Raw genomic sequence first — 230,686 nt, forward strand, 5'->3', positions numbered from 1 at the left:
AATAAGAAATACATGAACATGAAGCACTTGGAGGCGGTCATGGACGACGCCTCTATTGCCGGCTGACTTCATTCAGCCGGAGCCTGCAAACAATTTTGCGCATAAATCTTGACGGGACCACGAAACATAAGATAATGCCAACATTTTGTGAATTTATAGCAATTATCCTTTAAACAGTACTAAAGAAGGATGCGGTATTACCGCATCCTTCTTGTTTGGTACGGGTAGTGGGACTCGAACCCACACGCGGAAAGCACGAGAACCTAAATCTCGCATGTCTACCAATTCCATCATACCCGCATCATAAGCGGCAGGGTCTCCCCCGCCGCTGTTTGCCTTTATTTTTACACGGTAAGGCACCGAGACGGAGCGTAAAAACGCCTGATCCGTTGGTATAAAAACAGGCACAGCCTGCTCTTACTGAAGGAACGGGCGCTTAACTCAGTCCTGCTCCCAGTTGTGGTACACGTTCTGCACATCGTCGTTGTCCTCCAGGGCGTCGATGAGCTTCTCCATGTTCTTGATGTCCTCTTCGTCGGTGAGCTTGACATAGTTCTGGGGGACCATCTGCACGTCGGCCTCCAGGAAGGTGTAGCCCTTGCCCTCCAGGGCGGCCACCACGTCGTTGAAGGCATCGGGGTCGGTGTAGATCTCGAACACATCGTCAGAGGCCTGCATGTCCTCGGCACCGGCCTCCAGGGCATCCATCATCACGGTGTCCTCGTCCAGGTCCTCAGAATCCAGCACCAGCACGCCCTTCTTGTCAAAGGACCAGGACACGCAGCCGGTGGCGCCCAAGCCCTTGCCGAACTTGTCCAGCAGATGCCGGACCTCGGGGGCGGTGCGCTGACGGTTGTCGGTGAGGGCCTCTACGATGACGGCCACGCCGTTGGGGCCATAGCCCTCGTAGACCACGCTCTCGAAGTTGTCGGTGTTCCCGGCACCCAAAGCCTTGTCGATGGTGCGCTTGATGTTGTCGTTGGGCATATTGGCGGCCTTGGCCTTGGCGATGACGGCGGCCAGGCGGGAGTTGTTGGCGGGGTCGCCGCTGCCGCCGGTCTTGACGGCCACGATCATCTCGCGGGCGATCTTGGTGAAAATCTGAGAGCGCTTGGCGTCGGCCGCACCCTTGGTTTTTTGTATGTTATGCCACTTGGAATGTCCAGACATGGTACTCTTCCCTTCTGTATGTTATAAAAAATCGGTGGTATTATACCACTTTTCCCGGCTCTTGGCAAGCCATTCTTTGCAGTTTCTATACCTCTGCGGGAAAACTTAGTAAAAAAGCCGGGAGGATTCCCCACGGAAAGGCCGCCGCCCGGGGTGGGCGGCGGCCTGCTGCTTTAGTTGGGGTTGACGGTGTAGTTGGGCGCTTCCTTGGTGATATAGATATCGTGGGGGTGAGACTCCCGCAGACCGGCGGCGGTGATCTGCATGAACTGGGCCTTGCTGTGCAGCTCGTCCACAGTATGGCAGCCGGTGTAGCCCATGCCGGCCTTCAGGCCGCCCATCAGCTGATAGATGGTCTCGCCGGCCAGTCCCTTATAGGGCACCCGGCCTTCCACGCCTTCGGGGACCAGCTTCTTGTTGTTCTGCTGGAAGTAGCGGTCCTTGGAGCCCTGGTTCATAGCGGCCAGAGAGCCCATGCCACGGTAGACCTTGAACTGACGGCCCTGGAACACCTCGGTCTCGCCGGGGGACTCCTCACAACCGGCCAGCAGGGAGCCCAGCATGACCACGCTGGCGCCGGCGGCCAGCGCCTTGGCGATGTCGCCGGAGTATTTCACGCCGCCGTCGGCGATGATGGGAATGTCATACTCCGCCGCCACCCGGGCTGCGTCGTACACGGCGGTGATCTGGGGCACGCCGATACCGGCCACCACGCGGGTGGTGCAGATGGAGCCGGGGCCGATGCCGATCTTCACGCAGTCAGCGCCCGCCTCGATGAGGGCACGGGTACCCTCGGCGGTGGCCACGTTGCCGGCGATGAGCTGCACGTCGGGGTACAGGGCCTTGATGCGCTTGACGCAGTTGAGGATGTTCTGGGAGTGGCCGTGGGCGGAATCCAGGGCCAGCACGTCGGCGCCGGCCTCCACCAGAGCGGCCACACGGTCCAGCACGTCGGCGGTGACACCGATGGCGGCGCCCACCAGCAGACGGCCCTTCTCGTCACGGGCGGAGTTGGGGTACACGGCGGCCTTCTCGATATCCTTGATGGTGATCAGGCCCTTCAGGCGGAAGTTCTCGTCCACGATGGGCAGCTTCTCGATCTTGTGGCGGCGCAGGATCTCACGGGCCTCGGCCAGAGTGGTACCCTCGGGGGCGGTGACCAGGTTCTCCCGGGTCATCACGTTGTCGATGAGCTGGTTCATGTCGGTCTCGAACTTCATATCACGGTTGGTGATGATGCCGATCAGGCGGCCGTTGTCGCAGATGGGCACGCCGGAGATGCGGTATTTGGCCATCAGCTCGTCGGCCTCGGCCAGAGTGTGGCCCGGCCCCAGCCAGAAGGGGTTGGTGATCACGCCGTTTTCAGAGCGCTTGACCATGTCCACCTGCTCGGCCTGCTGGCTGATGGACATATTCTTGTGGATGATGCCGATGCCGCCCTCTCTGGCGATGGCGATGGCCATGCGATACTCGGTAACGGTGTCCATGGCGGCGCTGATGAGGGGGATGTTCAGATGCACCTTTCGGGTCAGGCGGGTGTGCAGATCAATGTCCGCAGGCAGCACATCGCTGGCGGCGGGGATGAGCAGCACGTCGTCAAAGGTGAGGCCCTGTTTCACAAACTTCTGGGCGGCGTCCTGATTGACCATATACTACAACTCCTTTTCTCCTTCCCGGCGTATCCGGGACTGTTCCTTGGTACTGCGGCGGCAGAACCGCCGATAAGACGATATTAGATTTAGTCTAACGCTGCAGGTGTGGAATGTCAAGAACCAACTTGCCGAAAAATCATGGCGGTTTCAAAGCGGGCTTTGCCGTTCCGGTCCAGCCCGTGGACATAGCAGCCGCTGTCTATGCTCCCGGCTTCTAGGTCCAAAACCTCCCCCGGGCGGCACTCGGCCAGATAGCCGATCTGCATCTCAGCCAAAAACTGCTCCGGGGGCAGCTTGTCCAGCTCCACGGCGTCGCAGGCAAAATCGGCATAGCGGGTGTTGTTCACATGGCCGTTCACGTCGGTGTCGCTGTAGTGCATTTTCCGCCGCTCCAGCAGTTTCAGGTCCTTGGGGGCGCGGAGCTTGTTCAGCGTGCGGGTCTTGCACAGCTCCTCTCCCCCGGTGCCCGCCAGTTCTTGAATGTCCGCCAGGCGCATGATCTTCCGGCTTTCCAGATTGGCCAGCACCCAGCCGGACACCGACTCCCCCACCAGCTGTCCGTTGGCGTAGATGTCATAGTCCCGGTACATCATGGCGGCCTTGCCGCCCCGGTGCCAGGTGCGGATGGTCAGCCGGTCCTCCCACCGCAGGGGGCGTTCCAGCCGGAACCAGGACCGGGCCAGCATCCAGAAGGCCCCGTATTTCTCCACCAGAGTCTCCCGGCCAAAGCCTCCCTCCTCTGCGGCAAAGCCCGCGGCGATCTGAAGGTGGTCCAGCAGGGCAGACGGCTTGCAGATGCCCCGCCCGTCGGCGTCCATACCGGTCAGACGGATGGTATGCTCGTAAAATTGGCTCATGTGTCCTGCTTCCCCCGTAGCACAATGTTGGTCTTGCAGCAGATGTCGTCGATGTCATCCGCCGTGGCGGCAGGGATGCGCACCTGGGCCCCGCACTGGGTGCAGATGAGGTCCACCGAGCTGTAATGGACCTGAAAGGTCCAGCTCTTGCTGCCGCAGGTGCAGGAGATGCCGTCCCGCTTGGCGATGTCCCGAATTTCAGACAGCACCTCCTCCATAACAATGGGGTCTAAAAAGGGCTTGTCCTCCCCCGCCTGACCGGCGGCTTCGGCAGATTCCAGCTTGTCCAGGGCCTGCTCCAGGCGGGCGGTGGCGGCGTATACCGGCCCCTCCTCCCCCACATAGCAGCAGTCCAGGCCCGAGGCGGCGCAGGAGAAGGCCAGGGCCCGCTCCCGCACAAAGGCGTGGGTGGGGCAGGACACCTCATGCTCCCGCCCGCAGAACAGGCAGGGCACGGTGAGGCGGACCCGGCTAGGCTGAAAGTCCACCGTCAGCTCCGACTTGCCGCAGGGGCACTTGATGTAGGCGGTGGAGGCGGCCAGCGAGAACAGGTCCCGCTCCACGATCACCGACTGGCGGCACCGGGGACAGATATAGGAAAGATAGCGCTTGGTATCCTGTTGCATGGGCATCTCCTTTGTGTTTATTTCTTCCGGGCAAAGCGGTTGTTGTTCCGATAGGCGGGCTTTTGGGTGGGCTGGCCCGGCTTTTTCTCGGCGGGCTGGCCGGGGGCAGCCTTGTTGTTTTCAAAGGCGGTGATGATCTTGCCCACCAGCTTGTGCCGCACCACGTCCGCCCCGGTCAGGCGGATGACTTCGATGTCGTCGATACCCTCCAGAATGTCGGCGCACCGCTCCAGGCCGGAGTCCTGGGGGGAGGGCAGGTCGATCTGAGTCACGTCGCCGGTGAGCACCATCTTCGACCCCTCGCCCAGGCGGGTGAGGATCATCAGGTGCTGGGCGATGGACATGTTCTGACACTCGTCGCACAGCAAAAACATGGATTTCAGCGTCCGGCCCCGCATATAGGCCAGGGGTGCGATCTCGATGATGCGCTTTTCCATATAGCTCTGCACCGTCTCCGGCCCCAGCATCTCGTCCAGGGCATCGTACAGGGGGCGGAGGTAGGGGTCCACCTTGTTCTGCAGGTCGCCGGGGAGGAAGCCCAGCTTCTCCCCCGCCTCCACCGCCGGGCGGCACATGACGATCTTGTTCACTTTTTTGTCCTTTAAGGCCCGCACCGCCTCGGCCACGGCCAGATAGGTCTTGCCCGTTCCGGCGGGACCGATGGCGATGGTCACGGTGTTCTCCTCAATGGCCTTGATATACTTCCGCTGACCCAGGGTGCGGCACTTCACCGGGGCCCCGTTATAGGTGTAGGCCACCACGCCCTTCATGGCGGTGACGGTCTCCTCCACCCGGCCCTCCCGAACAGAGGCCAGGGCCCGGCTGACGGAGAACTCGTCGATCTGCTCCCCCAGAGCGCGCATCCGGTCCAGCATTTTCAGCGTCTGCACCGCCAGGGCCAGCGCCTCCTCCGACTCGCTCACTGCCACGGCCTGGCCGTCCCGGGTGATGAGGGACACGCCCAGCTCCCGCTCTAGCAGCTTCAGGTTGGCGTCCGCCACCCCGAACAGGTCCTGCATGGTCAGCACGTCTAATTCGATCTTTTCTGAAGCCAACTTGTTTGTCCTCGCTTCCATGGTGCTATTTTCCGTCCGCAGACGGGAACAAGTTAAGTATATGCTCTTTTTCTGCCCTTTTCAAGTGTTTTCCCCGGCTCGACCCGTTTTGCCATTCTCCTCCGGCTCCGGCCCGTCGGTGACAGCCCCGGTCTCCCGCTCCCGGCCGATCTCCTCCCGGCACTCGGCCAGCAGGGTCACCTTCAGGCTGCCCCCCTCCACCTGTGCGGCATAGTCCTCGGTCACGATCTCCCCCTCCGGGCCGATCACATCTTTCAGATGAACCAGCAGCCGCTGCTGCAGCAGGGTCTGGGCCGCCTCCCGGTTCAGGGGGACGGAGGACAGGGCATACTCCCGCCAGGTCTCCCGGCGGAGGGTAATGGGCAGCCTGCCCACCCCGGGCAGGGCCGCCTGGTGGGCGGAGGAGGTCTGCTCCCACCTGCCCTCCGGCTCACAGCCCCACAGGCGCAGCCGCCGCCCCGCCGCCGTCAGGCTCCAGCCCGTCTTCTCCCTGCCGGTGTAGTCCTTGCCCTGGGCCGTCAGGGGGATGACCGCCGTTATGGTCCGCCAGGTCCGGGCCCACACCCGGCCCCGGGCGTGGGTGGGGAAATAGCGGGTGGGCAGGTCGCTGTACTCCGGCGGCTCCATGGCCACGTTTCCGGCAATGAGCACCTCCCCCGCTGCCACCGTGTCCCCCTCTATCACTTTGGCCTGGCCACGCTCCGCCTCCACATGGGTGATCAGCCCCGCCGTCTTGGCTACCACATCCCAGCAGCCCGACTCGTCCACCCCCTCCGCCGGGGGGATGGTCTCCCGCACGCTCACCTCTAACCGGGTACCGTGGAGGTTGATCCCCATCCAGGCCAGGTCGTCCAGGGCCAGCTGGGCCTCCTGGGCCACCTGCTGCCGGTCGATGCCCGGGCCGTATACCCCGGGATACACCCCCAGCTGCCGCAGCTGGCTCAAGATCACCGCCGTGGGCAGGCGCTCATTCCCGCTGACCTGGATGGTCAGCACAAAGCGGGACAAAAATGCCACCGCCCCCAGAGCCAGGGCCAGCCCCGCCAGAAAGGCGTACCGGGCCCGAAAGCGCAGCAGAAAGTCGGGCAGTCCCCGGCGCTGCTCCACCGAGATTTCGCACTCCACCCGCTCCGCCAGCGCCTCCAGCCGCCTGAATTGACTGCGGCGGGCGGTGAAGCGGACGGTGTGGTCGTCCAGCCACTCCAAGCGCCAAAAGTCCAGCCGGTGCTGGGCGCACAGGTTCAGCAGCCGCTCCGGGAACGGCCCCGTGACGCACAGGGCCACCGTGCCCCGCAGCAGATTCATCAGCCGTTTCACGCCGCCCCTCCCCTTTCAGTGCAGCTGGATGCTGTCGATCCGCCCGGTGATGAGCAGCTCCAGCCCGGTCATGGCCCGCAGTTCTAACCCGCTGCCCCTGATCTGGATGAGGAACACCCCGCCGCTGACCTGGATCTCCTGGTCCCCATAGGCCAGGATGCCCTTGTGGTTCTCCACCCGCAGCTCCCCGTCCCCCACCAGCTCCAGCCGGGGCACCCCGGCCAGGGCATCGGCGGGCAGGTCCAGCAGCTGGGCCGTCCGCTCCAGCAGTCCGGGCCGCCGTTTTTCCCCCATAGCGTACATCACCTCCCCCCATCTCTATGATGGGAGGAGGTGATGTATGTTCAGCGCAGCAGGGCGGCGTAGGGCTTCAGCTCCTGACGCAGCTGCCGCCACTGGGGCATCAGGGCGTCCATCACGGCGTAAAAGCCCGGGCCGTGGTCGTGGTGGAGAAAGTGGACCAGCTCGTGCAGGGCCACATAGTCCCGCAGCCGGGGCGGGCAGCGGACCAGGGCGGTGTTCAGGGTGATATAGCCCTGCATCCAGTGGCAGTTGCCCCACTGGCTGCGCATGGCCCGGATCTTCAGCTGGGGATAGGCCACCCCCAGGGGCTGCGTCAGGGGATAGACCCGGTCCAGCGACTGGCGCAGCTGGGCCAGACAGTCGGGCCGTGACAGCTCCGGCAGCAGCTCCGGCGGCGGGGCCTGCCGCCGCTCCAGCCCCCGCCGCAGCCAGGGCCACTTGTCCCGCACCAGCCGGTCCGCCTGCTCCGGGGGGCAGTTCCAGGGGATGGATACCCGGATCTCCCCGCCGCTGTCCAGGCGCAGATTCAGATTTTTCACCCGCTTTCGGGTCAGCCAATAGCGGATGGGCCCCTCCGGGCCCTCCACCTGGCGCAGCTGTTCCATAAAAACGCTCCTTATTTCGTTCTCCGTCGGGGGACAGGCAAGTTTCTCTTTTGCGGCACATATGCTCTGACACAGTTTTTCCGGGAGGTGGGGATATGGGCCGTCTGCTGGCAAGGCCCCGGCTGCGCACGGCGCTGGTGGGGCTGGGGCTGCTGTGCGCCGCCCTGGCCCTGGTGATCTGGCCCGCCCAGTCCGCCGATGCTGTGCGTGAGGGCATGGCCCTGTGCGCCAACGTGGTGGTCCCCGCCCTGTTCCCCTTCTTCGTGCTGGCCTCCCTGGTGGTGGAGCTGGGACTGTCCCGGTGTCTGGGGCGGCTGCTCCACCCCATCATGGCCCCCCTGTTCCGGGTGAACGGCTCCTGCGCCGCCGCCCTGGCCCTGGGCTTTGTGGGGGGCTATCCCGTGGGGGCCCGCACCGCCATCCAGCTCTATCAGCAGGGGCAGTGCTCCAAGACCGAGGCCCAGCGGCTGCTGGCCTTCTGCAACAACAGCGGGCCGGCCTTCATTCTGGGGGCGGTGGGGGCCGGGGTGTTCGGCAGCGGAAAAGCGGGGATAGCCCTCTATCTGTGCCACATGGCCGCCTCCCTGCTGGTGGGGCTGCTCTTCCGGTTCTATCGCCCCGGAGACGGCCCCTCCTCCCCCCGCCGGATGGGGGAGCGATTTCAGGCGGTATCTTTTTCCGCCGCCTTTCCCCGGGCAGTGACCGGATCCATGGCCTCCAGCCTGAACATCTGCGCCTTTATCCTGTGCTTTTCGGTGGTGGTGCGGCTGCTCACCCTGTCCGGGCTGCTGGACGGGGCGGCGGGACTGCTGTCCGCCCTGCCCCCTCCCCTGCACCTGTCCCCGGAGTGGTCCCGGCGGCTGCTGGTGGGAGCGCTGGAGCTGTCCTCCGGGGTGTACTCCCTCACCGGCGGCTCTCTCACCGGGCGGCTGTCCATGGCCGCCTTTATGCTGGGCTGGGCGGGGGTGTCCGTCCATCTCCAGGTGCTGGCCTTTCTGGGGGACAGCGGCCTGTCCATGCGCACCTATCTCACAGGCAAGCTGCTCCACGGGGGACTGTCCGCCCTGCTGATGGGGGCGCTGGCCCCCCGGCTGGCCCCCGCCCTGTCCGTCTCTACCTGTCTGGCCCAGCAGACCGAGGCCATTGCCGGGCAGGAGGCGCTCCGTGCCCTGGCCCTGTCCGCCGCCGCTGCCTGGGGGCTGTGGCTGTGCTTTCTGGCTCTGGCGGCATTTCCCGGGAAAAAAGCAGTGGAAAAGCCAAAAAGATTGCGCTATAATAGATAGCACACAAAAAAGAGAGGGCATGTTACCACATACCGCCATCGGATGGGAGTATCGCAATGAACCTGTTTCAACGAAAGATCGAACCACGCTGCGCCTACTGCGCCCACGGCAAGCCCCTGGGGGCCGACCAGATCGTCTGCCCCAAAAAGGGCGTGATGTCCGCCGGGTCTCACTGCCGCTCCTTCCGCTATGACCCCCTGCTGCGCACCCCGCCCCGCCCGGCGAAGATGGCCGGTCTGAACCTGAACGACGAGGACTTCAGCCTTTAAGCTTTCTATCGGACTTTGACTTATTTTACAAAGCGCCGCCGCATGGTCTGTTCCATGCGGCGGCGCTGTTTTTCGGCTTATCTGAAAAATCAGCCCTTCTGCTTGATGTATGCGTCGATGGACTTGGCGGCGTGCTTGCCCGCACCCATGGCCAGGATGACGGTGGCCGCACCGGTGGCGGCATCGCCGCCGGCAAAGATGCCGGGGCAGGAGGTGCAGCCATGGTCGTCGGCGGCCACACAGCCCTTCCGGGTCTTTTCCAGGCCGGGGGTCCCGGCATAGCTCATCTGGTTGGCCTGGGTACCCAGGGCCATGATGACCGCATCCACCTGGGTCTCAAACTCGCTGCCCTTCACGGGGACGGGGCGGCGGCGGCCGGACTCGTCCGGCTCGCCCAGCTCCATGCGGATGCAGGTGATGGCCTTCACATGGTTCTGCTCATCCCCCTCGATGGCGATGGGGTTGGTCAGCAGGTCGAAGATGATGCCCTCCTCCTTGGCGTGGTGGACCTCCTCGGCCCGGGCGGGCAGCTCGGCCTCAGAGCGGCGGTAGATGATGTGGACCTCGGCCCCCAGGCGCTTGGCGCACCGGGCGGCATCCATGGCCACGTTGCCGCCGCCCACCACGGCCACCTTCTTGTTGTGGAGGATGGGGGTCTCGGCATCGGGCTTATAGGCCTTCATCAGGTTGATGCGGGTGAGATACTCGTTGGCGGAGTACACGCCCACCAGGGACTCGCCGGGGATCTTCATAAACATGGGCAGACCGGCACCGGAGGCGATGAACACGGACTCATAGCCCCGCTGGAACAGCTCGGTGATGGTCAGCACTTTGCCGATGACCATGTTCAGCTCGATGTCCACGCCCATCTTCTTCAGGTTGTCCACCTCACGCTGGACGATGGCCTTGGGCAGACGGAACTCGGGGATGCCATAGCTGAGCACGCCGCCGGGGGTGTGGAAGGCCTCGAACACCGAGACGGCGTAGCCCATGCGGGCCAGCTCCCCGGCGCAGGTCAGACCGGCGGGGCCGGAGCCGATGACGGCCACCTTGTGCCCGTTGGCGGGGGCGGTGGCCAGGTTGGACACCCCGTGCTCGGCGGCCCAGTCGGCCACAAAGCGCTCCACCCGGCCGATGGCCACGGGCTCGCCCTTGATGCCCCGGACGCACTTGCCCTCGCACTGGTTCTCCTGGGGGCAGACCCGGCCGGAGATGGCGGGCAGGGCGTTGGCGTTGGACAGGATCTCATAGGCGGCGGCGATGTCCCCCTCGGCCACCTTGGCCAGGAAGTCAGGGATGGGGATGCCCACGGGGCAGCCGGTGACGCAGGCGGGATTCTTGCAGTGGATGCAGCGCTTGGCCTCGTTCACGGCCTCGTCCAGGGTATAGCCCAGGGCCACCTCCAGAAAGTTGGCGTTGCGCACATTGGGGTCCTGCTCCTTCATGGGAGTCTTATTCATCTGCATGTTAGCCATTCATGGCACCTCCTCCCAGGCGGCAGAGATGCTTCTCTTTCGCCTTGGCCTCAAACTCCTTATAGGTGGCGTTGCGGGCGATGACCTCGTCAAAGTCCACCTTATGGCCGTCGAAGTCGGGGCCGTCCACGCAGGCGAACTTCACCTCGCCGCCCACAGTCAGGCGGCAGCAGCCGCACATGCCGGTGCCGTCGATCATAATGGGGTTCATGCTCACGGTGGTGGGGATGTTGTACTTCTCGGTGAGCTTACAGGCAAACTTCATCATCATCAGCGGACCGATGGCGAACACATGGTCAAACTTCACGCCGCCGGCGATGAGCTCCTCCAGCTTGCCGGTGACAAAGCCGTGGTAGCCATAGGTGCCGTCGTCGGTGCAGATGTGCAGGTCGGTGCAGGCCTTGCTCATCTCCTCCTCCAGGATGACGATGTCCTTGGTCTTAAAGCCGCCGATCAGGTCCACCTGGTTGCCCGCCTGATGCAGCGCCCGGGCCACAGGCAGGGCGATGGCACAGCCCAGGCCGCCGCCCAGCACGGCCACCCGGCCCAGGTCCTCCACCTCGGTGGGGACACCCAGGGGGCCTACGAAATCGTGGAGACAGTCCCCCTCATTCAGCTCATCCAGGGCCAGGGTGGTGCCGCCGATCTTCTGATAGATCACCGTCACCAGGTCGTTCTCCGCGTTGGAGATGGTCAGGGGGATGCGCTCCCCCTCCTCGCTCACCCGCAGGATGATGAACTGGCCCGCCTTGGCCTTGGCGGCCACCAGCGGCGCGTACACCGAGATCTGGGTGATCTCCGGCGTCAGCGGCTTTTTCTGCGCGATCTGATACTTGTTCACTGCTGTTCCTCCTCGTCGATCATTTCCGGTCCCACCGGTATCCCTTTTTCCCGCCCGGTCCTTCCAAAACCGGACGGCGCAAACCGTGGAGCGGAACGCTCCCCGGCTCTTCCTGTTGTTACGCGGCCCTCAGCCGATGAGCGAGAGCAGGTATTTCCCGTACCGGGTCATGCTCAGCTCCTTGCCCATGGTCCGCACCTGTTCCTCGGTGATCCAGCCCTCATACAGCCCCAACTCCTCCAGACAGCCCACATAGCGGCCGCTGGTGTCCTGGATGTGCTTGACGGTGGTCCCCGCCTCCAGCAGGCTGTCCGCAGTCCCGGCATCCAGCCAGACGAAATTCCGCTCCAGAGGCACCACCTGAAGCTGACCCCGGCGGAGATACTCCAGATTCACGTCGGTGATCTCCAGCTCTCCCCGGGCGGAGGGCTTTAAATTCCGGGCGATATCCATGACCTGGTGGTCATAGAAATAGAGGCCCGGGACGATATAGTTGGACTTGGGGTAGCGGGGCTTCTCCTCGATGGAGATGGCCTTGCCCTTGTCGTCAAACTCCACCACGCCAAAGGGCCGGGGGTCCTCCACCCAATAGCCGAACACGGTGGCCCCCTCTGTCCGGCGGACGGCCCGCTTCAGCGTGGCCCCCAGGGTGGGGGCATAGAAGATGTTGTCCCCCAGCACCAGACACACCTGGTCCTCCCCCACAAAGTCGCTGCCGATGAGCAGGGCATCGGCAATGCCCCGGGCCACCGGCTGCTCGGCATAGGAGATGTGCAGCCCGAACTGGCTGCCGTCCCCCAGCAGGGCGGCAAAGGTGTCCGTCTCGTCCGGGGGCACGATGATAAGGATATCGGAGATCCCCGCCTGCATCAAAATGGCAACGGGGTAATAGATCAAAGGCTTGTCATAAACGGGCAGCAGCGGCTTGCACACCGGCTTGGTCATGGGATACAGGCGCGTCCCCTTTCCGGCCGCCAGAATGATTCCTTTCATTGGTCGCTCCTTCCGCGCTTTTGTCCAGCGCTGTACTGTTTTGAACGGAACCATTGTAGCATGAATCGTGCCGCTTTACAAGGGTCCTCTAGTCGGCTTACACAGTTTTTCGATGCGGCTTCTGTGTATTATGCGAAAAGCCGGACAGAGCGTATGCTCTGTCCGGCTGAAATGGGACTTAATATGGGGGTGTCAGGGTGTTAGCCCAGGACCACCAGCTGGTCGTCAGTGTTGACGGTGGTGCCCACCACGGCGGACACGGCCTTCACGGTGCCGTCCACGGGGGCGGAGACCTCGATCTCCATCTTCATGGCCTCCAGCACCACCAGGGTGTCGCCGGCCTTCACGGTGTCACCCACCTTGCACTCCACCTTGAAGATGTTGCCGGGCATGGGGCTGTTCACAGAGGTCTCACCGGCAGCCACCGCAGCGGCGGGGGCGGCGGCAGGAGCGGGAGCGGCAGTGGCAGCAGGAGCGGCCGCGGGGGCGGGAGCCGCAGCAGGGGCGGCCACGGGCGCAGCAGCCGCAGGAGCGGCGGCCACGGGGGTCTCGGGGGCCTTCTCCACGGAGACCTGATAGGGCTTGCCGTCGATGGTGATGGTAAAGGTACCGGTGCAGTCAATGCCGGTGTCCATCTTCAGATAGGCGGGGCGGTAAGAGGCGGCGAAGGGCTCGATCACACGGCTGGTATAGCCGGGGGCGGCGGGAGCCTGCACGTGGGAGTAGTACACGTGGCCCTGCCAGGCGGGCAGAGGAGCCAGGTCGGACTCCTTCTTGGCGGCAGGGGCGGCGGCGGCAGCCTTGGGGGCGGCCTTCTTGGGGAAGCCGGCCTCACGGTCCTTGAAGAAGGCGGTGGCAACCTGGGGGAAGGCGATGTAGGACAGAACGTCCTCGTCGCTCTTGGCCACGCCGGCCAGCTCCTTCTTGGTCTTCTCAAACTCGGGCTCCAGGGTATCGGCAAAGCGGCCCTCCACCACGGGGGTGTCGCCCAGGATCTTCTTACGGATGGCGGGGTCGATGGGGGCGGGGGTACGGCCGTACTCGCCGCGGCAATAGGCCTTGATCTCCTTGCCCACCACCTTGTAGCGCTCGCCGGCCAGCACGTTCTGCACAGCCTGAGAGCCCACCATCTGGCTGGTGGGGGTGACCAGAGGAGGATAGCCCAGGTCGGCGCGGACCTTGGGGGTCTCGGCCAGGGCCTCGTCCAGCTTGTCGATGGCGTTCATGGTCTTCAGCTGAGAGATCAGGTTAGACAGCATGCCGCCGGGGATCTGATAGTTCAGGCACTGGGTGTCGGTGGCCATGGAGATGGGGTCCAGGGTGCCGTCCTTCAGGAAGTCGGCCCGGACGCCCTTGAAGAAGTCGGCCATCTTGATCAGGGCCTTGTCGTCCAGGTCCACCTGATAGCCCAGGCCGCGCAGGGCATAGGCCAGGGTCTCGGTGGCGGGCTGAGAGGTGCCGCCGGACATGGGGGAGATGGCGGTGTCGATCACATCGGCACCGGCCTCCACGGCCTTCAGATCGGTCATAAAGGCCAGACCGGTGGTGCAGTGGGTGTGGACCACCAGGGGCAGTTCGGGCACGGCATCCTTGATGGCGGACACCAGGTCATAGGACTCCTTGGGGCCCATGATACCGGCCATGTCCTTGATGCAGATGGACTTCACGCCCATCTCCTTGAGTTCCTTGACCATCTTCACGTTCTTCTCCAGGGTGTGGACAGGGCTGGTGGTGAAGCAGATGGTGCCGGAGGCGTGGGCGCCCTGCTTCACGGTCTCCTCGATGGCCACCTGCAGGTTGCGCACGTCGTTCAGCGCGTCGAAAATGCGGATGATGTCGATGCCGTTCTTCACGGAATACTCCACGAACTTGCGCACCACGTCGTCGGGATAGTGCTTATAGCCCAGGATGTTCTGGCCCCGCAGCAGCATCTGCAGCTTGGTGTTGGGCATCTTGGCGCGGATCTTGCGCAGTCTCTCCCAGGGGTCCTCCTGCAGGTAGCGCAGGCAGACGTCAAAGGTAGCGCCGCCCCAGACCTCGGCGGAATAATAGCCGGCCTTGTCGATGGTCTCCAGAATGGGCTCAAACTTGCTGTACGGCAGCCGGGTCGCGATCAGCGACTGGTTCGCGTCACGCAGCACGGTCTCCGTAAAGTTTACTTTTCTCATTGTTGATCTACCTCCGTATTACTCGAATGGAGCATGTTCTTTTTCCATGGTGTTCCGTCGGCGGCAGCCAGGCATACTGCCGCATAGTCACTTGTTGTTATTTTAGTATAACTTGCTTCATAACGCAAGTCCTCCAGCGGAAGAATTGATACTTTTTTCTGCATTATCTTGACCTGTTCCCCTCCCCTGCTCCCCTGCCGGCGGTGGTTGGGACGGAAAAAACGGAAAACACCGCAGCGGCTTCCTGTTTCGGAAGGCTGCGGTGTTTCAGTGGGACGGTCGGTCCTCTGCGGCGCCGGGCCGGGTGCGTTTCATCGCTCGCTGCACGTGGCTTCCTCGCTGCTGCCCTGGGCCTGGAAGATCATATCGTCGATATCTGCGTCCGCCTGGACCCAGATGCTGTTCTTCTCGCTTTTTGCCATGGTCATTGATGATACATCCTTTCTTGCGTTCTTGCGTTAAACTCCATAAAAATGCCACCGTTTGCTTTTTTACTTGCAAACCGTGGAGGAAATGTTTTGTCTTGTCGCGCCGGTGGTGACTAGGCCTTACATTCCCTCGCTGCATTTTGTGCCATACAGAACACGCTCCTTCTGTAAGTTTTAAGCTATTATAGCGCCACAGCTTTTATTTGTCAAGTTTATTTTTTGAAAAATGAATTTTCTTCAGATCGGAGATTCACCGGCGTCCCCATGCTTGTTTTCTCCCCGCGCCCATTGCTCCTGCTCTGCAGGAATTTTTAGTGTGCCGCTCCATGCAAAATCCCACACAAAGTGGGGTCGTCCCTGCACCTGTTCCACCCGGGCCAGACAGGCGGCCCCCGCCAGCGGCATGGGGCACTCGGGCCGCATCGGCGCGGCCAGCTGAAAACCGTCGTTTCCCCGGCGGCACAGCATGGCCCCCGGTACCTGCTCCTTTAAAACCGGGTCGCTCAGCATCTCTCCCGGGCGGGTCTGACAGTACCAGCCGCCGTTCCGTGCAAAGGAGAAGGCCAGCCTGCTCTCTGCCCCGGCCACGGGCCAGCAGTCCGCCATCTCCAGCTGGGTGCGGGACAGGTTCCGCCGCAGCCGCAGCCCCTCCCCCTCCGGGGCCAGGGTACCCAGCAGAAATCGCCCGCTCCCCCGGCCGGTGAGCCACACCTTATATAACCCCAGGCCGTCCGCCTCCCGCCGGGCCTCCAGATACACCCGCAGGCCGTCCTCCCGAATAGACAGCGTCCCGCCGCCTGACATATCCAGCGTCATGGTCCTCTCCTCCTCTCCTTTCAATCTATGCCGGCAGGTGTCTGCTCCATGCAGAAGCGCCGTGCAGGTCTTCGGCCCGCACGGCGCTTTGTTTGATCTGATTCAATTTCTTCTCTTGCCCACATACCGCAGCAGATACAAGAACAGATTTAAAAAGTCCAGATACAGCTGGAGGGCGGAGAAAATAGACGCCTTTTCCAGCATGTCGGGGTATCCGGCGTAGTAGCTGTACATTGCCTTGATCTTCTGGGTGTCATAGGCGGTGAAGGCCAGGAAGATGGCGATGCCCGCGATGCACACCAGCCGGTCCAGCATGACCAGGCCGGGGGCGAACATCAGGATGATGCCGCAGACGATAAGGAAGATCAGCCCCACCGTCAGGATGCTGCCGATGCCGGACAGGTCCCGGTGGGTCAGCCAGCCATAGGCGGCCAGGGCGGCGAAGTACACCGCCGTGGCCAGGAAGACGAAGATCAGGCTGGGCAGCTCATAGAGATACAGATAGCAGGACATGGTAAAGCCAAACAGCACGGAATAGGCCAGGAATATGGCCCGGGCCGTACCCACCGCCATGCGCTCGATGCGGCTGACCATGGTGAAGGCCATGACCAGGGTGACCACCAGCACGATCAGGTGGAAGCCGGGCACATGGTACAGCAGCCACAAGGTGGCGTTGGTCATCCAGCCCAGCACCGCCAGGCCGAAGGTGATCATCAGGCCCAGCACCATCCACAGGAAGGTCCGGGTCATATACTCGTTCAGGGACTCCACCTGGCCCTGGGCGTAGTAGCCGCGCTCCTCTTCATAAGGCATTCGCATAAAAACACATCCTTTCCCGATCCGGCATACTCCGCCGGATCACAGTTATCATACCACGCAGCGGAGGAAAAATCAATCTTTCCCCTGCGCACTCTGCCCGAACTCGGTGTATTGGGGCAGCAGACTGTAAAAATCATTCTCTACGATCATGGGTGTACTGTCCAGCAGATAACCCACCCGCTTTTTCGTGGCCCCCACATAGGTCTCCTGTTCCTCCGCCGTCATCTCCACCCCGGGGGCGGGGGTAAAGCGCTGGGCATAGCGGTCATAAAAGCCCCGGTCCGACCTCCAGCTGCGGGAGGAGAATACCACCAGCCCCTCGCTGTCGGACAGAATGTCCCGCCCGGCCAGCATCCGGGAGTCATACTCCAGCCCCAGCAGATTGGACAGGGTGGGCAGGATGTCCACCTGGCAGCACACCTTGTCCACCGGAACGGGTTCTGTCATGCCGGCCGACCACAGGATGAGGGTGTTCTTGTACACGTCAAAGTCGATGGCCGACTCGTTCAGCGCCTCGATGGCATCGGAGCTGCCGAATTTCTTCCCGGTGAGCTCCTCCAGCGTGTCCACATTAAAATAGGGGATGTGGTCCCCGGTGGCCACGATAAGGGTCCGCTCCAGCTTGCCCGCCGCCTCCAGCTTGTCCAGCAGGCATTTTAAAGCCCGGTCCGCCTCCATCACCGTGGCCACATAGTTCTGGGTGACAGTGCTGTAGGGCAGGGCCCGGACCACGTCCCGATAGGGGGCCACCACCCGGTTGTCGGAATAGGGCATGTGGCCGCTGATGGTGAGGTAATAGACGTGGAACGGGCGATAGCTGTTGACGAAATCGTCCGCACTGGCCTCCACCACATAGCTGTCCCGCTGGGGCCAGGCGGGCTTGTCCCCCTGCATCTCCAGCTCCAGGCCGGACCGGTACTGCCGCCAGTCATAACCCAGGTTGGTGTGGGAGGTCATGCGGCCGTACATGTCATAGTTTCCGTGGTAGCCCAGGGTGAGATAGCCCACCTGTCCCAGCTGCTGGGGCAGCGTGAAGGGCAGACTGGTCCCCAGCTGGCCGGTGCGCTTCATGGTGATGGGGTTGCCATTTTTGGGATAGAGCCCCAGCAAGGTCTGGCACTCCCCGTTGGAGGTGCTGGTGTAGTGCAGGGCGGTGTAGTAATTGGAGAACACAAAGCCCTGAGTGGACAGTTTATATAAGGTAGGGGTCAGCTCCGGGTCGATGGCGTAGCCGGAAAATCCCTCCAGCACGATCTGGATGACGTTGTATCCGGCGAACATGCCGGTATACTCATTTTTCCTGGTAGGGGCGGTGCTGGCAAAGTAGTCCGCCAGCCACTGCACGTCCCCGTTCCCGCTCTCCCGGCCCAGGGCCGCCAGGTCCACATCCAGGACATTGGGGGAGGTATCGATCTGGGGCTGCTCCGGTTCCTCCTCTCCCCCCGTTTCATCGGAGGAAGCGGCGCCGCTCGTCCCCGGGTCCATGGTCTCAAAATCCCGGTCCGGGGTGCGGTCCACGGGGAAGATGACGTGCTGGATGTCCAGGCGCAGGGTGGTGAGCAGCCCCAGCTGCTCCACCTGGTCATCCGTCCCCGTATCCATCCGGTAAAGCTGTCCCGGAGTCAGGTCCCCCTGCCAGGGCAGGGCCAGCGTCCCCAGGCCCAGCATATGGAGGGCCGCCGCCGCCAGCAGCGCTGCCGCCAGATACCGGCCCCGGCAGGGCATAAAATCCGTCAGCCGCCCGGCCAGCAGGGCCAGCAGCAGTCCGGGCAGGAGCAGCGCCGCCAGTATGGCCCAGTTCTCCCCCATGGCCTTTAAAACGACCCCGCTGTAGTCCCCCAGGCGGTTATCCGCCGCCGTGGCCAGGGTGGACAGAGGGTAATAGGTCTGCAGGATCCGCTTGGCCAGCAGCTCCCCGGCATAGACCAGGCACAGCAGCAGAGCCAGCAGCCGGAACAAGATCCCGTTCCCCCGCCGGGGCAAGACCGCCGTCAGCCCGGCCAGCAGGAATCCGGCGGACAGGGCAAAGGGCAGAATGACCGGCAGATAATCCAGGCGCATCCCCATATACAGCCGCAGGGCCCCTTCCAAATAAAGCAGCAAAGCCGGGAAGGTCAGCAGACGGAGGGCAGTCCGGCCATGGCGCAGGTTCGCGTTCGGCTCTTGTGCAGGTTCCACAGGTTCCATGTATTTTTTCTCTCCCCTGTTGTCCGTTTTATGTCTTACCTCTTTTGTACCATGTCCCGCCCCGCCCCGTCAAGAAAAACAGGTCGTTTTTCAGGAATTTATGTAAAAGGCCCTCCGCCGTTCCTGAAAAACGGCAGAGGGCCTAAGTCCTGTCATTGCGAAAAGGCCCAGCGGGCCGACGCTGCAATCCGTAAACTTGGAATGACAGGTATCAAAACATAGCAAACAAATTCATCTGGCTGGTCTCGGGCAGGTCGCCGAAGGTCCCTGCCTCCTTCAGCAGCTGGATATGGGTCTTGGAGACCTTGGGGCAGGCGGCGGATACCTCCTCCACAGAGATGAACTGCCGGCCCTTCCGGGCCTCGGCCAGGGACAAAGCCGCCGTCTCCCCCAGTCCGGCCACGGACACGAAGGGGGGGCGCAGAGCCTTGTGCTCCTCGTCCACGGCAAAGCGAATGGCCTCGGACTGATAGAGGTCCATCCGATGGAAGGTGAAGCCCCGGAGATAGAACTCGTAGCACACCTCCAGGGTGGTGAGCATATCCTGCTCCACGGCGGTGGCCTCCTTGTCCTTGGCAATGATCTGGCGCATCTTCTGCTGGCACACGTCCATGCCCCGGCACATGAAGGCCTCGTCAAAGGCCTTGGCCCGGATGGAGAAATAGGCCGCATAGAAGGCCAGGGGGCGGTGGACCTTGAACCAGGCGATGCGGAAGGCCATCATTACGTATGCCACGGCGTGGGCCTTGGGGAACAGATAGGCGATCTTTTTGCAGGAGTCGATGTACCATTCGGGCACCCCAGCCGCCCGCATCTCGTCCTCCGCCCCCGGGGGCAGGCCCCGGCCCTTTCGCACCGCCTCCATGATCTTGAAGGAGCGCTGGGGGGGCATCCCCTTGGAGATGAGGAAGATCATAATATCGTCCCGGCAGCCGATGGCCTCGCTGACCTTGGCCGTGCCCGAGGTGATCAGATCCTTGGCGTTGCCCAGCCACACGTCGGTGCCGTGGGAGAAGCCGGACAGGCGGACCAGGATGTCGAACTGATTGGGCTGGGTGTCCTCCAGCATCCCCCGGACAAAGGTGGTGCCGAACTCCGGGATGGCGGTGCCGCCGGTGGGGCCCAGCACCTTGTCGTTCTCATAGCCCAGGACCTTGGAGGTCTGGAAGATGGACATGGTGTCCTTGTCGTCCAGAGGGATCTGCCGGGCGTTCACCCCGGTCAGGTCCTCCAGCATGCGGATCATGGTGGGGTCATCGTGGCCCAGCATGTCCAGCTTCAGCAGGTTGGACTCCATAGAGTGATATTCAAAGTGGGTGGTGATGATCTCGCTGTTGGGGTCGTCGGCGGGGTGCTGCACGGGGCAGAAGTCGTAGATCTCATTGTCCTGGGGGATGACTACCATGCCGCCGGGGTGCTGGCCGGAGGTGCGCTTCACGCCGGTGCAGCCCAGGGCCAGGCGGCTCTCCTCCGCCTTGGACACCACCAGTCCCCGCTCGTCCAGATAGTGCTTTACATAGCCATAGGCCGTCTTTTCCGCCACCGCGCCGATGGTCCCGGCCCGGAACACGTGGGTCTGGCCGAACAGCTCGAAGGTATACCTGTGGGCGCTGGACTGATACTCGCCGGAGAAGTTCAGGTCGATATCGGGGACCTTGTCGCCGCCGAAGCCCAAAAACGTCTCGAAGGGGATGTTGAAGCCGTCCTTCACATAGGGCGTTCCGCACACGGGACACACGGCGTCTGGCATGTCTGCGCCGCAGCCATAGGGGTGGGCCGGGTCCTGGGCATAGTCAAAGTCGGTGTGCTTGCACTTGGGGCAGCGGTAGTGGGCGGGCAGGGAGTTTACCTCGGTGATGCCGGACATAAAGGCCACCAGGGAGGAGCCCACAGACCCGCGGGAGCCCACCAGATAGCTGTGCTCCAGGGAGTTCTGCACCAGCTTTTGGGCGGACATATAGATCACGTCATATTTACAGCGGATGATGTCATACAGCTCTGCGTTGATGCGGTCCACCACGATCTGGGGCGGCTCTTCGCCATACAGCTCGTGGGCCTTACCCCACACCAGCCGCTTCAGCTCCCCGTCGGAGTCCTCCAGTTTAGGGGCGAACAGGCCCTGGGGCAGGGGCTCGATGGGGTCGCAGCAGTCGGCGATGAAGTTGGTGTTCTTCACCACCACCTCATGGGCCTTCTCCTTGCCCAGATAGGCGAACTCCTTCAGCATCTCGTCGGTGGTCTTGAAGTAGATGGGCAGGGGCGAATCCGCATCGTCAAAGCCCTTGGAGGCCAGCAGGATGTGGCGGTACACCTCGTCCTCCGGGTCCAGAAAGTGGACGTCGCCGGTGGCGCACACCGGCTTGCCCAGCTCCTCCCCCAGGCGGACGATGGTGCGGTTAAAGTCCCGCAGCTCCTCCTCTGACCGGACCAGCCCCTTGCGCAGCATAAACATATTGTTGCAGATGGGCTGGATCTCCAGATAGTCATACCAGGCGGCGATGCGCTTGAGCTCCGCCCAGTCCTTGCCGTCCACCACCGCCCGGAACAGCTCCCCCGCCTCGCAGGCCGAGCCGATGATCAGGCCCTCCCGGTTTTCGTCGATGAGGGACTTGGGCATGATGGGATAGCGCTTGAAGTGCTCCAGCTGGGACAGGGAGATGAGCTTATACAGGTTGCGCAGGCCGGTGTTGTTCTTGGCCAGCACGATCAGGTGCTTGGGCTGCCGCCGGGCCTTGCCCCCCTTGCGGAGCTTGGGCATATAGGGGTTGATGTCTTTTAAGTTGTGCAGCCCCAGCTGCTCCATTTTGCGGAAGAAGTGGGGCAGCATATAGGCCACGGTGGCCGCATCGTCGCTGGCCCGGTGGTGGTTGAAGGCGGGCAGTTGAAGGTGCTCGGCCACGATGTCCAGCTTATACTTGCCCAGGTCGGGCAGCAGATTCTGGGCCAGGATCAGGCTGTCGATGGAGGGATTCTCAAAGGGGATGCCGTATTTCCGGCACCCGGCGGAGATAAAGCCCATGTCAAAGTCCGCATTGTGGGCGGCCAGGGGCCGGTCCCCCACAAAGTCCAGAAAGGCCCGCAGGGCCTCCTCCTGGCTGGGGGCCCCCTCCAGCATCTCATCGGTGATGCCGGTGAGCTGAATGATCTTCGGGTCCAGGATGCGCCCGGGGGCGACAAAGGTGTTGAACCGCTCCCCCACCTCTCCATGTTTCAGCACCACTGCGCCGATCTCGATGATGACCTCCCGCCGCCGGTCCAGGCCGGTGGTCTCGATGTCAAAACAGACGATCTCGTCGTCAAAGGGTTGGTCGGGCCGGCCATGGACCACCACCCGGTCGTCCACGTCGTTGATATAATAGGCCTCCACGCCGAACAATATCTTGATGTTCTTGGCCGAGTGCTTGGCGTTGGGGAAGGCGTGGGCCACGCCGTGGTCGGTGATGGCGATGGCGGGGTGGCCCCACCGCTCCGCCCGCTTGACCACGTTCTTGTCCGAGCCGATGACCGAGTCGGTCTTAAAGCCCACCGCCGTCAGGGCATCCATGGCGGACATGTTGGTGTGCAGATGCAGCTCCACCCGCTTCTCCGGGGCGGTGTCCTGGCGCTGCTCCTGGGGGGCGGTGGTGATGGCCATGGGCTCCAGCACCATGTCGCCATAGAAGCGGTCCATGTTCAGCCGCCCCTGGACCTTCAGGTGCATTCCCTTCTTCACCCCGTCCACGATGGGCTTGCCCTCGTCCCCGGGGAAGAACTTGTTCACCCGGATGGACCCGGTGTAGTCGGTCAGGTCAAAGGCCACCACCCAGGCCCCCCGCTTTTTCAGCTCCTTGTGGTCCACGGCGAACACGTCGCCCTCCACCACCACCACGCCCATGTCCAGCTCCAATTCGTTCATGGGGGTGGGCCGCTTGGTCACCGCCCGGCCAAGGATGGCCTCGCCTTTGCTCTTCCGCTCGGCGTGGGCGGCGGGGCGGACGGAGGAGCGCTCCATGGCCGCCCGGCGGATGGCCTCGGTACGGGCAAAGGGGTCCCCCCCAGTTGATTTTGGCGCTTCTTTGGAATCGGATTTGGGCTGGGGCTTGGCGGGCGCTTCCGCTTTTGCTGCGGCGGGCTGCTCCGGCTGGGGGGCGGGCTGGACACAGGATATCTTCACGCTGTTCAGGGCATAGGCCCGGCAGATGGTTTCCTCCGCCTCCCGCACCAGGTTGGCCCCGGCGCCCGCCGCCCCCGCCACCTGGATATCGGCGCTGCGCTGGGCCCGATTGAGCACCACAGCGGTGATCTGCCAGGGCTCTACGGCGCTCGCCAGCTCCGTCCACCGCCCCAGGGCGGAGAACATCTCTAAAAATGGGATCACTTTGGACATGGTGTCTCTCCTTGTGGGTGCAGTGTGTTACAGGGTCTCGATGAGCCGGAACAGCTCATCCACCAGTTGGTCCTGGGGGACCTTTTTGATGATCTGCCCTTTCTTGAACAGCAGGCCCTCCCCCACGCCGCCGGCGATGCCGCAGTCGGCGGCGGAGGCCTCGCCGGGGCCGTTGACCACGCAGCCCATGACCGCCACGGTGATGGGCTTGTCCACCGTCTTCAGCCGCTGCTCCACCTCGTTGGCCAGGGAGATGAGGTCGATACGGGTGCGCCCGCAGGTGGGGCAGGACACCAGCTCCGCCCCGTCCTTGCGGATACCGGCGGCCTTGAGAATGTCCCGGGCGGCATAGACCTCCTCCACCGGGTCGGCGGACAGGGACACCCGCATGGTGTCCCCCACCCCCAGGGCCAGCAGGCCGCCGATGCCCACGGCGGATTTCAGCGTCCCCATGCGCACGGTGCCCGCCTCGGTCACGCCGATATGTAAAGGGTAATTACTTTCCCGGCTCATCAGCTGATAGGCTTTCATGGTGATGGGCACGCTGGAGGACTTTAAGGACACGCAGATGTCGTCAAAGTCGAACTTGTTCAGCAGGCGGATGTGGCCAAAGGCGGACTCCACCATGGCCTCCGGGCAGACGTGGCCGTATTTGGCCAGAATGTCCTTCTCCAATGAGCCGCCGTTCACGCCGATGCGGATGGGGATGCCCCGCTGCCGGCAGGCGTCGGCCACCGCCTTCACCCGGTCCTCCCCGCCGATGTTGCCCGGATTGATGCGGACCTTATCTGCCCCGGCGGCGATGGCCTCCAGGGCCAGCTTATAGTCAAAGTGGATGTCCACCACCACAGGCAGGGGGCTCTCCTCCTTGATCTTGGCCACGGCCCGGGCGGCGGCCAGATCGGGCACGGCCACCCGGATGATGTCGCACCCGGCGGCGGCCAGGGTGCGGATCTGTTTCAGGGTCGCCTGGACATCGTCGGTGCGGGTGTTGGTCATGGACTGGATGGACACGGGGGCCCCTCCGCCCACCGGCACCTTGCCCACATGAATTTGCTTTGTCATGGTCACACGCTCCCTTTTCTTCTTTTCAAGGCCGCTGCCCGCAGACCCGGGGGCCTGCGGACAGCGGCAAGTGTTCAGTGGCCCAGCAGCTTACCCACATCGCTGAGGGTGACCACTACCATCAGCGCCATCAGGGCGGCCAGACCGGCCATATGCACATATCCCTCATACTCAGGGGGTATCTTCTTGCGGAACAGCCTGTACAGCACACCGTTCAGCACCAAAAACAGCACCCGTCCCCCGTCCAGGGCGGGCAGGGGCAGCAGGTTCATCACCGCCAGGTTGGCGGCAATGAGGGCGGTGAAATAGGTCAGGGTGTAGAAGGCGGCGTAGGGGGTCTGGGCCGAGGAGCCCGCCTCCGTCATGGTGTCCACGATGCCCACCGGGCCGGACAGATCCCGCAGACCCACTGCGCCCCGGACCAGGTCGCCCAGACTCAGCCACACCAGGCGGACAAAGTCCAGCCCCGTATCCCAGGCATAGACCACCCGGCCGGGCAGGGTCAGGGGCTCCAGCTCCCGGCCCACCGTGATGCCCCGCAGGTTGGTCACGTTGCCCTTCTCATCGGTGCGCTGCTGCCGGGGCAGCTCCACCCCGTCCAGCCGGACCGTCTCTCCGCTGCGCTCCACCACAAAGTCCACCGTGTCCCCCGCCCGGTCCAGATAGAGCCGGGCATTGCCGTACACCAGCACGGCGTGGCCGTCCACCTTCAAAAACCGGTCCCCCGGCTCCAGGCCGCAGTGTTCCGTGCCATAGCCGTCGATGGGGCCGCCATAGGTCTCCACCACCTTCCCCTGCTGGGGCAGGTACAGGATGAGCACCAGCAGCAAAGCGGTGAGAAAATTCATGGCCGCCCCGGCGCACAGGATAATGATCTTCTTCCAGGCGGCGGCCCGGCCAAAGGCCCGGGGGTCCGCCGAGTCGTCGTCCTCCCCCTCCATGGCGCAGTAACCGCCCACAGGGAGCAGCCGAACACTGTAAAGCGTCTCCCCTTTCTCCCGTTTGAAAACAGCGGGGCCCATTCCGATGGAGAACTCGTTCACCTTTACCCCCAGCAGTTTGGCGGTGGCAAAGTGCCCCAGCTCATGGGTGGCGATGAGAACGCCGAAAATGAGGATGGCGAGAATGATATACAACATAGTACCTCCAGTGAAAAAGCGCTGCTTGACTTACCGGGCGGCCTCGCGAGCGGCGGCATCCGCCTCCAGCACCTGGGTGAGGCTGGGGTTCTGGATCACCGGGACGGTCTCCATGGCCCGCTGCACCTTGTCGGCGATCTCCAGGAAGCGGATCTTGCCCGCCAGGAACTGGGCCACCGCCGCCTCGTTGGCGCCGTTGAGGATGGCCCCCGCCGTGCCTCCGGTCCTGGCCGCATCCAGGGCCAGCTTCAGGCACCGGAAGGTGTCCAGGTCCGGGTGGGCAAAGGTCAGCGGCCCGCAGTTCCACAGGTCCAGCTCCTTGGCCGGACCGGGCACCCGCCGGGGCCAGGTGAGGGCATACTGAATGGGCAGGCGCATGTCCGCCGAGCCCAGCTGAGCGATCATGGCGTTATCACAGTATTCCACCAGGGAGTGAATGATACTCTCCCGGTGGACCACGATGGAAACTTTCTCCGCCGGCATGTGGTACAGGTGCATGGCCTCGATGACCTCCAGCCCCTTGTTCATCAGGCTGGCGGAGTCCACAGTGATCTTGGCCCCCATGGACCAGTTGGGATTGTGTAAGGCATCCTCCCTTGTCACATGCTGCAATTCCTCGGTTGTTTTTCCGAAGAAAGGGCCGCCGGAGCAGGTGAGGATCAGGCGCTTCACCTCTCCCCGGTCCCGGTTGCCCTGCAGCGACTGGAACAGGGCGGAGTGCTCGGAATCCACGGGGAGGATCTCTGCGCCGAAGTCGTGGGCCTCCTCCATCACCAGCTCGCCGCCGCATACCAAAGTCTCCTTGTTGGCCAGGGCGATGCGCTTGCCCTCCCGGATGGCGGCCATGGTGGGCCGCAGACCCACCATACCCACCACAGCGGTGAGCACCGTGTCTGCGCTGGGCAGGGCGGCGGCCTCCAGCAGGCCGTCCATCCCCGCCAGCACCTTTACAGAGGTGTCAGCCAGGCGCACCTTCAAGTCGTCGGCGGCTTTCTCGTCCATGAGCACCGCCAGCTCCGGGCCATAGCGCCGGGCCTGCTCCTCCAACGCATCCACGCTGGAGTTGGCCGTGATGGCGGCCACCTCCATGCCGCAGGCATCCATAACATCCAGGGTCTGCCGCCCGATGGAGCCGGTGGACCCTAACAGTGAAATTCGTTTTGACATCGTAAACTCCTTTTCCCCGCTCTCCTGCCGCTTTCTTAAAAGGCGGGGATGATCTCCACCAGCAGCAGCAGCATGGGTGCGGCAAACGTCATAGAGTCGAACCGGTCCAGCATTCCGCCGTGACCAGGCAGAAGGTTGCCATAGTCCTTGATGCCGTACTGCCGTTTGATGAGGGAGAAGGACAGGTCTCCCAGTTCGGTAATGGCGCTGCCCAGCAGACCGTACAGGGCCAGAATGGGCAGGGACACGGTCAGGCCGGCGAAGCGCCGCAGAACCAGGCCATACAGCAGCAGGAACACCGCCCCGGATAAAATGCCGCCGATATAGCCCTCCAGAGACTTGTTGGGACTGACCCGGGTGATGCCCCGGTGGCGGCCCAGAAACACCCCGGCAAAATAGGCCCCCGCATCGGTGAGGAAGGCGCAGATGACGGGCAGCAGCACCAGCCACCGGCCATGCTCCATCCCCCGCAGCACCACCAGGGAGGACAGGAACATGGGGATCAGCAGTCCGCCGAACATACACACCATCACCTGCTCCAGCCCCAGGGGCTTCTCCTCGTCATATCGAAGGATGGCCACAAAGAACAGGGCGCTCATCAGTATCAGGGCCACAGCCCGGGTGACCAGGCTGCCATAGCCGGACCAATAGCCCAGGGGGACGACCACCGCCGCCAGAGCGGTAAAGACATACATCAGGTTGTGGTGGGCCACCCGGGTGGCCTTGAGCAGCTCATAGCTGGCCAGGGCACAGATGCCGGACAGAAGTAGCGCCAGACAGAAAGCAGGTGGGGCCAGCAGCACCCAGAAAAAGAACGGGGCCAGCACCACCGCCACAATGATCCGTGTCAGCATGGCTCACACACCTCCATAGCGCCGCTTACGGCCCTGAAAATCGGCGATGGCCCGCAGCAGTTCCTCGTTGGAGAAGTCGGGCCACAGCACGTCGGTGAAATAGAACTCCGCATAGGCCGCCTGCCACAGCAGGAAGTTGGACAGGCGCAGCTCCCCGCTGGGCCGGATGATCAGGTCCGGGTCGGGCACGCCCTTGGAGAACAGCTTTTCTGAAAACTGCTCCTCTGTCAGGCTGTCCGGGTCGGCCTTCCCCTGGACGCAGTCCCGGGCAAAGTCCCGGGCGGCCCGCAGGATCTCGTCCCGTCCGCCGTAGTTCAGGCAGATGTTCACCTGGCAGCCCTCGTAGTGCCGGGAGATCTCCCGGGTGCGCTCTATCAGCTCCCGCAGCTCCGGGGTCAGGGGGGACAGGTCCCCGAAGAACTCCATCTTCACCCGGTCCCGCTCCATCTTGCCGATGGCCTCCAGCAGATACTTTTTCAGCAGGCCCATAATGGCGGAGACCTCCTCCGCCGGCCGCTTCCAGTTCTCGGTGGAGAAGGCGTACACGGTGAGATAGTCCAGACCGATCTCCTTGCAATAGGTGGCGATGCGGCGGAAGGTCTCTGCCCCGGCGGCGTGACCGGCGGTGCGGGGCAGCCCCCGGCGCTTGGCCCACCGGCCGTTTCCGTCCATGATGATGGCCACATGGCGGGGCAGGTGTTCAAAATCTACCTTTGGCCCCTGCTCCTCTTTTGATTTAAAAAATGGCATATGTCTCCGACATCCTCTTCAATTTAATAGACAGAAAGGATGCAGAACACAGAGCCACCCCCGCATTCTGCACCCCTCTTCCCCCTTGGGGGAAGCTTGTCATTCGGTCAGACCGCCATCAGTTCCTTGTCCTTCTTGGCCGTCAGCTCGTCGATCTCTTTGCACCGCTTGTCGGTCAGATCCTGGAGCTCCTTCTCCAGGTTCTTCTGGTCGTCCTCGGTGATCTCGGACTTCTTGGTCTTTTTCTTGATCTCGTCCATGGCATCCCGGCGGATGTTCCGCACGGCCACCTTGCCCTCCTCGCCATACTTCTTCACCTGCTTGGTCAGCTCCTTGCGGCGCTCCTCGGTGAGCTGGGGGAAGGCCAGGCGCAGCACACGGCCGTCGTTCTGGGGGTTGATGCCCAGGTCAGAGGTCTGGATGGCCTTCTCGATGGCCTTCAGCAGGGAGTTGTCCCAGGGCTGGATGACCAGGGTGCGGGGGTCGGGGGAGCTGACAGCGGCCACCTGGTTCAGGGGGGTGGGAGTACCGTAATACTCCACGGTGATGCGGTCCAGCACGCCGGCATTGGCACGGCCCGCCCGGACGGAGGCGAAGTTGGCCTTGACCACCTCGATGGTCTTCAGCATTTTCTCATCATAATTCTTGATCTCAGGACTCATGGTCTCGACTTCCTTTCTTCTATCCCAGGCCGGGCCTGGATACTTCGGGGGCGTTTCAGCCGCCCACCACCGTGCCGATCTTCTCGCCCATCACGGCCCGCAGGATGTTCTCCGGGTCCTTCAGCGCAAACAGCAGCACGGGGATCTTGTTGTCCATAGACAGGGAGGTGGCGGTGGAGTCCATCACCTTCAGGTGCTGGGCCAGCACGTCGTCATAGGTGATGGTCTCGTATTTCACGGCGGCGGGGTCCACCTTGGGATCGGCGGAGTAGACGCCGTCGATATTCTTGGCCAGCAGGATCACATCCGCATCGATCTCCGCAGCCCGGAGAACAGCGGCGGTGTCGGTGGAGAAGAAGGGGTTGCCGGTGCCGCAGCCGAAGATGACCACACGGCCCTTCTCCAGGTGCCGGATGGCCCGGGAGCGGATATAGGGCTCGGCCATGGCCCGCATCTCGATGGCGGTCTGTACCCGGACCTCTACGCCCTTCTGCTCCAGCACGTCGGCCACGGCCAGGGCGTTGATGGCGGTGGCCAGCATGCCCATGTGGTCGGCCCGGACCCGCTCCATCTGGTCGCCGCCGTCCTTCACGCCCCGCCAGAAGTTGCCGCCGCCTACGACCACGCCCACCTGAACGCCCAGCTCTACGCAGCGCTTGACGACGTCGCACACCTGGCCGATCACATGAAAGTCCAGCCCACGGGAGGCGTCGCCCGCCAGGGCCTCGCCGCTGATCTTCAGCAGCACTCGTTTATACTTAGGTTGCTCCATTGGAACCACTCCTGTCTGTTTTCTTACAGTCTATTCTAATATAATTCTATCCGTTTGCATAGGGGGAATCACAAAATTTTTCATTTTATTCCGCCGGAAGCTGTTTTGCCGGACGAAATCGGGCTTGCCATTTTCTCCGTTTCACGCCATAATGGTAGTTGAGGTGAACCATGTGACAAGCTTATTCCGATGCCCCCTGTGCTCCGCCCCCCTGACCCGGGAGGAGCAGGGCTATCTCTGCCCCGGCGGCCACTGCTTCGACGTGGCCGCGGCCGGCTATACCCATCTGCTGCCCGCCAACCGAAAGCACTCCAAAAATCCTGGGGATGACAAGGCCATGGTGGCCGCCCGCTCCGCCTTTCTGGACCGGGGCTACTACGCCCCTTTGCGGGATGCCCTGTGTGCCCGGGTGGCGGAGGAGTGCAGGGCCCTCCCCTCCCCCGCCCTGCTGGACAGCGGCTGCGGCGAGGGGTACTACACCGCCGGGCTGTATCAGGCCCTGACCGCCGCCGGGTGTGCGCCCAAAATCGCCGGAGTAGATATCTCTAAATTCGCCCTGCGCCGGGCGGCCAAGCGCCTGCCCCAGGGGGAATTCGCCGTGGCCTCCGTCTATCACCTGCCCCTGGCCGACGAGAGCGTGGACGCCCTGGTGAACGTGTTCTCCCCCCTGTCTGCGGAGGAGTTTTCCCGGGTCCTCCGCCCCGGCGGGCTGTTCTGCTATGTGGTGCCCTCCGCCCGGCACCTGTGGGAGATGAAGCAGGTGCTCTATGCCAGACCCTATGAGAACCCGGTGAAGCGGGAGGACTACCCCGGCTTTGTCTGGCAGGGGGCGGACCAGGTCCGCTGCGCCCTGTCCCTCTCCTCCAATCAGGACATCATGGCCCTGTTCGGCATGACCCCCTACGCCTGGAAGACCCCCAAGGAGGGGGTGGAGCGTCTGTCCGCCCTGGAGCAGCTGGACTGCCAGGCGGGATTCGATATTCATATCTATCGAAAGATGTAAAGAACGGATTGCCGCGTCGCTGCGCTCCTCGCAATGACAAAAAATCGGCTGCTGCGTCAAAACAGTACAGTCCCGAAAACCTGTCATTGCGAGAAGGCGCAAAGCGCCGACGTGGCAATCCGTCTCTTCGTCCCCCCCCCGCTGCCGCAGAATTCCGGCGACGGCGAGGGGGTTTTGATTTATTTCAGCTTCTCCAGCCCCAGCTCCAGGCGCTTCAGGGTCTCCTCCCGGCCCAGGATGCGGCAGATCTCCACCGCCCCGCCGGGGGTGACGGCCTTGCCGGCGGCGGCGATGCGCACGGGCCACATCAGGGTGGCGTTCTTTACCTCCAGCTTGGCGGCCAGCTCCACCAGTCCGTCGTGGATGGCGTCCTGGGTCCAGTCGGGCAGCTGGCGCAGCATGGGGATGGCGGCCTCCAGCATGGCCTTGGACACCTCGGCGTTGGTCTTGGACTTCTTGTTGGTGAACAGCTCTGCGTCATACTCGGGCAGGGCCTGGAAGAAGTCCACCTTCTCGGGGATGTCGGTGAGCTTCTCGCACCGGGCCTGGAGCAGGGCGGCGATGTCGTCGGCGGAGATATCCTCCCGCTGCACCGCCTGGCGGATATAGGGCCGGGCCACATCGGCGAAGGCCTCCGGGGCCATGGCCCGGAGATAGATGGCGTTGAAGTGGGTCAGCTTCTCGATGTCGAAGATGGCGGGGGACTTGGACATGCCCGCCAGGTCAAAGGCCTTGGCCAGCTCCTGGAGGGAGAACACCTCCTGCTCGGCGATGTCCCCCCGGGGGGACCAGCCCAGCAGGGCCACATAGTTCAGGATAGCCTCGGTGAGGAAGCCCTGGGCCCGCAGGTCCTCGTAGGAGGGGTCGCCGTGGCGCTTGGACATCTTGTTCTGGGCGTCCCGCATGACGGGGGAGCAGTGGACGTACACGGGCACGTCCCAGCCGAAGGCCCGGTACAGCAGGTCATACTTGGGGGCGGAGGACAGATACTCGCTGCCCCGGACCACATGGGTGATGCCCATCAGGTGGTCGTCGATGACGTTGGCAAAGTTATAGGTGGGCAGGCCGTCCCGCTTGAGCAGCACCTGGTCGTCCAGGGTCTTGTTCTCCACGGTGATGTCCCCGAAGATGGCATCGTGGAAGGTGGTGGAGCCCTCCTGGGGGATCTTCTGGCGGATGACATAGGGCTCCCCCGCCTCCACGCGGGCCAGGGCTTCCTCCAAAGGCAGGTCCCGACAGGGGTCGGCAGCGCGTGCAAAGTCGCCGGAGTCCTCCTCCGACTCGCACTTCTCGCAGAAGCAGTAGTAGGCGTGGCCCTTCTCCGCCAGCAGTCTGGCATACTTGCCATAGGTGTCCCGGCGCTGGGACTGGATATAGGGGGCCACGGGACCGCCCACGTCGGGGCCCTCGTCGTGGTCCAGGCCGCACTCGGCCAGGGTGCGGTAGATGACATCGGTGGCGCCCTCCACCAGCCGGCCCTGGTCGGTGTCCTCAATGCGCAGGATAAAGGTCCCTCCGGCGTTCCGGGCGATGAGCCAGGTATACAGTGCGGTGCGCAGGTTGCCCACGTGCATATATCCCGTGGGAGAGGGGGCAAAGCGGGTGCGCACCTTCCCCTTGGGGATCTTGGCCTCCATCTCCTCAAAATACTTCTGATCCAGCATATTCTTTCCTCCGTAATTGCGGCACAGCCGCTTGATCTCATTCTAGTCCCATATTATAGAGGAAATCCCCCCGTTTGGCAAGGGCGCTTTGCCGCCCCGTCCAAACTTCCTGTTGCCCGCCCCTCGGCCCCCATGATATAATCAAGAAAAAGGGACCACCCACATCTGGAAAGGAGCCGACCATGACTTCTACCACCGGTCTGTTTCAGCTTTTTCTCTCCTCGCTCCTCAGCCGGAGCGCCATGGGATTCTTCCTGCTGCTGTTTCTCTGTTGCGCGGTCCTGTTTTTCAAATGCAGGGGCCGCTCCCTCCTGCGCATGGTCAGCGGCCTGCTGGCCCTGGTCTGCCTGGTCTATGGGGTGTTTATCCTCTTCCTGGTCTTCGCCTTTGGACACTCTGATGGCCGCCTCACCGAGCGGTCCGGCGAGGTGGTGGAGTGGAGCACCGACGGGGACACCAGTCTCTCCTCCTTTGTGGTGCAGACGGAGGAGGGAGACCGCTTCGGCGTTCTGATGACCGGCCAGACCGTCGTCCTGCCCAGCGATACCCTGTCAGCGGAGGACTTTCTGCGCCAGCCGCCGGAGGGCGTGGTGGTCTCCGTCCTCGGTAAGAAGGGCCGCCAGACCCTCACCGCCCAGGATGGCAGAACGCTGGCCGCTTGTTCTGCGGAGCGGGTCTCCATCGTCGGCCAAGTGACACAGAATGTCTTTCCTCTGTCCGACGGGACAGAGGTCGACCTGATACAATACGGCAGCGCCCTCTTCGCATCCAATCTCTACCGTCTGCGGGACGGGAAGCAGCTGCTGCGGGAGCTTCCGCCCTCCGGCCCGGAAAACGTGGCCGTCGGCGGGGTGGCGGGCTTCGACGATCTGCCCCCGGCAGCCCAGGCGGCCGTCTCTGCCTACTATGACCGGCGGGGCCTGCTGTACAACATAAAGCAGCAGGTGGAGGCCGCCTATCAGGCGTACCGGACGGACCCGGACTCTCTCCCCTTCCATGTGGAGCAATCCATCTCCCCCTCCGCCGCCAGCAGCCGGGTCCTGTATTTCCTCACCTCCGTGACCATGCCGGGCGGGAACGGCTCCGGCAAAGAGCTTCGCCTGGGGGATGCCTTTGACCGGGAGACCGGGGCGCGGCTGCCCCCCCTCACGCTGTTCTCTCTCCCGCCGGAGCAGGTGCCGGAGGCCCTTGTCTCCCTGTCCAAGCCGGAGAACGACACCCTGCACGCGGAGATGCTTGCGGCGTTCCGGCCGGAATATCTGGTCTTCTTCCCGGAGCATCTGGAACTGAACTTCCCCATGGGGACCCTGCCCAGCCAGGAGTATGACTATATCGCCGCGCTGGACTACACCCCCCAGCTCACCGCCCTGCTGCAAAGCTGGGCCATCCCGCTAGACAACTGACAAAATTCCCGGGCGGGTCCTGTATGGCCCGCCCGATTTGCTTTTTTCGGAAAAATCGTGTATCCTAATATAGCATCTATCCACCCACATTAAAGGAGGTCTATTTTGTCACACAATCGAATACGCCTGCCCAAAAGCCGGTTTGGGCGCACCCTGCTCAGCCTGGCGGTGACGGCGGCGGTGGGCTTTGGGTATTTCTATGTCACCCTGCCCGCCCTGAACCCCCACGCCGGGGAGTTCTACAGCTTTCTCGGTCTGCTGTGCGCCGTATACGTCGTCTGCGTCTTTCTCCTGTCCGGCGCACCCCACGACAACGTGATCCGCACCCCCAAGGAGAAGCTCCGCGAATGGCTGAAATTCATCAAGAGCCGCTGTCTGCCAGTGGGACTGCTGTTTGTGGCGGTGGTCGTGATAGCCGCTGTGGGCAACGTCGTCTCCATGCCCCTGCTCCGGGCGGCGGCCTATCGGGACCTGCTGACGGTGCAGACCGGGGACTTTGCCTCTGACGTGGCCCAGATCTCCTTCAACGAGATCCCCACCCTGGACCGCACCTCCGCCGAATTCCTGGGGGACCGGCAGATGGGCACCCTCAGCGACATGGTCAGCCAGTTTGAATACTCCGGCGACTCCACTCAGATCAACTATCAGGGCCGCCCGGTGCGGGTGGCTCCCATCGCCTATGCCGACCTGTTCAAGTGGCTGACCAACCGCGGCCAGGGCCTGCCCGCCTATGTGGTGGTGGACATGGTCACCCAGGAGGCCACCGTCACCCGCCTGCCCCAGGGGATGAAATACTCCTTCTCCGAGCCGCTGAACCGGAACATCGTCCGGCACCTGCGCTTCCACTACCCCACCATGATGTTCTCCACCCCGGAGTTTGAGATCGACGAGAGCGGCCACCCCTGGTGGATCGCCCCCCGGGTGGTAAAGACCATCGGCCTGTTCGGGGGCACGGACATCCAGGGCGCAGTGCTGGTGGATGCCGTCACCGGCCAGAGCCAGTATTACAAGGAGGTCCCCACCTGGGTGGACACCCTGTATGTGCCCGAGCTCATCATGCAGCAGTATGACTACCACGGCACTCTGGTCCACGGCTTTATCAACTCCCTGCTGGGCCAGCGGGACGTGACCATCACCACCGACGGCTATAACTACATCGCCATGAACGACGATGTGTACGCCTACACCGGCGTGACCTCCGCCAACGCCGACCAGTCCAACCTGGGCTTTCTGCTGTGCAACATGCGCACGAAAGAGACGCACTTCTACGAGGCCCCCGGTGCCACTGAAGCGGCGGCCCGGGCCTCTGCCGAGGGCGTGGTCCAGGACCTGGGCTATGTGTCCACCTTCCCCCTGCTGCTGAACATCGCCGGGGAGCCCACCTATTTCATCCCCCTGCTGGACAACACCAATCTGGTGAAGAGCTATGCCATGGTCAACGTGGCCCAGTATCAGCTGGTGGCCACCGGGGCCACCGTCTCCGCCTGCGAGCAGACCTATATCCAGATGCTCTCTGACAAGGGGGTCACCACCCCGGAGGAGCTGCCCAAGACCCAGGCCAGCGGCACCATCGCCGAGATCCGCTCCGCTGTTTTAAGCGGCAGCACCTATTACTTCCTCCGCCTGGAGGGCGAGACTGTGTTCTATGCCCTCTCCGCTGCCCAGGACCGCCAGGCCGTCACCCTGAACGTGGGGGACCGGATCACCCTGGACCACGCCCTGCCCGGCGAGGAGGAGACCGACATTCTGGATGCCTACGCCCTGACCATCGACGGGCGGGGAAGCAGTCAGACGGTTGCTCCTGATCTTGCCGCCGGCTGACAGCCCTCTCCCACAGGGCGAGCCAGGTACGCACCTGTCTCCTCTTGCCTCCCCCCCTGGGGGAGGTGGCCAGTGCGCACACTGGTCGGAGAGGGTCTCCCCCGCCGCAAAAAATCCCGCCTGCCGAGATGTTCGGCAGGCGGGATTTCTTCTTATGGAGGATTGATTTTTTACTCGTTGGCGGGCACGTGGATGACGCCCACGGGGCACTCCTTCACGCACAGCTGGCAGCCCACGCACTTGTCCTGGTCGATGTGGGCCAGGTTGTTCTCCACGGTGATGGCCTCCTTGGGGCAGGCCTTGGCGCACTTCATGCAGCCGATACAGCCCGCAGTACAGGCCTTGCGGGTGTCGCCGCCCTTGTCCTTGTTCTGGCACAGGACCACGGGCTTGCGCTTGTGCTCGGGGATGATGGAGATGACGGAGTTGGGACAGACGGCGGCACATGCGCCGCAGCCCACACACTTGGCCCGGTCCACCTTGGCGATGCCGTCCACAATGTGGATGGCGTCGAAGGGGCAGGCCTTCACGCAGTCGCCATAGCCCAGACAGCCGAACTTGCACATACCGTCGCCGCCGTACAGGCCCTTTACGGCCTGGCAGCTGTGGATGCCCTCAAACTCGAACTGCTTGCCGGTCTTTTCACAGGTGCCGGAGCAGCCCACCACGGCCTTCATGGCCACGGAGGCACCGGCCTCCACGCCCATGATCTCGGCGATGGCGGCGGCGGCCTTGGCCCCGCCGGGGACGCACTTGTTCACCGGTGCGCCCTCCTCCACCACGCACTTGGCGTAGTCGGCGCAGCCGGCGCAGCCGCAGGCGCCGCAGTTGGCACCGGGTAGAGCGGCGGTGATCTTCTCCACCCGCTCGTCCACGGGCACATACATGAAGATGGAAGCGGCCACCAGGATCACCGCACCCACAAGGCCGATGACGGTGACGACGATAATTGCCATTACGATAGAGTCCATACTACTAACTCCCCCTCCCTATCACACGCCGAAGATGGCTTCTACAATGCCGCCGAAGCCCATGAAGGACAGGGACGTCATAGCGGCGGCCACCAGGGTAATGGGCAGGCCCTTGAAGCACTCGGGCACGATGGCCTGCTCCACCTTGCGGCGCACGCCGGAGAACAGCACCATGGCCACCAGGAAGCCGATACCGGCACCGGCGGCGCAGACGATGCTCTCGGGGAAGGAATAGACGTTGTCCAGGTTCAGGATGGTCACGCCCAGGATGGTGCAGTTGGTGGTGATCAGGGGCAGATACACGCCCAGGGACTTATACAGGGCGGGGATGAACTTCTTCAAAAAGTTCTCCAGCAGCTGGACCAGGATGGCGATGACCAGGATGAAGACGATGGTCTGCAGATACTCCAGGCCGTTGGGGGCCAGGATGCCCATATACAGGGGCCAGGTGGCGGCGGTAGCCATGACCATGACGAAGGTGACGGCCAGGGACATGCCCACGGCGCTGTCCAGCTTCTTGGACACGCCCAGGAAGGGGCAGATACCCAGGAACTTGGCCAGGACGTAGTTGTCCACCAGGATCATAGTGAAGAAAATGCTGGCAAGCTTAATGGCCATTACGCATTACCTCCTTCCACAGCGGGGGCGTTCTTCTTGGGGCGGGTGGTCAGCCAGGTGGCACCGGCCATCATCACGCCGAACACGAAGAAGCCGCCGGGGGCGCTGGTCATCAGGGAGAAGGAGTCGATGGACTCGGGGATGACACGGATGGCGAAGTCAGAGCCCAGAGCGGGGATCAGGCTGCCCAGGCCGGACATCCAGGTGCCGGAGCCCAGGATCTCACGGATGGAGCCCATGATGGTCAGGGTGATGGTAAAGCCGATGCCCATGCCGATGCCGTCCAGGGCGGAGTCCACAACGCCGTGCTTGGAGGCAAACATCTCGGCACGGCCCAGGATGATGCAGTTCACCACGATCAGGGGCAGATACACGCCCAGGGCGGTGTCCAGATCGGGCACATAGGCCTTCACCAGCATCTGCACCAGGCTGACGAAGCCGGCGATGACGGTGATGAAGCAGGGGATGCGCACCTGGTCGGGGATGATCTTCCGCAGAGCGGAGATGGCCACGTTGGAGCACAGCAGCACGAAGGTGGCTGCCAGGCCCATGCCGATGCCGTTGGACGCCATGGTCGTCACGGCCAAGGTGGGGCAGGTGCCCAGCACCAGGCGAAGCACCGGGTTCTCATTCAGAATACCATTGGTAAGAATGCTCAGTTTACTGTTATTACTCATCTTGACTCACCTGCCTTTAAGGAATCTGGTTGTAGGCTTCGATGGCGGAGTTCACGGCAGACAGCACCGCTTTGCTGGAGATGGTGGCCCCGGAATAGGCGTCGATGTCCTGGTTCAGGACCAGGGCCTGACCGGCGGACACGCCCTCATACCGCTCCCAATAGGAGGGAGTGGACACCACGTTGCTGCCGATGCCCTTGGTCTCGGACTGCTCGGTGACCTTGATCTGCTTGATGGTTCCGTCGGGGGTGATGGCAGTCATGACCACCACGTCGCCGCCGTAGCCCTTGGCGGAGCTGGTGATGACCACGCCCACGTCGTTGGTGGTGCGGTACACATCGCTGACGTTGGCCACGTCGATGCCCTCTACCTTTTCAAAGCCCTGGGCGTCGGGCAGCAGCTCGGTACGGGCCGCCTCCTGGGCCGCCAGGGTGGCCGCCTCGATGATGGGGGCGGTGACACTGTTGGTGGCGGCCAGAGCCCCGGTCACCACGATGCAGATGACGCACAAAACCACGATGGGCTTAAAGATCTTGTTCCAGTTGCTCATTTCGCAGCACCCTCCTTCTTGGCCTTGGCAATGCCCAGCCGGTCCTGACGGGTGAGGATCTCGATGTAGGGCACCAGCAGATTCATCAGCAGGATGGCAAAGGACACGCCCTCGTTCATGGTGCCCAGGAACCGGATGGCGCAGGTGATGATGCCCAGGCCGATGCCGAACACCAGCTTGCCCTTGTTGGTGGTGGGCGAGGTGACATAGTCGGTGGCCATGAAGAAGGCACCCAGCATCAGGCCGCCGGAGAGCAGCTGCACGATGGGGTCACGGCCGGAGACGGCGCTGAGCACCGCCACGGTGGCCAGATAGGTCACGGGGATGACGGGGCTGATGACCTTGGTGGCAATGAGATAGATGCCGCCCAGCAGCAGGGTGATGGCGCAGGTCTCGCCCAGCACACCGCCGTGGTTGCCCAGCAGCAGGGTCACATAGTCGGCAGCGCCCATCTGTCCGCTGACGGCCAGAGGCGTGGCGGAGGCCAGGGCGTCGATGCCGTTGGCGGGGTGGGGATAGTTGGCCATGCGGCTGGCAAAGCCCATAGCCAGGGCAATGCGGGCCACGATGGCGGGGTTGGCCACGTTATAGCCCAGGCCGCCGAACAGCTGCTTGACGATGACGATGGCAATGAATGCGCCCACAATGGCCATCCACCAGGGCAGGGTGGCGGGCAGGTTAAAGGCCAGCAGCACGCCGGTGACGGCGGCGGAGAAGTCGCCCACGGGGACCTCTCGGCCCACCAGCTTGCAATAGCCCCACTCGAAGAACATACAGGCGGCCACTGTGATGACCGTGAGGATCAGGGAGTTGATGCCAAAAATCAGGATAGATGCGATCAGCGTGGGCAGCAGGGCGATGCACACCCGCTGCATGATCTTCTGCGTGGTGTCCGGCCCGGTGATGTGGGGCGCGGCGGTAACGATGAGTTTGTTGCCCATTACTTTTTCCCTCCGTTCTTCATCATGATCTTAGCCAGGGCGATGGAGGGGGCCAGGGGCCGCTTGGCCGGGCAGACGAAGGAGCAGGTGCCGCAGCTCATGCACAGGTCGGCGTTGAGCTCCTTCAGCAGGTCCACGTTCCCGTCCTGATAGGCCTGGACGATCTCCTTGGCGGACAGGCCCAGGGGGCAGGCGTTGGTGCACCGGCCGCAGTGGATACAGTTGGTCTGCTTGGGCAGATGGGCCCACTTCTTGGAGAAGGCCATCACCGCGTTGTTGTTCTTCAGCACGGGCTGGGACAGGTCGGCCACACAGGTGCCCATCATGGGACCGCCGTAGAGCACCTTGCCCGGCTCGTCGGTGAGACCGCCGCAGAAGTCCAGCAGCTCCTGGATGGGGGTGCCGATGATGACCTCTACGTTCTTGGCCTCCTTAATAATGTCGCCCTCCACAGTCAGGCGCTTGGTGGTCAGGGGCATACCGGTCTCCAGGTATTTGCCCACAAAGGCCACGGAGGTGACGTTCATCACGATGACCCCCACGTCAGAGGGCAGGCCGGGGAAGGGAACTTCCCGCCCGGTGCAGTTCTCGATGAGCACCTTCTCAGCGCCCTGGGGGTAGCGGCAGGCCAGGGTCTTGACCTCGATGCCCGGGGCATCGATGGCGTCCTTCATCTTGGCGATGGCCTCGGGCTTGTTGCCCTCGATGCCGATGACGCACTTGGCGATGTTCAGATGCTTCATCACGGCCTTGATGCCGCTGAAAATGAAGTGGGTGTCCTCGATCATACAGCGGTTGTCGGAGGTGATATAGGGCTCGCACTCGGCGCCGTTGATGACCAACGTGTCGATCTCGTCCAGGTTCTTGGGGGCCAGCTTCACCGCCGTGGGAAAGCCCGCGCCGCCCAGACCCACCAGGCCGCTGGCACGCACCGCGTCCTGGAAGGACTTCAGGTCCGTGACCTCAGGGGGGGCAACGGCGGGGTCGGGGGTCTGCTCCCCGTCGGGGATGATGACCACCGCGGTCTGCTTGGACCCATTGGACCCGATGATGGTAGTGATGCCATCCACCTTGCCGGACACGCCGGAGTGGATGTCAGAGGAGACAAAGCCGCCGGCCTTGCCCACCACGGTACCCACATAGACCTGATCTCCCTTTTTCACCGCGGGCGCGGCGGGCGCTCCGATGTGCTGGGACATGGACAGGACAATCTTGGAGGGCAGAGGCATCACTACTGTCTCCAGATTGGAAGTCCGCTTCTCATGTGGGACCGCCGCACCGTGTGCGGCTCGCTTGAGAAAATTGCTCATTCAGATTTCGACCTCCCTATGACTGCAATCGCGCTGACCGGAAGATACTTGCCTTCGTCTGCGGTCCTCCGGTGCTCACCTGTGTGTGCTTGGGCGCTTTGGATATGCCCGGAACTGCTTTCTGGATGCGCTTCGTATCTCCGTTCGTCCGTCCTGGCACAGAACGGGCGCACGACAAAACCCGCCGGTCTCCCCCGCCGCGTCTAATTTTCGTCAAAATCCCGGACGCAGAACGAAAGACCGTCGGCTTTCTTCACGGGGTCTATCATACACCCCTTTCGCAGAAAATGCAAGATTGAATTCTGTTCCGCCCACCCAAAGCCCATTCCATTTTCGGGGAAATTCTCCTATTCTTCGCCGAAAAATTCGGGCTTCAACCCCTTTTTCCACCCACGTGGGAGAAATCGCACCGGCTCTGTTCTGCATGGTTTCGTGCATCTTGCGCAAATTTACCCGGTACATCGTTCTGTATATCAGAACTTCGTGTTTTTTATCTTTCTCTTTCGTCAAAAATGAAGTTTTCCCTCCCCCGCCCCGCCATTTTCTTTGGCGCACTGCGATAACAGTACATCGGCAGACGTTATCGTTAAAAGGCAAAAAAACGCGGACCCGAAGGCCCGCGTTTTTGCCAAATATTTTGTTCTCAGCAGCAACCGTTGTTGCAGCCACAGCCGTTGTTGCAGCCGTTGTTACAGCCATTGTTGCAGCCGCCCCAACCGCCGCCGCAGCAGCAGCACAGGATGATGATGAGGACGATGATCCACAGACAGCCTCCGCCGCCCCAGCCGTTATTGCAGCACCCCATATGAGTACCTCCCGTTATGAAAGTCTTGAGGCGGCTGTTTGCCGCTCTCAATCCTATCATATGCGCCGGGGGGAAATGGGTTCTGCCCGGTCAAGCCCTCTCAGGCCAACTTCTCAGAGAAGGCCCGGAGCATGGCGGCCACCTCCGCCCGGCTGGCGCTCTTCTGGGGACTGAGGGTCAGCCGGTCGCCGGAGGAGCTGCCCATGATCCCCGTGCCCACCGCCCAGGACAGGGCCTCCCTGGCCCAGTCGCTGGCCTGGCTCAAATCGCTGTAGCCGGACAGGTCGGCCCGCTGGTCGGTCTGCTTGCCCAGATAATTCCCCGCGAAGCTGTACAGCAGCACCGCCACCTGCTGGCGGGTCACCTGCTGCTCCGGGGCAAAGGTGTCCGGGCTGGTGCCTGCGGTGATCTTCTGGGCGGCGGCCCACTTCACATAGGGGGCGTACCAGGCCGCATCGGCCACATCCTGGAAGGACACGTCGGCGCTCTGCAGCTGCCCCGAGGGGGAGCCGCCCATGCGGTAGAGCACCGTCATCAGCATGGCCCGGTTCATGACTCCGTTGGGGGCGAAGTGGCGGTCGTCCATACCGGAGAATAGCGCCTTTTCATACACATACCGCACCGGTTCATAGTACCAGTCGGCGCTGCTCACGTCGTAGAACGGGGTGGCGGCAGTGCCGCCTTTGGCAGACGCATAGCTGCCCTGCACCCCCATGCTGGCCCCGCCGGACAGAACGACGAGCTGGGCGGAGGTGTCCTCCCCCACCAGATAGCGGTGGTTCTCCTTCAGCGTCTGGCCGGAGGCCACCTCGCCCCCGGCGGTGATGTCCACCACCGCCCCGGCGTGGGTCACCCGCACGGTGCCCTCCAGCAGCAGGGCCCCGCTGCCCGTGGGCAGGGTGACGGTGTCCCCCTCCCCCCAGCTCTTGGGGGCCAGGACGGTACTCTCCTCCTGCTTGCTCCCTCCGGAGGTGTTCTTCCCTGCCAGGGCATCTAACGTGGCCTTGGCGCTGTCATAGGTCTGCTGCAGCTTGTGATAAGCCGCCGTCGTCCCCTTCTCGACAGCGGAGGGGAGAAAGGTGTTGTTCAGATAGCTCAGGCTCACCAGCCCATCCGGGGACGTGACGGCCCAGGCCCCGCAGGCCATGGCCGCCAGCACCCCGGCGGCGCACAGCAGCCGGATCATTCGCTTTTTCATTGGGGCTCCTCCTCCGGCGCTTTCTCCGCCTTTTCCTGTTGGGAGATCATATAGCTCAGGGCCAGCAGGCTGTCGGAGAAATGGACTGACTCCACCACCACGCCGCTGTCCTGGGGAATATTCAGCTCATAATTGGTGAAGTTCCAAAGGCCCTTCACCCCGGCGGCGGCCAGCCGGTCCCCCGCCTCCTGGGCGGCGGCCATGGGTACGGTGAGCAGGCCCACGTCCACCCGGTGGACCGCCAAAAGCTCCTCCAGCCGGTCCATATGATACACCGGCACCCCGGCGATCTGGGTCCCCACCACTTTGGGGTCCACATCAAAGGCGGCCAGCAGCTGAAAGCCGTTGCTGGAGAACTTAAAGTTTTTAATGAGGGCACGGCCCAAGTTGCCCGCCCCCAGCACCACAAGGGTGTGGCCCTGATTGATGCCTAAAATCTCCCCGATCTCTCCCTTCAGGCTGTCTACTTTGTAGCCGTAGCCCTGCTGGCCAAAGCCGCCGAAGCAGAACAGGTCCTGGCGGATCTGGGAAGCTGTCAAGCCCATGGACTTGCCCAGGGCGCTGGAGGAGATGCGCACCACCCCCGCCTCCTGCAATTCCGACAGCTGGCGGTAATACCGGGGCAGACGGCGGATCACCGCCGTGGATACCTTTGCGTTTCGTTTCATAGCTCTACAACTCACACACCTTAGAATCGTGAGATTTTATGTTCAGTTTACTCTATCTCGCCCCCGCTGTCAAACCTTTTCCCGATAAACTCGTCCCGGCAGATGCAGCAGACCGTCCGCCGTACCATGGGGCAGCGTGTCAATAAACCCGTTTCTGTCATTCCGGGGAGCGCAGCACCCGCAAGGGGTACGCCGCATCCGTAAGGCAGCGGAGCTGCCAACGGCTGCGCAGCGACGTGGGAATCCGTAATCCAAAAGCCGGAAATGTGATGATACTCGTGAGTGTTAGGAACGGATTGCCACGTCGGCCCGTTGGGCCTCCTCGCAATGACAGGCTTTTTTGACACTCTCACCATGGGGATGGATGCGCCCCGCTCTGCCGGCACTGCACCCGGCACGGGCTGTTTCGGCAGGTTTTGTGAAAAAACGGCCCATCCGGTCAATCTTCCCCTTGTGTTACCGGGGAAAACGCAGTAAAATAAAAGGACTATTGATTCGTTAGGAGTATTCAGATATGCGGCAAAACGCCAGGTTCATTCGCAAACTGCCCATCCCCATGGAGATCAAAAAGGAGTTCCCCCTGTCCCAGCAGGTCTCCGCCACGCGTCTGGCCCGGGTGGAGGAGATGCGCGCCATTCTGGATGGCCGGGACAGACGGCTGATGCTGATCATCGGCCCCTGCTCCGCCGACCGCGAGGACAGCGTGATGGACTACGTCCACCGCCTGGTCCCCGTGCAGGAGCAGGTGAAGGACAAACTCCTCATCGTCCCCCGCGTCTACACCAACAAGCCCCGCACCAACGGCGCCGGCTATAAGGGGATGCTCCACCAGCCCGACCCCAGCAAAAAGCCGGACATGCTGGCTGGCATTATCGCCATCCGCCGTCTCCATACCCGGGTGGTGGAGGAGACCGGTTTCGCCTGTGCCGACGAGATGCTCTACCCCGAGGACCACCGCTACCTGTCCGACATCCTGGGCTATGTGGCCGTGGGCGCCCGCTCGGTGGAGAACCAGCAGCACCGCCTGGTGGCCAGCGGACTGGACGTCCCCGTGGGTATGAAGAATCCCACCGGCGGCGACCTGAGCGTGATGATGAACTCCATCTATGCCGCCATGGGCGACCACATGTTTCTCTATCGCGGCTGGGAGGTGGAGACCTATGGCAACCCCTACGCCCATGCCATCCTGCGCGGCTGCGTAAACGAGCGGGGGGAGAGCCGCCCCAACTACCACTACGAGGACCTGGTCCAGCTGTACAAGCTGTATACGGAGCGAGCCATCAAAAACCCCGCCTGCATCGTGGACTGCAACCACGCCAACTCCGGAAAGCAGTATCTGGAGCAGACCCGCATCGCCAAGGAAGTGATGCACTCCAAGCGGTACTCCGCCGACATCAACGGCCTGGTCAAGGGCCTGATGATCGAGAGCTATATCCAGGACGGCAGCCAGAAGATCACCGAGTGCACCTACGGCAAAAGCATCACCGACGCCTGTCTCGGCTGGGAAAAGACCCGGCAGCTGATCTTTGATCTGGCCGAGCTGCTGTAAGTCTCTCCCCCAAACTCTCACACAAAGCACAGGAAGCAGGAGCCGCCCGGCTCCTGCTTCCTCTTTTCACATCATTCTGACCAGCTCTTTTTTCAGCCGGGCGATGATGCGCTTTTCCAGGCGGGAGATATAGGATTGGGATATCCCCAGCCGGTCGGCCACCTCTTTCTGGGTACGCTCCCGCCGCCCGTCCAGCCCGAAGCGCATGGTGATGATCCGCCGCTCCCGGGGGGACAGGCGGGACATGGCCTGTCGGAGCAGCTGCCGGTCCACGTCCGCCTCAATGGGCTTCATCACCAGATCCCCCTCGGTGCCCAGCACGTCGGACAGCAGCAGCTCGTTCCCGTCCCAGTCGGTGTTCAGCGGCTCGTCAAAGGACAGCTCCGTCTTCTGGTTGGCCGTCTTGCGCAGGTGCATCAGGATCTCGTTTTCAATGCACCGGCTGGCATAGGTGGCCAGTTTGATGCTCTTGGCGGGCTGATAGGTCCCAACTGCCTTGATCAGGCCGATGGTGCCGATAGAGATCAGGTCCTCGATGTTGATGCCCGTGTTCTCAAACCGCCGGGCGATGTAGGCCACCAGACGCAGATTGTGCTCGATGAGCTGGTTCCGGGCCTGGGCATCCCCCTGTTCCAGGCGGGCAATGAGGGCCCCCTCCTCCTCCCGGCTCAGGGGGGCGGGCAGGGTGTCGCTGCCCCCGATGTACATGATCTTCCCCGGCTGCGCCAGCCCCAGCCGGACCAGCAGCGCCAACCCCCGCTCTCTCAGCCTCCACAGGAACCCGTTCATCCTCCATCCGTCCTTTCCCTTTCCTATTTATAAGGGGGCGACCAGCGCCCCATAGCCGCCCCCGTCCGACACCGGCGTGGGGGACAGGGCCACCAGCAGCGGCCCCAATTCGCGCCCTGCCAGCTCGATCCCATCCACCCGCACCGCCAGCAGCAGCCCCCGGCTCACCCCCACCGAGCGATAGGGCAGCAGTGAGAACCGTCCCCGCCATGCCCCCCGGCCCAGCCGCACCAGGCCGGAGGGCGGGTCCTCCAGGTCCCCCCGCTCCGGGCGGTTGTCCTGCGGAAAGATGGCCGCCAGACGCGCTCCCTCCGCCACCATCACCGGTCGGCCGGAGGCCGGGTCTGTCAGCGTGTTCCCCGTGTCCACCAGGGCCACCAGCTCCGCCGCCCGCTCCCCCAGGGTCAGCCGCACGGGCAGCAGCTCCCCGGAGGCTGCGGTGTGCCGCCCCACCCGGCTGAACGCCACGGTCAGCGCCCCATAGCACCCCGCCGCGGACAGCAGCACCAGCTTTAGGTCCAGGGGGGAGTAGATGACCCCGCTGCGCCCCAGGGTCAGCCCCTGGCCGCCCATCAGCCCCACCGCCAGCACGCCCCCGGCGAAGGCGCAGGACAATGCCAGAAAGATGACCCCCTGACGGACCAGACGGCGGCTGCCACCATAGGCCGCCAGCAGCATCAGCACCGCCGCCGCCCCCCGGCACAGGGGATGGCGGAGAAAGGCCAGCCCCGGCAGGAAAATGGCCACCGCATACCCCCCGCCCAGCAGGGCCCCCAGCAAAAAGCGCAGCCGGGTCAGGGGCTCCCCCGCCAGCCGGGCCGCCGCCAGCAGCAGCAGATAGTCCACAATGGCGTTGAGCAGAAACAGGGTGTCCACATAGATCACCGTCATACCCGTCCCCCCTGTCGTGCCCTCTATTATACCGGCCGGGCCGGGAGAAATGGGTCAGAATGGGGGATGGAAAAAGCCGCCGCCGGAATTGAAGTGACCCCGAAAAGTTAGACAATATTTTGAAGTAAAAATTGTTCAAGCAGCCGAAAGGGCTTGTTGTCTGTGAATTGCAGGCGGCAAGCCCTTCAGTTTTGCCTTGATCCTGCGGTTGTTGTAGTAATCCAGATATGCAACGAGTTCCTGTTTGAAGTGCTCCATGGACTGAAATTCTTGCAGATATAGCAGCTCACTTTTGAGCAGCCCAAAGAAATTTTCTATCACAGCATTGTCCAGACAGTTTCCTTTCCGGCTCATACTCTGCCGGATGCCTTTCTCTCGGAGCATCCGTTGATACTGTTTATGTTGGTACTGCCAGCCCTGATCAGAATGGAGAATGAGGTTTGTTCCGTCCGGAATTTTTGCAAATGCCTCGTTCAGCATAGTTGTCACCATGCTGAGCACAGGGCGATCCGATATGGTATAGCTGACCAGATCGCTGCTGTGCAAATCGAGAATTGGGGACAGATACAGTTTCTCGCCAAACAAACTGAACTCTGTCACATCGGTGACCCACTTCTGGTTTGGCTTTTCGGCGCGGAAGTCCCGGTTTAACAGATTTGGCGCGATTTTGCCAACTTCTCCCTTGTAGGAACGATACTTCTTCATCCTGACACGGCAAACTAAGCCCAGCTCCTTCATCAGCCGCTGGACAGTCTTGTGGTTCAGGAGGAAATTGCGCTTGCGAAGCTCTGCCGTGATCCGGCGATAGCCGTATCTTCCTTTGTTTTCATGGTAAATGGCCGTGATCTCCGCTTTGACAGCTTTATACTTATCTGAACTGTTCATCCGCTTCAGATGATAGTAGAAAGTGGCACGGGGAAGTTGAGCGATTGAGAGAAGAATATCCAGAGAATGTCTTTGCCTCAGCTTTTGAACTACCTGCGTTTTCTGCGCTGGCGTCGCTCGTCTTCCAAAACCAAGGCTTGCAAGTTTTTTAGGTAATCGTTCTCCGCACGCAGTCGCTGCACTTCGGCCAGCAGATCTTCTTCTACATCCTTCGGCAGCTTCTTTGGCCGACCGGTGCTGCCGCGGCCGCGCCGTTCGACCGTCAAGCCTTCCGGCCCTTCTTCCAGATAGATTCGCTCCCACGATTTGATCTGATCTCTGCTGTTTACATCAAATCGTCGGCAGGTTTCGCTGTAACTCAATTTATCTTCTCGCATGGTTTCGATCACCAGTTTTTTGAATTCCGCTGTGTATCGTTTGTTCGGTACTCCCTTTGGCATAGAAAAACACCCCATTTCCTAACAGTATACCATACTGTCTAACAAATGGGGTGCAGTTCAAAAAGGGCGGAGAAGCTCTTAGCCCCTATTTATAGAAGGAAAATCATTGCCATGACTTCTAAGTTAAAAGTCACAATCATCTCTCTTTTCAGACGCCTTTACATTTTGTATCAGGTCTTCTATATAGTTTTGCATAGCTACTGGTTGTGGCACAGATTGAATCAGTTCTAAGAATTTCGTTTATCGAATTATAAAATCAAAATCTTCGCCATAACCTACCTGACGACAAGTATGTAAGATTTCTCCGTTTTCACAAAGATTTGTGCTCCAAAGTTGAAGCATCGGGGTGTTTCGCTGAACATTTAATAGGTGTGCCGTGTTATTATTCGCCCTAATAAGCCGCATGGTCAAATGACCAGATATAATATTAATTCCTTGTTCTGTTTCCAAATAACTATATAGGGACTTATTTTCTAAATCAATACCGATTAAATATGAGTACTTTAAAGGGAAATAGTTGTCTTCAATAACTAATGGTTTACCGTCTGCATATCGCAATCGGCGAATTCGAACCGCCTTTTCTCCTTCCTGAAGTCCTAATGCTTCTATCACATCGGTATCTTCCGGTATGCAAATAGATGCCTCTAACACTTTACTGCCTGCAACCTTACCATTTGCATGACACAGATTCGTAAAACTCATAGCAGAGTTATTCAGTACTTTTTTCATAGGAGGCGTTTTTAAAAAGGTACCTTTTCCCTGCTTTTTGACAACAATTCCCCTATTTGCTAATTCGGATACTGCTTTACGAATTGTTATCCGGCTTACACCATAATTTCGAGACATTTCGTCTTCTGTGGGCAACCGTCTCGTTTTATCGAATTTATTATGTTCTATGTCTATCATAATCTGTTCGATGACCTGCTGATATAAAGGCACCATACTGTTAAAGTCTATCATATAATGTCGCCTCTCTTTTCCTTCGTAATAATATGTGCCAGTATATAACGTTCTATGATTATATATTACTATTTCATCATATGAAATACAATCACCAAAACAATAATATTTGTAATTTTGGTGCCGTCAAGATTTGGACCTGTTGACAAAGTGGTGCGCAAATCCTTTCTGTGGTACAATAGTTATAGGAGGGATGTAGCATGATGGGACACCAAAGCAGACAAATGGCAATGATTTTCGTGGATATTGAGTCACTGATTCCAGAAACCCACCTGCTGCGGAAGATCGAGCGGATGGTATCCTTTGATTTCATCTATGATCTTCTGGCACCATATTATCCGGCAACAGGCCGTCCATCTGTGGACCCTGTCAGTATGTTCAAAATGCTCTTGATCGGATACCTGTATGGCATCAAATCAGAGCGGCGGTTGGTGGAGGAAGTTCAGCTCAACATCGCCTACCGATGGTTTTAATGTAGAAACAGAAGTTGAACAGAGTATGCAAAGCTATCTCGATTCTTTGGATGAAGAGCTTTCCAATCAGCCAGACTTCAAAAAGCCGCCAACAAAAATTGTAAGGAAGTGCCGTACCACCAGCCAAACGGATCCAGACAGCGGTTCTCCTACGATCCACAGCTCGACGCATTCATCTGTCCGGAAGGAGTTCCTCTTACGTACCACAGGCTAAATTGCAGCAAATCGACGGGCAAATATCTAGGGCAGTTTCTCCGTCTTGAAACGGGAACACTGTATTTCAAAGATTCGAAAAAGGGGCATTCTTGCAGCTACGGAAGAATGCCTCCTTGCCGCCATGGCCCTAAATCTTAAGCGGATGGCAAAATGTCATCTTTCTGCCATCTTTCGCTATCTCCAAATTTATTATTCTGCTGGGGCCACGATGGGTTTCAGCTGAATTTTTATGTTTGTCAACAGGTCCATTATTGTACATTATCGCACTTCTCGCTCCCAACGATAGTATGTAGATGGTGTGATTTCTCTTTGCTTGCACCACTGCCGGACCGGAAGACCGCTGCTTCTGCAATCCTGGATCGCTGCTACCCACTTCTGTTGTCGTGCCTGGTGCTTTACCTCTGTTGATGTCATGGTGTCTCTCCCTGATGTTAATAGTGGTGGAACGTCGCGAAACGTTCCACCACTATTATCCCATGGGTGTCCATCCGCCGGGAGATTTGACGGTCACTTTATATCTGTTTTATAACTAAATTGTTTCTTTTAATATTCAAACTTCCACATGTAACGCCGATAGCTCATAGGGTGCATCCTTACATCACCCATGGCAGAGATAAACTGCTTTGAAATAGGATGAAGTAGCAACGCATTAAAGTACTCCGCCACATCTGGATCTAATGCACTCAATCCCATTTCTTTAGCATCGAATATATAGTGATGGCCCCCGAAACGTTCCAAGAACCGCTCGGCACGTTCGTCTATAGGCCGCGTTTTTCCTATACTCTTGAATAAGAGTACCGCCAGCTGATTGTCGGTGGTTTCAAAAGCCCCATGGAAGTATTCTCCAGAATGGCAAGGAACACAATGAACTGTTTGCATTTCCTGGAAGAAACAAAAGGCATCGGAATATGCTACCTCCCAAGCGGCACCACTAGCCAGTACATTAAATATAGTATCATTTCGGTACTGCATAGCGAAGCGAGCTGCTTCTGGCTTAACAGCCTGATATGCTGCAGCATAAATATCGGGGAACTTACAGAACGCATCCATTGCTTTTTCATAGCCGGCATACCCTTCCATCGCAAAAAGCAGGCGGAAAGCTAACTTCAACGCAGTCCCCTGACTGTTACAATGCACCAGAGAAGGATCCTGGCACCATTCGTCCGCATGGAAGTAGACGAGCGAATACTTTGCAGTCTGTGCTGTAAGCGAATCTGAATAGCCAGTCAGGCCGATAGTAACAGCTCCCGCAGCATTCGCCTTTTTGAGTGCATCTACCGTCTCAGCAGTAGCTTTAGTCGAAGTGCAAATTACAAGAGAACTTGGTCCGACCGCTTTGGGTGTAGCATGAACAAACTCACTACTATTCATCCCAGAAACATGCATGGAAGTGCTCTCCTGTTGCAGTAAATACCGTGCTGGGAAAGAAGAAGCTAGCGAACCGCCACAAGCGACAAAATAGATATGTTTCAGCCCCCCGGCTGCATCAAGATCACTTTTAACCTGATCTACCACTTCAATGATTTCCTGCATACCCTTTACATTCATAGTTTTATCTCCTTAATTCCTGACGCATGGCCTCTGTAGCCCCTTCATCGATCTGATAGCCGTCATATTCGTTTCCAATAATAACGACACCATAATCTCGCCTAGCCCCCTCAACCGATACCTTGCATTCTATTACATCCTGAAGTACCTTCTGTATATCACGGTTCAGCGGGTCTCCGTATCCACCAGCACCCGGGGTAATAACACGAACAATATCGTGCTCCATCATGGGAAAGCTCGTCACTTTATTGCTAAGATGGGTTACTGCCCCGTCTGCGGCCACACGATAGAAACCGCCACCGGCACCTTCCTTCCCACCTTTCAATCCCCACGGGTGAATTTTATGTCGGTCGCCCAAACCAGTATAAAGCACATTATCTTCCAGAATCTCTAACTCACGTTGGATACCAAGTCCGCCTCGGAAATATCCCGGGCCACCAGAATCCTCTTTCAGTTCATTCCTTCTTGCTAACAGATGGGGGAACTCAATCTCTGTAGCCTCGATAGGCATATTGGAAGTATTGGTCATGTTTACTTGGATTCCGGACAACCCATCATATTGCCAACAAGCACCTCCACCACCCGCAATAACCTCATGGAAAATAAATACTTCATCAGAATCCTGCCGAACCTTGCCAGACAGCAGCGTGGTAGTGCAGGCTCCATTTCCCGCTGTAACAATTTGTTCAGGTAAAAGCGGCGCTAGTGCCCCAAAAATTGCATCAGGGACGCGTTGGGACGTGTCAATCTGGCAACCAATAGGCGAAGGCTCAGTGGGATTCAAGATACATCCTTTAGGTGCAATCACCTTAATAGCTCGGTTGATTCCTTCATTAGCTGGAATATCGGGCCCCAGCATAGCCTTAACGGAATAAAACACATCTGCTTTAGTACACGGCCAAGGAACATTGATAGGTGCCTCCAATTGTTGGGCAGAGCCAGTAAAATCAACTTCCATCTGATTGCCACGCACTGTAATCTTGACCTTAATCGGCAATGGATCTGGGTATTTTTCGCCGCAGCCATCCATATAATCTGTATAGCTATATTCACCGTCTGGAAGCTTGGCGACTGCCGCCCGAATCCGGCGTTCCGAATACTCAATCAATTCAGACATGCAAGAAATTAGGACATCCCCATAGCGCTCATACGCATCCTGTAACCGTTGAATTCCAATCAAATTTGCCGACATCTGTGCAGTCAAATCACCGTATCTCTCCTGTGGAACTCTGGAGTTGACCAGCAACATATCCATAACACTTTGATTCAACTTGCCATCCTCACGAATACGCACTAGCGGAATTCGAATTCCCTCCTGGAACAGGCTGACAGCATCACCACTGGATGAGCCAGGGACTTTTCCCCCAATATCCGCATGATGTGCAATGTTTGCTACCCATCCAACAAGTGTATCACCACAGAAAGCCGGCGCAGCTAAAACGATATCCGGCAGATGATTTCCGCCTCCATGGAATGGATCATTTACAATAAACATATCCCCCGGATGGATGTTTTCGCGCCCAAATTTTTCGTAAATGTTAGGCACAACACTAAGCATTGAACCCAGCAAGGCAGTCAAACTTTCCACCTGAGCCACACTATTCCCATCCGGATCAATTACAGCAGTACAAACATCCCGACGTTCCTTCATATTCGTAGAGTATGCACTGCGGATAATAATCCCATAGGTTTCCTCCGCCACAGACATCAGCAAATTTCGGATAACCTCTACTGTAACGGTATCTGGTCTGTTGTGAACCATATCATCTCACCTCGTTATAGTGCATTACAATATTTCCATATCTGTCCACTTTGAGTACCCACTTAGGAGGAACTACCAAGGTGGTGTCCATCTGTTCGCAGATACACGGGCCGCTAATGCTTTGCCCGGGAAGCAAATCATCTCTGCTGTACACTGGGCTTTCCAGATACTCCGTGCAGTTCTGGTAAAGGACACGCCGTACCTCGATTGGTTTCGGCAACGGTGCCTCCGGCTCCATCGGCTTCGCTTCCATTTCAGGCTTGTCGATTATTCCAATTGCGCTGACTCGGTAACTGACAAATTGAACTGGCGCGTTTTCATTGCAATAACCATAACTTCTTTTGTGTTCAGCGTGAAAATCCGATAGTGCTTTCTCCAAAGTTTCCTCAGTCAAGACACCAGAGGCAACAGGAATATTAATTTCGAAATTTTGCCTCTGATAACGCATATCAATCGAACATTCAAAAATTCGCCGTTCCTGCACAATTCCCTCTCGATCAAGCGCCTTTGCTCCCTGGAGCAACATATCCGAGAATTCCTTATTGAAGAGCAGAATGTTCTCTTTTGTTGCATCCAGGATATTTGTTCTGCTCAAATCAAATTTAGTATCAGCCAACAGCAACCCCAACGAACATAGCGTTCCAGGATGCGGAGGAATAATTACTTCCCGAATACCCAACTCCTGGGCGACCTCACATGCATGAAGGGGGCCTGCCCCTCCAAAAGCCATAAGACTGAATTCCCGGACATCATAGCCTTTTTCCACCGATACACTGCGAACCGCACGTACCATATTAGAATTGACAACGGTAATAATACCGTTCGCCGCTTCTTCTCTGCTAAGTGAACTTTTGGCACAGATATATTCATCTAGTGCTTGATATGCTTTTTCCAAATGAACCTTCATTCTTCCACCAAGAATTCGGTTCTGATTCAGTTTTCCTAAGACTATATTAGCATCGGTGACAACTGGCTGCGTACCACCTCTGCCATAACAAGCGGGCCCAGGAACAGCTCCTGCACTTTCAGGCCCTACTTTCAATGCATTCCCCTCATCAATCCTGGCAATAGAGCCTCCACCTGCTCCAATCGTAATTATATTAATCATAGGAATCCGTGCTGGATAACCTTCTACCAATCGTTCGTTTGACACTTTAGGCGAATAATTTTCAATCAAGCTTATATCCGCACTGGTTCCGCCCATATCAAATGTGATTACTTTAGAGGCTCCACACTGTCGGCCAATAAACGAGGCAGCAACTACTCCAGCACTGGGGCCAGAAACAGCACATTTGATAGGGCAATCGATTGTTTCTTTGATAGATATGATTGAACCATTCGACTGTGTAATGTAAGGTTCTACCTGTACGCCAATATCCTTCAGCGACTGCTGGAAATTGTGAACATACTTTTTCATTACAGGTCCTAGATAACAGTTTAGGACAGTTGTGCTCATCCGGCTGTATTCTCGGAATTCAGGCGCAAGATCACTAGAAATTGTTGTATATGCTTCAGGAAATTCTTCCTCTATAAGTTCTTTGATTCGCCGCTCATGTGCAGGATTAATGAACGAAAACAGCGTACATACCGCAATCGCCTGCACACCCTTGTGTTTCAGAAAACGGATAACACGGCGGGCATCTTCTTCGTCAAGCGGAGTGTCAATTCCCCCATTATACAAAATACGTTCCTTAACCCCCATATTACAACCAGATGGGATTAACGAAACCGGCTTTTGTGCCTGCAAGTCATATAGGCTCGGGCGTTTTTGATTCCCGATTTCCATGGTATCTTTAAAACCTTCTGTTGTGATTAGGCCAAGCTTTGCACCCTTTTTTTCAATCAGGGCATTAGTACCGACAGTTGTCCCATGTGCCAAATAAGACACCTGATCCGCATCTGCTTTCTCCTGTGCCAAAATATCCTGTACACCTTTTACAATAGCCCTAGAAGGGTCTTCAGGGGTTGAACTGTCTTTGTAGTTAATCAACCTACCAGTGTCTAAGTCAAACACAGAAAAATCCGTAAATGTACCGCCTACATCGACACCAATCATGTAGCCCATAATATCACCTCAGATAAAAACTATTATTTATTAATACATTATATAATGTTATGTATTAAGTGGAAACACGAGCCATCAGCTCAAGCGGAATATCGGTTCCATAGCCGATGGCTCCGGAAATCGTACAAGTATGTGCCGACCATTTTGCCGCATCTACTAACGAAGCGTGCAAAAGTTCGGCTCGATAAAGGGGATTGCCCCAGTTTTCCTTACCGTCTTGTTCTAATTGCTTTCCTAATTTTGTAAGTAGTCCAGCGGCAAAGCTATCTCCCGCACCCATAGTATCCAGTGCTTCCACGATATATGGGGATTGCTTCATATGGAATGGTCCATCATAAATCAGTGCTGATTGATTCCCTCGCGTAATGCATACAACCATTTTACCTAGAGCCATCATCCTATTCGCAATGGTAATAGCCTCTGTTCCCGACAGCCCGCTTCCAGATAAAAAGGCAAAATCAATATAAGGGCACACCCGGTTCAATCGTTCTTCGTCTGTCCATTGGCCTGAAAAGTCATAACTCACTAATCCAGGGAGTGTACTTAATTTTGGTAGCTCTCCGTCCAGGAAACTATTGTTACTGGTATGAATGATTTGAAATTCAGAGCAATACGAAAGATCTTCTTCGTCAAGAGAAATAGGGTGTCTCTGCAATACTCCCCCTCGATTGCTGCCTAGGAAGACTCGGTCACCATGATTCAATGTAACCTTGGCATATCCATTTTCCCCAGGATATATACGACATCGCTCACAACCGATTCCTTCCTCATCTAAGACATGTCGCACATGTTCTGCAACGCAGTCAGTTCCAAATACACCCAAAAAATCAGCTTTCGCTCCTAACCGTGCTGCATTCACTGCAACATTCAGTGCTTGCCCGCCTGGATACATCATACCAGTATGCAAATATAGATCGCAGACGTTATCTCCTAACCCCAACAGTTTCATCGGAACATCCTTTCTGGGAAAAATTTGAAGGACTGGCCGGTTCACTAAAATGTTACTCCGGCCAGTCCCTTGATCAGGTGGAATTAGGCTGGATTAGCTTTCTCAAATTCAGCATTCCATGCCAGAACTTTTTCATAGAGTTTCTCGGTCTTGAACAAGTCTGTCTCCTGGAGTTCATAACCCAACTGGGAAGTAGCATCAATGAACGACTGACGGTCACAGTCTACAAAGGTAACGCCTTTATCAATCAGTTCCGTTTTCATTTCAGCCCATTCGTCTTTGATGGTATCATTATAATATTTCTCAACCTGAGAACCAAGGCTCTTAAAGACTTCCTGATCCTCAGCGGGGAGCGTATCCCAGAAAGACTTGGCAAAGAAAATACTCTCAAACGGGTAGGCAAAATCAACTTCGGAGGCATAGGGAGCAGACTCATAGAATCCAGCGGAATAATATGCGTCTTTCGCAGAATCGCCACCGTCCACAATCCCCTGCATCAAAGCAAAGGTATACTCAGAATAAGCAGTCACAACTGGTGTAGCCCCCATTGCACGGGCATTAGCTTCAAAAATAGGAAGATTGGGGATACGATACTTCATTCCTTTCATATCAGAAGCGTTCTCCAGCGGCCATGTGCAGAACAACATTCGAGGATTACGCTGCAGATTGTAAGCAACAAAGACATAGCCAGCGTCATCTAAGTCCTTCCAGATTTGCTCGTTCTGTGCAATATAGTACTGTGCCTGTTCAGAGGAGTTAAAGCAAAATGCCATATCCAAAATATTAAGATCTGGGGAATAGGTAGCCATGGTACTCAAAGTAGTCATCATAACTTCCTGAAGGCCCATTTGCATATTTTCTAACATAGTGGTCTCGTTACCCAGTTGTTCCGAGGGATAGAAATCAAACCGGTATTTTCCATTAAATGCAATGTTGGCCAAATCACAGTAATATTGACAAGCCGTCGGGCCGGTCTCACCCAGCGCACCGGCATTACCAAAGCGAACAACTTTGGTGTCAGCCCCATACTGAACATTAGCTGCCTGTTTAGAAGCTTCTTCTACAGAAAGAGAGGATACATCAACAATGCTACTGGAAATGCCAGTCGGCTGAGAGGAAGAACTAATAGCACCAGGAGATGTACCTGAAGCTGAACTTGAAGGATTCTTGCTGCATGCAGAAAACATCCCGCACACTAGGGTCAGTGCCAAGAGCGTTGCCAGTGTTCTTTTCATAATTAATTACCTCCGTTTTTATTTGAGCGTCCCAAGCAGTCTGGGGAGAAACTCTGTAACCTGCGGTACATAAGCAACCAGCATCAGTGTAATAAACAGGGGAATCAAAAACTGAATCGTGTACTTCAGCGCAGATTCGAAATTACCTCCTGTCGCCTTACATGTGACGAACAATGCCGGTGCAAAAGGCGGAGTTATTATACCAATGGTGATATTCAAAACAACCATGACACCCATCTGGATATAGCTCATTCCAAGTGCAGTAGCTAGGTTCATCAAAATCGGTGCCATCATAATCTCGATCTGCATTGCGCCAATAAAGCAACCCATGAATAACAACAAGCAGTTTAGCAGTAACAGGATAAGAATCCGGTTATTCAGAGCCATCAGCGCATTTGTAACCACGGTCGTTATGCCGCTTGTAACAATAAGCCAGTTGAACACCATACCAGAAGCGCATAGGCACATCACCATTCCGGTACTGGCAATAGTCGCTCGCAATGCTTTGGAAAACATAGCCCAGTTAAATCTCCGAATAGCAATGGCAAGCAGTACACAGTACATAGCTGCAACAGTCCCACATTCAGCGGGCGTAAAAACACCTGTTGTAATCCCAGCAATCAAAATAATTGGGCCTCCCAATGCCGGAAGGGACTTCCAAGTAGCAAAAAACCGCTCTCGCCAAGTATATCTTCTGGATTTTGGGCACTTAATATTTTGAGTTTTCATGGCAATAACAATCCAGACCATCATACAAATTCCCATGATAGCACCTGGGAGATATCCGGCCTCGAACATCGCCATTGTCGAAGTTTGGGACAAAAAAGCCCAAATAACGAAGTTAATGGACGGAGGAATAATGGGGCCAATCCCCGCTGAAGCAGCTGTTACGGCTATAGAAAAGTTCTTATCATAGCCTGCTTCAGACATAGCCTTTACTTCAATTGTTCCTAACCCACCTGCATCAGCCAAAGCGGATCCTGACATGCCAGCGAACAGCATGGACGCCAGAACATTGGCGTGAGCTAAGCCTCCCGGGAGATGGCCGAGCCAGCACTCTAACATTAAGAATAAGCGATCTGTCAACCCCACCTCGTTCATAAAGCACCCGACAAACAGGAACGCTGGAAGCGCTAACATATTAAAGTCTGCAAATGAGTTCGCTGTTTTCTGGGCAAAAATGATAAAGCTTTCGTGGTTGACAACCAAGTACTCCAGACTCGCAAAGAGCATCGCATAACTAATTGGAATCTGCAGAAGGATTAAAACAACGAATGTTCCAAAATACAGAAGAATCATAGGGTCAAAACTAGTCAAGTATATTACCCTCCTCTCGCGCGTCAGGGGCGACAATACTCTCATCATCTAATACGATATATGCAATCGTCTTGTAGACACAATAGATGAGTACAATGATACTCATCACTACCACTGGCAATGCATAATAATATGCTTTCCCGAAGGGGAGGCCTCCTATTGGTCGTAGATGCTCTTGCATTTTAAAAAGCTTACAACTAGCTGGGACAAACAATACTGATATCAGCAATACAATTGCGTTCGTTAAATGAAAAATCACACGGCGGGCATTTTGACTCATCCGCTTAACAATGAACTCTAATATCGCATGCCCATTCTGCCAATACACCGTAGCCCATCCCACGGCGCAGACCCACACCATGATAGCAATAACAGCCTCATCAATGCCATAAATAGGATTCGAGAACACATACCTCATCATGACTTGAAAGCACAACATTGCCATCATAACAAATGCGGATAGTCCTGCCAGTAATTCCAGCGCATTGTTAAAGCAGTCAAGAATAGCCCCTATTTTTCGAATTCCTGCTTTCATGATGCTCCTTTCTGTACAAGTAAACGTACCTACATCACATTCATCTTCCTGCACACGATCATTCCGGGATTACTTGGTACATGAACTCAAGACACTTTTTCATCGTTCCTTCTGGTTCAAAATCGTACAGACGGTTATATATCTCAAATGGGATTGCACCCGTATACCTTACCTCGTCGAGCGCGGTTAAGTAGTCTATCAGGGGGAGTTTCCCTTCACCGGGTATAAAATGTCCCAACGGCGTCCCATCAGCAAAGTGTAAATGAACCATATCTTGACCTAAGAGTGCTAAATCTTCACGAATGTCCTCACCAGCCATTGCAACCGCACAGGTATCCAACATACCTTTCAGGTTGGGACTTCCAATTTCATCTATCATACGGCGCATGCGATGGCTATCGTAAACTACATTTGTGGTATTATAACTTGCAGCTTCAATAACCATTGTGACTCCATATCTTGACGCCTTGTCCACAATTCTTGAAAGTGACTCCGCACTACGTTTCCATGCGTCCTCCTCTGGATTGTCGAAATATCCTCTCCCGCACACTATTTGTGCATATGGAGCCTGAAGCTGAGCAGCAAACTCAATGGTTTTTATAAAAGTTTGGGTGCTTCTTTCACGAATGGCATCATCTTCACAGGCAATATTAATTGGATAAACGCACTGTTCTTGAGTCAAACAGCACACTTTTATTTCACGTGCATCCAATTCTCGTTTTAACACTTTAACAGAATTATATGTTGCATCTTCCACACTAAGGTGAGGGCTAGCTGCATAAAACTCAATCAAGTGTTGGCCTAAATTTACCATAGAATTCAAAAAATACGGTAGGCTATACTTTATGTAGTGATAATTGGAACATGCAATTTGTGCCCGTTTCAGATGTTTGATACTACTCATTGATGATCAACCCCCTTGTTTGATGATACCTAAATACACCATCTTATGCTATCTACAGCTCCCGTTCTATTATTCAGACCGTGCAGATATGTATCATCGTGTAATGTTATGTAACATCATGTCTAAAGTATACATTATTGCTCAGCATAAATCAACATCATTAAAAAATTTTGTTAATTTTTTTGATGTATTTTCCGTTCCTCTGAAAAACCATTACAAATATTCATATATACACAATATAATCTTTAGTTACACCCAGGTTTTTGTAATTTTTTTCCGCCAATTCTTACAAATTATTGTTAGAAGTTCAAACCATGTCAGAGGCTTAATAGCTATTATTCAACATAGTACCGACTGATGATTTCTGCCCGGCACATTCTCTTTCAAAACGGTCTTTTCGCCACCGTCACCGTTTTAATGCCTCCGGTGATAAAATCCACCAGCATGGCGCAAGCATCCGGGGCATCATCATGAAGATTCTTTCCACTGATGGTGATCAGGGTCAGTTCCCGCACGAATTTCTCATACTCAGAGCTACGGTGCTTCCCATCTATGAAGTAGAATGTCTTGATATCCGGTGCATACTGGATGATCCGGCTCAATTTGCTCTGATTTGTTGGGGCCTTCTTATAGCTCATATTCACCTTCACCCCGTCCTGGCGGAGCTTTTCATCTACGATGCGCCATGCTCATCTTCGCCATTGTTGCTCTCCCACCGGACCATGTGGGGATGGTGCTGCTTCAAGGTTCCAAGCACCAGTGGACGTGTGGCAGTTTTATCCCCTGCATTGAAGACCACATCCTGGATGTACACGTCCTCCCCATAAATATAGGCCACCGGCATACTCAGACTGTCTCCCCCACCCCAGGCAGTATCGACTACTGCCATGATGCGGTCCGGTTCCCCATCCGGCAGCACACCGTTGTAGTATCGCAGCTCATCAGCTGGGAACAGCAGCCCTTCCCGAATGTAGGGATTCCCCATGTATCTTGCCATCCAGGTGGCGTCATCAATACTCTCCTTCATGTCCTGATAGTATTCCGTGTCGAAGCCCAGGTCATATTTATAGTCGAAATTATTCTCCCCTGCCTCGTTCAACGCCGGAATCACGGTGAAACGGTACCGGGGATTATCCCGATATTGCTCCTCGATCCCATGCTGTCAGCCAGTCCGTCTACTGAAAACGTAGGCGGTCTTTTTTTATCCCATCCACCCCATTAAAAGGAGGTCATGTACCATGCCCAAACAGAAAACCATCCCCGAACCGAAAGCCGAGATCGCCGCCAATGAGCGCCAGCTTGCCCAGCTCCGGCACAAACAGCAGCAGCTTGAAAACCGTGCCGCCTACTATGAAAAAGGCGACCGCAGGAAACGGGCGCACAGGTTGATTACCCGTGGAGCTGCCATTGAGAGCGTGGCCCCGCTGGCAAAGGTTTTGAGCGAAACCGAGTTTTACGCTTTTGCGGAAAAAGCCCTTGCCATCCCGGAGGTCAAGGGCCTGCTTATGGAGGCCGTAAACGAACACAACAAAAATGAGTTTCGGGGTGATTGACTATCGCACTGTATCATTTTCATGTAACCCAAATCAAGCGCAGCGCAGGACAATTCGCTATTGCGTCTGCCGCCTATCGCTCCGGCGAAAAGCTGCACAGCGAATACTACGGTGAGGACAGTGACTACACCCGCAAGGGTGGCGTAATCTGTTCGGAAATCCTGCTGCCGCCCCAAGCCCCACCGGAGTACGCAGACCGGGAAACCCTCTGGAACGCCGTTGAAAAAGCCGAGCGCGGAAAGAACGCACAGCTTGCATACAGCTTCGATATTGCCTTGCAGAACGAGTTTTCCATGGAGGAGAACATCGACCTCGCAAGGCAATTTTTATTGGACAATTTTGTGAGCCGGGGCATGGTGGTGGACTTCGCCATTCATCAGCCAGACAAGGAGGACGGTGGCATTTCCAATCCGCATTTTCATGTCATGTGTCCTATCCGTCCTCTGGATGAACACGGAAAATGGGGCAACAAGCAGCGGCGGGAATATGTGCTGGACGAGCATGGTGAGCGCATTCGGGACGAGGCTGGCAACTATGTGTTCAACGCTGTCCCCACCACCGATTGGGGCAAGCCGGAAACATTGGAGTTTTGGCGTGAACAATGGGCGGAGCTGTGCAACTCCAAGTTTGCCGAAAAGGGTTTGGATTGCCGCATCGACCACCGTAGCTTTGAGCGTCAGGGGGTAGAACAGATTCCCACCCAGCACGAGGGGCCGACCGTCCGAGCGATGGAAGCAAAGGGTATCCGCACCGACAAGGGCGATCTCAACCGCTGGATCAGGAAAACCAACGCCATGCTCCGGGAGGCAAAACAGAAAATCGCCGCCCTGATCGTCTGGCTGAAAGAAATGAAAACAGAGCTGTCCAAACCCCAACCGCCCACGCTGGTGGAACTGCTGTCTGCCTATTACGACAATCGCAACAAGGGCGCATACAGCAGCAAGGCAAGGATCGCCAATCTGAAAAAGTTCTCCGAAGCGGTCAATTATCTGAAATCAAAACAGCTCTATACCACCGACGATCTGGACGCAGCTCTGCACACTATGCAGGACGAAATCGACACGCTGAAAAAGTCCGCTTCCGGGAAACAGGCCCGCATCAAGGAACTGGACGAGCTGCTGCGCATGGCGGATTACTACAAATCCGGAAAGCCCGTTGCCGACAAGCTGAAAACCATCCGCTTTGAGAAATCCCGACAGAAGTACAAGGCAGAACATGACGATACGCTTCGCCTGTTCTACATCAAAAGGCCATGCTTTTGCAGTATGCCAAAGAGCACCACTTCCCGAACCCCACATTTTTCGTGGATGATGGAGTCAGCGGCGTGACATACGACCGCCCCGGCTTTCAGGCCATGCTGGCCGAAATCGAAGCGGGACGGGTGGCCGTGGCGATCACCAAGGACCTTTCCAGATTGGGCCGCAATTCCGCACTGACGGGGCTTTACACCAACTTCACCTTTCTGCAGAACGGCGTCCGCTTCATCGCCATCAATGACAACTACGACACCATTGACCCCAACCGGGTGGACAACGATTTTGCGGGCATCAAGAACTGGTTCAACGAGTTCTATGCCCGGGACACCAGCCGCAAGATCGGGGCTGTCCAGAAAGCTAAGGGTGAGCGAGGCGTACCCCTGACCACCAATGTGCCCTATGGCCATGTGAAGGACCCGGAGAATCCCCGCCGCTAGGTGGTTGACCCGGTGGCCGCCGATGTGATGAAGCGTATCTTTGCCATGTGCATGGAGGGCCGGGGTCCCATGCAAATCGCCAACCAACTGAAAGCGGACAAGGTGCTGACCCCCACCGCATATAAAGCACTGCAAGGAATAAAGTGTCCAAATAAGAAACCGGAAAATCCATATGGATGGAAGGACAGCAGTGTGGTCAACATTCTGGAACGTCGGGAGTACACAGGCTGTACGGTGAACTTCAAGACCTATACCAACTCCATCTGGAACAAGAAGCAGCGGGACAATCCCCTTGAGAAGCAAGCCGTCTTCCCCAATACACATGAGGCCATCATTGAGGAAGCCGTGTTTGAGAAGGTACAGCAGGTTCGCCAGCAGCGGCACCGAATGACCCGCACAGGCCGAAGCAGCATCTTTTCCGGGCTTATCTACTACGCCGACTGCGGTTCCAAAATGAACTATGGCTCGTCCAACAACGGCGATCCCACACAGGACTTCTTTGATTGTTCGCTGCACCGTAAGGACAAGAAGAAGTGCAAAGGACACTTCATTCGGGTCAAGGTTTTTGAGTGTGTAGTCCTGAAACATATTCAGACTGTGACAGGCTACATTCTGCGTCATGAGGCACATTTCCGTACTGTGATGGAAGAACAACTCCGGCTGGAAAGCGGTGAGCAGATCCGCATCCGCAGAAAACGGCTGGAGCCGAACGAAAACCGCATCGCTGAGCTGAAACGGCTGTTCATTAAGATTTACGAGGACAACGCCAGCGGGCGGCTGAGTGATGACCGCTTCGATATGCTGAGCCTGACCTATGAAATGGAGCAGAAGCAGTTGGAGGCTGAGTGTATTACCTTGCGGCAGGAGATTGAAGTACAGGAACGACAGAACGAAAACATTGAGAAGTTCATTCAGACGGCGCACAAGTATGTGGGCATCGACGAGCTGGACGGCTATGCTCTGCGAGAGCTGGTGTCCGCCATCTATGTGGACGCGCCGGACAAATCCGGCGGAAAGCGTGTGCAGCACATCCACATCAAGTACGACGGGCTGGGCTTCATTCCGCTGAATGAGCTGATGAAAGAGGAAACGGCGTGACCGAAGTCACGCCGCACCCCTTGAAAACACAAGGTTTTCACCATTTTTAGATTTTACTGTTTTACGACCACCCGGCTATTCCGGCGACGGCCATTTCTTTTCAAAACAAGCTATTACAAAAGCCCCAGCAGTTCCCGGGCCTCCTGGCGGCTGTAGCAGCCGTTCAGCACGTTCAGCAGGGCGTTGGCGCTCATGTGTTCGGGCAGCTCCAGCTGTTTCAGCAGTGCCAGACGGCGGGCGGCGCTGTCCGGTCTGCCGGTGAGCCCGGCAGAAAACAGGTCGGCCTTGGTCAGGGCGGGGGCGGTCTTTGCGTCCTGTCCGGGGGCTTCATTTAAAATGGTGGCCCCGGCCCGGCGGAGCACCTGCTCCAGCACGGCGGGGGTCATGCCCTCCACCCCCAGCTTGCCCTCCTTCCCCCGCTGACGCTTGCGGCGCTCCTTGCCGTAGACATCGGGGATATAGGCGTGCTTCACCTGGCTCTGGGGCACCGCCCCCCGGATTCGATTGCGGATGACAAAGCCCGCCCCGTCCGAGTCGGTGAGGACGATCAGGCCCCGGCGCTGGGCCGCCCGGCGCAGCAGGGCCATCTGCTCCGGGTCCTTGAAGATATGAAAGCCCCCCGTCTCCAGGATCAGGGTATCCACCACCTGGGACAGGGTGTTTTTGTCATAGCGGCCCTCCACTACAATGGCCTCCTTGATGCGCAGCATAAGTACTCTCCCATTCTAATCTCATTTTTACAATCGTAGGGGCCGCTGTCCCCAGCGGCCCGCAGCGTGTCGATGAACCCTTTCCTGTCATTCCGAGGAACGAAAGCGGCGCAGCGTTCCGCCCCCCCTCGTCCCCTTGGCTCCCCCTGTGGGGGAGCTGGCACGGCGTTAGCCGTGACTGAGAGGGCAGCCCCATTCCTCTTGCCCCTACGGTCAGGCGGGGTTCGCCAGCTCCAGCATCAGACCGGTGAGCAGCTCCTTCCCGTCCTGGCCGGAGGATTTCATGGCCAAGTCGATCTGGCCGCAGCGCACCACCGCCCGGCGGCACCACTTCAGGCTGAACCGCTTGGCGCTGCGCATCAGCTTTTCCGAGGGGTAGGGCTTGATGCCCCACAGCTGAGCCACGTAGGCCGGGCCTCTGCCCTGCTCCAGGGCCAGACGGGCGGAGTACAGCTGCCGCATCTGCCGCCCCACCGACCACATGATCTTGATGGGGGGCTCCTGCATCTGATACAGCTCCCCCAGCACGGACATGGCCTGGTCGAACTTCCCCTCGCCGATGGCGTCGGTCATGCGGAAGACCACCGCATCCAGCTGGGGGGTGGCCACCGCCTGGATATCCCCCATGGTGATGTGCTTCTGCCGGGCATAGGCCCCGACCTTCTCGATCTCCCCGATGAGGTTGGTCATCAGGTCGCCGCACAGGAAGATCATATCCAAAGCCAGGCGGGAGTCGATGTCCTTGCCCAGCGCCCGGAAGCGGCGGCGCACCCAGTCCACCAGGTCCCCCTGGTCCTGGCGGAGGAAGTTGGCCACGGTGCCGTGCTCCTTGATGGCGGCGGCCAGCTTGGTCCGGGCATCCCCCTTATAGTCGATGAGATCATAGACAAAGACCACGCACACATAGTCGGGCAGCTGAGAAAACAGCTTGGTATAGCCCTCCCGGTCCTTCTCCCCGCACTTGAACAGGTCGAAATCGGTCACCTGGACCATGGTCCGCTCCCCCATCATGGGCAGGCAGTCGATGGCCTCCTCCAGGGCGTGGGGGGACATGTCCTTGGGCTCCAGCTGGTGGAAATTAAAGGTCCCCATGCCCCCGGAGAGCAGCTGCTCCCGCAGGCGGCCCAGGTAGTAGTCCCGGAGGTAGGTCTCCTCCCCATGGAGGATATACAGCTGCCCCGGGCGCTGGTCCGCCAGGTCCTTTTTCAGTTTTTGATATCCGGCGGTGTCCGGTTTCTTCTTGGGCGGCATGGCTGCCCCTCCTTGTTTTTTTAGTGTTCCCCGCTGCGGACGGTGACCGTCCCCTGCAGGTCGGTGCGGTAGATGTCTGTCCCGGCCAGGGCCAGCCGCTCCAGGGTCTCCTGGGCGGGGTGGCCATAGCGGTTGCGCTTGCCCACAGAGATGACCGCCGTCTCCGGCTGTATCTCATCCAGCAGGGCCTGGGTGGTGGAGGTGGCCGAGCCGTGGTGGCCCGCCACCAGCACCTCGACCCTGGGCAGCCGGGTGTGGGAGAGCAGCCGCTCCTCCCCCTGACCGCCCATGTCCCCGGGGATGAGTACGTCAAAGTCCCCGGCGGAGGCCAGCACGCACAGCCCCAGCTCGTTGGTCTCCCCCGCCGACTGCAGGGGTGGGAATATGGTCAGCCGCTGCCCGCCGGGAAAGCTTAGATGGGTGTCCCCGCAGACAAATCGGACTTCTATGCCCCGCTCCGCCGCCAGGGTCAAGATCTCCTCTCTCAGGGGGTCGCCCTCCTCCACATCGGGCAGGAGGAGCAGGTCCACCACCACCCGGCGCAGCAGCTCCGGCACGCCGTTGGCGTGGTCGCTGTGGTAGTGGGAGACCACCAGCGCATCCAGCTTCTCCCCGCCCCGGGTCTGGAGATAGTCCGCCGCCGCATCCCCCGCGTCCTGCTGTCCGTCGCCGCCGCAGTCCACCAGTACCAGGCGGCCGTCCAGCCGGAGGAGGACGCTCTGCCCCTGGCCCACATCCAGCACCGCCGCCGTCAATCCGGGCGACTGAAAGCTCAGTGCGGTGAACCAGAAGCAGGCAGTCAGGGCTGTCACGGCGGCGCAGCCGGGGATGATCCACCGCTTTTGTCCCCGCAGCAGGGCCGCCAGGGCCAGCAGCAGGCACAGATAGACCACCCACGCCCGGTAGTAGAACGAATTCAAAGGCAGAGCGGCCAGGGGCAGCCGCCCCAGGCCCTGGACCACCCAGTTTAAATAGCGCCCGATCAGTGTAAAGGGAATCGCCAGCACAGCCGCCGTCCCAGGCATAACACAGGCCATCAGGCCCACACACAGCCCGCCCAGGAACAGCGCCGCCACCGCCCATAACGTGAGCAGGTTGGACAGGGGCGACACCAACGACACCTGGCCGAAGTGCAGCGCCGCCATAGGCACCGTCAGCACCGATGCGCCCAATGTTGCCGACAGGGTGGCCGTGAAAAACCGGGGGACACCTTGGGCAAGCCGGAGTATTCGGCTCTTGATGGGCCTGTCCAGATGAAGAAAGGCGTTCAGCCTCCCCTGTACCCCATCCGAGCTCAGCAGGATGCCCGCCACCGCCCCGAAGGACAGCTGCAGCCCCACATGGGCGGCGGAGAAGGGGTTCCATATCAGCAGCACCGCCAAGGCGAAGGCCAGTGCCGTGAAGCTGTCCCGCTCCCGGCCCAGCAGCGGAGCCACCTGCAGCAGAGCCAGCATCACCGCCGCCCGGCTCACCGACGGGGTCCCCCCGGCCACGCCCCAGAAGAGCGCGGCCAGGATCAACGTACATGCGGCCCCGCTCCGTTTTCCCCTGCCCAGCAGCAGGGTGACAGCCCCCGCCAGAAAGGCCAGGTGCATCCCGGACACCGCCACCGTGTGGGACAGTCCCGTGCGCTGGAGGGAGGTGGTGAAGGGGTCGCTGAGGTTCTCCCGTCCGCCGGTGACGATGCCCTGGATCACAGGGGCCACATCCGGGGGAAAGGCCCGGCCGATGCCCCCTTTCAGTTTTTGGGACAGATAGGCAGGCCAGTATCGCCAAGGGGGCCTGGCCCCCGGCTCCACCGTCAGCTTGCCGTACAGGTCGGCCTGGAGGAAGATGCCCTTGGCGGTGTAATAGGTGATGTCCTCCCCCGTCCTGGTGTGGGTGGCGGCGGTGCAGTGGGCCACCCCCGTCACCCGGTCCCCCGGGCGCAGGCCGGCCCCCTGTTCGTCGGTGAACAGCAGGGCGGACAGGGGCTTTTCGCCCTCCTCCCCGCCCTTCACGGGGATCTGCCAGCGGCCATAGTCCCGGCTGACCGGCCAGTCCCGCACCACGGCTTCAAAGCGCACCGTCCGCCCGTCCAGGGCCCGGACGGGGGCCAGAGCTACCTGGCGATAGCCCGCCGTGTACAGCAGACCCAGGGCCGCTCCGCCGAAAATGAGGGCCGCCCGGAGTAAGACCCGGCGGCGTTTTCTCTCCGGTCGGGCTGCGCTCCGGCGCAGGAGGGCGCACAGGACCGCCGCCGCCAGGGCGGCCAGCCCCAGAGGGAGCCAGCCGCCCTCCGGCAGGACCTGGGTGCTGAACACACCGGCGGCGAAGGCAAAGGCCGCCGTGGCTAAGATCCGCACAGGCTTCCCTCCTCTCTCCGGGTCACGCCGGAAATTTACGGTTTTGTCTGATCCGGCCCCTTGGACTTTTTGATCTCCTCCCAGTACCGCCGGGCCGCCTGCTCCGTCTTGTTGGGGCCGAAGTGATAATATTGGGTCCCCGCCAGCTCGTCGGGCAGGTACTGCTGCTGCACCCAATGGCCCGGAAAGTCGTGGGGATAGAGATAGCCCTGGTCCCGCTCCATACCGGAGGAGTCGGCGTGGACGTTCTGCAGGTGCCGGGGGATGTCCCCCGTCCTGCCCCGGCGGATGTCCGCCTGGGCGGCGGCGATCCCCAGGTACACCGAGTTGGACTTGGGAGCGGTAGCCAGCAGCACCGCCGCCTGGGCCAGGGGCAGCCGGGCCTCGGGCAGCCCCAGCTGCAGGGCGTTGTCCACGCAGGCCTTCACGATGGGCACCGCCATGGGATAGGCCATGCCCACGTCCTCGCTGGCCGAGCACAGCAGCCGGCGGATGGCGGTGAGCATGTCCCCCGCCTCCAGCAGCCGGGCCAGATAGTGCAGCGCCGCGTCCGGGTCAGAGCCCCGCAGGGACTTCATCAGGGCGGAGGCGATGTCGAAGTGGGCGTCCCCCTCCCGGTCATAGCGCATGGCCGACTTCTGGGCCACCGTCTCCGCGTCGCTCAGAGTGACAAGGAGTTTTCCTTGCTGGCGCTTGGCGGCACTGAGCAGAAGCTCCACCGCGTTCATGGCCTTTCGGATGTCGCCGCCGCAGGCCTGGGCGATGTACTCCTTCACCCCCGGCTCGCACTGGGCCTGGGCCCCCAGGCGCTGCTCCATGATAGAAAAGCCCCGCTCCACGGCGGGCAGCGCCTCCTGCGGCGTGATCTGCTTGAATTCAAACACCGTGGCCCGGGACAGCACCGCCCCGAACACGGCGAAGAAGGGGTTCTCGGTGGTGGAGGCGATGAGGGTGATGCGCCCGTCCTCCATAAACTCCAGCAGAGACTGCTGCTGCTTCTTGTTGAAATACTGGATCTCGTCCAGATAGAGCAGCACCCCCTCCGGGGCCAGCAGGGTGCCCACCTGCCCCATGATCTCCTTGATGTCAGAGATGGCGGCGGTGGTGGCGTTCAACCGGTGGAGTGGCCGCCGGGTGCGCTGGGCAATGATGTTGGCCACGGTGGTCTTTCCCGTGCCCGAGGGGCCGTAGAAGATCAGGTTGGGCACGTCGCCCCCCTCGATGATGCGGCGGAGCAGGCCGTCTTTGCCCAGAATATGCCCCTGCCCCACCACGTCGTCCAGAGCGCTGGGGCGGATCTCATCTGCCAGAGGGCGGTATGCCATTTGCGTACTTCCTTTCTGAAAAAGCGGCGGTTTTACAGCATTCCCGCCGCACGGCACATTTTATCTTTGAAAAAGCGGTTCACCAGGGAGATGGCCCGGCCCACGCCCACCATGGCCAGCACCGTGCCCAGGCCCACCGCTGCGACCTTGCCCAGCATGACCAGACTCAGGATAACGGTGAGGGCCACGCACACCAGGTCGAAGCAGTTTTTGGCAAAGCCCTGGTCCCGGCCCATCAGGTCGGCGATGGCCTGGACGATGCCGTCGCCCGGATTTGGCACCAGGCGCATGTTCACCGTCATGGACACGCCCACACCGGTGACCAGGATGGCCAGGGCCAGACACACCAGATTGGCGGCCAGGCCGTGCCGGGCCGGGTCATAGGTCACCCAGCGGTCATATACGTTCAGCACCCGGCTGAACACCAGGCTCAGGGGCAGCTGCAGCAGGTCATACCACTGCCGGCGCTTCCCCCGGAGGATGAGCTGGGCGATGACGAACAGGGCATACAGCACAAAGGTGGCGTCCCCCAGGTTCACGCCCCAGATCCGGGTGCTGCAATAGGCCAGGGACAGGATGGGGGACACCCCCAGCCCCGTCTTGGTGTTCAGGGTCAGCCCCATGGCCAGCACCAGCATTCCCACGGTATAGATGCCCCAGCGGCTCAGCGTCTGTCTATTCGTTCTCTCACTCTCTGTTTTTTCAGTCAATATAAGGCTCAAGTCCTTTTCACCTTTTCCCGTTCAAAGCCCAGGTATCTCGTCCCCTGAAAGGTCAGCTTGCCCCGGTCCCCTTCGGCCAAAAGGCCGTATTCCTGGCCGCTGACGGAGAACTCCATCCGGTCCCCGCTGTCCACCTGAAAGGTCACGTAATAGGTGGTACTGCTGCTGATGTGGCACATGTCGGTCCCGTTGTGGCCACCGTGGTGAAAGGTGGACACCTCAGTGCGGCGGCTCACCAGCTCGGCATCCACCGTCAGCCGGGGGGACTGGTTGTTCCGGTTCCACTGTGCCGTGCCCCGCACCGCCATGACGATGAACGAACCGATGACCACGATAAAGCCGATGACCACGATCACAAGGACAATGGTGAACATGTTCTCAAAGGAGCTGAAACCAAAGCCGGGGTCCATCATCACGGGGTCTCCTCCTCTCCATTCTTCATGAAGTAGTCGCACCAGGGCCGCAGGGTGCAGCTCTGGCACTGGGGCCGCCGGGCGATGCACACCGCCCGGCCGTGGAGGACCATCCGGTGGCAGAAGTTGTTGGACTCCTCCGGGGGCAGCACCCGGCGCAGCTGCTGTTCCACCTTTCCCGGGTCCTTGGAGCCGTCGGTCAGGCCCAGCAGCCCGGTGATGCGGATGCAGTGGGTGTCCGCCACCACCACCCCGGGCACGTGATACACGTCGCCCAAGATCAGGTTGGCCGTCTTCCGCCCCACCCCGGGCAGCTTCAGCAGCTCCTCCATGGTACCGGGCACCCGGCCCCCATAGTCCCGCAGCAGCATCTGGGCCGACAGGACGATGTCCCGGGCCTTGGCCCGGAAGAAGCCGGTGGAGTGGACATAGCGCTCCACCTCCGCCACGTCCGCCCCGGCCAGGGCCTCCAGGGTGGGGAACCGGGCGTAAAGGGCGGGGGTGACCTGATTCACCCGCTCGTCGGTACACTGGGCGGCCAGACGCACGGCAAACAGCAGCTCATAATCCTTTTCATATTGCAGGGAACACAGGCTGTCGGGATAGAGGGCTTTCAGCTCCTCCACGATGGCCCGCACCTGCTCCGGTGTTTTTCCCACGGCGGCAGCGTCTCCTTTGCTTAAAGTCATTCGGGTTCTGGTGATCGAAATACTATGATCGATTTGATGATATCACACTTGCCGCCGTTTTTCGAGCCTTTTTTCAAACTAGGCAGAAATAATCAGGGGGACGGTTCTTGTGATTAGCAGCTAATCATAAGGACCGTCCCCGTAATTACCTCTTGCATTAGATCTGTTCGCCCCGTATAATATAGTCGTAGAAAGCGTTGTGAAGTTATCCCGAGAGAGAAGGTGTGCAAATGCTGGAGGACCCCTTCAAGAAGTATGACCCGCAAATCTTAGAAGTCGTTCGAAACTTTCGCCTTCTCGACGATGATTTCATGACGAAGGTCTTCGAGGACAAGGCGTGTCTGGAGTTGATGCTCCAAATCGTCATGGACATCCCAACGCTAAAGGTCAAAAGTTTTCACATACAGGACACGCTCAAAAACATTCAGGGGCGTTCTGTCCGCTTCGACGTTTGGGCGGAAGATGACGCCCATACGCAGTATAACATCGAAGTTCAACGAGCGGACAAAGGTGCCGGCACCAAACGCGCTCGTTATAACAGCGCCATGCTGGACGCGAATATCACGCAGCCAGGTGATGACTGCACAGACCTTCCCAAAACTTATGTCATCTTTATCACCGAAAACGACATACTGGGGAAGGGGCAGTTGTGCTATCGCATCGAGAGAAGATATCGCGTTGAACGCACCGGACAATACGAGGTATTCGACGATGATGCGCACATCCTATATGTGAATGCCGCTTATGAGGACGCTTCAACGGCGCTGGGAAAGTTGATGGCAGATTTCAGAACGAGAGACCCGGAACAGATGCATTTCCAGGCGTTGAAACAGCGTACAAAATATTTCAAAGAAGAACCGAAAGGAGTTGGGACTATGTGCAGAGCTGTGGAAGACCTTGTAAAAAAGGAACTCAGCAGAACGGTTGAAAACATTGTTAAGAACGAGCTTAATGAAGCATTTCTCCAACTTGTCCAAAATATGAGCAAACAGAAACTTTCACTCGTACAGATGACTGCACTGTCCGAACGCAGCGAAGAAGAGGTTATTGCGGCGCTAAAGAAACTGGGGCTTTCTATTCCCGAGTAAAAATAATCAGGGGGACGGTTCTTGTGTCCAGCCGTACATTTCACAGAATATTTCTTCTCGTTTCTGGCCTTTTGTGATATACTACACTTAGAAAAAGTGTTTGGAGGTGCCCTATGAGTAAGATTTATTCATTGTCTGAATTAAAGTCCATTTTAAATCCCGTTTTTTCTGAACACGGTGTCCGAAAGGCGGTGCTGTTTGGCTCTTACGCAAAAGGCACCGCCACGGAACACAGCGATGTTGACCTGCTGGTAGACAGCGGCCTCCGGGGGCTGAAATTTTTCGGGCTGCTGGAAAGCGTGACATGCGCTTTGAATATTCCGGTGGATCTGCTGGATGTGACGCAGATCGAACAAGGCTCCAAAGTGGAGCGTGAGATTCAAAGCAGCGGGGTATCCATCTATGGACAGTAAAGATATTCGGGTCTTGAAAAAACTGCTGCAGCACACGGATGCTATTATGCGGTATTGTCAAAACTGCAAGCAGCTTGCGGATTTCGAGGCGGACTCCATGCGTGTGGAAGCGACTGTTTTTAATCTCATGCAGATTGGAGAATTAGCAAAAACATCTCTGAGCGATGATACAAAAGAGCAGATCATATCCATTCCTTGGCGGCAGATTTATGGAATGCGGAACCGCATTGTTCACGGGTATGATGGGGTCAATATGTTGATCGTTTGGGAGACCGTTTCCGAAGATATCCCGCAGTTGAACCGTGAGTTGGCAAAGATTCTGGGGACACTTTAAATAATCAGGGGGACGGTTCTCGAATCACAAGAACCGTCCCCCTGATTACAGTATACCAAACTTTCCTTTTTCTGTCAAATTACGCTGTCCGTATCTGTTTTTCTTGTCAAAAAACAGCATTGATTGTCAAAAAAACGCAAGGCAGCTGCCGAAACAACCGCCTTGCGTTGGATTTTGTATCATTCTTTTTCCGGAAATCTCAAAGGAATCGTCCCCGTGATTCCCCGTGATTCGAAACTCCCCTTTTTATTTTACGTAGTAATTATAAGGAGCACATTTAATAACTAAGGCAGAACTCATGTCACCCCAAATAGTCATTACCCATACACCATTATAGGAAGCAACGCATGTTGTGTAACTTTTGTATCCGGCATTAAGCATAATTGATGCATGTCCACTTGAATTTTCCCATGCTTTAATAACTCTTTCTGCCCCGTTTTCGCCACGATACAAATTTTCACCAGAAATCCCACTTGAACCATCAGGACGAGCATGTTCAAAATAAGAATACGCTTCCTTTGCACGAAGTAACGTATACTCTTCCTGCTCGTCGGTTGTCACCCAATGCATCGTTACATCCCATGTTTCTTCAATTTGGTCAGGATGCTTTGCAAGGAATGCATTGACATAAGGAATCACATCGTACTGAAGTTTAGCTCCAGAGATATCGACATTTGCCTTGGTATAGAACCCGTTAGCATTAGGAGAAGATGCGTCACCCGTAGTAGGATAATCATTGCTCTTTCCAACGTCACACAGGCTGTTCACGTAAGCCGCATTCGTTGTGCCATCAGAGTTCTGGCTATTGCTCGCATCAGGCTTCGTCGGTGTAGGAGTAGGTGTAGGCTCGACAGGCTGCGTAGAACCACCATTTACCTCAGGAAACTGGACCCCTTCCACGTTTTCAAGATAGCGAATCAAAATGACCGCTACCTGAGCACGAGTTGCGGTTCCACGGGGGCTCAGGGTCGTGCTGCTGGTGCCGCTGACCACCTTGTTGGAGACGGCCCAAGCGAAGCCGTCGGCGGCGTAGCTGGCCACCTGATAATAGTCGCTGTATTGAGAGATGGCGGAGGTGTTGGTTGCAGGCTTGTCGGCCACGTTGTACAGGATGGTGACCATTTGCTCCCGTGTCAGCTGGTTGTCGGGGCCAAAGGTGCCGTTGGAATAGCCGCTGACCACGCCCTTCTTGCTCGCCCATGTCACAGCCTTTGCGTACCATGCAGAAGAGGGCACATCAGAGAAGCCGGAATTTGTGCCGCAGTCCTCACCGTAGTAGTTGTACAAAATCTGCACCATCTGACCGCGGGTGATGGGGTCATTTTTGCCGAACAGGCTGCTGCCGTAGCCGTTCATCAGTCCGGCTTCTGACGCTTGCATCACCTGGGTGTAGCACCAGGCATCTCTGGTAGGCGAGACATCCGCGAAGCTCCCTGCCGCGCTTGCAGGGAGCGTCAGCGACAGACACAGCGCCGCTGCCGCCAACAGGGCAGTTAATTTTCGTTTCATGGAAAAACCTCCTTTATTCTCTCTTGTTGTAAAGTATACCATAAATGACGGTGTAATCAAGTAATCAGGGGGACGTTTCCTATGATCGCCACGAATCACAGGAACCGTCCCCCTGATTATTGCTTAAATTGCTTAATTGACTTGAATGATCTTGATCTGGTCGGCGGTGAAGCCTGCCGTCTGGTTCACCACGTCCACCAGCTTGGCGGTGTCCGCCTCGTTCAGGCCGCTCTCCGGTGCGGCCACCGCCAGACTGAGGGAGTCCTCCCCAATGAAAGCCACACAGTCGGCATAGCCCTTGGCCAGCACCAGATTCTCGATCTGGGCCTCGGTGACGGTGTAGTCGGCCATGGTCTGGATGGCGGTGTTCACCTGGTCCTTCACCGTCTGGTCTGCGTCCTCCCGCCCCGCCGCGTCCTGCAATAAAGACAGGGCGCTGTCCCGGGCCTGCTGGCGGTTCAGGCGGGCGGCGGCAAAATAGTCCCCGCTGGCGCTGCCCGGCTCCGCCGTCTCCTGGGCGGGGGCGGCGGTGGAGGTGTCCCCGGCGGAGGCATCCGTCTCCTGCGAGAGCAGGGGGTCCTGGCTCTGCCCCCCTACCATAGTGGACTGCCCCAGGGTCTTGCCCGCCTGGGCCTGCTGGTCATAGCTCCAGTTTAAGTATACCGCCGCACAGACGAACAGGGCGACGGCCGCCACCACCGCGTTGCGCTTCCACAGCTGCACCCAGTTCGTCCCCTTTTTTCCCGTTCTCATATTCATTCCTCCCGCTTGTTAATTGGTCCCCTGACAAATGGATATCCGGTCGCTGCCCAGGCCGGTTAGGGCGGCCACCGCCTGGCTCAGCCGCAGCTGCACCAGGGGGTCTCCGCCCCCGGGACACACCACCAGCGCCCCCCGAAAGCTTGGAGTGAGGGTCTGCACCGGCACCACACTCTGGTTCCCGGAGCCGCGGCCCACGGTGACCACGGTGGAGCTGCCCCTGCCGTCCGACTCTGTCTGGCTGTCCCGGGCCAGCACGCTTCGGGCACCCCCGTCCAGAGTGAGCACCACCCGGGTCTCCCCCGCCCCGTCCACCCGGGACAGGGCCTCCGCCAGCCGCTGTTCAAAGCCCTCCAGATTAAAGTCCTCCGCCGTTCCGGCGCTGACCTCTGCCGCCCCTTCGCCGGCGCTTCTCCCGCTCCCGGTGGGCAGCGCCATGAGCAGGGCCCCCACCGCCACCACGAGCAGCGCCCAGCGATAGGTGCCCAGCAGCGTCTTCCACCGCTGGCCCAGCCGGGTCAAACGCTCCCCTTCCGGTCTCTCCCTCACGGCGCACCCTCCTCCCGAAAGCTCTGCCGCTCCGGGGGCACGCCCAGTTCCTCCTCCAGGCAGCGGCGCAGCCCGTCCCAGTCCCCCTGGGCCAGGTCCCCCGTCACCTCCACCCGGTCCGGCACATAGATCCCTCCCTCCTCCCGGCAGTCCACCTGAGCCTGACACTTCAGGCCCAGCTGCGCCCCTTTGCTCTCAATGTATGCCCGGTATTTTTCCGCTATGACGGCCATTTGGATCCCCTCCCCCTGCTCTGTCAGCGCCGCCCGGCTGTCCGCCAGGGCCGCCCGATAGTCCGTCAGCCACTGCCCGCCCGCCGCCACATCCAGCGTTTTTATTGGGGAGAGTACCGCACACAGCAGCACCATGGCGCACACCAGCCGCCCCACCTGCTTCACGCTGCCCCTTGGGGACAGGTCCTGGGCAATGGTACACAAGATGGCCGCCGCGATGACCCGCATCAGCCACTGCTTCATCCGATCCCCCCTCCCACCGCCGCCAGGGCGGAGGCCACGCTGACCAGCAGGATCAGCGCCCCCGCCCCCGTCATGCCCAGCACCATGCCGAAGGCCCCGCCCAAAGCGTCGATCAGCCCGCTGAGTCTGGGCTGGGCGATGAGCGCACACAGGGCAGCCGCAGCCTTATACACCAGATAGTGCAGTCCCAGGTGGAGGAAGGGGGTCAGGCAGATGGCCAGCACCACCAGCATCCCCGCCGCCCCCACCGTGCCCCGCAGCACACCCGCCCCGGCCAGCACCGTCTCCGAGGCATCGGCCAAAATGCCCCCCACTACGGGGATGGCCCGGGAGATGGCCAGCTTGGCCGTTTTCACGGCGGCGGCATCCACACTGCCTGCAATGGCCCCGCTGGCGGTGAGATAGCCCACAAAGGTCAGCAGCAATCCCGTCAGGAGCAGGGCGGCCGCCCCCTTCATCAGCTCCCCCAGCTTCTTCAGCCCTGGGCTGTCCACCGCCGCCCAGGCGCAGCTGACGGCCACATAGCCGTCGATCAGGGGGATGAGCAGCCCGTCCATCGCATCTAATAACAGCTGGGAGAAGAGCACCGTCACCCCCTGGCCCACTGCCGCACCGGACACCCGGCCTGTGGCGGCGGTGAGTGCGGCCATCACCGGCAGCAGGGCCTGGGAGAAGTCGTCCATCCGTCTCAGGGTCTCCAGCCCCAAGCCGATCATGGCGGCCACGTCTGTCATGGTCAGGGCGGTGATGGCCAGCGCTCCCGCCAGCTCCGCCGCCCGGACCCCCTCCTGCTGCCCCGGCAGGGCGGCGCTCTGGGCCAGGCCGCACACCAGCACCACCGCCAGCAGCTTCACCCCTGTGGCCACGCTCCGTCCCGCCAATTCCTTCAGCTGCTCCAGGCCCTGGGCGGCAAGTTGGGACAGGCCGCCCTCCAGCCCCGTGTCCCGGGTCACGCCATAGTCCTCCGCCTGGTCCCACAGCCCGTCCCAGCCGGGGACAGTCTCCCCGTCCAGCGCCGCCACAGGGATAATACACAGCACCAGCGTCAATACAAGTATCACCCATCGTCTCATGTCAGCATCTCCGCCAGCAGGACCGTCACCGCCCGGGCCAGGGGCAGGGCCGCCCCCAGGGCCAGGATCGTCCCCGCCGTCTCCACAAAGGCGGCCAGCCCTCCCTCGCCGGAGGAGCGGCACACCTCCGCCGTCAAACGGGTGAGGATGGACAGGGCCACCGTTTTCACCACCGGCTCCAGCAGGGCCTCGTCCAGCCCCGCCAGACCGGCCAGTTCCTCCATCAGGGCCACCGCCGCCCCCAGGCTGTCCGCCGCAGAGAGGAGCATCCAGGCTCCGGCGCACAGCACCAATACCAGGGAGAACTCCGGTGCCCCCCGGCGGAGCACCCCCGCCAGCAGAGCCGCCGTGACCCCTACCGCGGCCACCTGGATCATCCCGTCCATCACAGGTGGAACAGGGTCTTTACCAGGTCGAACAGGTCGGCGATCTCCCGCACCACCATCATCAGCACCACCACCAGCCCCGCCAGGGTGGTCATCATAGCCTGTTCCTCCCGGCCCGCCCGGCTGAGCACCTGATTGAGCACCGCCACCAGAATACCCACAGCGGCGATCTTAAAAATAAGGTCCACGTCCATTTCCGTCCCCCTCTTTCGTATCCCCGCCGCCTTTACAGCAGGAGAATGACCAAAAACGCCCCTCCGGCGGCTCCTAACGCCCGATATACCTTCCCCTGCCGGCGTTGTCTCTCTTCCGCCCGGACCCGAAGCTCGTCCACCCGGCGGCAGATGGCGTCCACCCGCCGCCGCTGCTCGTTCCAGTCGCACCGGCCCAGAACGTCCCCCAGGGGCTCTAAAGTGCGGCGGGTCTCCCCGTCCAGGCCGGGCAGGGTCTCCGTCAGCCTGCGCCAGCCTTGGGAGAAGGGCTCCCAACTCAGGCGTTCCAGGCTCTCCCGGCAGCCCTGAAACAGCGCCCTGGCAGGGCCGGCGCTGCGGGGGATGAGCCGCTCCATCAGCTCGGGCAGGGGCGGACTGTCCAGCTCCAGCTCCTGCTCCAGCAGAGCCAGCCCGTCCCTTATGGTCTCCAGCGTGCGGACATGGCGCTTCAGGCCCTCCGCCGCCGACAGTCCCGTCCAGGCCGCGCCCCCGGCCACCAGCACCGCCCCCAGCAGACGTACCATGTCAGTTCAGCTCCTCCACCACGTATTCCCGCCCCGTCTGTCCCCGGCGGATGGTCACCAGGCGGCGGAACAGGCTCCGCTCCCACAGGGGGGCATACACCGCCCGCCGGGACAGGTCCGCCCGGTTCTCCCCGTGGGCGGTGGCCAGCACCGTCACCCCGCAGCCCGCCGCCGCACACAGGGCGGCCACGTCCTCCGGGGCGGTGATCTCGTCCACCGCCAGCACCTGGGGGTTCATGGCCCGCAGCAGCAGCATCAGCCCCCGGGCCTTGGGACAGCCGTCCAGCACATCGGTGCGCTCCCCCACGTCCAGCTGGGGCAGGCCCTGATACAGGGCGGCCACCTCTCCCCGCTCGTCCGCCAGGGCCACCCGCAGCGGTTGGCAGTCGATCCCGTCGGACACCTGGCGGATCAGGTCCCGCAGCAGGGTGGTCTTGCCCAGCCCCGGGGGAGCCAGGATCAGAGTGTCCGTCAGCCGTCCCCCCCGGCACAGCCGGGGCAGCAGCCCGTCCGCCGCCCCCTTCACCTGCCGGGCGATGCGGATGGACGCGGAGGACAGGCCCCGCAGCTGGACCATCTCCCCCTCCCGCATCACCGCTGTGCCGCACAGGCCGATGCGGTGGCCCCCCTCTATGGTGAGAAAGCCCCGGCGCAGCTGGGGCAGGGCCGTGTGGACCGAAGCCCGGGTGGCCAGCTCCAGCAGCTGCTCCAGCTCTCGTGGCTCCACCGGCGGCCCACCCAGGCTCCGCTCTCCCGTTGGAAATACCACCGACAGGGGCTGTCCCGCCCGCAGCCGCAGCTCCTCCGCCCAGGCCCGCTCCCCTGGAGGCAGGGTCAGGGCCAGCCGCCGCAGCCGCTGGGGCAGCGCCCCCGCCGCCTGGTCAAAGGCCCAGGTCCGTTTTTCCGTCTCCATGCCTGTCCCCTCCTTTGCCCCCATCCTATGCCTGTCCTCTCTGGGCTAGAACCAAAAACGGACCCGCCGCAGTCTCCCGCGGCGGGTCCGTTTTATGCCTTGTCATTGCGAGGAGGGCAAAGCCCGACGCGGCAATCCGTCTCTCTCGTCCAAGGGACGGATCCCCACGTCGCTGCGCAGCCGTTGGCAGCTTTGCTGCCTTACGGCTGCGGCGTACCCCTTGCGGGTGCTTCGCTCCTCGGAATGACATAACTTAGTTCTCTTGTCCTTTCAGCAGCTCCTGCTGCCGCTGCCGTTTGCGCCAGCTGACAAAGCCATATAGGTCGTTGCAGAAAAACATGGCAAAGCAGATGGCCATGGACCAGTTGGCCGGGTCGTTCCGGGCGGCCAGCACCCACAGGCCGATGAGCACCAGGTCATTGGCGGCGTAGGCCACGGCGTACATGCTGCTGCGAAACAGCATGAGGTACGATGCCAAAAAGCTGGTGGTGACGGACAGGGTGCTCAGGGGCAGCTGGGCGGTATGGAAGTATTTTAAAATGTAGTAAAAGGCCCATGTGGTCCCCGCTGCGCTTACCGCCATGATCCAGCGCAGCCGGGGAGACAGCCGGGCGGCCTCCACCTGGTTCTCCTCCTGGCTGGGGTGGCGCAGCCAGGTGACAACAGTCATGGCGGAGATGGGCCCTGTCATGCCCATGTAGGTGACCATCTCCCCATAATACCGGCAGTAGAAGGACAGATAGCCATAGACCAGGCTGAACACCACCATCAGCACCTGGCCCAGCACCGCCCCCCGGGCGATGTAAATGAGGGCCGTCACCCCGATGACGGGGCCCAGCACTCCCGCCGCCGTGGTCTGTCCCCCCAGCACGCCGGCCATGGCCACCACCGCCACAGAGAAAAGCCACAGCCCCCGCTCACCGGGTGACAGGGCAAACCACTCTTTTTTCACACACATCCGCTCCTTCAACGCCGCCCGGAAAAAACAGCGCCCGCATGACGTATCTTCTAAGACCTAACGATACGCCGGCGAACGCTTTCACGATCTGCTACCCGGTGGCAGCTGCATATTGCTTGTATACCATACTGTAGCATATCTCCTCCCGGTTTACAAGTCCTCTTTTCTCCGGCTTTGGTCTTTTTAAAAAAACCGCTTTTCCCGGGCAACTGTGGGATTGTTTTTCCCGCTGAAAATATGTATAATAAAATGAAGTATTGTTTGATACTGAAACACTCAAATGAGAACGGAGGAATCCACATGGATAAGCTGTTGGAGCTGTTGGAGCAGGATTGTTCCATGACCACCGAGCAGTTGGCAACCATCGCGGGGATGTCTGAGGCAGACGTGAAGGCAGCCATTCACAAATATGAGGAAGAGCGGGTCATTCTGGGCTATAAGGCCATCATCGACTGGGACCGGGTCCACAAGGAGGCCGTCACCGCCCTGATCGAGGTAAACGTGGTCCCCCAGTCCGCCGACGGCTTTGACCGCATCGCCGAGCGCATCTATCAGTATGACGAGGTAGAGAGCATGTATCTCATGAGCGGGGCCTTCGACCTGACCGTGATCATCTCCGGCCGCACCCTGCGGGAGGTGGCCCTGTTCGTCAGCGAGCGGCTGTCCACCATCCAGGGGGTCACCGGCACGGCCACCCACTTCATTTTGAAAAAATATAAGGAAAAGCACCTGGTGTTCCGCCCCCAGGACCCTGAGGAAAGGGAGTATATCTTTGTATGAACTATGAAAACATCCTGAACCAGCGCATCCAGGGGGTCAAGCCCTCGGGCATCCGCAAATTTTTCGACATTCTGGAGGAGATGACCGATGCCATCTCCCTGGGCATCGGCGAGCCCGACTTCGTCACCCCCTGGCACATCCGGGATGCGGGCATCTATTCTCTGGAGCGGGGCCACACCAAGTATACCTCCAACGCCGGCCTGCTCCAGCTGCGCCGGGAGATCGCCGCCTATCTCAACCGCCGCTTCGACCTGCAGTATGACTACGCCCACCAGATCGTGGTCACCGTGGGCGGCAGCGAGGGCATCGACCTGGCCCTGCGCTGCCTGCTCAACCCGGGGGACGAGGTCATCATCCCCACCCCCTCTTTCGTGTGCTACGGCCCCCTTACCGAGATGTCCGGCGGCGTACCCAAGTACCTGGAGCTGAAGGTGGAGAACAAGTTCCGCCTGACGCCCGAGGAGCTGCGCGCCGCCATCACCCCCAACACCAAGGTTCTGGTGCTGCCCTTCCCCTGCAACCCCACCGGCGGCACCATGGACCGCCAGGACCTGGAGGCCATCGCCCAGGTGCTGGAGGGTACGGACATCATGGTGCTGTCCGACGAGATCTATGCCGAGCTGACCTATGGCCAGCGCCACGTCTCCCCCGCCAATCTCACCAGCCTGAAGGACCGCACCGTCGTGGTCAACGGCTTCTCCAAGAGCCACGCCATGACCGGCTGGCGCATGGGCTATGTGTGCGGGCCGGAGCCTGTCATCCAGCAGATGCTCAAGCTGCACCAGTTCGGCATCATGTCCGCCCCCACCACCAGCCAGTATGCCGCTGTGGAGGCCATGCGCAACGGCGACCCGGACATCGAGCATATGCGGGAGGAGTATGACCGCCGCCGCCGGTATCTGGTGGAAAATCTCAATCGCATCGGCCTGTCCTGTTTCGAGCCCAAGGGCGCGTTCTATGTCTTCCCCGACATCCGCTCCACCGGTCTGAGCAGCGAGGAGTTCTGCGAGCGCTTCCTCATGGAGGAGAAGGTGGCCGTCATCCCCGGCAGCGCCTTCGGCCCAGGGGGCGAGGGCTTTGTCCGGGCCTGCTATGCCGCCTCTATGAAGGACATCGCCGAGTCTGTCGCCCGGCTGGATAACTTCCTCACCAACCTGCGCCGCAAGCAGGGACGGGGTGAGGGATGAGTTAGGAGTTAGGAGGGATCAGTTAAATAACTCCTATCTCATCACTCCTAACTCATCACTAAATTAAATTTATAACGAAAGGGTGTTTATCGTGAATGTTGTCTGTCTGGATATGGAGGGCGTGCTGGTCCCCGAGATTTGGATCGCGTTTGCCCAGGCCAGCGGCATCCCTGAGCTGAAGCGCACCACCCGGGACGAGCCCGACTATAACAAGCTGATGAACTGGCGGCTGGGCGTGCTGAAGGAACACGGCCTGGGCCTGAAGGAGATCCAGGCCACCATCGCCACCATCGACCCCCTGCCCGGTGCCCGGGAATTTCTGGACGCCCTGCGGGAGGAGACCCAGGTCATCATCCTCAGCGACACCTTCGAGCAGTTCGCCAAGCCCCTGATGAAAAAGCTGAACTGGCCCACCCTGTTCTGCAACACCCTGGAGGTGGCCCCCAGCGGGGAGATCACCGGCTTTCAGATGCGCTGCCCCCAGTCCAAGCTGACCACCGTGAAGGCCCTGCAGTCCTGCGGCTTCGAGACCATCGCCGCCGGGGACAGCTTCAACGACCTGGGCATGATCCAGGCCAGCAAGGCGGGCTTCCTGTTCAAGAGCACCGCCGCCATCAAGGCCGACCACCCCGAGCTGCCCGCCTTTGAGGCGTTTGACGACCTGCTCTCCGCCATCAAGGCTGCCCTTTAACGCAAAATAGTTCAGAGTTAGGAGGGATGAGGGATGAGTTATGGATAACTCCTGAGCCTGTCAAAAAAGCCTGTCATTGCGACGAGGCCCAGCGGGGGGATTCCGGGCGGATAATATCCGCCCCTACACCGGCTCCTGGGGTAAGAAACAAAAAGCCTTCCCCTGGGGGAAGGTGGCACGGCGTAAGCCGTGACGGATGAGGGGAACGCCATCGACATTTGAGCGCTCCCGACGGAACGGCCAAAGCCTTCGCCCCGCAGGGGAGAAGGTGGCATGGCGCAGCCATGACGGATGAGGGGGACCACGGGGGTACACCCGTTATCGACGGGCCGCTGGGGACAGCGGCCCCTACAAGGGAACGTCCGTAGGGGCGGATGTCCCCATCCGCCCGTTCGATGGCCTCCGCACCCAACGATACCCGCCCTCATCCGCCCCCTGCGGGTACTGCGCTCCTCGGAATGACAGAAACGGTTTTTTTACAGTCTTAACTCCTAACTCATCACTCCTAACTCATCACTGAAAAAAGCGAGGCGTATACCATGACTTACGAAGAACTTCCCTTCCGCCCGGCGGATATTCTGCTGCCCCAGGGCTGCGACCTGTCCCTGTGGAGCGTGGTGGCCTGCGACCAGTATACCTCCCAGCCGGAGTATTGGCAGCGGGTGGAGGAGCGGGTGGGCTCCGCCCCCTCCTCCCTGCGGCTCATCCTGCCCGAGAGCTGCTTAGAGGGCCCCAATGTGGAGACCGACATCACCGAGATCAACAACACCATGAGCCGCTATCTCCGGGACGGCCGCTTCACCGTCTATCCCGGCAGCCTATTCTATGTGGAGCGCACCCTGAGCAGCGGCAAGACCCGCCGGGGCCTCGTCGGCATGGTGGATCTGGAGCAGTATGACTACGAGCCCGGCTCCTCCGCCCCCATCCGGGCCACCGAGGGGACGGTCCTCTCCCGCATCCCGCCCCGGGTGGCCGTGCGGAAGAACGCCCCCATCGAGCTGCCCCATGTGATGCTGCTGGCCGACGACCCGGACAAGACGGTCATCGAGCCTCTGTCCGCCCACACCAGGGACATGACCCCCCTCTATGACTTTGAGCTGATGGAGCACGGCGGCCACATCCGGGGCTGGCAGCTGTCCCAGGCCCAGATGACTCAGGTGGCCGACGCCCTGTGCCGCCTGGCCGACCCGGAGGCCTTCCGGGCCCGGTATCACACCGCCCCCGATGCCAGCGTGCTGCTGTTCGCCGTGGGCGACGGCAACCACTCCCTGGCCACGGCGAAGGAGTGCTATCAGCGGCAGAAGAAGCTCACCCCCCCGGAGCAGTGGGCCTCTCTGCCCGCCCGGTACGCCCTGGTGGAGCTGAACAACCTCCACGACCAGTCCCTGGAGTTCGAGCCCATCCACCGGGTGGTCTTCGGCGTGGAGCCGGAGGACCTGCTGGCCGAACTGAAACAGTATTATCCCGACGGTCACCCCGGCCGGGGGGAGGGCCATGTCTTCACCACCGTGTATCAGGACCGGGAGCAGGACTACACCGTCCCCCACCCCGCCGCTCAGCTGGCCGTAGGCACCCTCCAGGCCTTTCTGGACGACTATTTAAAGGCGCATCCCGCCGCCCGGGTGGACTATATCCACGGGGACGATGTGGTGCGCCGGCTGTCCCGGCAGCCGGGGGCCATGGGCTTCCTGCTGCCCGCCATGGCCAAGGAGTCCCTGTTCCCCACGGTGATCTTCGACGGGGTGCTGCCCCGGAAGACCTTCTCCATGGGCGAGGCCCAGGACAAGCGGTTCTATCTGGAAGCCCGGAAGATCCGCACTTAAAGGGAGGCCTATCATGGACGAGTTCACCATTCAGGCCCCCGCCAAGCTGAACCTCACCCTGGACGTACTGGGCCGCCGGGAGGACGGCTATCACGACCTGAAAATGGTCATGCAGTCCATCACCCTGGCCGACCGGCTCACCCTGCGCCCGGGCCGGGCCCCCGGCATCCAGGTCAGCAGCAGCTTTCACTTTCTGCCCACCGGGGAGAAAAACCTGGCGGGCAAGGCGGCGGTGTGCTTTTACCAGGCTCTAGGCCGCCCCGCCCGGGACCTGGACATCTCCATTACGAAGCATGTCCCTGTGTGTGCCGGCATGGCCGGGGGGAGCAGCGATGCCGCCGCCGTCCTCCGGGCCCTGAACCGGCTGGAAGGTGACCCCTTCTCCCCGGAGGAGCTGGCCCATGTGGGCGAGGCGGTGGGCTCTGACGTGCCCTACTGTGTGCTGGGCTGCACCGCCCTGGCCCAGGGCCGGGGCGAGGTGCTCACCCCCCTGTCTCCCCTGCCCCACTGCTGGGTGGTGGCCTGCAAGCCCGACTTCCCCGTGTCCACCCCAGAGCTGTTCGCCCGAATCGACAGCTGCCGCATCCGCCGCCGCCCCGATGCCGACGGCCTGATGGCCGCTTTAGAGCAGGGGGACCTGATGGAGGTGGCCCGGCGGATGTACAACGTGTTCGAGGACGTGCTGCCCGAGCGGCAGTTGGCCCGGGTGGCCGATATCAAGAACACCTTGATCCAGCAGGGCGCTCTGGGGGCCAACATGAGCGGCACCGGCCCCACCGCCTTCGGCCTGTTCTCCAGCCAAAGTCAGGCCCAAGCCGCTTACGATGTCCTGAAGCAGCGCTATCAGGAGGTTTTTCTGGCCGAGACCGTTTAAATCCTCTCATTTCCGCCCATACTGTAGGCACATCGCTGATCGTATGGGCGGTTTTTTGCCGCCGGGAGGGATTTTTATGGATCGGAAACTGAGACGCTGGGAGCTGGCCTTGATGCTGGGCGCAGCTTTGGCCCTGGTACTGGGGGCCTGGCTGGGGGGTGAGCAGCGGGCTTTGGCCGGGCGAGTGGTCCGGCTCCACGTCATCGCCAACTCGGATTCGGCCCGGGACCAGGCCCTGAAGCTGGCGGTACGGGACGGGGTACTCTCCCGGGCGGAGGCCCTCTATCCCCCCGAAGCCACCCTGGACCAGGCCAGAGCCGCCCTGGCCGACCATCTGGACGAGCTGGCAGCGGCGGGTCAGGCGGTGGTGGATGCCCAGGGCGGTACAGACCGGGTCACCGCCCAGCTCACCCGCTGCTGGTTCCCCACCAAGACCTACGACGGCTTCGCCCTCCCCGCCGGGGAGTACGAGGCGCTTCGAGTGGTCATCGGCGACGGCCGGGGCCAAAACTGGTGGTGCGTGGCCTACCCGCCCCTGTGTCTGGGCGCGGCCAGCGAGACCATAGAGGATGCCGCCCAGGCGGGGCAATTCACCTCCGGCCAGGCCAAATTGGTCACCGGGGACTCCGGGCCCTATGTGTTAAAATTCAAAGGGATGGAGCTGCTGGGCAGGCTGGAGGGGCTGTTTTCTTAATCGAAATGTTCGATTTTTGCCTCTGGTGGACATGAAAACCGGCAAGGCTGATTTGATCCGCACCCCCAATACCGGACACCCGGTATTGGGGTAGAGACTGTCAAAAAAGCCTGTCATTGCGAGGAGGCCCAATGGGCCGACGTGGCAATCCGTTCCTAAAACTCACAAGTATCAGCATATTTCCGACTTTTGGGTTACGGATTCCCACGTCGCTTCGCTCCTCGGAATGACAGAAAAGGGTTTATCGACACGCTGCACCCCCAATACTGGACACCCGGTATTGGGGGTATTTTCAGCTTCTATCATGAAAGTCAGGTGTAGGTGATGAACCCGGCCCCTTCATCATGCAGAAGGATCCAGTCTAAAACAAAATGGATGCCTCCCTCTGAGTTTAGGGAAGCATCCATGATGGAATCCTAATATTCAATTTTGACCCGGTGTCCAGAAACCTGGGTACCTATCGAGTACGATGGCTGCCTGGCGGTCCTGTTTCGGCTTACATCGCCTGCCGTCCCTCCAGGGCGCGCATGAGGGTGGCGTCGTCGGCGTATTCCAGGTGGCTGCCCACGGGGATACCATAGGCCAGGCGGGAGACCCGCACCTGGAAGGGCCTGAGCAGCCGGGCCAGATACATGGCGGTGGCCTCCCCCTCCGTGTCCGGGTTGGTGGCCATGATGACCTCCTCCACTCCCCCGGCGGCCACCCGCTCCACCAGGGATTTGATGTGCAGGTCGTCCGGCCCCACATGGTTCATGGGGGAGATGACCCCGTGGAGCACATGATACAGCCCGTGATACTCCCGGGAGCGCTCCATAGCCACCACGTCCTTGGGGTCGGCCACCACGCAGATAACGCCGTGATTCCGCTTGGGGCTGGCGCACACGGCGCAGGGGCCCTCCCCCTCCGTGAGATTCTGGCACACGGGGCAGCAGTGGATGGCCGTTTTGGCCTGGGTGATGGACTGGGCAAAGGCATCCGCCTCCTCCTGAGGCAGGGACAGCACATAAAAGGCCAGGCGCTGGGCCGTTTTTCTGCCGATGCCGGGCAGCTTGGCAAAGTGCTCCACTAGATTTTCTAGTGCGGGGGGAAAGTATTCCATGAAAAAACCTCCGGGGTGTTTTGGGGAAAGTTAACCCTGACAGCGCAGGGCTGCGATGGCGGCGGGGATATCCTCTTTGCCATAGACGGCGGAACCGGCCACCAGCACATTGGCCCCGGCCTCCACCACCAGGGGAGCGGTCTTGGGGGCGATGCCGCCGTCCACCTCCAGCTCGCAGGCGGGGTTATATTGGTCGATGATCTGCCGCACCTGGCGGATGGTCTCCAGCTGATCGTCCATAAACGCCTGACCGCCGAAGCCGGGCTCCACCGTCATCACCAGCACCATGTCCAGCTGCTCGATATAGGGCAGGATGGCTCGGGCAGAGGTGATGGGCCGCAGAGCCACTGCCTTCTTCACGCCGCATTGATCCATAACCTTCAGCGCCTCGGCGATGCGGGTGGGGTGGTCCGCCTCCAGATGGATGGACAGCAGATCGGCCCCCGCCTGGGCGAAGGTCTCGATATAGCGCAGGGGCTTGTCGATCATCAGGTGCACATCCAGGAACATGTCGGTACATTTGCGGATGGACTTGACCACGGGCACACCCAAGGAGATGTTGGGCACAAAGTTTCCATCCATCACGTCCACGTGGAGATAGTCGGCGGTGGCCACGCGGCGGATGTCCCGCTCCAGATTGCCAAAGTCAGCCGACAGGATAGAAGGGGCGATCTTGATCATGAGAAGCTGCCTCGCTTTCGTCATTGTTGTATAGTATAAGAGTGTGCAAGGGAAGGCCCTTGGGGCCATCTGCCCCGGGGGCGCATAGGATAAAGGGCGGAGCGCGGAAGTCCATGGGCTTCCCGGTGTCCCGGCGGCGGGGACTGTGGGACCTGGCTTGCCCCCGTCCCGCCCTCGGCGGCCCGCCGCTTTTCAGATAGCCGTCCGCCGGCGGAACAACAGCCCGTCGGCGGACGGCAAAGGGGCGGTATTTTCGCTTGAATACAGGCTTAGTACAGGTCGCCGGTGTCCCGCTCCGCCACCTGATAGCCCTCGTCCCGCATGGCCTGGAGGATCTGCTTCTTGTGGTCGTGGCCAAAGGCCTCCAGCGTGACCCGCAGCTCCACGCCGGACTGGCGGTTGATGTTGACGAACTGGTTGTGCTCCAGCTTGATGATGTTGCCGTTGTTCCGGGCCAGCACGTCGGCCACCCGCATCAGCTCGCCGGGACGGTCGGGCAGCTGCACGGCGAAGGTGAAAATCCGGCCCCGGCCGATGAGGCCGTGCTGCACCAGAGAGGACATGGTGATCACGTCCATATTGCCCCCGGAGAGCACCGAGACCACGTTCTTGCCCTTGCAGTCCAGATGCTTCAGGGCGGCCACGGTGAGCAGGCCGGCATTCTCCACGATCATCTTGTGCCGCTCCATGATGTCCAGGAAGGCCTCCACCAGCTCGCCGTCCTCCAGAGCCAGCACCCGGTCCACGTTCTGCTGGACATAGGGGAACACCAAATCGCCGGGGGTCTTCACCGCCACGCCGTCGGCGATGGTACTGGCGGTGGGCAGAGTGACCACATGGCCCGCCTCCAGGCTGGCCTTCATGGAGGCCGCGCCGGTGGGCTCCACGCCGATGACCTCTACATTGGGGTTGAGCAGCTTGGCCAAAGTGGACACGCCGGCGGCCAGACCGCCGCCGCCGATGGGGATGAGGATCACATCCACGTCGGGCAGGTCCTGGAATATCTCATAGGCGATGGTGCCCTGACCAGTGGCCAGGGTCAGGTCGTTGAAGGGGTGGACATAGGTCAGGCCCTGCTCCTCCGCCAGCTGGGCGGCCAGCTCGGCGGCATCGTCGAACACCTCTCCGTGGAGCACCACGTTGGCCCCATAGTCCTTGGTGTTGTTCACCTTCACCAGGGGGGTGGTGGTGGGCATGACAATGGTGGCGGCCACACCGGCGGCCTGGGCGGCATAGGCCACGCCCTGGGCGTGGTTTCCGGCGGAGGCGGTGACCAGGCCCCGGGCCTTCTCCTCGTCGGTGAGAGTGCTGATCTTATAATAGGCCCCTCGAATCTTATACGCGCCAGTGACCTGCATGTTTTCCGGCTTCAGATACACGTTGTTGCCGCAGCTCTTGCTGAGATAGGGCGAGTGGATCAGCGGTGTGGGCCGCAGCACGCCCTGCAACACATTTCGGGCTTCTTTGAACTGTTCGAGGGTAAGCATAGTTTCGCGCTCCTTTTATATCTAAATAGGCTTTCTTATCATACTCCATTCCGCCTGCATAAGTCAATGCAAACCACGCCCCTGCGGGGCAATTTCCTTGACACTCTCCGCCCACCGGGGTACAATGGCAGTAAGATGAGAAAAGCATTCTATTTCCCAACTGGGACTACGGAGGAAAAACATGGCCAAACATGTAAAGCGTTCTGTCCTGCCCATCTATCTGGTGGGCTTTTTCTGGCTGGGGTACGCCCTGCTGTTCTCCCTGCGCTCGGCGGGGCAATATCTGCTGTGCGCCGCCCTGTCCGGGGTGGTGTTTGTACTGGGCAAGGCCCTGTTCCCGGACAGGCTCTATGACCTGCCTGGAGCGCCGGAGCAGGCCAAGCAAGAGCCCGCCAAAGATACCAAAGAGAAGGTCCAAGCCAAGGCCGAGTCCCGGCAGCCCGCCCTCTCTCCCGAGGTGGCCGCTCTGATCAAGGAGCGGGACCGTGCCGTCAGCGAGATGCGCCGTCTGAACGACAACATTCCCGACCCCCGGCTGTCCCAGCAGATCGACCACCTGGAGGAGGTCACTGGGAAGATCGTGGACCAGGTGGTGTCCCAGCCCAAAAAGCTGCCCCAGATCCGTCGCTTCATGGACTACTACCTGCCCACCACCCTGAAGCTGCTCAACGCCTATGACCGGATGGACTCCACCGGCATCGCCGGGGACAATATCACTGCCACCAAGGACAAGGTGTCCGCCATGATGGACACCATCGTCCATGCCTTTGACCGCCAGCTGGATGCCCTGTTCGGCGAGGAGGCCCTGGACATCTCCACCGATATCACCGTGATGGAAAACCTGCTGGCCCGGGAGGGACTGACCCAGGATAAGCCGTCCGGCCAAAATCCCGACGGCGGCGTGGAGCTCCATCTGTAATACCAGCTAAAATACCGAACATGACAGGAGGACACATAAGATGAGCGAAGAGACTATGGACCTGACCCCCCAGCTGACCCTCACCCCCGATTCCGCTGCCACCCAGCCCCAGGCCCCCAGCCTGACCCTGGAGCCCAACGCCGACCAGCAGCAGGCCCAGGCCGCCCAACAGGCCGCCCAGGCCCAGCGGGAGGCCAACGCCGTAAAGATCGACGAGTCCATGCTCAACGAGGCGGAGCGGAAGATGGTGGACGACTTTGCCCAGAAGATCGATATCACCGACTCCAACCTGGTGCTGCAATATGGCGCGGCGGCCCAGAAGAACATCGCCTCCTTCTCGGAAAGCGCCCTGAGCAACGTGAAAACGAAGGACCTGGGTCAGGTGGGCGACGCCCTCAGCCAGCTGGTGGGCGAGCTGAAGACCTTCGGCCAGCCGGAGAAGAAGGGCCTGGCCGGGCTGTTCCAGAAAAAGCGCAGCGAGCTGGAGGCCATGAAGGCCAGCTATGCCAAGGCGGAGTCCAACGTGGACCGCATCGTCAAGGTACTGGAGGAGCACCAGGTGACCCTGATGAAGGACATCGCCATGTTCGACCAGATGTATGAGCTGAACACCAAGTACTATAAAGAGCTGACCATGTACATCATCGCCGGCAAGAAGCGGCTGGAGTATCTCCGCTCCAACGACCTGGTCCAGCTGCGGGAGAAGGCCGCCCAGTCCGGCACCCAGGAGGATGCCCAGGCCTGCAACGACTTTGCAAACCTGCTGGACCGGTTCGAGAAGAAGCTCCACGATCTGGAGCTGACCCGGATGATCTCCGTGCAGATGGGCCCCCAGACCCGCCTGCTGCAGAACAACGACACCCAGATGCTGGAGAAGATCCAGTCCTCTCTGGTGAACACCATCCCCCTGTGGAAGAGCCAGATGGTACTGGCCCTTGGGCTGGAGCACAGCCGTCAGGCCACCGCCGCCCAGACCGCCGTGACCAACATGACCAACGACCTGCTGCGGCAGAACGCAGACATGCTGAAAATGGGCACCATCGAGACCGCCCGTGAGGCCGAGCGCTCCGTGGTGGATATCCAGACCCTGCAGCACACCAACGAGCAGCTCATCTCCACCCTGGACGAGGTGATGAAGATCCAGACCGAGGGCGCCCAGAAGCGCCGGGAGGCCGAGGCCGAGCTGGGCCGCATCGAGGGCGAGCTGAAGCAGAAGCTGCTGGAGATCCGGGGCTGATCTGCCCTTGCCCCTGTTCCCGCCCCCTGCCGGGGGCGGGAATTTAAAACTCCCGCTCTTGATCCCCGCCCCCGCAGGGGGTGGGGACTATAAAAACACACCTCTTTTGAAAGGACTATGCTATGAAATTCCTGCAAAAGACCTGGGTGGCCGTGGTCATCACCGCCGCCATGATCGTGGCCGCGGTGGCCATCGGCCTGAGCAAGCCAGCCCCGGCCGCCACGCCGGAGCCTGCGGCTCCCCCCAGTTTCTCTGACACAGCCCTGGACGGCTCCCTGTCCACCGGCCAGTATCAGCGCTATCTCAACGACCAGCCCGGGGTCCTTACCGAGCAGCAGCGCCAGCAGCTGTGTCTTTACAACGCCAACTGGGACCTGCGCTACAGCAGTATCCTGGTGGTGGATATCCAGTCTGCGGCCCCCACCTCTGACAGTCTGGCCGACTACGCCTACGACCAGGCCAACCGCATGGAGCTGGGGCGGTATGATGCCTATCTGGTCATCGTCCCCTCCATTCAGGATGCCTATTTTGCCGCCGGGGCGGACTATCCCCTGTCCGACAGCCAGATCACCGACTTCATGGACCGGTACCTCTATCAGGACCTGGTGGACGGCAAGACGGATCAGGGCGTACTGGCCCTGTGCGCCGGGCTGAACGACTACTATGTGTCCAACTTCGGCACCGGCTCCGCCGACGGCGACTACAGCTATGACGACTACGGCACCGACGAGGGCTCCGCTCTGGTGGGCCTGTTGATGCTGCTGGTCATTCTGCTGGTGATCTTCAGCATCATCGACCGCCTGCGCTACTCCTCCTATCGTCAGCGGTATTACGGTGTGGTAGATCCGCCCGTTCTCTTCCGGCCCCTGCTGTTCTGGCACGGACCCTCCTACGGCTGGTATCGCCGCCGCTGGCACCAGCCTCCTCCCCCGCCTCCCCGTGGCCCCGGCGGCCCCGGTCCCAGGCGGCCCGGCGGTCCCGGCAGCTTTGGCGGTGGACCTCGCCCCGGCGGTCACAGTGGTAATTCTCGCCCCGGCGGTTTTGGGAGCACTTCCCGGGGCGGCGGCTTTGGCAGCGGCTCCCGGGGCGGCGGCTTTGGCGGCGGCGCTCCCAGAGGCGGCGGCTTTGGCGGCGGCGCTCCCAGAGGCGGCGGCTTTGGCGGCGGCGCTCCCAGAGGCGGTGGCTTTGGCGGCGGCTCCCGGGGCGGCGGCTTTGGCGGCGGCGCTCCCAGAGGCGGCGGCTTTGGCGGCGGCGCTCCCAGAGGCGGCGGCTTCGGCGGCGGCTCCCGGGGCGGCGGCTTTGGCCGACGCTGAACCTCCTCCCTTTCCCGGCATACTCCCGGCCCGTTTCTCATATGATTTGGGGAACAAACGAATCAGGAGTGTGATGCCCCATGAGACCCACCCCCGCTGACCTCAACCGTATCCGGCTCCACGGGCGGCTGGAAGCTGCCCCCGTCCTCTCCCACGAGAACCATGGTGTCGCGTTCTATCTCTTTCCCCTGGCCGTGGCTCGCCTGTCCGGCGTGGAGGACCGGCTGCATGTGGTTCTGCCCGACGGACTGCTGTCCCAGCTGGGACCGCCCGTTCTGGGTCAGGAGGTCACCGTCGCCGGAGAGGTCCGCACCTTCAACAACCGCTCCGGTCCGGGCAGCAAGCTGGTCATCAGCACCTTCGCCCGGTCTGTCCTCCCCTGCTCCGGCCCGGATGAAAACCGACTGGAGCTCACCGGTACCCTGTGCAAGCCCCCTGCTCTGCGCTCCACCCCCCTGGGCCGGACCATCTGCGACATGATCCTAGCGGTGAACCGGCGGTACAGCCGGGCGGACTATCTCCCCTGCATCGCCTGGGGCAGCCTGGCCCATCTATGCGGCAGTCTGACCGTGGGGAACCGGGTGCGGCTCACCGGGCGGCTGCAGAGCCGCCTGTACAGCAAGACCATCGAGGGCCGTCTGGAGGAGCGCACCGCCTTCGAGGTGTCCATCATGTCTTTGACTCAGGAGGAGGTCTCCTCTCCCCCAGAGCCCGTTTTGCTCCATACGCAAGCTGCACACGCCGAGGGCGGTCTGTAAGTCCAGACCGCCCTCGCTTCTTCCTATCCGCTATTCCACATATGACCCGCCCGACACTGGACAAACAGCACCGGGCGGGTCATATTTTATATTCTCACCGCCTTATAGATAAGACGGGCTGCTTTTGGTCTGCTGCCCCGGGGCGCAGCCTTGGGGCGGCAGTGGGCGGCGCCGGAAATGCGCCTATGTTCTCTCTTTGCTTCGGGCCGCGGTTTTTTCGCCGCGGACTTTCAGGCGGATGCCAAACCGGGCGTCTCAGCTCCGATCTGCCCCTATTCTAGCAGAGATCCCAAGCCGAATTTTCACGAATCCGGGAACAGTCTGTAAACGATTTAAAAACAAAAGCGCCGGCCTGGCCGACGCTTTTTTCAGGCTTGGATCACTCCACGCCCATCTGGGTCCACAGGTCGTTATACAGGGTACGGGTCTCGGCGGGCAGGTTGAGATACATCTCGCACTGGTCCAGCACCTCCTGGGGGGCGGCCATCACCTGATAGACCTCGTCCGGCAGCTTCTCCCCGGTCTGTTCCTCATAATAGGCGGGGTACTGCTCCAGAGCCTCCTGGTTGGGGGAGGCATACCAGATGAAGTCCATGTTCCGCAGGGAGGCCTCGGTGGAGCAGATGAAGTTGATCCACTCCTCCGCCTCGGTCTTGTGCTTGGCATCCTTCAGCACCACCATGGCATCCACAAACCAGTTGGAGCCCTCCTTGGGGATGACATACTTCAGGTCGGGGTTGTTCATATACATGGACAGGTAGTCCCCGGCATAGTAGGTGCACAGGGCGGTCTCCCCCACTTCCATCTTGTCGTAGATCTCGTCCATGAAGAAGCCCTGATACACGCCAGCCGCCTTGGACACGGCAATCAGGTCGTAGGCCTCGCGGATCTGAGCCTCGTCGGTGGTGTTGATGGAATAGCCCAGATACATCAGCGCGGTGGCCAGGGCATCCCGGGGGTTGCCGATCATGGCCGTCATGCCCTCGTACTGCATATCAAACAGGGCCTCCCAGCTGTCGATCTCCTTATCGATCATAGTGGGGTTATAGATGATGCCCAGAGTGCCCCAGGTGTAGGGCACGGAGTACAGGTTCTCCGGGTCATAGGGCAAGTTCTTGAACCGGTCTGCGATCAGGCTGAAATTGGGAATGTTGTCAAAATTCAGCTCGGCCAGCAGGCCCTCCTCGGCCATCTGGGCGATCATATAGTCAGAGGGCACGATCACGTCATACCCGGAGCCGCCCATGGCCACCTTAGAGTACATCATCTCGTTGCTCTCGGCGGTCTGATAGATCACTTTGATGCCCGTCTTTTCCTCGAACAGGTCAAACAGGTCCTCGTCGATGTTTTCACCCCAGCCGCACACGACCACCTCGCGCTGTGTGCCGGTGCTGCTGCTGTTGGAACCGGCGGCATCATCCTCCATGGCACAGCCGGACAGGAACAGGCCCATCGCCGTGGTACAGGCGAGGGTCAAGGCTACGATTTTCTTCAATGGATCATTCCTCCCAAATAAATATATCTCTCGGCCTCAGGCCGGAAAGACCAGATTGCCCCGCTCAGTGCTTGGCCTGGCGGGCCTTCTCCTGCCGGGCCTCCCGCACGTTGACGATGATCAGCAGCAGCAGGACGGACACGAACAGCAATGTGGACACGGCGTTCATTTTGGGGCTGATGCGCCGCTTTGCCATGCCGTAGATGGTCATGGCCAGGGTGCTGGTCTTGGGCCCGGCGGTGAAATAGGAGATGACAAAGTCATCCACGCTCATAGTAAAGGCGATGAGCATCCCGTTGACGATGCCCGGCTTGATCTCGGGCACCACCACCTTCCAGAACGCCTGCATCCAGGTACAGCCCAGGTCCTGGGCCGCATCGATGAGGTTTTTGTCCATCTGCCGCAGCTTGGGCATGACGGACAGGATCACATAGGGGATGTTAAAGCTCACGTGGGCGATGAGCAGGGTGGTAAAGCCCAGGGACAGCCGTGGGGCCGTCAGGCGATAGGTCTGCTCCATCCAGGTGACAAAGCTGTTCCAGCCCGCAAAGGCCGCCACAAAGAACAGACACAGGCTGACGCCGGTGACGATGTCCGCATTCATCATGGGAATGTTGTTCACCGTCATCAGGGGCTCCCGCACCCGGCGCTTCATGTTGTAAAAACCGATGGAGGCGAAGGTGCCCGCCACGGTGGCGATGGCCGCCGACAGCAGAGCCACCAGCAGGGTGGTGTACAGGGAGTTCATGATCTGGCTGTCCCGGAACAGCTCGGCATACCACTTCAGAGTAAAGCCGTTCCACACGGTGCGGCTTTTAGAGTTATTGAAGGAGAATACGATGAGCACGAAAATGGGGGCATAGAGGAACAAAAACACCAGCCCCATAGAGATACGCCCAAACAGGGACGGCCGCTGTTTCAGACTCATAACATCACCGCCTGTTCCTCGCCCTCGCCAAAGCGATTCATCACATACATACAGACCACCACGACGACCATCATCACCATGGCAATGGCGCTGCCCAAGTGGGGATTATAGGCCGTGCCCACAAACTGCATCTCAATGAGGTTGCCCAGCAGCGTCTGGTTGTTGCCGCCCAGCAGGCGGGAGATGGCAAAGGTGGACACTGCGGGGACAAACACCATGGTGATGCCGGAGAGCACCCCCGGCAGGGACAGGGGCAGGATGACCTTGCGGAAGGTCAGGGCCGAGTTGGCCCCCAGGTCCTGGGCCGCCTCCAGCAGGGAGTTGTCCATTTTGATGATGACCGAGTAAATGGGCAGGATCATAAAGGGCAGATAGTTATATACCATGCCCAACACCACCGCTCCCTGGGTGTTGATCATGGGGAAATACTGCAGCTCGGTGCCGCAGAGGTGGTTCACCAGATCGATAAGCCCGATGGCCTGGAACAGCCGGTTCAGCAGGCCGGTGTTCTCCAGAATGGACATCCAGGCATAGGTCCGCAGCAGAAAGTTCATCCACATGGGCAGCATGATCAGGGCCATGGCCGCCTTTTGAAACTGGGCCCCCTCTTTCGCCATCCAATAGGAGATGGGATAGCCGATGAGCAGGCAGATGGCGGTGGCGATGAGGGCCAGCTTGAAGGAGCGCAGGAACACCACGGTGTAGGCGCCCATCTGGGCAAAGTTGTTCAGGGTGAAGCGAACGGCCTTCTCCCCGGTCTCGGCGTCTACCACGATCTCCTGGGTAAAGGCGTAGACCACCATCATCACAATGGGGATCACGGTGAACAGGGCCATCCACACCACATAGGGGGCGGCCAGCCAGGAGCGTTTATTTTTCATCTCCGCCCTCCTGATCCCCTTCCTCGGGATCAAAGGTGGCGTCAGAGATCTCCTCATACTCCTCGGAATAGGAGGAGTAGTCCCCGAACAGGCCGGAATACTGGCTCTTCTTCATCACGTGGAAGCCGTCTGGGTCGATCTTGATGCCGATGCGGCTGCCCACGGGGGACAGGTCGGTGGTCTGGATCAGCCACTTAAAGCCATAGAAGTCCACGATGATGTCATACTGCATCCCCTTGAAGGTCACGTTGGTCACGGTGCCCTTCAGCTGGCCCTGGTCCTCGGGGACGATGTCCACGTCCTCGGGCCGGATGACCACATCCACCGCCTCGTCCGGGGCAAAGCCGCCGTCCAGGCACTGGAAGCGCCGGTTGAAGATCTCCACCACGCCGTCGGAGCGCATGATGCCGTCGATGATGTTGGACTCGCCGATGAAGTCGGCCACAAAGGCGTTCTTGGGCTCGTTATAGATGTCCTCGGGGGTGCCGATCTGCTGGATCTTGCCCCTGTCCATGACCACCACGGTGTCGGACATGGCCAGGGCCTCCTCCTGGTCGTGGGTCACATAGATGAAGGTGATCTCCATGGCCTGCTGGATGCGCTTGAGCTCGTTTTGCATATCCTTGCGCAGCTTCAGGTCCAAAGCGCCCAGGGGTTCGTCCAGCAGCAGGACCTTGGGCCGGTTCACCAGGGCCCGGGCAATGGCCACCCGCTGCTGCTGGCCGCCGGACAGGGCGGTGATGTGCCGCTTTTCAAAGCCCCGCAGATTCACGATCTCCAGCATCTCCATCACCCGGCTGTGGATCTCTTTTTCAGACAGCTTTACCTTTTTGCCGCTGGCATCCGCCTTGGGGATGCGCAGACCAAAGGCGATGTTCTCATACACGTTGAGATGGGGGAACAGGGCGTATTTCTGAAAGACCGTATTGATGGCCCGCTTATAAGGCGGGACAGAATTCATCCTCACGCCGTCAAACAACACATCGCCAGAGGTGGGCGTTTGAAAACCACCGATGATGCGCAGGGTGGTGGTCTTGCCGCATCCACTGGGGCCAAGCAGCGTGAGGAATTCCTTATCATTGATATACAGGTTGATGTGATCAAGCACGATCTCGTTGTCGAAAGCCATGGTACAGTTGTCCAGGCGGATCAACTCTTTGGACATGTATCCTCCCCCATTTCAAAAATTATCGTTTCCAGCTCCCTTGTTTCATCGCTCCGTCCCTTCCTGCTGAACAGAGCGTCAGGCAGATAGCAAGCTCAACTATATCTGTTCCCCCCAGAAATGTCAATCATTTTTCCCCAAATTTCTCTTGGATTTTACCTGGGATCTTTCTGTGGAGAACGGCGGCGGGGCGGGGAGCCTGTTTTCCCGCCCCAGCCGGGCATTTTATCCTGTTTTTGCCTTGGCTGGCCGCACGTCCCAGAACAGCAGCCGATAATAGTCATAATCCAAAATCACCGCCGAATAGGCCACACGGTTCTGCACCTCCGCCAGCTTGGCCGCGGCCACGCTCATGTCCGGTTCGGCCCCGTCCCAGCGGCGGTATTCGTCCGTCACCGAGTTATACCACCCATCCTGGCAGATAAAGCTGTAGTTGGAGAAGATGACCATCCCCGGCTGGTCAGACAGGATGTCCGTCCCCATCATCAGCCGGGAGTCATACTCCAGGCCGAACAGGTTGGACAGGGTGGGCGCGATGTCCAGGCTGGAGCAGTACTTGTCCACCTCCACCGGCTTCTTCATCTGATCGTTCCACAGGATCAGGGTGTTCTCGTATATCTCGAACACCGGGTCCACGGTGTGGCCCAGCAGCTCGCTGTACTCCTCGTCGGTGAGGCCATAGGGGTAGTGGTCGGCGGACAGGACGATCACCGTGTCGTCCAGCTTGCCCGCCGCCTCCAGCTGGTCCACCAGGCTCTTCACCGCCAGCTCCAGCTCCTGCTGGCAGGCCAGATAGCACTTGACGCTGTCGCTGTAGGGCAGGTCCTTCACCTCGTCCCAGTGCCTGCGGGCCATGGCGTTCTCCTCCAGGTTATAGTTCAGATGGCCGCTCACCGTGAGACAATAGACCATGAAGGGGTCCTGGTCGGCAAACATGGGTACGATCTTCTCCATCATCTCCCGGTCAGAGGCGGGGAAGGCATCGGCGGAGTCCAAACTCAGCCCCTGCCCCAGGGCGATATACTCATAGCCCATGTTGGGGTGGGACCGGTTGCGGTCATAGTAGTTATAGAGATAGTCGTGGAAGGCCATGGTGCGGTAGCCCAGGTCCCGGAACTGATTGCCCAGGGAGAAGGGCATATAGTTTTCCGAGGACAGGGAGTAACTCCACACCCCCGACTTGGGCACCAGGCCGGTGGTGGTGACATATTCCCCGTCCGAGGTGGACACCCCCCACAGCGGCGTGTAAAAGTGGTCAAAGGTAAATCCCTGGTGGGACAGCTTCCACAGCGTGGGGGTGCGCTGGGGGTCCATGGCCAGGGTGGAGAAGCCCTCGGCCACGATCCACACCAGGTTCTTCCCCTTGAAATAGCCCGTCCACTGGTTCTTCTCCGAGGGCTCCCGCTGGGCAAACCACTTGTGGGCCTCCAGCAGGGTCTCGTCCGTCTCCTGGTCGATGAGCTTGTCAAAGTCGAAGTTCATGATGTTATATTTGGACGAGGCGTATTTTTGCTCTTTCTCTGGGCCGGTCCGGTTCAGAGGGCGGACCCACTTGGGCCGGTCCCGCATATCCGGGTCGTCCGGGGCGATGCCGCCCACCAGGCGGCGGACCTCCAGGGTGGTCTGGGTCAACATGCCGAAGTCCTGCATCTCCAGCTCCGGCGTGGCAGTGCGGTAATACACATAGCGCAGCGACAAGTTCCCCCCGCCGCACAGATAGACCACGCCCATCACCGCCAGCTGCACCAGAATGGCCGCCACGGCCCACCGGATGCGCAGCCCCGCCGGGTCTGGCTGGTCCAGGACCAGCTTCTTTCGCCACAGGGCGGCGAAGATCACCGGCAGTGCCATCATCAGGATGGGGAACCAGTTTAAAATGATCTCAGCAGTGGCCATGCCTCCAAAGGCCCCGGCCACCATGCCCATCTTGGTCAGAGAGAAGATGGTGAGAAAGGTCTTGAACAGGTGGTAATACACCGCCTGGGCCCCCAGCCACAGAGAGATCAGCCCGGTACACAGCACCAGCAGCACCCTGCCCTTCCCGGGGGACACTCCGCCGCACAGCAGCCCCAGGCCCATGGCGATGGGGACGGTGAACAGCAGGGTAAACAAAGCCCCCATTGGCGAGATGCCATGGAGACAGTACAGCTTTAAAAACAGTTCCTCATAATAGATGACGACCAGGAAATAGAATCCGGGCCGCGCCAGACGCAGCCGGGGCCGGAGCAGGGTCCGAAAGCGCCGGCTTAGTTTCTCCATGCCATCCATGGTATGCCTCCTAAAAGGAAAGGATATCCGTTTATCGTCAACGGCAGTTTTCATTATTTTACTCGCCCGCCACCCCCCTGTCAACGAATTTGGAGAGCCGTTTTCTTTTTTGTCGCACATTGGGCGGAATGAAACCGCCGTTCTGTTCTTCAATGAACAACAGTTGATGGAATGCACAAAAAAAATGTGAAAACCATCCCTTTTTTCGGAAATCCACAGCGCTGTTCCGCCTTGAAAAACAAACGTTCTTCTGCTATGATAGCTTTTAATATAAGCGATTCACAGATTATTTACAATTTGTTCTTTCGACCCGAACAGCGGCCCCTGAAACAGAAATAAGGAGGCCCGGAGAGGAGTGCGTGGTTTGTCTCAACTGCGAGAAAATCTGGTGGAGCGGCTGAAGAAGGCCTACTCCGCCTATTACGATATAGAGGAGATCCAGGACGGCTCCCCCCTGAAGGCCCTGTGCAGCTATCACCTGCGGGACAGCCAGTATGTGCTGATGAAGCAGGCGGAGCTGTGGGCGGCGGAGAGCCATGAATACCTCTATCTGTGGTCCACGGACCACCTGGATGTTCCCTTGGTGGAGGAGGTCTTCCGCCGGGTGACGGAGGACGGCGAGCCTCGGGTCCGTCCCCACGCCCAGCACATGTACACCTATCTCACCGCCGTGGTGCTGTATGACAGCGCCGACCCCCTGGCTCTGGCCCGGCTGAAAAAGCTGAAGCGCCGCCGGGAATTCAAGCTATCCCTCCATGGATGGATGGAGTTTCGTATAGCCGCCGTGGACCTGTCCACGGGAGAAGTCACCACCAATCGCAGCGGCAAGCTCATCGGCAAAGACGTGAAGCGGCTGGTGGCGCGCATTGTTTCCAAAGAAAAAGGAGAGGAGCAAAAACAATGAATGCAGTATTGGTTTTCCTGGTCGGCTGCGCCATTCTTGTTGTAGGATACATTTTCTACGGCGGCTGGCTGGCCAAGCAGTGGGGCGTGGATGACTCCCGCGTGACCCCTGCCCATGAGCTGGAGGACGGCATGGACTATGTCCCCGCCAAGGCCCCCGTGCTGATGGGACATCACTTTTCCTCCATCGCGGGTGCCGGCCCCATCAATGGCCCCATTCAGGCCGCCGTGTTCGGCTGGGTCCCCGTGGTGCTGTGGGTGCTGATCGGCGGCATCTTCTTCGGTGCCGTCCATGACTATGGCGCTCTGTTCGCCTCTATCCGCCACAAGGGCCAGTCCATCGGCGAGGTCATCGCCCTGAACATCGGCTCCCGGGCCAAGAAGCTCTTCCTGATCTTCTCTTACCTGACCCTGATCCTGGTGGTGGCCGCCTTCGCCTCCATCGTGGCCAGCACCTTCCAGGCCACCTATGTGGACGGCGTTGTGGACACCGTCAAGTCCGCCACCAACGCCTCTGTGGCCATGATCTCCCTGCTGTTCATCCTGATGGCCATCATCTTCGGCTTCTTTGTCTACCGCAAGGGCGCTTCCCTGGCCGTGGCCACTGTGGCCGGCGTGATCGGCATCGTGGTCTGCCTGGTGGTGGGCCTGAACTTCCACCCCATCTACCTGTCCAACACCGCCTGGATGTGGATCATCGGCGTGTACATCCTCATCGCCTCTGTGGCTCCCGTGTGGATCCTGCTCCAGCCCCGTGACTATCTGTCCTCCTTCCTGCTGTACGCCATGATGATCATCGCCGCTGTGGGTGTGCTGGGGGCCGGCATTATGGGCGCTGACCTGAATATGGACATGCCCGCCTTCACCGGCTGGTACGACAACATGACCGTGGTGGCCTCCACCGGGGCTCCCGCCTCTCTGGGCTATGTGTTCCCCGCCCTGTTCGTCACCATCGCCTGCGGTGCCATCTCCGGCTTCCACTCTCTGGTGGGCTCCGGCACCACCGCCAAGCAGCTGGACCACGAGCGCGATGCCAAGCCCATCGCCTATGGCGGCATGCTCATCGAGTGTGCCCTGGCTCTGGTCTCTCTGTGCGCTGTGGCTTACATCTGGCAGGACTATGTGAAGCTGCCCTCTGACGGCGGCATCCGCACCCCCACCGCCGTGTTCGCCACCGGCATCTCCCGCATGGTGGCCACCATCCCCGGTCTGGAGGGCACCCAGGCCACTGTCAGCTCTCTGCTGGTGCTGACCGTGTCCGTGTTCTGCCTGACCTCCCTGGACACCGCCACCCGTCTGGCCCGGTATATGTTCCAGGAGTTCTGGCTGGAGCCCGGCCAGACCTATAAGGATGCCACCGGCTTCAAGGCTGTGCTGTGCAACCCCTTCGTGGCCACCGCCATCACCGTGGTCCTGGGTATCGGCCTGGGCCTGGGCGGCTACTCCACCATCTGGCCCCTGTTCGGCGCTTCTAACCAGCTGCTGGCCGCTCTGGCTCTGCTGGCCGTGTGCGCCTGGCTGGGCAACGTGGGTAAGAACAACAAGATGTTCTACCTCCCCATGATCTTCATGCTGGTGGTCACTCTGACCTCTCTGGCTCAGACCGCCATCGCCAAAGTGAACACCATCTCCGCCAACGGTGCCACCACCGCCCCCATGATCCAGCTGGTGCTGGCCGTGGTGCTGTTCGTCCTGGCTCTGGTGCTGGCTGTTGAGGCCTGCCAGACCATCTTCGGCCACAAGAAGCCCGCCGCTTCCAAGTAAGGCCATTCCATCCGCAAGACAAGCGGGCCCGAGTGTGCAAGCTCGGGTCCGCTTCTTGTTTTTCCATCTAACGCATGTTATGATATGCTTGTTTAAAAGGGGGCCGTTTCATGTTCTCCTCAACCCGGCGCGCCCTGATGCAGCGCCTTTTCCCGGCGCTGGAGGGCCTGATCTACGCCCGCTTTCTCTTCCTGGACCTGACGGGCCGGGGGGCGGCAGGCAACGGTCTGAAGTACTTGGGCATCGTTCTGTGCGCCGTCTTCGCCTGGTATCAGGCCAGAGGCGGCGGCTCCCGGCTGATGGCCTGGGCACTGACGCTCACCCTGGGAGCGGACTTCTTTCTGCTGATGCTGGACCGGTACTATGTTCTGGGTCTGCTGCTGTTCTGCGCCGTCCAGGGGCTGTATCTCCTGCGCATCGCCCGGGCCAACGGAGGGCGGACATTGTGGACAGCGCGCCTGGTGCTGTGCCTCCTCTCCCCCGCCCTGCTGGCCGTTTTAGGGCGGCTGACAGGAGAGAACCTGCTGGCCCTGATCTATTTCTCCAACTTCCTGTGCAACGTGGCCCTGGCGGTCAAACTGCCCCGGGGCTGGGGGCGGCAGTTTGCCCTTGGGCTGGCTCTGTTTCTATGCTGCGACGTATGCGTAGGGATTTTCCAGTCCCCCGGCCTGCTCCCGCCAACCTTAGAGCGCTTCGCCAGCCTGGGCATGTGGCTGTTCTATCTCCCCGGCCAGGTGCTCATCGTCCTGTCCGGCTGTAATCCCCACGAAACGAGGTCCCGCTATGAAAACCAGTAAACCCCTGTCCCTGTTCACCGCCCTGTTCACCGCCCTGGCAGTGCTGTCCGGCTCCATCGCCACCCCCCTGCTGTGCCGTCCCTTCTATTATGCCCACATCGGCCCCATGGGGCTGACGGAGTATGTGGGGTTGACCCCGGAACAGATCCGCCAGGCCTTTGACCAGGTGATGGACTTCTGCCTGGGACTGCGGCCCGACTTTGCCGCCGGGGTGCTGCCCTGGTCCCAGTCCGGGGCCGATCACTTTACCGACGTGCGGGAGCTGTTTCTGCTGGACCTGCGGGTACTGGCCCTGTCTCTGGCAGGACTGCTCCTTTTGCTGGTCTGCAGCCGTTTGAAACACGTCCGGCCCTATTGCTTCCGGGGCCGGGGCCCCGGCTTTTGGGCCGCGGCGGGACTGGCCGCCGTCTTTCTCGTGGTGGGCGGCCTGGCCGCGCTGGACTTTGACCGGGCCTTCGTGATCTTCCACGCCCTCTTCTTCCCCGGCAAGACCAACTGGCTCTTCGACTGGCGCACAGACCCGGTGATCCTTATTCTGCCCGAGACGTTCTTCCGCAACTGCGCCCTGCTCATTCTGGCCCTGGTGATGCTGTGGTGCGCCGTTCTCATCTTCGCCGACCTGTGGGCCGGCAAGCGGCGGAAGCAGCGGGGGCAGTCCCTCTGAACGATCAAAAAAATCACGCCCCGGAGACGAGCTTCTTTCCTCATCTCCGGGGCGCTGCTTTGTCTATTTCTCTGTGTTCAAAATCAGGCTCCTGGCAAATTCTCGTGCCCTGTACGCCTTCTCATCCTCCATGAACACGCTGTTATAGCCGTGGTCGTGCCCGGCCAGCATGCCCAGATAGCGCAGCTGGGAGTGCTTGCAGTAGCGTTTCACGCCGCTCTCCCACAGGTCGGCCCCCTTCTCCGGGGGATAGCCGCAGGTGGTCACCAGGGCTACCGCCTTCCCCGCCCACAGGGCGGGGCCCTTTTTTTCGCCGTAATACTTGTTCATGCCATAGACCAGCCGGTCCAACACCGCCTTCATGGGCGGGGTGCAGTACCAGGAGTAGATGGGTGTGGCAAGCACCAGCACTTCACAGGCCAGCACCTGGCGGAAGATATCCTCCATGTCGTCCCGGATGGCACAGCCAAAGATGTTCCAGTCCCGCTGGCAGGTGCGGCAGGCCCGGCAGGGCCGCAGGTCCAGGTCATAGAGCCAGACTGTCTCGCACCGGCAGCCCAGTTTCTCCAGCTCCGCCGTGAAGGGCCGGAGCAGCGCGGCGGTGTTGCCTGTTTTTCTGGGACTGCCCATCAGGATACACACCTGTCTTTCCATGTGAAGCGCCTCCCCACCTGTCTCATCTGCTTCGGAACGCAAACCACCGCTGGCCCCCATAGTTCAGGATGACGAACAGGCCCGACCCGGCCAGCAGGGTCAGGTTGCCCTTGAGCTGTTCGCTGAGGGCGGTCTCCGCCAGCAGACGGGCCATAATGGGCTGGGCCAGACCATAGGCCAGCAGCCAGCACACGGTGATGTTCAGGACAAATCGGAGCACCACCCCCGCCCCCCGCTCCTGATTGCGGAAGGTGAAGTGCTTATTTAAAAAAAAACTCACGATGCTGCCCACAATATAGTTGGCCGCCGAGGCGATCCACTGTCCCCTGCTGCCCCAGGTGTTCAGAGGCGTCAGATTGTACAGGCCGAACATCACCCCATAGCCCACGGCGGTGTTCACCAGACCCACCAGGATAAACCGGAAGAAGGTGGGGTCAAACAGTTTTGCCAGATGCGCTCTCATCGTTCCCTCCGCAGTGTTCGGCCAGGATATACCGTGGCCGGTCCTTGATCTCCTCGTAAATCTTGGCGATATAATAGCCGATGATGCCCAGACAGATCATCAGAATGCTGCCGATGAGCAGCTGGAGCAATATCACCGTGGTAAAGCCCTCCAGGGCGTGGCCGGTGAACTTCTGCCACAGGGAGTGCAGCCCCAGCACCACCGAGGCCAGAAAGACCACACTCCCCAGCAGGGTGACGATCTGCAGAGGTGCGGTGGAGAAGGCGGCGATGTTGGTGACGGCGTAGCGCACCAGACTCATCACCGACCACTTGGACTCCCCCGCCACCCGGGGCTGGACCTCAAACTCCACCGTGGCGGTGGAAAAGCCGATCCAGGATGACAGAGCCCGGAAAAAGGCGTTCTTCTCCCGCAGGGCCACCAGGGTATCCACCGCTTTCCGGTCCAGCAGCTTAAAGTCAGAGGCCCGGGACATGTCCACCCCGGTGACCCGGCTGAGAATGTCATAGAACCGGTGGGCGGCAAAGGCGTGGAGAGGGGATTCCTTCCCCCGGCTGACCTTTATCCCCTCGATGACCTCGTACCCCTGCTGCCACAGGCGGTACATCTCCTCCAGCTTCTCCGGCGGGTGCTGCAGGTCGCAGTCCATCACCGCCGCGCAGTCTCCCCGGGCCTGGGCCAGGCCGGCAAAGATGGCCGCCTCCTTGCCGAAATTCCGGGAGAAGCGCACCCCTCGCACCTGGGGGAATCGGGCCGCCTGGGTCTGGATGGCCGCCCAGCTGCCGTCTTTGGAGCCGTCGTCCACGAATAACAGCTCGAAGGGGATATCCGCCGCCGTCAGCAATTCCGTGATGCGCTCCGCCGCCCGGGGGATGGACGCCTCCTCGTTATAGGAGGGGAGCACCACCGACAGCAGTCCGCCCTGTTTTAACTCTCTCAACGGCTTCATCTCCTGTTCTCATAGGCCAGTTCAAAGTCCGACTTGGGGGTGTAGGTCTTCTGGACCTTCACCACCACCCGGCCATCCACCACCTGGACGCTGCCGTCGGCGGGGTACAGAGGCATGGCCTGAAAGGCTTTGGAATCGGACACGGCGATCATGGTCTCCTCGGCCGGCTCGTCCACGGGGACGTTGAGCCAGTCGTTAAAGTAGTAGTAGAGGTGCTTGTTCAGGTGGGTCACGGTGTTCAGGGGCACGCTGTAGTGGTCCACCTGGAAGAACGTCGGGACGCAGGTGCGCAGCTGGCTCTCGTCCGGGGCCCCGATGACCACGATCTCCATGCCCTTCTCATAGCCCGGGCAGCTCTCAATGCGGGAGAGCATCCGGGTGGCATAGCTCTCTGTGGCCCGGTGGGACTGGGCGGCGGCGGTGTAGAGCAGGTTATCCGTGTTCACGCAGAACAGCAGCAGCAGCACCGCCCACACCACGGGCACATACTCCCAGCCCCGCTTTAAGCGCCGGGCGCTCTCCGCCCCGTCCGCCAGCATGAGCACCGCCCCATACACCAGCACGAAGGAATACTTCATCAGAGGCGTGGGGTCGGAGTAGGGGCTGAGCACCCGCATAAAGTTCAGCCCCAGGGGCAGCAGGGCCGCCATGCACAAACCGCCCACCAGCCGCCAAGGCTCCCCCTTCAGGCGCTTGCTGCCCACCCGGGCAAAGAAGCAGGCTGCACCCACCGCCAGGGCCGCCAGATCCACCACCGCCATCCAGCCGGTGGCAAAGGCGTTGGCCGAGCCGGGCTTGAAGAAGAAGGCGGCCGTCTGCCAATAGGCGGAGAGGATGAGCCGGGGCAGCTGACCGATGGGATAGCCGGAGCTGGCCGCGTCCATGCCCAGATAGGACAGCAGCTCCAGACCCTTCACTTTTAGAAATACCATCAAAACGGCATAATAGAGGACGGCCCCCACCGCCAGGTGGAGGACAAACCGCACCCCTAAGCGCAGGGTCTTTGGAAAGGTGGCGGAGGGCTCCAGCGTCTCCCGCAGCACCGCCAGCAGAGCAAGGCCGATGGCCAGTGTGACATAGGCCTGATAGATGCCCATGGCCAGGGCCAGCAGCACCGGCCCCGCCAGGGACCATCTGTCCCCCCGCCGGGCCAGCCACACCGACCCTGCGGCCAGCAGAATGGCCAGGGCATAGGCCGAGGCGGTGAACATATAGAGGAAGGTGTATCCCAGACAGGGGAAGGCGGCCATAATGGCCCCCCACAGTCCGGCGGCCACCCGGCCCCGGATCTTCAGAATGTCCACCGTCAGGGCGGCGGCCAGACCCAGCAGCACCATGGTCACCAGGCCGATGGCGGCGGGCATCTGGGTAAAGTCGTTCAGGGCCGAGGCATAGTGCAAAAACCACCGGCCGGACACCGTCATCTGCTGGGGGTCATACATCCGGCTCAAGCCGTCGGCGTTGGGGATCAGGTTGGCAAAGGCGAACAGGTGGGCCAGATAGCCCACCAGAAAGCAGCTGAAAAACGCAGCCTTGGCCGCCGGGTCTATGCCCCGCCACAGCCGGCACATTTGCTTGTCCATGGACAGAATTCTCCTTCTATCGGAAATTTTGAAACCGTCAAAACAGGGGCCTACTGCGCCTATTTTAAGTTATTATAGCATCATCCTTCCCCCGGCGCAAGTAACGGGACAGGTGCCCTTCTCCCCGGCATGAAAAAGCTTGCATTTCAATAAACCCTTTATTATAATAGGTTTTTAAGAAAGAAGGTCGATGTCCATGATGGTTTCCACGAAGGGGCGCTATGCCCTGCGGGTGATGATCGAGCTGGCCTCCCGCTGTGACGAGGGGGTGGTCTGTCTGAAAGAGATCGCCGAGCACCAGCAAATATCAGAAAAATATTTAGAGGCCATTGTGAAAAGCCTGGTGTCCGCCGGTCTGGTCATCGGCACCCGGGGCAAAGGCGGGGGCTATCGCCTGGCCCAGACCCCGGACCAGTGCACCGTGGCCGCCATCCTCCGGGCAGCGGAGGGCTCCCTGTCCCCGGTGAACTGCCTGGATGACGACTGTCCCCGCCACGGAAACTGCGCCACCCTGCCCATGTGGCGGGAGCTGAACCGCATCATCGACGACTATTTCCAGGGCATCTCCCTGGAACAGCTCACCGCCCAGGCCCAGGCCCTGGGGGATACCGGCGTGGTATAGTCGTTTTGTACAACCCTCCCCCTAAATCTGCCCCGTTCCCACTGCGTTCCACCATGTTTTTTAATTCCTATTGACATTATAGGTTTTCGGTGCTATGATTCACTCAAACCTATAAAAAAGATATGTTTTTGTCCGGGAGGGACAGGCTCCCTGCCCGCCCCGGCGATACAGAAAGGAACGATCCCATGATCTACTTGGATAACGCGGCCACCACCAAGACCAGTCCGGCGGCCCAAAAGGCCATGCTGGAGTGCATGGAGCAGTTTTGGGGCAATCCCTCCAGCCTGCACACCCCCGGGCAGAAGGCCGCCGAGGCCCTGGCCCAGGCCCGTGAGACGGTGGCCGCCTGCATCGGTGCCACCCCCCGGGAGATCTACTTCACCTCCGGCGGCAGCGAGGCAGACAACCAGGCCATCGTCAGCGCCGCCCTGCTGGGCAAACGCAAGGGCAAGACCCACCTCATCTCCACCGCCATCGAGCACCACGCCGTGCTCCACACCCTGGCCCGGCTGGAGAAGGACGGCTTTGATGTCACCCTCCTCCCCGTGGATGAGAGCGGCATCGTAAAGGTCGACGACGTGGCCGCCGCCATCCGGGAGGACACCGCCCTGGTGAGCGTCATGTTCGCCAACAACGAGATCGGCTCCATCCAGCCCATTGAGGAGATCGGTGCCCTGTGTCACGAAAAGCATGTGCTGTTCCACACCGATGCGGTGCAGGCGGCGGGCCATCTGCCCATCGACGTGGAGAAGCAGCACATCGACATGCTGTCCCTGTCCGGCCACAAGTTCCACGGCCCCAGGGGCACCGGTCTGCTGTATGTCCGCCGGGGCGTGCCCCTGCTCCCTCTCATCGAGGGCGGCGCTCAGGAGCGGGGCAAGCGGGCCGGCACCGAGAACCTGCCCGCCATCGCCGGCATGGCTGTGGCCCTGAAAGATGCCTGCGACCACATGCAGGAGGACACTCAGCGCCAGCTGGCCCTGCGGGAGCGCCTCATCGCCGGGCTGAGCAAGATCCCCCACAGCGCCCTGAACGGCGACCCCGTCCGCCGTCTGCCCGGCAACGTGAGCTTCTGCTTCGAGGGCATCGAGGGGGAGTCCATGCTGCTGCTGCTGGACGACAAGGGTATCGCCGCCTCCTCCGGCTCCGCCTGCACCTCCGGCTCTCTGGACCCCAGCCATGTGCTGCTGGCCATCGGCCGTCCCCACGAGGTGGCCCACGGCTCCCTGCGCCTGACCCTGGGGGCCGAGACCACCCAGGATGAGATCGACTACACCATCCAGTCCGTGGCCGAAGTGGTGGAGCGCCTGCGGGCTATGTCCCCCGTTTGGGATGAGTTACAGAAAGGAGTTCGTTCTTATGTTATACAGTGAGAAGGTCATGGACCATTTCCGCAACCCCAGAAATGTGGGTGAGATCGAAAACGCCGACGGCGTGGGCCAGGTGGGCAACGCCAAGTGCGGCGACATCATGCGCATGACCCTGAAGATCGACGACGGTGTGATCACCGATGCCAAGTTCACCACCTTTGGCTGCGGCTCCGCCATCGCCACCAGCTCCATCGCCACCGAGATGATCAAGGGCAAGCCGGTGAGCGAGGCTCTGGAGCTGTCCAATAAGGCGGTGGTGGAGGCCCTGGACGGTCTGCCCGCCCACAAGATCCACTGCTCCGTCCTGGCGGAGGAGGCCGTGAAGGCCGCCGTAAAGGACTACTACGACAAAAACCACATCGCCTATGACCCCAAGCTGTTCTGCGAGGGCGACTGCGCGCACTGTCACGAATAAGCTCCATAAAAAAATTTCCTTCTGCTTTTTGCGGCAGAAGGAAATTTTTTCGGCTTTTATGCGTTCTCGTCCAGCACTTGAGTGAATACCTGGGGGGGCATAACGCCCACCTTGCGGTCGATCTCCTTGCCGTCCTTGAAGAAGAATGGGCGATTCTCTTGAAAATCAACTGAACACAGTGTAAAATGATAAAAACCAAACATTTGAATCGATCAATGACATCTCAACATTTAGGGAGTGAAAAAAAGATGAAAATCCACAAACGATTGATAACCGCAATGGCTGCGGCGGTGCTGACGGCGGCGCTGGCAGTTCCGGCGTTTGCAGCGGGACCTACATTCCGAGATGTGCCCGCCAGCCACTGGGCTTACACCGCCATCGAAAAAGCGGCCGGCAATGGCATGGTCGCAGGCGTGGGTGATGGCAAGTATGACCCCAACGGCGCAATCACGGGCGGTCAGTTGCTGGCAATGCTGACCCGGCACTTTTGCCCGGAGGACATTGAGACGGACCCGATTGTGTTGTCTCAGGCAGGCCACAGCGGTAGATGGTACAGCGGCAATCTGTACGCCGCGCTCAAGCACGGCTACTTAGACGGTATCGACCCGACGGAGATTGACTTAGACGCTCCCTGCACCCGTGAGCAGATGGTGACCATCCTGTATAACGTAGCCGGCAGACCCGCAACGAACGCCTCTGCACTGGCACAGTTCAATGATAGAGGACAGGTTGCAGCATACGCGGTCAACGGCTTCTCTTGGGCAGTGTCCAACAAGGTAGTCAGCGGCACCAGTAACACGACTCTGAGCCCCCGTGGAACCGCAACTCGCGCTCAGGTAGCAGTCATTTTGATTCGCTATCTGGAAAACGTGGAAGGTGTCCAGTTTCCTGACGTAAATGGTGGAGCCACACAGCCTGTCGAGCCTACTCCTACACCGACGAAGCCGGATGCGAGCAGCAGTCAGAACTCTGATGGAACGACGAATGCAGCCTACGTAAACAGCCTGTGTGATGTCGGTAAGAGCAATGATTATCCTACCACAGGTGATGCATCTTCTCCTAATGCCAACGGGTTCTATACCAAAGCAAATGTGGACATTTCTGGAGCTAAACTTCAGTATGACGTGATTCCTTATGTCAATGCATTTCTTGCGAAACATCCTGACCGAATCGAAGCAAATAAAGATTTTCAGCCATGGAATACAACAATGCATTGGGTGACAACGGATGAGCAAGAAGAGTATACGTTACTTCGTGCAAAGGAAGCGTATTCTTATTTTGAACATAAACGTCCTGATGGAACAGGAATTTTATCTGGCGAAAATTTGTATAGAGGTGGTAGTGTAGCGGAGTACGTTATCAAAGCGTGGGAAGGTTCCAGTGGACATGCATCAACGATGCTTAATGCTGGTTATGTGAATAAAACAACCTGTGTGGCGTCATGTGGGGATGTTTGGGTTATGACGATTTGGGGAGATGTGAACTATACTGCGGTCATAAAATATGCACCCAATAACTATATTAGTACTTGGGGTAAATAAATAAAATCACGGGGACGGTTCCTTTGAGATTTCCGGAAAAAGAATGATACAAAATCCAACGCAAGGCGGTTGTTTCGGCAGCTGCCTTGCGTTTTTTTGACAATCAATGCTGCTTTTTGACAAAAAAACAGACACTGACAGCGTAATTTGACAGAAAAAGGCAAGTTTGGTATACGGTACGCATAATCAAGAAGTTACATCTTACAATTTTAATATCTTACAATTCAAGGCATGACTTTTCGTGAGTGGCTCGCTCTCGGAAAGGCATGCCTTTTTACATATATCAATCAAAAAAAGAAATGGAGGGAGAAGTGGGCAAAATTGCGCCAAATCTGCTGAATCGGGACTTCCATGCCGAAAAGCCAAACCAGAAGTGGGTCACCGATGTGACAGAGTTCAGTTTGTTTGGCGAGAAACTGTATCTGTCTCCAATTCTCGATCTGCACAGCAGCGATCTGGTCAGCTATACCATATCGGATCGCCCTGTGCTCAGCATGGTGACAACCATGCTGAACGAGGCATTTGCAAAAATTCCAGACGGAACAAACCTCATTCTCCATTCTGATCAGGGCTGGCAGTACCAACATAAACAGTATCAACGGATGCTCCGAGAGAAAGGTATCCGGCAGAGCATGAGCCGGAAAGGGAACTGTCTGGACAATGCTGTGATAGAAAATTTCTTTGGGCTGCTCAAGAGCGAACTGCTGTACTTGCAGGAATTTCAGTCCACGGAACACTTCAAGCAGGAACTCGTTGCATATCTGGATTACTACAACAACCGCAGGATCAAGGCAAAACTGAAGGGCTTGCCGCCTGCAATTCACAGACAACAAGCCCTTTCGGCTGCTTGAACAATTTTTACTTCAAAATATTGTCTAACTTTTGGGGGTCACTTCATTTTGGCGGCAGAGGGGAATTTTTCAGCTTTTATGCGTTCTCGTCCAGCACCTGAGTGAATACCTGGGGAGGCATAACGCCCACCTTGCGGTCGATCTCCTTGCCGTCCTTGAAGAAGATGACCGTGGGGATGGACATGACGCCATAGCGGATGGCCAGCTCCTGCTCGTCGTCCACATTCACCTTGCCCACGGTGACCCGGCCCTCGTACTCCTTGTCCAGGTTCTCAACAAGGGGAGCGAGCATCTTGCAGGGGCCGCACCAGTCGGCCCAAAAGTCCACCATCAGCAGGCCCTTCTGCGCCAGGGCCTTGTCCAGTCCGTCCTTGGTAAAATGGATCATAATTATGATCTCCTTTCTGGTTTTTGTCTCTGTTTTTCAGTTTGGGACGCTTTATTATGATTGCTCCTCCAGCCAGGCGCAGGCGGACAGAGCGGCCACATGGCCCTCCCCCACCGCCTTTGCTACCTGCAGCGGCCCGCCGGTGCAGTCCCCGGCGGCGAATACCCCGGGCAGATTGGTGGCCATAGTCCGGTCCACCCGGATCACGCCGTTCTCTGTCTCCAGCTGGGGCAGCAGGTCGGTGGGGGCCACCGCCTGGCGCAGGATGAACACCCCGGCGCAGGGCAGCTTCGCCCCGTCCACCTCCAGGGCCGTCACCGCCTGCTCCCCGATGACGGCAAGGCGGCTGCCCCGGACAAAGGGGATGTCCCCGTCCAGACCCTCCGGCCGCTGTGCGGCCACATAGGTCACCTGGCAGCCCAGGCTTTTCAGATAGTTGGCCTCCAGGGGGGCATCCGGGCTGCGGCCCGCCACTGCCACCGGCTTGCCCCGGTAGAGCATCCCGTCGCAGGTGGCGCAATAGCTCACGCCCCGGCCCAGATAGGTCTCCTCTCCGGGATATTTGGCCTGTCGCTGCACCCCGGGGGCCAGGATCAGGGCCTTTCCGTCGTACACCTGACTGCCCACGGTGGCGAACACGCCGCCGTAGACCATCATGGACACGGCCCGCCCGGTGACAAAGTCCGCCCCGGCCTTTACTGCGTGGTCATAGAACTGTGCCAGCAATTCTTTTCCGCTGCCGGCGGGCAGCCCTAAATAGTTGTCCACCCGCTCGGCCCGGGCCAGAGGGCTGTCCTGCCAGCGGTTGCCGATGACCAGGACGGACTTGCCCCGGCCCCGGGCCGCCACGGCGGCGGCCAGTCCTGCAGGACCGCTGCCCAGTACCAGAATATCGTGGCTCATCTTCTCGTCTCCGTTTCAGTCTGCTTCTTTATATTGCTATTATACCCGATTTTTCGCCGTTGGCAAGGAGTGTTTTTCCTGTTTTCTCGTTCTTTCTTGCGCCAACGGGAAAATCCCCCCGGAAATCCTTGCATACCACCCAACAGGTGGTGTATAATGATTCGGTTAAGACATCGCGGTTCTTCATCGCCGCGCACCCATCAAAACAGGAGGCTTCATCTATGTCGGAAGAGACGAAAACCACTGCCGCCGGAGCAGAGGGCGAGGCTGTGGAGAGCCAGAACTTTATCCACCAGTTCATCAAAGAGGACATCGCCCCCGGCGGACAGTTTGCCGGGATGCAGGTCCACACCCGTTTTCCGCCCGAGCCCAACGGCTATCTGCACATCGGCCACTGCAAGGCCCTGATCATCGACTTCGGTTCCGCCGAGAAATTCGGCGGCATCTGCAATCTGCGTATGGACGACACCAACCCCGCCAAGGAGGACACCGAGTTCGTGGACGCCATCAAAGAGGACATCCACTGGCTGGGCTTTGACTGGGGAGACCGGTTCTTCTATGGCTCGGACTACTTTGAGGAGGACTACCGCCAGGCTGTGGGCCTGATTAAAAAGGGTCTGGCCTATGTGTGCGAGCTGACTCCCGAGCAGTTCAAGGAGTATCGCGGCGACGTAAACACCCCCGCCCGCTCCCCCTTCCGGGACCGCCCCGTGGAGGAGTCCCTGGACCTGTTCCAGCGGATGCGCAGCGGCGAGTTCCCCGAGGGCAAATACACCCTGCGGGCCAAGATCGACCTGACCTCCGGCAACTTCAATATGCGCGACCCGGTGCTCTACCGCATCCGCTATATCCACCACCACCGCCAGGGGGACAAGTGGTGTATCTATCCCATGTACGACTTTGCCCACCCCATCCAAGATGCCCTGGAGGGCATCACCCACTCCCTGTGCTCCCTGGAGTATGAGGACCATCGGCCCCTGTATAACTGGGTGGTGGAGCACTGTGACCTGCCTTCTCACCCCCGGCAGATCGAGTTCGCCCGCCTGGGCATCGACCACACCGTCATGTCCAAGCGCAAGCTGCGCCAGCTGGTGGAGGAGGGCCGGGTGTCCGGCTGGGACGACCCCCGTATGCCCACCCTGTGCGGCCTGCGCCGCCGGGGCTATACCCCCACCTCCATCCGCAACTTCTGCGACCGCATCGGCGTGGCCAAGAACCCCTCCACTGTGGAGTACTCCTTTCTGGAGCACTGCCTGCGGGAGGACCTGAACGACCACGCCCAGCGGGCCATGGCCGTGCTGCGCCCGGTGAAGCTGGTCATCACCAATTACCCTGCGGGGCAGAGCGAGACCCTGACCATCGAAAATAACCCCCTGGACCCCGCCGCCGGGACCCGGGAGGTCACCTTCTCCCGGGAGCTGTGGGTGGAGGCCGACGACTTCCTCACCCAGCCCGTGCCCAAGTATAAGCGCCTGTACCCCGGCGGGCCCGAGTGCCGCCTGAAGGGTGCCTATCTCATCAAGTGCGTGGGCTATGAGACGGACGAGAACGGCAACGTCACCGAGATCGCCGCCGAGTATGACCCCGACAGCCGTGGCGGCGACCCCGCCGATGGCCGCAAGGTGAAGGGGGCCACCATCCACTGGGTGGACGCCGCCACCGCCGTGAATGCCCAGGTGCGGCTGTATGACAACCTGTTCTCCGACGCCGACCCCGACGGCGGCGACAAGAACTTTTTGGACTGCCTGAACCCCGCCTCTCTGGAGGTGCTCACCGGCTGCAAGCTGGAGGCCTCTCTGGCCAACGCCCAGCCTTCTGATCGGTTCCAGTTCCTGCGTGTGGGCTATTTCTGCGCTGACTCCAAGGACTCCAAGCCCGGGGCCCTGGTCTTCAACCGCGCCGTGTCCCTGAAGGACAGCTTCAAGCCGAAAAAATAATCGTTCTTTCAGGCGCACCGCAGACGCTTTTGCGGTGCGCCTTTTAGGACGGACAGGAGGAATTCCAATGCTCTCTCTGCAAGATGTAAAAGACGCCCAGGCCCGCATCGCCCCCTATGTGGTGCGCACCCCCCTGCTGCGCATCCCCGCCTTAGATGCCCCCCTGGGCTGCCAGGTCTATCTGAAGTTCGAGGGGTTTCAGGTCATGGGCGCATTTAAAATTCGCGGTGCCATGAACAAGGCTCTCTCCCTCACTCCCCAGCAGCGCTCCCACGGCCTGGTGTGCGCCTCCTCCGGGAACCACGCCCAGGGCGTGGCCTGCGCCGCCAAAGAGCTGGGTGTGCGCTCTGTCATCGTCATGCCCACCAACGCCAACCCGGTGAAGCTGGCCGGGGTCAAGTCCTTCGGCGGGCAGGTGGAGCTGGTGGGTACGCTCTCCTCCCAGCGGGAGGCCCGTGCCGGGCAGCTGGCCCGGGAGGAGGGCATGGTGAACATCCACCCCTATGCCGACCCCTATGTGGCCGCCGGTCAGGGGACCATCGGTCTGGAGATCGTGGCCGACCTGCCCGATGCGGCGGTGGTGGCTGCGCCCATCGGCGGCGGCGGACTGATCTCCGGCGTGGCTACGGCGGTGAAGGGCCTCTCCCCCCATATCCGTACCATCGGCGTGGAGCCTGCGGGGGCACCCCGTTATAGCAGGAGCCGGGCCGCCGGAGCTCCCGTGACCCTGGACAGCGTGGACACCATCGCCGACGGCACCCGCACCGACCACGCCGACCCGGGCAACTTTGAAGTGATCCAGGCCCGGGTGGACGACCTGTGCGCCGTGGACGACACCTACATCCGCCGGGCCGTCCGTCTGCTCATGGACAAGGCCAAGCTGACGGTGGAGCCCTCCGGGGCCCTGCCCGTGGCCGCCGCCCTGGCCGGGGTGCTGCCCGTCAAACCGGAGGACAAGGTGGTCTTTGTCCTGTCCGGCGGTAATTTAGACCCCGCCCTGGCCGCCCAGCTGCTCCAGAACTAAGCTTTTCACAAATGACTTAAAACCGTCCGCACCTGGCGTCGTTGTTCAGGTGCGGACGGTTTTTCATGTGAAAATCAATTCATATTGGTCCAGGTCATAGGCGTTGGCGAAGAAGGAACGCAAAATCGTCTCACCGTTGCTCCGGGCACTGTCCAGGATGCCGTTTGCGATGGCATCGGCCCGGGCCTGCTCCTTCAGCTCGGTCATGGCCCGGTTGTTCTCGGCCAGGGAGAAGCGCTGAAAGATGCTCTCCGCCTCGTAATAGACCTTGAAGGAGTCCAGCTTCAGCTCGACGCTGAGCACCTGGACCTGGGGCAGCTTCACCCGGATGGTCTTCTGATCCCGGTCCACGCTCCAGGTGATGGCCCCAAAGTCAAAGCCCGCTTTCACCTCCACGTCATAGCTGTAGATGTACTTGCTTTGGGTGAAGGGGATGGTCAGGCCCCACAGCTCCGCCGATTTCTCCGCCACCTTTACCTCGGTGCAGTAGGCCGCCTGGGTGGCCAGCTGGCCGATGTCCTCAAAGCCCAGGCGGGTGGTCTTGCCGTCGGTGCTGAACAGACTTTTCAGCCCAAAGGCCCCGGCAGACAGCACCGCTGCCGCAATCAGCACCAGCGCCGCCACGCGCACTGTGTGCCGGGACCAAAAGCCGATGGCCCATCTCTTTTTCTCGCTCATGGCGTGTTCCCCTTTCCGTAACGGTTGCATATCGGTGAGAATTTTTTCTTGGGGTCTCTCCCGGAGAACCGGTTTTTTTCGTAAAACTAAAAAATAACGAACGAAACTCAACGGTCTCTCAAAACGGTCTCTCAAAGCATTGCGCCGCAATAGACAGCGGTTTCGTTCATGGAATACTCTGTTTGGACGATTCCGGGAGCGTTTTTCGTCCATTGAGTCAGATGCCAAATACAGCAGCCGTGCAACTAAGTATATCATAATATATTAGAATGTAAATAGAGCGACTGCTGTCCAAAACGTAAGAAATGGACAGCAGTCGTATGAAGTAGGTTCAATTACGCCAAGAAATGGATTTGGTGAATACGGCGGCCATTACAGTATGTACACGCAGTCCGTGCGGTGCAGATGCAGATTTGGAGTCTGTTTGTTTTTTATAGGTACCCGGGCCTTTGTTTCAGTAACGCTGTTGAATTTTCTTACAAACTATGGTACGATAGTTTGACGAAGCCCGATAGCTATTTTAGTAAATTAACAGCGAAAGAGCATTGAAACGATGAGAACACGAGAAGAACAACTGGTGGATGCCAGTCTTGATGTGGGAAAGGCCCTGCTTTTAGCAGGCGGTGAAGTAACTCGGGTGGAAGATACCATTACCCGCATTCTCCACGCCTACGGGATGCAAAAGATCGGTGTATTCACCATCACCTCACTGATCGAAGTCACCGCCTGTACCCCGGACGGCGACGAGATCGTCAAGGCCCGGCGGATCGTCGGCGGATTCACCACAAACCTCAACCAGGTGGAACAGCTAAACGCCCTCTCCCGGGAGATCTGTTCCAGCTGTCCCCCGCCCCAGGAGATCACCGCCCGTATCACAGCCATCAGACATCCGAAAGCAGAGCCCGGCTGGATAAGCTATGTCGGAGCTATGCTTGCTTCCGGAAGCTTCGCCGTATTCTTTGGCGGCACTCTGGCGGACGTTCCGGCGACGGCCCTTTTGGCCTGCTTTATCAACTGGATGGATCGGAAGGGGATCTATAAAAAGGAAAACCAGCTTTTATTCTATCTGCTCTGCTCTATTTTGACCGGCTTTCTGGGGTGTCTCTTGGTTCGGCTGGGTGCAGGCGCTCATTTAGACAAGATCCTGATCGGCTGCATCATGCTCACCATCCCCGGTATCTCCATCACCTATGCAATGCGTGATATGCTCCTGGGCGAGAGCATTACGGGGCTGTTCCGGTTCCTTGAGTCCCTCCTCATCGCCGCAAGCATTGCAGGTGGCTTTCTCCTTTCCACGATCATCGCAGAGGGGGTGCTGTAGTGGAACAGATCGTTGCCGGTGCGCTGGGCGGACTCGGCTTTTCCATTGTGTTCGGCGTGCGGAAAAAGTATATGCTGCTCATCGCCCTCAATGCGGGGCTGTCCTGGGCCGTTTTTCTGCTGGTAAACGCAGTGGCAGGAGCTTTTGCGGCCAATATCGCCTCGGCCATGTTTTGCAGCTCCGTCGCCGCAGCGCTGGCTCCCCGCATCAAGGTGCCCACTGTGGTCCTTCAGATGCCCGCCACCGTGCCCATGATCCCCGGCGGAAGCTTGTATTATACCATGTTCTATATTTTCTCCGGTGACATGGGCGCCGCCCGACTTTATTTTATGTCTACTGTCCGTGCAATTTTCGGTATGGCGATCGGTTTTGCCGTGATAACCGTACTGCTCAAAACGCTGGCTGAGAAACGTTCTCTCGTTCCGGCGCATCATTCCAAATAAACAGCGAGGCTGACATATCATGATCCAAGATATATTTCCCCACGTATTTCATAACGAATTTCACGAGCGCAGCAGCCTTCCCGGCGACCTGGTCACGGTTCTGGCCGGTGGAAAAACCTATTTGACCCCGTCCGGCACCTTCCCCACTGCGGCAGAGGTAAAGGCTCTGGGCGTGGAGGAGGGCGACCTGGTCTACCTTTTCGAGATCGATCAGACGGCCTTCTTTCTCCTCCGGACGATACCGGATGCCGTAAAAGCGGCTCTGGCGGAGCGTGGGACCGGGGTGTTCCGCAACATGAAGCCCACCTATCTGGCCCTGGCCGGGGCCACGGCCCTGCATCTGTCCGCCTGGTACCGCTCCAACCGGTTCTGCGGCTGCTGCGGCGGAGCCATGGAGCGGGACAAGGTGGAGCGGGCCATGCGCTGCCCCAGCTGCGGCCAGATCGTCTATCCCCGCATCAACCCGGCAGTCCTGGCGGCGGTGCGCCACCGGGACAAGCTGCTGCTGACCCACTATGCCAACCGGCCCAATGCCACCCGCTATGCCCTGGTGGCCGGCTTTACCGAGATCGGCGAGACTTTGGAGGACACCGTCCGGCGGGAGGTCATGGAGGAGGTCCATCTGCCCATCAAGAACATCCGCTATCACGGCAGCCAGCCCTGGGGCTTTGCCGGGAACATCATGGTGGGCTTTTGGGCGGACCTGGACAGCGAGGACGAGACGGTGATCTTAGACCGCTCCGAGCTGGACGAGGGCGTGTGGCTCTCCCGGGAGGAGATCCCCGTGGAGGAAAACCCCGCCTCCCTCACCCACACCATGATCCAGCTGTTCCGTCAGGGGAAAGACCCCCAGTAATTCCGACAGATAAGGCAGGAGCATTCCATGAATACTTTGATCGAGCTGTATGACGAGCGGGCCATTGAGAACATTCTCGCCCCGGACATGTTCCGCCCCCAGCGCATCGTCTATCTCTGCCCCGGGGAGATCGTCCGGGACCACACCCGGCAGAAGAAGCTGAGTGCTTTTTTTCAGCGGCGGGGCTGGGAACCGGAGCTTGTCTTTGTGGAGACCAGCCTGTTCAAGGCGGACCGTATCCTGCGCCAGCTGATCTCCATCGGGGAGAAGTATCCCGACTGCGCCCTGGACGTCACCGGGGGCAGCGATGCGGCTCTGTTCGCGGCGGGGATGTTCTCCGCCCAGCAGGGCGTGCCCGCCTTTACTTACTCCCGAAAGAAAAACCGCTTCTATAACATCTCCGATGCGGCCTTCGCCGACAACCTAAACTGTCCCCTCACTTATTCCATCGAGGAGTTCTTCCTCATGGCCGGGGGCACTCTGTTGCCCGGCCGGGTGGACAACCACATCCTGTCCCGATACCTGCCCGATTTCGACCCCCTCTTCGTCTGCTTTCTCCAATCCCGCCGGGAGTGGAGCGATGTCGTCTCCTACATTCAGCGCATCTCCCCCGGGGAATACGGTCAGGTCCCGTCTCTGGCCGTTCACGGCGGCTATACGGTAAAGGGCGACCACGGGTCCCGGAATTCCGCCAACGAGGCCGCCCTGCAGGCGCTGGCCCAAATCGACTTCATCCGGGATCTGAACATCGTCCCCGGAGAGCAGGTGTCCTTCTCCTTCCGGGACCTGAATACCCGTGCCTGGCTGCGGGACGTGGGCAGCGCGCTGGAGCTGTATGCCTACAAAGCCTGCATCGACTCCGGCATCTTCCACGATGTCATCAGCAGCGCCGTGGTACGGTGGGACGACGTGCTGGGCCACGGCAGCGTCTCCAACGAGATCGACGTGATGGCCGCCCGGGGCGTGATCCCCCTGTTTCTCAGCTGCAAGGCCTGCGATGTGAAGACGGAGGCGCTGAACGAGCTGGCCATCCTCCGGGACCGCTTCGGCGGAAAGGGGGCCAAAGCGGCCATCGTCACCACCGAGCCCTGCCACGCCGCAGCTCGACACCGGGCCGCCCAGCTGGGCATCGCTGTCATCGATTTAGAGGAGCTGAAAACCGGGCAGCTGGTCCACCGGCTGAAGGTCATCATGAAGGTGGAATGACCCCAGGCTCCAGACAGAGCAAACGGGGCTTGCTGTCCGCATGGCGCAGACAGCAAGCCCCGTTCTCTATTGTATTATATTGTTGCCCCGCTCGCGCCTGCTCTCAGCCCATATTGCCGCTGCGGTCGACCACAATGGTACTTTGCATAAGAACTGCCGACCGCTTGCATCCTATTTTTCAAACAGATGCAGCAGATATCCGTAGCCCTCGGCCTCCATTTTTTCATAGGGGACGAAGCGCAGGGCCGCGCTGTTGATGCAGTAGCGCACGCCGTTGGGCGACTCCGGATCGCCGGTGAACACATGACCAAGGTGAGAATCTCCGGCGCGGCTTCTGACCTCCGTGCGACGCATCCCGTGGCTCAGATCCTCTTTCTCCACCACGGCAGGACCCTCAATGGGCTTTGTAAAGGCGGGCCAGCCGCAGCCGCTTTCATACTTATCCGTGGAGGAAAAGAGCGGCTCGCCGGTGACGACATCCACATAGATGCCCTTTTCAAACTTGTCCCAGAACTCGCCCGTGAAGGCGCGCTCCGTGCCGCTCTCCTGCGTGACGCGGTACTGCTCCGCCGTCAGCTCGTCACGAATGGACTCCGCCGCGGGCTTCTGATAGTCGCCCGGGTCGATGCGCAGTTTGGAGAAGAGCTCCATCTCCGCGCGCGGGATGTGGCAGTAGCCGTTCGGATTCTTTTCGAGGTAGTTCTGGTGATATTCCTCGGCGGGATAGTAGTTCTTGAGCGGGCCGATCTCCACAAAGAATTTCTCGCTGCGGCTGCGCTCGATCTCCGCGATGCGCTTCACCGTTTCTCTCGCGCTTTCATTGGTGAAGTAAACGCCGGTCTGGTACTGGCTGCCCCGGTCGTTGCCCTGCCGGTTTTGTACCGTGGGGTCGATGACATAGAAGTATGCCAGCAGAAGCGCATCGAGGCTCACCTGCTCGGGGTCGTATTCCACCCGCACGGTCTCCCGAAAGCCGGTCTCTCCCTTGCAGACGGTCTTGTAATCGGCGTCCGCCTCACAGGTGCCGTTGGCGTAGCCGCTCTCGGCATCGATGACGCCGGGGATGGACTGCATCAGCTGTTCCATGCCCCAGAAGCAGCCGCCCGCCAGATAGATGACATTTTCCGTGGTATCCATATAGGTGATCTCCTCGTCAGACTGGTCAAAAGCCAGTCCGTCCATGTTTGTTTCCTGTCCGCTCTTTTCCTTCGGCACAGTCTGCCGCCCGGCGGCGCAGCCGCTGAGCAGCAGCACTGCGGCGAAAAGCAGGGCCAATACGCTTCGATGCATCGCGTTTCCTCCTTTCAGGGGAAGCTGGGCTCACTCCGCCCCTTCGTGCGCCGGGGACAATGCAATGGCGCGCAGCAGGCGCTTTTTTAAATCTCAGGTCAGCCCATATCGGCGGCGAGGGCCTGGTCGATGAGCTTTTGCAGCGTCTCCGCCTGATTCTTTTCCGTGACGGCACCCACAATGGGCTCACCCACGATGTTGCCGTTGCGGTCGACTACATAGGTGGTGGGATAGGCGAAGACATTCTCCACAAACTTACCGGCATCGCCGCCGGAGCCGAAATAGATGTTTTGATAGGTCGCGCCCTTCTTGGCAAGCACCTCCTTCGCCTCGGCGATGGCCTTCTCGTCGCCGTCGAGAGTAAAGGAGTTGATGCCGATGAGCGCGCCGCCCTTCTCCGCAAGCTCCTTGTTCAGCGCGTCCAGTTCGGAAAGCTCGCCCACGCAGGGATTGCAGGTGGTGAACCAGAAATTCACTACGGTAACGGCGTTGCCGGAGAACAGCTCGTCGCTCTTCACCGTGTTGCCATCCAGGTCTTTCCCTTCAAAGGCGGGGAACTTCTGCATACTGCCGTCGTCGGGAGGGGTGCTCGTGTCGCTGCCCGCGGGCATGCTCATATCGCCGTCCATGGATTTCTGCATGATCTCGGGATACTTCTCTTCCAGCTCGGTCAGCCTGTTTTCAATATTGCTGATCTCCGTGGCTGACTCCTTCAGCCACTCATACTCCTTGTCGGTGAACTGCTCTTTCTCGGTCTCGACGGTATCCAGCAGGAAGTCGCCGTAGTTTTTCCCGTCCTCGATCATGCCCTTGTCAGCCTCCATAAAGACCTTTTCCCACAGCTCGGTCTTTTCCGACAGGATCGCGTTCTCCCGCTCCAGCAGCTCCTTGTGCAGGGCGAGCGCCTCCTCGGCGGTTTTCGGCTCGCCGGTCATGGCGGAGCTGTTGCCGCTCATGTCGCCCATCTTGTCATTGTTCTTCGTGCCGCAGGCGGCTAGAGCCAGCACCATCAGCACGGCAAGCGCCAGTGTAAAAATTCTCTTCCTGTTCATTTTGATTCCTCCATCGTTGTTTTCTTTGTTGTTTCTTTCCCGTTGCCGAAGCCGTAACGGAAGCACACGGCGTTCGTCGGACAGGCGCGGATGCACATTCCGCAGCGGATGCACTCGGTATGGTTGGGGGTCCTGGTCACATCCACGTCCATCTTGCAGGCCTTGGCGCATTTGCCGCAGGAAATGCACTTATTTTCGTCCACCTTCATCTGGAAGAGGGACACCTTGTTGAACAGCGCGTAGAATGCGCCAAGCGGGCAGAGCCACTTGCAGAAAGGGCGGTAGAACACCACGCTCAGTGCGATCACCGTCAGCAAAATGCCGAGCTTCCAGGTGAAGAGCCTGCCCAGGGCCGCCCGGATGCCAGAGTTGGCAAGGGACAGCGGGATGGCCCCCTCCAGCACCCCCTGGGGGCAGAGGTATTTGCAGAAGAACGGGTCGCCCATGCCCACATCGTTCACCAGGAACGCCGGCAGCAGGAACACCATCACCAGCAGTACAACGTACTTCAGATAGGTCAGGGGCCTGAGCTTCTTTGTGGAGAGCTTCTTTGTCGGGATCTTATGCAGCAGCTCCTGGAACCAGCCGAAGGGACACAGGAAGCCGCAGATAAAGCGCCCCAGCAGCACCCCCAGCAGGATGAGAAAGCCTGTGATATAATAGGAGAAGCTGAACTTGGACGAGCCCACCACCGCCTGAAACGCCCCGATGGGGCAGGCCCCGGACGCTGCCGGGCAGGAATAGCAGTTCAGCCCCGGCACGCAGACGGTCTTCCCTGCCCCCTGATACAGCCCGCCCTTGAGAAAGTTGGGCAGGTGCAGGTTTGTCAGCAGCGTCGCACCCGCCTGAATCCAGCCCCGGAAGCGGGACATGGTCTGCGAAACGCCTGAAAACTTTTTACCCAATGCCCACACACTCCAGACATAGTTTGATGGCTTTGCTCAGCACCGTCGCCGCCTCGCCCCGCCAGACACCGAAGCACAGCATGGCGGCTCCGGCCACCAGCAGCACGATCTGCGCCGCCGTCTTTCTTTCCCAATTCAAATATCCTCACCCTTTCCGATGTTCTGCCCCCATCATAGCGCGGGGGAGTTAAAGTCTCTGTTAAGAACGAAAACTTAACGCAAACCTTATCTATTTTTGCTATAATGAAAACAACACAAAAACGGAGAAATAAAAAGGAGGGCTCTCATGCACCTTTTAGTAATTGAAGATGAGCGCGCCCTGTGCGAGACCATCGCCCGCAGTCTGCGGCATCTGGCCTACAGCGTGGACTGCTGTTATGACGGGGAAAAAGCGCTGGAGCTGATCGCTGTTGAACAATACGACCTGATCTTGCTGGATCTGAATCTGCCGGGGAAGGACGGCATGACGGTGCTGCGCACCCTGCGGCAGACCGACCGGGAGACAAAGGTGCTGATCCTCTCCGCCCGGGGCGAGGTGGAGGACAAGGTGGAGGGATTGGATGCCGGGGCCAACGACTACCTGGCAAAGCCCTTTCACCTGGCCGAGCTGGAGGCCCGCATCCGCAGTCTGACCCTGCGGCAGTTCACCCAGCGGGACGTGCTGCTGACCTGCGGCGGCCTGTGCTTCGACACCCGCTCCCGCGCCGCCGCCGCCAACGGGCAGCCGCTGACGCTGACTCGCAAGGAGACGGGTATCCTGGAGTACCTGATGGTGCATCAGGGGCGGCCGGTGAGTCAGGAGGAGCTGATGGACCACGTCTGGGACAACAGCGTGGACAGCTTCAGCAACTCCATCCGGGTCCACATCTCCGCCTTGCGGAAAAAGCTCCGTGCCGCGCTGGGCTATGACCCCATCCGCAACCGCATCGGTGAGGGCTATCTGATGGGAGGCGAGGAGGGATGAATCGCCTGTCCCTGCAGTGGCGCATCACGCTGATGACCGTCCTGCTCATCGGTATCACCTGCGTCGCCATGAATCTGCTGCTGTGCTATTCCGGCATGTACTATATGGACACCATTGTGGACACCTTGCAGGGCGGCCCCCTTGTGGTTCAGGGGGAGGCAGCGGCGAGCTTTGACCCGCAGCTTCTCACCCCCGATGACGGCCTGACCATCATCGTTGACGGGGCGCAGGGGCGCTTTCGGGCGACCAACTGGTATATCACCGCGGCGGTGACGGCGCTGAGCGGCATCCTGGCCTATTTCGTCAGTGGGCACGCCCTAAAGCCCCTGCGCAGCTTTGCCGCACAGGTGGAGAAGGTACAGCTGAACAATCTGGCGGATATGGAGATCAACGAGGATGTCCTTTCGGAGTTCCGGCAGCTGAGCCGCTCCTTCAACCAGATGCTGCAGCGGCTGAACAACGCCTTCGCCGCCCAGCGGCAGTTCACCGGAAACGCCGCCCACGAGCTGCGCACCCCGCTGGCGCTGATGCAGGCGCGGTTGGAGCTGTTTTCCGCGGAGCATCCCGACGTACCTCCAGAGGCGGCGGAGTTTCTCGCCCTGCTGCGGGAGCAGACAGAGCGGCTGACCCAGATGACCAAGACCCTGCTGGAGATGAGCAATCTGCAGCAGGTGGCCCGGAACGAGCACATCCAGCTTGCACCCATGATCGAGGAGATCTTCACAGACCTGGCCCCGCTGGCGGAGAAGCGGAATATCGCGCTGGCGGCGGAGGGAGACGGGCGCATGACTGGCAGCGACGCGCTGATCTACCGTCTGCTCTTCAATCTGACGGAGAACGCCGTGAAATACAACCGCCCCGGCGGCTCTGTGCAGGTCACTGTCACCCAGGAGACGGAAAAGCTCCTGATCCGTGTTTCCGATACTGGCTGCGGCATCCCGGCGGAATATCAGCAGAGCGTCTTCCAGCCCTTTTTCCGTATCGACAAGTCCCGCAGCCGGGAGTACGGCGGCGCGGGGCTGGGGCTCTCGCTGGTATGGGAGATCGTGGGCCTCCACGGCGGTTCTGTCCGGGTGGAGGACAGCGGTGAGAGGGGAACCACCATCGCCGTGGAGCTTCCGGTGCAATAAATTTCCGGGCAGGCCCCGTCTCGGCTCTGCCCGGAACAGCATCTCCCCTGCCCGCCCGACTCGCGCTGACATTCCCATCCGCGTTCAACCAAACAATTCATGCTCGGAGGTGTACCCCATGACCCATACCCAGTATTATCACTCCCCCCTGGGCAGCATCCTGATCGCTGCCGATGAGGTCGGCCTCACCGGCCTGTGGTTCCACGGACAGAAGTATTCCGCCGATACCCTCCCCCAGGAGCATATCCAGAAGGAGACCGCCACTCTGGCAGAGGTCAAGCGGTGGCTGGATATCTATTTCTCCGGCAGAGAACCCGATTTTCTGCCGCCCCTCCACCCCCTGGGCACTCCCTTCCGTCGGGCGGTGTGGGAGCTGCTGCTGCAGATCCCCTATGGCCGCACCGTCACCTATGGCGAGCTGGCCCGGCGCTTGGCGGCCGAACAGGGGCTGGTTCATATGTCCGCCCAGGCCGTGGGCGGCGCGGTGGGCCACAACCCCATCTCCATCCTCATTCCCTGCCACCGGGTGGTGGGTTCCGGGGGCAACCTCACCGGCTATGCCGGGGGCATCGACAAAAAAGTCCGTCTGCTGGAGTTGGAAGGAACGGATATGGCCGGTCTGTTTCTGCCAAAGCCCGGCACCGCCCTTTCCTATTCAGACGCTGCTCCTCCTCTCTCTGGAGCCTGAGACACCCTGGTATGCCCCCGGAAACAGCCCAAGGGCCGCTGCAAAAACAGCGGCCCTTGGGCTTTGCTTTCTTTCTGTTATCTCTGCACCCGGCCGGAGCCGTCCCCGGCCACCAGGCGCTTGACCTCGTCGGCGGTGGACAGGTTGAAGTCCATCTCCATGGTCTGCTTCAGACAGGAGGCCGCAGCGGCGTACTCGATGGTCTCCTGGGGTCCGTAGCCGTTCATCACGCCGTACAGCAGCCCGGCGGTGAAGGAGTCGCCCCCGCCCACCCGGTCCACCAGGTGGACCATGTACTGGCGGGAGAAATAGGGCTGGCCGCCGGTGTACAGCATGGCGCTCCACTCGTTGTCCGAGGCGCTGATGCTCCGCCGCAGGGTGACGGCTACCATCTTGGTGCCATAGGTCTGGCAGATCTGCTCGGCCACATCCACATAGCCCTCCCGGTTCAGCTTGCCCTGGGTCACGTCGGTATCCCGGGCCTTGATGCCCAGGACCTTTTCCGCATCCTCCTCGTTGGCCACCAGAATGTCGATGTAGGGCATCAGCTGGGTCATGCAGGCCTTGGCCTCCGCCTCGGTCCACAGGTTCTTGCGATAGTTCAGGTCGCAGCTGATGGTCAGCCCCATCTCCTTGGCCTTTTTGCAGGCCTGGATGCACACCTGGGGGATGGTCTTGCTCAGGGCGGGGGTGATGCCCGTCATGTGGAAGTTGCTGGCCCCGGCAAAGATGGCCTCCCAGTCAAAGTCCTCATAGGAGCACTGGGCGATGGAGGAGTATTTCCGGTCGTACACCACCTTAGAGGGCCGCTGAGAGGCCCCCTTCTCCACATAGAACACGCCCATGCGCTCGCCGCCATAGGCGATGTGGCCGGTGCCCACGCCGAACTTGCGCAGCTGGGCCACGCCGGCGGCGGCGATGTCGTTTTCGGGCAGACGGGTGACAAAGTCGGTGTCCATGCCCATCATAGCCAGGGAGACGCACACGTTGGCCTCCGCCCCGGTGTAGTTGACCAGAAAGCGGTCCGCCTGGAGAAAGCGCAGATAGCCCTCCGGGTTCAGTCGGAGCATATAGTCTCCGAAGCCTACCATTTTTTTCATTTCGCTCATCTCTCCTTATTTCACGATGCCGTCGTACAGTCCCTGCACCAGCAGCATCCCGGCGGTGGCCCCCTGGTCCTCGGTGCCCAGGGCCTTGGCGGCGAACACCGCCGCCTTGCCATACTTGGGCTTCATGTCCTTGGTGGCCTCCAGTCCGGCCTTGGCCCCCTCCAGGGCGGCCTTGGCGGTGTCAGCCAGACCGGCCCCGGCAGCGGCGGCCTTCTCCGCCGCCTCCGCGGCGGGGTGGATCGCATCCAGCACGGTGCGGTCGCCGGGGGCGCACTTGCCCCGCTTGATGATGCCGTCGGCAAAGCCCCGGAGGAATGCCGCATAACCTGCCGCGTCCACCGTCTCCTTGCCCACCAGGCGCTTGCCGCCCTCCATCCAGCCGGAGGACATGAGCGTGCCCATGGTGGAGGGCACCACACCGGACATCTTCATGCCGGACTTGGACAGCCGCTTGCCCATATCCGCCTCTTCCAGACCGGCATAGAGCTCGGGCAGGGCGCAGTAGCCCTTCTTCATGGTCAGGCCCAGATCGCCGTCGCCCATGCGGGCGTCCATCTCACACAGGTGGTCGGCGTTGTCCGTCATCACCCGGGCCACAGACTGGAGGATGGCAGTCCAGTCGCTGCTTTTGATCTCGTTCATGCGATGCGCTTCCTTTCCTGCTGCTCCCGCTTACTTCTGGCAATAGAAGGGGGTGGCCACGGGCATATCCAGCATGGCCCGGGTCTCGTCGTCCAGCTTCATGATGGAGATGGACGCACCCGCCATCTCCATGGAGGTGGCAAACTCGCCCACAAAGGTGCGGTAGATGCGGATGCCCTTGTCCTCCAGCCGCTGGGACACGCTGTTGGACAGGATGTACAGCTCCTCGGCAGAGGTGGCGCCCAGGCCGTTGATGAGCAGGGCCACCTCCTCCCCCGCCGCCACGGGCATATCGTTCAGCAGGGTGTTCAAAGACTCCTCGGCCAGCTCGTCGGCGGTCTTCACCGGGCCGTTCCACACGCCGGGCTCCCCGTGGATGCCCATGCCCATGGCCATCTCGTTCTCCCCCAGGGTGAAGTTGGCGTGGCCGATCTCGGGGATGACGCAGGGGGTCAGGGCAAAGCCCACGGTGCGGGTGTTGTCCTTGGCCTTCTGGGCGGCGGCCAGCACCTCGTCCAGGGTACCCATCTGGGCGGCCTTGGCCCCGGCGCACTTATACATGAAGAAGATACCGGCCACGCCCCGGCGGGCGTTCACGTCCGCATTGGAGTTCACGTCGTCCGCGCCCACGATGGAGGCGGTCTTGATGTCGTCCATGTCGCACATCTCGGCGGCCATGTCAAAGTTCATGATATCGCCGGTGTAGTTGCCATAGAGATAGAGCACGCCGGCCCCCGCCTCCACGGCCTTGCTGATCTCGTAGATCTGCTCGGCGCTGGGGGACTGGAACACGCTGCCCACGGCGCAGCCGTCCAGCAGGTTCTCCCCCACATAGCCCAGGAACAGGGGCAGGTGGCCCGTGCCGCCGCCGGTGATGATGGCGACCTTGCCGGGGACCTTCTTCTTGGTGCAGTAGCAGCGCAGATCGCCGTTCACATAGCCCACCTGATCCCCGTGGGCCCGATAGATGCCCTGGAGCATATCGTCGGTATACTGAGCGGGATCGTTGATGATCTTTTTCATGGGAACTCCTCCTATGCCAAATTTCAGATGTTTAAGACTTTTTTACAATGTGGACCGCAAAGCCGCCCACTTCCTCTTCCAGATAGACGGCCACCAGCTCGCCCTTGGCGTTCACGTTTTTGAACTCCTCCCGGGTGGCGATGCCGTGGGCCCGGAAATAGGCCAGGGCCCGGCGCATGGACAGGGTGAATACACCGATGTGGCCGAACTTTCCGGGGAAGCGCTGGTTGCAGCACTCCACATAGGTGGCCGCGAAGTTGGAGCGTCCCCCCTCCTTCACCGGCCAGCCGAAGCAGCGGTTGAACCACTCTGCGGCGCCCAGGCCCTCGTCCTTGCTCTCGCCGTTGATGCCCACATGGGCCAGGGTAAAGCCCAGGGACTTGTCCACCGCCTTTCTGCACAGGGCCGTGATGCCCGCCCAGTCCTGGGCGTCCACCATGGCGGATGGGGCCATAAAGCTGCCGCCCACGGCGGCGATCTTGTCGCTGGAGAGATAGTTCTCCAGGTTGTCCATGGTGATCCCGGCGGTGGGGATGAACTGGATGCTGCCATAGGGGCCGCACAGCTGCTTGATGGTGGCCATGCCGTTCATGGCCTCAGAGGGGAAGAACTTAAAGGTGGTCAGGCCCAGCGCCAGCCCCGCCTCGATCTCGGTGGGGGTGATGCAGCCGGGGACCACGGGCAGGCCCAGCTCCTGGCAGCGCTTCACCACGGCGGGATTGAAGCCGGGGGCGACGATAAAGTCCGCTCCGGCGGCCTTGGCCTGATCCACCTGCTGGGTGTGCAGAATGGTCCCCGCACCCACCAGCATGTCCGGGTCGGCGGCCTTGATGGCCTTCAGGCAGTCCATGGCCAGGGGGGCCCGCATGGTCACCTCCAACAGGGGCAGTCCCCCCGCTCTCAGGGCGGCGGCCACCTGGGGGGCGGTCTCCGGGTCTTTCAGTCCCAATACGGGGATAATGCCGTGGTCCTTGATCACAGATAATGCGTCCATACAAATTGCTCCTTTCAAACAGCCGTCTGCGGGCTCCCCACAACACGGCAGCCCGCAGACGAGCAAGAGAACATTACTTCGCCTGGGCGGCGGCCTTCTTCTTGGCCATCGCGGCCTTGAGCACCGGCCAGCAGAAGGTGAGCACAATGGCGATGAACAGCACACAGGACACGGGGCGGGTGACAAAGGTCGCCCAGCTGCCGTGGCTCATCACCAGGGCCCGGCGCATGTTGGACTCCAGCATGGAGCCCAGCAGCAGACCCAGCACAAAGGGGCCGTTGGGGAACTTGAACACCTTCAGGAAGAAGCCCAGCACACCGGCGGCGAACATGACGCCCACGTCGAAGAAGGTGTTGTTCAGGGCGAAGGAGCCCACCACGCACAGGATGCACACGGCGGTCCACACCGTGGGCTGAGACACGTTCAGCACCTTGGCGGAAATTTTGGCGGTGGCCAGACCGAAGATGAGGAATACCACGTTGGCCAGCAGCATCAGGATCATGATGGTGGCGGTGAAGGTGACGTTCTCGGTGAACATCTTGATGCCGGGCTGCATGCCGTACATGGTCAGGGAGCCGATCAGGATGGCGGTGACCGCATCGCCGGGGATGCCCAGGGTCATCATGGTGGTCATAGCGCCGCCGATCACCGCATTATTGGCGGAGGAAGCCACAGCCAAACCCTCCAGAGAGCCCTTGCCGTACTCCTCGGGGTGTTTGCTCATCTTCTTGGCGTTGCCCCAGGAGATGATGGAGGCGATGTCGCCGCCGGCGGCGGGGATGGCGCCGATGACCGTGCCCTCAACGGCACCGATCAGGGTGGGGATGGCCAGTTCCTTGGCCTGCTTGGCGGTGGGCAGCACCCGGCCCAGGGACAGGTTGACCTTGCGGGCCTCCAGCTCCGCCTCCTGCTCGGCCTTGCGGAAGGTGTAGATCTGATAGAACACCTCACCGATGCCGAACATGCCGATCATCACGGGGATGAAGGAGATGCCGCCCAGCAGGGCCGTCTGGCCGAAGGTGAATCGTCTGATGGACAGGATGGGGTCCAGGCCCACGCAGGAGAGCAGAATGCCCGCCAGCCCCAGGATCAGGCCCTTCAGCACGCTTCCGTCAGACACGGCCACCATCATGGACAGGCCGAACAGGGCCAGCATGCAGTACTCCGGGGCATTGAAGGAGATGGTGAACCGGGCGATGGGGGTGGAGAACAGGATCAGGCAGAAGGTGGAGAAGATACCACCGATGAAGGAATAGATCACGTTGATGCCCAGGGCCAGTCCGCCCTTGCCCTGACGGTACAGGTTGTAGCCGTCAAAGGCCTGACAGATGGAGGCGGGGGTACCGGGGGTGTTCACCAGAATGGCGGAGATGCCTCCGGCGAAAATGGCGGCGTTCCACAGGCCCATCAGCATGGCAAAACCGTCGGAGGGCGCAAACCAGAAGGTGATGGGAGTCATGATGGCAATACCCATGGTGGCCGACAGGCCGGGCAGAGCGCCGATGATGGTGCCGATGCACACACCAATGGCCAGAAACAGCAGGACTGAGGGTTGTAGGCACGATTGCAGTGCACTGAACCAAACGTCAGCAGTCATTGAACTTCATCTCCTTTAACGATTGAACTGGACGGAAAATCCGACCACAAACGCGGCGTAGATAAACGCAGTGAAAACCACGGTATAGATGATGTTATACTTCAGCTTCCGGCCAAACACTGCGTTCAGCCCAAAGCAGACCAGGGCGACACAGACGATAAACTGATGGGTCGTGCGCCACAGGATGAAAAACACGATCATGCTCAGAGCGGCCAGCCCCAAGCGCTTTAAGTTGAATTTGATCTCAGGGTCCACCTGAAAATACTGTACGCTGCCCTTTTGCAGCAGCCCGCGGATAAACAAAATGGTGCCCAGGATGCCCACGGCAAAGCCCAGCAGCACCGGGAAGAAGCCCGCACCGGGCACGCCGTCAGAGGACTGGGCGTTCCAGCGCATGGTGTCCTCCAACAGGACGTAGATGGCAACGGAATAACCGAACACGGCCGTAATGAGGCCGGGGATCGTATCGCCTTTATGCATGGGGAAACCTCCTAACTCATGGTAGAAGAAAGCCGCGCTCACGCCCGAGGGCCTGAGCGCGGCTTTGGTCGTTCATTTAGGCAATGCCAAGTTCAGGGATCAGTTCGCTGTAGTAAGCCAGCTCCTCAGAGGCCTTCTGGTCCATGTCAGAGCCGCTCAGATAGGCGTGCTCATAGCCCCGGTCGGCCAGGGTCTTCTTCACGGAGTCAGAGTTGATGGCGGTCTCGGAGGCCTTCTCCAGAATGTCGATCACAGCCTGAGGGGTGTCCTTGGGAACAGCGAAGCCGCCCCAGCCCTGGATGGTGATGTCGATGCCCAGCTCCTGGGCGGTGGGCACGTCGGGAACCACAGAGGAGCGGCTCTCGCCCAGGACGCACAGGACCTTGAAGTCGCCGGAGTCCACGTTGTTCTTTACCTCAGAGGGGCTGACGGTGACGGCCTGGATGTTGCCGCCCAGCAGGGCAGCCACAGCGGGGGCAGCGCCGTCGAAGGGCACGTGGGTGAACTGAACGCCGCACTCCTTCTCAATGGAGGCAGCGGCGATGTGCCAGATGGAGCCGGTGCCGGAGTTGCCCACCTGGATCTCGCCGGGGTGCTCCTTGGCGTAGTTGACGAAGTCCTCGAAGGTGTCCCAGGGGGCATCGGCCCGGACGGTGACAGCGGCGGGGATGGTCATGGCACGGCCGATGAAGCGGAAGTCATCGGTGGACAGGTCGGTGAAGCCCAGGGCCTTCAGCATGGTGGACTCCACGGGCATGTAGGCGATGGTGTAGCCGTCGGGGTTGGAGTTGCGCACCTGCTCCAGGCCGATGGCACCGGAAGCACCGGTGACGTTGGAGACCACGATGCTGGTGCCCAGGGACTGCTCCAGCTCAGAGGCATAGATGCGGGCCACGGTGTCGGATGCGCCGCCGGCGGAGTAGGGCACGATCAGGGACACCTGCTTGTTGCCGGGGAAGTCCACGGTCTCGGCGCTGCTGGAGCCGCCGGAGCTGGCGCTGCCGCTGGCAGCGGGGGTCTTGCTTCCGCCGCAGGCGACCAGAGTCAGGCTCATGGCAGCGGCAAGGGCAAGGGCTAAGATTTTTTTCATTTCTTATATCCTTCTTTCCTTGATTTATTTCACGCCGTTCAGCGTTGAAACACAAATTAAGTAAAGGCTTACAGGTAGGGGGCCACGGTCTCCTTCAGCTTGGCCACGTCGGCCTCATCCAGGTCCATCAGGGGCTTTCTCATGTGGCCGCCGGGGACGCCCCGGAAGGTGAGGATGTTCTTGAAGATAGACATATCGCCGCCGAACTGCATGACCTTCACCAGCTTGGTGGCCTCCACCTGGGCCTTGCGGGCGGCGGCCAGGTCGCCGGACTGGAAGGCCTTGTACACGTTCACAAACGCCTCGGGGAAGGGGCCGGAGCAGCCGGACACCACGCCGTCGCAGCCACAGGCCAGACAGGGCAGGAACAGGTCGTCCGCACCGGGCACCACGGAGAAGTTGCCGCCCCGCACATGGAGATAGTCGTTGATGCGGCGCATGTCCGCAAAGCTGTACTTCACGCCCACCACGTTCTTGCACGCGGCAGCGATCTTCTCCATGGTCTCGGCGGACACGTCGTTGTGCGCCAGCTGGGGGATCACATAGACATAGACGGGGAAGTCCTCGGGCAGGGCGGCGCACACCGTCTTGTAGTACTCCACCATGGCCTTCTCGTCCACCGTGAAATAGCTGGGCGTGACTACGCCCACGCCGTCGGCGCCGATCTTCTGGGCGTGCTGGGCCAGTCGGATGGTCTCGTCCTGGTCCATGGCACCCACATGGATGAACACGGTGACGCGCCCGGCGGCCTTCTTCACCACCGTCTCGGCCACCAGTTCCCGCTCCTCGGCACTCATGAGATACATCTCGCCGGTGGTGCCGCAGGGATACAGACACTGCACGCCCTTCTGGATCAGGTACTCCGTCTGGGCCTCCAGCGCAGCAACATCCACCTTGTTGTCCGCGGTGAAGGGAGTGGTCATAGCAGTGATCACGCCGTACAACTTTTTCATCGGAAACTCCTCCTTCGTTTCCCGGGCATTCGTTCAGTATCGCTGAACTATCGTTCGGGTAAACCGTTTTTTCAAGCGCATTTTAGCACGACCATCGTAGGATGTCAACAGCTTTTTTCTTATTTTATACAATATTGCTCCGACTTTTTTCTTCCCTGTTGACATTCCGACGAATGCACGTTAGGATAGTAACTGTATTACTGTGTCTGTGTTTTGTCCGCTCTCCCCGGCATGGCGGACTGTGTTTGAATTTGAAGAGAAGGATCGTTGTACCATGTCTGATAAACGAGAAAGCGTATCATCCCCAGCCGGAGCCAGAGTCACCGCCACCGCCAAGGCTCTGCGGGTGCTGGACTGCTTCACCCCCACCCAGCCGGAGCTCTCCCTGGCCCAGATCAGCCGCATTCTGAATATGCCCAAGAGCACCCTGCTCAACCAGCTGCGCACCCTGGAGGAGGCTGGCTTTCTGGGCAAGAGCCCGGAGAACCAGACCTACCGCCTGGGCCATAAGATCATGGAGCTGAGCTATTGCGCCCATGCGGCCATGCCTGTCATCCAATATGCGGTTCCGGTGATGGAGGACCTTCAGGTGTCCACCGGAGAGATCATCTACCTCACCTCCCACATCGGCGGTCAGGTATTCTATCTGGAGTGCGTCTACCCCAGCCGCCGCTCGGTGGCCTATTCTGTATCAGGCAAGACCCTGCCCATGCACTGCACCGGCTGCGGCAAGGCCATGCTCAGTCAGATGCCCACGGAACAGGTAGAGGCCATCATCCAAAAACATGGCCTTCCCTCCTTCACCCAGAACACCATCACCGACCACGATGCCCTGATGGAACAGCTGGCGGTCTGCCGCCGCCGGGGCTATGCCCTGGACAACGAGGAGGAGACCATGGGGGTCAAATGCGTGGCCATGGCCATCCGCACCAGCCGTGGGGACGTGGCCGGGGCCCTTAGCATCTCCGGCTCTACCCTGTCCATCCGAAACGAGAACATCCCCCAGTACGCCGAGCTTCTCTCCCGGGCCTGCAACGCCCTGTCCCCCTACGCCCGGATGATGCCCGCTATTTTGTATCAGAACCAAAACACATTGTAACGCCCGTCCCAGGGCGAAAAAGGGCGGATACGGCCTGACGATGCAGCGCCGTATCCGCCCTCGCATATATGACAGCCCCCCTCAGCCTGCGGGCCGAGGGGGGCTTATTTTGGCTATTTTATCCTTCCGTCTGCTTTACCATCTGGTCAAGGCGGGCCATCATAGCGGCCACTTCGGCCCGGGTGGCAACGCCCTGGGGGTCCATGATGCCGTCGCCCTTGCCGCTGAGCAGACCCACGGCGCTGGCCCAGGACATGGCCTCCTGGGCATAGGCGCTGATCTGGTCCGCGTCCACAAAGCCGCTCAGGTCGGCCCGCTCCGGGGTCTCCAGCCCCAAGTACTGGGCATAGCGCATCATAATGACCGCCAGCTGATCCCGCTGCACGTCCTCGTCAGGGCCGAATTCGCCCTGGCCGAAGCCGGAGATGATCTGGTTCTGAGATGCCCAGCAGGTGGCCTTGGCGTAGTAAGTGCCCTCCTCCACGTCGGAGAACACGCAGCCCTCAAACACGGGCTTGCCGCACATGCCGTGGAGGATAGTCACGATCATCCCCCGGGAGGTGTTGCCATAGGGGGAGAAGGTGGTGGCGGAGGTGCCCGCCATCAGGCCGTTCTGCTGAACATACTTCACCGCGTCCACGAACCAGGCGCCCTGGGGCACGTCCTCAAAGGGTTGGCCCTCCGCCGCCTGGATGATCTTCACGAAGGAGCCGCTGACCCGGGCCCCGCCGGTGGGCATGACAAAGGTATACTTGCCGCCGCCGATGTCCGTCAGGGTCAGGTCATCGCCGTTCTTTCCGGTGGCGGTGAGCTTGTCCAGACGATAGCCCGCATCGGGGGTGACGGTCACGGTGACCAGCTTGCCCTTGGCCGCCGTCTTGGGCGTGACGGTGATGGTCCCGTTGGGGGCCTGGCTCACGCCGGCGTCAAAGCCCTTGGAGGTGCCGGAGGAGGAACCGCCGCCGCCACCGCCGGAGGAGCCGCCGCCGCTGGTGTTGGCCTTATACACCTGAGCCGTCTTTTTCAGGGGGCTGTTCAAATCGTTCTTGCCGCCGTGGCGGAACTCCGCGGCGATGGTGTGGCTGCCGCTGCCCGCCTTCTGGAAGGTCTGAGCGCGGATGGTGATCTTAGTACTGCCCTCTTCCGAGTCGTAGTCCTGGCCCTCCACCAGCTTCACGCCGTCCAGCCAGAAGTCCACAAAGTTGCCGTACTCACCCTTAGAACGGAACACCTGGCTCTGATAGACCGTGGTGTCCTGCACCCGATCCAGCAGCGCATATCCGTCCTGAACGTCGGTCTGGGCCTCCACGTTTTCGGCGGTGTTGTCCAGGATGCTCAGGTACAGGTGCGCCCGGTTGTTCGTGTCGCCGATCAGGTCGCCGGTGTAGTTATAGTCCTGAGTGTACTTCTCGTTCACGGCATACTCCGCACTGATGCCGAAGCTATACTCGCCCGTGGTCTGGGGCACGCCATACAGCTCGCCGTTCTCCCGGAAGATCATGCCCTCGGGCAGCTTGCCGCTGGTCTGCTTGATGGCCACACTCAGCCAGTCATACTCGTTGTTGGTCATGATCAGCTGGCCGTAAGGCACATACTTGACCCCGTCGGGCAGGCCACCGCTGGTGATCTCCGGCTGGAAGGCCACACCGGTCAGCTCGATGACCACAGAATCCTGGCCCTCTGCGGTGATGGTCAGCTTGCCGCTGACTGCGCCGGGCTTGACGCTGCCGTCTGCGTTCCGCTCCGGCACCAGGCGGACCTTGGCAATGCCGTCGCTGGCTTCGTCAGAATCCTTGATACTCAGAGGGGCCAGGGTGTTGTTGCGCTCCCCGCCGATGGTCCAGAACTCGTCCAGCTGCACGTTCTGGGCATCGGTAAGCTCCACCTTCAGGTTCGTCAGGTTCCCGCCGCCCACGTTGGCCAGGAAGATATCGTGGTGATAGTCATAGGCCTGGGTCAGGAACACGGTGCGCTTGGCCCCCTGGGAGCCGTTGATGCCGTTGACAAACAGCTTGCCGCTGGTGGCGGAGCTGTCCGTCTTTACCACGGTCACCCAGTAATTCTTCAGGTCCTTGCCGTTCTGGGCGGTGGCTACATACTGCACCGGGCCGTTGGAGAAGTCGTTCTCCGTCACGCCGCTCTCCTGCTGGATGCCCGTGCTTCCAATCTTTCCGGCGTAGATTTTTGCGCTGGGAATCTCTTGCCCATTCTGATAGTCATAGCCGGAAGGCGTAGAGAACATCAGCTTGATCTTGGACAAATCTACATCATCGGTGGTGAAAATGGTCTGATAGCCGTTGCTGTAATAGCTGTCGTTGTCATGGTTCATCACATAGTAGTGGCTGCTATCCGCAATACCGTCGGCTTGGAAATAGGTATCTGCCGACAGGGGGCTCTTCTCCTCCCTATAGTCAGGGGTGGGCTGGCTGGTCGACTCTGTGGTGCGCACACAGAACTGGTGGACACCTCCATAGATGTCGAACACGGTGAAGTTCACGCCCTTGCTGAAATCCGCCGTGAACTTGCCGTACTGCGAAGAACCGATAAACAGCTTCTCCTTCAGGTCGGGCTGGTTCGCCGCCTGGTCCAGGGTGGAATACAGGCCCTGCACGGCCTTCTGGATGTGGTCACACGTACCCTGATAGTTGGTTGTACCACTTTTATATACCAGCATCAGGGCATAAGTGTCCTCTGCCGCATACCCAGTCTTCACGGGGAGGAGAAACACTTCTCTTCCGTCTTCCCAAAAGCTGCTTTTATTTGAGTCCCCTACATCGGTATAGGGCTCCTGAGCGGTAAGAATACCAGCGGGGTAGAGGCTCATGCTATTGACCCTCAGAACCACGGTCTGGGGGAGGATACCGGCTACGGTCCCGTCGCTGCTTTTCAGCACCACGGTCAGTTCGACCTGGTCCTCGCTCTTTACGTCGATGCCAGCCGCATCGGTGCCCCAGATCTGCCCGGTGATCTCCTGGGCATTTTCCAGCGCTTCCTCTGTCTCATAAAGGCCCTGATACACGCTGGCGGTCTTTCCGTTGGCTTCGTATTGATCGCTGAAATCCATCTTCAGCTTCAGGCTCTCTGCGCTCCCGGCGGCGGGGCTCAGCCCCACTTTATAATAGCCGTCGGTCTTGATATCGCCGTAGCTGTTTTCGTTGTAATAAGAGCTGCTTTTTACCGACTCGGTGCCCGCCAGCACGTCCCACTGGAACATCTCGGTTTCTGGCACGGTCACGTTGACCTGATACAGCGTATTATTCCCCTTATCCAGCTGGAGGGCAGAGCCTACCAACAGGTCGATGTGAAAGCTGCCATATCTGTCGCTCAGGTCCATGGTGCCGCTCTGATCCAAAATCTGAAAATTATCGCTGCCATAGCTGCTGTATCCCCGGACCCAGGCCACTCGGTCACTGCTGGTCCCGTTATGTCTAATGCCGCTGAGCACGGCGCTGACCTGGACCTTTGTCAGCTGGGAGGGCAGATATTTGTTGGACAGGTTCAGATCTACATTCTTGACCTCTTTGGCCAGAGGCAGGCCGCCGCTGATCGGCATAGCTTCAGGCCCGTCGTTGGTAAAGGTCTTCTCCTCGGGATAGGCGGGGATATAGTCCTCTCCCACCCAGATGCCGATCTGGGTCAGTTTATTGGGGTCGGTGCTCTCTGAGAACACGCCAAAGGTATGCCCCCCCACGTCCACCGTGTCCTCCGGGTCCATGAACCAAACCTGCTGGGTCTGGCCGTCGTGGGTGAACTGGACCTCATAGGGGAAAAAGGCATCGGGCTCCAGCTCCAGGGTATAGCTGCCGTCGGCCTGGAACAGGTCATAGGGCTCCTGTCCCTCCTCGGCCCGGGCCTGATCGGTGCCCACGGTGACATCCATGGTCCCCAGGTTAAAGACCACCTCGTCTTCTGGCTCCGGTTCGCTCTCTGCCGCCCATGTCGACACGGGCAGCACCGAGAGCAGCATGGCCGCCGTCAGCACCATGGCCAGGCTTTTTTTCCATTTGCTCATTTGATCTCCTCCTTCAAACTGTTTTCTGCAAGGCCGAGCAGCTCTTGCAGGGAATAAATGCGGCTTTCCCGCAGTGTTCCCATCTTGTCGTCAAAGACCAGTTTCCCCTCCGGCGTGATGTCGCACAGCCGGGGCAGGTCGGCCAGCACCTGACAGTTCCCGTCCAGCAGCAGGCCGTACCGGTCCCCCTGGGCGGAGATGTACTCCGTGATGATATAGTCCCCCACCTGGGTCACATAGGTGAGATAGGCATCCGGCTCCAGCCGGGTCACCAGTTTCCCCGTCTCCCGGTCATAGACCTCCGGGGTGCCGTGCAGCGGAGAGGTGATCTTGAACCGGTCTGTGAAAAACTCCTCATACTGGTCGCCGCTGGGGACGGGACCCTGTTCCTCCCCCATCAGGCTGCCGTCGACGGCGGAATAGCGGCGGACCAGGCCGTCGTTATAGACCACCTCCAGCCAGCTGTCCCCGTTCTCCCGGCGGAACTGCTGGTCATAGACCTGCTGGGCCTCCGGGATGGTCACGTCTGTCAGCACAGAGCCTTCCGCCCTGCAGAGGCGGAAGGCATCATACCGGAAGAGCATCACCGTCCTGCCGTCGGCGCTGAGCCGGGCCTCGTCATGGGCAAAGGCCGGGTCATAGGTGACCAGGGCGGGGTGTTCCTCCCGCTCCATCAGCCGCAGGGCGGGCACATCCCGGCTGGCCGCCAAGGTCCGCCCTCCGGCCAGAGCCAGAAAGTCCCCCCGGTCCCCGCCGTCTGAGCGGCCCAGTTCCACGGCCTGGTTGTTGAAGACCCTCACGCCGTCCTCGGTGGCCACCACGGAGCCCTCCGCCCCGTGGACAAATGCATCGATGTCCTTTTCTGTATATGCCAGTTCCGTCTGCGCCCCGGTCTTCGGGTCCAGTCGCACCAGCACATTGTCCTGGGAGACATAGATGCCGCTCTCGTCCGACTGGACGTGGAAGGGGGTCTGATCGGCAAAGGCGCCGGTCTGCTCCCCCGCCGCCGTATCGATGACAGCGCAGACAGAGTCCCCGCCGTCCGTGGCCGCAAAGGCAAAATACTTGCCATAAAAGCCGCCCTCAAAGTGGGTGTAGTCCGAGCCGTCAAACAGCTGGATATCCCCGTCTCCCCCGGTGGTGTCGAACAGCTCCAGGCCGCCATCTGCAAAACTGACGGCCAGCAGGCTCCCGTCGCCGTTCAGGGCCAGCAGGGCATCCTCCGGGTCGGCAAAACCGTCGTTCACCGTCACCGCCTGCTGCCTTCCGTTAAAGTCGACCACAGCCCGCTGACTGCCATCGGCGGCATACACGACGGCCCGGCTCTCCTCTTTATATACGGCGGCCACGGTGGAGCCGTCGGCAGAGCGGGCAATGGCGGTGGCCGGCTGGCCGGACCAGAGCGCCCGGTCCTCCGTCAGTCTGTAACAGGTCAGCGCCCCAGGCCCGGCGTAGACCAGGGTGTCCTCGTCCAGAAACAGGGCGTCGGACAGGGCGGAGTTCTCCGCCTCCAGCTCCGCCAGCTGCGCTCCGGTCTGCGGGTCGTACACGCACACCTTGCCCTGGAGCACCGCCGCCGCCCGGGTCCCCTCCGGGGACAGGGTCGCTTTCAGGGGCTCGCTGGCCAGGGGGATGGACCGGCTGGCCCGGTATCCGTCGGTCAGGTCATAAACTCCCAGGGCCTTGGCCAGGGCCCGCTGGGCCTGGGGGGTGTCATCCGGGTCCAGCAGCCCCCGCTTTTGTGGCAGGGCCTGCAGGGCGTATTGGATGGCTCCCGTCACGTCCCCTTGCTCCAGTGCGTCGGCGGAGTATCCCGCCAGGGCCATGGCGTTCTGGGTCCGTTCCATCTGCTTGAGTCCCACAAAGGTCATGCCGCCCCCGGCCAGAAAGCACAGGGCCAGCAGTCCCGCTGTGGCCGCCATGCGCCGCTTCCGGCGGCGGGTGCGGGGGTCGTTCTCATGCAGGCGCTCAAAGGCACGGAGCATCTCCGCCGCCGTCTGCCACCGCTTGTCCGGGTCGGGCTCCATGGCCTTTTGCACAATGGCCGCTACTGCGGGGCTGACCTCTTTGGAGGAGATGGCCTCTACCTCCTTGGCATCCTGGGCGGGCCGCCGCCCGGTGAACAGGTGATACAGGGTAGCCCCGGCGCTGTAGATGTCCGAGCGCACATCCAGCAGCACCGTCCGCCGCCCGGTGGACGAGCTGCCTGCGCCGGTGGACACCACAGTGGCCGGGTCCTCCTCCAGGCGGGTGGCGGCCTCGTCCCTCACCCCCTGGGTGGCCCCCAGGCCGGAGTAGTCAATGCCATAGTGCTCCGGCGAGGCATAGCCCCGGCTGAAGCCCACCCGCACTGCGCCCTCCTCCCCCAGGGCCAGGGCGATGTTAAAGTCGATGAGCCGGATATCCCCCTGGGGTGTGAGCATCAGGTTCGACGGCTTGATGTCACTGTGGAGGATGCCGTGGGGCGGACGGCTGTGGAGATAGCACAGGGCCTCCAGCAGCTGACAGGCCCACTTGATCACCTGGGCCTGGGAAAAGCGCTCCCCCCGTTTTAAGGGCTTGTCCAGGCTCTCCCCCTCGATGTAATCCATGACGGTGTACACCACGCCGTTCTCCGCCACAAAGTCATAGACCTGGGGGATATAGGTATGGCTCAGGTTTTTCAGGGCATCCACTTCCCGGCGCAGCACCTCCGGCCGGGCGGTCAGGTCCCGCCGGTCCGCCTTCAGCACCACCAGCTTGCCCAGGCGCAGGTGGCGGCCCAGATAGACCACGCCGCCCCCGCCGGAGCCGATCTGCTGCAATATCTCATAGCTGTCCGCAATGATCTGGGACATTCGTCCTCTCTCCTATCTCCGTCTGCCGATTTGTCCAAGATATCTTAGTATCCGGTCAGTGCCGCCTTTCGCCGTACTCCTCCTCCAGCTTTCGCCGCAGGCGGCGGCCGGACAGAGTAAAGGCCACCCCGGCCAGCACGGCGGCCAGCACCGTCAGGGCCATCACGCCGATGCCGCCGTAAAACAGCAGCTGGCTTGCAGAAAGTCCGCTCATGCTCCGTCCCTCCCCCGCTTATTCGTTCCAGATGTAGTCGGCCCCGCCGGTACCGAAGGACACCCGGCAGCCGTTTTCCAGCGCCTGGGGCACGTTGGGGATCAGTTTCTGGCCATTGACAAAGGTCCCGGCGCTGGAGGCCAGGTCCACCAGGAAATAGCCGCTCTCCTCCCGCTCAATGGCGGCGTGGCGGCGGCTCACCGCCCGGGTGTTCTTTTCAAACTCAAAGTCAGACTGTTTCTGACCCACGGACACGTCGAACCGGCCGATGGTAAAGGCCCGGCCCGGCTGGATATCCACTGCGATCTCCCGGGGCAGCCCCGGCTCCCCCACCAGACGCAGGCAGCACACGCCGCCCATCGGCTCGTCATCCAGCTGGGTCACGCCGTCGGCCCGCTCCTCGTCATAGCTCACAGCGGGCTGGGCCGGACGGGCCGCCGGAGACTGATAGACCGGGACGGGCTGGGGCTCCGCCGCCCCCAGCAGCACCTCCCGGGGCTTCTCCTTCTTGCCGAAGAGAGGCTTGCGCGCCTTGGGCTCCTTCTCTTTCTTTTCTTTCTTGCCGCCGAACAGGCCCCTGTGCTCCTTGGGGGGCTTCTCCTTGCTTTTGGGGGGAGTGCCGCCGAAGTTGATGTGGATGTCCCCGTCATCCGCCGCCGGGATGGGCTGGGGGGCGGACTGGGGAATCGGTTCCGGTTCCGGCTCCTGGGGGCGCAGCTGCTGGGGCAGCTGGAACCGGGGCGGTTCCTCCCGGACAGGCCGGGCCGCAGGTGCAGACACAGCGTCAGGCGCAGGCTCCGGCTTGGCCTGGGCGGCCTTTACGCCGCCCTCCGCCCGGAGCATGTCCAGGAATGCCTTGGGCTGAAAGTCCTGCATCAGGGCCCGCAGCACCTTGTTTTCCAGGGCCGGGTCGGTGACGCTGTTCTGCCGGGACAACTCCAGCACCATCTCTCGCAGGGAAGCGAAGCTCTCCCCGTCCGTCCTGGCGGGGATATAGAGATAGCTCACAGCGCCGTCCCGGTCGGCGTAGAGATACCGGGGGTCCAGCACAAAGCTGAAGGGCTTTAAAAACCAGTCGTCGCAATCCAGCAGGGGCTGGAGCACCTGGGTCCAGAAATCCACATAGTCCGCCGCCGCGTGGGCCCCAAAGCGGTACTGCAGCTTGCTGCGGCTGCCCAGGCAATAGGTACACTCCGCCATACCGTCCACCGCCCGATAGCGGAAGGGCACCAGAAAGGGCGGCTGGTCGGCTTCGATGGTATAGAGGGCCTTCTCGTCCAGGTCCTCCTGGGGAAAACGGACCACCAGCATAGCACCGGTCAGGTCGTTCTTATTCTCGATTTGATAGGTCATTTTGGTCTCCTCCCCGGTCAAAATCCGGTCGTCTCCGTCTTATATTCCAGCAGGGTGATAAACTGCCAGCCATCCCCTGTCTTCACCGGGGCCGTACCCTTTTCAAAGGGCTTGGCCTCTCCAAAGACAGGTCGGATGACCATGTCACCGCTCAGGCCCACATAGCCCCAGCTGCCGTTTTTCTTCACCGCCGCCAGGTGCATGGTGAAGGAGCGGGCATCCTCAAACTGAAAGTCGATCTGCACTTCGCCCTTCTGGTCGATAAAGCCCCACTGGCCGTCCCGTTTCACCGCCGCCCAGCCGCCGGCGAAGGGGCGGGCATCCTCATAGGGCTCCCCCACCTGCTTTCCGTCGGCCAGCAGCAGGACCTGGTCGCCCCTGCGGACGAACACCGTCTTGTCCTTCCAGCAGCGGCCCAGGTCGTCGCAGACGATCCCGTCATACTCCGGTTCCACCAGCCAGTCCGTTCCGCTGCGGTCCAAAACGCCCCACTTGCCGTTCTGTCTGGCCGCCGCGCCCCCGTCTGAGAAGGTGCGTATCTCCTCCAGCACAGCGCTGCCCGTGTTCAGGGTCCCGTCGGCCAGCACCCAGCCGTCCTGCCGGTGCAGGGCCAGGCGCTCCTGGTCAAAGTTGCTCACTTCTTTCACGCTGTCCCCCTTATAGAGGGCCACCCGGTTGCCGTTCAAGTCGATGCCGGACAGCACCCCGTCCTGCAGGGCGATGACCTCGCCCCCGCTGCAGGTGCTGAGAAAGTCGTATTCACAGGGCAGGATCAACTCCCCGTTGGGGCGGGCCAGCCCCCAAAAGCCGTCCTGCCGGACCTGGATATAGCCGTTTAAAAATGCCGTGACCTGCTGATAGGCCCCCCGGCCGGCGGTGTACTCATAGCGGTGCGCCTCATAGAAGTCGGTCAGCTCCTGGCTGCCTGTCTTCTCAATGCCCAGTTTCAGGGCGGAAAAGGCGTCGCTGTATTTGGAGCGGTCCAGGTAATACCGGGCCGCCTCCAGATAGACCGCCGGGTCAGCGTTCTTCCGGGCCATCTGCTTGTCCAGCAGACCGGTATATTTCCGGCGGTAGCCGCTCTGCTCCAGCAGGGGGAGGTACGCCTGCTTCAGCAGCTCCTCCGCCTGAACCGTGTGCTTCGTCTTATACTGGGCGGCCTGCTCCAGCAGGGGGACGGCCTTGACATAGATCTCATCGTCCAGATAGCTCTGGGCATCCGCCATCAGCGCCCCTTGCCGGGCAGCATCACTTTTGGAAAACAGGGCGGTGAGCCACCCCACTGCCAGCAGCAGTACGCAGCAGCCCACGATCATCACTTTTTTCAGTCCACTCACGGCGAACAGCCTCCTATCGGACGAATTCCGTCAACAGAATCCCAACATATAAAAAGGGCACCAGAGGAATGGTGTCTTTTGCGGTCATCTTTTTGCCCAGGATCAAGACCAGGGCGGACAGGGCCGCCAGCACCGAGCCATACAGCAGGGCGGACAGCGCCCCGTCATAGCCCAGATACAGCCCGGCCACCGTCATCAGCTTCACGTCGCCCCCGCCCAGGCCCTTGCGGCTGACGAAGTATACCAGCAGCAGCACAGCTCCCGCCAGCAGGAACCCGGCAAGGCCGGTGCCGCCCATGGTCAGCGCCCCCTCCGGGTCAACCAGGACCAGCGGGGCCAGGATCAGCACCCAGGCGATGCCCAAAGCGGCCACCAGGCGGTTGTCCACCCGCTGCCGGCGCAGGTCGGTGACGGCGGCAGCATAGCACAGGGTCAGCAGGACCAGCCGCAGCAGCAGCTGGGTGGGCGCTTGTCCCCCGCTTTTTAAGCCGAGATAGGCCGCCAGGATCACCGGCAGGGCCAGATAGTCCAAGGGTTTTTCCGGTGTTTTCATCAGTTTCATCCCCGATAGCCCTCGCCTTCTCCGCCAAGCCATGCCTTCGTCATGACCTCCTGGGTCACATGGAGCTTGGGCTGGTCAAAGGGCAGCACCAGCGCACCGAAGTGATAGTCCACGTCATACTGCACCACGATCTTCACATTGCCCTCGCTGGTCAGCAGCTGGCTGTCGTTGCCCTGCAGGTCAGGGCTGTAAAAGTGCAGTCCCAACAATCCGTCCGCCACGCCATAGCTGCGCAGATACGCATCCCCGGACTGACCGCCGTTGGCCAGATACCGGCCAACCAGGGGGCGGACCATCTGCCCGAAGGCGGCCCCGCCGGCCTTATCCAGCCCATAATTCATCATATACTGCAGCATCTCCTTGGGATGCCCCACGGCGTAGTCCACGCCGCTTTGCATTTGGTTCAGGATGGCCTCTCCCTTTGCGCCGATCTGGTCGGCATCCAGGTTCTCCACCCCGTCCAGCAGTCCGTTCACGTTGCTGCGGAACTGGTCCACCTGGCCCTGCACCTTGCCCGCCTTGGCGGAGTTATTCTGGATGTGGGAGGCCGCCCCTGTCAGGTCCAGTACATAGCTGTACATAGACACCGTCTCACAGGCCTGGGTGAGGGCGGCGTGGACTCGTGTCTGCACCGTTACGATGTTGATCATGGTCAGAATGGACACGATCAGCAGGGTGAACAGCAGAAAGGAACCGATGGTCTCCACCACGATATATCCCCGTTGGTCTTGTCTCACATCAATACCCCCTGTAGTCCGTCACGACCAGTTCTTTCGTCCCCGGCGGCACCACGCCGTTGACCCCCTTCTGGGCCACGGGCATGGACAGAAACAGCATCTTCAGATCCACCGTCGTAGTCACGGAGAAGTCGGTGATGGCTTTCCGCAGATCGACCCGCTCGGCGGCCGCCATGGCGCTCTCCCGGGCGGAGCGGTCGCTGTTCTCGCCGATCTTCTCTTTATAGTTGGTCACATTCAGCTCAATGAGATCAGCCGTCCGCTTAGCCAGGGCGCTGTCGCTTTTCAGCAGCAGGAACAGGCGCAGGTAGTCCTTGTAAGTAAAGCCGCCGACTTTGTCATTGTCCTTGACCCCAAAGTCTCCATCGGATATCTCCCCCACCACGCCGTCGGCGATCTGGTCGAAGATACCCTTCGGGCTGAAATGCCAGTTCAGGTCGGTTTTTGTCATTACAGTGACGGTGCAGCCGTCTTTCAGGCGGCTCACATCGCTGACACCCTCCCCCAGGGCCATGACCAGCCGCACCAGTTCTCCGATGGCCACGGCGCCCGGCCCCAAAAAGCTCACCGCCGCCTCCACATCTGCCACGGTTTTATTTACTGACGGGACTACAAAGGAGGCGGTGTAGTCCATGACGAACCGCACCAGATAGATCATCCCCGTCACCGCCTTCAGGTTGGCCCTGGCGTCGTTCGGATTGCCGTTACACAGGTATTCCAGCTCTGACTGGAAAAAGTAATTCACTTTGATCCCCAGGGGGATGCCCGCCATACTCTTCTCTGTTGGCTCGTTTGCCTCGTCCCCGCTGTAGCCCTCGTTGGTGGCGTAGCAGGAGAACATCTCGCTGTCATAGGTCAGCAGCAGCAGCTTGTCCGCCGCCCCGCTCCCCGCATCGGCGATCTGGCTGAGAAAACTGTCGTTCAGGGCCTTTTTGGCCTGGCTTTTGGCAGAGCCGGAGCCGCTCCAGTCCCCGTCAGAGCCAAAGCCCGTGTCGCCGTCGTTGGCGGCCGCCCCGGGGCTGTAGTTCCAGGCCCCCAGGGGCTCAAACTCCAGCATTCCGGTGAACTGCTTCTGAATTTTTCCGGCGGCCTTCTCCAGCCCCTTGATGATGCTCTTCTTTTTGGCGGTTTTGTCCTGGTTTGCGAACATCTCCTGGAGCTTTTCGTAAAACTCTTTGTTGTGGGTACTGCTGAACCGGCTGCTCTGAAACACCTCAAAGCCGTCCCCCGGGACCTGGAACTTCTTCGGTGCTATGCGGTAGAGTTCTTCCAAGTTGTCTTTCTGCGGAGTCTGGCCCTTTTCCTTTTGCTCATCGTTTTGTATCTTCAGGTCGATTTTATAGCCGTCCTTGCTCTCATTCAAAGCCTTGATCTCTGAGAAGATGAAAAACAGTTTTGCATCTCCATAACCCACATCGTTTTCCAACATGGTGATGGTGCTGTTCAGCTGGGGCTCGTCATAGCTCTGCATGGCCTGGGCCATGGGGACGATGTCATAGCCCAGCAGCTCCCGGTAGTTCTCGATGTAGGTCTTGCCATTGTTGTTTTTCTGCTCCGTCAGGCCGGTCTTCAGCTCGGAGGAGCACTTCCCGGCGTTCAGCTCGTTTTCCAGGTCATCCAGCAGGTCAGACAGCTCTTTGCGCTTCTTCTCCGCCTTCTCCGCCAGGTCTACCAGCTCTTTCAGGCTGTCCTTTGCCAGAGTGTGGTTGGAGATGAACTTCTCCAGCTCGCTCTTTTTGTCCCTGATGGACTTCTCCACCCCGTCGGTGTGATAGCTGCCGGTGAAATAGCCCTTGTGATAGTTGCCGTTGTCGTCCTCATTGCCCAGAACATAGCCCGTTTTGATGGTTCCCCCGTTTACGAAGGCGTGGAGGTTGTCAAACAGACCCTTATATTTGTTCTCATAGTCCTCGGCCCCGTCGTCGTTTTCGTCCCGGACCATACTGGAATAGTTATCCCGGGTGCCAAACAGATCAAAGATGGTCTCCCGCATCCGGTCAATGAAGGAATTCACCGAACTCACCGCGCCGGCTTCGGTACTTTTGGCTTTGTTTACGTTCTCGATGCACTCATACAGCTTCTCATACTCTTTTTCGATCTCGTCCACCTTGTCATCCACGTCCATCTTGGCCTTGATGACCTTGGCGTCCTCCTTGATCTTCTCAAAGGTGTCCAGCTTGTCCAGCACCTCGTTTACGATGATGGCCGGGGCGCGGAACTTGACATACTCCTCGATCTGGCGGCGGAGCACCTCTGTGTTCTCCAGGTTTTTCTCATCGGCGGCCTTGGCGGTGACGGCCAGGCTGGAGGCATCCCCATAGAAGTGGGAGAAGGTGCCCATGCCCCGGTCATTCCAGTCCTCCCCGAACAGGGCCAGCCGGATGTATTCCTCCATCATCTCCGCCAGCTCTCCGTCGGTCTGCATCACGCCGAACAGGCCATACAGGTCCTGAAGCAGCGCGTCGTAGGAGGCCAGGGTGGCGTTGGCCGCCAGCTGGTTTGCGTCCTGTATCTCGCTGCGGGCCACATACAGCCGGGCCAGGTCCACGCCGGTGCCGCTGATGAGCACTGCGGGCACCAGCATCAGGGTAACGAACACGGTGACTGCGCCCCTGCAGTCCCGCTTCAACCGTTGAAGCAGCTTCTTCACGTCCGTTCCCCCTTAAATGCCCAAAAAGTCGTTGAATTTCCCGCAGATCGTCCGCAGACCGGAAAAGGTCTCCTTCAAATCAAACAGGTCGTCCATCACGTCCATCGCCAGGTCCATGTTCCGAATGAACTCGTCCCCGTTCTGCACCACGGCGGTGGAGGTGACGGCCAGGTCCACCGTGTCCGGGATGCCGAACAGCCCCAGACTGATGGGCAGCGGGATGGTCCGCCGGGCGGTGACCACGATCTCTTTATAGACGATATAATTTACAACACCGTACTCCACCGTCAGATGAGCCGACGGCTTTTGGATGTTCTTATTTTCCATGTTCATGACCGCTTGTTCTGCGGCGTCCGCCTCGTCCCCTTTTCCGCCCTCCAGGGCACCGATGAGAGAGGCGTATACGTTGCTCAGCTGGCTGCGGTCCTCCAGCCACTCATACTTTAAAGTATCCGGGTCAAAGCGCAGCCAGGTGTCGCTACGCTGGGTGGCGATGGCGGTGGCAGCAAGCTGGGTGGAGCGCTGCATAGCCGCCCGCATAGGCAGATAAATACTCAGCAGCACCAGGGCTGCGCAGATCAAAATGATAATGGGAAACAGCACCGTAGCTTCTACCACCGCATCCCCCCGCTGGTCGCGGACAAGGGTCCTGATCTGTTTCATGGGTCTCTTCCTCCTCTGCGTCATAGACGGGGTGTTTGGTGGGCCGTCTCTGTGCGGCCCCGGCGCAAAAGCCGGGACCGCACAGGACGCAAACAAACAAGTTTCAGTTCAGGCCGCTGCTCTGGCCGGTGATTATTCCCCAGAGGTCCGTGATGTAGCCCTTCAGCAGGCCCCACAGCATCACCACGGCCAGCACGGCCACCAGGATCAGCAGCACAGCCACCACGATGCCGGACAGGCCCCGCTCGTCGCGCTTCAGGTCCTCTACGGCCTGGCAGACCTTCTCCTTGGCGGCAAAAGCCCCACACATGGCGTTGGCAGCCAGACGGTTCAGAAATTTTCTCATTGCAAGCTCTCCTTTCTTAAAAGTTGCTATATACCTCGCCTTACGGCGTAAGTACCATTACTTTAGCTCATTGCCCCAAGGGGGACACAGACGAAAAGCGTCCTCCAAATAATGGCGCAATAATTCTCTACCGCAGAATATCAATACCACAACCAAAACAAGTATGACCAGCAGCACTAAAATGGTGCGCCGTTTTTTCGAGCCCTTCTTCACTGCGTTTACCCCCTTACAGATTCGAGAAGTTCAGGGCCACGGGGACCATGATCATCACCAGAATGGCAATAAACAGCAGCATGGTGAGGATCATCAGCTTGGCGTTGGCCGCCTCGCTGTCCCGCTTGGCGCTGTGCCGCCGCTCCTGCCAGGCATCGTGGGCCATACCACGCAGCAGTACGCCGATCTCCGCATTGCCCTTGGATTGGTTCTGGATGATGGCGGAGGCCAGCTTGGTGGTCTCCTTGGTGCAGCAGCGGTTGATAAAGCCGGTGTAGGCAGCCCCCGGCTCCACCAGGTTGGCCAGCTCGTCCGCCGTCACCTGCATCTCGTGATATAGCTCCCCCTGCTGGCTCTGGGCGGTCTCCCGCCAGGCCCGGTCCATGATCATGCCGGAGGTGACCAGCAGGGCCAGCTTGGACACCACGTTGGGAAACTGCCGGGCAATGGCCTTGCGCCGTCTGTTCAGCCGGTCGTGCACCTCGTCATACATGGCGTATACCAGTACGCCCACCAGCACCGTGCCCAGCACCGTCACTGCCAGACCCATGGTCCCGCCGGACACCGCCAGCACGGCGGCCCCTGCGGCCAGAGAGGCGGCCACGCCGATGATGCCATAGGACAGCAGTTTGGCCATCAGCTGCTTGGTCTTATTGGGGGCATATTTTCGGCCATACAGCTCGGTATACTGGCTTAAAATGCCCTTGTGGATCGCCCCGTGGCCCAGGGAATCCACCCGGCGCAGCAGCACATAGCCTGGCATGGCCCAGGGGCTCACGGCGGACAGGTCCCCATCCTGCAGGTCCCGGCTGCTCCGCTCCAGCTTGGCGATCTTCTTGTCCGAACCGCTGCCCAGCACCAGGGCCATGACCTTTGCGGAGACGCCGTGATATTGGGCCAGCTGCTCCGCCCGCTCCGCATCCAGCGCCTGTAGGCGCTGGACCTCCAGGCGGTTGTCCACCACCTGGGCATAGGCGGCGGCGATCCAATCCTCTGAGGAGACAGAGAAAAACAGCAGCAGCCAACAGACCATCAGCACGGTGGCCGGGATCAAAATCAAAAATACCACGCACTCGCCCCCTTAAATCTTCACGCTGCTGAACTTGCGGGCCAAACAGTAGCTGATGAGAAAGACGATCAGTCCCCCGGTCGCCACCAGCCGCCCCACAGGCTCGGTGTAAATGGCATCCATAAAGCCCGCCCCGGCGTAGCCGATGACCAGCAGAATGACCAGGGGCATGAACAGCATGATGTTCACCTCGTTTTTGGCTGCGGCCATCAGCGTGTCGATCTCCATTTCGATCTCCATCTTGTCCGCGATGACCGTCTGGGTCTCCCGGATGATCTCGTCAGCCCGGCTGGACTTACCCTCGATGGTGGCGTAGACCGAGGCAAAGCTCTGGATATCCTCCAGGCCGCTGCGCCGGGCCAGGTCGGCAAAGGACTGGGACAGGGGGATGGCGTTGTGGAACCGGCTGAGGATGATGTCCAGCTCGGTGATGATGTCGCTGCCCTCTCCGTGGATGAGCAGCAGGTCGTCCCGGGCGCTCTCCAGGGCCTTCAGTACCGGATTGCCCGCCCGCATGGCCACGCTCATGGCCTCCAGCAGGTCGAAAAACTGGGTGCGCAGGTGTCGGATGCGCTTTTGCAGAGTCCGCTGCTCGGCGGCAAAGATGTTCACCACCCCCGTGACCGCTCCGCCCAGAATAGACAGGAGGATGATCTTATAAAAGATGAACAGCACCAAAAAGCCCGCGGCAAAGCCCACCAGAAAGGCCAGAATATGGTCCCACACCGTGCAGCGGCTGACGGTGTAATCCGGGACGGTGAGCGCGGGGGCACCTGCGCTCCGGCCGGTCTCCCGGGTCTCCTGGACCTCCGGCTGGGCAAAAAGATTCGTCTTCATATGTCGTTCGCTCCTGACCGTCAGATTTTCTGCCGTATCCCGGCGTTCTCCAGCTTTTGGGTGTTCACCATGGGGTTGTCCGTGCGGGCCAGCCGTCCTATCACCCGGTCCTTGCTGCTCTCCGGCTCCTCCCGGAACTCATACAGGGGATTGGTGCGATAGGTCCGGCTCCCCTGGTCATAGCCCAGAATTTCCACGATCTCCATGGTCTTGCGGCTTTTATCCCGCAGACGGGACAGGTGGACCACCACGTCCACCGCCGAGCCGATCTGCTGGCGGATGGCCTCTAGGGGCAGGCCCGCCGCCCCCTGGAGCACCATGGTCTCCAGTCGGCTGAGCATATCCAGGGTGGAGTTGGCGTGGCCGGTGGACAGGGAGCCGTCGTGGCCGGTGTTCATGGCCTGGAGCATGTCTAACGCCTCGCCCCCTCGGACCTCGCCCACCACGATGCGGTCCGGGCGCATACGCAGGGACGACTTGATCAGATCCCGGATGGTGATGGCCCCGGAGCCGTCCGGCCCGGCGTTGCGGGTCTCCAGCCGCACCAGGTTATCAATGTGCTTGATCTGCAGCTCGGCGGAGTCCTCGATGGTGATGATCCGCTCGTCCCGGGGGATGAAATTGGACAGGGCATTTAAAAAGGTCGTCTTGCCCGAGCCGGTGCCCCCGCTGACGAAGATGTTATACCGGGCCCGCACCAGCATCTCCAGCACTCGGGCCACCTCCGGCGTGATAGAGCCGTAGCCGATCAGCTTTTCCACCGTCATGGCCTCCTTGGGAAAGCGGCGGATGGTGACGATGGGGCCGTTCAGAGCGACGGGCGGCATGACCACGTTCACGCGGGAGCCGTCCTCCAGATGGGTGTCTACAATGGGTTCGCTCTCATTCACCACGCGGCCGGACTGAGAGACAAACTTGGTGATGATGGTCTCCAGCTCCTGGCGGCTTTCAAAGTGGTTTTCCAGCTTGGTCAGGCGGCCCGCCCGCTCCACAAAAATGTCCTGATAGCCGTTGATCATCACCTCGGTGATGTCCGGGTCCGCAATGATCTGGCCCAGTACGCCCAGGCCCCGGATCGATTCATACACCGCCCCGGCGATCTGGTGCCGCTCCCGGAAATTCAGGGAGGACAGCTCCCGATAGGCCTCCGGGCTGTTGTCCCGGGCCCAGGCCAGCTTGGCATCCAGCGTCCGCTGGATCAGCGCCCGCATCTGGCCGTCGTCCATGGCGGTCAGGTCCGGGTTGCTGTGGACCTCCTTTTTCAGCTGGCGGATCAGGTCGCGCTTTGCTTCTTCCGTCACAGGCGTTCCGCTCCCTTCTCTCTTACTGGATGTACTCCGCCAGCGCCCGGTATACCGCCGCCGGATCATCCGCGTTTACTTTGGGCAGGCTGAGCTCCCGCTCCTCCGGCAGGGCCACGTTCCGGGCCCCCCGGTTGGCCACCACCGTCAGCTTGGGGGCGATCTCCCCATACACGTCGTGCTGGGTGCGGAATTGGTGGCACTTTGCCCGGCAGACCATGCTGCCGTCCCCCACCAGCCACACCTGGTCGGCCAACTCCAATATCTTGCGGGTCCGCCCATCGCAGGCGCTGCCCAGGTCCACCACCACCTCGTCTGCGTTGGCGGCACAGCCATCCAGCAGCCGGGCCACGTCCTCTGGCGTGAGGATGTTCATGTCATCATAGTTCATGGGGGCGCCGAAATAATACACACCGGAGGCGCTGTCTCTTTGTCGAATGCCCTGAAACAGCAGGGCCACATCCCCGTCCAGCTTTTCAAACACGCCGCTGATGCTCTTGCCCGGCTCCTTGAAATAGCTCTGGAGCGCCGAGAAGGGCTCCAGATCCAGATAGACCGTCTGTCTGCCCTGGGCTGCTCTCCGGGCGGCCAGTGCCAGAGCCACCGCCGTCTTGCCGCTGCCCCCCGCCGGGGACCACACCGCCGTGATCTTCGCCCGGCTGCTCTGAAAGCTCTCCTGGGGACCGCTGATGGCGGCATAGCGCTCCACCACGTCGCTGCTGATGGCAGAGATACGCTGATACTTCCGCACCCGGGGCAGGTCCTGGGCCGCCCCCTCCAAGGGGGACGCACCGTCCCACACCAGCAGGGGCAGACGAACGGCGGACAGATCCGCCGCTCCGGCCATCTCCCCGTCCAGCAGGGCGGCATCGAAGCGGCGCTTGTCCATCGTCTGGCCCAGCAGCTCCGGCTTGGAGCAGACGATCACCTCAAACACATCCGCGTGTTTCTCCGCCAGCACCCTGGACAGGTGCTCGGCATAGTCGCTCTGGCAGATGCCAATGAGAAGCTGAATTTTCATGTTCCGTTCCCTCACCTTTCATCCTTGATCAAAAGGGCCGCGGAGATGTTGTCCCGCTCCCCCTGACTTATCACATGCTCTGTCAGCTGCCGCAGGGCCTTTTGCAGGCTGCGGCGGTTCAGCCGGGCCATGCAGGCACCCAATGTCTCCGGCTCCATGCGCTTATAGAGTCCGTCGGAGCAGAGCAGAAAGCGCTGTTCTCCCCGCTGTTCTCCCTGCTGAAAAAAGACTGTCACGTGCTCCCGGTGGCCCATGGCCTGGGTGAGCCGCCCCCGGCGGGCCTGGTCCTGAGTCAGCTGCCGCAATGCTCCCTGCTCCCACAGATAGATGCGGCTGTCCCCCACATGGGCCAGACAGTACCACTGCCGCCACAGCAGCAGACAGGACAGGGTGCAGGCCGTCTCCGCCTGCTGCTTTTGGGCCTTGGTACGAATGGCCAGGTTCATGGTCTGCACATAGTCCCGCAGCCGCGCCCCCAACTCCTCTGCGTCCTCCAGATTTTCCAGCCAGTTGTACAGCATCTGGACTGCCCACTGGGCGGACAGGGCCCCGTCCGCCAGACTGCCCACCCCGTCGCACACCGCCGCCAGACAGACCTCTGTCCCCGCCACTGTGCGGGATTTCAGCAGCAGACTGTCCATATTCACTGCTCTGCCGTTGGTCAGGCTGATGCCGTCATAGACGCAGGCCATTCCCCTACTCCTCTCTTATCCCGGCCAGCTTCTCGTCCCGCAGCTTTCGCCGCAGGCGGCTGAGCGTCACCGGTGTCATGCCCAAAAAAGACGCAATGTGCTTGTTGCTCACCGTTTGGATTAGCCCCGGATAGTGCTTTAAAAACCACTGATACCGCTCCATGGCCGAGCAGCGGTTCATCAGCATCTTCTCCTCCCAGTGGCGCTCCAGCGCCTCGGCCAGATAGCGGTTATAGATGTGCAGCAGCTCCGGGCAGGAGTCCATCAGGGATAGGACTATATCCAGCGGGACCGTCATCATGGTACACTCTGACATGGTTTCCATGCTGATCTGCGACGGCTTCCCCAGTAAATTGCAGCCCATGACCACCTCCCCCGGCTTATACACAAAGCAGTCGGTGGTGTCCCTCCCGTCTGCGTCCAGCAAAAACCCCCGGACCACCCCGCTGATGAGCAAGGGGACGATCTCCTGGGTCTCCCCGGCCTCCAGCACGATTGAATTTGCTTCCACAAAGACGACCTGTGCAGCGCGCGTCAGCATCTGCTGCGCCGACTTGTCTGTCAAATTCAGCCAATTTTCCAAAAGAGCTTTCTCCCGCACAGGCCTATCCCCCTTGTTCCTGTTTTGGAATATTGTAACATCGTTGAATTTTCCGGGCATTAACCTATGTTAATTCGCCTGACCCATATTTCCCATTTCCCGCCGCATTTCGCAAAACACGACTCTTTTTTCCCGCCGTTTCGCCTTTATATGTACAAAACCCGGCCTGTGCACAATGTACAGGCCGGGTGATAGCGGACGTAAAGATACTTCTGTCCCGATTTGATTTTGTAACTTGAGGGGAACTCCAAAGAAAAAGCCAGCAGCCGAAATCCGACTGCCGGCAAGATTTTCACTTTGTGGAACATAAACCTGACTTATAAAGTAAATCGGAGCAAGCGATACAAAGCCTGCTCCGACATGGCGCAGCGGGTGGGATTCGAACCCACGTGCGATTGCTCGCAAACTGATTTCGAGTCAGCCCCGTTATGACCACTTCGATACCGCTGCATATAAAGATTCTGCGCTCTTAATAAAATACCAGATAACCGAGTGCAAATCAAGTGTTTATGGCAAAGTTCTTTCAAAAATCCCTTCCGGTATAGGGGGCTTCTTCGGTGGGCAGACTGGTGAACAACAGGATCGGCCCGGGACAGCGGACAAATGTGGCGGCGCGCTTTACTTTATGCCCGTGGTCGTGGTATGATGAAGGACAGTTGAACGACTCCGGGCGGCCCGGCTGCCGGTCCCCCGTGACCCAAAAGAAAGGAATCGTGTTTATGTCTGAAGTGAAGCGTCGGGAGCTGTTCCCCGGCGTGTGGCTGCGCGCGGTCCACACCAACCAATTCAAAAGCGCGTATCTGTCTGTCACCCTGATGGCCCCTCTGGACGGGGGCACGGCGGCGGAAAATGCCCTGATCCCCTCTGTGCTCCGCCGGGGCACCCGGACCCACCCGGACATGGAGTCTATGTCCGCCGCCCTGGACGAGCTGTATGGCGGGGCTGTCGAGCCCGTGGTGCGCAAGAAGGGCGAGACCCAGTGCGTGGGCCTTGTGGCCAGTTTTCTGGACGATGCCTACACCCTGGAGGGGGAACCCATTCTGGAGTCCGCCGCCGCCCTGCTGGGCCAGGTGCTGCTGGACCCCTGCACCGAGGAGGGCATATTCCGGGCCGACTATGTGGCCGGTGAGCAGGCCAACCTGCTGGACCGCATCCGGGGGCAGATCAACGACAAGCGGGTGTACGCCAGCCACCGCCTGGCCCAGGTCATGTGCCGGGAGGAGGCCTTCGGCGTGGACAAGCTGGGGGACGAGGAGAGCGCCGGGGCCATCACTCCGGGCAGCCTGTGGCAGCGGTATCAGGCCCTGCTGAACACGGCGGCTGTGGAGGTGTACTATTCCGGCTCCGCCCAGTCAGAGCGGGTGGAAGCGGCTTTGCGCAGCGCCCTGTCCGCCCTGCCGGTGAACCCAAACCGGGTGGTCCCAGACTGCGAGGTGCGGCTGACGGCAGGCACAAAGCCCCAGATCGTGGAGGAAGCCCTGGATGTGACCCAGGGCAAGCTGGCCATGGGCTTTCGCACCGGCGGCGTGACCTGCTGGGAGGAGGACTACCCCGCCATGGTACTGTGCAACGCCGTGTTCGGCGGCACCACCCTGTCCAAGCTGTTTATGAACGTGCGTGAGAAGCTGTCCCTGTGCTATTACGCCAGCTCTGTGCTGGAAAAGATGAAGGGCCTGGTGCTGGTGTCCTCCGGCATCGAGTTTGACAAGTACGAGACCGCCCGGGACGAGATCCTGGCCCAGCTGGACCAGATCCGCCGGGGCGAGATTGAAGACTGGGAGCTGGAGGGGGCCCGCCGGACCGTCATCGGCGGCTATCGGGCCACCCTGGACGACCAGGGGCGGCAGGAGGAGTTCTGGCTGGGGCAGTCCGCCGCCGGGCTGGAGGAGGACATCCCCGCCCTGTGCGCCCAGCTGGAGACCGTGACCAAAGAGCAGGTGGCCCAGGCGGCCCAAAAGCTCCAGCTGGACACCATCTATTTCCTGAAGGGCAAGGAGGGGCAGCATGAATAAGGAAGCATTTCCCCATGTGGGCGAGACCATGTATCACCAGGTGATGGAGAACGGGCTGAACGTGTTCGTCTTCCCCAAGCCGGAGTTTCAAAAGGGCTACGCCTTCTTCGCCACCAACTACGGCGGCATGGACCGGCGCTTCTGCCTGGACGGCGTGTGGCATGACACCCCAGCCGGGGTGGCCCACTATCTGGAGCACAAGATGTTCGACACCCAGGACGGCAACGCCCTGCAGGAGCTGGCCGCCAACGGCGCCAGCCCAAACGCCTTCACCAGCTCCGCCATCACCGGCTATTACTTTGAGTCCACCGAGAAGTTCCACGAAAACCTGCGCATTCTCCTCTCCTTCGTGTCCATCCCCTGGTTCACCAAGGAGAGCGTGGACAAGGAGCAGGGCATCATCGGCCAGGAGATCGGCATGATCGAGGACAACCCGGACTGGCGGGTATTCATGAACCTGATGAAGGCCCTATACAAAAACCACCCCATCCGAGACAGCGTGGCCGGCAGCGTGGAGTCCATCTCCCACATCACCGCCGAGACCCTGTACGCCTGCCACAAAGCTTTCTACGACCCGGCCAACATGGTCCTGTGCGTGGCGGGCAATGTGGACCCGGAGCAGGTGTGCGCCATGGCCCGGGACATTCTACCTAAACAGGCCGGTCCCATCGCCGAAAAGGACTACGGTCCCGCCGAGACCGACCGGGTCGCCCAGGGCGAGCTGACGGAGGAGATGGAGGTGTCCATTCCCCTGTTCCAGCTGGGCTATAAGGGCGACGCTCCCCAGAAGGGCGAGGCGGGCCAGCGGCAGGAGCTGGTGGCCGAGCTGGCACTGGAGGCCCTGCTGGGCAGCTCCAGCCCCCTGTATGCCAAGCTGTATCAGCAGGGGCTCATCAACCGCAACTTCAGCTATGGCTACGAGAGTTACCCCGGCTGTTCCTTCCTGTGCGCCGGGGGTGAGTCCAAGGACCCCCGGGCGGTGCGGGACGCTGTGGCCGCCGAGGCCGTCCGTCTGTGCCGGGAGGGCATCGACGGTCCGCTGTGGCATCGTATCAAAAAGGGTGCCTACGGGGCCAAGGTCCGGGGGCTGAACTCCTTTGAGAACCTGTGCATCGGCCAGGCCCAGGCCTTCTTCGCCGGCAGCGACTATCTCCGCTTTGCCGACCTGTTTGCCGCCATCACCCGGGAGGAGGCCCAGGACCTCATCGCCCGGTGGGTGACCCCGGAGCGCACCGCCCTGGCCGTCATCCGGCCCAAGGGGGAGTCCAAATGATCCACACCATCTCTTTCCCCGGCCTGGGACTGACCTTTACCCTGAACCGGGTGGCCTTTACCCTGCTGGGCCGCCCCGTCTATTGGTATGGCATCATCATTGCCAGCGGCCTGCTGCTGGCCGTGTTCCTGTGCGGCAAGTGGGGCAAGCGCTTCGGCATCACCGAGGACCAGATCACCGACATGATGATCTGTGCCGTCCCCGTGGCCCTTGTGGCCATCCGGGCCTATTACGTCATTTTTAATCTGGGGCTCTACCGCCGGGCGGACGGCAGCCTGGATTGGGGAGCCATCCTCCGCTACAGCGACGGCGGTCTGGCCATCTACGGGGCCATCTTGTCCTCCCTGGTGGTGCTGCTCCTCTTCTGTCATGTGAAAAAGATCAGCTTTTTGGCCTTTGCCGACCTGGGCGTCCACGGGCTGTTCATCGGCCAGCTCATTGGCCGGTGGGGCAACTTTATGAATGTGGAGGCCTACGGCGGCCCCACCACTCTGCCCTGGCGGATGTGCGGGGAGTCCATCGCCCGGAACATGCTGGACCAGGGCTATGTGGACCAGGCGGGCTATCAAGCCATCCTGTCCGGAAATCTTGGGGTACATCCCACCTTTTTGTACGAGTCCCTATGGAATCTGGCGGGCCTGTTCCTGGTGTATCACCTGGGCAAAAAGCGCCGGTTTGACGGGCAGTGCTTCCTGTTCTACGTCTTCTGGTACGGTTTGGGCCGGGCCTGGATCGAAGGGCTGCGCACCGACAGCCTATATCTCTACGAGGGCAGCACCATTCGGGTGTCTCAGCTGCTGGCGGCCTTATCCGCCGTGATCGCCTTGGCGGCCACAGTCTGTTTATTGCGGCGGAGCAAGCGCCACCCCGCCCCCCTGTATGTGGACCGTCTGGCCCGGCAGGCGGCCCAGGCGGATGCTGAAGCGGTCAAGTCCGACAACACTCCCGGCCAGTCTCAGGATGTCCAGCCCACCCAGGGCCAGATGCCCGATCCCCCGGAGGTGCCGGAGAAAAAAGAATAACGCCCCATCGGGCGCAGAAAAACAGGTCCCGGAGCGGCAATGTCATTAAGTTAAGCAAATCCGCGCACACGAAAAAATACCCACCTCGATTTTTCGAGGTGGGTATTTTTTATGCTTTCGCTATGTGGTTTGCTTGTGCTTACTTCGCAGGCAGGACAATGACCTGTCCCTCATAGATGGTGTTGGCGTTCACAAGACGGTCGGCGTTGCGCTCGAAGATGGCCTTGTACTTCATCAAACTGGAATTTCACGTTGCAATTCAATCACGATACGGCTTTTAGGATATAGGATACTCATGCCATTCCACATTGTTTTTTAGGTCTTGATTTTCCTTTTCGGCATTGTATTCTTCTTGTGTGGCTTTTTTGCCGTTTATCATGAAATTATCCATCGTGTATGCCTGTCCTGTGGCAGATAAGACATCAGTTATAACAAGGCCGTCTTGAGTGAAGCCGATAGTAGCAACGCCCTCCTTTGAACCCAAATCATCGGAATAGATAAAGGTGCCATCCGTTTTGAGATTTTCAAATGTACGATAGTCTGTCCGATAGCCATACACATGGTCATCACTGCTATGAAGAACTAAATATCCTCCGGTATCGCCAGCTACACCACAAACAAAAACGACCGCTTCTTCACTACCGTCACCGTCCAAATCAATCATTGCATAGTTTTGAATAGCCATATAGGCATCATCAGAATTAAATAAAGATGGAATATCGGCTATATTAACAGAAGCAAAATCAGATCCACCATTAGCAGCATAATAGAACGGTTGATTACCCTTCAAAACATCTTGCATATTAGCTGGTGTCGAATTACTTGAACAACTAACCAATGCTAAAACACCAACCAATGCCAAAACTAATGTTATCAACTTTTTCATAACAACACCTCCGCCAAATTCCGATTTGCCGGTTTCTTTCACCGCTGCCAAATCCATCATATCATGCGTTTCCATACAGAGCAATAAAAAGATGGACCGCAGAAAACCCGTGATGGAATTTTCAGTACATTGGCAGGGCTTGTTGATATCTTTTCCTAACAATTTCACTCTTACAATTCGTGGTGGTTTCTGCTGACTTTTCTATCTTTGCGCAGACTTGTTGTGAGGTCGGTCAGCTTTTCTTCCGATATGCCCCTATGCGTCGCTCACAAGTCTTTCCGCTACGGCTGTTAAGTTAAGGCGGCATTTATTTTTCTGAAAATGCCTGTTTTGACCCCTGAAAACAGGGGTTTCAAAAAATAAATGCGTTGAGGGGGCGGTGTCCGCAAACACCACCCCCTCTTTTTTACGCGGCTATGCGGTAGACAAAACCGTAAAATCCCTTGGTGCGCAAGTTCCGCTCGTCCTGTCGGTTAGGGCGGATGGGAACGGTATGCCGTGCGATTTCTTTTAACAGCGTTTCGCCGTCCGCGCGGGGCGTTCGCAAGAACTCCTTGCAGAGCATGACCGCCATTTTGAAATTGACCTTGTAGGCGTAAACGCCGTTTTTCGGCTGACGGACAACGACTTCTTTACAGACGCGGCTTGCGAAGTTAAACGCCGTCAAGCTGGCGTATATCTCCTGTTCCGCAAAAGCGTCGGACTTGCCGTGGAGATTGACAAGACCCAGCGTGTACTTGAGGTCGCGGAACGAGGTTTCTATACCCCAACGGAGATGATACAGTTCCCGAATATCCGCAAACGTAAAGGACGGGGCAGAGAAGTGGCAGCCAAACAAAAGCAATCAAAAACTTCTAAAATTCAATCAATTTTGGCTAAACTCTCACATTTTGGCTGTCTCAACTTCTGCTTGCGAACACCGTTCACCACGGCGTTTAATTTACTCTATCTCCATGCGGCGGAAAAAGCAAGCGGATAGGGCAATTCTTTACATTTTATTCAAAATTTGCGGTTAATTAAATGCAACAGCCCAAAAAGCGCCCAGCCGTTAAGAAGAGGGAAGCATCTTTCCGCCCCTCAACGGCTGGGTTTTTAGATTAACTTAATGACATTGGCCGGAGCGATTTTCATGCGCTCCGGGGCCTGTTTCTTTATGTCTCTGGTTTATTTTTCGGCTCTTCAAAAGGCAGTCTTGGCAGCTCCCAGCGGTAGCGATAGGCCATCACTCTTAAAAACACCACCAGCCCTGTGGTGAAGAAAATGGAGCCGCTGGGATAGGCCGGCCAGACGCAGTAATAGCTCAGCGCCCCCACCAGGGAGGCCATGGCGTAGAAGTGCTTGCGGAGGATGGCGGGGGTGGTGCAGCTGAGCACATCCCGCAGTACGCCGCCCCCCACGCCGGTGGTCAGCCCTAAGAATATGCAGAAAAAGGGGTTCTCCACATAGCCCGCATCGATAGTCGCCTGCACGCCGATGACGGAGAACACCCCCAGTCCGATGGCATCGCACACGTTGAGAAACTGGCTGTCCCGAAAGGACACGGGCCGCTCCCCCCGGCTGGTGTACCACCCGAAGAGGAACACCGCCCAGGCGGCCAGGGCAGCCATCACCAGATACTCCCAGTCCACAAAAGCCGCCGGGGGACACCGGCCCAGGATGATGTCTCGGACGATGCCTCCTCCCAGGGCGGTGGCGATGCCCAAGGTGAACACACCGAACAGGTCCAGTCCCCGCTGGATGGCCGTCATGGCCCCGGAGATGGAGAAGGCCACTGTGCCCAGCATATCGGCGGCGTTCATCAGGGTATCGGCATCAAAATGCACAGTGCGTCACGTCCTCTCTTCTATTTATAGTCATTTTCATTTTAACAGAATACGACGTTGGAAGCAACGCAAACTGGCCGATGAACTCCGATGATTCAGAAAAGCAGGTGAGCAATTCCTCCCGCCAGAATGATGGATAAAATTGTACGCTCAATCCAAATCAAAAACACGTCTCTCATCTTTACCGGAATGTCCGTCGACAAAAGGCTGGGAATAGACGCAGAGAAGAACAGCACGGCAGAGACACTGGTAACAGCAATGGTGAACTTTGTGACCATAGACGAAGATATTACCAACATAGAGGGCAGGAACATCTCTGCAATCTCAATGGCGGCGGCCTTGGCTGCGATCATAGGCTCAGGCAGATGCATCAGCAGCGTGAAGGGATAGAAGATATAACCGATGCAGTCAAAGACAGGTGTAAACTCCGCAACGACTAAACCGATCAAGCCAATGGTCAGGATACTGGCCGTGACCGAGGCTGTCATTTTCATGGCATCTCCTATATAGTAGCGCTTCAAATGTGTGAACAGGGAATCTGTATGTTGCGCCGTATCAATTGCGTCTGCTAGGGCTCGGGAAAACAGATTTCCTGAGCGCTGCGGCATGGGAGGCGCAGGCTGGTCATAATACTCATCAGGAACTTTGGAGGTAGGATAAATGCGGCAAGTAATAGCGGTCACAGCAAAGGTGACAAATGCGCAGGAAAGGAAAAAGATTGTCCAGTAGTTCATAATATCCAGTGTGTTTGCAATGACCACTAAGAAAGAAGTTGCCACTGTAGAAAAGCCAGTGGAGATAATAAACGCTTGCTTATGCGTATAGATACCCTTTTTATAGAACTCGCTGGTAAGCAAAACCGCCAGAGAATATCCTCCCGCAAAGGAGACAAGCGCATCAATGGCACTTTCGCCCGGTGTTTTCCATATTTTCTGCATAACCGGACGCATGAATGCACCTACAAACTCCACCAGGCCAAAATTCAGCATCATAACATAGGCAAGGCCGGTCAAAGGAATGCTCAACGTGATAGGGACCACAAGACTGGTGAACAGGAAAGGGATCATATCATCTGTCATCAGCGGAGCAGGACCGATACCAGTAACGGCCATTAGGCCAACGATAAGTCCAAACGCCTTTGCCACAGTAAAAATAAGATCAAATGTAGATCGCTTGTATGCCTTGGTCACGATGGGATAAACTGCGCCGAACGCCACCATTGCCAGTGCGTAGTAAGGGATGATCGGGCCGCAGGTAGCTTTTACAAAATTGATGATGTGCTGAATGATAATCACGTTTTTCCCATTGATATTTACGTTTACAAAAAACATAAAAACGCCCAAACCGGAAAAAATCAAAAACTTAGCCAGCGCCACACCTTTGCTGCAACGCACACTTTTCTCCTGCTCCATAGGAAGTTTCTCCTCTCTATATTTTACTGGTATTCCGCCAAAGCCGCTTGCATCTCTCTGTCCAGCGCCGCCTGTTCTTCCTCGCTCAACGGACCGTGCGCATTTCCTATGCCTAACGTCTGTGCCCGTGCGGTAAATTCCTCCGGGTCATAGGTCAGGCCCGGCATCTCCCGGTACAGCGGTGCCTCCTTTAAATGCCCCGCAAAGGGATAGTCGATATTGAATCTGCGCAGCGCATTCAAATGTTGATCACGCCCGCACAGCCGTTTCTCTCTCACCTCCTCAAAGTCCAGCGTCTCCGTATAGGTCATTGCCACATTTCCGCACTGATAGATGATCCGTCCCATGGGATCGACGATGACAGAGCGCCCACAGCAGGTAGCAGACGGCGTGTTCCCCACGCCATTGGTCCAGATGTAGAACAACTCGTTCTCCAATGCCCGGGCGCGGGGGATAATATCGGGAACATGATCAAATTCCATCGGGTCTAATGCGGGACATACGATCATTTCTGCACCCTTCAGGGCCAACGTGCGGGCAATTTCAGGGAAGAACTGATCATAACAGATCTGAACGCCGACCCGGATATTCTTCTCCTTGATGTCAAACAGGCAGTAGTGGTCATCCCCGCTGGGTGTGGATGGTTCTCCCGGTTTGAACGGCGCTTTTTTCCGATAGACCTCTATCATCTCCCCATCAGGGCCAAATACCGGCACCGTGTTATAAAACTCGCCTTCTGGCAATTCTTGGGCCCGTTCTGATAAGGTTCCCGGGATAAGGTATATCCCATGCTTTTTTGCCAAAGCGCTCATAAAGCGTGTGATCGTTCCAGGGACTGTGTCAAGTTCACGCCCCAAACCATGCTCCACCCCAATGACAAGTTCCGGTTTTAAATAGCCGGACATGACCCGTTCTACCGCCGTTTGAAACCGGGTCAAACTGACCTCCATCGAATCATCCAGTTCAGGCTGCACCACTGTAACAGTCAACTTTCGGTTCATAACGCACTTCCTCTCTTTTTAGCGATTTGATATCGCTGTGATGAATTAAATTTTATAGTTTATAGTAACTATAAGGTCAAGTTCTTTTTTTCGATTTTAATTTTCAATGTTCACCTTGGTATCATGTCATTTTTAACATTATAGTAAAAACAAGCTGTGACAGATTTTAAGTCCGCTCACAGCTTGTTTTTTGCGAAATATCCTGTTATTCTCCTTTTTGAACTGGAATTTGTATCTGTGTAATAAAGCTCTCCGGGTCCTTTGTCAAGGAAATGCTCACCACAGCAAATTCCAAAGAATCTCCGCATATGTTCCATCCCTGCTTTTCAATAAAGTCATAAAGCTTTTGATAGCTTCGGTGAATGGTACCATATGGCCCGCAGTGAACACATGTTGCAAACTTGCCTTGCTCTATGCACACGACCTCCCGGCTTCCCTTTACCACTTCAGCATTCGATTCAATAAAAAAACCAATACTGTTATAAACATGGAAATCTCTGTTTTGAAGATTTTCCTTATGTATTTGCAGTACAATTTCACCGTGCTGCGCCATATGCGTAGCATAACGTGAACGAATATATGATTCATAAACTACTTTAATGTAGTGGTACAAATCTTTTATCTCAAAGTTGATTGGGATTGCATATTGAAACCGTGTCGGTTCTTCCACGACTTCGCATTTTTGATACTCCGCCGCGTATTTTGCAATATGGAGATTTTGCAAAATACGATCATTTCTAGATTCCAGTTGGTTCAGTTGCTCTATCTGTTTATGGATCAACTCTTTCGTCTTTATTAGGTTTTTTTCTAACGAGTTCATATCCATGGACGAGCTATAACGCTGAACGCTCTCAAGGGAAAAATTCAGCCGCTTCAGCTGCATAATCATCGACAAGCAAAAAAACTGCTCATAGTCATAATATCTGTAGTTGTTCTCTTTATCAACATAGTTCGGCTTAAACAGCCCGATCTTATCATAATACCGCAATGTCTGGTTTGATATTCCAAACAATCTGGACAACTCTGAAACAGTATACTTCTCTTTCAATGCATTCCCACCATTCTGCACTTTTGGTTTTGTTATAATCCTACCCTGACACATCCACACTGTCAATCTCTAGAGCACCGGTTTTTATTTTAAATACTCAGTCTCCGCCGCAGCTCCCGCACCTGGTCCCGGCTGATGGGCAAAACGGTGTCCTCCCCCCGCACTCGCAGGGCAAAGCCGTTGCCCGTCCACGGGAAGATGCTGTCTACATATTTTAAGTGGACCAGGCTGGTCTTGTGGATCCGATAGAACTGTTCCCCCTCCAGCCGGGTCTCATACTCCCCCAGGGGGGTGCCGTCGTTATACTGTTTGCCGAAGATGGTGTGGATGACGCAGCCCCGGCGCTCCCTTTTCCGTCTCTCTTGTCCTCACTTTACTCGTCTGCTATACTAAAACTATCCAATCAAATTAAGAAGGGATGACTGCCCTATGCTCAACTTCGACCCGCTCACTTACCGCTATTCCTCCCGCCGCAACGTGGTCTATGCCAAAAAGGCCGTGGCCTGTACCTCTGTCCCTCTGGGGGCCCAGATCGGTCTGGACATGATGAAGTCCGGCGGCAACGCCGTGGATGCCGCCGTGGCCATGGCCGCCGCCATGCCCCTGCTGGAGCCCACGGGCAACGGCCTGGGCTCGGACTGCTTCGCCCTGGTATGGATAGAAAAAGATCAAAAGCTCTATGGCTTAAACGCCAGCGGCGTGGCACCCATGGCCCTCTCCGCCGACAAGGTCCGGGAACTGGGCTTTGACCAGGTGCCCAAGGAGGGCTGGCTGCCCACTATGGTCCCCGGGGCCCCCGCCGGCTGGGCCGCCCTGAACAGCCGCTTCGGCACCAAGCCCCTGGCCGAGCTGTTCGCCCCCGCCGTCTCCTACGCCCGGGAGGGCTATCCCGTGCCGGTGAATGTGGCCCGCCAGTGGAGCAAAGACAGCCGCCGCATCGCCAAGGCCATGGAGACCGACCCCGCCCCCCACGCATACTGGTGGAAGAGCTTTATGAAGCCCGACGGCACCCCCTATGCCGCCGGAGACCTCTTCCGGTTCCCCGACTACGCCGACACGTTAGAGGAGTTGGCCGCCACCGGCTGCGAGAGCTATTACCGGGGCAGACTGATGGAGCGCCTCGTGGCCTTCTCCCAAAAGACGGGGGGCTATTTCTGCCGGGAGGACTTTGAAACCTATCACCCGGACTGGGTGGAGCCCATCACCCAGAACTATCGGGGCTATACCGTGTGCGAGATCCCGCCCAACGGCCATGGCATCACCGTGCTCATGGCCCTGGGCATTCTGGATGGGATGACCATGCCGGAAAACCGGGAGAGCGCCGAGCACTATCACAAGGTGATGGAGGCCATCAAGCTGGCCTTTGCCGACACCAAGACCTATGTGGCCGACCCCCGGTATATGAAGACCACGGTGGAGCAGCTGCTCAGCCCCGGCTATCTGGCCGCCCGCCGGGCGCTCATTTCCGACAAGGCCCTGGAGCCCAAGGCCGGGGACCCCCGCTGCGGCGGCACCATCTATCTGTGTACCGCCGATGAAGGGGGCAACATGGTCTCCTTCATCCAGAGCAACTACACCGCCTTCGGCTCCGGCGTGGCCATCCCCGGCACGGCCATCTCCCTGCAGAACCGGGGGGCCAACTTCTCCCTGGACCCCGCCAGTGACAACTGTCTGGCCGGGGGCAAAAAGTCCTATCACACCATCATCCCCGGCTTTTTGCTGAAGGACGGCCGGGCGGTGGGGCCCTTCGGAGTGATGGGGGCCTTTATGCAGCCCCAGGGCCAGACGGAGGTCATCATCAACACCCTGGACTATCACATGAACCCGCAGGAGGCCCTGGATGCCCCCCGCATCCAGTGGATCGGCGGCAAAAAGCTCCAGCTGGAGCGGGAGGCCGGCGAGGACATCGCCCAACAGCTGCGCTCCATGGGCCACCAGGTGGAGCTCATCGACGACCGCATCGCTATGGGCCGGGGGCAGATCATCTGGCGGTGTGAAAACGGCACTCTCATCGCCGGGACCGAGCCCCGCTGTGACGGCGCGGTGGCCGCCTGTTAACAGGTCACAAGCGTGAAAAAGCACCTCTGCCTGTTTCGTCAGGCAGAGGTGCTTTTCCTTGGCCTTTCGGTCAATCCTCAGAGCCGTCCACGGGGATGGGATAGTGCTCGGTAAAGCAGCCCTCGCAGAAGCCGCACCGGGCGTTGGGGGCCAGCTTCTGCAGGTTGTCCAGGGACAGAAAGTCCAGGCTGTCCGCCCCGGTCATGTCCCGGATCTCGTCAATGGAGTGGTGGCAGGCGATGAGCCGATCCTTATCCGGGATGTCGGTGCCGAAGTAGCAGGGGGAGATAAAGGGCGGGGCGGATACCCGCATGTGGACCTCTGTGGCCCCCGCCTCCCGCAGCAGGGCGATGATCTGACTGCAGGTAGTCCCCCGGACGATGGAGTCGTCCACCATGACCACCCGCTTGCCCTCCACCTCGCTGCGCAGGGCAGACAGCTTGATGCGCACCGCCTGTTCCCGGCTCTGCTGGTCGGGGGTGATGAAGGTACGGCCCACATAGCGGTTTTTCACAAAGCCCATCACGTTGGGCAGGCCGCTCTCTAAGGCATAGCCCCGGGCGGCATCCAGGCCGGAGTCGGGCACCCCCACCACCACGTCGGCGGGGACGGGGTTCTGTCGGGCCAGCAGACGGCCCGCATTCACTCGGGCCTGGTGGACCGACTGCCCGGCGATGATGGAGTCGGGGCGGGCAAAATAGATGTACTCAAAGATACACATATGGGACTTGCCCCGGCAGTTGTCCCGGATGGACTGGACCCGGCCGTCCTGGACCACCACCACCTCGCCGGGCTCCAGCTCCCGCTCCACTCTGCCGCCCACGGCCTCGATGGCGCAGGACTCCGAGGCAAAGAGGATGGCCTGGCCCTTCCGGCCCATGCACAAAGGCCGGAAGCCCCAGGGGTCCCGGCAGGCGATGAGCTTTTGGGGCGACATGACCAGCAGAGAGAAGGCCCCCCGGAGCTTAGATGCCGCCTGGCACACCGCCTCCTCCACGCTGGCGCAGCGCAGCCGCGCCTGGGCGATGGCATAAGCGATGAGCTCCGAGTCGCTGGTGGTGTGGAAAATGGCCCCCTGATACTCAAACTTCTGCCGCAGCTGGTCTACGCCCACCAGGTTGCCGTTGTGGACCACCGCCAAAGTGCCCTTCACATATTTGATGGTCAGGGGCTGAGCGTTCTCCCGCTCCCTGGCCCCGGTGGTGGCATAGCGCACATGGCCCACGGCCATGGTCCCATTCAGCCGCTGAAGGGTCTGTTTGTCAAACACCTCGCTGACCAGGCCCACATCCTTATAAAAGGACTGCTCCCGGTCGTTGATGGTGGCGATGCCGCAGGCCTCCTGTCCCCGGTGCTGCAGGGCATACAGCCCGTAATAGGTGGTCTGGGCGCAGCCCCCCGCCGGATCATAGATGCCGAACACGCCGCACTCCTCGTGCAGGCCCATGTCCGGCCTGTCCCACTCCAGTTCCGTCTCTGCTCTGTCTGCCATTTCCGCGCCGCTCCTTTCTCATTTGCGCCAAAAAAAGCGCAACGACACCCTTGTCCAGGCGTCGTTGTCCGTACAAAGTATTATACTACGGTTTCCCATCCTCTCGCAATAAAAAACCAGAGCGCAAACCCGATGATATGCGCCCCGGTATTGCAGGATTTTTCTGTGGGATTTTCACAAGGCGGGAAAAAGGGCTACCCAACGGGGAAAAAATATGGTAACATAACTGTTGACAGTTATGTTACCATTTATTTAAGCCGTTTTTCTCCAGGCTTCGCCCGGAACCGAAAAACATGGCGTGTTATACCATTCCGCTTTGCTTCATCGTATAATTTTTCCTGTAATGTCCCGTCTCACTCACCGCTCCTAGGAGGTAATTGCCATGAGATGTCCCTTCTGTGCCCACCCTGAAAGCAAGGTCATCGACTCCCGCCCCGCGGACGAAGGTGCCAGCATTCGCCGCCGCCGGGAATGCCTGGCCTGTCACAAGCGATTCACCACCTATGAGACCATGGAGAGCCTGCCTTTGATGGTGGTAAAAAAGGACGGCAGCCGCCAGAGCTTCGACCGGAATAAGGTCCTGGGCGGCCTGATCCGGGCCTGTGAAAAGCGCCCGGTGAGCTATGCCACCCTGGAGGCCATCGTCAACGACATCGAGCAGACCCTGCAGAGCCAGATGGACCGGGAAGTCCGCTCCGCCCAGATCGGCGAGCTGGTCATGGACCGGCTGAAAAAGGTGGACGAGGTGTCCTACGTCCGCTTCGCCTCTGTCTACCGCCAGTTCAAGGACATCAACACCTTCCTAGACGAGCTGAACAAGCTGCTGGAGGATAAATAAGCATCCCTGCCGCGAGGAGCCAACCGGTTCCCCGCGGCCTATTTTTTTCTCCGTCCGCATAAGCTTTGGGACGGAGGTGAGGGCTATGTCCTGGGTGGGCACGTTGGCTGACATGCTGTGGGAGCCCTGGCTGCTGGGGCTGTTTTTATTCACGGGGCTGGTCTACTCCCTGGGCTCCGGCTTTTTTCAGCTGTTCGGTCTGCCCCTCTGGCTGCGGGCCACCTTGGGCGGACTGCTCCGCCGACAGCGAGGGAAAAAAAGCGGGCTGTCCCCGCTCCAGGCCCTGGCCACCGCCCTGGCCTCCACCATGGGCACGGGCTCCATCGCCGGGGTGGCCACCGCTTTGACCCTGGGCGGGCCGGGGGCGGTGTTCTGGATGTGGGTGTCCGCGCTGCTTGGCATGATGACCGGCTTTGGGGAAAAGCTGCTGTCCGTCCGCTTTCAGCGCCCAGCCCCGGGAGGCGGAATGCAGGGCGGGCCCATGTTCTATCTCCGGGACGGCTTGGGCTGGAAGGGAGCCGCCCTGTGGTTTACCCTGGCCTGTCTCCCCGCCACCCTGGCCGGGGGCGATCTGGTCCAGTCCTCCTCCATCGCCCAGGCATTAGAGTCCAGCTTCGCCCTGCCCCGGCTGGGTACGGGACTGGTCACCGCCGCCCTGGCCGCCCTGGTGCTGATGGGCGGGGTGGGGCGCATCGCCCGGGTGTCCGCCGCCCTGGTGCCCGCCATGGCCCTGCTCTATCTGGGGGCCGGGGGCTGGGTGCTGCTGTGCCGGGCCGATGCCCTGCCCGGGGCTTTTCAGCTGATTTTTTCCTGTGCCCTGTCCCCCCGGGCCGCCGCGGGCGGCGGGGCGGGCTGGACGGTGGCCTCCGCTCTGCGCTATGGGGTGGCCCGGGGGGTGTTCACCAACGAGGCGGGCCTGGGCCCCTCCGCCATGGCCCACGGAGCCGCTGCCCACGCCTGTCCCGTCCGGCAGGGCTTTTGGGGGATGTTCGAGGTAGCGCTGGCCACCCTGCTGGTCTGCTCCGTCACCGCTCTGGTCATTCTGGTCAGCGGAGTGTGGCAGCCCGGCTCGCCGGGGGCCCTCACCGGAGCTCCCCTCACCGCCGCGGCCTTCTCCTCGGTGCTGGGGCCGGCGGGAAGCCGGACGGTGTCCCTGTGCCTGCTGCTGTTCGCCTTCTCCTCCATCCTGGGCTGGAGCTATTACGGCCAGCAGTGTCTGCGCTATCTCACCGGGGATGATCGCCTGCTGCCCCTCTACCGGGCCCTGTTTCTGCTGTGCATCCCCCTGGGGGCTGTGTGGGAGAGCGGCGTGGTGTGGGAGCTGGTGGACCTGTGCAACGCCCTGATGGCCCTGCCCAATCTGCTGGGGCTCATCGCGCTGGCCCCCAAGGCGCTGGGTACGTTAAACGCCGTTGAAAAAGCCGTCTAACCCATATTTGGTCTTCAGCCGCTCCAGCTTTTCCAGCATGGGCTCCGCCCCCAGCCACAGGAAGGCCGCCGTGGACAGACCGTGGACACAGTCCATGGGAAAGCCCGCCAGGTAATAGGTCAGCAGCACGCCCCGGTTCAGCTCCCCCGCCGCCATCAGGGCAGAGGCGGTGTTCAGGATGCCGCCATAGATCAAAATGGCGCTCACCGCCCCAAAGGCGCACAGGCTTCCCCGGCTGCGCCGAAGCCAGCCCGTCCGGGCCAGTATCCCGGCCAGAAAGCCCACGATCCCCATGCCGAACATCTGCCACGGGGTCCATGGTCCCTGACCGAACAGGATGTTAGAGACCAGCATGGTCACGCCGCCTACCAAAAAGCCGCTCTCGCCCCCCAGGGCCACCCCGGCCAGGATGGTCAGGGCCAGCACCGGCTTTGCCTGGGGCAGCATGAAAAAGGCCGCCCGCCCCGCCACGCCCAGGGCACACAGGCAGGCCAGCAGGGTGACTTCTCTGGCCCCCGGTCTGCGCCCCTCAAAGGCCAGAAAGAAGGGCAGCATCCCCTCCAGCAGCATCAGCAGAGCGATGAAATAGTATTTTCGATCTCCAAGATAAAAGGTGCCCGCAAACAGGGTGACGGGGATCATCAGCAGCAGACACCCCGCCGCCATACGGGTCCGGCGGGGGAGTTTTTTTCTGCCCTGGACTGTCTGGGGGGACGTTCTCTCTCCCCCGCCCAGGGCCAGGGCGCATACAAAGGCCCACAGCAGAAACCACGCCGTCCGGCCAAGCTCGCCCCCCGCCGCCCGACTCAGTCCTGCGGCGGTCATAAGCTTTGACAGATCGGTAAGCCGCAGGGCCCGGATCAGGGACAGCAGCGCCATCCCACCGGACAGGGCCGCCAGTGCCTTGCGCCACATGGGCAGCGGGCGGGGCTTGGGCGGCTCCTCTGCCGGGGCAGTCTCCCGGGGCTGATACGGCATCACCTCCAGGGGCGGGACCGCTCCGCCGCAGCAGGCTGTCACATCCCGGGCGGTGACAGCTCCGGGCAGGATGTCCCGGGCCATGCGGCCGGCCGCCGTGGTATAGAACCGGTTGCCGGAGAAAAAGTCCCGGGGGCTCCCCTCCGCCGCCACATAGCCCTGGAAAAACAGGGCGCACCGGTGGGCGTGGTCGGCACAGAAGGCCACGTCGTGGCTGACCATGATGATCGCCACCCCCCGGGCCAGAAGCTGATTTAAGATCTCAGCCAGCTGGTCCTGAAAGGCGGCGTCCAGGCCCTTCGTCGGCTCGTCCAGCAGCAGCACGTCCGGTTTCAGAAGCAAAATTTTAGCCAGAGCGGAGCGCTGCTGCTCCCCCCCGGACAGGTCATAGGGGTGGCGGTTCAGAAGATCGGTCATGCCGCACAGGGCACATACCCGCTCCAGCGCCTCCCGGTCCCGGCTGACATCCAGCAGGTCCTCCTCCACCGTTTTCTTCAAAAACAGCGTCCTGGGGTCCTGGGGCAGCAGGGCCGTTTTTCCCCGCCGGGTCACTTCTCCCCGCTGGGGGCGGTTCAGCCCTGCCAACAGGGTGAGCGCAGTGGATTTGCCCGCACCGTTCCCTCCCAGCAGGGCCAGAAATTCCCCGGGGTGCACGGCGAGGGACAGGCCCTGCACAATGTCCCGGCCCTCCCGGTCATAGCGGAACCACAGCTCCTCCGCCGTTAAAACAGGCTCTTTGGGATAGCTGCGCACCGGCTCCGGGGGCAAGGGCTGAAATCCACGGTCCTTTTGAAGGTCCTTCAGCCAGTTTCGCCCCTCCCGCACCGTCACGGGGCAGTCCGTCTCTGTCTCCACCGCCGCCCACACCCGCATAGGGGTTGGCATGGCCCGGAACATGGCGTGGCCCCGCTCTCTCAGCACCCGGCCGACCTCACGGGGCCTTCCTGCTGCCAGCAGCCGCCCTCCGTCCAGCACAGCGGCGGTGTCAGCCAGGGGCAGGGCCTCCTCTAAGCGGTGCTCGCTTAAAATGACCGTGGTGCCCAGCTCCCGATTGATCCGGCCCAGCACGGCCAGGAACTCCTCCGCCGCAATGGGGTCCAGCTGACTGGTTGGCTCGTCCAGCAGCAGCACCTTGGGCTGCATCACCATGACAGAGGCCAGGGCCAGCAGCTGCTTCTGTCCCCCGGACAGCTGCGCCGACTCCCGGTGGAACCAGTCCTCCATGCCGAAGAAGCTGGCCATCTCCGCCACCCGGCGGCGGATCACCGGGGTGGGAAGCCCCAGGCTCTCTAATCCGAAGGCCAGCTCGTGCCACACCTTATCCGTCACCAGCTGGTTGTCCGGGGACTGGCTCACAAAGCCGATGGCCTGGCTCTCCTCCCGCCGATCCAGGTCTTCCAACGGACGGCCCCGGAATAAAATCGTCCCCTCCCGGGTCCCGTGGGGGGCCATAGATGGCTTGAGCTGGCGCAGCAAGGTGGTCTTGCCGCAGCCCGACTGACCGCACAGCACCAGAAAGCTCCCCTCTGCCACGTCCAGGCTGACCTTTTCCAGGGCCGGGCCGCTCGGTCCGGGATAGGCAAAGCTCAGATTTTGGATGCGGAACGTCTCCATCGTCTCCCCTCCTCCCAGTCCAGAATGACCGGCGTGAAACACAGGACCAGATAGGCCCCAAAAAAGCTGGCCGTCAGCGGGGTGACCGCCGTTCCCCGCAGGGTGGGGTAATACCGCCAGCCCAGACCACCCGCCAGGGCCCCGCACAGCACATAGCCCCCCCAGCCCATCAGCCAGGCCAGGGCCAGCCGGTCCCGCTCCATCAGGCGGTAGATGGAAAAGGCCGTCCGCCCGGGCAGACCATAGCCCCGGGCGCGCATGGAGTCCGCCGTCTCCACCCCGTTCTCCAATGACCAGGTGATGACGATGGACAGCGCCCGTACCCCCAGGCGCAGCCGCTGCCACAGGCCGTCCGGTTCCTCTCCCCCGTTCAGGCCCCGCTGGACCTGGACGGTCAGGCCCAGCTGTCGGCTAAACCGGGGCACAAAGCGCAGCGTCATGCTGAATACCAGAGACAGGGCCGGGGCGGTCCGGCCGAAGAGATACACCAGCTTGTCCGCCGTCATCACATGGGTACAGCAGGCAAACCAGACCATCACGCCCCCCAGCATGGCCCCCGCCCCCAGGCCATAGGCCAGGCTCTCCAGCGTCAGGGGATTGCCCGAGGGGAGATAGGTCAGGATGGTGGCCCCCGCATGGCTGAAGGCCGGGTTCACCACTGCCGCCAAAGCCATCATAGGCAGCACATACCACAGCGCCTTTCCCGTCTTCTGCCGTCCCATCATGGACAGGTGACATGCCGCCCCTCCGCACAGGGAGATGGCCAGACAGAGGGGGTGATCCAGCACCATAGCTCCCGCCAGCACCAGGGCAAAGAACAGGGCGTTCACCGCCGGGTGATAGCCTGCAAATCCGTCCCTCACGTCTCGTCCCCCGACTGACCAAAGTAGTCTCCGCCCACGTCCTTGCCGTAGTCGCAGGTGTACACCCACGTTACTGTGTCCCCGTCCTTCAGGGCATAGCGGGAGCAGCCGTAGTTGGGGTACCAGCCGTTCACCGCATACATCCAGCCCGACTGCTCCCCGCAGTCGAACTCATACAGGTTGCCGATCCCCTCGATATAGGCGCTGTTATACATGGGGGTGTTGGAAAACTCCATGTGCAGCCCCTTGTCCCGGCACACCCGCCGGAGCACGTCAAAGACGCTCTCCCCCTCGTGGAACTCCGCCTGGGTGGCGGGCAGCAGCCAGCCGTCCGCCGGGACCAGCTCCGCCTTGTCCGGGTCCAGCCAGTCCATGTGGTTCAAAATGGCGGCACAGGAGATGGAGATGGTGCAGCGGCTCACCTCCGGGGCCTGTTCCGTCTGCTGCGGCTCTGCCGGGGCGGGCTTGCCCTGGGGGACCGGGTCGGTGTGATACTGATCCTGCCCCGTCTTGGGATCGATGTCCATGGCGGAGGAAGCAGGTGGGGCTTTCTCCCCCTCCCCGCCCACGCTTGCGTCAGGCTGTGGTTCCGGTTTCTCTGCTTTCTGAGCGGGAGCGTCCGGTGCGCTGCTCTCCGGGGACTCCTGCTGCTCCGATCGGGAAGCGTCCGTGGACACGGAGGCGCTCACGCCGGCGCTGCTCCCCTCCTCTCCGGCGGACCACCCCCGCAGACCGGGGGCGTCGCCGCCGTACCAAAAGGCAAAGGCCAGCACCGCCAGAATGGCCGCCGCTGCCGCCCACTTTTTTCCGTTCATTTTCATAGCCGTTCTCCCTGTTCCAGTTCTCTTTCCCGGGCGGAAAAATCCCCCGCCCAGGAAACGGAACTGGCGTTCCGTCTGCCCTCTCCGTCCGGTGTGTCCACCGGACACCTCCCCCAAGGGGGGAGGCGAGTTTGCTCCAGCGTCCACTTGGCTCCCCCGGCGGGGAGCTGGCACGGCGCAAGCCGTGACTGAGAGGGCCTTTCGCTGTCATCCTCCTGGCAGCAAGAGCACACCGCAGGAACTTGCTCCCATGGCGGTGAGCAGCGCCACCAGACCGGGGGCAAAGGCGATGGCACTCAGGTCAGTCTGATCGTCTGTCTCCAGCTCCTCCATCTCATACAGCCCGCTCTGGCCCAGCTCCGCCCGCTTGACGGCGGCCAGGGCGTACAGGCTCTGCTCGGTGGCCATCAGGTTGCTGCCGCTGTTTTTCCCGTGGCAGAAGCTGCCGTCGGGCAGCTGATAGCCCAGCAGGGCGTCCAGGGCCGTGGCCCCGTTTTTCACAAAGCGGCTGTCCGTCAGGGGCAGTCCCAGACACTCCAGCGCCACCACGACCTGGGCGCAGCTCTCGGCGTTGGCCGTGCCTTTGGCGGCAAAGCCCCCGTCCCCCTGCTGCTGACCGGACAGCCACACAAGCGCCCGGTCCACGCCCAGCTTTACCGCCGCCTGGTCGGTGTACCGGGACAGGGCCTGCAATGCCATGGCGGTCACGTCCACGTCCCCCGGTCCCTCTCCGGACAGGCTCCAGCTGCCGTCAGACAGCTGCCTGGACAGGATGCGGTCCACATACAGCTGCCGGGTGGCCTGGGTCTTGGCCTGGGGGTTCCGGGGCACGGGGTAGTTCCGGCTGTCCAGAGCGATCAGGGCCCAGATAGGCCCGTTGATCCCCTGCCAAGCCGTTTTATCAAAGTCCCCCAGAGGCAGGGTCAGATCGTAGCCCCCCACCTCCCGGGCATCCGCTCCCAGGGCAGACAGGGCCAGGATGACCCGGCTGTACTCGGTGTACTTCCGGGTGTGGAGGACGCCCTGTTTCTCCTTCACGGTCTGCTCCACCCGGTTCAGATAATCCGCATCGTAGTTTTGCGGGCGGGCGGCCCCTCCCCGGGCCAGGCCGATGACGGCCCACTCCCCGCCGATGCTGGATACCTCCGGGGCGGGCACGGCCTTGCTGATAAAAGCGGCGGCCCGGTCATAGGCCCCCTGCGCCGGGGAGGCTGCGGCCAGCGCCCCGGTGACAGAGCTTGCCGCCAGGGCCAGAGCCAGGATCAGGCTGCCGATTTTTCGTCCCATGTGCATGTTGTCTCCTCCCTAAGTGCGTCTCTGTCCCGCCGTCTGGGGTACAGGCGGCGGGACAGGAATGGGGTTTATTTCTTCACGTTTTCGCAGAAGGCCTTCAGCATAGTGGCCGCCTCGGCGCGGGTCAAAGTGCCCTCGGGGGCCAGCTGAGCGGCGCTGCGTCCGTTCATCAGACCGGAGCCGCAGGCCCACTGCACGGCCCGGGCCGCCCAATCACTGAGCTTGTCCTGGTCGGCGTAACCGGACAGGTCGGCGGTCTTGCTCACGTCATAGCCCTTATACTGGGCGTAGCGGTAGAGCATTACGGCCAGCTGCTCCCGGGTGACGGTGCCGCCGGGGGTAAAGGCACCCCCGCCCACGCCGCTGACGATGCCGTGCTCCGCCGCCCAGGCCACAGCGTCGGCATACCAAGCGCCGTCGGCCACATCGGCAAAGCCGCTCTTGCCTGCGGCGGGCTTGCCGTCCAGACTGTACAGCACCGTGGCCAGCATGGAGCGGTCCATGGAATCGCCGGGGCCGAAGCTGTCATGGCTCACGCCGGAAAACAGGCCGTTGTCATAGGCATAGCGCACGGACGAATAATACCAGTCGTTGGACTTCACATCCGTAAAGGACATAGCCTTGTCAGGCACAGGGTTGGCGGGCGTAGTGGGCGTGGTGGGCGTGGTAGTGGTACCGGAGGAGGAGCTGTCGTCGTCCCAGCTCTCGGAACCATAGTCGTTGCTGTAGTCGTCGGTGTAGAACCACACCACGGTGGCGTTGCCCGTCAGCTCATAGTCCTGGGCGGCCACAGAGGGCATGGAGCCGTTCACCAGATACATCCAGCCGGACTTCTCCCCCCGCTCAAACTCAGACCAGCCGCCAATCGTCGGGAAGTAGCCGTTGGACTGCTCCGTATAGCCGATCTTATCCCGGTCCAGAGCGGTGACAAAGGCATCCCGTACCGAGCTTCCGGCGGTCACAGTCACCTTGCCGGTGGTGGTCAGCAGGTTGGTGTAGCTTCTGGAATCGTGCTTATAGGTATAGCGCTTGCTCTGATCGGCGGGGGGCACCATGACCTTCACAGTGACGTTCACCGTCTTGCTGCCGCTTCCGGAGCCGGAGCCTGCACTGACCAGAGAGACATGGATGGTCTTCCGGGCGTGGCCGGCGGCCTCAGCCTCGGTGACGGTAAAGCTGCCCGTCTTGGTCTGATAGCCGGAGCGGCTGACGGTGTAGCTGTACTCCCCGGCGGCCAGGTCATAGGCACCGTGGACCTTATCCGCAGCCACCTCGGTCTCCCCGCTCTTCACCACGACAGCGGCATCTTCGGGGATGGTCTTGACGGAAACAGCGGCGTTTTTGGCCCATGTTGTAGAGGCAGCGGAGGTCAGATCGTCCGTATCAAAATCATAAAAGTAATACTTCGTTCCGCTCTTAGCGTTTGCGATGGCCAACATGCTGCGGAAGCCCTGCTCGGTAGAAATCGCATTCAGTACACCGCTATACTGGAAACCCTTCCCGGAGCTGTCTGCCACAGACATCAGCCCCTTCGTCAGGTCTTTACCCAGGAAATTGTCCTTGGGATTCTCCCCCATGGCCGTCAGCGCAAGGATCAGCTGGGCTGTGCTCTCCGTAGAAGGACTGCCGTAAGAAACCACAGCGCCAGAATCATTGAAACTAAGATTCCGAATCAGCGCACCTTTGCTTTTATTGATGATACTTGTGATATCTTCAAATCCATTGACATTGTAATAATAGGGGGCCAGGGCCTGGAGCATGAAAGAAGTTGCATCGGCATCAAAATAGGCATTGCCTTCATAGACATAGCCCCAGCCGCCTTTCTCCAAGGCCTGGTCCAGTGCAGACTTTCTCAGTTTGGCCACCGCATCATCATAGCGGTTTCCATACTGCTTGAGGGCGATCAGTTCAAATGGCAAGGTATAGACGCTGGTCACGGCGGTGTTGCTGTCGTCGTTAATCATGGCCACCAGCTTGTCCACAGCACTGAATGTCACCCCATCCGCAGAGGTCAGATCATTGGGATCATAGCCCATAGATATCAGAGCAATGATCGACTTGGCCAGGTCGCTTGCCTTTGGGTTCTTGTCGGCTGTCGCATTGATCAGGTAGTTGACGATATCCTGCTTCTGCTCCTTGGTAAACTGATAGCTCGTGGCAGGATAAGTGCTGGCGAAAACAGCCATATCCGCCGTGATCCAGGCAGTGTTGCTGTCCTTGCCCGCGCCGTCAGTCGCATAGGAGGCGGCAATTCCGTTGATCAAATCGGAGAAACTTACATCCCCGCTGGGAGTGACAGGAGACGGGGTGCCTGTGGTGCCATCGGGATAGGTGAACTTAATGGCACAAACAAACTCGCCGCCGCTGGCCCCGTTGTCAGCATAGGGATTCTGTATCTGAGCATAGTCCAGCTTGCCGTCCCCGTTGGAATCCAGCAGTATGCCGTCCAACTCTTCCGTTCCGGTCTGCCAATCCACGTTGGAATAGTCACACAGATATCCGCCGTTTCCATCGTAGTTATAGACGATCTGCTTTTTCGGGAAGCTGAGGTCCACACTCTTCGCCGTCTTGGGAACCGTAACAGTGTACAGGGGGCCGTCGGCAGTAACAACGGGCCAGCCATAAGAATAATTGTAGCCAGTCTCGTTCAGTTCGGTAATATTTAAGGGAGAACCGTTACAGGTGGCGGTAAAAGGCACATCGACATACTCAAAAGTGATGGCATACAGCAGGTCGCCGCCGCTCCAATCTGCATTATATGGTTTCTGCACCTGGATATAGTCGATCAAGCCGTCGGACTCACCACCATCGGGTGCATAGTCCACGGGGACACTTACAGTGGTACTGCCCACTGTAGAGTCCTTGACCCAACCACAAAGATAGTCAGAATCGGTTACAGAAATCGGTGTTTTGCCTTCCCAGTGATAATTATAAGTTAGGTGTGCATTGTCGTAACTCAAATCCACCTGGGTAGTCCCCACGGGAATCTGCACCGTGTACAGGTCTACTGTCGTAGTGACCTTACTATAGTCGTTGGTGTAAGAATAGGCATCTTTCTCCACCGTGTAGGGCAGGGCTTCTCCGCCGTTGACCGTGGCAGTGAAATCAGCTTCAACTTCTACATCATAAAAATCTTCGGGCAGTTGTACAACAATGTAATGCGTTTCATCCTTATCATCAGAAATCCAGTACGCATTGCACGTAGAAAAATCATAACTGGTGTACGTCTCATTGAATGCCCAATCCTCATCCGTTGCATTCATGGCGTAGCCCTGTGTAATTGGCGCTTTATAGGTACTAAGTACCATAGAATTTCCAATCATAGAAGCAATCATGGAATATTCATCGGACATTTTTTCTTCAAAGTCAACAAAAGAAATTGTCGTCGTGTCTTTTGGAATATTTCCATCAAATAAATACGCTGTTTCGTCATTATACGTGCCAATTTCTTTGCACTCTGATAACGATATCTCAACTTCGTTGTTGGTCACATCTTCTTCCGCTGCCCAGGCCGTGGTAGGCAGCATACTGACGAGCATGACCAGGCTCATCAGCAGGGATAATGCGCGCTTTTTCATCTCTCCTGAATTCTCCTTTCTTGAATGGGCGTCCCGAGAGCGGGACATGAGAAAAGCGTCCGCACCCGCCCGCTTTGGCAGGCCGCGCAGACGCAAAAGGGCGCACTGTTCCCTCTGGTCCGTGGGCTCCCGGCGTGGGCAGGAGCGTTATGAGACGGTCCGGGCATTCTGACTTATCCCCTCTGTTTTCAGGGGGCATCACAGTGACCCGCTCGCGGGGCCTCTCACCCCATTCCCCCGGTCCGGTTTCCCGGAACCACCGCCGCATAAGATCTCGCCCGCTATTATAACACGCCCCCCGCCGGGAAGTAAACAAAAAAGCGTCCGGTCGGCAGCGAAAAACTGCCGACCGGACATGCCGGATCTGTGTTTTAATTCTTTGCCGCATCCATCAGGGCGGTGAAGAAGGGCAGGAAGGAGTCATCCCCCTCCACCACCCGCCACTCTGGGTGGAACTGCACGCCCAGCATAAAAGTCTTGTCCTGCATCTCCAGGGCCTCCACCAGACCGTCGTCAGAGTGAGCGGTGACGGTGAGCCCCTCCCCCACGGTCTTGATCCCCTGGTGGTGCCAGGAGTTCACATTCAGCTTGCCCGCGCCCATGATCTGGGCGAGCAGGCTGCCGTCCTCGATGGTCACATCGTGATAGGTGAAGTCCACCAGCTCCGGGTCCCGGTGCTGGATGTCGCTGTCAAACTGGGTGGGCAGGTCCTGATACAGCGTGCCGCCGCACACCACGTTCATCACCTGCATGCCCCGGCAGGTGGCCAGGGTAGGAAAGTCCTCGTCCAGGGCGGCGGTCATCATCCAATAGTCCGAGGTATCCCGGGCGGGGTTAGGCTCCTCCAGCATGGAGTCGGGCTCCTCGTTGTAATAGCTGGGGTCCACGTCCTCGCCCCCGGTGAGGATCAGGGCATCCACCGTGTCCAGGGCCGCCTTGGCGCTGTCCAGATCGGTGGCCTGCTCCAGCAGGACGGGCTCGCCCCCGGCCCGGGTCACCGCATCGATATAGGCCTGGGTATCCTCGTCCACCTCTCCGTTTTCAAAGTCCGCCAGCCAGGCCAGGCCCACCCGGACCTTCTCCGCATTCTGAGCGCTGCTCTGGCTGCCGGAGACAGCGGAGGCAGAACCGGCGGAATTGCTCTGGGTGCTCTGGGCGCTCTGCTGTCCGCACCCGGCCAGCAGGGCGGCGGTCATCCCCAGGGCCAGCGCCAGGGACAGGAGCTTATTGGGCTTGTTCATAACGTGCTTCATCATCAACACACAGCTTTCTTTTTAGAATCACGCCTGTCCCCCTGCCCTCCTCTCCCCCGCTCTCTCCAGGCACAAAAACAGGGTATCGGTCTGCCCTCCCGGCGCACCGATACCCTGTACTGTCCTAAGATCATTCCCGTGACGCTTGTTCGCCCCTCTGCCGTGCAGAAGCCTATCACGCTTATTGACCATTTTACAAGCGGTGCGCGCCCTTTGGCGCAGAACTTATAAAATCCGGGCACTTCCGCCCGATCAATAAGGCAACCACGTTGCCAATCCGCACCCGCGGTGCGGTCCCCGGCTCTTCGACGGGTTTTCGGCATTTGACCCGGCCGTCCGTGTAGCCTCGATCCCCCCGGATGGGGGATGGTCAAAACGTGCGCTTGGCACTCAGCGTCCGAAAAAACGAACGAGCTTTTTATACCATGGAATGCTCCCATGTGTCAATATGTATTCCGAATGAAATTTTTTATCCGCTCAGACTTGATAACAGCCGCCGCCGATAAACTCCCGCACCAGGGATGTTTTGGGCACATCGTCGGCGGGGATGGGCAGGGAATAGCTGAGGAATTTCAGCAGGCGCTTGGCCTCTACATACTCCCGGCTGTCCCGGGGCACGCTGAAGAGCAGGGGCTCCACATAAGTTTTCAGCAGGGCCGTCTCATAGATGAGGGCGGAGTTGAACACCGCATCGGCGCTGTCCTGATAGGGGAAGATGTTCCGCTCCTCCCCCCGGCGGACGGAGGGCCACATGCGGATGGTGGCCTGGGCGCTGTAGCCCCGGGTGCGGGCATCCCGCTCAATGCGCCGCAGCAGCCGGGCATCGGTGGTGGGGATGCGGTTGTGGTCGTCCACATTCAGGGTGGTCAGGCAGCTGATGTAAATTTTGAACATGCTCTCCCGGGGCAGGGCGCTGGCAAACCGGTCGTTGAGACAGTGGATGCCCTCGATGACCAGCACGTCGTGCTCCCCCAGGGTCAGCTGCTCGCCGTTATACTCCCGCTCCCCCTTCTTGAAGTTATAGGTGGGCAGATCGATGGTCTCCCCCCGCAGCAGGCGGCCCATGTCCGTGTTGAAGCGCTCCACGTCCATGGCCTCCAGACATTCAAAGTCATACTGCCCGTCGGCATCTCTGGGGGCAAGCACCCGGTTTTTGAAATAGTTATCCGTGGCGATGGGGTGGGGTGTCAGGCCGCAGGCCATCAGCTGGGTGGACAGCCGGTGGGAGAAGGTGGTCTTGCCGGAGGAGGAGGGCCCGGCGATCATCACAAAGCGCACATCCCGGCGCTGGGCGATCTCCTGGGCGATGTCGCCGATCTGCTTTTCCATCAGGGCCTCCTGCCCCAGGATCAGCTGGGTGGACAGCCCGGCGGAGATCATGTCGTTGATCTCCCCCACATTGTCGATGTGCATGGTCGCCGTGCGCCGGGCCATGTCGTGCATGGCACGGAACACCTTGATAGAGGGCTGGAACTCCCCCAGGTGCTCCGGGTCGCTCTGGCTGGGCAGACGAAGAACGAAGCCGTCCTCAAAGGGCTCCAGGGCAAAGCACTTCACATAGCCCGCGTTGGGAGCCATATAGCCATAAAAATAGTCGGTGAAGTCCCCCATGGTGTACAGGTTCACCCGAGAGCTGATGCGGTAGCTCAGCAGCCGGGCCTTGTCCTCCATGCCCATAGCCCGCAGCCGCTCTACCCCGTCGTCCGTGCTCATAGACTGCTTGACGATGGGCATTTTCTCTGCCGCCAGCACCCGCATTCGGGCCTCCACCCGCTCCAGCAGGTCCTTGTCCAGGGTAAAGTCCCCCATCGCACGCAGGAACAGGGCGTGGCTCAGGGAATACTCCACACGCACCCGGCGTATTTTATCCCGGCCCACGGTGTCGTAAAAGGCTTTCAGCAGCAGGAGCAGGGCGGTGCGCTCATAGGTCTGCATCCCGGGCCGGTCCGCCGCCGTGACCATGGTCAGGGCGCAGTCCCGGTCCAGCTTTTTGTGCAGCTCACACAGCTTTCCGTTCCGGTTGACCAGCAAAACATCGTGGGGATAGTCCCCCTGCACCTGGTCCGCGATGGTTTGAAAGGTCGTTCCGGCGGGATAGTCCCGGGTCGTCTGGCCCATGGTCACACGAAACATCTGATTGTTTTCCATGTTCATATCCTCCTCCGGGCCGCGTCACCGCCGCCCGTGTATCATTTCTGTCTCTGTCGGGGATAAGAATATTATATCGGCCCCAGCCCGACACTTCAAGAGACAAAGCCCGCCCGGTGTCGCCTTTTCCGCAAAAACACGCCCGCCCCTCCAAAATCAGAGGGGCGGACGCAGACTTGCCTACTTTGTTAAGCAGACTGGGATCACTTCATGCCGTTCTCATAGGCCTCGATCATCTTCTTGACCATCTGGCCGCCCACAGAGCCGGCCTCACGGCTGGTCAGGTCGCCGTTATAGCCCTGCTTCAGGTTTACGCCGACCTGGTTGGCGGCCTCCATCTTGAACTGGTCCATGGCCTGGCGCGCATTGGGGATCATAATGTTGTTGCCCTTGTTGTTAGAGTTAGACATGATGCGTTTCTCCTTTTCTCTTTTTGGTTTGTTGGGTCGTGGATGGAACATCCACTGCTAGCATGGCCCCCAGCGCCCCGGATATGCGTGTTCTGTCCTGCCTCTTTTTGACAAAAACATCAAAACTCGTCCCTGCAGCGCCAACTCCTAGCTCATCACTATAAACGTCTGCTCGTCAAAGGAAACCGCACCCTCGACGAGGAGGACCTGCTGAACATGATGCACCACAGCACCCACCTGGTGCGGGCAGAGGACCTGGCCTGATGTGCTGGCATGGTATCGTCCCAAGGCCGATTTCTTCCCTTTAAACGCAAAAGACAGCGGCCCCGCCTTTCAGAGACGAAGCCGCTGTCTTTTCATGTTCCCTTGTCTATGGATTCCCACTGCCGTCCAAGGCGCGGTCAATGCGTTCCATGATCCATTTGGCCTGGGGTGACAGGGGCACCTCCGGGTCGCAGACATATCCCGCCTGCATCAGCCCGTCCGCACCCTGAATGGGCACCCGGTGGATCTCTGGGCTGCCGTAGGGGGTGCAGATATCCATCACGCCCAGGCAGCACACATCCGTGTACTGCAGCATGCTGGAGGCCAGGTGGTCGCTGTTGGTATAGACCCAGTGGCTGAGCTCCTGGGCATCCACTGCCCCCACGCTCACTGTCTCCAGGTGGTGCTCCACCGAGAAGAAGTCCCGCACGCCCCGGATGAGCTTCAGCCCGGGCACCTGGCTGATATCCATCTGTTCCGCCCGGTACAGGGGGTGCTCCGGGCCCACATAGAGACACAGCCGCTTTGTACCTCTGGGCAGAAAGCACAGCCGCCGATAATTGATGATGTTCTGAAAGACCTCCAGGCGCTTCTGGGCCACAAAGACCACACCCAGTTCGGAAATGCCTTGATGAACATGGTCAACGATCTCCTCCACGCCGCCTTGGCGATATTCTACGTGGACATCTTCGCCCCAGGCCCGGTAGAACTCTACCATCAGCCGGGGAATCATCCGGCTGGGATAGGCGGACAGGCGCAGGCTGTTCTCCCCTTCCGGCACTGCCAGGGAGGCGATCTTCTCAGCGGCCTTGCGCATGATCACCGCATATTCCATCACCGCCCGGCCATAGGCGGTAGGCCGGACCCCCTTGCCGCTGCGCACCAGCAGCGGGCGGCCCAACTCCTCCTCCAGCGCCCGGATGTTTTTGCTCACATTGGGCTGAGAGGTGTTCAGACAGGCAGCGGCACTGGACAGGCTGCCCTTTTCGCAGGCCGTAGTAAATATTTCAAGCTGCCGCAGATCCATAAAACGCTCCCTCTTCTCCCGTCGATATTCCGTTTGATCCCCAGTATGACCAATGCAATGCTGTCAGCTGTTTCTCATCGTCGACCGATTGGAGAAAAGCCGCTTGGAACGCGCATCAACACCGCCTGGAAGGGGCCTGCTTTCTGATCCGCTCTCTTTTATGCGATCACGTCCCCCCGCACACCTCCGCCGCCAGCTGGGCGACGGTCTTGTGCAGCAGGGGGTGGCGCTTGTTGGGGGCGATCTCCTTCAGGGGCAGCAGCACGAAGTCCCGCAGGTGCATCTCCACATGGGGGATGATTAAATCGTCGCTGTCCATCACCAGGTCATCATACAGCAGGATGTCCAGGTCCAGGGTCCGGGGACCCCAGTGGATCAGCCGCTCCCGGTGGGCGGCCTGCTCGATGTCGTGGAGCCGGTCCAGCAGCTCGTGGGGGGGGAGGAAGGTCTTCAGTTTCAGGCAGGCGTTGAGGAAGTCATCCTGCTCCACCCCGCCATAGGGTTTGGTGTTCAAATAGCCGGACACCTTTTCCACGCTGCAGCCGCGGACCTCATCCAGGGCCTTGACAGCCTCGTCCAGATAGGCCTTCTTGTCCCCCAGATTAGAGCCCAGTGCGATATAGGCGGTGTGCCAGAAGCGGGTGATCTTCACCGACACGGTCTTCAGGGGCAGCCCCACCGGGGCCCAGGGCTTTTTCAGCTCCAGCGTCAGCCCCTTCACCAGGGGATAGTGGAGCAGGACCTCCTCGGCCATGTGCTCCGCCGCCGTCTCGATGAGCTGGAAGGTGTTCTGGTGCATATAGTCGGTGAGGAAGGCGCTGACCTCCCCATAGTGGACGGACTGCTCCAGGCGGTCCGCCGTCCCCGCCGGGCGGGTGTCCACATACAGGACCAGGGAGATGACAAACTTCTGGCCCAGGCGGTTCTCCTCGGGGAACACGCCGTGGCGGGCAAAGACCTCCAGGTCCTCCACGTGGATCTCGTCATAAGGCAGCGTCATGGCTTTAGTCCTTTCCGTCCCGCAGGATGGCCTGGGTCATGCGGATGGCCCGCAGGTTCTCCTTCACGTCGTGGACCCGGACGAAGGCCGCGCCCTTCAAAACGCCCATGACGGTGGTGACCATGGTGCCCTCCACCCGCTGGTCGGTGGGCAGGTCCAGGGCCTGGCCGATGCAGGACTTGCGGGAGGTGGCCAGCAGCACGGGATAGCCCATGCCGCACAGCCGCTCCAAATGGTGGATGATGGTCAGGTTGTGCTCATAGTTCTTGCCGAAGCCCACGCCGGGGTCCAGGATGATCTGCTCGTCGGCGATACCGGCCTCCTTGGCGATAGCCAGGCTGTCCCGCATGTCCTGGCAGAAGTCCTCCAGGAAGTTGCCATACTCCGCCTTCTCCCGGTTGTGCATCAGGCAGCAGGGCACCTTGTACTGGGCGATGAGGTCGGCCACCTTTCGGTCATACTTCAGGCCCCAGATGTCGTTGACCAGGTCTGCGCCCGCCTTCAGGGCGGCCTCCACCACCTGGCTCTTATAGCTGTCGATGGACACGGGGGTGTCGAAGTTCTTCTTGATCATCTCGATCACGGGGACCACCCGGTCGATCTCCTCCTGCACGCTGATCTGCACATGGCCGGGGCGGGTGGACTCGCCGCCCACGTCCACGATGGCCGCGCCCTGGGCGATCATGTCGGCGGTGTGGAGACGGGCGGCCTCTAAATCATTCCAGCGGCCGCCGTCGGAGAAGGAGTCGGGGGTCACGTTCAAAATGCCCATGATGGAGCAGTCATGCTCCACATCAAAGGTATGGTTGCCAATTTTCATCATAGTAAAACGGCTCCTTTATTCTAGTTAGCACTTAGGAGTGAGGAGGTAGGAGTTGACCGGATCACGCATCACTCCTACCTCCTCACTCATCACTTTTTAATCGTCATATTTTTCTTTTCCGGGCTCCAGTTGCACTCCGGCTCCGCCGGACAGAACAGGCAGGCCCTTGATGCCTTATCCGCCTCATAGAGCAGTCCGGCCAGGCCCTCCCGCTGCCGGTCCTGCCGGCCACGGTGTTGGAGGATGGCGTCCTCCACCGCTGCCCGTTCGGCCTGGGAAAAGCCGCAGTCGGCCAGGATGACCTCCGCCAGCTGGGCGCTGGCCCGGTCGTGGGGGATGTTCTGGGTGTATTGCAGATGACGCCCGATGTCGTGGAGCAGGGCGGCGGCATAGATGAGTTCCTTGTCTATGCCCAGCCCCCGCTCTAAATTTTCAATATAGGCCAGCCGGGCCACATCCAGAAAGTGAACGAGATCGTGGCGGCAGAACTGCCTGTCCCGCTCCAGCCGGGCGATCTCCCGGACGCTGTCCCGCCACAGCTGGTGGCGGCAGATGGCGTTGACCCGCTCCAACTCAGCGGTGCTCCAGCATCCGGTAGAAATCGGTACGCAGGCGCTCGTCGTCATTGAACACGCCCCGGGTCACCGCCGTCACCGTTTTGGTGCCCGGCTTTTTGATGCCCCGCATGGTCATGCACATGTGCTCGGCCTGGACAAGGACCATCACGCCCTTGGGCTTCAGCTCGTCCATAAAGGCGTCGGCGATCTGGGCGGTCAGCCGCTCCTGCAGCTGGAACCGCTTGGCGAACACCTCCACCGTCCGGGCCATCTTGCTCAGGCCCACCACTTCCCCGTTGGGGATATAGGCGATGGCCGCCGTGCCGTAGAAGGGCAGCATGTGGTGCTCGCAGAAGGAGTAGAAGTGGATGTCCTTCTCCATCACCATGTCGTTGTTGTCCACATGGAAGCGCTTCTTCAGGTGGGGGGCTGCAGAGTCCGTATAGCCGCCGGCCAGTTCCTCATACATCCGCGCAATACGGTCAGGGGTCTCCAGCAGACCCTCACGGGTAATGTCCTCGCCGATCCCGCTGAGGATCAGGCGAACGCCCTCTTTGATCTTCTCAGAATCCATGATGTGCGCCTCCTTTTCAATTCAAAGCGTCAGCGGCCTCGCCCAGGAAGGACAGAGAGCCGAAGATGATGATCGCATCCTCTTTCCCGGCCAGGGTCAGGGACTTTTCCACCGCCTGGGCGATACTGCCGGCGGCCTCCACCGAGGGGTTCACCTTGGCCACCGCCGCCGCCAGCTCTTCAGCGGGCAGAGCGCGGGGGTTGTTGGGGGTCTCCACGGTGATGATATGCTGGGCCAGGGGGGCCGTCATGCCGATGACCTGGTCATAGTCCTTGTCCTTGAACATACCCATAACGAAATAGAGCTTCTTTCCTGGGAAATACAGCTCCAAAGACTGCTTCAGTTCCCGGGCGGCACCGGGGTTGTGGGCCCCGTCGATGATGACCACGGGGTCGTGGCGCAGGGTGGTAAAGCGGCCCCGCCAGGCGGTGCGCAGCAGGCCGTCCCGCACCTGATGGTCCGTGATCTGAAAGCCCAGCTTCCGCAGGGCCTCCACCCCCTCCAGGGCCAGGGCGGCGTTTTTGATCTGATAGCTGCCCGCCAGAGAGATGGCCATGTTCTCCCAGCTCTTATAGGAGAACATCTGCACCTCTGCCCCATAGCGTACATCCCGGATCTGGCTCTCATCCACCACCTGCAGGCCGCTGTGCTGCCGCCGGCAGGTCTCCTCGATCACCTGGGCGGCCTCAGGCTCCTGATGGGCGGAGACCACCAGGGTATTGGCCTTGATGATGCCCGCCTTCTGCGCGGCGATCTTGGCCAGGGTGTCCCCCAGCACGTCCATGTGGTCCATGCTGATGGAGGCGATGACCTCCACCAGGGTGGTGGTGATGACGTTGGTGGCATCCAGCAGACCGCCGCAGCCCACCTCCAGGGTGACGATGTCGCAGTGCTTCTCTTTAAAGTAGAGGAAGGCCAGGGCGGTCTCCACCTCGAAGACGGTGGGACTGGGCAGGCCGGCCTTCTGCATCTCCTCGGCGGCGGCGGCGATGGCCGTCACATGGCGGGCCAGGGACTCCTTTTCAATGTACACCTGATCCACCTGGATGCGCTCCCGGTAGGAAAACAGCGTGGGAGAGATGTAGCGTCCGGTGCGGTAGCCGGCGCCCGTCAGGATGGTGGACAGATACGCCAGGACCGATCCCTTTCCGTTGGTACCGGAAATGTGAATGAACTTCAACTCGTTCTGGGGGTTGCCCAGGCGATCCAGCAGTTCTCTCATGCTCTCCAAGCCAAGCACACTTCCGTATTTGGAAACCTCGTCCAAATATACTCTTGCTTCTGTGTAATTCATACTGCTCCTTGTCCGAGACGGCCAGCCGTCTCTGAATTTTGTCAAAAAATATTATATTCCCCCGACCTGTATCCTGCAACGATTTTACCGGAAATTTATGCTTTTCCTTTTAAAGAATATGGGGGTATTCAGATTAAAAAAGTTGAATATTCTTGGCAAATATGCAAGAAAAGCATCAGCAGCGCTAAGTTTCCGATCATCCTTCACTCTCCGTTCCGCCACTTTCTAAGCCCAGTTTTGCATTTTTTCTTTCAATTTCGGTCTGTTTGAACACAAATCGCAGCATCCTGTCGTCTGCATTTTTCGTCCGGCCCGCCGGGAAAAATCGCCCGGTCCCGGAGCTTCTGCTCCTTGACCGGGCGATATCATTCACATCTTTCTGTTGTTACGCCGTCTCGCCATCGTGGCCGGTCTCCGGCTCCAGCCGCTCCACCAGGGCCCACTCCACCCGGCGCTCACACAGCTCCTCCACCCGGATGCGCAGGCCCAGGGCCTCCACCACCGGGCGGCTTCCGTCCTCGGGGATGACAGACAGCTGGGAGAACACCAGTCCCCCCAGGGTGTCATAGTCCCTGTCCTCCTCCTCGGGCAGCTCCATACCGACCGCCTGAGCCAGCTCCTCCAGGTCCGCCGAGCCGGACACCCGCCACTTGTTGTCCTCCAGACGGATGATGTCCTGCTCCTCCTGGGGGTCAAACTCGTCATAGATCTTGCCCACCAGCTCCTCCAGCAGGTCCTCCATGGTGACCAGGCCGCTGGTGCCGCCGTATTCGTCCACAACCAGAGCCATGTGGGTCTTTTTCCCCTGCATGTCCCGGAACAGCACGTCGGTGGGGACGGTCTCCGGCACAAAATAGGCCGGGCGGAGCAGGTCCTTCATGGGCTTGGGCTGGGGCAGGCGGCAGTTGAGCAGATACTCCCGGGTGGACAGCACGCCCACAATGTCGTCCACGTCCTCCTGATACACCGGGAAGCGGGACAGACCGGAGGTGCGGATGGCCTCCATCACCGTCTCGTCGTCGTCATCCACATCCAGGGTGACCATGTCGGTACGGTGGACCATCACGTCCCGGGCGGTCATGGTGTCAAAGTCAAAGACGTTTTCGATGAGCGTCTTTTCATTGCTCTGGATGGCGCCGGACTCCTCGCCCTCCTCCACCATAGCCATGATGTTGTCCTCTGACACTTTCTCCTCCCGGCGCAGCAGACGGCGGATGGGCTTTTGAAACAGCAGGATCAGATTGCCCAACAGGCTGATCCCCAGCAATACGATGGGCCATATTTGGTCCCCAGGCACGAAGAATTCCCCCTTGAACGGTTTTGCGCATCTAATAATAATAAGAATACTATATCACACCCCCGCTCACCGCGCAAGGGAAAGGCACTGGATTTGTTTTCTGCCTTCCCGCCGCAAAAATTTTTCAAAAATTTTTTGCAGAAAAAGAGGAATTCCTCTTTTTTTTGCGTATAAGAAATTATAAGACAAGATTTTGTCTGTTGGCTGAAGCGGCCTTTGCGCCGCGCGTTCAGAAAGGAGCGTGTGCCATGACCCTGCGGGAAGAGACCCAGCGGCGGGAGGCAGAATTTCTCTCCCCCTATGCCTGCCCCTCCGCTGCCAGCCGGGGTCGTCAGCGGAGCGAGGAGGAGTGCCCCATCCGCACCCCTTTTCAGCGGGACATTGACCGCATCGTCTATTCCAAAGCCTTTCGCCGTTTAAAGCATAAGACCCAGGTGTTTCTCCTGCCCGAGGGGGACCACTACCGCACCCGCATGACCCACACCCTGGAGGTCGCTCGCATTGCCCGGACCATCGCCCGTGCCCTGGCCCTGAACGAGGACCTGACCGAGGCCATCGCCCTGGGCCACGATTTAGGGCACACCCCCTTCGGCCACGCCGGGGAGCGGGTGCTCAACCAGCTGATGCCCGGGGGCTTTGCCCATTTCCGCCAGTCGGTGCGGGTGGTGGAGCGACTGGAGAAAAACGGCCAGGGGCTGAACCTGACCTGGGAGGTGCGCAACGGCATCCTCTGCCACACAAAAGGTCCCGCCGCCGCTACGCTGGAGGGCCAGGTGGTCCGGCTGGCCGACCACATCGCCTATATCAACCACGACATTCAGGACGCCCTGCGGGGCGGCATCCTCTATCCCATGGACATCCCCCTGCAGGCCAGCGAGGTGCTGGGCTTTACCCACCGCGCCCGGATCGACACTCTGGTCCGGGACGCCGTTGAGGCCAGCACGGGCCAGCCGGAGATCAGACAGTCTCCGCCGGTGGCCCAGGCCATGCTGGCGCTGAAAGATTTTATGTTCCAAAGCGTATATACCAATCCCGCCGCCAAGGGGGAGGAGGGTAAGGCCCAGGACATGCTCCAGGCCCTGTTTGAATACTTTCAGAAGCACCCCGACGAGCTGCCGGACGACTTTCAGTCCATCCGGGCGGAGGAGAGTGTGGACCGGGCGGTGTGCGACTATATTGCCGGCATGACCGACCCCTTCGCCGTGGAGCAGTTCACCCGCCGCTTTATCCCGGCGGGGTGGTCGATGAAATAGCCCTCTCAGTCACGGCTGCGCCGTGCCAGCTCTCCCAAAGGGAGAGCCAAGACTGCCAAAAAAGCCTGTCATTGCGAGGAGGCCCAACGGGCCGACGTGGCAATCCGTTTCAAAAAGCCATGGTTATCAGCATATTTTTGGTTTTTGAGTTACGGATTCCCACGTCGCTTCGCTCCTCGGAATGACAGAAGCGGGTTTATCGGCACGCTGAGCTCTCCCAAAGGGAGAGCCAAGATCACGAACTATGACGATCAAAGGAAGGAGAAGAGTCGTTTGCCCATTCCCGAGCGTTTTTTAGACGAGCTCATGGCCCGCACGGATATTGTGGACCTGGTGTCAGAGTCGGTTCGGCTGACCAAAAAGGGCAGCAGCTATTGGGGCTGTTGTCCCTTCCACAGCGAAAAGACCCCCTCCTTCCACGTGGTCCCCGACCGGCAGATCTACAAGTGCTTCGGCTGCGGAAAGGGCGGCGGGGCCATCAACTTCGTCATGGAGCTGGAGAACCTCTCCTTCTGGGATGCGGTGTCCGTGCTGGCCAAGCGGGCGGGCATGACCATGCCGGAGAGCTTTGGCGGCTCCCCCGACGCCCAGAAGCGGCGAGAGAAGATGCTGGAGCTGAACCGCCGGGCCGCTCTGGCCTTTCACCGCTGGCTCTATGCCCCGGAGGGGGCCCACGGGCTGGACTATCTCCGCCGGCGTGGGCTGTCCCCCGGCACCCTCACCCGGTTCGGCCTGGGCTTTGCCCCGGACACTTGGGACGCTCTCATCCAGGAGATGGCCAAGCAGGGCTATGACAAGCGGGACCTGCTGGACGCGGGACTGGCCGTGAGCAATAAGGACGGCCGCATCTATGACCGCTTCCGCAACCGGGTCATTTTCCCCATCATCGACGTGCGGGGGGGTGTCATCGGCTTCGGCGGCCGGGTGATGGACGACTCCACCCCCAAATACCTCAACTCCCCGGACACGCCGGTATACAACAAAAGCCGGAACATCTTCGCCCTGAACATCGCAAAAAAATCAAAAGCGGGCCGGGTCATCCTCACCGAGGGCTATATGGACACCATCGCCCTGCATCAGGCGGGGTTTGACAACGCAGTGGCCTCTCTGGGCACCTCCCTCACCGAGGAGCACGCCCAGCTGCTCTCCCGCTACTTCAAAGATGCCATTCTCTCCTACGACGGGGACGGGGCCGGCATCGCCGCCGCCCAGCGGGCCATCCCGATCTTGGAAAAAGCGGGGCTCAAGGTTCGGGTCCTGCGGGTCACCGGGGCCAAGGACCCGGACGAGTTCATCAAGACACATGGCCGGGATGCCTTTGCCCGTCTGCTGGATAAGAGCGAAAACCAGGTGGATTACCGTCTGGCCCAGCTGCAAAGCAAATTCGACCTGACGGACGATGCCCAGAAAGTGGCCTTTTTGCAGGAGGCCGCCCAGCTCATCGCCGCCCGGCCCAGCGCCGTGGAGCGGGAGATCTATGGCGGCCACGCCGCCCAGATGGCCGGAATCACTTCAGAGTCCATGGCACAGGAGGTCTCCCGTGCCCTGCGCCATCGTCTGCGAAAGGAAAAAAAGCAGCAGGAGCGCCGGGACCTGGCCCCCGCTGCCCAGCTGCAGCCCAAGGCCCGCAGCCTGCGCTATGACAACATCCGCTCTGCCCGGGCGGAGGAGGGTGTTCTGCGGCTGCTGCTGCTGGACCCGGCATTACTCAGCCGGATGGATGATCTGGAGGGACAGGAGTTCTCCTCCCCCCTGCTGGGCCGTGCCTTCGATGCCCTGCGGGGCCAGGCCCAACAGGGTCTGTCCCCTAATCTGGCCTCTCTGGCCCAGATCTTTACCGGTGAGGAGATGGATCACCTGGCCCAGGTGGCCAGCCAGCCCGAGTCGGCCGCCAACGGCCCCCGTGCCCTGACCGACTACATATCCATCATCCGGGGTGAGGGGCTGCGCCGCAGCCAGGAGCAGGGGGATGACCTGCTGCTGGCCATGCAAAAGAAATATCAAAAATCAAAAGCATATATGGAGGAAAAACCATGAGCACCAAGAAAACCGGAGTTGTACACACCATCACCGCCGAGCAGAAGGAGAAGATGGACAAGCAGGCCGACATCCAAAGCCGCATGGAGGCCGGAAAAGTCGAGATCATGAAGGTGGTCGAGGGCGTTCAGGGTGCCGAGAAGCTGGCCGAGCTCATCGAGCGGGGCAAGAAGAAGGGCAACCTGTCCTCCTCCGAGCTGCTGGACGTGCTGGAGGACATGAACCTGGACGCCGAGCAGATGGACAAGATCTATGACACCCTGGAGAACTTGGGCATCGACACCGTGGGCGAGGACTATATCCCCGAGCTGCCCGACGATGCCGAGCCCCCCCTGGAGGCCATGGAGGACATCCCCGACGAGGAGCTGGTGGACCCCAACTCCATGGTGGACTCCTTCGGCACGGACGACCCGGTGCGCATGTATCTGAAGGAGATCGGCAAGGTCAACCTGCTCTCCTCCGAGGAGGAGATCGCCCTGGCCCAGGATATGGGGGCCGGCAACGCCGCCAAGGAGCAGCTGGAGGAGATGGAGAAGGCCGGGGAGGAGATCCCCGACGAGGTCCGTGCCCAGCTGAACAAGACCATCAAGCGGGGCGAGCGGGCCAAGCAGCGCCTGGCCGAGGCCAACCTGCGTCTGGTGGTGTCCATCGCCAAGCGGTATGTGGGCCGGGGCATGCAGTTTTTGGACCTGATCCAGGAGGGCAATCTGGGCCTGATCAAGGCCGTGGAGAAGTTCGACTTCACCAAGGGCTTTAAGTTCTCCACCTATGCCACCTGGTGGATCCGTCAGGCCATCACCCGGGCCATCGCCGACCAGGCCCGCACCATCCGCATCCCCGTCCACATGGTAGAGACCATCAACAAGGTCATCCGTGTCTCCCGCCAGCTGCTGCAGGAGCTGGGCCACGATCCCACCCCCGAGGAGATCGCCGCCGAGATGAACATGCCCGTGGAGCGGGTGCGGGAGATCCTGAAGATCGCCCAGGAGCCCGTCTCTCTGGAGACCCCCATCGGCGAGGAGGAGGACAGCCATCTGGGCGACTTCATCCCCGACGAGGACGCCTCCGAGCCCGCCGAGGCCGCCAGCTTCACCCTGCTGAAGGAGCAGCTGGTGGAGGTCCTGTCCACCCTGACCCCCCGGGAGGAAAAGGTGCTCAAGCTGCGCTTCGGTATCGAGGACGGCCGCACCCGCACCCTGGAAGAGGTGGGCAAGGAATTCAACGTCACCCGTGAGCGCATCCGCCAGATCGAAGCCAAGGCCCTGCGCAAGCTCCGCCACCCCAGCCGCTCCAAAAAGCTGAAGGACTTTTTGAACTGAGCATTTCATTGGGGTAAAAAATTTAAAAATTTAAGTAAAAAATTTTTTCGAGGACTTTTGTCGCAAACTGCTTGAAAATCTTCGGATAAGTAAAAGTTCAGAAAACACACTTTTGTCGTTTTGAATTTGTAAAACAGAATCTGATTTCACAGATACACCCCCTTCGGGTCTGACAGCGATTGGCTGTTTGGTCCGAAGGGGGTGTTCTTGTTTATATCAATTTTCGGCGATATTGAATTCGCTGTGCACAATATGGCCAGCCCGTCCCCGCTGTTCGGCTGGCAATCGCGGCTTTCCAATTATGTCCTCGTTCACAACGTAAGTGCTTAATAATCACCCACCTACAAAATTACGGCGGGCCCGGTTAAGTTCGGGTCCGCCGCTGGTATGATATCAGGTTTTCCTTTTTCTCAAAACCTCGCGTCCCTGGACATCTGGATGCCACGGCATGAGACGCTCCAGTTCTTCGTGAGACGGAGATTTTCCCTTGCCTGGCAGTAGGCTAAGAACCCTCAGCAGATAATCATAAGGCTCAAGGTCGTTAGCCTTCGCCGTCTCTACGATCGAGTATACGATGGCGCTGGATTCTGCACCCTTCACACTGTCACAAAACAGCCAGTTCTTCCGGTTATGTGCTTAAGAGCATAACCGGAAAAACTGGCTCTTCGCCAATACCCCTGGTGGTGCTCAGTCCAGCAGTGTGATCTACAGTCTGATTGAAACGGCGAAAGAAAGTGGGCTGGATCCGTACCGCTATCTGACATGGCTGCTGACCAACGCACCGATTCTGGCCGCCAGGGACGATAGCCGGGCGGACAAGTTCCTGTCAGCCAACGCCCCGGTAGACTGCCATTCTTTACAACAGAACTCCTGATTTGAAATGGACCGTCTCAACGAGTACGGTCCATTTTTGCACCTATTTGACGCTTACGTATCAAAGTGACTAAAACGGAATATGACTTTGCTCGATATCTGACCGAGAACGACCTTGCAGCCTAAAAGCAAGGGCAGGAGATCATATTGATCCCCTGCCCGCCGACGCAAGAGGAAGGACACTATCCAGATGATTGCTACATCCGAGATTCGTATTTCGGTATTGGTGAACAAGGACGATGCAAACCGCGCCATCAAAGTGGTGCACGATAAGTTCTTCGGCAACGAGGACTGACCGATCGGTCTTTCCTTTTTTGAAGCAGCGTGTTATACTACGGAAAATAGTGTAACGCGCTGCTTTTTTTCAGCAGGCGGAAGGAGTTGGAAACGATGATCTATCACTGCGAGGATCACACCTGTAATTATTGGGATGAAGGCGAAAAGCTGCCGGAACGCTGTCCGCAGTGCGGCCGGAAATTGCTGCGCGCCAACGAGGCCGATATGACCGGAGATGATTGGACGGCTTTAGGCAACACCCTTTGGGATGCAGAGGCATCGGATAAAAAGCGCATGGTGGATTGTTTTCGGAAAGCTGCATATCTCGGCAGCGCATGGGGCGTATGCAATCTGGGCATCTGCATGGAGCAGGGAAACGGCGTGGAGGCGGATCCGGTTCAGGCTTTTTGGCTTTATCAGCAGGCGGTGGAAATGGGGAGCCTGAATGCGGTGTGCTGCTTGGGCGTGTGCTATCAATACGGCATCGGCACGGCTCCGGACGCGAAACAGGCTGCCGAGTTATACTGCAAGGCGGCGGAATACGGTTCGCCCCGCGGACAGATGCTGCTCGCCCACGCCTTCCACGACGGGATCGGCGTGGAAGCCGACGCTGCCGAGGCCGTGTACTGGGTGCGCGCGGCGGCGTATCAGCGTTACGGTGAAGGTATGCACCGGCTGGGCGTATGCTATGAATACGGCGACGGCGTGGAGCAAAACTGGGAGCGTGCTGTGCATTGGTTCCGCGAGGCGGCAGAGAGTGGCGTGAGCGCGGCAATGGCGGATCTGGGATACTGCTATGAAAAGGGCTGCGGCGTGGAACAGAGTTGGGAGCAGGCCTTTTCCTGGTATCGCAGAGGTGCGGAGTGCGGCGATCCGGTTAGCATGTGCAATCTTGGCTGGTGCTATAAAATGGGATATGGCGTGGAGCAGAATTGCCAGGAAGCCATAAAATGGTATGAGCAGGGCGCACAGTGTGGCGATTTGCAATCCATGCATAATCTGGCACGCTGCTACGAGCGCGGCGAAGGCGTGGAACAGAACGAAGACAGGGCGCTTTACTGGTATCGCCGCAGTGCCGAAGGCGGCCACGGCGGTGCCATGTGCAATCTTGGCTGGTGCTATAAAAGGGGATATGGCGTGGAGCAGAATTTGCAGGAAGCCGTAAAATGGTATGAGCAGGGCGCACAGTGTGGCAATTTGCAATCCATGCATAATCTGGCATGCTGCTACGAGCGCGGCGAAGGCGTGGAACAGAACGAAGACAGGGCGTTTTACTGGTATCGCCGCAGTGCCGAAGGCGGCAACGGCGATTCTATGTGCAATCTTGGCCGGTGCTATAAAAGGGGATATGGCGTGGAGCAGAATTGGCAGGAAGCCATAAAATGGTATGAGCAGGGCGCACAGTGTGGCAATTTGCAATCCATGCATAATCTGGCATGCTGCTACGAGCGCGGCGAAGGCGTGGAACAAAATATGACGGAAGCGATCCGTTGGTATACTGCTGCCGCCGAGGGCGGAAATGCTGATGACATGTATAATCTCGGCTGGCAGTACGACCACGGCGAAGGCGTGGAACAGGATATGAAAAAGGCAATTTGCTGGTACGAACGAGCAGCAGAGCAGAACCACCCGGCTGCCATGAATAGCCTGGGCGAATGTTATGCGATGGGACGGGGCGTGCCGCGGGATTTGGAAACGGCCATGGAATGGTATCGCCGCGCGGCGGAGCTGGGCGAAGCCATGGCGGATTACAACATGGGATGGCATTTGGAGCAGGCAGGGAAGCTGTCTGAGGCGTATGCCCATTACCGCAAAGCTGCCGATGGGAATGACGACAGCGCCTGGTGGGCGTTGGGGCGTTTTTATGAAAACGGCGTCGTCGTTGCGCAGGACGGAAAGGAAGCGCGCCGCTGCTATGAAACTGGCGAGAAATTGGGCAGTGTGAAATGCAAAATGCGCTTGGCGCGCTGCAAGCTTTTGGGTATCGGTGGCCGCAGGGCAAAGAATGCCGGTTTGGATCTATGCCGTCAGGCGTTGGAATTGGCAAAGGAGAGCAGCGAAAAAGAGGATTACGGCTATGAAGCCGAAATGAATCTTTTGCGGCGTACCATTGCGGAAAACGAATCATAAAGGACGAAAAAAGGGACGCTTCGGCGCAATGTCATGATGCCGGGGTCAAAAGTATAGGAAATTTCTGAAAATGGAATAATTCGCAGCCAACCTTACCACCCCCAAATCTATTGTGTTATAATGGTTATAGATTTGGGGGTGGTAAGGTTTATGTCATTTAAAGTAAACAGCAGCCAGCAAATATCTTTCAATGACAGTGTATTTTCACTTACTGCTCGCGAAAAAAAGGCACTTGATGATGCTCCAGACAGGACAGGGTCTTGCGAACATAGCCCACCATGGCGTTCATCTTTTCTTTCTCGATGAGGATGATGGAGAACCCCTTGCGGCCCGCCACGCCGGTGACCGGGTTTTCGTGGAGGACATTCTCAGAGCGGATCCAGGTGCCTGCCGCTTCGGGGTGGAAGGTATTGCAGATGTGGATGGGGATACCGGCGTCCCAGGCGGGGCGGACAGCGTCCTCGTGCAGCACAGTCGCGCCCTGGTAGGTCATCTCCTGCAGCTCCGCATAGGTGATGGCGGGAATGGTGACAGCCTGTGATACGATGCGGGGATCGGCGGTCAGCATACCATCCACGTCCGTCCAGTTTTCATAGACATCCGCGCCCATGGCGGCGGCTACCAAAGCGCCGGAAATATCGCTGCCGCCGCGGCTGAAGGTGTGCACCTGCCCGTCCGGCATGGCACCATAATATCCGGGCAGCACCGCGTGCTCCAATCCCCCCAGTTTCTCCTGAAGCGCCTGCTTCGTGCGGCGGCGATCCAACCGTCCCTTTTCATCGAAAAAGACGCAGAACTCGGTATCCACAAAGGGCCAGTCCAGATAGGCGGCCATGATCCGCGCGGAGAGATACTCACCGCAGGATGCCATGTAGTCCGCGTTGTGGGGCTCATTTCTCATCTCCGCGTAATCCGCAGACAGGTCCAGCGTGATGCCCAGTTCACGGATGATCTCCTCAAAGCGTTCCTCAATGGGGAGAAAATCCCTGGGGGCACCGGAGGATTGGAAGCGGATGAGCATATCGGTGATCTTAATGTCCTCCGAAAACCGCTTTCCGGGAGCGGAGACCACCACAAAGCGGCGTTCCGGGTTTGAGCGAATGATCTCGGCAGCGTGACGGATGTGCTGCGCGTCCGCCAGAGACGTGCCGCCAAACTTAACGGTAATCATGTAGCTTTTCCTTCTTTCGTTTCAGGCAGTGGATTTAGCGGCCCAGCCGCGTTTTGAAATCATGATACCCAAATGTGCGGATATTTTCAATTATGCCATTTTCACGAACTACCCAGATAGAGGGCAGAGACATCCCGTTGAAAGTGTTGTTTTTACAGGTGGTGTAGATCGCCATGTCGCCGAACACCAGGCGATCGCCCTCCCGCAGCGGCGCGTCAAAGCTGTAATCGCCGATAACATCTCCGGGCGGGTGATATGGTGTCCGCCGCCAAAGTTCAGCCACTTCATATTCGGCAGGATGTCTCCGAATTTCTTCGCCACGGCATCCAGGGTGGTCTCCAGCGCATCGGAATCCTGCTCGCAGAGGGTGTGGAAATGCAGTCCGTCCAGCAGCTCCACCAGTGATGGCGTCATGTGCGCATCCCACTGGGCGCGGGTGGTTCCCAAACGGCTGCCCGGCGCACAGGGGTCGTAAATCTCATGACCTTCCTGGGTGGAACATTCCGGATTGATGCGTAATCCTACGCTTTTGCCGGCCGCCCTGGCGGCGGGGCCGAACCGTGCGCCGGGGCGGAAAGAGGTGGTGGAGTCAAAGGGAGCGCCAAAGAGAACGATGGAAGAATCCTCATAGCTGGCGTCGCAGCCGATAAAGGTTTCAATGTTTCGTTTCAAGGCCATTACGCTTCTACATCCACAAGCATATCCTCCAGGAAGGCCGGAAGCGCAAAGGCACCCACGTGCAATCTGGGGGTGTAGTAGCGGGTCCGCAGGTTCAGGGCGGACCAATTTTCAGCATTCAGGTCGTTGATGGGGTGGTATTTTTTGCTGGCAAAGCCAAACAGCCAGTAGCCCGCCGCGTAGGTGGGGATGTGGGCCTGATAGACCTTGCTGATGGGGAACGTGTTCACGATACGCTTGTGGCTGCGCTGCATGGCCTCGGCATCCTCGGCATAGAAGGGGCTGCCTTGCTGGTTGATGACCAGCGACCTGGACTATACCATCCGGGAGAAGGTGGATGCCATCAACCGGACCCTGGCCCACCAGAACGACGGTCTGCCCCAGGTATCCCTCAGCGCGGGCGCAGCCTTCTCTGACCGGTCCGCCCCTACAGGAACCATTTCCCAGAATGCAGACCAGGCCCTGTATCACCAGAAGAACAACGGAAGGGCCGGGTGCAGTTTCTATCAAAAATGACCCTTGCCTTTTCCCTGATAGAATGGTATTTTATTGTGAGCCGGGATGAAACGCCCGGGAATCTTATGAAAAGGCTGGTGACAGCGTTGAAAATAACCGAGCTCTATGACCTCTCCCACACTGCGGCGGGGGACTATCTGGCCGGGTTCACCTATCCCTGGCAGGCCCTGGAGGGGCTGAAGGACTTCATTCTGGCCCTGGGGCCCAAGCTGCCCAAGGAGGAATACGAGGAACGGGAGCCCAATGTGTGGGTCCACAAGAGCGCGAAGGTCTTTCCCTCTGCCTATTTGGGTGCCCCCTGCATCATCGGACCGGACACCGAGGTCCGCCACTGCGCCTTCATCCGGGGCAGCGCGCTCGTCGGCGCGGGCTGCGTGGTGGGCAACTCTGTGGAGCTGAAAAACGTCATCCTGTTCGACGGGGTGCAGACCCCCCACTATAACTATGTGGGTGACTCCATTCTGGGCTATAAGAGCCACATGGGGGCGGGCTCCATCACCTCTAACGTGAAGTCGGACAAGACCCTGGTGGTCATCCACGACCAGATGGCTCCGGTGGAGACCGGGCGAAAAAAAGTGGGCGCGTTTTTGGGCGACCATGTAGAGGTCGGCTGCAACAGTGTGCTCAACCCCGGCACGGTCATTGGCCGCAACAGCAGCGTCTATCCCGTCTCCTGCGTCCGGGGTGTCATCCCAGCCAACAGCATCTGCAAGTCCGGCGGGGTGGTCGTCCCCAAGCAGTAACAAAATTGGTCCCGGCCGCGGCTGGGGCCGATTTTTGTATTCCGTGGCCATCGGCAATGGACTTTGACTGGGTTTTGGTGTATACTTCGGTTTGAAATCAGGCGTGATGAGCGAAAAAACGGCTCATCCCGTTGTATCACTTTAAAAATTCGGGAATAACATCCTAAGAAAGGGGAAATTACTATGAAAGAGCCTATGAAGAACATTGCCAAGGGCGATGCCCTGATCCTGAAGGAGCAGGTGGACTATCAGCCCGGCCAGGTGGTCAGCAAGACCCTGGCCCAGAACGATGCCGTCAGCGTGACTCTGTTCTCCTTCGACAAGGGGGAGGAGATCAGCACCCACCAGTCCGAGGGCGATGCCTTCGTCACCTGCCTGGACGGCGTGGGCCGCATCACCATCGACGGCAAGGACTCCATCCTTCAGGAGGGCGAGTCTATCGTCATGCCCGCCGGTCACCCCCATGCGGTGTTCGGCGAGGAGCAGTTCAAGATGCTGCTGGTGGTGGTGTTCTGACGGGGTCTCCCGCGCATTCACCGAAAAGAGGGGCCGCTGGGGACAGCGGCCCCTTTGTGATCTCTATTTTCTACTTTTCAGAGGAGGGGCAACACCATGGAACAGGAGATGTTTTGTTTTCAATGTGAGCAGGCGGCGAACTGTGCCGGCTGCACTGGGCGGGCCGGCGTGTGCGGCAAGACATCGGAGACAGCCCGGCTACAGGACCGGCTCACCGGGGCCCTGATCGGCCTGGCCCGGGCCTCCAACGGGGAGGCACATCTGGCGGAGGATGTCTGCCGTCTGATGATCCGGGCCCTGTTCGCCACGCTGACCAACGTGAATTTCGACCCCCAGGCCCTGGGGCAGCTCATCGACCTGGTCCACCGGGAGCAGGAGCGGCTGGTCCCCGGCTGCGCCGTCTGCAGTGCGCCCTGCGGCAGGGCGGAGGACTATGACATGACCCGGCTGTGGAATGCGCCCGAAGACATCCGCAGTTTAAAGTCCCTGGTGCTCTTCGGCCTCCGGGGCATGGCTGCCTACGCCTACCACGCCATGGTCCTGGATTTTTGGGACGACGAGGTAGGCCAGTTCTTCCGCCGGGCCCTGTTCGCCCTGGGGGAGGACTGGGGCATGGACGACCTGCTGCCCCTGGCTCTGGAGGTGGGCGAGCAGAATCTGGCCTGTATGGCCCTGCTGGACCGGGCCAACACCCACGCCTTCGGCACCCCAGAGCCCGCCCAGGTGTCCATGGTGGTGGAGCCGGGGCCCTTCATCGTGGTCTCCGGCCATGACCTGCTGGACCTGAAGCTGCTCCTGGACCAGACAGCGGGGACAGGGGTCAGCGTCTACACCCACGGGGAGATGCTGCCCGCCCACGGCTATCCCAACCTGCGGGCCTATCCCCACCTGAAGGGCAACTTCGGCACCGCCTGGCAGAATCAGCAGCAGGAGTTTGATGCCATCCCCGCCCCCGTCCTGTTCACCACCAACTGCCTGATGCCGCCCAGGGGGAGCTATGCAGACCGGGTGTTCACCACCGGGACGGTGGGCTATCCCGGCATGGTCCACATCGGGGCAGACCGGGATTTCTCCCCCGTCATCCAAAAGGCCCTGGAGCTGGGGGGCTATGCCAACCGGCGGCAGCTGTCCGGCATCAACGGCGGCACCACCCTGACCACCGGCTTTGCCCATGGGGCCGTTCTCGCCCGGGCGGACCAGATCGTGGAGGCGGTGAAATCGGGGGCAATCCGGCATTTCTTCCTGGTGGGCGGCTGCGATGGAGCCAGACCGGGCCGGAACTACTACACGGAGTTCGTCAAGCTCACCCCGCCGGACACGGTGGTGCTCACCCTGGCCTGCGGCAAGTTCCGTTTCAACGACCTGGACCTGGGAACGGTGGCCGGGCTGCCCCGGCTCATGGATGTAGGCCAGTGCAACGATGCCTACAGCGCCATTCAGATCGCCCTGGCCCTGGCCAATGTCTTTGGCTGCGGAGTGAACGAGCTGCCGCTGTCTATGGTACTGTCCTGGTATGAGCAGAAGGCGGTGTGTATCCTGCTGACCCTGCTGCACCTGGGCATCCAAAACATCCGCCTGGGTCCCACCCTGCCCGCCTTTCTCTCTCCCAACGTGCTCGCTTACCTGGCCGAGCACTATCACATCGCTCCCATCACCACCCCGGAGCGGGACCTGATGGCCATGCTGGGGGAGTGACCCGGCTCCCAATGCCCGCGCCCGGAGCGTTCTTCCCCGGGCGCGGGATTTTCTTATTGGTCAGTGTGTTTTAAAAATTGGATTTTTCTGTCACATTTCACGCCGTGAAAAATTTTTCGGGAAATTTAAAAAAAGTTGTTGACAACCCGGAGTCTTTCTGGTATGATACTCATTGTTCCGAGCGAACGGGCCACAAAAGCCCACAACAAAACATGGGGGTATAGCTCAGCTGGGAGAGCGCTTGAATGGCATTCAAGAGGTCAGCGGTTCGATCCCGCTTATCTCCACCAAACCAAGATGATCCGAACCTTTTCCCGTTAGGGAAACGGGTTCGGATTTATCGTTTATGTCACTGATTCAAGGAGGACGAACGTATGCTCAAAAAGATCAGGATCATTCTCAGCGTCATTTCGATCATACTCAATCTTGCACTGATCGTGATGATCGTAAACCACCAGGAAGAGGAAGCATGATCGGATAGACACGGGGCGGATCAAATTTTCCCTACCGCATGGTTTTCCCGTTTGCAGAAGATTCCGGCCGCAGCGAGAGCTGCGGTCTTCTTTTTTTGTAACAAAAAACACTCAGATTCTTGGTCGGTTTTTCTGTGATTTTGTCTATTACCGACCGGGATATTTCTTGCAGAATCAGAGGGGTTCTGTTATATTTATGATAAAGACTTCATTGGCTGGTGAATTATGCTCTTTTCTGCCGGCCATTGTGGGAAGAGAGGATACCGCCATGGAACTTCAGCCGTCGCTGACCGTATCGCAAAAGCTGACGCTTACCCCCGCCATGCGTCAAGCCCTGCGCTGTCTTCAGCTGCCCATCCCGGAGCTGTCTGAGCTGCTCCAGGAGGAGGCTCTGTCCAACCCCCTGCTCAACGCCGAGCCCCCGGAGCACACCGCCAGAGAGACCCTGTCCGCCCCCGAGATCCGGGAGGACAGCATCTGGCGCGTGGGCGGCCAGCGGGACCCGGAGGAGGACCGCACCGACCACGAGCCCCGTGTGGCCCAGGAGCAGACCTTTCAGGAGTATCTGCACAAGCAGCTGGGCCAGAACCGGCTGATCGACAGCCATCTGCGGGCCCTGTGTGACTATCTGGTGGGCTGTCTGGACAGCCGGGGCTATCTGGACTGCCCCATCCCCCAGCTGGCCCAGGAGCTGGGCTGTCCCCTGTCCGATCTGGAACAGGCCCTATTCGCCGTGCAGATGCTGGACCCCCCTGGCGTGGGGGCCCGGAACCTGTCTGAGTGTCTGATCCTGCAGCTGGCCCAGGGGCCCTATTTCAACGCCCTCACCGTGGCCATCGCCAGGGACGGTCTGGACCTGCTGGCCGCCCAGGACTATAAGGGCCTGTGCAAAAAGCTGGGAGCCAAGCGGGGGGAGGTGGACCTGGCCTGCCAGGCCATCCGCTCCCTGAACCCCATTCCCTCCCGGGGTTTCTCCAGCGGCGCGCCCCTGTCTCTCTCCATTCCCGATGCCGCCATCCGCTGTGAGCAGGGACACATCATCATCGAGGTGGATCACCACGCCCTGCCCAAGCTGTCCATCAACCAAGATTATGCCGACATGCTCCACAAGAGCGACGATCCGGCGGTGCAGGACTACATCAAGGAGCAGCTGGGCCGGGCCCGGGCCATGATCGGCAACCTCCAGGGCCGCTATGACACCCTCACCCGTCTGCTGGCCGCCCTGACGGCGGCCCAGCCCGACTACTTCCTCCACGGCGGCGACCTGAAACCCCTGACCATGCAGCAACTGGCCCAGGGCATGGGGGTCAGCGTGTCCACCGTCAGCCGGACCGTACAGAACAAGTCCGTGCTGTTCAACGGCCTGGTAGTCCCCCTGCGCAGCTTCTTCACCGCCCCCGCCCGCACAGACGGACAGGTATCCTCCCAGGCGGTGAAGCAGCGCATCCAGCGCTTCATCCAGGCAGAGGACCCCACCGCCCCTCTGTCCGACGACGCCGTGTGCGCCGCCCTCAGCGCCGCCGGCATCAACATCTCCCGGCGGACGGCGGCCAAATACCGCACTGCTCTGGGTATCCCGCCCGCCTCAGCCAGAAAAGCTAGGAGTTAGGAAGCTAGGAGTTAGGAGTTAGGAGTTAGGAGTTAGGAGTGATGAGTTAAAAGTTAAACTCATCACTCATGAGACTGTCAAAAAAGCCTGTCATTGCGAGGAGGCCCAACGGGCCGACGTGGCAATCCGTTCCTAACCCCCATGATTATCAGCATATTTCCGGTTTTAAGTTACGGATTCCCACGTCGCTTCGCTCCTCGGAATGACAGAAACGGGTTTATTGACACGCTGAGGAGTGATGCGTTAAAAGTTAAACTCATCACTCATCTCTCATCACTCCTAACTCTTGCATCGCCAGCCAGGTGTGCAGGGCGGCACCCAGGGGCAGCACGTCCTCGTTGAAGACCACAGCGGGGTTGTGCATGGGCCGCCCGAAGCGGGGGTCCTCCTGAGCCGTGCCCGCCCCCAGCAGCAGATAGGCACAGGGCAGTTCGTAGGTATAGGAGGCAAAATCCTCCGAGCCCATGCCCCCCTGGTCCAGCCGAAGCACCCGGTCCGGTCCGGCGACCTCCTCCGCCCAGCGGGCCGCCTGGTCCATCAGGGCCGGGTCGTTGCGCAGGGGCGGGGCCGAGGCAAGCTCCTCCACCAGGGCGCTGCCCCGAAAGGCCGCCGCCACCGACTCTGCCACCTGGCGGATGCGCTCCATGAGCTGCTCAGACAGCTCCCGGTCAAAGGTGCGGATGGTCCCCTCCAGCACCGCCCGGTCCGGGATGACGTTGGGCAGCTCTCCCGCCTGGAACCGGCCTACGGTGACGACGGCGGGGCTTTTGGCCGGGACCTCCCGGCTGACCAGCTCCTGCAGGGCCAGATAGATGTGGGCGGCAATGTTGATGGGGTCCACCCCCGTCTCGGGCATGGCCCCGTGGCAGCCCTTTCCCGTCACGGTGACGCGGAAGAGGGTACACCCGGCCATAAACGTCCCCCGCCCGCACAGCACCATGCCGGAGGGCGTGCCCGAATTTACATGCAGGGCGATGGCCGCCTGGGGTCTGGGCGCCTCCAGAACTCCCGCCTTCAGCATGGCCTTCGCTCCGGTGAAGCCCTCCTCGTCGGGCTGGAACACCAGCTTTACCGTGCCGTTTAACTGCGCCTGATACTTGCGCAGCAGGGCCGCCGCACCCAGCAGCATGGCCGCGTGCATGTCGTGGCCGCATGCGTGCATGGCCCCGTTGTCCGACTGAAAGTCCAACCCGCTCTGCTCCCGCCCCGCCAGGGCATCCATGTCCGCCCGCAGCAGGACACACCGGCCCGTGTCTTTCCCGGTGATGGCGGCCACCAGGCCGCCGCCCAGAGCCTGGGTCTGATAGCCCAGCTTTTTCAGTTCCCCGGCAATATAGGCCGCCGTGCGTGGCAGATCCTGACCCACCTCCGGGCAGCGGTGGATGGTCCGGCGGTGGGCTAGGATGGTCTCCCGCTCCTCCTGAGCGGCAGCCAACACGTCCCGGGCCGTAAGTTTTTGTTTCATAGGTCAGTTCCCCTTTCTTCTGTTTGGAATGGCTGAAAGATATTGTACCACATTTTCCCCCTTTACAACAGCGCAGAAGCAAAATCATCAGGAGGTCCTCTTTGTGACGATAGAAGCTTTTTATGCCGCTGTAGGCGGCGATTACCAGGCGACCCTGCGGCGGCTGATGGTCCCGGAGATCGTGGAGACCTTCGCTGTCCGCTATGCCCAGGACACCACCGTGGACCGGCTCCACCGGGCCTTGGAGGCGGGGGATGCCGAGCGCGCCTTCCGCACCGCCCACTCCCTGCGGGGACTGGCCCAGAACCTCGGCTTTGAGCGGCTGTATCAGGCAGCCGCCGTTTTGACAGAGGCCCTGCGCCCCAGACGGCTGCCCGTCTCCCCTGCCCTGCTTGCGGCGGTGGATGCGGCCCATCGACAGGTGACGGAAGCCGTCGCCGCCTATGCCAAGGCTTAACGCAAAGCCCAGCCTCTCATTCCCTCCACCTGGGAGGAAGGGGCTGATCTTATCGATAAAGGAGACCACGGAGTGCATATCTTGTCTGCCGCGCTCAGCACACTGAGCGCCTCTCCCACTGCGGGGCTGCTGCTGGCCGGGGAACTGGCCGCTGCCGCCTGGATGGTGGAGCGATTCGCCCGCCAGACCATAAAAATCCGAAAGCAGGATCAAGCCCTGGCCTATGAGCGGATCTTCTCCCGCTCCCTGTCCCGGCTGGATCACGAGGTCTATCTGCTCCTGCGCCGCAGCGACACCTTTCCCCTGTACGTCGCCGGGGACCTGCCCGGACTCACCGGACTGACCCTGGAGGATATGCAGCGGGACATCGCCTGCTTCTTCCAGCTGATGAGCGCCGCCGATGCCAAGACCCTGCGCCGGATGCTGGAGGAGTGGGACCGCAGCGCCCCCCTGCGCCTGACCTTTTACAGCAAATGGGGGGACCGATGGCTGGAGCTGTGCGCGCTGCCTGCGGAGAACAGCCACTACACCATGCTGAACCTGCGGGATGTGTCCACCCTGCGCCAGCGACAGGAGGAGATGGCCCGGCAGCTGGAGGAGGCCCAGGCGGCCAGCCGATCCAAAACAGAGTTTCTCTCCCGCATGAGCCACGAGATCCGCACCCCCATCAACGGCATCAACGGCCTGATGACCCTGACCCGCACCCGCCTGGGCGGCTCCAACCCGGAGGCGGAGGAATATCTCACCCGGGCAGAGGACCTGTCCCAGCATCTGCTGTCCGTCATCAACGATATTCTGGACCTGTCCCGCATTGAGACGGGAAAGACCGAACTGGAGCAGAAAAGCTTCGATCTTTACGCCCTGGGCGATCAGCTGCGCAGCATGTTCCAGAAAACTGTGGAGGCCAAGGGACTGCGTTTTCACCTGGAATTTAAAAACTTTACCGTCCGCTATGTGGTGGGCGATCAACTGCGTATCACACAAATACTGTTGAATTTCCTATCCAACGCGGTAAAATTTACCAGCCATGGTGAGATATCCGTCACCTTCCGCCAGATGATGCGCACAGATGACACGGTCAGCTTCCTGGTGGCCGTAAAAGACACCGGTAAAGGCATGGACCCCAAATTCATCACTTCCATTTTCCGCCCCTTCCAGCAGGAGAACGCCTCCATTGCCAAGACATACGGCGGCTCCGGTCTGGGCATGGCCATCACCGACCAACTGGTACGGCTGATGGGGGGCGAGATCATGGTGGACAGCATGCCCGGACGGGGCAGCACGTTCACCGTATACCTTCACCTGCCCATGGGGGACAGCCCCGCCCTCGTGGCAGAGCAGAAGGAGGAGACCGACGACTTCTCCTTTGAAGGCCGCCGCATCCTCATGGCCGAGGACAACGAGACCAACGCCGAGATCGCCGTGTCCATTCTGGAGGAGGTCCACGGGGCCCACGTGGAAGTGGCCCACAACGGCCGGGAGGCGGTGGACATGTTCTCCGCTCACCCGGCGGGCTATTACGACTTCATCCTCATGGACGTGCAGATGCCCGTGATGGATGGCCGCACCGCCGCCCGGACCATCCGCGCCCTGCCCCGGCCCGATGCCAAGACGGAGCTGATCTTCGCCCTGTCTGCCGACGCCTTCTCAGAGGACGAGCGCCAGTCTGTGGAGGCAGGCATGAACGGTCACTTCTCCAAGCCCGTGAATTATGACGAGCTCCGCCGCTGTGTGGGAACCTTTTTCAAAAGCAGAGAGGACGGTTAAATGTCCAAGCGTTCTAAAAACAGAAAACTGTCCCGCTAGGGAAAAATAGCGGTGCAGACGGCGGCTCTGTCCCCTCCACCCCCGGCGACCCCGGCAGCGTCACCCCCGGCAGGTGCAGCGCACCGTCTCCCTGTCGGAAGACGATGCCTCCATCCAGTCTCAGCCCCAGCAGCCCCTGCCCGCCTATGAGGTACGCACCATGCTCTATTTCGCGGAAAAACTGTGGACCCGGCCCACGGGTCTCTCTCCTGCCAAGCTGGCCCGCACCCGGCTCACTGCGCTGACATTGCTGCCTGGAAAGGCGTAAACAAAATGGGACGGCCCCCGTGATCTCAGATCACAGGGACCGTCCCATTGATTTTTCTTGTTCACTTCGCTTCTTCACATCCGGGCAAGCTTTCGATGGCCGCGATCAGCGCGGCTACCTCCTCGTTCCGGGTGCTCCAGCTGGTGCAGAATCGGATACAGTTGTGCTGCGCGTCCACGGCGTGACTCAGTTCAAAGATGAAGTCTTTCCCCAGCGCCGCCTCCTGCGCCCGGCTCACCACAGCGAACTGCTGGTTGGTGGGGCTGTCCACCCACAGGGGAATACCCGCCTTTTGAAAGGCCGCCTTGATCTCCATGGCCTGGCGGTCCGCCCTCCGGGCCAGGTCGAAGTACAGGCCGTTCTGGAACAGGGTGTAAAATTGCAGGCCCATCAGCCAGCCCTTGGCCAGCACATCCCCCCGCTGCTTCATGCAGGTGCGGAAGTGATCTTGCAGGGCAGGGTTTCCCAGCACCAGGGCCTCCCCGAACAGGGCCCCGCACTTGGTCCCTCCGATGTAAAAGGCATCTGTCAGCCGGGCCAGGTCAGCCAGGGTCACGTCGCAGCCCTCGCTGGCAAGCCAATAGCCCAGTCTGGCCCCATCCAAAAACAGATACAGGCCATACTTTTTACACGCGGCAGACAGCTCCTCCAGCTCCGCCTTGGCATACACCGTGCCAAACTCCGACGGGCTGGAGATATAGGCCAGCTTGGGCTGGGTGAGGTACTCGGGCGCTCCCCCATCCAGATACCTGCGGCAATCCTCCTCCACCGCCCGGGCGGTAAGCTTGCCGTTTTCCGCCGGGACGGCCAGCACCTTGTGCCCGGTGAGCTCAATGGACCCGGCCTCGTGGGCGTTGATGTGTCCCGTGTCCACACTGATCACGCTCTGCCAGGGCCGCAGGGCGGCGGCGATCAGGGTGGCGTTGGTGGGGGTGCCGCCCACGATAAAGTGGACCTGGGCCTTCACGCCACCCAAATGCTTCAGGATCTCCGCCTGAGCCCTCTCACACCATCGGTCCGCCCCATAGCCGGGGTAGCTCTCCTCGTTGTTCTGGGCCAGCGCTTTTAAAATCTCCGGGTGCGCCCCCCGGTTATAGTCGTTATTGAACCGGAACATCGCTCTCTCCTCCGTTTTCTCGTTTGATAGCAACTTGATTATAGCATCTCCCGCACAGCGGCTTCAACCTTTTCCCAGTGGGTTTTATATGTGTTTCACGCTATGAAAAGTTTTTTGAGAAATTTGAAAAAAGTTGTTGACAACTCACGCCTTTTCTGATAAGATACTCATTGTTCCGAGCGAACAGGCCGCAAAAAGCCCACAACAAAATATGGGGGTATAGCTCAGCTGGGAGAGCGCTTGAATGGCATTCAAGAGGTCAGCGGTTCGATCCCGCTTATCTCCACCAACCGGACATCCGACAGGATGTCCGGTTTTTCTTTGTCTCTACACTGGGCAGCCGACCGCCGCTCGATCGTCTGCACCGGATAAAAGCACCCTCCGCCCCCGGCATAAAGCCAGGGCGAAGGGTGCCTGTTTTATATTACGCTATGCTGTTGTTCTGCTTACATGCGCTTCCACACGGCACCGCCGGGCACGTCGGTGACCTCCACGCCCATCTCCTTCAGCTGATCCCGGAGCTGGTCGGCCTTGGCAAAGTCCTTGGCCTTCTTGGCCTGACCCCGGGCCAGGACCAGGGCATCGATGTCTGCGTCGCCTTCTCCGGTGACGGTGTAGTCCCCCTGAGAGGCGGCCGCCTTCTGAGCCTTAGCCAGCTCCTGGCGGCGGGCCTGGGCTTTCTCCAGCAGGGACAGGGACAGCACCCCGTCAAAGCTGCCCAGGATGGCCAGCTTGGTGGCACCGTTGGTCTTGGCCTTCAGGGCATCATACAGGGCGGTGACACCCTGGGCGGTGTTCAGGTCATTGCCCATCTGCTGACGGAACTTATCCTCATACTCCTTCACCACGGCCCGGTCCACTTCCCCGTCCTTGGGGTCCAGGGCAGCGATCTTGCTCACCAGCTTCTGATAGGCCCCGGCGGCGTTGTCCAGGTTCTCCCAGGTAAACACCAGGCCCTTGCGATAATGGCTCTGCAGGCAGAAGAAACGATAAGCCAGGGGATCATAGCCCTTCTCCTCCAGCAGGGAGACGGTCAAAAACTCCCCCTTGGACTTGGACATCTTGCCGGTGGTGGTGTTCAGGTGGTGGACATGGAACCACTGGGGGCACCAGGGGTGGCCCAGATAGCTCTCGGACTGGGCGATCTCGTTGGTGTGGTGGGGGAAAGCGTTGTCGATGCCGCCGCAGTGCAGGTCCAGATACTCGCCGTTATACTTCATGGAGATGCCGGAGCACTCGATGTGCCAGCCGGGGTAACCCACCCCCCAGGGGGAGTCCCACTTCAGGGCCTGATCCTCGAACTTGGACTTGGTGAACCACAGGACGAAGTCGTTCTTGTTGCGCTTGTTCACGTCCTCTTCCACGCCCTCCCGGACGCCCACGGCCAGGTCCTCCTCGTCGTGGGCATTGAAGACATAGTAACGGTCCAGCTTGGAGGTGTCGAAATACACGTTGCCCCCGGCCACATAGGCATAGCCCTTGTCCAGCAGGGCGGAGACGATCTTGATATACTCGTCGATGCAGCCGGTGGCGGGCTGGACCACGGCGGGCCGCTTGATGTTCAGCTTTTGACAGTCCTGGAAAAAGGCGTCGGTGTAATACTGGGCGATCTCCATCACCGTCTTGTGCTCCCGGCGGGCGCCCTTGAGCATCTTGTCCTCGCCGGTGTCTGCGTCGCTGGCCAGGTGGCCCACGTCGGTGATGTTCATCACCCGGTTCACGTCGTACCCGTCGTAGCGCAGGAACTTCTCCAGCACGTCCTCCATGATATAGGAGCGCAGGTTTCCGATGTGGGCAAAGTGGTACACCGTGGGGCCACAGGTGTACATCTCCACATGGCCGGGGGTGTGGGTCTGGAAGGTCTCCTTCTTGTGGGTGGCGGAATTATACAAAAGCATGATATTCTCTCCTTCTTCTGTGGTAACGGGACGCAGCCGTCCGTTTGATCATTTGTTCTGTTTGGCCAGTTGCTGCTCCAGCTGCTCCACCCGTTCTGCCAGGGCGGCCAGCTTCTCCAGGGTGGGGTTCTCCACGCTGGTCTGGTCCACCTCGTCGGCAAAGTGGGTGGTCCGCCCGGCGATACGGACGATCTGGGCGGGGATACCCACGGCGGTGGCATCGTCAGGCACCTCGCTGAGGACCACGGCGTTGGCGGCGATACGGGAATTATCCCCCACTTTAAAGGGACCCAATACCTTGGCCCCGCAGCTGATGAGCACGTTGTTGCCGATGGTTGGGTGGCGCTTGCCCTGGTCCTTGCCCGTGCCGCCCAGGGTCACGCCGTGGTAGATGAGGCAGTCATCCCCCACCTCGGCGGTCTCGCCGATGACGATGCCCATGCCGTGGTCGATGACCAGGCGGCGGCCGATGGTGGCCCCGGGGTGGATCTCAATGCCCGTCCAGAAGCGGCTCCACTGGGATACCCACCGGGCCAGGAACCGCCAGTTCTTACAGTAGAGCCAGTGGGCCACCCGGTGATAAAGCACCGCATGGACGCCCTGGTACAGCAGCAGGATCTCCAGCTTGGACCTGGCGGCCGGGTCCCGGCGCTGATAGGCCTCCAACGTCTCGTTGAGTGTTTTAAACATCTTCGTTTCCTCTCCTTCTCCGGCCACGCCGAAAAAACAAAAACCCCTTACGCCCGCACGGGCATAAGAGGCGACTGAAAACTCGCGGTTCCACTCTCATTTCTCACTTCACTGGCCGCTATCGGGGCCAAGCCGGGGGCCATTACGCCCCGCACTCCCGGACGCACTTCACGCCTTGCCGCCGCAGGCCCCCTTCCAGCCGATGAAAGGCCCTCTCTGTTCTTTGGCCAAACCGCTACTCTTTCCGCTCTGCGTGCTTACATTTTTATTATATTATCATCCCCCGGCGGCGGTGTCAAGTGCCGCAGGCTCTTTTTGCATGAAACAGCCTTTGCACGGCAAAAGCCCGCCGCACGGAAGCTCCATGCGGCGGGCTTGTTGTATGCAGAAAAGATGCTGCAAACAGGCGGCAAATTACTTGGCCAGCTGCTTGGCGATCTCCTCGGCGAAGTTCTCCTGCTTCTTCTCGATGCCCTCGCCCTTCTCGAAGCGGACAGCGGCCTTCAGCTTGATGGAACCGCCCTGCTCCTTGGCCACCTTGGCCACATACTGCTCCACGCTCATGGAGTTGTCCTTCACGAACTCCTGCTGCAGCAGGCAGTTCTCCTCATAGAACTTGCGCAGCTTGCCGGTGACGATGCCCTGCTTCACCTTGTCGGGCTTGGCAGCCATCTTGGGGTCGTTCTCCATCTGGACCAGCAGGATCTTCTTCTCCTCCTCCAGAGTGGCATCGTCCACCTCGGACTTATCCAGGAAGCGGGGATTCAGAGCCGCGATCTGCATGGCCATGTCCTTGCCCACCTCGGCCACCTGCTCGGGAGCCAGATCGGTGTCCAGGTTGACCAGCACGCCGATCTTGCCGCCGGCGTGGATATAGGGCACGGAGACACCGTCCACATAGAAGGCGAAGCGGCGGACCTTGATGTTCTCGCCGATGACCAGGACCATCTCCTGCTGCTCCTCCTGCACGGTGCGGCCATTGCCGAAGTCGGCGGCCATCAGGGCCTCCAGGTCGGCGGGCTGGACCTTGGCCACAACAGCGGCCACGCCCTTGACGAAGTCCACAAACTTCTCGTTCTTGCCCACGAAGTCGGTCTCGGCGTTGACCTCGACCACCACGCCCACGCCGTCAACCACAGCGGCGTAAGCCATACCCTCGGCGGCGATGCGGCCGGCCTTCTTCTGAGAGGCAGCCAGGCCCCGCTCGCGGAGGAGCTCCACGGCCTTGTCCATGTTGCCCTCGGCCTCGGTCAGGGCCTTCTTGCAGTCCATCATGCCCACGCCGGTCATTTCGCGCAGGGCCTGTACGTCTTTCGCAGTGATCGCCATAATCACATTACCTCCGTTATTTTGGTTTTAAAAAAGGCGCGCCCGGCCCGCGCACGGGCGGGCGCACCTTGGTTTCACAAATCAGATGTGTGCTGAAAATTACTCAGCGGTCTCCTCGGCGGGAGCGGCGGCCTCGTCCTGGCCCTGCTTTCCCTCCTGGATGGCGTTGGCCATGACAGAGGAGATCAGCTTGATGGCGCGGATAGCGTCGTCGTTGCCGGGGATGACGTAGTCGATCTCGTCGGGATCGCAGTTGGTGTCCACGATGGCGACAATGGGGATGTTCAGCTTGCGGGCCTCGTTGATGGCGTTGCGCTCCTTGCGGGGGTCAACGACAAACAGGGCACCGGGCAGCTTCTTCATCTCGGTCACGCCGCCCAGATACTTCTCCAGCTTGGCGATCTCGCCCATGTGCTTCATGACTTCCTTCTTGGGCAGCATGTCGAAGGTGCCGTCCTCCTGCATCTTCTTCAGCTGGTTCAGGCGGTCCACACGGCCGCGCATGGTCTTGAAGTTGGTCAGCATGCCGCCCAGCCAGCGGGCGTTCACCCAGTACATACCCACACGGCCGGCCTCTTCCTTGATGGCCTCCTGAGCCTGCTTCTTGGTGCCGACGAACAGGATGGTCTCGCCCTTCTCGCCCAGCTCGCGGACGAAGTTATAGGCCTCCTCCAGCTTCTTCACGGTCTTCTGCAGGTCGATGATATAGATACCGTTGCGCTCGGTGTAAATGTAGGTGGCCATCTTGGGGTTCCACCGACGGGTCTGGTGGCCGAAGTGAACGCCGGCCTCCAGCAGCTGCTTCATAGATACGACTGCCATGATTGTTTCCTCCTAAATTTCAGTTCAATTCTTCTGGGGGCTTCATATTTCCCGCCAACCCGGCAAGCCGGGCACCGGGCGAAAAATCCACACTCCCACGCATAATGCTTTGATATTCTACCATAGCTCTCCCGGCAATGCAAGGATTTTTTCCCGTTTTCCCGAGATTTATACTATTTATATAAACACAGCATCTCCGCCGCCCGTGTCTCAGACAAAGTGCTCCCGGGCGTACCGCAGCAGCTCCTCCCGAAAGTCCGGGTGGGCGATGGAGGCCATGGCCTCGGCCCGCTCTCTCAGGGACTTGCCGGGCAGGCTGACCACGCCGTATTCCGTGGCCACATACTGGATCATGGTCCGGGGGGCACTCACCGTGCTGCCCGCTGGGATGGCGGGGAGGATGTTGGACTTGCGCTCCCCCTCCTTGGTCACCCGGGAGGAGTTGATGCAGATAAAGCCCTTGCCGCCCTTGGAGCGGAATGCCCCCTCCAGAAAGTCCATCTGCCCGCCGATGCCGGACAGCTGGCGGGTCCCGGCGCTCTCCGCATTCTCCTGGCCCATCAAATCCAGCTGCACCCCGCCGTTGATGCTGATGACGTTGCTCAGTCGGCTGATGCGGTCCACCGAGTGGATGTAGTCCAGATCCCCGGGGTGGAACAGGCCCGGCTCGGCGGAGAGCCAGTCGTACAGCTCCTGACTGCCCATGGCCAGGTTCCAGGCGGACAGACCGGTATCCAGCTCTTTCCGGGCGTTGGTCAGCTTTCCCGCCTTGTAAAGCTCCAAAAACGGGTCACTTATGGTACCGGTGTGGCAGCCCAGGTCCTTCTTGTCCGACTGGGCCAGCATCTTGGCCACGGTGTAGGGCACGCCGCCCACGCCCAGGGACAGCACCGCCCCGTCGGGGATCAGCTCCACCACCCGGCGGGCGATCTCTATATCCGTGGCGCTGGGCTCCCGATAGGAGCGCTGGGGCAGGGGCTCGTGGACCCCCTCCACCACAAAGTCCGCCTCGCTCAGGTGGACCCGGTGGGAGCCGTCCACCCCCTGCAGCCTGGGATAGTGCTCGTTGACCTCAAAGATCACCGTGCGGGCGCTCTGGAAGATGGTCCGCCAGGCGTAGTTGGAGATACCCAGACCGCAATAGCCCTCCCCGTCGGGCCGGGACACAGGGACCACCGCCACGTCACAGCGGATGTGTCCATCCCGATACAGATAGGGCAGCGACCGCAGCACCACCGGCAAAAAGGTCACCAGACCCCGCTTTTGCAGTTTGCGCTCATAGTCGCCGATGTGCCAGCTGTAATAAGAGAAGCTCTCCCCCTCCGGGTCCTGCTCCACGATCTCGATGCGGGGGCGGATGACCAGGCCGCCCCGGACCTTCACGTCTCTCACCTGTCCCTTCCGGGCGGCCAGTGCCCGGTCCACCAGCTCGGGAAAGCCCGCGCCAAAGCCATAGTCCACCCAGTCGCCGGACTGCACCGCCCCGGCGGCCTGTTCCGGCGTGACAAATTTCGTCTGTTTTCCTGCCATGCTCTTGATTCCTTTCTCGCTTGTCTTATTCCGCTCCCCGTCGGGCCGGGCCGCAGACTATCGTGTTCTCTTACTTTACGGTATCTTTCCCCCGTTGTAAAGGACTTTCTGCCTGCCCGAAAAGGGCCGGTTTTAAAATCGTTAAGCGTTGACCGAAAAAGAATCTCGTTTTCTTTTCCAAAAAAACCTCCCAACTTTGTAAAAGCGATTGAAAAGGGACGGGACTTTGAGTATAATCTGGGCATAAACGATAACAAAGCAGCACCGACGGGGCCGGGTGTCAAGCGGGTCCCGCCGGGAGACAAAGAACGTATTCCGGTGTGAGAACAGAGATTTCAGAATTTTGAAAGGGGTTATTTATTATGCGTCCTGAACTGATCAGCCAGCCCATCACGGGCATTTGTTCCTTTGGCCGCTATCCCATCTGTCTGGACCTGGACGAGCTGAAGGCCGACTTCGGCGTGCTGGGTGTTCCCTTCGATATGGGCGTTGGCTTCCTCAGCGGTGCCCGCATGGGTCCCCGCCGTATCCGCGAGGCCTCCACCCAGTATGGCCGGGGCAACGTGGGCTATTATGATTACGAGGCCGACGAGCAGATGCTGGCCGCCCCCATCACCATCGCCGACTGCGGCGATGCCGACGTGCTCCAGGGCGACCGGGACTACTCCTTCCAGTGCATCGAGCGTGCCGTCCGCCGCATCATCCGGGCCGGCTCCATCCCCATCGTCATGGGCGGCGACCACTCCATCAGCATCCCCGTGGGCCGGGCTCTGGAGGAGTACGGCAAGAAGATCTGCGTCATCCAGTTCGATGCCCACCTGGACTGGACCAGCCACGTAGGTCCCCTGGTCCAGGGCAACGGCAGCCCCATGCGCCGCATGTCCGAGATGGACCACATCGGCCAGATGGTGCAGATCGGTCTGCGGGGCATGGGCAGCGGCAAGAAGAGCGACTATGACGATGCCCGGGCCTATGGCAGCAAGCTGATCTCCGCCCGGGAGCTGCACTCCAAGGGTGTGCAGTGGGTCCTGGACCAGATCCCCGACGCCGAGGCCTATTACATCACCTTCGACATCGACGGCTACGACATGCCCCTGGCCCCCGGTGCCGCCTCTCCCCTGCCCGGCGGCATCACTTACGACGAGAGCATGGATATGCTCAAGGCCATCTGCCAGACCGGCAAAGTGGTGGCCATGGACCTGGTGGAGGTCGCCCCCACCTATGACCCCACCGGCTGCACCGATCGTCTGGCCGCTCTGACCATGCTCCAGGTCATCGCCCACACGGGTAAGAAGCTCCACGAGAACGACAACAAGTAATCATAATATCCCATCACCATCTCTCTTATCCCCCTCTTTGATCTGACCAACAGCGCCCGGTCCGTCCGCCAGACGGGCCGGGCGCTGTTGTCTGTGTTCCGGTATTCCGGTTTCAAAGTCAAGCGTTTTTTCTTCCCTTTTTTTGATTTGAACCTTGCATTTCTCGCCCTTTTCCGCGCCCCCACTTGAAAAAAAAAAAAAAAAAACGGCTATACTTTTCCTTAGGATTTTAGGTGGTGAACGACAGTTTTCCTGCAAAAGATCCTAAGAGGAGAGTGCTTTTGCACACCCCGGAGCCATATATTCTTTCTACATAGGCTGGCAGCACCGGTGGAGGGCGCAAAAGCGGGCAAAAACACGCTGTTATTGAGGAGGAATTTCAACATGACATTCGAAACGGTTGACAATATCCTGACCATCAGCACCGACACCGTCATGACCACGGCCATGGCCGGTATCCTGCTGCTCATTGGCTTTTGGATCAAGAAAAAGGTCAAGATCTTAGACAAATACTGCATTCCCGCCCCTGTGGTGGGCGGCTTTCTGTTCATGTTCATCACCTGGGCCGGATATTCCACCAACACCTTTACCTTTAACTTCACCAACACCTTCCAGGACCCCTTTATGCTGGCCTTCTTCACCACCGTTGGCCTGGGGGCCAGCTTCTCCCTGCTGAAAAAGGGCGGCGTGCTGCTGATCATCTATTGGCTCACCGCCGGTATCATCTCCATCTTCCAGAACATCATCGGCATCGCCGTGGGCACCGCCATCGGCCTTCCCGCCCCTTACGCCCTGCTGTCCAGCGCCATCTCCATGATCGGCGGCCACGGCGCGGCTCTGTCCTATGGCAGCACCTTTGTGAAGATGGGCTATGACCAGGGCCAGCTGGTGGGCGCTGCCGCCGCCACCTTCGGTCTGATCACCGCCGTGTTGGTGGGCGGCCCCGTTGGCCGTCACCTCATCGTGAAGAACGACCTGAAGCCCGAGGAGAACAACGAGAACTACGACGACATCGAAAGCGTCAACGCCTCCAGCGGCTCCAAGCTCTCCGGCCTGGATGTGATCAAGAACGTGGTAGTCATCCTGGTGTGCATGGCCGTGGGCACTGTCATCTCCGGCAAGATCGGCGAGCTCATTGACATGAGCTTCCCCACCTATGTGGGCGCGATGTTCGTGGCCGTGATCGTCCGCAACCTGAATGACCGCTTCCACATGTACAACTTCAGCTTCTCCCTGGTGGACGGCATCGGCGACGTGATGCTGAACCTGTATCTTGGTCTGGCTCTGATGACCTTGAAGCTGTGGGAGCTGGCCGGTCTTGTGGGCGGTGTCCTGCTGGTGGTGGTGTGCCAGGTGGTCTTCATGATCCTGGTTGCCAACTTTGTGGTGTTCCGCGTTTTGGGCCGGAACTATGATGCCGCTGTCATGTGCGCCGGTCTGTGCGGCCACGGCCTGGGAGCCACTCCCTCCGCCATCGTGAACATGACCGCCGTCACCGAGAAGTATGGCATGTCCCGCCGTGCCTTTATGGTGGTGCCCATCGTGGGCGCTTTCCTGGTGGACATCATCTATCAGCCCCAGACCATCGCCTTCATTAAGTTCTTTGTGCACGGCTTCACCGGCTGATCTCTGTACCCACGCTTTCTAATCGGATATGAATTCCCGCGACGGAGGACCTTTGCTGCCGGTCCTCCGTCGCCTTTTGTTTGCTTTTCCCGGTTTTCATTGCTTTTTTTCCACACCTTCGATATAATAAGCATAGTCAAATATCATGCGGTGACGCCGCTGAGTAAGGAGATCATGTATGCTTTGCTTTAATCACTTTAACTTCAACGTCTTGGACTTAGACCGCAGCCTGGCCTTTTACAAGCAGGCCCTGGGCCTGACCCCCGTGCGGGAGAAGGAGGCGGAGGACCAGTCCTTCAAGCTGGTCTATCTGGCCGACGCCACAGGCAGCCCCTTTCAGCTGGAGCTGACCTGGCTGCGGGATCGGAAAGAGCCCTATAATTTGGGCGAGTGCGAGTTCCATCTGGCCTTCACCGCCGACGACTTTCAGGCCATGTATGAAAAGCACAAGGCTATGGGCTGTATCTGCTTTGAGAACCCCGCCATGGGTATCTATTTCATCTCTGATCCCGACGGCTATTGGATCGAGATCGTCCCCGCCAAGGGCTGACCGGGCACTCCCCCAAATACGACCAAACGGAGGTTTCTTATCATGTCTGAACCAACTTCACATTCCGGCCACCGCAACGGCGGCTTCGGCTCGTCCTTCGGGTTTATCATCGCCTGCGTAGGCTCCGCCGTGGGCCTGGGCAACATCTGGATGTTCCCCTACCGCCTGGGACAGTATGGCGGCGCAGCCTTCCTCATCCCCTATCTGTTCTTCGTCCTTCTCTTCGGCTGGGTGGGCCTGTCCGCCGAGTTCGGCATCGGCCGGCTGGCCGGAACGGGCACCATCGGGGCCTATGAGTACTGCTTTGCCGCCCGGGGGAAGAAAAAGCTGGGCGGCGCACTCAGCTGGCTGCCCCTGATGGGCTCGCTGGGCATCGCCATCGGCTATGCAGTGATCCTGGGCTGGGTGCTCAACAGCCTGGCCGGTTTCATCTCCGGCCAGCTGATGAGCGCAGATCCTGCCCCCTTCTTCCAGGCCGCCGCCTCCAGCTTTGGTAACCCCATCTGGCACACGGCGGTGGTGGCCGTGGTCTGCCTGGTACTCATTTTCGGCGTGTCCGCCGGCATTGAGCGGGTGAGCAAGGTACTCATGCCCCTGTTTTTCCTGCTGTTCCTTGTGCTGGCCGCCTGGGTGTTCACCCTGCCCGGAGCCGGCGAGGGCTATCGCTTCCTGTTCGTCCCCCACTGGGAGCAGCTGCTGCGGACCGAGACCTGGATCATGGCTATGGGCCAGGCCTTCTTCTCCCTGTCCATCACCGGCTCCGGCATGATCGTCTACGGGGCCTATCTGAAAAAGGATGCGGACATCCCCGGTGCCTCCCTCCGCACCGCCTTTTTCGACACGTTGGCCGCCATGCTCTCCGCCGTGGCCATCATCCCCGCCGTGTTCGCCTATGGGCTGGACGTGGCCCGGGGCCCCTCTTTGATGTTCCTCACGCTGCCCGCCGTGTTCCAGCAGATGCCCATGGGCCAGCTGTTTGCCGTGTTCTTCTTCCTGTCCGTGTTCTTTGCGGGCATCACCTCCCTCATCAACATGTTCGAGGCGGTGGTGGAGAGCTGGCAGAGCCACTTCAATTTAAACCGCAAGCTGGCCGTTTTACTGTGCTCCGCCATCACGCTGGGCGTGGGCCTCTTTTTGGAGGCGGAGCCCAACGTGGGCCGGTGGATGGACTTTATCACCATCGGCGTGGTCCCCATCGGCGCAGTGATGGGCGCGGTGTCCGTCTATTATGTGCTGGGCTGGCCCAAGCTGCGGCAGGAGCTCCAGCTGGGCCGGAAAAAGCCCATCAGCGCCGCCTTCGGCGCAGTGGGCCGCTATGTCTATGTGCCCCTGACCATTCTTGTTCTGATCCTGGGCTTTGCTCTGGGCGGGATCGGCTAATCTCCCCGCCCAGATCCACGGAAGAGGTGATTTTCTCGCTATGATCCGCCGACAACATCATATTGATATGTGCAATGGCCCGCTGTGGAACAAGATCCTCCTCTTTGCCCTGCCCCTCATGGCCTCCAGCATCCTTCAGCTGCTGTTCAACGCCGCCGACGTGGTGGTGGTGGGCCGCTATGCCGGCAAGGAGGCCCTGGCAGCGGTTGGTTCTAACTCCGCCCTCATCAACCTGATGATCAACCTGTTTGTGGGCCTGTCCGTGGGCACCAACGTGGTGGTGGCCCGGGACCTGGGGGCCGGGCGGCACGACAACGTCAGCCGCAGCGTCCACAGCTCCATCACCCTGGCCCTCATCAGCGGCGTGGGGATGGCCGTGTTCGGCGTGGTCATGGTCCGCCAGCTGCTGGAGTGGATGAGCTCCCCCACCGATGTCATCGACCTGGCCACCGTCTATCTGCGCATCTACTTTTTGGGTATGCCCGCCAATATGCTCTATAACTTCGGTGCGGCCATCCTTCGGGCCCAGGGGGACACCCAGCGGCCCCTATACTTCCTCACGGCGGCGGGCATCGTAAACGTCATTCTGAACCTATGCTTCGTCATCGGTTTCAGGATGGACGTGGACGGCGTGGCCCTGGCCACCATCATCTCCCAGTACATCTCCGCCGCCCTGGTCCTGCGCTGTCTCATGAGGGAGACGGGGCCCCTCCGTCTGGAGCTCAGCAAGCTGCGGCTGGACTGGCCTGTGGTCCGGCGCATCCTCCAGGTAGGGCTGCCCGCCGGATTCCAGGGCATCGTGTTCTCCCTGTCCAACGTGGTCATCCAGTCGTCCCTGAACTCCTTTAACGACGCGGCCCTGGTGGCCGGCTCCGCCGCCTCCTCCAACATCGAGAATTTTGTCTACGCCGCCATGAACTCCTTCTACCAGACGGCGCTCACCTTCTGCGGCCAGAACTACGGTGCGGCCAAGTGCAAGCGTGTGGATCGGACTCTGTTCCTGTGCGTCACCTTTTCCATGACCACCGGCCTGGTGCTGGGCAACCTGGCCTATCTCTTCGGCCGTCCTCTGGCCAGCATTTACGCCCCCGGCGAGGAGGAGGTCATCCGTCAGGCCCTGGTTCGTCTGAGCTTCATCTGCTGTCCCTATCTGCTGGGCGGCTTTATGGACACCATGGTGGGCGGCCTGCGGGGCATCGGCTACTCCGTCATCCCCATGATCGTCTCCCTGGTTGGGGCCTGCGGTCTGCGCCTTGTCTGGGTGGCCACCGTGTTCCCCCTGTTCCACAGCCCCGCCACGCTGTACTTCTCCTATCCTGTCACCTGGACCATCACCGGCCTGACCCACCTCATCTTTTTCCTGTGCGTAAGAAAGCGGGCCTATGCCCGGCTGGAACACCCCGACCCGGTCTTCCGGGCCAACTGATTTAGAGCCAACGAACAAAAACGCCCCGCTTCTCGTTTCAGAAGCGGGGCGTTATGTATGCACGTTGATCGGTCTGGAAAACTCAGCCCAGGCGGCGGGCACCCACGAAGCCGGAGGTATAGTAGGCCTCGTTCATGCCGCTGACGATGACACCCACCTTAGAAGTGGAGGCGTGGACAAACTTGCCGCCGCCCACATAGATGCCCACATGGGAAGCGCGGCTGGAACTGCCGGACTTTTTGAAGAACACCAAGTCACCGGCCTGCAGCTGATCCATGGAGACGGCGGTGCCGTTGTTCAGCTGGGTGGAGGCGGTACGGTTGACATTGTAGCCAAACTGGTTGCACACATACTTCACAAAGCCGGAGCAGTCAAAGCCCTTGGGGCTGCTGCCGCCGTAAACGTAGGGATAACCCACATACTTCAGGGCGAACTCGGCCATTTTCTGGCCGTTGGTGGTGTTGGCAGCGGCGGCCTGAGCGGCCTTGGCGGTAGCCTCGTCCACGATGGACACATAGTCAGAGCTCACATAGCCGGAGCTGATCTTGTACCAGCCGTTGCTCTGGCCGGTAATGGTGACGATGGCACCGTTCTTCAGGCTTCCGGCCTTATCAAACTCGGTGCCGGCGCCGGTGCGGATGTACAGGCTGGAGGCGATGACCTGGCCATAACGGGTGGTCTGCACGGCGCTCTCGGCGGCCTGAGCCACCTCTTCCGCAGCGGCAGCAGCCTCTACGGGGGAGCTGGAAGCGGCGGCGGTGACGGCGTTCTCCGCCCCGTCCAGAATGAGGTACTCGCCAAAGGCGAAGCCGGTCAGACCATCCACAGCGATCTGATACCAGCCGTCCTCGGCGGTAGCAAGCACTTCGACCTTGCTGCCGTTCTGCAGATCAGCCAGGACCTTGCTCTCGGTGCTGGCCCCCTCCCGCAGATTCAGAGTGGTGTCACCGGAATTCACAGTCCCGCTGACAGCCATGGTGGGAACGGCCATGGTGCTGGCGATCATCAGGCCCGCGAGAATACGGGCAGCAAGTTTCTTATTGAAGTGCATGTCGGAGGTCCTCCCTTTCTCTACTGGTGCAGCTTGTTAAAAGCGGCAGGTTTGTTACTTGGAGCTCAGAGCCCGTTCCAGCCACACAGAGGCCACATCCATGGCGGCATACAGGCTGTCCTTCTCGCTCTTCTTGACCACCCGGTCCCGGCTTTTCAGGTCGGGGTCGGTGAGCTGAAGCTGAACGTCCACTTTATCGGCCATCTCCAGGCCATCCACCTTCTTGGTGGACAGGATCCGCAGCATCACAATGTATTTCTCAGCCATGGTGCCGTAATAGATCAGGTTGTCTTTCCGACGCAGGGGGTGCCCTTTATAGGAAAGAGGAATATTCTCGCTTGCCAATGGAATTCCTCCTCGTCATTTAAAACTGTAACCGAATTGTAACACATTTGTTACCGGTTGTCAATCCTTTTTCCAGATAAAGCATGGCCAATCTTGCTGGTTGTTGAATTAAAATAAATACTGTCCATTTTAATCAATAACGTCTATTTTAATTGATAATATCTAAAAATATATGATATAGTAAATGCAAAAATACGTCGCACATCACTGAAGAGGAGTTTAGCACGTGCTTTTAGATGAAAAAACAAGAAGCAGGATTCAGCTAAAAATTCGGAACGGCTGCGGACAGGGTGAAGGGAAAGACTACAAACCATGGATACGTGTTGGGGAATTCTCCAGTAGCGGGACAAGCTATCGTATCCCATATTATAAACAAGGTGGCCGTAGCGGAATCCCGGTTTTCCCGCGACCTCGGTTTTGTGATATCTGCGTAAAATATTTGCAAACTCATCGCGCTTCCGCCTTTGTGCTGAATTATGGGCAAAGAAATAAGGACTGCTATGACGGAATTGTTCGCCGTCAGGACACGGCAATTTCGGAAATTAGCCCCCTTGAAGTGGTAAATGCGGACACTGGCAATGAACTACACCTCATTTTTGGTACAGTTCTTCCTTGCTTTCCGTGCTTTTTGTTCATTGTGCCGCCGCTGATTCACAGCGGCGGCACACGCGCTTAATCGGTGCGATGAAAAATTCACAAAAAATAACTTGCAACTTGTTTGCTGCGTGCTATGATGGGAGCGAAATAAAGAGCGCTTTGCGCTCGGATGGGAACGAGAGGGTGAACGTACCTTGTTGGAGTTTTTAGAGCAGGAACAGATCAGCCGTGAGCTGCTCGACGGCATCCGCACCTATCGTGCACAGTACCCCACGGAACCGGCACTGCAAAGCCGAGTCCCGCAGCCCCACTATCACTATTACGGCAAGGAGGTCTGGGAGGCCGCCATCGCCGCATTGCTGTGCGGGGAAAATCTGCTGCTTGCCGGCAGCAAGGCGACGGGCAAAAACGTGCTGGCGGAAAACTTGGCACAGGCGTTCGGACGCCCTGCGTGGGATGTCTCCTTCCATGTCAGCATGGATGCAGCGGGCCTGATCGGCATGGACACCTTTGAGAACGGACAGGTGACCTTCCGCCCCGGTCCGGTGTATCTCTGCGCAAAGTACGGCGGCTTCGGCGTGCTCGACGAGATCAACATGGCAAAGAACGAGGCCCTCGCCGTGCTGCACGCCGCACTTGACTTCCGCCGTGCCATTGACGTGCCCGGCTATGCGCGCATGGAGGTCCACCCCGCCGCACGCTTTATCGGCACGATGAACTACGGCTACGCCGGCACACGAGAGCTGAACGAGGCGCTTACAAGCCGTTTTGTGGTCATTCAGATGCCGCCCATCGACGAAGCCGACCTCAATCGCCTTCTGGACAAAGAATTTCCCACGATGGAAAAGAAATATCGCGGTCAGTTCGTGCAGCTCTTCCTGGACCTGCAAAAGAAGTGTGAGAGTGCGGAGATTTCCTCCAAGGCGCTTGACCTGCGCGGTATGCTGGACGCACTGCGCATGATCCGCTGCGGCGTGAACGCCGGAACGGCGCTCAGCATGGGCATTACCAACAAGGCTTTCGACGGCTATGAGCGGGGCTTGATCTGCGATGTGATCGCTGCACGCATCCCTGCAAAGCTAGACCGCAGCCGCCTCTTTTCTGACTGATATGGAACTTTCTGCATACAGCGCCAATCAGCGCCGTGCGATCAACCTTGTGTGGACGGCCTGCGGCGACTACCGCTTTGAGCCGCAGTTTCTCGCCCTCCGGTCCGACGGCACACCGGACTTCTATATGAACTGCGTCATCGGCTTTGTTCATAAGTGGCTGGGCGACGAGATGCCGCACCGCCTTTTTGCCCTATGGGCGGGTGACGTGCGTCAGGCGATGCTGGACGACCTTGCGTGGCTGGCATTGGAAAACGCCGTCTATGAAAAAGAACTTCCTGTGCGGCCCGTGCTTGCACAGCTGCGCTGCGCCCATGCTACGGCATTTTTTGCGTCCGAATACCAGCTTTCACGACAGGAGTGGATGAGCAAGAACCAGCTTGTCTATTCCCTCCAGTCCGCACGCTGGCGGTCGGTCCTGGGACAGAAACCGCCGCTGCTGACACCGTGGGAAAAGGGGCTCTCTGCGGCCCTTGATTGTTCCGGCACACTGGATGCCGACAAAATAGAGACCGCCGTCTGCGCAGCATTTCAAACGTATTTGCATTTCAACGGAGCCGTCCCCGGTAAAAGCCCGTTTCGCCTCCATTTCAGCGACAAGTGGGTGCCGCTGCTCACCAAGCTCCTGCCCACCGAACTCGTCCGCACGGA

Annotated in this window: 212 protein-coding genes, 4 tRNA genes and 6 pseudogenes (1 of these 222 cut by a window edge); 73 read left to right on the plus strand and 149 right to left on the minus strand. The window is 60.0% G+C overall.

The features are described 5' to 3' along the window. Positions 1-216: 216 nt before the first annotated feature. The 9 genes from H8S55_RS04670 to H8S55_RS04710 form a co-directional block, all read right to left on the minus strand. Positions 217-300: transfer RNA gene (locus H8S55_RS04670), tRNA-Leu, on the minus strand. Between the two features lie 141 nt (positions 301-441). Then, positions 442-1,170 carry a YebC/PmpR family DNA-binding transcriptional regulator gene (locus tag H8S55_RS04675; protein ID WP_186877998.1) on the minus strand — a complete coding sequence of 243 codons (729 nt, stop codon included), beginning with the start codon at positions 1,168-1,170 and terminating at the stop codon, positions 442-444. Positions 1,171-1,343: 173 nt separating this feature from the next. After that, positions 1,344-2,819: an IMP dehydrogenase gene (guaB, locus tag H8S55_RS04680; protein ID WP_147563531.1), complete on the minus strand. Its 1,476-nt coding sequence runs from the start codon at positions 2,817-2,819 to the stop codon at positions 1,344-1,346. A 116-nt stretch (positions 2,820-2,935) separates the two neighbouring features. Next, a complete protein-coding gene (locus tag H8S55_RS04685) occupies positions 2,936-3,679 on the minus strand; it encodes an acyl-[acyl-carrier-protein] thioesterase (protein WP_186877999.1) in 744 nt (247 codons plus the stop codon). Then, complete coding sequence (locus H8S55_RS04690; RefSeq protein ID WP_186878000.1) at positions 3,676-4,305, minus strand: hypothetical protein; 630 nt, start codon at positions 4,303-4,305, stop codon at positions 3,676-3,678. The genes H8S55_RS04685 and H8S55_RS04690 overlap by 4 nt, the downstream gene beginning before the upstream one ends. 17 nt (positions 4,306-4,322) lie before the next feature. After that, entirely contained in the window at positions 4,323-5,360 is a 1,038-nt protein-coding gene (locus H8S55_RS04695) for a PhoH family protein (protein WP_436233140.1), read from the minus strand. Positions 5,361-5,441: 81 nt separating this feature from the next. Beyond that, complete coding sequence (locus tag H8S55_RS04700) at positions 5,442-6,698, minus strand: sporulation protein YqfD (RefSeq protein WP_186878002.1); 1,257 nt, start codon at positions 6,696-6,698, stop codon at positions 5,442-5,444. A gap of 15 nt (positions 6,699-6,713) precedes the next feature. Continuing rightward, positions 6,714-6,992: a YabP/YqfC family sporulation protein gene (locus tag H8S55_RS04705; protein ID WP_186878003.1), complete on the minus strand. Its 279-nt coding sequence runs from the start codon at positions 6,990-6,992 to the stop codon at positions 6,714-6,716. A gap of 50 nt (positions 6,993-7,042) precedes the next feature. Then, a complete protein-coding gene (locus H8S55_RS04710) occupies positions 7,043-7,606 on the minus strand; it encodes a M48 family metallopeptidase (protein WP_186878004.1) in 564 nt (187 codons plus the stop codon). Between the two features lie 95 nt (positions 7,607-7,701). Here H8S55_RS04710 and H8S55_RS04715 point away from each other — a divergent pair, with 95 nt between their 5' ends. Beyond that, positions 7,702-8,889, plus strand: coding sequence for a nucleoside recognition domain-containing protein (locus H8S55_RS04715; RefSeq protein ID WP_186878005.1), 1,188 nt, complete (start codon positions 7,702-7,704; stop codon positions 8,887-8,889). 56 nt (positions 8,890-8,945) lie between these two features. Next, complete coding sequence (locus H8S55_RS04720; protein WP_147563524.1) at positions 8,946-9,158, plus strand: hypothetical protein; 213 nt, start codon at positions 8,946-8,948, stop codon at positions 9,156-9,158. A gap of 89 nt (positions 9,159-9,247) precedes the next feature. Here H8S55_RS04720 and gltA read toward each other — a convergent pair whose 3' ends face one another. The 15 genes from gltA to pyrH all read right to left on the minus strand — a co-directional run bounded on the left by gltA (position 9,248) and on the right by pyrH (position 29,660). Continuing rightward, on the minus strand, positions 9,248-10,633 hold the full coding sequence (gene gltA, locus H8S55_RS04725) for an NADPH-dependent glutamate synthase (RefSeq protein ID WP_186878006.1): 1,386 nt from the start codon (positions 10,631-10,633) through the stop codon (positions 9,248-9,250). Continuing rightward, positions 10,626-11,474 (minus strand): sulfide/dihydroorotate dehydrogenase-like FAD/NAD-binding protein, encoded by an 849-nt coding sequence (locus tag H8S55_RS04730; RefSeq protein WP_147563522.1) that lies wholly within the window; start codon positions 11,472-11,474, stop codon positions 10,626-10,628. The genes gltA and H8S55_RS04730 overlap by 8 nt, the downstream gene beginning before the upstream one ends. Positions 11,475-11,603: 129 nt before the next feature. Then, entirely contained in the window at positions 11,604-12,467 is an 864-nt protein-coding gene (gene rfbA / locus H8S55_RS04735; RefSeq protein ID WP_186878007.1) for a glucose-1-phosphate thymidylyltransferase RfbA, read from the minus strand. A 200-nt stretch (positions 12,468-12,667) separates the two neighbouring features. Beyond that, entirely contained in the window at positions 12,668-14,635 is a 1,968-nt protein-coding gene (locus H8S55_RS04740; protein WP_186878008.1) for a pyruvate carboxylase subunit B, read from the minus strand. 665 nt (positions 14,636-15,300) lie between these two features. After that, a complete protein-coding gene (locus H8S55_RS04745) occupies positions 15,301-15,879 on the minus strand; it encodes a hypothetical protein (protein WP_147563519.1) in 579 nt (192 codons plus the stop codon). Between the two features lie 102 nt (positions 15,880-15,981). After that, the gene (locus H8S55_RS04750; protein WP_186878009.1) at positions 15,982-16,698 is read right to left on the minus strand and encodes a Bax inhibitor-1/YccA family protein; all 717 of its coding nucleotides are present in this window, start codon (positions 16,696-16,698) and stop codon (positions 15,982-15,984) included. A gap of 72 nt (positions 16,699-16,770) precedes the next feature. After that, the gene (locus H8S55_RS04755; RefSeq protein ID WP_207721757.1) at positions 16,771-18,885 is read right to left on the minus strand and encodes an LTA synthase family protein; all 2,115 of its coding nucleotides are present in this window, start codon (positions 18,883-18,885) and stop codon (positions 16,771-16,773) included. A 211-nt stretch (positions 18,886-19,096) separates the two neighbouring features. Beyond that, positions 19,097-23,251 carry a PolC-type DNA polymerase III gene (locus tag H8S55_RS04760; RefSeq protein ID WP_186878011.1) on the minus strand — a complete coding sequence of 1,385 codons (4,155 nt, stop codon included), beginning with the start codon at positions 23,249-23,251 and terminating at the stop codon, positions 19,097-19,099. Positions 23,252-23,278: 27 nt separating this feature from the next. Beyond that, positions 23,279-24,322 (minus strand): flavodoxin-dependent (E)-4-hydroxy-3-methylbut-2-enyl-diphosphate synthase, encoded by a 1,044-nt coding sequence (gene ispG, locus H8S55_RS04765; RefSeq protein ID WP_366467390.1) that lies wholly within the window; start codon positions 24,320-24,322, stop codon positions 23,279-23,281. Between the two features lie 68 nt (positions 24,323-24,390). After that, positions 24,391-25,455, minus strand: coding sequence for a M50 family metallopeptidase (locus tag H8S55_RS04770; protein WP_186878013.1), 1,065 nt, complete (start codon positions 25,453-25,455; stop codon positions 24,391-24,393). 30 nt (positions 25,456-25,485) lie between these two features. Continuing rightward, complete coding sequence (locus tag H8S55_RS04775; protein ID WP_186878014.1) at positions 25,486-26,622, minus strand: 1-deoxy-D-xylulose-5-phosphate reductoisomerase; 1,137 nt, start codon at positions 26,620-26,622, stop codon at positions 25,486-25,488. Positions 26,623-26,657: 35 nt separating this feature from the next. After that, positions 26,658-27,476, minus strand: coding sequence for a phosphatidate cytidylyltransferase (locus H8S55_RS04780; protein ID WP_186878015.1), 819 nt, complete (start codon positions 27,474-27,476; stop codon positions 26,658-26,660). A 3-nt stretch (positions 27,477-27,479) separates the two neighbouring features. Then, a complete protein-coding gene (gene uppS, locus H8S55_RS04785) occupies positions 27,480-28,226 on the minus strand; it encodes an undecaprenyl pyrophosphate synthase (RefSeq protein WP_186878016.1) in 747 nt (248 codons plus the stop codon). Between the two features lie 107 nt (positions 28,227-28,333). Further along, the gene (frr, locus tag H8S55_RS04790; protein ID WP_186878017.1) at positions 28,334-28,888 is read right to left on the minus strand and encodes a ribosome recycling factor; all 555 of its coding nucleotides are present in this window, start codon (positions 28,886-28,888) and stop codon (positions 28,334-28,336) included. 55 nt (positions 28,889-28,943) lie between these two features. Continuing rightward, positions 28,944-29,660 (minus strand): UMP kinase, encoded by a 717-nt coding sequence (gene pyrH, locus H8S55_RS04795; RefSeq protein WP_147563509.1) that lies wholly within the window; start codon positions 29,658-29,660, stop codon positions 28,944-28,946. A gap of 172 nt (positions 29,661-29,832) precedes the next feature. Between pyrH and H8S55_RS04800 the strand changes: the two genes are divergently transcribed. Beyond that, positions 29,833-30,663 carry a putative RNA methyltransferase gene (locus H8S55_RS04800; RefSeq protein WP_366467394.1) on the plus strand — a complete coding sequence of 277 codons (831 nt, stop codon included), beginning with the start codon at positions 29,833-29,835 and terminating at the stop codon, positions 30,661-30,663. Between the two features lie 179 nt (positions 30,664-30,842). Here H8S55_RS04800 and gltX read toward each other — a convergent pair whose 3' ends face one another. Then, the gene (gene gltX, locus H8S55_RS04805) at positions 30,843-32,327 is read right to left on the minus strand and encodes a glutamate--tRNA ligase (protein ID WP_186878019.1); all 1,485 of its coding nucleotides are present in this window, start codon (positions 32,325-32,327) and stop codon (positions 30,843-30,845) included. A gap of 182 nt (positions 32,328-32,509) precedes the next feature. Here gltX and H8S55_RS04810 point away from each other — a divergent pair, with 182 nt between their 5' ends. Together H8S55_RS04810 and H8S55_RS04815 are read left to right on the plus strand one after the other, a co-directional pair. After that, positions 32,510-33,730 carry a hypothetical protein gene (locus tag H8S55_RS04810; RefSeq protein ID WP_186878020.1) on the plus strand — a complete coding sequence of 407 codons (1,221 nt, stop codon included), beginning with the start codon at positions 32,510-32,512 and terminating at the stop codon, positions 33,728-33,730. A gap of 105 nt (positions 33,731-33,835) precedes the next feature. Next, complete coding sequence (locus H8S55_RS04815) at positions 33,836-35,551, plus strand: CvpA family protein (protein WP_207721759.1); 1,716 nt, start codon at positions 33,836-33,838, stop codon at positions 35,549-35,551. 170 nt (positions 35,552-35,721) lie between these two features. Here H8S55_RS04815 and H8S55_RS04820 read toward each other — a convergent pair whose 3' ends face one another. From H8S55_RS04820 to H8S55_RS04865, 10 genes are all read right to left on the minus strand, one after another. After that, positions 35,722-36,522 (minus strand): RnfABCDGE type electron transport complex subunit B, encoded by an 801-nt coding sequence (locus H8S55_RS04820; protein WP_147563879.1) that lies wholly within the window; start codon positions 36,520-36,522, stop codon positions 35,722-35,724. Positions 36,523-36,543: 21 nt separating this feature from the next. After that, the gene (locus H8S55_RS04825; protein ID WP_186878021.1) at positions 36,544-37,140 is read right to left on the minus strand and encodes an electron transport complex protein RnfA; all 597 of its coding nucleotides are present in this window, start codon (positions 37,138-37,140) and stop codon (positions 36,544-36,546) included. Next, on the minus strand, positions 37,140-37,817 hold the full coding sequence (gene rsxE / locus H8S55_RS04830; RefSeq protein ID WP_186878022.1) for an electron transport complex subunit RsxE: 678 nt from the start codon (positions 37,815-37,817) through the stop codon (positions 37,140-37,142). Before rsxE ends, H8S55_RS04825 begins: the two co-directional genes overlap by 1 nt. Positions 37,818-37,833: 16 nt before the next feature. After that, positions 37,834-38,367 carry an RnfABCDGE type electron transport complex subunit G gene (locus tag H8S55_RS04835; RefSeq protein WP_186878023.1) on the minus strand — a complete coding sequence of 178 codons (534 nt, stop codon included), beginning with the start codon at positions 38,365-38,367 and terminating at the stop codon, positions 37,834-37,836. Further along, positions 38,364-39,308, minus strand: a complete 945-nt coding sequence (locus H8S55_RS04840) for an RnfABCDGE type electron transport complex subunit D (protein WP_186878024.1) — start codon at positions 39,306-39,308, stop codon at positions 38,364-38,366. Before H8S55_RS04840 ends, H8S55_RS04835 begins: the two co-directional genes overlap by 4 nt. Then, positions 39,308-40,618, minus strand: coding sequence for an electron transport complex subunit RsxC (gene rsxC / locus H8S55_RS04845; RefSeq protein ID WP_186878025.1), 1,311 nt, complete (start codon positions 40,616-40,618; stop codon positions 39,308-39,310). The genes H8S55_RS04840 and rsxC overlap by 1 nt, the downstream gene beginning before the upstream one ends. Positions 40,619-40,831: 213 nt before the next feature. Beyond that, positions 40,832-41,317, minus strand: coding sequence for a hypothetical protein (locus H8S55_RS04850; protein WP_186878026.1), 486 nt, complete (start codon positions 41,315-41,317; stop codon positions 40,832-40,834). After that, positions 41,262-41,423, minus strand: a complete 162-nt coding sequence (locus H8S55_RS04855; RefSeq protein ID WP_186878027.1) for a hypothetical protein — start codon at positions 41,421-41,423, stop codon at positions 41,262-41,264. Before H8S55_RS04855 ends, H8S55_RS04850 begins: the two co-directional genes overlap by 56 nt. Positions 41,424-41,523: 100 nt before the next feature. Further along, on the minus strand, positions 41,524-42,621 hold the full coding sequence (locus H8S55_RS04860; protein WP_186878028.1) for an S-layer homology domain-containing protein: 1,098 nt from the start codon (positions 42,619-42,621) through the stop codon (positions 41,524-41,526). Continuing rightward, positions 42,618-43,289: a redox-sensing transcriptional repressor Rex gene (locus tag H8S55_RS04865; RefSeq protein ID WP_147563886.1), complete on the minus strand. Its 672-nt coding sequence runs from the start codon at positions 43,287-43,289 to the stop codon at positions 42,618-42,620. The genes H8S55_RS04860 and H8S55_RS04865 overlap by 4 nt, the downstream gene beginning before the upstream one ends. A gap of 514 nt (positions 43,290-43,803) precedes the next feature. Between H8S55_RS04865 and H8S55_RS04870 the strand changes: the two genes are divergently transcribed. Next, positions 43,804-44,838 (plus strand): 3-deoxy-7-phosphoheptulonate synthase, encoded by a 1,035-nt coding sequence (locus H8S55_RS04870; RefSeq protein ID WP_186878029.1) that lies wholly within the window; start codon positions 43,804-43,806, stop codon positions 44,836-44,838. Between the two features lie 66 nt (positions 44,839-44,904). Here the strand turns inward: H8S55_RS04870 and sigE are convergent, their stop codons facing one another. The 5 genes from sigE to H8S55_RS04895 all read right to left on the minus strand — a co-directional run bounded on the left by sigE (position 44,905) and on the right by H8S55_RS04895 (position 48,803). Continuing rightward, on the minus strand, positions 44,905-45,627 hold the full coding sequence (gene sigE, locus H8S55_RS04875) for an RNA polymerase sporulation sigma factor SigE (RefSeq protein ID WP_186878030.1): 723 nt from the start codon (positions 45,625-45,627) through the stop codon (positions 44,905-44,907). A 27-nt stretch (positions 45,628-45,654) separates the two neighbouring features. Beyond that, a complete protein-coding gene (locus H8S55_RS04880; RefSeq protein ID WP_186878031.1) occupies positions 45,655-46,518 on the minus strand; it encodes a sigma-E processing peptidase SpoIIGA in 864 nt (287 codons plus the stop codon). A 135-nt stretch (positions 46,519-46,653) separates the two neighbouring features. Beyond that, positions 46,654-47,484, minus strand: coding sequence for an IS3 family transposase (locus tag H8S55_RS04885; RefSeq protein WP_243200488.1), 831 nt, complete (start codon positions 47,482-47,484; stop codon positions 46,654-46,656). Positions 47,485-47,492: 8 nt separating this feature from the next. Beyond that, positions 47,493-47,843 (minus strand): helix-turn-helix domain-containing protein, encoded by a 351-nt coding sequence (locus H8S55_RS14065; protein ID WP_186878032.1) that lies wholly within the window; start codon positions 47,841-47,843, stop codon positions 47,493-47,495. 240 nt (positions 47,844-48,083) lie between these two features. Next, on the minus strand, positions 48,084-48,803 hold the full coding sequence (locus H8S55_RS04895; RefSeq protein ID WP_186878033.1) for a GntR family transcriptional regulator: 720 nt from the start codon (positions 48,801-48,803) through the stop codon (positions 48,084-48,086). Positions 48,804-49,003: 200 nt separating this feature from the next. On the opposite strand from H8S55_RS04895, the gene H8S55_RS04900 reads away from it, so the two are divergent. Next, the gene (locus H8S55_RS04900; protein WP_186878034.1) at positions 49,004-49,276 is read left to right on the plus strand and encodes a transposase; all 273 of its coding nucleotides are present in this window, start codon (positions 49,004-49,006) and stop codon (positions 49,274-49,276) included. 474 nt (positions 49,277-49,750) lie between these two features. Here the strand turns inward: H8S55_RS04900 and tnpA are convergent, their stop codons facing one another. The 11 genes from tnpA to H8S55_RS04950 all read right to left on the minus strand — a co-directional run bounded on the left by tnpA (position 49,751) and on the right by H8S55_RS04950 (position 60,918). Then, on the minus strand, positions 49,751-49,906 hold the full coding sequence (gene tnpA / locus H8S55_RS14575; RefSeq protein ID WP_436233141.1) for an IS66 family insertion sequence element accessory protein TnpA: 156 nt from the start codon (positions 49,904-49,906) through the stop codon (positions 49,751-49,753). A 129-nt stretch (positions 49,907-50,035) separates the two neighbouring features. Beyond that, positions 50,036-51,040 carry an SIS domain-containing protein gene (locus H8S55_RS04905; protein ID WP_186878035.1) on the minus strand — a complete coding sequence of 335 codons (1,005 nt, stop codon included), beginning with the start codon at positions 51,038-51,040 and terminating at the stop codon, positions 50,036-50,038. A gap of 4 nt (positions 51,041-51,044) precedes the next feature. Next, on the minus strand, positions 51,045-52,802 hold the full coding sequence (locus H8S55_RS04910) for a hydantoinase B/oxoprolinase family protein (RefSeq protein ID WP_186878036.1): 1,758 nt from the start codon (positions 52,800-52,802) through the stop codon (positions 51,045-51,047). A 1-nt stretch (position 52,803) separates the two neighbouring features. After that, positions 52,804-54,867 (minus strand): hydantoinase/oxoprolinase family protein, encoded by a 2,064-nt coding sequence (locus H8S55_RS04915; protein WP_186878037.1) that lies wholly within the window; start codon positions 54,865-54,867, stop codon positions 52,804-52,806. A gap of 55 nt (positions 54,868-54,922) precedes the next feature. After that, positions 54,923-55,816, minus strand: coding sequence for a PfkB family carbohydrate kinase (locus H8S55_RS04920; RefSeq protein ID WP_186878038.1), 894 nt, complete (start codon positions 55,814-55,816; stop codon positions 54,923-54,925). Positions 55,817-55,899: 83 nt separating this feature from the next. Continuing rightward, a complete protein-coding gene (locus tag H8S55_RS04925) occupies positions 55,900-57,051 on the minus strand; it encodes a TRAP transporter substrate-binding protein (RefSeq protein ID WP_186878039.1) in 1,152 nt (383 codons plus the stop codon). An 18-nt stretch (positions 57,052-57,069) separates the two neighbouring features. Beyond that, positions 57,070-58,368 (minus strand): TRAP transporter large permease, encoded by a 1,299-nt coding sequence (locus H8S55_RS04930; RefSeq protein WP_186878040.1) that lies wholly within the window; start codon positions 58,366-58,368, stop codon positions 57,070-57,072. After that, entirely contained in the window at positions 58,361-58,903 is a 543-nt protein-coding gene (locus tag H8S55_RS04935) for a TRAP transporter small permease (protein ID WP_186878041.1), read from the minus strand. Before H8S55_RS04935 ends, H8S55_RS04930 begins: the two co-directional genes overlap by 8 nt. Positions 58,904-58,961: 58 nt before the next feature. Further along, positions 58,962-59,807 (minus strand): sugar phosphate isomerase/epimerase family protein, encoded by an 846-nt coding sequence (locus H8S55_RS04940; RefSeq protein WP_186878042.1) that lies wholly within the window; start codon positions 59,805-59,807, stop codon positions 58,962-58,964. Between the two features lie 383 nt (positions 59,808-60,190). After that, on the minus strand, positions 60,191-60,445 hold the full coding sequence (locus tag H8S55_RS04945) for a hypothetical protein (protein WP_147561237.1): 255 nt from the start codon (positions 60,443-60,445) through the stop codon (positions 60,191-60,193). 35 nt (positions 60,446-60,480) lie between these two features. After that, complete coding sequence (locus tag H8S55_RS04950; RefSeq protein WP_186878043.1) at positions 60,481-60,918, minus strand: hypothetical protein; 438 nt, start codon at positions 60,916-60,918, stop codon at positions 60,481-60,483. Between the two features lie 127 nt (positions 60,919-61,045). Here H8S55_RS04950 and H8S55_RS04955 point away from each other — a divergent pair, with 127 nt between their 5' ends. The 4 genes and pseudogenes from H8S55_RS04955 (at position 61,046) to H8S55_RS14475 (ending at position 64,151) form a co-directional block, all read left to right on the plus strand. Further along, entirely contained in the window at positions 61,046-61,360 is a 315-nt protein-coding gene (locus tag H8S55_RS04955; RefSeq protein WP_186878044.1) for a DUF3847 domain-containing protein, read from the plus strand. Positions 61,361-61,362: 2 nt separating this feature from the next. Then, positions 61,363-62,610: pseudogene (gene mobQ / locus H8S55_RS04960) on the plus strand (MobQ family relaxase); the annotation flags it as partial. A 2-nt stretch (positions 62,611-62,612) separates the two neighbouring features. Next, a complete protein-coding gene (locus H8S55_RS14070; RefSeq protein ID WP_243200469.1) occupies positions 62,613-63,053 on the plus strand; it encodes a recombinase family protein in 441 nt (146 codons plus the stop codon). Between the two features lie 24 nt (positions 63,054-63,077). Then, complete coding sequence (locus H8S55_RS14475; protein WP_366467408.1) at positions 63,078-64,151, plus strand: recombinase family protein; 1,074 nt, start codon at positions 63,078-63,080, stop codon at positions 64,149-64,151. Between the two features lie 113 nt (positions 64,152-64,264). Here H8S55_RS14475 and H8S55_RS04970 read toward each other — a convergent pair whose 3' ends face one another. The 7 genes from H8S55_RS04970 to nth all read right to left on the minus strand — a co-directional run bounded on the left by H8S55_RS04970 (position 64,265) and on the right by nth (position 71,576). Then, positions 64,265-64,861 carry a ribonuclease M5 gene (locus H8S55_RS04970; RefSeq protein WP_186878045.1) on the minus strand — a complete coding sequence of 199 codons (597 nt, stop codon included), beginning with the start codon at positions 64,859-64,861 and terminating at the stop codon, positions 64,265-64,267. Positions 64,862-65,074: 213 nt separating this feature from the next. Beyond that, complete coding sequence (gene holA, locus H8S55_RS04975; protein WP_186878046.1) at positions 65,075-66,112, minus strand: DNA polymerase III subunit delta; 1,038 nt, start codon at positions 66,110-66,112, stop codon at positions 65,075-65,077. A 20-nt stretch (positions 66,113-66,132) separates the two neighbouring features. Next, positions 66,133-68,457 carry a DNA internalization-related competence protein ComEC/Rec2 gene (locus tag H8S55_RS04980; RefSeq protein WP_186878047.1) on the minus strand — a complete coding sequence of 775 codons (2,325 nt, stop codon included), beginning with the start codon at positions 68,455-68,457 and terminating at the stop codon, positions 66,133-66,135. A gap of 35 nt (positions 68,458-68,492) precedes the next feature. Next, a complete protein-coding gene (locus H8S55_RS04985; protein ID WP_186878048.1) occupies positions 68,493-69,782 on the minus strand; it encodes a replication-associated recombination protein A in 1,290 nt (429 codons plus the stop codon). A 32-nt stretch (positions 69,783-69,814) separates the two neighbouring features. Beyond that, a complete protein-coding gene (locus H8S55_RS04990) occupies positions 69,815-70,504 on the minus strand; it encodes a YczE/YyaS/YitT family protein (protein WP_243200470.1) in 690 nt (229 codons plus the stop codon). Next, positions 70,501-70,914 (minus strand): DUF2500 domain-containing protein, encoded by a 414-nt coding sequence (locus tag H8S55_RS04995; RefSeq protein WP_186878298.1) that lies wholly within the window; start codon positions 70,912-70,914, stop codon positions 70,501-70,503. The genes H8S55_RS04990 and H8S55_RS04995 overlap by 4 nt, the downstream gene beginning before the upstream one ends. Before the next feature lie 2 nt (positions 70,915-70,916). Next, positions 70,917-71,576, minus strand: coding sequence for an endonuclease III (nth, locus tag H8S55_RS05000; RefSeq protein WP_366467411.1), 660 nt, complete (start codon positions 71,574-71,576; stop codon positions 70,917-70,919). A gap of 260 nt (positions 71,577-71,836) precedes the next feature. Between nth and H8S55_RS05005 the strand changes: the two genes are divergently transcribed. The 3 genes from H8S55_RS05005 (at position 71,837) to H8S55_RS05015 (ending at position 73,441) form a co-directional block, all read left to right on the plus strand. Then, positions 71,837-72,694, plus strand: a complete 858-nt coding sequence (locus H8S55_RS05005; RefSeq protein ID WP_186878050.1) for a PD-(D/E)XK nuclease family transposase — start codon at positions 71,837-71,839, stop codon at positions 72,692-72,694. 113 nt (positions 72,695-72,807) lie between these two features. Continuing rightward, positions 72,808-73,107, plus strand: a complete 300-nt coding sequence (locus H8S55_RS05010; protein WP_186878051.1) for a nucleotidyltransferase family protein — start codon at positions 72,808-72,810, stop codon at positions 73,105-73,107. After that, positions 73,097-73,441: a HepT-like ribonuclease domain-containing protein gene (locus H8S55_RS05015; RefSeq protein ID WP_186878052.1), complete on the plus strand. Its 345-nt coding sequence runs from the start codon at positions 73,097-73,099 to the stop codon at positions 73,439-73,441. The genes H8S55_RS05010 and H8S55_RS05015 overlap by 11 nt, the downstream gene beginning before the upstream one ends. Positions 73,442-73,687: 246 nt before the next feature. Here H8S55_RS05015 and H8S55_RS05020 read toward each other — a convergent pair whose 3' ends face one another. The 10 genes from H8S55_RS05020 to pnuC all read right to left on the minus strand — a co-directional run bounded on the left by H8S55_RS05020 (position 73,688) and on the right by pnuC (position 80,794). Further along, positions 73,688-74,950 (minus strand): CAP and S-layer homology domain-containing protein, encoded by a 1,263-nt coding sequence (locus H8S55_RS05020; protein ID WP_186878053.1) that lies wholly within the window; start codon positions 74,948-74,950, stop codon positions 73,688-73,690. A gap of 132 nt (positions 74,951-75,082) precedes the next feature. Next, positions 75,083-75,703, minus strand: a complete 621-nt coding sequence (locus H8S55_RS05025) for a SpoIIIAH-like family protein (protein ID WP_186878054.1) — start codon at positions 75,701-75,703, stop codon at positions 75,083-75,085. An 18-nt stretch (positions 75,704-75,721) separates the two neighbouring features. Beyond that, a complete protein-coding gene (locus tag H8S55_RS05030) occupies positions 75,722-76,258 on the minus strand; it encodes a SpoIIIAG-related protein (protein ID WP_366467415.1) in 537 nt (178 codons plus the stop codon). Further along, entirely contained in the window at positions 76,255-76,734 is a 480-nt protein-coding gene (locus H8S55_RS14335) for a hypothetical protein (RefSeq protein WP_186878055.1), read from the minus strand. The genes H8S55_RS05030 and H8S55_RS14335 overlap by 4 nt, the downstream gene beginning before the upstream one ends. Then, positions 76,731-77,807, minus strand: coding sequence for a stage III sporulation protein AE (locus tag H8S55_RS05040; protein ID WP_186878056.1), 1,077 nt, complete (start codon positions 77,805-77,807; stop codon positions 76,731-76,733). The genes H8S55_RS14335 and H8S55_RS05040 overlap by 4 nt, the downstream gene beginning before the upstream one ends. Then, positions 77,804-78,184: a SpoIIIAC/SpoIIIAD family protein gene (locus tag H8S55_RS05045; RefSeq protein WP_243200471.1), complete on the minus strand. Its 381-nt coding sequence runs from the start codon at positions 78,182-78,184 to the stop codon at positions 77,804-77,806. The genes H8S55_RS05040 and H8S55_RS05045 overlap by 4 nt, the downstream gene beginning before the upstream one ends. An 8-nt stretch (positions 78,185-78,192) precedes the next feature. Then, the gene (gene spoIIIAC, locus H8S55_RS05050) at positions 78,193-78,387 is read right to left on the minus strand and encodes a stage III sporulation protein AC (protein WP_147561203.1); all 195 of its coding nucleotides are present in this window, start codon (positions 78,385-78,387) and stop codon (positions 78,193-78,195) included. Positions 78,388-78,419: 32 nt separating this feature from the next. Next, the gene (locus tag H8S55_RS05055; RefSeq protein ID WP_186878058.1) at positions 78,420-78,929 is read right to left on the minus strand and encodes a stage III sporulation protein AB; all 510 of its coding nucleotides are present in this window, start codon (positions 78,927-78,929) and stop codon (positions 78,420-78,422) included. Between the two features lies 1 nt (position 78,930). Continuing rightward, the gene (locus tag H8S55_RS05060; protein WP_186878059.1) at positions 78,931-79,842 is read right to left on the minus strand and encodes a stage III sporulation protein AB; all 912 of its coding nucleotides are present in this window, start codon (positions 79,840-79,842) and stop codon (positions 78,931-78,933) included. Between the two features lie 253 nt (positions 79,843-80,095). Beyond that, positions 80,096-80,794, minus strand: a complete 699-nt coding sequence (gene pnuC / locus H8S55_RS05065) for a nicotinamide riboside transporter PnuC (RefSeq protein ID WP_186878060.1) — start codon at positions 80,792-80,794, stop codon at positions 80,096-80,098. Positions 80,795-81,100: 306 nt separating this feature from the next. On the opposite strand from pnuC, the gene H8S55_RS05070 reads away from it, so the two are divergent. The 6 genes from H8S55_RS05070 (at position 81,101) to H8S55_RS05095 (ending at position 86,849) form a co-directional block, all read left to right on the plus strand. Further along, positions 81,101-81,580, plus strand: a complete 480-nt coding sequence (locus H8S55_RS05070) for an Lrp/AsnC family transcriptional regulator (protein WP_147561195.1) — start codon at positions 81,101-81,103, stop codon at positions 81,578-81,580. Next, positions 81,577-82,767, plus strand: coding sequence for a pyridoxal phosphate-dependent aminotransferase (locus tag H8S55_RS05075; RefSeq protein WP_147561193.1), 1,191 nt, complete (start codon positions 81,577-81,579; stop codon positions 82,765-82,767). The genes H8S55_RS05070 and H8S55_RS05075 overlap by 4 nt, the downstream gene beginning before the upstream one ends. Before the next feature lie 91 nt (positions 82,768-82,858). Then, the gene (gene thrH / locus H8S55_RS05080) at positions 82,859-83,458 is read left to right on the plus strand and encodes a bifunctional phosphoserine phosphatase/homoserine phosphotransferase ThrH (RefSeq protein WP_186878061.1); all 600 of its coding nucleotides are present in this window, start codon (positions 82,859-82,861) and stop codon (positions 83,456-83,458) included. Between the two features lie 539 nt (positions 83,459-83,997). Next, positions 83,998-85,281, plus strand: a complete 1,284-nt coding sequence (locus tag H8S55_RS05085) for a DUF1015 domain-containing protein (RefSeq protein WP_186878062.1) — start codon at positions 83,998-84,000, stop codon at positions 85,279-85,281. A 13-nt stretch (positions 85,282-85,294) separates the two neighbouring features. Further along, positions 85,295-86,155: a 4-(cytidine 5'-diphospho)-2-C-methyl-D-erythritol kinase gene (gene ispE, locus H8S55_RS05090; protein ID WP_186878063.1), complete on the plus strand. Its 861-nt coding sequence runs from the start codon at positions 85,295-85,297 to the stop codon at positions 86,153-86,155. 76 nt (positions 86,156-86,231) lie between these two features. After that, positions 86,232-86,849 (plus strand): stage II sporulation protein R, encoded by a 618-nt coding sequence (locus H8S55_RS05095; protein ID WP_243200472.1) that lies wholly within the window; start codon positions 86,232-86,234, stop codon positions 86,847-86,849. Positions 86,850-87,345: 496 nt separating this feature from the next. On the opposite strand, the gene recR is transcribed toward H8S55_RS05095, so the two are convergent. The 3 genes from recR to ilvA all read right to left on the minus strand — a co-directional run bounded on the left by recR (position 87,346) and on the right by ilvA (position 90,116). Continuing rightward, positions 87,346-87,948, minus strand: coding sequence for a recombination mediator RecR (gene recR / locus H8S55_RS05100; RefSeq protein ID WP_186878065.1), 603 nt, complete (start codon positions 87,946-87,948; stop codon positions 87,346-87,348). Between the two features lie 30 nt (positions 87,949-87,978). Further along, positions 87,979-88,629, minus strand: coding sequence for a ribulose-phosphate 3-epimerase (gene rpe, locus H8S55_RS05105; RefSeq protein ID WP_147561178.1), 651 nt, complete (start codon positions 88,627-88,629; stop codon positions 87,979-87,981). 269 nt (positions 88,630-88,898) lie between these two features. Beyond that, a complete protein-coding gene (gene ilvA, locus H8S55_RS05110) occupies positions 88,899-90,116 on the minus strand; it encodes a threonine ammonia-lyase (RefSeq protein ID WP_186878066.1) in 1,218 nt (405 codons plus the stop codon). 181 nt (positions 90,117-90,297) lie between these two features. Between ilvA and H8S55_RS05115 the strand changes: the two genes are divergently transcribed. The 4 genes from H8S55_RS05115 (at position 90,298) to H8S55_RS05130 (ending at position 94,343) form a co-directional block, all read left to right on the plus strand. Next, complete coding sequence (locus H8S55_RS05115; RefSeq protein ID WP_186878067.1) at positions 90,298-91,035, plus strand: 5-bromo-4-chloroindolyl phosphate hydrolysis family protein; 738 nt, start codon at positions 90,298-90,300, stop codon at positions 91,033-91,035. Positions 91,036-91,075: 40 nt separating this feature from the next. Then, positions 91,076-92,272: a toxic anion resistance protein gene (locus H8S55_RS05120; protein WP_186878068.1), complete on the plus strand. Its 1,197-nt coding sequence runs from the start codon at positions 91,076-91,078 to the stop codon at positions 92,270-92,272. Between the two features lie 122 nt (positions 92,273-92,394). Then, positions 92,395-93,585: a TPM domain-containing protein gene (locus H8S55_RS05125; RefSeq protein ID WP_186878069.1), complete on the plus strand. Its 1,191-nt coding sequence runs from the start codon at positions 92,395-92,397 to the stop codon at positions 93,583-93,585. Between the two features lie 80 nt (positions 93,586-93,665). Then, complete coding sequence (locus tag H8S55_RS05130) at positions 93,666-94,343, plus strand: single-stranded DNA-binding protein (protein WP_186878070.1); 678 nt, start codon at positions 93,666-93,668, stop codon at positions 94,341-94,343. 379 nt (positions 94,344-94,722) lie between these two features. Here the strand turns inward: H8S55_RS05130 and H8S55_RS05135 are convergent, their stop codons facing one another. From H8S55_RS05135 to H8S55_RS05155, 5 genes are all read right to left on the minus strand, one after another. After that, entirely contained in the window at positions 94,723-95,838 is a 1,116-nt protein-coding gene (locus H8S55_RS05135) for an ABC transporter substrate-binding protein (RefSeq protein ID WP_186878071.1), read from the minus strand. Positions 95,839-95,902: 64 nt separating this feature from the next. Further along, a complete protein-coding gene (locus H8S55_RS05140) occupies positions 95,903-96,766 on the minus strand; it encodes an ABC transporter permease (protein ID WP_186878072.1) in 864 nt (287 codons plus the stop codon). Further along, the gene (locus H8S55_RS05145) at positions 96,763-97,647 is read right to left on the minus strand and encodes an ABC transporter permease (RefSeq protein ID WP_186878073.1); all 885 of its coding nucleotides are present in this window, start codon (positions 97,645-97,647) and stop codon (positions 96,763-96,765) included. The genes H8S55_RS05140 and H8S55_RS05145 overlap by 4 nt, the downstream gene beginning before the upstream one ends. Further along, positions 97,637-98,812: an ABC transporter ATP-binding protein gene (locus tag H8S55_RS05150; RefSeq protein WP_186878074.1), complete on the minus strand. Its 1,176-nt coding sequence runs from the start codon at positions 98,810-98,812 to the stop codon at positions 97,637-97,639. Before H8S55_RS05150 ends, H8S55_RS05145 begins: the two co-directional genes overlap by 11 nt. Positions 98,813-99,037: 225 nt before the next feature. After that, positions 99,038-101,080, minus strand: a complete 2,043-nt coding sequence (locus H8S55_RS05155; protein ID WP_186878075.1) for an LTA synthase family protein — start codon at positions 101,078-101,080, stop codon at positions 99,038-99,040. A 364-nt stretch (positions 101,081-101,444) separates the two neighbouring features. On the opposite strand from H8S55_RS05155, the gene H8S55_RS05160 reads away from it, so the two are divergent. From H8S55_RS05160 to H8S55_RS05175, 4 genes are all read left to right on the plus strand, one after another. Further along, positions 101,445-101,984, plus strand: a complete 540-nt coding sequence (locus H8S55_RS05160) for a DUF8052 family protein (RefSeq protein WP_147561153.1) — start codon at positions 101,445-101,447, stop codon at positions 101,982-101,984. Further along, the gene (locus tag H8S55_RS05165) at positions 101,981-103,747 is read left to right on the plus strand and encodes a carbon starvation CstA family protein (RefSeq protein ID WP_186878076.1); all 1,767 of its coding nucleotides are present in this window, start codon (positions 101,981-101,983) and stop codon (positions 103,745-103,747) included. The genes H8S55_RS05160 and H8S55_RS05165 overlap by 4 nt, the downstream gene beginning before the upstream one ends. Before the next feature lie 110 nt (positions 103,748-103,857). Next, positions 103,858-104,544: a lysoplasmalogenase family protein gene (locus H8S55_RS05170; protein WP_186878077.1), complete on the plus strand. Its 687-nt coding sequence runs from the start codon at positions 103,858-103,860 to the stop codon at positions 104,542-104,544. Continuing rightward, positions 104,531-105,208, plus strand: a complete 678-nt coding sequence (locus H8S55_RS05175; RefSeq protein ID WP_186878078.1) for a TIGR01906 family membrane protein — start codon at positions 104,531-104,533, stop codon at positions 105,206-105,208. Before H8S55_RS05170 ends, H8S55_RS05175 begins: the two co-directional genes overlap by 14 nt. Positions 105,209-105,271: 63 nt before the next feature. On the opposite strand, the gene H8S55_RS05180 is transcribed toward H8S55_RS05175, so the two are convergent. Genes H8S55_RS05180 through H8S55_RS05195 form a run of 4 tightly spaced genes read right to left on the minus strand, consistent with a single transcriptional unit; the run spans position 105,272 to position 108,857 of the window. Next, entirely contained in the window at positions 105,272-105,862 is a 591-nt protein-coding gene (locus H8S55_RS05180; RefSeq protein WP_186878079.1) for a flavodoxin family protein, read from the minus strand. A 22-nt stretch (positions 105,863-105,884) separates the two neighbouring features. Further along, positions 105,885-106,325: a GtrA family protein gene (locus tag H8S55_RS05185; RefSeq protein WP_186878080.1), complete on the minus strand. Its 441-nt coding sequence runs from the start codon at positions 106,323-106,325 to the stop codon at positions 105,885-105,887. Next, positions 106,297-107,265 (minus strand): glycosyltransferase family 2 protein, encoded by a 969-nt coding sequence (locus H8S55_RS05190; RefSeq protein ID WP_243200473.1) that lies wholly within the window; start codon positions 107,263-107,265, stop codon positions 106,297-106,299. The genes H8S55_RS05185 and H8S55_RS05190 overlap by 29 nt, the downstream gene beginning before the upstream one ends. A gap of 5 nt (positions 107,266-107,270) precedes the next feature. Beyond that, entirely contained in the window at positions 107,271-108,857 is a 1,587-nt protein-coding gene (locus H8S55_RS05195) for a glucosyltransferase domain-containing protein (protein ID WP_186878082.1), read from the minus strand. 196 nt (positions 108,858-109,053) lie between these two features. Here H8S55_RS05195 and H8S55_RS05200 point away from each other — a divergent pair, with 196 nt between their 5' ends. The 5 genes and pseudogenes from H8S55_RS05200 to H8S55_RS05220 form a co-directional block, all read left to right on the plus strand. Then, a complete protein-coding gene (locus H8S55_RS05200; protein WP_186878083.1) occupies positions 109,054-109,479 on the plus strand; it encodes an RrF2 family transcriptional regulator in 426 nt (141 codons plus the stop codon). A gap of 185 nt (positions 109,480-109,664) precedes the next feature. Then, positions 109,665-110,852, plus strand: coding sequence for a cysteine desulfurase NifS (gene nifS, locus H8S55_RS05205; protein WP_186878084.1), 1,188 nt, complete (start codon positions 109,665-109,667; stop codon positions 110,850-110,852). Beyond that, positions 110,839-111,264 carry a Fe-S cluster assembly scaffold protein NifU gene (gene nifU / locus H8S55_RS05210; protein ID WP_147561133.1) on the plus strand — a complete coding sequence of 142 codons (426 nt, stop codon included), beginning with the start codon at positions 110,839-110,841 and terminating at the stop codon, positions 111,262-111,264. The genes nifS and nifU overlap by 14 nt, the downstream gene beginning before the upstream one ends. A 248-nt stretch (positions 111,265-111,512) precedes the next feature. Beyond that, positions 111,513-112,805, plus strand: coding sequence for a CAP and S-layer homology domain-containing protein (locus tag H8S55_RS05215; protein ID WP_207721763.1), 1,293 nt, complete (start codon positions 111,513-111,515; stop codon positions 112,803-112,805). Between the two features lie 293 nt (positions 112,806-113,098). Further along, a pseudogene (locus H8S55_RS05220) lies at positions 113,099-113,656 on the plus strand (IS3 family transposase); the annotation flags it as partial. A gap of 76 nt (positions 113,657-113,732) precedes the next feature. Here H8S55_RS05220 and trxA read toward each other — a convergent pair. Next, positions 113,733-114,044 carry a thioredoxin gene (gene trxA / locus H8S55_RS05225; protein ID WP_207721767.1) on the minus strand — a complete coding sequence of 104 codons (312 nt, stop codon included), beginning with the start codon at positions 114,042-114,044 and terminating at the stop codon, positions 113,733-113,735. Between the two features lie 54 nt (positions 114,045-114,098). Beyond that, positions 114,099-114,947 carry an NAD(P)/FAD-dependent oxidoreductase gene (locus tag H8S55_RS05230; protein WP_186878087.1) on the minus strand — a complete coding sequence of 283 codons (849 nt, stop codon included), beginning with the start codon at positions 114,945-114,947 and terminating at the stop codon, positions 114,099-114,101. 221 nt (positions 114,948-115,168) lie between these two features. Between H8S55_RS05230 and H8S55_RS05235 the strand changes: the two genes are divergently transcribed. Both H8S55_RS05235 and H8S55_RS05240 read left to right on the plus strand, forming a co-directional pair. Continuing rightward, positions 115,169-116,884: a glutamine--tRNA ligase/YqeY domain fusion protein gene (locus H8S55_RS05235; RefSeq protein WP_186878088.1), complete on the plus strand. Its 1,716-nt coding sequence runs from the start codon at positions 115,169-115,171 to the stop codon at positions 116,882-116,884. Between the two features lie 67 nt (positions 116,885-116,951). Next, positions 116,952-117,908, plus strand: coding sequence for a threonine ammonia-lyase (locus H8S55_RS05240; protein WP_186878089.1), 957 nt, complete (start codon positions 116,952-116,954; stop codon positions 117,906-117,908). A 63-nt stretch (positions 117,909-117,971) separates the two neighbouring features. Here the strand turns inward: H8S55_RS05240 and H8S55_RS05245 are convergent, their stop codons facing one another. Further along, positions 117,972-118,586 (minus strand): DUF4230 domain-containing protein, encoded by a 615-nt coding sequence (locus H8S55_RS05245; protein WP_186878090.1) that lies wholly within the window; start codon positions 118,584-118,586, stop codon positions 117,972-117,974. A 553-nt stretch (positions 118,587-119,139) separates the two neighbouring features. Here H8S55_RS05245 and H8S55_RS05250 point away from each other — a divergent pair. The 4 genes from H8S55_RS05250 to H8S55_RS05265 are packed head-to-tail and all read left to right on the plus strand — an operon-like array spanning position 119,140 to position 122,412. Next, positions 119,140-119,907: a threonine/serine exporter family protein gene (locus H8S55_RS05250; protein ID WP_147561116.1), complete on the plus strand. Its 768-nt coding sequence runs from the start codon at positions 119,140-119,142 to the stop codon at positions 119,905-119,907. Further along, on the plus strand, positions 119,907-120,350 hold the full coding sequence (locus tag H8S55_RS05255; RefSeq protein ID WP_147561114.1) for a threonine/serine exporter family protein: 444 nt from the start codon (positions 119,907-119,909) through the stop codon (positions 120,348-120,350). The genes H8S55_RS05250 and H8S55_RS05255 overlap by 1 nt, the downstream gene beginning before the upstream one ends. Before the next feature lie 19 nt (positions 120,351-120,369). Next, positions 120,370-121,206, plus strand: coding sequence for an NAD(+) diphosphatase (nudC, locus tag H8S55_RS05260; RefSeq protein WP_186878091.1), 837 nt, complete (start codon positions 120,370-120,372; stop codon positions 121,204-121,206). Positions 121,207-121,233: 27 nt separating this feature from the next. Beyond that, complete coding sequence (locus tag H8S55_RS05265) at positions 121,234-122,412, plus strand: PDDEXK family nuclease (RefSeq protein ID WP_186878092.1); 1,179 nt, start codon at positions 121,234-121,236, stop codon at positions 122,410-122,412. Between the two features lie 171 nt (positions 122,413-122,583). Here the strand turns inward: H8S55_RS05265 and msrB are convergent, their stop codons facing one another. The 4 genes from msrB to H8S55_RS05285 form a co-directional block, all read right to left on the minus strand. Beyond that, positions 122,584-123,549 (minus strand): peptide-methionine (R)-S-oxide reductase MsrB, encoded by a 966-nt coding sequence (gene msrB, locus H8S55_RS05270; RefSeq protein WP_436233146.1) that lies wholly within the window; start codon positions 123,547-123,549, stop codon positions 122,584-122,586. 251 nt (positions 123,550-123,800) lie between these two features. Then, positions 123,801-124,754: a TlpA family protein disulfide reductase gene (locus tag H8S55_RS05275; protein WP_186878094.1), complete on the minus strand. Its 954-nt coding sequence runs from the start codon at positions 124,752-124,754 to the stop codon at positions 123,801-123,803. After that, positions 124,751-125,626 (minus strand): 4Fe-4S binding protein, encoded by an 876-nt coding sequence (locus H8S55_RS05280; RefSeq protein ID WP_186878300.1) that lies wholly within the window; start codon positions 125,624-125,626, stop codon positions 124,751-124,753. Before H8S55_RS05280 ends, H8S55_RS05275 begins: the two co-directional genes overlap by 4 nt. A 25-nt stretch (positions 125,627-125,651) precedes the next feature. After that, the gene (locus tag H8S55_RS05285; RefSeq protein ID WP_186878095.1) at positions 125,652-125,798 is read right to left on the minus strand and encodes a CD1871A family CXXC motif-containing protein; all 147 of its coding nucleotides are present in this window, start codon (positions 125,796-125,798) and stop codon (positions 125,652-125,654) included. Between the two features lie 147 nt (positions 125,799-125,945). On the opposite strand from H8S55_RS05285, the gene H8S55_RS05290 reads away from it, so the two are divergent. From H8S55_RS05290 to H8S55_RS05300, 3 genes are all read left to right on the plus strand, one after another. Next, positions 125,946-126,623, plus strand: coding sequence for a response regulator transcription factor (locus H8S55_RS05290; protein ID WP_186878096.1), 678 nt, complete (start codon positions 125,946-125,948; stop codon positions 126,621-126,623). Continuing rightward, positions 126,620-127,753 carry a sensor histidine kinase gene (locus H8S55_RS05295; protein ID WP_186878097.1) on the plus strand — a complete coding sequence of 378 codons (1,134 nt, stop codon included), beginning with the start codon at positions 126,620-126,622 and terminating at the stop codon, positions 127,751-127,753. The genes H8S55_RS05290 and H8S55_RS05295 overlap by 4 nt, the downstream gene beginning before the upstream one ends. 118 nt (positions 127,754-127,871) lie before the next feature. Then, positions 127,872-128,441 carry a methylated-DNA--[protein]-cysteine S-methyltransferase gene (locus H8S55_RS05300; protein ID WP_186878098.1) on the plus strand — a complete coding sequence of 190 codons (570 nt, stop codon included), beginning with the start codon at positions 127,872-127,874 and terminating at the stop codon, positions 128,439-128,441. A 77-nt stretch (positions 128,442-128,518) separates the two neighbouring features. On the opposite strand, the gene H8S55_RS05305 is transcribed toward H8S55_RS05300, so the two are convergent. The 8 genes from H8S55_RS05305 to H8S55_RS05340 all read right to left on the minus strand — a co-directional run bounded on the left by H8S55_RS05305 (position 128,519) and on the right by H8S55_RS05340 (position 136,329). After that, positions 128,519-129,541, minus strand: a complete 1,023-nt coding sequence (locus H8S55_RS05305; RefSeq protein WP_147561096.1) for a sugar kinase — start codon at positions 129,539-129,541, stop codon at positions 128,519-128,521. A 15-nt stretch (positions 129,542-129,556) separates the two neighbouring features. Next, positions 129,557-130,192, minus strand: coding sequence for a dihydroxyacetone kinase subunit L (locus H8S55_RS05310; protein WP_186878099.1), 636 nt, complete (start codon positions 130,190-130,192; stop codon positions 129,557-129,559). 30 nt (positions 130,193-130,222) lie between these two features. Further along, on the minus strand, positions 130,223-131,215 hold the full coding sequence (locus tag H8S55_RS05315) for a dihydroxyacetone kinase subunit DhaK (protein WP_147561092.1): 993 nt from the start codon (positions 131,213-131,215) through the stop codon (positions 130,223-130,225). Between the two features lie 31 nt (positions 131,216-131,246). Continuing rightward, complete coding sequence (gene eda / locus H8S55_RS05320; RefSeq protein WP_186878100.1) at positions 131,247-132,209, minus strand: bifunctional 4-hydroxy-2-oxoglutarate aldolase/2-dehydro-3-deoxy-phosphogluconate aldolase; 963 nt, start codon at positions 132,207-132,209, stop codon at positions 131,247-131,249. A gap of 73 nt (positions 132,210-132,282) precedes the next feature. Next, positions 132,283-133,806 carry a tripartite tricarboxylate transporter permease gene (locus H8S55_RS05325; protein ID WP_186878101.1) on the minus strand — a complete coding sequence of 508 codons (1,524 nt, stop codon included), beginning with the start codon at positions 133,804-133,806 and terminating at the stop codon, positions 132,283-132,285. Positions 133,807-133,821: 15 nt separating this feature from the next. After that, positions 133,822-134,286 (minus strand): tripartite tricarboxylate transporter TctB family protein, encoded by a 465-nt coding sequence (locus H8S55_RS05330; RefSeq protein WP_147561086.1) that lies wholly within the window; start codon positions 134,284-134,286, stop codon positions 133,822-133,824. Positions 134,287-134,362: 76 nt separating this feature from the next. After that, positions 134,363-135,376, minus strand: coding sequence for a tripartite tricarboxylate transporter substrate binding protein (locus tag H8S55_RS05335; RefSeq protein WP_147561084.1), 1,014 nt, complete (start codon positions 135,374-135,376; stop codon positions 134,363-134,365). 68 nt (positions 135,377-135,444) lie between these two features. Then, positions 135,445-136,329 carry a dihydrodipicolinate synthase family protein gene (locus H8S55_RS05340; RefSeq protein ID WP_186878102.1) on the minus strand — a complete coding sequence of 295 codons (885 nt, stop codon included), beginning with the start codon at positions 136,327-136,329 and terminating at the stop codon, positions 135,445-135,447. A 274-nt stretch (positions 136,330-136,603) separates the two neighbouring features. Between H8S55_RS05340 and H8S55_RS05345 the strand changes: the two genes are divergently transcribed. Continuing rightward, the gene (locus H8S55_RS05345; RefSeq protein ID WP_186878103.1) at positions 136,604-137,428 is read left to right on the plus strand and encodes an IclR family transcriptional regulator; all 825 of its coding nucleotides are present in this window, start codon (positions 136,604-136,606) and stop codon (positions 137,426-137,428) included. A gap of 118 nt (positions 137,429-137,546) precedes the next feature. Here the strand turns inward: H8S55_RS05345 and H8S55_RS05350 are convergent, their stop codons facing one another. From H8S55_RS05350 to H8S55_RS05430, 17 genes are all read right to left on the minus strand, one after another. Continuing rightward, entirely contained in the window at positions 137,547-141,440 is a 3,894-nt protein-coding gene (locus H8S55_RS05350) for an S-layer homology domain-containing protein (RefSeq protein WP_186878104.1), read from the minus strand. Continuing rightward, entirely contained in the window at positions 141,437-144,277 is a 2,841-nt protein-coding gene (locus tag H8S55_RS05355; RefSeq protein ID WP_186878105.1) for a serine/threonine-protein kinase, read from the minus strand. The genes H8S55_RS05350 and H8S55_RS05355 overlap by 4 nt, the downstream gene beginning before the upstream one ends. 55 nt (positions 144,278-144,332) lie before the next feature. Further along, the gene (locus H8S55_RS05360; protein ID WP_186878106.1) at positions 144,333-144,491 is read right to left on the minus strand and encodes a hypothetical protein; all 159 of its coding nucleotides are present in this window, start codon (positions 144,489-144,491) and stop codon (positions 144,333-144,335) included. A gap of 18 nt (positions 144,492-144,509) precedes the next feature. Continuing rightward, positions 144,510-145,844, minus strand: a complete 1,335-nt coding sequence (locus tag H8S55_RS05365; RefSeq protein WP_186878107.1) for an FHA domain-containing protein — start codon at positions 145,842-145,844, stop codon at positions 144,510-144,512. Between the two features lie 17 nt (positions 145,845-145,861). Further along, the gene (locus H8S55_RS05370) at positions 145,862-147,181 is read right to left on the minus strand and encodes a WG repeat-containing protein (RefSeq protein ID WP_186878108.1); all 1,320 of its coding nucleotides are present in this window, start codon (positions 147,179-147,181) and stop codon (positions 145,862-145,864) included. Between the two features lie 13 nt (positions 147,182-147,194). Then, entirely contained in the window at positions 147,195-147,743 is a 549-nt protein-coding gene (locus H8S55_RS05375; RefSeq protein WP_186878109.1) for a prepilin peptidase, read from the minus strand. Further along, positions 147,740-148,480, minus strand: a complete 741-nt coding sequence (locus H8S55_RS05380; RefSeq protein WP_186878110.1) for a hypothetical protein — start codon at positions 148,478-148,480, stop codon at positions 147,740-147,742. The genes H8S55_RS05375 and H8S55_RS05380 overlap by 4 nt, the downstream gene beginning before the upstream one ends. Position 148,481: 1 nt before the next feature. Further along, positions 148,482-151,130 carry a DUF5702 domain-containing protein gene (locus tag H8S55_RS05385; RefSeq protein ID WP_186878111.1) on the minus strand — a complete coding sequence of 883 codons (2,649 nt, stop codon included), beginning with the start codon at positions 151,128-151,130 and terminating at the stop codon, positions 148,482-148,484. A gap of 12 nt (positions 151,131-151,142) precedes the next feature. After that, positions 151,143-151,793, minus strand: a complete 651-nt coding sequence (locus H8S55_RS05390; RefSeq protein WP_186878112.1) for a TadE/TadG family type IV pilus assembly protein — start codon at positions 151,791-151,793, stop codon at positions 151,143-151,145. 103 nt (positions 151,794-151,896) lie between these two features. After that, the gene (locus H8S55_RS05395; RefSeq protein ID WP_186878113.1) at positions 151,897-152,139 is read right to left on the minus strand and encodes an archaellin/type IV pilin N-terminal domain-containing protein; all 243 of its coding nucleotides are present in this window, start codon (positions 152,137-152,139) and stop codon (positions 151,897-151,899) included. A 226-nt stretch (positions 152,140-152,365) separates the two neighbouring features. Continuing rightward, positions 152,366-153,421: a type II secretion system F family protein gene (locus H8S55_RS05400; RefSeq protein ID WP_186878114.1), complete on the minus strand. Its 1,056-nt coding sequence runs from the start codon at positions 153,419-153,421 to the stop codon at positions 152,366-152,368. A 12-nt stretch (positions 153,422-153,433) separates the two neighbouring features. Beyond that, positions 153,434-154,258: a type II secretion system F family protein gene (locus H8S55_RS05405; protein WP_186878115.1), complete on the minus strand. Its 825-nt coding sequence runs from the start codon at positions 154,256-154,258 to the stop codon at positions 153,434-153,436. Between the two features lie 20 nt (positions 154,259-154,278). Continuing rightward, a complete protein-coding gene (locus tag H8S55_RS05410; RefSeq protein ID WP_366467440.1) occupies positions 154,279-155,559 on the minus strand; it encodes a TadA family conjugal transfer-associated ATPase in 1,281 nt (426 codons plus the stop codon). A 22-nt stretch (positions 155,560-155,581) separates the two neighbouring features. Continuing rightward, entirely contained in the window at positions 155,582-156,580 is a 999-nt protein-coding gene (locus tag H8S55_RS05415; protein WP_186878116.1) for a CpaE/TadZ family protein, read from the minus strand. Positions 156,581-156,591: 11 nt separating this feature from the next. Then, entirely contained in the window at positions 156,592-157,272 is a 681-nt protein-coding gene (locus H8S55_RS05420; RefSeq protein WP_186878117.1) for a PP2C family protein-serine/threonine phosphatase, read from the minus strand. Positions 157,273-157,276: 4 nt separating this feature from the next. Continuing rightward, the gene (locus H8S55_RS05425) at positions 157,277-157,855 is read right to left on the minus strand and encodes a Crp/Fnr family transcriptional regulator (RefSeq protein ID WP_186878118.1); all 579 of its coding nucleotides are present in this window, start codon (positions 157,853-157,855) and stop codon (positions 157,277-157,279) included. 379 nt (positions 157,856-158,234) lie between these two features. Then, positions 158,235-158,323: transfer RNA gene (locus tag H8S55_RS05430), tRNA-Ser, on the minus strand. Between the two features lie 269 nt (positions 158,324-158,592). Between H8S55_RS05430 and yfmF the strand changes: the two genes are divergently transcribed. The 3 genes from yfmF to lgt are packed head-to-tail and all read left to right on the plus strand — an operon-like array spanning position 158,593 to position 162,180. Continuing rightward, positions 158,593-159,885: an EF-P 5-aminopentanol modification-associated protein YfmF gene (gene yfmF, locus H8S55_RS05435; RefSeq protein ID WP_186878119.1), complete on the plus strand. Its 1,293-nt coding sequence runs from the start codon at positions 158,593-158,595 to the stop codon at positions 159,883-159,885. After that, complete coding sequence (gene yfmH / locus H8S55_RS05440; RefSeq protein WP_186878120.1) at positions 159,878-161,158, plus strand: EF-P 5-aminopentanol modification-associated protein YfmH; 1,281 nt, start codon at positions 159,878-159,880, stop codon at positions 161,156-161,158. Before yfmF ends, yfmH begins: the two co-directional genes overlap by 8 nt. Further along, complete coding sequence (gene lgt, locus H8S55_RS05445) at positions 161,155-162,180, plus strand: prolipoprotein diacylglyceryl transferase (RefSeq protein ID WP_186878121.1); 1,026 nt, start codon at positions 161,155-161,157, stop codon at positions 162,178-162,180. Before yfmH ends, lgt begins: the two co-directional genes overlap by 4 nt. A gap of 277 nt (positions 162,181-162,457) precedes the next feature. Here the strand turns inward: lgt and H8S55_RS05450 are convergent, their stop codons facing one another. The 7 genes and pseudogenes from H8S55_RS05450 to H8S55_RS14480 form a co-directional block, all read right to left on the minus strand. After that, positions 162,458-163,126 carry a hypothetical protein gene (locus tag H8S55_RS05450; protein ID WP_186878122.1) on the minus strand — a complete coding sequence of 223 codons (669 nt, stop codon included), beginning with the start codon at positions 163,124-163,126 and terminating at the stop codon, positions 162,458-162,460. A gap of 346 nt (positions 163,127-163,472) precedes the next feature. Beyond that, positions 163,473-163,910, minus strand: a complete 438-nt coding sequence (locus H8S55_RS05455) for a transposase (protein ID WP_207721769.1) — start codon at positions 163,908-163,910, stop codon at positions 163,473-163,475. Positions 163,911-164,217: 307 nt separating this feature from the next. Beyond that, on the minus strand, positions 164,218-164,889 hold the full coding sequence (locus tag H8S55_RS05460) for a trimeric intracellular cation channel family protein (protein WP_186878124.1): 672 nt from the start codon (positions 164,887-164,889) through the stop codon (positions 164,218-164,220). 95 nt (positions 164,890-164,984) lie between these two features. After that, the gene (locus tag H8S55_RS05465) at positions 164,985-166,301 is read right to left on the minus strand and encodes a YjiH family protein (RefSeq protein ID WP_186878125.1); all 1,317 of its coding nucleotides are present in this window, start codon (positions 166,299-166,301) and stop codon (positions 164,985-164,987) included. A 23-nt stretch (positions 166,302-166,324) separates the two neighbouring features. After that, positions 166,325-167,302 (minus strand): carbon-nitrogen hydrolase family protein, encoded by a 978-nt coding sequence (locus H8S55_RS05470; RefSeq protein ID WP_186878126.1) that lies wholly within the window; start codon positions 167,300-167,302, stop codon positions 166,325-166,327. Positions 167,303-167,507: 205 nt separating this feature from the next. Then, on the minus strand, positions 167,508-168,350 hold the full coding sequence (locus H8S55_RS05475) for a MerR family transcriptional regulator (protein ID WP_186878127.1): 843 nt from the start codon (positions 168,348-168,350) through the stop codon (positions 167,508-167,510). 89 nt (positions 168,351-168,439) lie between these two features. Continuing rightward, a pseudogene (locus H8S55_RS14480) lies at positions 168,440-168,682 on the minus strand (LytTR family DNA-binding domain-containing protein); the annotation flags it as partial. Between the two features lie 97 nt (positions 168,683-168,779). Here H8S55_RS14480 and H8S55_RS05485 point away from each other — a divergent pair. Further along, positions 168,780-170,408 (plus strand): gamma-glutamyltransferase family protein, encoded by a 1,629-nt coding sequence (locus tag H8S55_RS05485; RefSeq protein WP_186878128.1) that lies wholly within the window; start codon positions 168,780-168,782, stop codon positions 170,406-170,408. Between the two features lie 70 nt (positions 170,409-170,478). On the opposite strand, the gene purF is transcribed toward H8S55_RS05485, so the two are convergent. Then, the gene (purF, locus tag H8S55_RS05490) at positions 170,479-171,900 is read right to left on the minus strand and encodes an amidophosphoribosyltransferase (protein ID WP_243200474.1); all 1,422 of its coding nucleotides are present in this window, start codon (positions 171,898-171,900) and stop codon (positions 170,479-170,481) included. 382 nt (positions 171,901-172,282) lie between these two features. On the opposite strand from purF, the gene nrdR reads away from it, so the two are divergent. Further along, the gene (gene nrdR, locus H8S55_RS05495) at positions 172,283-172,738 is read left to right on the plus strand and encodes a transcriptional regulator NrdR (RefSeq protein ID WP_147560995.1); all 456 of its coding nucleotides are present in this window, start codon (positions 172,283-172,285) and stop codon (positions 172,736-172,738) included. Between the two features lie 85 nt (positions 172,739-172,823). Continuing rightward, the gene (locus tag H8S55_RS05500; RefSeq protein WP_186878129.1) at positions 172,824-174,167 is read left to right on the plus strand and encodes an alanine/glycine:cation symporter family protein; all 1,344 of its coding nucleotides are present in this window, start codon (positions 172,824-172,826) and stop codon (positions 174,165-174,167) included. On the opposite strand, the gene H8S55_RS05505 is transcribed toward H8S55_RS05500, so the two are convergent. From H8S55_RS05505 to H8S55_RS05575, 15 genes are all read right to left on the minus strand, one after another. Further along, the gene (locus tag H8S55_RS05505) at positions 174,141-176,759 is read right to left on the minus strand and encodes an ATP-binding cassette domain-containing protein (protein WP_186878130.1); all 2,619 of its coding nucleotides are present in this window, start codon (positions 176,757-176,759) and stop codon (positions 174,141-174,143) included. The two genes, H8S55_RS05500 and H8S55_RS05505, sit on opposite strands and share 27 nt — an antisense overlap. Further along, on the minus strand, positions 176,732-177,622 hold the full coding sequence (locus H8S55_RS05510) for an energy-coupling factor transporter transmembrane component T (protein WP_186878131.1): 891 nt from the start codon (positions 177,620-177,622) through the stop codon (positions 176,732-176,734). The genes H8S55_RS05505 and H8S55_RS05510 overlap by 28 nt, the downstream gene beginning before the upstream one ends. Further along, the gene (locus H8S55_RS05515) at positions 177,619-178,443 is read right to left on the minus strand and encodes a DUF4430 domain-containing protein (RefSeq protein ID WP_186878132.1); all 825 of its coding nucleotides are present in this window, start codon (positions 178,441-178,443) and stop codon (positions 177,619-177,621) included. Before H8S55_RS05515 ends, H8S55_RS05510 begins: the two co-directional genes overlap by 4 nt. 207 nt (positions 178,444-178,650) lie before the next feature. Further along, positions 178,651-179,730, minus strand: a complete 1,080-nt coding sequence (locus tag H8S55_RS05520; protein WP_186878133.1) for a prenyltransferase/squalene oxidase repeat-containing protein — start codon at positions 179,728-179,730, stop codon at positions 178,651-178,653. A 74-nt stretch (positions 179,731-179,804) separates the two neighbouring features. After that, the gene (locus H8S55_RS05525; RefSeq protein ID WP_186878134.1) at positions 179,805-183,314 is read right to left on the minus strand and encodes an S-layer homology domain-containing protein; all 3,510 of its coding nucleotides are present in this window, start codon (positions 183,312-183,314) and stop codon (positions 179,805-179,807) included. Between the two features lie 371 nt (positions 183,315-183,685). Next, positions 183,686-184,555 (minus strand): gamma-glutamyl-gamma-aminobutyrate hydrolase family protein, encoded by an 870-nt coding sequence (locus tag H8S55_RS05530; RefSeq protein ID WP_207721771.1) that lies wholly within the window; start codon positions 184,553-184,555, stop codon positions 183,686-183,688. Between the two features lie 489 nt (positions 184,556-185,044). Next, positions 185,045-186,715 (minus strand): nucleoside kinase, encoded by a 1,671-nt coding sequence (locus H8S55_RS05535; RefSeq protein ID WP_366467448.1) that lies wholly within the window; start codon positions 186,713-186,715, stop codon positions 185,045-185,047. A gap of 203 nt (positions 186,716-186,918) precedes the next feature. Further along, entirely contained in the window at positions 186,919-187,092 is a 174-nt protein-coding gene (locus tag H8S55_RS05540) for an alpha/beta-type small acid-soluble spore protein (RefSeq protein WP_436233147.1), read from the minus strand. A gap of 403 nt (positions 187,093-187,495) precedes the next feature. Next, on the minus strand, positions 187,496-188,416 hold the full coding sequence (locus tag H8S55_RS05545) for a LysR family transcriptional regulator (RefSeq protein WP_186878137.1): 921 nt from the start codon (positions 188,414-188,416) through the stop codon (positions 187,496-187,498). A gap of 166 nt (positions 188,417-188,582) precedes the next feature. Next, positions 188,583-189,416, minus strand: coding sequence for a 2-amino-4-hydroxy-6-hydroxymethyldihydropteridine diphosphokinase (gene folK / locus H8S55_RS05550; RefSeq protein WP_186878138.1), 834 nt, complete (start codon positions 189,414-189,416; stop codon positions 188,583-188,585). Positions 189,417-189,420: 4 nt separating this feature from the next. Next, the gene (gene folP, locus H8S55_RS05555; RefSeq protein WP_186878305.1) at positions 189,421-190,236 is read right to left on the minus strand and encodes a dihydropteroate synthase; all 816 of its coding nucleotides are present in this window, start codon (positions 190,234-190,236) and stop codon (positions 189,421-189,423) included. A gap of 92 nt (positions 190,237-190,328) precedes the next feature. Further along, a complete protein-coding gene (locus H8S55_RS05560) occupies positions 190,329-190,811 on the minus strand; it encodes an HD domain-containing protein (protein ID WP_186878139.1) in 483 nt (160 codons plus the stop codon). A gap of 1 nt (position 190,812) precedes the next feature. Next, entirely contained in the window at positions 190,813-191,370 is a 558-nt protein-coding gene (gene folE / locus H8S55_RS05565) for a GTP cyclohydrolase I FolE (protein ID WP_147560970.1), read from the minus strand. A gap of 16 nt (positions 191,371-191,386) precedes the next feature. Continuing rightward, complete coding sequence (locus H8S55_RS05570; RefSeq protein WP_186878140.1) at positions 191,387-192,664, minus strand: bifunctional folylpolyglutamate synthase/dihydrofolate synthase; 1,278 nt, start codon at positions 192,662-192,664, stop codon at positions 191,387-191,389. Positions 192,665-193,049: 385 nt separating this feature from the next. Then, positions 193,050-193,961, minus strand: coding sequence for a hemolysin family protein (locus tag H8S55_RS05575; RefSeq protein ID WP_366467452.1), 912 nt, complete (start codon positions 193,959-193,961; stop codon positions 193,050-193,052). 248 nt (positions 193,962-194,209) lie between these two features. Between H8S55_RS05575 and H8S55_RS05580 the strand changes: the two genes are divergently transcribed. The 3 genes from H8S55_RS05580 to rpoD all read left to right on the plus strand — a co-directional run bounded on the left by H8S55_RS05580 (position 194,210) and on the right by rpoD (position 198,570). Then, positions 194,210-195,214 (plus strand): deoxyguanosinetriphosphate triphosphohydrolase, encoded by a 1,005-nt coding sequence (locus H8S55_RS05580; protein ID WP_186878141.1) that lies wholly within the window; start codon positions 194,210-194,212, stop codon positions 195,212-195,214. A gap of 273 nt (positions 195,215-195,487) precedes the next feature. Continuing rightward, positions 195,488-197,251: a DNA primase gene (gene dnaG, locus H8S55_RS05585; RefSeq protein WP_186878142.1), complete on the plus strand. Its 1,764-nt coding sequence runs from the start codon at positions 195,488-195,490 to the stop codon at positions 197,249-197,251. 107 nt (positions 197,252-197,358) lie between these two features. Continuing rightward, on the plus strand, positions 197,359-198,570 hold the full coding sequence (gene rpoD / locus H8S55_RS05590; protein ID WP_207721790.1) for an RNA polymerase sigma factor RpoD: 1,212 nt from the start codon (positions 197,359-197,361) through the stop codon (positions 198,568-198,570). Positions 198,571-198,781: 211 nt separating this feature from the next. Here rpoD and H8S55_RS14580 read toward each other — a convergent pair whose 3' ends face one another. Both H8S55_RS14580 and H8S55_RS14585 read right to left on the minus strand, forming a co-directional pair. Then, on the minus strand, positions 198,782-198,907 hold the full coding sequence (locus H8S55_RS14580; protein WP_436233142.1) for a zinc-ribbon domain-containing protein: 126 nt from the start codon (positions 198,905-198,907) through the stop codon (positions 198,782-198,784). A gap of 56 nt (positions 198,908-198,963) precedes the next feature. Next, complete coding sequence (locus H8S55_RS14585; protein ID WP_436233148.1) at positions 198,964-199,089, minus strand: hypothetical protein; 126 nt, start codon at positions 199,087-199,089, stop codon at positions 198,964-198,966. 130 nt (positions 199,090-199,219) lie between these two features. On the opposite strand from H8S55_RS14585, the pseudogene H8S55_RS14085 reads away from it, so the two are divergent. The 3 genes and pseudogenes from H8S55_RS14085 to H8S55_RS14340 all read left to right on the plus strand — a co-directional run. After that, a pseudogene (locus tag H8S55_RS14085) lies at positions 199,220-199,444 on the plus strand (transposase domain-containing protein); the annotation flags it as partial. 189 nt (positions 199,445-199,633) lie between these two features. After that, entirely contained in the window at positions 199,634-199,738 is a 105-nt protein-coding gene (locus H8S55_RS14590; protein WP_436233143.1) for an ACT domain-containing protein, read from the plus strand. 95 nt (positions 199,739-199,833) lie between these two features. Then, on the plus strand, positions 199,834-201,849 hold the full coding sequence (locus H8S55_RS14340) for an SEL1-like repeat protein (protein WP_186878144.1): 2,016 nt from the start codon (positions 199,834-199,836) through the stop codon (positions 201,847-201,849). 208 nt (positions 201,850-202,057) lie between these two features. On the opposite strand, the gene H8S55_RS05610 is transcribed toward H8S55_RS14340, so the two are convergent. From H8S55_RS05610 to H8S55_RS05620, 3 genes and pseudogenes are all read right to left on the minus strand, one after another. Further along, the gene (locus H8S55_RS05610) at positions 202,058-203,020 is read right to left on the minus strand and encodes an amino acid kinase family protein (protein WP_186878145.1); all 963 of its coding nucleotides are present in this window, start codon (positions 203,018-203,020) and stop codon (positions 202,058-202,060) included. A gap of 34 nt (positions 203,021-203,054) precedes the next feature. Beyond that, positions 203,055-203,584: pseudogene (locus tag H8S55_RS05615) on the minus strand (type III PLP-dependent enzyme domain-containing protein); the annotation flags it as partial. 113 nt (positions 203,585-203,697) lie between these two features. Next, positions 203,698-204,003: pseudogene (locus tag H8S55_RS05620) on the minus strand (spermidine synthase); the annotation flags it as partial. Between H8S55_RS05620 and H8S55_RS05625 the strand changes: the two are divergent. From H8S55_RS05625 to rpoN, 6 genes are all read left to right on the plus strand, one after another. Then, entirely contained in the window at positions 203,993-204,214 is a 222-nt protein-coding gene (locus tag H8S55_RS05625; protein WP_186878146.1) for a nucleotidyl cyclase domain-containing protein, read from the plus strand. The pseudogene H8S55_RS05620 and the gene H8S55_RS05625 sit on opposite strands and share 11 nt — an antisense overlap. A gap of 65 nt (positions 204,215-204,279) precedes the next feature. Next, on the plus strand, positions 204,280-204,957 hold the full coding sequence (locus H8S55_RS05630) for an acyltransferase (protein ID WP_147560958.1): 678 nt from the start codon (positions 204,280-204,282) through the stop codon (positions 204,955-204,957). Between the two features lie 183 nt (positions 204,958-205,140). Next, positions 205,141-205,473 (plus strand): cupin domain-containing protein, encoded by a 333-nt coding sequence (locus H8S55_RS05635; RefSeq protein ID WP_186878147.1) that lies wholly within the window; start codon positions 205,141-205,143, stop codon positions 205,471-205,473. Between the two features lie 96 nt (positions 205,474-205,569). Next, positions 205,570-207,168 carry a hydroxylamine reductase gene (gene hcp, locus H8S55_RS05640; RefSeq protein ID WP_186878148.1) on the plus strand — a complete coding sequence of 533 codons (1,599 nt, stop codon included), beginning with the start codon at positions 205,570-205,572 and terminating at the stop codon, positions 207,166-207,168. Positions 207,169-207,382: 214 nt separating this feature from the next. Continuing rightward, a tRNA-Ala gene (locus H8S55_RS05645) sits at positions 207,383-207,458 on the plus strand. A gap of 451 nt (positions 207,459-207,909) precedes the next feature. Next, a complete protein-coding gene (rpoN, locus tag H8S55_RS05650) occupies positions 207,910-209,250 on the plus strand; it encodes an RNA polymerase factor sigma-54 (RefSeq protein ID WP_186878149.1) in 1,341 nt (446 codons plus the stop codon). A gap of 259 nt (positions 209,251-209,509) precedes the next feature. Here the strand turns inward: rpoN and H8S55_RS05655 are convergent, their stop codons facing one another. After that, positions 209,510-210,715 (minus strand): M20 metallopeptidase family protein, encoded by a 1,206-nt coding sequence (locus H8S55_RS05655; protein WP_186878150.1) that lies wholly within the window; start codon positions 210,713-210,715, stop codon positions 209,510-209,512. 103 nt (positions 210,716-210,818) lie between these two features. Between H8S55_RS05655 and H8S55_RS05660 the strand changes: the two genes are divergently transcribed. The 3 genes from H8S55_RS05660 to H8S55_RS05670 all read left to right on the plus strand — a co-directional run bounded on the left by H8S55_RS05660 (position 210,819) and on the right by H8S55_RS05670 (position 213,246). Continuing rightward, a complete protein-coding gene (locus H8S55_RS05660) occupies positions 210,819-211,172 on the plus strand; it encodes an Hpt domain-containing protein (protein ID WP_186878151.1) in 354 nt (117 codons plus the stop codon). Positions 211,173-211,244: 72 nt separating this feature from the next. Next, positions 211,245-212,939 (plus strand): ATP-binding protein, encoded by a 1,695-nt coding sequence (locus H8S55_RS05665; protein WP_186878152.1) that lies wholly within the window; start codon positions 211,245-211,247, stop codon positions 212,937-212,939. A gap of 112 nt (positions 212,940-213,051) precedes the next feature. After that, a complete protein-coding gene (locus H8S55_RS05670; RefSeq protein WP_186878153.1) occupies positions 213,052-213,246 on the plus strand; it encodes a hypothetical protein in 195 nt (64 codons plus the stop codon). Positions 213,247-213,307: 61 nt separating this feature from the next. Here the strand turns inward: H8S55_RS05670 and H8S55_RS05675 are convergent, their stop codons facing one another. Next, positions 213,308-214,363, minus strand: a complete 1,056-nt coding sequence (locus H8S55_RS05675; RefSeq protein ID WP_186878154.1) for a threonine aldolase family protein — start codon at positions 214,361-214,363, stop codon at positions 213,308-213,310. A gap of 213 nt (positions 214,364-214,576) precedes the next feature. Between H8S55_RS05675 and H8S55_RS05680 the strand changes: the two genes are divergently transcribed. After that, positions 214,577-214,652 (plus strand) — tRNA-Ala (locus tag H8S55_RS05680). Positions 214,653-214,809: 157 nt separating this feature from the next. Here H8S55_RS05680 and cysS read toward each other — a convergent pair. The 5 genes from cysS to H8S55_RS05705 all read right to left on the minus strand — a co-directional run bounded on the left by cysS (position 214,810) and on the right by H8S55_RS05705 (position 220,632). Further along, positions 214,810-216,261: a cysteine--tRNA ligase gene (gene cysS / locus H8S55_RS05685; RefSeq protein WP_186878155.1), complete on the minus strand. Its 1,452-nt coding sequence runs from the start codon at positions 216,259-216,261 to the stop codon at positions 214,810-214,812. 48 nt (positions 216,262-216,309) lie between these two features. After that, positions 216,310-216,951, minus strand: a complete 642-nt coding sequence (gene epsC / locus H8S55_RS05690; protein WP_186878156.1) for a serine O-acetyltransferase EpsC — start codon at positions 216,949-216,951, stop codon at positions 216,310-216,312. Between the two features lie 414 nt (positions 216,952-217,365). After that, entirely contained in the window at positions 217,366-218,280 is a 915-nt protein-coding gene (gene tsf, locus H8S55_RS05695; RefSeq protein WP_186878157.1) for a translation elongation factor Ts, read from the minus strand. Between the two features lie 99 nt (positions 218,281-218,379). Beyond that, the gene (gene rpsB / locus H8S55_RS05700) at positions 218,380-219,102 is read right to left on the minus strand and encodes a 30S ribosomal protein S2 (protein WP_147560937.1); all 723 of its coding nucleotides are present in this window, start codon (positions 219,100-219,102) and stop codon (positions 218,380-218,382) included. Between the two features lie 210 nt (positions 219,103-219,312). After that, positions 219,313-220,632, minus strand: a complete 1,320-nt coding sequence (locus H8S55_RS05705) for an acetyl-CoA hydrolase/transferase family protein (RefSeq protein WP_186878158.1) — start codon at positions 220,630-220,632, stop codon at positions 219,313-219,315. Positions 220,633-220,994: 362 nt separating this feature from the next. Between H8S55_RS05705 and H8S55_RS05710 the strand changes: the two genes are divergently transcribed. From H8S55_RS05710 to H8S55_RS05735, 5 genes are all read left to right on the plus strand, one after another. After that, positions 220,995-221,951 carry an agmatinase gene (locus H8S55_RS05710; protein WP_186878159.1) on the plus strand — a complete coding sequence of 319 codons (957 nt, stop codon included), beginning with the start codon at positions 220,995-220,997 and terminating at the stop codon, positions 221,949-221,951. A gap of 384 nt (positions 221,952-222,335) precedes the next feature. Then, positions 222,336-223,577, plus strand: coding sequence for a sodium/glutamate symporter (gene gltS / locus H8S55_RS05720; protein ID WP_186878161.1), 1,242 nt, complete (start codon positions 222,336-222,338; stop codon positions 223,575-223,577). A gap of 178 nt (positions 223,578-223,755) precedes the next feature. Continuing rightward, positions 223,756-224,127: a VOC family protein gene (locus tag H8S55_RS05725; protein ID WP_186878162.1), complete on the plus strand. Its 372-nt coding sequence runs from the start codon at positions 223,756-223,758 to the stop codon at positions 224,125-224,127. Between the two features lie 42 nt (positions 224,128-224,169). Further along, positions 224,170-225,507: a sodium-dependent transporter gene (locus H8S55_RS05730; RefSeq protein WP_186878163.1), complete on the plus strand. Its 1,338-nt coding sequence runs from the start codon at positions 224,170-224,172 to the stop codon at positions 225,505-225,507. A 40-nt stretch (positions 225,508-225,547) separates the two neighbouring features. Further along, positions 225,548-226,933, plus strand: a complete 1,386-nt coding sequence (locus H8S55_RS05735) for an MATE family efflux transporter (protein WP_186878164.1) — start codon at positions 225,548-225,550, stop codon at positions 226,931-226,933. 82 nt (positions 226,934-227,015) lie between these two features. Here H8S55_RS05735 and H8S55_RS05740 read toward each other — a convergent pair whose 3' ends face one another. Together H8S55_RS05740 and H8S55_RS05745 are read right to left on the minus strand one after the other, a co-directional pair. Next, complete coding sequence (locus tag H8S55_RS05740; RefSeq protein ID WP_186878165.1) at positions 227,016-227,984, minus strand: C40 family peptidase; 969 nt, start codon at positions 227,982-227,984, stop codon at positions 227,016-227,018. Positions 227,985-228,038: 54 nt separating this feature from the next. After that, positions 228,039-228,329 carry a hypothetical protein gene (locus tag H8S55_RS05745; RefSeq protein ID WP_147560921.1) on the minus strand — a complete coding sequence of 97 codons (291 nt, stop codon included), beginning with the start codon at positions 228,327-228,329 and terminating at the stop codon, positions 228,039-228,041. 226 nt (positions 228,330-228,555) lie between these two features. Here H8S55_RS05745 and H8S55_RS05750 point away from each other — a divergent pair, with 226 nt between their 5' ends. The 3 genes from H8S55_RS05750 to H8S55_RS05760 all read left to right on the plus strand — a co-directional run. Further along, the gene (locus H8S55_RS05750; protein WP_186878166.1) at positions 228,556-229,005 is read left to right on the plus strand and encodes a hypothetical protein; all 450 of its coding nucleotides are present in this window, start codon (positions 228,556-228,558) and stop codon (positions 229,003-229,005) included. 115 nt (positions 229,006-229,120) lie between these two features. Next, positions 229,121-230,035 (plus strand): AAA family ATPase, encoded by a 915-nt coding sequence (locus tag H8S55_RS05755; RefSeq protein ID WP_186878167.1) that lies wholly within the window; start codon positions 229,121-229,123, stop codon positions 230,033-230,035. A 1-nt stretch (position 230,036) separates the two neighbouring features. Then, positions 230,037-230,686, plus strand: partial view of a vWA domain-containing protein gene (locus tag H8S55_RS05760; protein ID WP_186878168.1) — the beginning only. Its footprint extends 1,102 nt past the window's final position; the window shows 650 of its 1,752 coding nt (coding positions 1-650); it begins with the start codon at positions 230,037-230,039; its stop codon lies off the right edge, out of view.

Source organism: Flintibacter faecis (assembly GCF_014287875.1).
Lineage (GTDB): Bacteria > Bacillota > Clostridia > Oscillospirales > Oscillospiraceae > Lawsonibacter > Lawsonibacter faecis_A.

Bases quoted from the DNA above. Each gene is read 5' to 3' on its own strand.
- H8S55_RS04870 (WP_186878029.1), top strand. From the start codon at position 43,804: ATGCGGCAAAACGCCAGGTTCATTCGCAAACTGCCCATCCCCATGGAG.
- H8S55_RS05235 (WP_186878088.1), top strand. From the start codon at position 115,169: ATGTCGGAAGAGACGAAAACCACTGCCGCCGGAGCAGAGGGCGAGGCT.
- yfmH (WP_186878120.1), top strand. From the start codon at position 159,878: ATGAATAAGGAAGCATTTCCCCATGTGGGCGAGACCATGTATCACCAG.
- H8S55_RS04705 (WP_186878003.1), bottom strand. From the start codon at position 6,992: ATGGGGGAAAAACGGCGGCCCGGACTGCTGGAGCGGACGGCCCAGCTG.
- H8S55_RS05520 (WP_186878133.1), bottom strand. From the start codon at position 179,730: ATGGGACGAAAAATCGGCAGCCTGATCCTGGCTCTGGCCCTGGCGGCA.
- H8S55_RS05215 (WP_207721763.1), top strand. From the start codon at position 111,513: ATGAAAATCCACAAACGATTGATAACCGCAATGGCTGCGGCGGTGCTG.
- H8S55_RS05085 (WP_186878062.1), top strand. From the start codon at position 83,998: ATGACTTACGAAGAACTTCCCTTCCGCCCGGCGGATATTCTGCTGCCC.
- H8S55_RS05020 (WP_186878053.1), bottom strand. From the start codon at position 74,950: ATGAAACGAAAATTAACTGCCCTGTTGGCGGCAGCGGCGCTGTGTCTG.
- gltS (WP_186878161.1), top strand. From the start codon at position 222,336: ATGACATTCGAAACGGTTGACAATATCCTGACCATCAGCACCGACACC.
- H8S55_RS04850 (WP_186878026.1), bottom strand. From the start codon at position 41,317: ATGGCTGTAACAACGGCTGCAACAACGGCTGTGGCTGCAACAACGGTT.
- H8S55_RS04985 (WP_186878048.1), bottom strand. From the start codon at position 69,782: ATGGCATACCGCCCTCTGGCAGATGAGATCCGCCCCAGCGCTCTGGAC.
- H8S55_RS05540 (WP_436233147.1), bottom strand. From the start codon at position 187,092: ATGATCCCCAATGCGCGCCAGGCCATGGACCAGTTCAAGATGGAGGCC.
- H8S55_RS05055 (WP_186878058.1), bottom strand. From the start codon at position 78,929: ATGGTACGTCTGCTGGGGGCGGTGCTGGTGGCCGGGGGCGCGGCCTGG.
- H8S55_RS05705 (WP_186878158.1), bottom strand. From the start codon at position 220,632: ATGGCAGGAAAACAGACGAAATTTGTCACGCCGGAACAGGCCGCCGGG.
- H8S55_RS05365 (WP_186878107.1), bottom strand. From the start codon at position 145,844: ATGACCTATCAAATCGAGAATAAGAACGACCTGACCGGTGCTATGCTG.
- H8S55_RS05175 (WP_186878078.1), top strand. From the start codon at position 104,531: ATGAAAACCAGTAAACCCCTGTCCCTGTTCACCGCCCTGTTCACCGCC.
- purF (WP_243200474.1), bottom strand. From the start codon at position 171,900: ATGGCAGACAGAGCAGAGACGGAACTGGAGTGGGACAGGCCGGACATG.
- rfbA (WP_186878007.1), bottom strand. From the start codon at position 12,467: ATGAAAGGAATCATTCTGGCGGCCGGAAAGGGGACGCGCCTGTATCCC.
- H8S55_RS05500 (WP_186878129.1), top strand. From the start codon at position 172,824: ATGTCCTGGGTGGGCACGTTGGCTGACATGCTGTGGGAGCCCTGGCTG.
- H8S55_RS04970 (WP_186878045.1), bottom strand. From the start codon at position 64,861: ATGCTGCGCATCAAGGAGGCCATTGTAGTGGAGGGCCGCTATGACAAA.
- H8S55_RS05170 (WP_186878077.1), top strand. From the start codon at position 103,858: ATGTTCTCCTCAACCCGGCGCGCCCTGATGCAGCGCCTTTTCCCGGCG.
- H8S55_RS04740 (WP_186878008.1), bottom strand. From the start codon at position 14,635: ATGAGAAAAGTAAACTTTACGGAGACCGTGCTGCGTGACGCGAACCAG.
- H8S55_RS05295 (WP_186878097.1), top strand. From the start codon at position 126,620: ATGAATCGCCTGTCCCTGCAGTGGCGCATCACGCTGATGACCGTCCTG.
- H8S55_RS05040 (WP_186878056.1), bottom strand. From the start codon at position 77,807: ATGAGACGATGGGTGATACTTGTATTGACGCTGGTGCTGTGTATTATC.
- cysS (WP_186878155.1), bottom strand. From the start codon at position 216,261: ATGCTTTTGTATAATTCCGCCACCCACAAGAAGGAGACCTTCCAGACC.
- H8S55_RS05070 (WP_147561195.1), top strand. From the start codon at position 81,101: ATGGATAAGCTGTTGGAGCTGTTGGAGCAGGATTGTTCCATGACCACC.
- ilvA (WP_186878066.1), bottom strand. From the start codon at position 90,116: ATGCTTACCCTCGAACAGTTCAAAGAAGCCCGAAATGTGTTGCAGGGC.
- H8S55_RS05740 (WP_186878165.1), bottom strand. From the start codon at position 227,984: ATGCACTTCAATAAGAAACTTGCTGCCCGTATTCTCGCGGGCCTGATG.
- H8S55_RS04860 (WP_186878028.1), bottom strand. From the start codon at position 42,621: ATGAAAAAGCGAATGATCCGGCTGCTGTGCGCCGCCGGGGTGCTGGCG.
- H8S55_RS05725 (WP_186878162.1), top strand. From the start codon at position 223,756: ATGCTTTGCTTTAATCACTTTAACTTCAACGTCTTGGACTTAGACCGC.
- yfmF (WP_186878119.1), top strand. From the start codon at position 158,593: ATGTCTGAAGTGAAGCGTCGGGAGCTGTTCCCCGGCGTGTGGCTGCGC.
- rsxC (WP_186878025.1), bottom strand. From the start codon at position 40,618: ATGAGCAATTTTCTCAAGCGAGCCGCACACGGTGCGGCGGTCCCACAT.
- tsf (WP_186878157.1), bottom strand. From the start codon at position 218,280: ATGGCGATCACTGCGAAAGACGTACAGGCCCTGCGCGAAATGACCGGC.
- H8S55_RS05115 (WP_186878067.1), top strand. From the start codon at position 90,298: ATGGCCAAACATGTAAAGCGTTCTGTCCTGCCCATCTATCTGGTGGGC.
- H8S55_RS05405 (WP_186878115.1), bottom strand. From the start codon at position 154,258: ATGAAGACGAATCTTTTTGCCCAGCCGGAGGTCCAGGAGACCCGGGAG.
- H8S55_RS14070 (WP_243200469.1), top strand. From the start codon at position 62,613: ATGCTTTTGCAGTATGCCAAAGAGCACCACTTCCCGAACCCCACATTT.
- nrdR (WP_147560995.1), top strand. From the start codon at position 172,283: ATGAGATGTCCCTTCTGTGCCCACCCTGAAAGCAAGGTCATCGACTCC.
- H8S55_RS14340 (WP_186878144.1), top strand. From the start codon at position 199,834: ATGATCTATCACTGCGAGGATCACACCTGTAATTATTGGGATGAAGGC.
- sigE (WP_186878030.1), bottom strand. From the start codon at position 45,627: ATGAACGGGTTCCTGTGGAGGCTGAGAGAGCGGGGGTTGGCGCTGCTG.
- H8S55_RS05315 (WP_147561092.1), bottom strand. From the start codon at position 131,215: ATGAAAAAGATCATCAACGATCCCGCTCAGTATACCGACGATATGCTC.
- H8S55_RS04675 (WP_186877998.1), bottom strand. From the start codon at position 1,170: ATGTCTGGACATTCCAAGTGGCATAACATACAAAAAACCAAGGGTGCG.
- H8S55_RS05545 (WP_186878137.1), bottom strand. From the start codon at position 188,416: ATGGATCTGCGGCAGCTTGAAATATTTACTACGGCCTGCGAAAAGGGC.
- H8S55_RS05530 (WP_207721771.1), bottom strand. From the start codon at position 184,555: ATGAACAAGCCCAATAAGCTCCTGTCCCTGGCGCTGGCCCTGGGGATG.
- H8S55_RS05465 (WP_186878125.1), bottom strand. From the start codon at position 166,301: ATGGAGCAGGAGAAAAGTGTGCGTTGCAGCAAAGGTGTGGCGCTGGCT.
- H8S55_RS05610 (WP_186878145.1), bottom strand. From the start codon at position 203,020: ATGATTACCGTTAAGTTTGGCGGCACGTCTCTGGCGGACGCGCAGCAC.
- H8S55_RS05245 (WP_186878090.1), bottom strand. From the start codon at position 118,586: ATGAGCGAGAAAAAGAGATGGGCCATCGGCTTTTGGTCCCGGCACACA.
- H8S55_RS04755 (WP_207721757.1), bottom strand. From the start codon at position 18,885: ATGGAACCTGTGGAACCTGCACAAGAGCCGAACGCGAACCTGCGCCAT.
- H8S55_RS04760 (WP_186878011.1), bottom strand. From the start codon at position 23,251: ATGTCCAAAGTGATCCCATTTTTAGAGATGTTCTCCGCCCTGGGGCGG.
- lgt (WP_186878121.1), top strand. From the start codon at position 161,155: ATGATCCACACCATCTCTTTCCCCGGCCTGGGACTGACCTTTACCCTG.
- nifS (WP_186878084.1), top strand. From the start codon at position 109,665: ATGATCTACTTGGATAACGCGGCCACCACCAAGACCAGTCCGGCGGCC.
- H8S55_RS04820 (WP_147563879.1), bottom strand. From the start codon at position 36,522: ATGGACTCTATCGTAATGGCAATTATCGTCGTCACCGTCATCGGCCTT.
- trxA (WP_207721767.1), bottom strand. From the start codon at position 114,044: ATGATCCATTTTACCAAGGACGGACTGGACAAGGCCCTGGCGCAGAAG.
- H8S55_RS05325 (WP_186878101.1), bottom strand. From the start codon at position 133,806: ATGACTGCTGACGTTTGGTTCAGTGCACTGCAATCGTGCCTACAACCC.
- H8S55_RS05395 (WP_186878113.1), bottom strand. From the start codon at position 152,139: ATGAGAAAATTTCTGAACCGTCTGGCTGCCAACGCCATGTGTGGGGCT.
- H8S55_RS14335 (WP_186878055.1), bottom strand. From the start codon at position 76,734: ATGAAGCAGTGGCTGATGCGGGTCATCGCGGCGGCCATCTTGTGTACC.
- H8S55_RS05350 (WP_186878104.1), bottom strand. From the start codon at position 141,440: ATGAGCAAATGGAAAAAAAGCCTGGCCATGGTGCTGACGGCGGCCATG.
- H8S55_RS05155 (WP_186878075.1), bottom strand. From the start codon at position 101,080: ATGGATGGCATGGAGAAACTAAGCCGGCGCTTTCGGACCCTGCTCCGG.
- tnpA (WP_436233141.1), bottom strand. From the start codon at position 49,906: ATGACATCAACAGAGGTAAAGCACCAGGCACGACAACAGAAGTGGGTA.
- H8S55_RS05130 (WP_186878070.1), top strand. From the start codon at position 93,666: ATGAGACCCACCCCCGCTGACCTCAACCGTATCCGGCTCCACGGGCGG.
- H8S55_RS04840 (WP_186878024.1), bottom strand. From the start codon at position 39,308: ATGGGCAACAAACTCATCGTTACCGCCGCGCCCCACATCACCGGGCCG.
- guaB (WP_147563531.1), bottom strand. From the start codon at position 2,819: ATGGTCAATCAGGACGCCGCCCAGAAGTTTGTGAAACAGGGCCTCACC.
- rpsB (WP_147560937.1), bottom strand. From the start codon at position 219,102: ATGGCAGTCGTATCTATGAAGCAGCTGCTGGAGGCCGGCGTTCACTTC.
- rpe (WP_147561178.1), bottom strand. From the start codon at position 88,629: ATGATCAAGATCGCCCCTTCTATCCTGTCGGCTGACTTTGGCAATCTG.
- H8S55_RS04995 (WP_186878298.1), bottom strand. From the start codon at position 70,914: ATGGACCCCGGCTTTGGTTTCAGCTCCTTTGAGAACATGTTCACCATT.
- H8S55_RS05710 (WP_186878159.1), top strand. From the start codon at position 220,995: ATGCGTCCTGAACTGATCAGCCAGCCCATCACGGGCATTTGTTCCTTT.
- H8S55_RS04905 (WP_186878035.1), bottom strand. From the start codon at position 51,040: ATGAATGTAAAGGGTATGCAGGAAATCATTGAAGTGGTAGATCAGGTT.
- H8S55_RS05525 (WP_186878134.1), bottom strand. From the start codon at position 183,314: ATGAAAAAGCGCGCATTATCCCTGCTGATGAGCCTGGTCATGCTCGTC.
- recR (WP_186878065.1), bottom strand. From the start codon at position 87,948: ATGGAATACTTTCCCCCCGCACTAGAAAATCTAGTGGAGCACTTTGCC.
- H8S55_RS05635 (WP_186878147.1), top strand. From the start codon at position 205,141: ATGAAAGAGCCTATGAAGAACATTGCCAAGGGCGATGCCCTGATCCTG.
- H8S55_RS05630 (WP_147560958.1), top strand. From the start codon at position 204,280: ATGAAAAGGCTGGTGACAGCGTTGAAAATAACCGAGCTCTATGACCTC.
- H8S55_RS05580 (WP_186878141.1), top strand. From the start codon at position 194,210: ATGACCCTGCGGGAAGAGACCCAGCGGCGGGAGGCAGAATTTCTCTCC.
- H8S55_RS04915 (WP_186878037.1), bottom strand. From the start codon at position 54,867: ATGGGCTACATGATTGGTGTCGATGTAGGCGGTACATTTACGGATTTT.
- gltX (WP_186878019.1), bottom strand. From the start codon at position 32,327: ATGCTGGATCAGAAGTATTTTGAGGAGATGGAGGCCAAGATCCCCAAG.
- H8S55_RS05505 (WP_186878130.1), bottom strand. From the start codon at position 176,759: ATGGAGACGTTCCGCATCCAAAATCTGAGCTTTGCCTATCCCGGACCG.
- folK (WP_186878138.1), bottom strand. From the start codon at position 189,416: ATGACGCTGCCTTATGACGAGATCCACGTGGAGGACCTGGAGGTCTTT.
- folE (WP_147560970.1), bottom strand. From the start codon at position 191,370: ATGGATTCTGAGAAGATCAAAGAGGGCGTTCGCCTGATCCTCAGCGGG.
- H8S55_RS04900 (WP_186878034.1), top strand. From the start codon at position 49,004: ATGATGGGACACCAAAGCAGACAAATGGCAATGATTTTCGTGGATATT.
- H8S55_RS05570 (WP_186878140.1), bottom strand. From the start codon at position 192,664: ATGAATTACACAGAAGCAAGAGTATATTTGGACGAGGTTTCCAAATAC.
- H8S55_RS04835 (WP_186878023.1), bottom strand. From the start codon at position 38,367: ATGAGCAACTGGAACAAGATCTTTAAGCCCATCGTGGTTTTGTGCGTC.
- holA (WP_186878046.1), bottom strand. From the start codon at position 66,112: ATGCCGCCCAAGAAGAAACCGGACACCGCCGGATATCAAAAACTGAAA.
- H8S55_RS05195 (WP_186878082.1), bottom strand. From the start codon at position 108,857: ATGGACAAGCAAATGTGCCGGCTGTGGCGGGGCATAGACCCGGCGGCC.
- H8S55_RS05165 (WP_186878076.1), top strand. From the start codon at position 101,981: ATGAATGCAGTATTGGTTTTCCTGGTCGGCTGCGCCATTCTTGTTGTA.
- H8S55_RS04720 (WP_147563524.1), top strand. From the start codon at position 8,946: ATGAACCTGTTTCAACGAAAGATCGAACCACGCTGCGCCTACTGCGCC.
- H8S55_RS14065 (WP_186878032.1), bottom strand. From the start codon at position 47,843: ATGCCAAAGGGAGTACCGAACAAACGATACACAGCGGAATTCAAAAAA.
- H8S55_RS05230 (WP_186878087.1), bottom strand. From the start codon at position 114,947: ATGAGCCACGATATTCTGGTACTGGGCAGCGGTCCTGCAGGACTGGCC.
- H8S55_RS05045 (WP_243200471.1), bottom strand. From the start codon at position 78,184: ATGATCCAGGTGGCCGCGGTAGGGGTCACGGCGGCTCTGCTGGCGGGG.
- H8S55_RS04880 (WP_186878031.1), bottom strand. From the start codon at position 46,518: ATGACGGTGATCTATGTGGACACCCTGTTTCTGCTCAACGCCATTGTG.
- H8S55_RS04865 (WP_147563886.1), bottom strand. From the start codon at position 43,289: ATGAAACGAAACGCAAAGGTATCCACGGCGGTGATCCGCCGTCTGCCC.
- H8S55_RS05735 (WP_186878164.1), top strand. From the start codon at position 225,548: ATGATCCGCCGACAACATCATATTGATATGTGCAATGGCCCGCTGTGG.
- H8S55_RS05120 (WP_186878068.1), top strand. From the start codon at position 91,076: ATGAGCGAAGAGACTATGGACCTGACCCCCCAGCTGACCCTCACCCCC.
- H8S55_RS05005 (WP_186878050.1), top strand. From the start codon at position 71,837: ATGCTGGAGGACCCCTTCAAGAAGTATGACCCGCAAATCTTAGAAGTC.
- H8S55_RS04780 (WP_186878015.1), bottom strand. From the start codon at position 27,476: ATGCTGACACGGATCATTGTGGCGGTGGTGCTGGCCCCGTTCTTTTTC.
- pyrH (WP_147563509.1), bottom strand. From the start codon at position 29,660: ATGGAGCAACCTAAGTATAAACGAGTGCTGCTGAAGATCAGCGGCGAG.
- H8S55_RS05730 (WP_186878163.1), top strand. From the start codon at position 224,170: ATGTCTGAACCAACTTCACATTCCGGCCACCGCAACGGCGGCTTCGGC.
- H8S55_RS05485 (WP_186878128.1), top strand. From the start codon at position 168,780: ATGCTCAACTTCGACCCGCTCACTTACCGCTATTCCTCCCGCCGCAAC.
- H8S55_RS05250 (WP_147561116.1), top strand. From the start codon at position 119,140: ATGAGAACACGAGAAGAACAACTGGTGGATGCCAGTCTTGATGTGGGA.
- H8S55_RS05310 (WP_186878099.1), bottom strand. From the start codon at position 130,192: ATGAACGAGATCAAAAGCAGCGACTGGACTGCCATCCTCCAGTCTGTG.
- H8S55_RS04955 (WP_186878044.1), top strand. From the start codon at position 61,046: ATGCCCAAACAGAAAACCATCCCCGAACCGAAAGCCGAGATCGCCGCC.
- ispE (WP_186878063.1), top strand. From the start codon at position 85,295: ATGGACGAGTTCACCATTCAGGCCCCCGCCAAGCTGAACCTCACCCTG.
- H8S55_RS05075 (WP_147561193.1), top strand. From the start codon at position 81,577: ATGAACTATGAAAACATCCTGAACCAGCGCATCCAGGGGGTCAAGCCC.
- H8S55_RS05180 (WP_186878079.1), bottom strand. From the start codon at position 105,862: ATGGAAAGACAGGTGTGTATCCTGATGGGCAGTCCCAGAAAAACAGGC.
- H8S55_RS05340 (WP_186878102.1), bottom strand. From the start codon at position 136,329: ATGAAAAAGTTGTACGGCGTGATCACTGCTATGACCACTCCCTTCACC.
- rpoD (WP_207721790.1), top strand. From the start codon at position 197,359: ATGAAGGTGGTCGAGGGCGTTCAGGGTGCCGAGAAGCTGGCCGAGCTC.
- H8S55_RS05280 (WP_186878300.1), bottom strand. From the start codon at position 125,626: ATGTCCCGCTTCCGGGGCTGGATTCAGGCGGGTGCGACGCTGCTGACA.
- H8S55_RS05140 (WP_186878072.1), bottom strand. From the start codon at position 96,766: ATGAGTCTGAAACAGCGGCCGTCCCTGTTTGGGCGTATCTCTATGGGG.
- eda (WP_186878100.1), bottom strand. From the start codon at position 132,209: ATGGACGCATTATCTGTGATCAAGGACCACGGCATTATCCCCGTATTG.
- H8S55_RS05345 (WP_186878103.1), top strand. From the start codon at position 136,604: ATGTCTGATAAACGAGAAAGCGTATCATCCCCAGCCGGAGCCAGAGTC.
- H8S55_RS05185 (WP_186878080.1), bottom strand. From the start codon at position 106,325: ATGAGAGCGCATCTGGCAAAACTGTTTGACCCCACCTTCTTCCGGTTT.
- H8S55_RS05355 (WP_186878105.1), bottom strand. From the start codon at position 144,277: ATGTCCCAGATCATTGCGGACAGCTATGAGATATTGCAGCAGATCGGC.
- H8S55_RS05360 (WP_186878106.1), bottom strand. From the start codon at position 144,491: ATGAGCGGACTTTCTGCAAGCCAGCTGCTGTTTTACGGCGGCATCGGC.
- H8S55_RS04715 (WP_186878005.1), top strand. From the start codon at position 7,702: ATGGGCCGTCTGCTGGCAAGGCCCCGGCTGCGCACGGCGCTGGTGGGG.
- H8S55_RS05335 (WP_147561084.1), bottom strand. From the start codon at position 135,376: ATGAAAAAAATCTTAGCCCTTGCCCTTGCCGCTGCCATGAGCCTGACT.
- H8S55_RS04685 (WP_186877999.1), bottom strand. From the start codon at position 3,679: ATGAGCCAATTTTACGAGCATACCATCCGTCTGACCGGTATGGACGCC.
- H8S55_RS05535 (WP_366467448.1), bottom strand. From the start codon at position 186,715: ATGGAAAACAATCAGATGTTTCGTGTGACCATGGGCCAGACGACCCGG.
- rpoN (WP_186878149.1), top strand. From the start codon at position 207,910: ATGGAACTTCAGCCGTCGCTGACCGTATCGCAAAAGCTGACGCTTACC.
- gltA (WP_186878006.1), bottom strand. From the start codon at position 10,633: ATGGCTAACATGCAGATGAATAAGACTCCCATGAAGGAGCAGGACCCC.
- epsC (WP_186878156.1), bottom strand. From the start codon at position 216,951: ATGTTTAAAACACTCAACGAGACGTTGGAGGCCTATCAGCGCCGGGAC.
- H8S55_RS05240 (WP_186878089.1), top strand. From the start codon at position 116,952: ATGCTCTCTCTGCAAGATGTAAAAGACGCCCAGGCCCGCATCGCCCCC.
- frr (WP_186878017.1), bottom strand. From the start codon at position 28,888: ATGAGTCCTGAGATCAAGAATTATGATGAGAAAATGCTGAAGACCATC.
- H8S55_RS04745 (WP_147563519.1), bottom strand. From the start codon at position 15,879: ATGACGCTGGATATGTCAGGCGGCGGGACGCTGTCTATTCGGGAGGAC.
- folP (WP_186878305.1), bottom strand. From the start codon at position 190,236: ATGAAAATTGGCAACCATACCTTTGATGTGGAGCATGACTGCTCCATC.
- H8S55_RS04710 (WP_186878004.1), bottom strand. From the start codon at position 7,606: ATGGAACAGCTGCGCCAGGTGGAGGGCCCGGAGGGGCCCATCCGCTAT.
- H8S55_RS05415 (WP_186878116.1), bottom strand. From the start codon at position 156,580: ATGAAAATTCAGCTTCTCATTGGCATCTGCCAGAGCGACTATGCCGAG.
- H8S55_RS05275 (WP_186878094.1), bottom strand. From the start codon at position 124,754: ATGAACAGGAAGAGAATTTTTACACTGGCGCTTGCCGTGCTGATGGTG.
- H8S55_RS05330 (WP_147561086.1), bottom strand. From the start codon at position 134,286: ATGCATAAAGGCGATACGATCCCCGGCCTCATTACGGCCGTGTTCGGT.
- H8S55_RS05025 (WP_186878054.1), bottom strand. From the start codon at position 75,703: ATGAGAACGGGAAAAAAGGGGACGAACTGGGTGCAGCTGTGGAAGCGC.
- H8S55_RS05095 (WP_243200472.1), top strand. From the start codon at position 86,232: ATGGATCGGAAACTGAGACGCTGGGAGCTGGCCTTGATGCTGGGCGCA.
- H8S55_RS05200 (WP_186878083.1), top strand. From the start codon at position 109,054: ATGATGGTTTCCACGAAGGGGCGCTATGCCCTGCGGGTGATGATCGAG.
- H8S55_RS05515 (WP_186878132.1), bottom strand. From the start codon at position 178,443: ATGAAAATGAACGGAAAAAAGTGGGCGGCAGCGGCGGCCATTCTGGCG.
- H8S55_RS05450 (WP_186878122.1), bottom strand. From the start codon at position 163,126: ATGATGGATTTGGCAGCGGTGAAAGAAACCGGCAAATCGGAATTTGGC.
- H8S55_RS05265 (WP_186878092.1), top strand. From the start codon at position 121,234: ATGAATACTTTGATCGAGCTGTATGACGAGCGGGCCATTGAGAACATT.
- H8S55_RS04770 (WP_186878013.1), bottom strand. From the start codon at position 25,455: ATGTTGTATATCATTCTCGCCATCCTCATTTTCGGCGTTCTCATCGCC.
- H8S55_RS04940 (WP_186878042.1), bottom strand. From the start codon at position 59,807: ATGAGTAGTATCAAACATCTGAAACGGGCACAAATTGCATGTTCCAAT.
- H8S55_RS05305 (WP_147561096.1), bottom strand. From the start codon at position 129,541: ATGAAAAAAATGGTAGGCTTCGGAGACTATATGCTCCGACTGAACCCG.
- H8S55_RS05420 (WP_186878117.1), bottom strand. From the start codon at position 157,272: ATGGCCTGCGTCTATGACGGCATCAGCCTGACCAACGGCAGAGCAGTG.
- H8S55_RS04750 (WP_186878009.1), bottom strand. From the start codon at position 16,698: ATGCGAATGCCTTATGAAGAGGAGCGCGGCTACTACGCCCAGGGCCAG.
- H8S55_RS05290 (WP_186878096.1), top strand. From the start codon at position 125,946: ATGCACCTTTTAGTAATTGAAGATGAGCGCGCCCTGTGCGAGACCATC.
- H8S55_RS05300 (WP_186878098.1), top strand. From the start codon at position 127,872: ATGACCCATACCCAGTATTATCACTCCCCCCTGGGCAGCATCCTGATC.
- H8S55_RS05390 (WP_186878112.1), bottom strand. From the start codon at position 151,793: ATGAAACAGATCAGGACCCTTGTCCGCGACCAGCGGGGGGATGCGGTG.
- msrB (WP_436233146.1), bottom strand. From the start codon at position 123,549: ATGGATACCACGGAAAATGTCATCTATCTGGCGGGCGGCTGCTTCTGG.
- uppS (WP_186878016.1), bottom strand. From the start codon at position 28,226: ATGCCATTTTTTAAATCAAAAGAGGAGCAGGGGCCAAAGGTAGATTTT.
- H8S55_RS04775 (WP_186878014.1), bottom strand. From the start codon at position 26,622: ATGTCAAAACGAATTTCACTGTTAGGGTCCACCGGCTCCATCGGGCGG.
- H8S55_RS05015 (WP_186878052.1), top strand. From the start codon at position 73,097: ATGGACAGTAAAGATATTCGGGTCTTGAAAAAACTGCTGCAGCACACG.
- H8S55_RS04825 (WP_186878021.1), bottom strand. From the start codon at position 37,140: ATGGCCATTAAGCTTGCCAGCATTTTCTTCACTATGATCCTGGTGGAC.
- H8S55_RS05150 (WP_186878074.1), bottom strand. From the start codon at position 98,812: ATGTCCAAAGAGTTGATCCGCCTGGACAACTGTACCATGGCTTTCGAC.
- H8S55_RS05675 (WP_186878154.1), bottom strand. From the start codon at position 214,363: ATGTTCCGGTTCAATAACGACTATAACCGGGGGGCGCACCCGGAGATT.
- H8S55_RS05375 (WP_186878109.1), bottom strand. From the start codon at position 147,743: ATGAAACTGATGAAAACACCGGAAAAACCCTTGGACTATCTGGCCCTG.
- H8S55_RS04855 (WP_186878027.1), bottom strand. From the start codon at position 41,423: ATGGGGTGCTGCAATAACGGCTGGGGCGGCGGAGGCTGTCTGTGGATC.
- H8S55_RS05655 (WP_186878150.1), bottom strand. From the start codon at position 210,715: ATGAAACAAAAACTTACGGCCCGGGACGTGTTGGCTGCCGCTCAGGAG.
- H8S55_RS05470 (WP_186878126.1), bottom strand. From the start codon at position 167,302: ATGAACCGAAAGTTGACTGTTACAGTGGTGCAGCCTGAACTGGATGAT.
- nifU (WP_147561133.1), top strand. From the start codon at position 110,839: ATGTTATACAGTGAGAAGGTCATGGACCATTTCCGCAACCCCAGAAAT.
- H8S55_RS05145 (WP_186878073.1), bottom strand. From the start codon at position 97,647: ATGAAAAATAAACGCTCCTGGCTGGCCGCCCCCTATGTGGTGTGGATG.
- H8S55_RS04810 (WP_186878020.1), top strand. From the start codon at position 32,510: ATGACTTCTACCACCGGTCTGTTTCAGCTTTTTCTCTCCTCGCTCCTC.
- H8S55_RS04945 (WP_147561237.1), bottom strand. From the start codon at position 60,445: ATGAGCTATAAGAAGGCCCCAACAAATCAGAGCAAATTGAGCCGGATC.
- H8S55_RS05060 (WP_186878059.1), bottom strand. From the start codon at position 79,842: ATGGAGACGGAAAAACGGACCTGGGCCTTTGACCAGGCGGCGGGGGCG.
- H8S55_RS04935 (WP_186878041.1), bottom strand. From the start codon at position 58,903: ATGAAAGCAGGAATTCGAAAAATAGGGGCTATTCTTGACTGCTTTAAC.
- H8S55_RS04690 (WP_186878000.1), bottom strand. From the start codon at position 4,305: ATGCAACAGGATACCAAGCGCTATCTTTCCTATATCTGTCCCCGGTGC.
- H8S55_RS04895 (WP_186878033.1), bottom strand. From the start codon at position 48,803: ATGATAGACTTTAACAGTATGGTGCCTTTATATCAGCAGGTCATCGAA.
- nudC (WP_186878091.1), top strand. From the start codon at position 120,370: ATGATCCAAGATATATTTCCCCACGTATTTCATAACGAATTTCACGAG.
- H8S55_RS04920 (WP_186878038.1), bottom strand. From the start codon at position 55,816: ATGAAACTGTTGGGGTTAGGAGATAACGTCTGCGATCTATATTTGCAT.
- hcp (WP_186878148.1), top strand. From the start codon at position 205,570: ATGGAACAGGAGATGTTTTGTTTTCAATGTGAGCAGGCGGCGAACTGT.
- spoIIIAC (WP_147561203.1), bottom strand. From the start codon at position 78,387: ATGGACGTGGACCTTATTTTTAAGATCGCCGCTGTGGGTATTCTGGTG.
- H8S55_RS04925 (WP_186878039.1), bottom strand. From the start codon at position 57,051: ATGAAAAGAACACTGGCAACGCTCTTGGCACTGACCCTAGTGTGCGGG.
- H8S55_RS05125 (WP_186878069.1), top strand. From the start codon at position 92,395: ATGAAATTCCTGCAAAAGACCTGGGTGGCCGTGGTCATCACCGCCGCC.
- H8S55_RS05010 (WP_186878051.1), top strand. From the start codon at position 72,808: ATGAGTAAGATTTATTCATTGTCTGAATTAAAGTCCATTTTAAATCCC.
- H8S55_RS04910 (WP_186878036.1), bottom strand. From the start codon at position 52,802: ATGGTTCACAACAGACCAGATACCGTTACAGTAGAGGTTATCCGAAAT.
- rsxE (WP_186878022.1), bottom strand. From the start codon at position 37,817: ATGAGTAATAACAGTAAACTGAGCATTCTTACCAATGGTATTCTGAAT.
- H8S55_RS14590 (WP_436233143.1), top strand. From the start codon at position 199,634: ATGATTGCTACATCCGAGATTCGTATTTCGGTATTGGTGAACAAGGAC.